Genomic DNA, 224397 nt, shown 5'->3' with positions numbered 1-224397 from the left:
AGGGAGTGACGGTACCGAACCAGCGGGACAGTTCGGTGGTCAGCTCTGACTGGGTGTCGCCGGTCCAGGCCACGTGGCCGTCCGGGCGGAGGAGGAGGGCGGGGGCGGGCAGGCCGGCGGTGCGGGCCGCGACGTGGTCCACGCGGTCCGTCCAGCCCTCGGCCGAGAGGCGGCCGGTGCCGTCGAGGAGCAGGGCGCGGCCGGAGCGCATGCGCGGGTAGAGGCGGCCGTCGCCCAGGTCGATGTCGCGCAGGCGGCGTCCCACCAGGCCGGAGCCGGGGCCGAAGTCGTAGCGGACGCCGATGGCGGTGAGCTGCTCGGCGAGGTACGTGCTCACCTCGTCGAACCGCAGGAGCCGCCCCAGCAGCCGTCCCACCGCCCTGGGGCCTGGCTCGGCGGACATCAGGTGCATGCGGACACGCGTTTCGTCCAGCACGCCGGCGGCCACCGGGCGGCGTTCGGCCTCGTAGGTGTCCAGCAGCCCGTCCGGCGCCCAGCCCGCGACCTCGGCGGCCAGCTTCCAGCCGAGGTTGAAGGCGTCCTGGATGCCGAGGTTCAGCCCCTGCCCACCGGCCGGCGGATGGACGTGGGCCGCGTCCCCGGCCAGCAGCACCCGGCCCGCGCGGTAGCGGTCGGCCAGGCGGGTGGCGTCGCCGAAGCGGGACAGCCAGCGTGGGGCCCGTACGCCGAAGTCCGTGCCCGCGACCGCCTTGAGCGCCTGCCGGAAGTCCTCAAGCGCCGGCGGCACGGCGCGGTCCTCGGCCACGTCCAGCGCGGGCACGACCACCCGGTACGCCCCGCCGCCCAGCGGCGCCAGGCCGAAGCGCGGCTGTGTCTGACGGATCCGCGCGACGGCGGCGGCGATCGCCGACGGGTCCTCGTCCGCCTCCATCTCGCCGAGCAGCGTGTCCATCCTGCTCGGCTCGCCGGGGAAGCCGATGCCGAGCAGCTTGCGCACGGTGCTGCGGCCGCCGTCGCAGCCCGCGAGGTAGCGGGCGCGCAGGCGCGTGCCGTCGCTCAGCTCGGCGGTCACGCCGTCGTCGTCCTGGTCGAGGTCGGTCAGCTGGGCGCCGCGCCGGATCTCGGCGCCCAGCCCCGCGGCGTGCTCGGCCAGCAGGCGTTCGGTGACGATCTGCGGGATGGCGAGCAGGTAGCCGTGCGCGGTGTCCAGATCGGCGGGCGCGGGCCGGTCCGCCCCGCCGAGTGAGACGCGCAGCGGGTGCCGGCGGCCGTGGTCGAGGAAGCGTTCCAGCAGGCCGCGCTGGTCCATGATCTCGATGCTGCGTACGTGCAGGCCCTGCGCCTTGGCGTACGGGGCCGGCTCGGTCTCCTTCTCCAGCACCAGCACCCGTACGCCGTGCAGCCGCAGCTCGGCCGCCAGCATCAGACCGGTCGGCCCGCCACCTGCGATGATCACGTCGAACATGCGCTCCAGTCTGGGCCGTGCCCGGGGTCTTGCCGCAAGCCCCGGGTCGCGCTATAGCTTGGAAGCGGCAGGGGGGACGCGATAGACCGACACGTGCGAGCGTGACTCGGCGGTGAACTCGGCTCCCGCCCAGTCCGCGTGCCGGGTCTCCAGCTCCATTCCGGCCAGCTGAGCCATGAGGTCGAGTTCGGCCGGCCAGATGTAGCGGTGCGGGCTGCGGAACAATTCGGCCTGCCTGCCCTCGGAGAACCTGAAGTGGTGTGAGACGACGTGCTGGCGCAGCACGTCGTAGGTGTACAAGCCGATGTAGCCGGGCTCGGAGTGCCGGACCGTGGCCTGCCGCCCCGGGGGCAGCTCGCGCAGCTCGGGTACCCACAGCTCGATCACGAACCGGCCGCCGGGGCTGAGATGCCGGGCGGCGTTGCGGAAGCACGCGACCTGTTCGGCCTGCGTGAGCAGGTTCGAGATGGTGTTGTAGATGAGGTAGACGAGCGTGTACTTCCCCGGGGCCGTGGCCGTCGCCATGTCACCGACGACCACCGGGATCGTCGCCTCGTCCGCCTTGGCACGCAGTTGGGCGATCATGGCGGGTGACAGCTCGATGCCGGTGACCGGCACCCCGCGCTCGGCGAGCGGCACGGCCACCCGGCCGGTTCCGATGGCGAACTCGAGCGCCCGCCCGTCCCCGGCGAGGCCGGCGAGGCGGTCCACCGCTGGCCCCAGGACCTCGGGGGCGAACATGCCGGTGCCCGGCGTGTCGTAGCGCTGCGCGGTCTCGGCGTCCCAGATGTCTTCCTGTCGCATGCCGGCCACGGTGCCAACGAGGCGCCGGTGATGTCCACCGAAATGACGGCCGACGCCGGTGACGGCGTCGGCCGTGCTCGGAGATCCGGCAGGTCAGTGGTCGTGTCTCCGCAGGATCGGGCGCAGCACCTTCTCGTACGCCTTCGCGTACGTCGCCATGCCGAGGTCGCTCGGGTGCGAGCCGTCCACCAGCTCCTCAGGCCCGGGGAGCTTGTCGGCCGAGAGGTAGGACAGACCTCTGACGCCGGAGGCGCGCAGGTTCTCGTAGGCCGTGCGCAGGGCGGCCGCGTTCTGGGCGTTGCGGGTGCGGCGGAACTCGACGAACTGGCCGTCGCCGTACCGGCGGTCCTCGACCATCACGATGGGCGTGTCGGGGCGGGCGGCGCGCAGGATGCGGATGAAGGGTTCTGCGCGCTCGGAGATCTGCTGCGGGTTCATGTTGGGGGAGCTGTCGACCACGTAGACGGACGCGTCGAGCTCGGTGAGGAGCTGGGCGATCTCGGGCTCCATGCGCGCGTTGCCGGAGAAGCCGAGGTTGATGGTGGGGACGTCGAAGCGGCGGCCCAGGAGCGCGGTGATGGACATGCCGGGCCTGGACGCGACGCCGCCCTGCATGATCGAGCTGCCGTAGAAGACGGCGGGCGGGGTGGTGCGCGGCGCGACCCCGAGGAACTTGGCGCCGGCCTGGACGCCGATCTCCAGCCGCTGCGGGCTGTTGTAGAGCGGCAGGTACGCGGTGTAGAGGCGCTCGCCCGGATCGACCGCGATGCCCATCTGCTGGTCGACGTTCTGCGCCGCCGGGTGCGTGTTGGCGAGCCAGGCGTCCTGGCCTTCCGGGGTGCGCGCGTACAGGTCGACGCCGCTGTGGCCGATGGCGGGCATGTGGTACATCGCGACGGTGGCCAGGCTGAGCCGGTAGCGGGCCCGGAAGATGGTCGAGTCGGTGACGAACCGGGTCAGGAGCCCCGAGGAGTTGCGGCTGCGCACCCAGACCTCGGGGGTCACGACGCCTTCCGCCTTGGCCGGCAGCCGGTCGTAGTAGGCCGCCGTGTCGGACCAGCCCTTGCCCTCGACGCCCCAGTGCGAGACGTCGTACCAGGCGATGTCGCCCTCGACGCTGGGCGTCACCTCGACGAACTCGGTGGGCCACGCGGCGGGCGGGTGCGGGACGGCGGCGTTCGCCGGCGTCGGTAACAGGCCGGGGATCGCGAGGGCGGCGCCGCCGGCGCCCGCGAGCCCGAAGAGATGACGTCGATTGACCATGTGGTTGCCCATCGGTGCTCCCTTGTCGGAACGATGCTGCTCAGGGCTGAGGCCGGTCGGGGGGAGGCGCGGGTCGGGGCAGGGTGGTCATGCGTCGGCCCTGATGCGACGATGATCGGACCCGGCCTGACGGTCGCGGCCAGCCATGGGACGGAGGAGTGGCGGTGGCGTCAGCACGCCCCGCCCTGGTTCACCGGAAGGTCATGATTCTTCGGTGACTGTAAGAGTTGGTATACAAGTCGTCAATACCAATCCGTGGCCGTGACGTAAAATGCGGGGGAAGTGCGGGTGTCGCCATAAAGAGGCCATAGAGGGCAGGAGGGGGTGGACGTGAGCGACGCGGACGCTCGTCGCGGGCGCAAGCACAACATGGTCCGCGAGCGGATCATGAGCCTGCTCGAAGACCTCAACGTGGGAGATCCGATTCCGCCCGAGCGGGTGCTCGAAGAGGACTGCGGCGTCTCCAGGCTCACGGTGCGGCGCGCCGTCGACGACCTGGTCAGGGACGGCCACCTCATCCGCAAGCAGGGCAGCGGCACCTACGTCGCGCGGCCCACGATCACGCAGTCGCCGACGGCGTCGTCGTTCTCCATGGGGCTGCGCAGGCGGGGCATCACGCCCTCCACCCGCGTCGTCGGCGTGGAGCGCTCCGACGCGGGCGTGCGCATGAGCTGGCGGCTGCAGATCGCGCCGTCCGACACGATCGTGACGATCCGCCGGCTGCGGCTGGCCGACGGCGACCCGATCGCGCTCGCCACCACGACGCTGCCCGACGCTCTGGTGCCCGGCCTGCCCGCCGACGAGCTGGAGGAGAAGTCCCTCTACCAGTTGCTGTCGGAGAAGTACGGCCTGAAGGTGGCGGCCGGCACGCAGACCATCGAGCCGACGGTGCTCAGCCAGGAGGAGTCGGCCGTGCTGGACGCGCCGCCGTACTCTCCGGCGTTCCTCTTCAGGACCGCGACCCGCACGTCGGACGGCGTTCCCATCGAGTTCACCCAGACGTTGTTCCGCGGCGACCGCTACATGATCACATCGGAGCTGGACCTGACGGCGACCCCTGAGGAGGACCTCGGACACCCCCGCGGAGTGACCCACACGGCGACGTCTCTGGGATGACGAGCAGCCAATTGGTCTACAAGAGGTATTGACACCTCGCGTCACAGATAACACCATTTCGTGCATCGTGACCTTGCGTCCCCTTCCTGTGGGCGCATCGATCCGAAGGCGGTCACTCATGCACAAGTCCCTGTTACGAGTCGCCGCAGGCGCGCTCTCTCTCGCACTCCTCATGTTCGGGTCGGCCTGCGGGTCCGGCGGCGGCGACGACGCCGCGTCCGCGTCCGGCGGCGGCACGGTGACCTGGTACACGCCGATGCCGGAAGAGCCCGCCCGGCGGCTGGCCGAGGCGTTCACGGCCGAGACCGGCACCGAGGTCGAGGTGCTGCGGCAGAGCGCCGGCGAGCTCCTGGCGCGGCTGAAGGCCGAGGCGGGCCGTCCGGCGGCCGACGTGATCGGCCTGGCCAGCGGGGACGCCGGACCGCTCGCCAAGGAGAAGCTGATCCGGTCGTTCAAGCCCGCCGCCGAGGGCATCGACAAGCGGTTCGTCGACCCCGAGGGCTACTGGCACGCCAACGAGCTCATCCTGATGACCGTCGGCGTCAACGCCGACCGGTGGAAGGAGGAGACCGGCGGCGCCCCGCTCCCGACGACGTGGGACGAGCTGCTGCGCCCCGACCTGAAGGGCCAGCTCGTCATGCCGAACCCGACGCTGTCCGGCACCGGGTACACGTTCGTGGCGACGCAGATCTTCCGCCACGGCGACGAGGCGGGCGCGTGGAAGTTCCTCGACGAGTTCCACAAGCTGATCGGCCAGTACACCGACAGCGGGGGAGCGCCGTCGCAGCTGGTCGCCACCGGCGAGTACGCCGCCGGCGTCTCCTTCGCCCACGACCTGCTCAACGTGCGCGGGGCCGGGTTCCCCATCGAGCTCGTCTACCCCAAGCCCACCGGCGTCGTCATCTCCGGCAACGCGCTCGTCCAGGGCTCGCCGAACCCCCAGGGCGGCGAGAAGTTCGTCCAGTGGCTGCAGGGCAGGAAGGCGTCCCAGATGATCGTCGACCTCGTCCACTCCTACCCCGTGCGCAGCGACGTGGACCTGCCCGACGGCGCGCAGGGTCTCGCCGAGCTCGACCTGGTGGACTACGACCCGGTACGCGCGGGTGAGATGCGCGACGCGGTGTCCAAGGAGTTCGCCAAGCGGTACGGGGTCTGATGCCCGTGCCTTCGACGACCCAGCGGACCGTCGTACCGGAAGAAAGGACCGAGCGGGCCCCCGGGACCCGGCCTGACTGGCAGCGGCGCAGTCGCCGCCGCCTGCTGGCCGACCGGATCACGGTGGGCACGCTCGTCGCCTACGTCGCCGGCCTGCTCCTCCTCCTCGTCCTCGTGCCGACGGTCGCCATGCTGTTCGAGCCCGACGGCGAGGCGTGGAGCAGGCTGGCCGAGCCGCGCGTGGCGACGGCCGCGAAGAACACCGTCGTCATCGGTGTGGCCTCGACGCTGAGCGCCACCGTGGTCGGCTTCCTGTTCGCCTACGCCCTCAGCCGGCCCGACATCAGGGGCCGGGCCGTGCTGCGGGTGATGGCCCTGCTCCCGCTGATCTCGCCGCCGTTCGTCGTCGGCCTGGCGGTGCTGCTGCTGTTCGGGCGGCGCGGCCTGATCACGCACGAGCTGTTCGGTCTCGACATCAGCCTCCTGGGGCTCGGCGGGCTCTGGCTCGTGCAGACGCTCGCCTTCTTCCCCATGGCCACGCTGACCCTGCTGCCGACGCTGAAGAACATCGGCTCCACCCTGGAGTGGGCCAGCCGGGACCTCGGCTGGACCTGGTTCCAGACCTTCCGCCGGGTCACGCTGCCGCTGGCGTTCCCCACGATCCTGAACGCGCTGCTGCTCGTCGGCATGTTCGTCATCACCGACTTCGGCAACCCCGTCCTCATCGGGGCCGGGTACCAGGTGCTGTCGGTCGAGGCGTACGTGCAGGCCGTGGGCCGGCAGGACTTCGGGATGGCGGCGGTGCTGTGCGTGCTGCTGTTCGTACCGACGCTGATCCTCTTCCTGATCCAGCGGCGCGTGCTCGCGCGGCGCTCCGCCGTCACCGTGTCGGGGAAGACGGGCAGCCTGCCGCCCGCGCCGCTGCCCGCGGCCGTGCGGCGCGGCCTGCTCACCGTCCTCGGCCTGGTGAGCGTCCTGATGATCCTCATCTACGGGAGCATCCTGGTCGGCTCGTTCACCCGGGCGTGGGGCGCGGACTGGAGCCTGACGCTGGACCACTGGCAGACGGCCCTCCTGCGCGGCGACGACATCCGCAACTCCGCGCTGTTCTCCGCCACGGCGGCGATCATCACGACGATCAGCACGCTGGTCGCCGCGTACGTCGTGCACCGCACGCGGGTCTTCGGCCGGGGCGTGATGGACGGGCTCGCGGTGCTGCCGTCGGCGATCCCCGGGACGATGATCGGCATCTCGTGGCTGCTCACGTTCAACGAGCCGCCGATCGCGCTGACCGGCACCGCGCTGATCCTGGTGCTGGTCATGGTCGTGCGGGCCATCCCGGTCGGCTACCGGACCGCGGTGACCACCATCAACCAGATCAGCCCGTCGATCGACGAGGCCGCCACCGACCTCGGCGCCTCGCGCGCCCGGGTCATCGTCCAGATCATGTTCCCCCTGCTGGGCGGCGCGTTCACCACGTCGCTCGTGTTCGGGTTCCTCCACGCGATCAACACGCTGAGTGCCGTGATCTTCCTGACCTCGCCGGGCATCGGCCTGGGCGCGCCCACCATCGTCAACCTCGCCGAGTTCGGCCAGTGGGGCGCCGCGACCGGCGTCGCGGCCGGCCTGATGGTGGTCAGCTTCGCCGGGCTCGCCGTCGCGAAGCTCGCCCTCGGCTCCCGGCTGCGGCTCTACGACCTGTGACACCTGCTGATGGAGATTCCATGATCGAACTGAAGGCGTTGTGCAAGTCGTTCGGCGGGGTGCCGGCCGTACGCGACCTCGACCTCGTCGTCGGCCGCGGCGAGTTCCTCTGCCTCCTCGGCTCCAGCGGGTGCGGCAAGAGCACCACGTTGCGGATGATCGCCGGGTTCATCCAGCCGGACAGCGGGAGCGTGCTCATCGACGGCGTGGACGTGTCGGGGTACGGCCCCGACGCGCGGCCGACGTCCATGGTGTTCCAGGACTACGCGATCTTCCCGCACCTCACCGTCGCGGAGAACATCGAGTTCGGGCTGAAGGCGCAGAAACTGGCCAAGGACGAGCGGGCCCGGCGCACCGAGGAGGCGCTGGAGCTGGTCGGCCTCACGGGTCTCGGCGGCCGGCGGCCGAACGAGCTGTCGGGCGGCCAGCAGCAGCGCGTCGCGGTCGCCCGGTCGCTGGCGATCCGGCCGTCGGTGCTGCTCATGGACGAGCCGCTGTCCAACCTCGACGCGAAGACCCGCATCCAGTTGCGCACCCAGCTGCGCGAGATCCAGCGCGACACCGGGACGACGATCGTCTACGTCACCCACGACCAGGAGGAGGCGCTGGCCCTGGGCGACCGGATCGCCGTCATGAAGGACGGCTCGCTCGAACAGCTCGGCAGCGGGCACGAGATCTACCTGGCCCCGTCCAACGGGTTCGTCGCCGACTTCGTCGGCATCACGAACTGGCTGGCGGGGGAGTACGCGGGCGGCTCGGACGAGTCGTGGGAGGTGAACGTCGCGGGAGCGGTGCTCCCCGCGACGCCCGCGAGCACGTCGTCCTCCGTCTCGCCCGGCTCACCCGTGGACGTGTCGGTACGCCCCGAGGACGTGTCGCTCAGCGAGGAGGACGGCCCCGGCGCGGGGGCGCTGCGCGGCGTCGTCCGCGACGTGCAGTTCCTCGGCCCGGTCGTCCGCACCTACGTCGAGGTCGGCGGCTCGGTCGTGATCGTGCACTCGGCCCAGAGCGGCTGGTCGCCGGGGGCGAAGGTGCGGCTGAGCATCGGCGAGGGAGCGGCGCGGGCGTTCCCCAGGGTCGAGGGCGCGTGGCGCCCGCCGGAAGCCGCCGCCCGTCCCGTCGTCGCGGCGGCGGCGAGCTGACGGCATGGGCATCGCACACGAAGAGGCGGACCTGCGCGAGCTGCTCGTCGAGCGGAGACTGTCCGGCGGCATCAGGACCGTCCGCCGGCAGTCACTGGCGTACGCGCACAAGATGCTCAAGGGAGACCTGGACAACACCTTCGGCCTGGAGGACTGGCGTACCGCGGCCATCGACGAGGTCGTGGCCGCCGTCGAGGCCGGCATCGGCGACCGCATCACCGACGGCGACCCCGAGCTCGGGTACATCGCGCCCGAGCACACGCTGGCCGGCATCAGGGCGCACGCCGACGCCCTCGCCCCCTTCCTGCGGGACGGCGGCGGCACGGTGCTGCTGGCGACCGGGCACCCGACCGGGCTGCTCGACCACTACGCCGACCTGGCGCGCGCGCTGCGGAACGCGGGCAACGGGATCGTCCGCGTCCTCGACGACCACCGGCTGGACCGCGCCGTCGGGGCCCACGCCGCCGGCGAGACCGGGATCCGGTTCTTCGGCGGGGTCGCGTGCGCCTTCCACGACGAGGCGATCCTGCACACCCACCGGCCCGACTACATGGAGGCCATGATCGCCGCGGTGGCCGGCGGCGGCGCGCGGATCGATCTCGTCATCGCCGACCACGGCATGGCGGGCGCGGCGATCGCGGCCGGCCTGCACACGCTGTCGATCGCCGACGCCAACGACATCGCCCTGTTCCTGGCGCACGCCAGGGGACGGCACGAGCCCGTCCTGCCGATCGAGGACAACTTCACGCCCGCCGAGTTCGCGCCGGTGACGGCGTACATGCTCCGGCGCGCGGCCGGTATCGCTGTTTGAGGAGGATGGTCATGTCCCGTCGTGGTTTGCGGCGCTGGAGCCTGTTATCTGCGGCTCTCGCTCTCGTCCTGACCGGCCCGGCGTACGCGGCGACGCCGCCGCCCGCCGCCGCGGCGGTCGTCGTCGAGGGCCGCACCGAGACCTACCGTGAGACCCAGCCGGTCGCTCCCGGCGTCGAGCTGAGCACGGTCGAGCTGTACGGGCCCGACGGCGCCACCGGGGAGCCCGGCTGGCTGCAGACGTACCAGATGTCCGTCGACCTCAAGGCCGGCGTGCAGATCGGGCGGCTGTTCCCCGGCCAGGTCGCCGCGCGGCGGCCGCTGCTCGACATGGCGCGCGAAGCGGGCGCCATCGCGGCGACGAACGCCGACTACTTCGACATCGCCGCCTCGGGCGCGCCGTGGGGCGTGGCCGTCCAGGACGGCGAGCTGCTGCAGTCGCCGCTGCCCAACACGAAGGCGACGCAGACGAACCAGACCGCGGTGATGTTCTCCGAGGACCAGATCGGCGCCATCGGCGAGATCGTCTTCGAGGGCACCGTCAAGCTGCCCGGCGGGACCGTCCCCCTGGACGCGCTCAACAAGGCCGAGCTGCTCAAGGACCAGATCGGGATGTTCACCCCGGTCTGGGGCACCTACTGCCGCTGCCATCCGGTCAGGGGCGTCGCGCGGACCATCGAGGTGGTCGTGCGCGACGGCGTCGTGACCGAGGTCGTGGACGTCCCCCGCGAGGGCGCGATCACCGAAGGCGCGTTCGTGCTGGTGGGACGGGAGGCCGGCGCCGACGCGCTGTCCTCGCTGCGGGTCGGCGATCCCGTCTCCGTCGACTACGCCGTACGCGCTCCCGGCGACATGAAGGTCAAGGCGGCCGTGAGCGGACGCCAGCTCATCGTCGCCGACGGCAAGCCGCTCCAGCTCCCGCCCGAGAACAACACGCCGGAGCCCCGCACCGCCGTCGGGTTCTCCGCCGACGGGACCAAGATGTGGCTGGTCGCGGTGGACGGCCGGCAACCCGAGTTCTCCCGCGGCGTCGGGCTGGACGAGCTGGCCGAGATGATGGTGAAGCTGGGGGCGCACACCGCGCTCAACCTCGACGGCGGCGGCTCGACCACGCTCGTCGTCCGCGAACCGGGCCAGCAGCAGGTGGACCTCGTCAACCGGCCGTCGGACGCGGCGGGCACCCGTCCCGTGCCGACCGGGCTGGCCATGTTCCTGCCCAAGGGCAGCGGCAAGGCCAAGGGCTTCTGGGTGAGCACGGCGACCGAGCGCGACCGGTTCCCCGGGCCCGAGGCCGCCGCGTCGTGGCGTACCGAGCGGGTCTTCCCCGGGCTCACCCGCCGGCTGACGGCGGCCGCGTACGACGAGACGTACGGGCCCGCCGACAAGCCCCGCAACGTCAGGCCGCAGTGGCGGGCCGGCAACGGCCGGGTCGGCCGGGTGGACCGCGACGGCGTCTTCCGGGCGCTGGCGTCCGGTGAGACGACCGTGACGGCCAAGCACGGCAAGGCCGCCGGCGACATCGGCCTCACCGTGCTCGGCCCGCTGGCCCGCCTGGAGACCGGCACCCGCCGCATCAACCTCCTGACCAAGGACGCCCAGGGGACCTTCGAGGTCAACGGCGCGGACGCCGCCGGATACGCCGCCCCCATCGACCCCGCCGACGTCCGCCTCACCTACGACAAGGCGGCGCTGGACGTGACCCCGACCGGCGACGGCGCGTTCACCGTCACCGCCAAGGCCGCCGAGGGCGAGCACGTCGTCACGGTGACCGCCGGCGGCGTGCGGACCGAGCTGGTCGTCGGCATCGGAACCTCCCAGGACGTCGTGGACACCTTCGACGACACGTCGAACTGGGACTTCTGGAGCCTGCGCGCCACCGGCACCGCCTCCTCCACCCCCGACGGTCACGCCGGGAACGGGCTGAAGCTGGACTACGACTTCACCCAGAGCACCGAGACGCGCGGCGTCGGCATCTGGCCGTCCGCCAACCTCCTCCCGGTGGCCGGCCAGCCGACGGCGTTCAAGCTGTGGGTGCGGTCGGAGGGCCACGACCAGCGGACCCGCCTGGAGGTCGTCGACCGCAACGGCACCCTGCACACGATCGAACCCGCCTTCATCACCGAACCCGGGTGGCAGCAGATCACGTACGACGTGCCGGACGGCATGGCGTACCCGGTGAGCCTGCGCCGCATCTTCTTCAACGAGATCAACCCCGACGCCCGCTACACCGGCACGCTGGTCCTGGACGAACTGACCGCCGTGGCCGCCGGCTGACCCCACCTGGACGCGGCGACCGATCGGTCGCCGCGCCCAGGCATGCACTCGACCCGCACGGTGCGATCGAGGCGTGCTCAACGTCCAGGAGCCCGTCACGCTGGCGGTCATCATGGGTCTCCAGGCCGTCACCGCCACCGCGCTCCGCCTCACCCACCGTGCCGGCCGGTGAGGCGGAGCAGGGCGGACTCGCGGAGCGGGGTGAGCAGGGGATTGTCGTCGCCGGCTCGCGTCGCGAGTGCCACCTGGCTCGGCGGCACGCCGTCCAGGGGGACGCTGGTGACGCCCGGGTGGTCCGCGCGCAGGCCGGCGGAGACGATGGCCACGGCCTGGCCGGCGGCGACGATCTCGAACTTCTCCTCGGGCGACTCCACGAGCGGGCCGTCCGCGCGGTGGACCAGGCGCCAGTACGCGTTCCACAGCGGGTCGGGCAGGCGGGGGATGGGTTCGCCGTCGAGGTCGTCGAGGGTCACGTGGTCCTTGCCGGCCAGGCGGTGGTCGCGGGCGACGAGGACGACGCGCGGCTCGTCGTACAGGAGCGTCACCTGGAGGCCGGCGTCGCGGAGCGGGAGGCGGCACACCGCCGCGTCCACCCGGCGCTCCAGCAGCGCGGCGCGCGGTTCGTTCCAGGCCAGCTGCACCACGCGGACGTCGGCGTCGGGATGGCGGTGGCGCAACTCGCGTACGGCGGGCAGGACGGGCACGTGCAGGGTGTGCCCGATCGCGATCCTGCGGGGACGGGCCGCGGCGCGGGTGGCGGACACCGCCTGCGCCGATGACCGCAACAACGCCTTGGCGCGCGGCAGGAACACCTCGCCGGCCTCGGTGAGCCGGGTGCCGTGCGGGGTGCGGTCGAGCAGGGGAGTGCCGAGCCGGCGTTCGAGCGCGCGGATCTGGCGGCTCAGCGAGGGCTGGGTGATGTGCAGGGCCTGCGCGGCCCGGCCGAAGTGCCGGTGCTCGGCGACGACGGTGAAGTAGCGCACTGATCGTAAGTCGAGATCCGGCTCTGACTCGGCCATGCCTGCAGCATAGCTCCGGGCCTGACGTCGGGTGATGCCTCGGGCGTATGAGGATGCCGCACAGGCTTTGGACCGCGCGGGCGGGCTCTCCCGACCATGGGAGCCATGAGAAGAAGCGAGAACCACGTGTCCGCGACGACGCGCCGCGCCGTGCTCAGAACGGCGGCCGGGCTGTCGGCCGTCCCCCTCCTCGCCGGCACGACGGCGGCGGCCGCGCCCGGCGAGGACGAGATCCTGCGGCAGATGGCCGACGCGTTCGGCCAGCAGCTCCGCTCGCCGATCATGCACACGCCGGCGGAGCAGGGCCTCGACTACGAGGACGTCACCTTTCAGGCGATCGACGGCGTGCCCATCGAGGGCTGGTTCATCCCCGCCCGTGGCTCCGACCGGCTGATCATCGCCAACCATCCGATGGGGTTCAACCGGTCGGGGCTGCCCGGCCATCTGGAGCCGTGGACGTCGATCTGGAGCTCCAGTGGCAACGACATCGAGGTGGATCTCGTGCCCGACTACAAGATCCTGCACGACGCCGGCTACAACGTGCTCGCCTACGATCTGCGCAACTCCGGCCTCAGCGGCGCCGCCAACGGCGGCATCGCCTCCAGCGGGATCTTCGAGTCGCGTGACGTGCTCGGCTCGCTCCGGTACGCGCGCGAGCGCCGCGACACCAAGGGCATGCGGATCGGGCTGTTCAGCCGCTGCCTGGGCTGCAGTTCGACGTTCCACGCGATGAGCAGGGAGCCGCGGGCGTTCGAGGGCGTGCGCTGCCTGGTGGGGCCGCAGCCGGTCACCATGGAGGTCATCATGGCGCGGCGGCTGGTCATGGCAGGGGTGCCGGCCGATCGCATCGACGAGCTGGAGCGGCTGGTGGTGCTGCGGACCGGCATCCCGTTCGCGGCACGGCAGCCGCGGGAGTGGGCGAAGGGGGTGCGGGTTCCGACGTTCCTGTACCAGGTGCACGACGACACGCTCACGCATCCGAGCGACGTGCAGGCGATGTTCGACAACATCCCGGTCGCCGACAAGAGGCTCCAATGGGTACGCGGCACGAACCGCCGCTTCGACGGCTACCTGGAGTTCCAGCGGCGGCCGCAGCCGATGCTGGAGTGGTTCGCGTCCCACATGAGCTGAATCGCTGCTAACACGCTGCCGTTAGCACCTCTTGACGTAAGCACCGATAACGAAATAGCGTTTTCAGTGCTTACATGTCTGGGGAGGGAGCGCGATGAACGACCACGGCAGCAGATCCACCTTCGACCCGCACGAACCACCGGAGAAACGTACGGAAGCCCTGCTCGACCCGTCCCTGCACACCCGCCGCACGGTGATCAAGGGCGCCGCCGTGACCGCGGCCGCCGCGGCGGTGGCGGGGAGCGGCATCGCGTTCCCCGCCCCGGCACACGCCGCCGCCGCGCCCGGCACGACGATGGAGATCGAGATGACCGTCAACGGCCGGGCGCGCACGGTCGTCCTGGAGCCGCGGGTGACCTTGCTGGACGCGTTACGCGAGCGGCTCGGCCTGACCGGCACCAAGAAGGGCTGCGACCGCGGCGAGTGCGGGGCCTGCACGGTGCTGGTGGACGGCGAGCGGGTCAAGTCGTGCCTGACGCTGGCGGTGATGCGGCAGGGGGCCGAGATCACCACGGTGGAGGGGCTGGCGCGGGGCGACGAGCTGCACCCGGTGCAGGAGGCGTTCATCAAGCACGACGCCTTCCAGTGCGGCGCCTGCACGCCCGGCCAGATCATGTCGGCGGTGGCCTGCATCGACGAGGGGCACGCGGGTTCCGAGACGGAGATCCGCGAGTGGATGAGCGGGAACCTGTGCCGGTGCGCGGCCTACCAGAACATCGTGGCCGCCGTCGCCGACGCCGCGAAGGAGGTGCGGCGATGAGGGCCTTCGGCTACACCGTAGCCCGCGACCCGGCCGGCGCGGTGCGGGCCGCGACGAGCACCCCCAACGCGACGTACGTGGCGGGCGGCACGGACCTGCTCAACCTCATGCGTGACGGCGCCGAGGCCCACGACCACCTCATCGACGTCAACCGGCTGAACCTCGCCTCCATCACCGCCCGCTCCGGCGCGCTGCGCATCGGAGCGGCGGCCAGGATGCGGCAGGTCGCCGAGCACGCCGGGGTGCGCGAAGAGTTCCCCGTGCTGTCGGAGGCGCTGCTGGCCTCGGCGTCCCCGCAGGTGCGCAACATGGCCTCGATCGGCGGGAACCTGTTGCAGCGCACCAGGTGCGGATACTTCCGCGACGCCGGCTCGGCCTGCAACAAGCGGGTGCCCGGCAGCGGCTGCCCCGCCATCACCGGTCAGAACAGGCCGCACGCCGTCCTCGGGGGCAGCGACCACTGCATCGCCACCCACCCCTCCGACCTGGCGGTGGCGCTGACCGCGCTGGAGGCGACCGTGCACCTGCTCGGCCCCGGTGGCGAGCGCGCGGTCCCCATCGCCGACTTCTACCTCCTGCCCGGGTCCACTCCTGACCAGGAGACGGCCATGCGTCCCGGCGAGCTGATCACCCGGGTCGACGTGCCCCGCACGGACCTCGCCGGGCGGTCGCGTTACCTGAAGCTGCGCGACCGGGCCACGTTCGAGTTCGCGGTGGTGTCGGTGGCCGCCGCGCTGCGGACGAGGGGCGGCGTGGTGCGGGACGTACGGCTGGCGTTCGGCGGCGTGGGCACCCGCCCGTGGCGGGACACCCGGGTCGAGGCGGCGCTGCGGGGCCGTCCGCTCACCCCGCAGGCGATCCAGGAGGCGGGCCGGCTCCTGGTCGCGGACGCGAAGCCGTACGAGGGGAACGCGTTCAAGGTCGAGCTCGTCCAGCGGGCGCTGGTGAGCATCCTCGGTGAGCTGGGAGGGCTGCGATGAGCGGGCTGGTGGGCAAGGGCGTGGCGCGGGTGGACGGCCGGGCGAAGGTCACCGGCGCCGCCCGTTACGCCGCTGACCAGGAGGTGTCCGGTGTGCTGCACGGCGCGCTGGTGATGAGCACGATCGCGCGTGGCGAGGTGCTGGAGATCGACGGCCGGGCGGCGCTGGCGCATCCGGGCGTGGTCGCGGTCTACACGCACGCGGACCTGCGGCGGCTCAATTTGCCGAATTTTCCGTACAACCGGCGGTTCATCCCTATGCAGGACACGCGGGTGCACCAGCAGGGGCAGCCGGTCGCGTACGTCGTGGCCGAGACCCTGGAGCAGGCCCAGGAGGGGGCCGCGCTGGTGAAGGTGCGCTACCGGGCCGAGGAGCCGGTCGTCCGGATGGCGGACGTGCTCGGCGAGGCGTTCCTGCCCGAGCGGTTCCGCGACCGGCCCAACGAGATCGCCAGGGGTGACGCCGCCGCCGCGTTCGAACAGGCACCGGTACGCGTCGACCGGACGTACAGCAGCCCGATGCACCACCACAACCCGATCGAGCCGCACACCACCACCGCCGTCTGGGAGAACGGCACCCTGACCCTCTACGAGAGCACCCAGGGCGTGGTGTTCGCGCGGGACGCCGTCGCGACCGCGTTCGGGTTCGACCAGCCGGCGGAGAAGGTCAGGGTCGTCTCGCCCTACCTGGGCGGCGGGTTCGGCGCCAAGGGCCCCACGTACCCGCACACCCTGCTCACCGCGGCGGTGGCGGAGCTCTGCGGCCGGCCCGTGCGGCTGGTGCTGTCGCGCGCGCAGATGTACACCTCCAACGGCCACCGCGCCGAGCACCGCCACCACCTGCGGCTGGGCGCCGACCGGCAGGGCCGGCTGACCGCCATCGAGAGCACCTCGACGGCCCAGGTGACCCGCGTGGACGAGGCGATCTACAACGGCAGCGAGTCGGCGGTGCGCCTGTACGCCTGCCCGAACGTGCACGTACGCCAGCTCGGCGTCCGCCTCGACCTGCCCACGTCGAGCTACATGCGCTCGCCCGAGACGACCGCGCACTTCGGCCTCGAGACCGCCATGGACGAGCTGAGCTACGAGCTCGGCATCGACCCCGTCGAGCTGCGCGTACGTAACCACACCGACGTCGACCAGCAGGCCGACCCGCCCGCGCCCTACCCGGGCAAGCGGCTGCTGGAGTGCTACCGGGTGGCGGCCGAGGCGTTCGGCTGGTCACGGCGCCGGCCCAAGCCGGGCACCACCAGGGACGGCGACGAGTACGTCGGCTGGGGCATGGCCACCGAGACCCACACCCACGCCGCCATCCCGTCCCAGGCCAGGCTCACCGTCGGCACCGACGGGCGGGCGACGCTGCGGACCGCGACCCAGGAGATCGGCACCGGCACCTACACCGTGCTCACCCAGATCGCCGCGGAAGGGCTCGGCCTGCCGCTCGGGCACGTCACGACGCTGCTCGGCGACACCGCGTACCCCGCCGCCTCTCTGTCCGCCGGGTCGGCCACGATGCCCAGCGTGGCGGGCCCGGCGGCCGAGGCGGCGGGGCAGGCGCGGCAGGCCGTGATCGCGCTGGCCGTCGCCGACCCGCGCTCACCGCTGCACGGCGTGCCCGCCGGCGAGGTCGTGGCCGAGAACGGCCGCCTGTCCGCTCGCGGGCGCACGGACACCTACCGCGACGTCATGCGCCGCCACGGCCGGCCCGTCGAGGCCACGGGGAGCAGGAGGAACACCGGCGGGCACGCGTTCGGCGCGGTGTTCCTCGAGGTGCGCATCCACCCACGGCTGGGGCGGCTGCGGGTGTCGCGGGTGGTGGCCGCGTACGACCTGGGCCGGGTGCTCAACCGCAGGACCGCGCGCGGGCAGGTCATCGGCGGGGTGACGTGGGGGATCGGGTTCGCGCTGATGGAGCACACGATGGTGGACCCGAACACCGCGCGGGTCGTCAACCCGAACCTGTCGACGTACCTCGTGCCCGTCTGCGCGGACGTGCCGTCGGTGGAGGCGCTCTTCGTGGACCCTGAGGAGCCGAACGCCGAGCTGACCGGGATCCGCGGCTTCGGCGAGACGCCGGGGACCGGGGTGCCCGCTGCCATCGGCAACGCCATCTACCACGCCATCGGCCGGCGGCTCAGGGACGTGCCCTTCACTCAGGACAAGCTGCTCTGAGCGGCCCTGTCGAGCAGCTCGTCCAGCAGGGCCCGCTCGCCCGGCGTGTAAAGACCCGGCACGTCGTCGAGGACGGCCGTCAACCCCACGGCCCGCTGAGCCACGCTCGGCGGGCCGGTCGGCGTCTCCGTGGTGATCGCCGCCAGCACCGCCTCGCGCAGACGGCCGGGCAGGGCCGGGTCGCGCTGCTCCTGCGGGGTGCGGATGAGGTTGAGCGTGCAGCCGACGCTCGCCGCGTGGATCATGTCCATCGCGGTGCGTACGCCGACGGTGAGCCGGCCGGCGGCGGCGATGCGCTCGATCAGCAGGCGCAGCTTCTCCATCGACCGCTCGGTGCTGCGCCGGTGGGCGTCGGGGGTCTGGCGGCCGAACATGAGCATGTACTGCTCGGGGTTCTCCAGGCCGAAGCCGACGTGGTTGTCCCAGCCGCGGCGCAGGTCGTCCACGGGGTCGCCGGAGGGCTCCTGCCTGTCCTTGCTCGCGAGATAGCGGGCGAACCCGTCGGCGGCGACCGCTTCGAGCAGCCCGTTCATGTCGGTGAACAGGCGGTAGAGCGTGGGCGCCTGCACACCGGCCGCCGCGCTTACCGTACGCGTGGTCACCCCTTCGCGGCCCTTGTCGCGCAGCAACTGGGTGGTGGCGTCGATGATGCGCTGGCGAACCTCTTCCCGATCAGCCATGTATCAACGATAACAGAAATCCGCTATCAACCGTTTCGGACGATCACCTCGGCCAGCCGGCCGGGCATGGACAGGAACGGCGAATGGGAGGCGTCGAGCGAGACGACGGACATCGGGTCGCCGGGGAACGCCGCGTCCGCCTCGGCGACGAACCTCCTCTGCACGGCCGGCTGGATCGCCTGGTCCTCGGCGCAGAGGACGTACGTCCGCGGCACCGACCCCCAGCCCGCCCGGGTCAGCGTGGTGGTGCCCAGCATGATCCCGAGCGGCCCGTCCGGGGTCAGCAGCCCGGTGGCGGCGTCGGCGAGCACCGGATCCACGTCACCGTAGAACGCCTCCCGCAGCCCCCGCCGGTAGGCCGGGTCATCGGTGGCGAGGTCCAGCCGCAGCGCGCCGATCTCGGCCGGATCCCCCCGCAGCAGGGGCGCGACCTGATCGCCCGCGGCCTCCGGAATCCGCGTGTAGGCCACCGCCGGCGTGTCCGACGCCGGCATGTACGCCGTGACATACAGGGCATGCGCCACCAGCTCGGGCGCCTGCTCGGCCACCCGCGTCAGCACCGGCCCCGCCGCGCTGTGGGCGACCACCGTGACCGGCTCACCCCGGCCGATCCGCTTGACCTGCTCCGTCAGCAACGCGGCCGCGCCGTCCAGGCTCACGTCCGCGACGGGCGACACCTCGGCGGCGACCGCCGCGCGATCGCAGGGCCGCTCGGTGAGCCACCGGGGACGGCGCGCATAGAGCCCGTGCCCCGCCAGGTCCACGGCGACGGCCGTCCGCCCCGCGGCGACCAGGTGGGGGATGACCTCGCTCCAGCACCAGGAGCCGTGCCAGAAACCATGAACCAATACCAGCGTGGACATGAACGCTCCCTGGGGGTGACGTCTGCAGGCTTATGGGGCACAGGAGTTCGACGGCCTGAAGAACCGCAACGGCGACTTCCCCGGCGCCACGCGGAACGGCCTCGCGATCCATACTGCCCGCCCCACGCGCGCCTCGCGGAGACTAGCGCAGGGCAGAAGTGGTCGTGTGGCGTCGGGCGAGGTGCCCCTCGCGTAGCAGCGGCGGGTGCAGAAGCTGGGCGGGGCCGCGGCGGTAGAGGGGGGCGGGACGACCTGGCTCAGTGAACCGCCGTTCCCCTGTGGCCTCCAAGAACTGGTCGGCGCGGGTGACCTTGCGACGGAAATTGCTTGGGTCGAGTTTGAGCCCCCATACGGTCTCATAGACCTTTCGCAGGTCGGAGATGGTGAACGGTTCGGGGCAGAATGCGGTGGCCACCGTCGTGTACTCCAGTTGCGACCGGGCTCGCTCCAACGCGTCGCGAAGGATGGTCAGGTGGTCGAAGGCCAGCAGATCGGGCTCGGGCAGGACCGACGACACCGGCGCCCACGCGGCCTTCGCGGCATCCGTGCCGGCCTGGGGAATCGGCAGGTCGGGGCCGAGTGCCAGGAAGGCCATGGTGATCACGCGTCCCCGAGGGTCGCGATTCGGTTCGCTGTAGGCGCGAAGTTGTTCCAGATGCAGTAGGGCCGCGTCCAGGCCCGTCTCCTCCTCGAGTTCGCGCCGGGCGGCGTGCTCAAGGGTCTCACCGGGCCGTAGGAAACCGCCGGGGAGAGCCTGGCAGCCTCTGTACGGTTCATTTCCGCGTTCGATGAGGAGAACATGTAGTTCGTCGTCCCGAATGGTGAGGATGACGAGGTCGACAGTGACCTTCATCCCCACTTGGTGCTCGCGTGACAAGACTCTCTCCCTTTAGGTCATCTTGACCTTATATGGTTGCGGACTTAAGGTCATAGCTACCTAAACTCAGCAGGAGATAGGGGCCACATGGCCAACGGTGCGGATTCACCTGGGCGGCGACCTGCTCATCCACGGGGTAAAGCCACCCGGCAACTGTGTGCCGGCGTCTACTTCGACCGGGACTTTCGCGACTCGGTGATCTGGCGGGTGCTGCTCGACCCCGCTCATCGCGTGGCGCCTTCGTACGGCTTCGATCTGGTGCCTGTTGTTGCGCACGCCAAGCGTGCGCTGATGCTGGAGGTCTGCGAGCGGCTCGGATTTCTCTCGGTGTTCGTCGGGGCATGGCTGGTCCTGCCCGCGCTTGCCCTCACGGTGGTGTGCATCCTGCTGCTCTGGCTGGCTGTGCGGCGCCTGGCTCGTACGCTGCCCGCGGTCGGGCGACGGCAGGCGCTGGAGGCAGTCGACCACTTCCTGCACCGCAGGCGATACCGCCGGCACAAGCGCGGGCTGGAGGAACTGCGACGCGAAGTGAGACTGCTGTTCATAGCGTGTGCAGCGCTCATCGTCACCCCCCTTCTGATGACGGGGCTGCAATATCAGTCCATCGAGAGCGTGCTCCGCATGGCGGTGGCGCTCATCGCCGCGCTGGCCCTCTTCGCGTTCACCGCGGCCGCAGGCCGACGGCTGGGTGCCAACCGCATGTGGGTCTCCGACTCGTTGGGTTTCGGACGGATGAGCCAGCGCATGAAACGCATCAGGGAACAGCAGGAGTCCGAGTACGCGATTTACCGGCGGCCTGTAACGAAAAGCGAGGAAGACGACGAGGACGAGGACGGTATCCGCCTGCGTTTGACGGCCGACTACTTCGAAGATCCGCAGGACATCTTCGTCGGCGCGGGCGAGCTCGTGCACAAGTGGCTTCCACCGCTCATCGTGCCCCTGCTCCCGGAGGCGGAAGCGCCCGAAGCCGAGGAAAGCGTCCGTGACTTCGAGCCGGACATGCTGGTGGACGTGCTGCACAAGGCTGTAGAGGAGGTCGGTGGGGAAAACGAGCCGACCTCGCTGCCGGGTCTCAGCATCGGGGATCGCATCTACGTAGAGGAGATGGTCCTGTCCAAGGATCGGGACCGCCTGCGACGCTCGCTCGATCCGGACGAGCGCAGGAAGATAATCAATAACCCCTACGGTCCCTTTCACCACTTCCTGGAGATCTCCACGTCGCCGACCGGTGAGGTGGTCGTGACGGTGTTCGTCCGCGTCACGATCAAGGCCAGAACGCTCTGTCTCGACTTCGCGGCCTGTGCCCTGACCCGGCTACCCAGAGAGTACGAAATCCTCGATCACTACGGCGAAAGAGGATGGGTGTCGGTGGTGCGGGAGGGACTCAAAGCGGTCCTGCGCCTGCCGGACGAGATTCTGGCCATGCGGCGCATCGCCGGTGTGCCTCGGCTGCTCCTGGCCTGGTTGCTGGCCCGCGTCGACTGGACGGTCCTGCCGCGCAGAGGGTCGGCCGTCGGGACGGCTCATCGAGTGCGCGAGGATCGCGCCACCCCCTGGCAAGATGCCGAGCACGACCGCGCCGAGATTCTCGGCCTGATGAAGATCATCGAGCAGCGGCTGTTATGGGCGACGGAGAAATTCCTGGAGGACCACGGTGTGGACACCTCCGAGTTCAAGAAGCGGGCGCAGCTGATCATCAGTGCAACGGTTCTCAACATGGGCCGAATGGAGATCCGTGACTCGGCCATCGGCAAGAACGCCTCCCGGACCAATCAGTACGGGTCCGATCAGCAACAGGAGCCCAACGACCAAAAGGACGGTGAATCATCGTGAGCCGGCTGCACGTCGACGGCATCCTGAACTACGGCGGCACCATGACTGTGCGCGACTCGGCGGTGGGCAGCAACGCCAAGGTGGTACGGACCGCCGGAGCGTCTCGCGACGAAGCCGCGGAGCGCGCCCAGGTGGGCGTGATCACCATCCTGCCGCTGGAGACCCGGGCCGTGCAGGCCGCACTCGGCCTGCGCAGGGATCGCGTCGGAGATCTCACGTTCTACCGGGCGGTCGTGGACGGAGTGACGGTGGCCGCCACCATGACTCTCGAACAGGGACAACGCTCGGCCATGGCCGCATACGCCAACCTTGTCGAAGCCTTCGACCCTGAGGTCACGGTGCTGGTGGGGATCGGTGGAGGTATCCACAAGTCCGTGGCCATCGGTGACGTGATCCTGGCCACGGAAATGGTCTACTACGACTTGCGCAAGGTCACGCCCTCCGGCACTCATCGCCGCGGTCAGACGCGGCCGGTGCCCGCTGGCGTCGGCCATGCGATCAACACCTTCCTGGCCGATCTCGATGCGTCTCACCAGCTGACGATCGTAGATCCTGAGGGAACGTCGCGATCGCCGGCTGTGCATGCGGGCCCCATCGGGTCAGGGGAAGCGGTCATCGCGGACGAGGACGCCGTCGAGATCGCGTTCCTGGCATCGTTCAACGACAAGATCCTTGCCGTTGACATGGAAGCGGGTGGTCTCGGACAAGCTTGCCACGAACGCTCAGCCGCCTCGGGACGCCACCATCGGTGGATGGTCATACGTGGCATCTCCGACCACGCCGATCAGCACAAGTCCGACACACCTCAGCAAGTCGCGGCTTGGCACGCCGCTCAAGTCCTGCGTCGTCTGCTGCCTTACCTCAAGACCAAGCGATGAACGACTTCACCCTGGGAGTGGTCAGCTCGATGGCGGCGACAGCACTCTCCGTCGCGGTGGGATGGGTTCTCTCTGCCCGTGCCCGCGACTGGGCCGTCGCTGTACTCTCGCACTATTCCGGGTTGGGGGTGCGCAAGCTGTACCGCCAGCAGCGGCGGGCGGCGGACGAATTGGCTACCGACCTGGCCCGTGCTCGGTGGATTTGCGTGCTCACCGGCCGCGGCAACGAGCTCACGCGGGACGCCTTCGCCCCGATCTGGTCAGGCGCGGTACGCCCCCTCGATGCGGTGAAGGTGCTGCTGCCCGACCCCCGGCCGGGCTCCTGGCTGGTCAGGCGAGAGGAGTCGCTCCGTCGCTTCGACCGGGGGCTACGGCCCGGTATGTTGCTCGAGCAGGTGCGCAACAACGCGGAGTACGTGCGGGAAGCAGCGCAGCACATGGACGTCGTCGAGTTGCGCTTCTACGACATGCCGAACCTGTATCGCATCATTCTGACCGACGAAGTCGCGTACATAACGCTCTACGACGAGACCGAACACGGTCGTAACTCACCCTGTCTGGTTGCGCGACCACCGGGACTGCTCTACGGGCTTGCCCTGCGCATCTTCACCAGCGCCTGGGAGAGCAGCGGTTCCGCTCGCACCAGCCCTGCGAATTCGGACCTGGGAGGGTGACGGCTTGGCGCACCATCTGGCGGCCTGCGCCGGGACTCCTACGCCAACATGCGTTGATACGCGAGGGCGGACATATGCCCTCTGCACCTCCACCGAAGGCCCCGCAGGGGACGACAGGCTGGGATCGGTTCTCCATCTCGTTCCAGTGTGCACGCGAGGAGCATCTTCGGCACGTCCCGGCGCAACGGGACGTCGTCGACGACGGGCGAGGGCGCTGGTCATGACCAAGCGACACAGCTTGACGACCACCAGCGCCGCTTCTCGCATTGCTACGACACGCTAGTCGGCGGTGCGCAGCAGCATCGCCTCCACCTCGGCGCCGGCGTCGGCCGTGCACACGTACGTGGGCCTTCCCGTCGCCGGTTCGACGAAGTACAGGGTCGCCCGCTTGCCGCACCGCGAGCACCGGGCATCGGGCCCGCCACCGAGTTCGGCCAGCCCGACCTTGATCTCTGGGATCACGAAAGCCATGCGGGAAGCGTAGATCGGCAAGATCAGATCGTCCGTGGCGACAACCCGCCTTGCGAAATCATGCCCGTACGTTGTTCGACCCGGGAGGCGCCGGGCGCTTACGCGTGGTGGTGGCGGAGTGTCACGTTCGCCTGCCTGGAGACGTCCTCGTTCGGGTCCCGCAGCAGGAGTTCCAGGATCTCTCGTGGGGTGGTGGGCCAGGTGGCGAGCCACCAGCGCACGTTCAGTGAGCGGTCCTTGGCGAGCAGCCGGAGGTCCTCCTCGTCCAGTTCCACGAATTTCAGCAGGGTCGCGCGGACGCGGGCCGAGCGGTCGCGGGTGAGGGTGTGGCGCTGCTCGGGAGTGGTGCGGGGGTTCTGGGCGACGCCGGCGCGGACGAGGGCGCTCCGCGAGGTCAGCAGGCGGGCGAGGGCGTCGGGGAACGGGGTGCGGGCCGCCAGCGACTCGCGGACCTCTTCCGATGGGTCGAGCAGCAGCTGTTCGGTGGTGTCGCGGTCGAGGGTCTCTTCCTCGGCGAGGAGGCGGCGGAGGTCCTCGTCGGGGGAGTCGATGATCTTGCGCCGGACGCGCCGGTCGGTCTGCGGGTGGGAGGGCAACTCCCAGCGCACCGACTCGTGCGGGTCGTCGACCAGAATCAGCAGGAGGTCGGCGGGGCAGGAGGGGTTGGCGGCCAGGGTCTGGCGGGTTCTGAGGTCGGGGTCGTTCGCCAGGGGGCGGAGCAGGTCCCAGGCGTCCACGTCGGTGCGGGCCGCCAGCACGCGCCGGACGGATCGGGACGGATCGTTCACCAGCACGGCCAGGACGTCCCTCGGTAAGGGGACGGCTTGTGCGGCGAGGACGCGGTGCCGCACCAGCTTGGCGTGCGCGAGACCGCGGAGATCGTCCTGAGGCGGCATGGTCCCTACTTCGGCGGGGCGCAGGAGGAGCGGGGGACGAGGCGGGTGGGGAGGCGGACGTGGCGCTGGGCGGGGTCGCGGCCGGCCAGCAGGTCGAGGAGCATCTCGACGGCTATCAGGCCCATCTGCTGGATCGGCTGCTCGACCGTCGTCAGGGGCGGGTCGCTCATCATGCTCTCGGGGACGTTGTCGAAGCCTATGACCGAGAGGTCGTCCGGGACGCGCAGGCCCATCGACGTGGCCACCTCGATCGTGGAGATGGCGGAGACGTCGTTCGCGGCGAAGATCGCGGTGGGCGGGTCGGGGAGGGTGAGCAGCTCACGGACGGTGTTGCGGGCGTCGGTTTCGTCGTAGCCGGCGACGCGGATGAGGGCGGGGTCCGGCGGGAGGCCGGCCTCGGCCAGGGCGGAGCGGTAGCCCTCCTCGCGTAGCGGCCCCGACTCCAGGTCGCGGGGCGGCCGGCCGAGGAAGCCGATGCGCCGGTGGCCGAGGGCGATGAGGTGTTCGGTGGCCAGGCGGCCGCCCTGGAGGTTGTCGGCGTCGACCGTCGGGACGGTCTCGCGCCCGCTGTGCGGATCGACGGCCACGACGGGGGTGCCGCCGTCGACGTCGAGCACCGTGGGCGTGACCAGCACCGCGCCGTCGATGAGCGTGCCGGACAGGCGCGACAGGTAGCGCCGCTCCCAGCCGAGCCGGCCCGAGCCCTTGCCGCCGCCCGCGTAGACCACCAGCTCGTAGTCGGTGCCCCTGATCGCGCGGGCGGCGCCCTTGAGCAGCTCGGCGCTGAACGGCTCGATGTCCCAGACGAGGACACCGATCACGTTGGTGCGCTGGTTGCGCAGGCTGCGGGCCACGAGGCTGGACTCGTAGCCGAGCTCGGCGATCACCTCGCGCACCCGGTCGACGGTGGCCGCCGCCACGCCGTAGCGGTCGTTGAGCACCTTCGACACCGTCGCCACCGACACCCCGGCATGCTCGGCGACGTCGCGGATCGTCACGCGGCCACTGTTCACGGCGCCGATCCTAGCGCATGTAAAACGTTATCGATAACGATTGACATCGACGTGAGCGGACTTGCACCATGTCGGACTAACCGCAGCAAGACCGGCTGTGTGCGGTGTCATGCCGGAGCTTCGTCTCCGGCGGGTGCGCAGGAAGGTGAAGGACATGAAGACAGCGGTCGGATCCCCCAGACCACTGCTCGCGATCGGGCTCGCCGTGCTGACGGTGGGCGTCGCCGCCTGCGGGACCTCCGGTCCCCGGCAGGCCGGGAGCACTTCGGCGGACGCGGGAGGCCCTTCCGCGTGGATCATCAGCGGCGTCACCGCCAAGGCCTTCCAGAACTCCTTCGATTCCTGGAACGCGGCCCACGAAGGGCAGAAGTTCGCCATCCAGGAGTTCGCCAACGACCCCTACAAGCAGAAGATCCGCACCGCCGTCGGCGCGAAGCAGGCCCCCACGCTGATCTACGGCTGGGGCGGCGGCGTGCTCAAGTCGTACGTGGCCGCCGGCGCCGTCGAGGACCTGAGCGACCTCGCGGCGGACCCCGCGGTCAAGGACCGGTTCCTGCCCTCGATCGCCGCGGTAGGCAAGGTGGACGGCAAGACGTACGCGGTGCCGAACAACGGCGTCAAACCGGTGGTCGTCTACTACAACAAGGACCTGTTCGCCAAGATCGGCGCCCAGCCGCCCAAGACGTGGAACGAGCTGATGGCGCTGGTGCCGAAATTCACGGGGGCGGGCATCGCGCCGTTCACCGTGAGCGGCCAGGCCAAGTGGCCGCTGCTGCCGTGGCTGGCGTACCTGATCGACCGCATCGGCGGCCCCCGCGTCATGGACGACATCACCGCGGGTAAGCCGAACGCCTGGTCGGACCCGGCGGTGACGGAGGCCAACAAGAAGATCCAGGAGCTGGTCAAGGCGGGCGGCTTCGTCAAGGGCTTCTCCTCGATCTCCACCGACAGCGGCGCCGACGTGGCCCTGCTCTACACCGGCAAGGCCGCGATGACGCTCGGCCTGCCCGCGACGTACCAGACGATCAAGACGGCGAACCCGCAGTTCGTCAAGGACGGCAAGCTCGGTTACGTGCCGTTCCCCGTGGTGGAGGGCGGCAAGGGCGACCCCGCGAACGTGGTGGGCAACCCGACCAACTTCTGGTCGATCTCGGCGGCGGCGACGCCGGAGCAGAAGCAGGCGGCCCGTGAGTACGTCAAGAGCGACCTGCTGAACGAGAAGTACGCCGCCGACCTGCTGGCCGTCGGCAACGTTCCGCCGGTGGAAGGAGCGGAGGACGCCATCGCCGCGTCCGACGACCCCGCGTACTACTCGATGATCTACGAGACGGCGAAGAAGGCTCCGAACTTCCAGCTCAGCCTGGACCAGGCGCTCGCCCCCGAGGCGGGCGACAAGCTGCTGACCACGCTGCAGCAGGTCTTCCTCGAAGAGATCACCCCAGAGCAGTTCGCCACCACCATGAACGCCACGATCACCGGCTGAGGCGATGCACGTGTCCGCAACCCGAGCCCGCACCCGCAGCGGGCTGTTCACCCTGCCGGCGCTGGTGATGTTCGTGGTGTTCGCCGTGGTCCCGCTCGCGGGCGCGGTGGTCCTCAGCCTCACCCGGTGGGACGGCCTCGGCGAGATCTCGTGGGAGGGCCTCGGCAACTGGGCCGAGGTGCTGCACGACCCGGTGACCGGCAACGCGCTCCTGCTCACCCTCAAGATCATGGTGTTCTCGTGGGTGGTGCAGACGCCGATCAGCCTGCTGCTCGGCGTGTTCACCGCGGGGACCCAGCGCTACCGGGCGGTGCTCGCCGTGCTGTACTTCCTGCCGCTGCTGCTCTCGTCGGCCGCCGTGGCCATCGCGTTCAAGGCCGTGCTCGACCCGAACTTCGGCCTCGGCGGGGTGCCGGGCCTCGGTTTCCTCAGCCTCGACTGGCTCGGCGACCCCGACCTCGTGCTGTACGTCGTGATCTTCGTGATCGCGTGGCAGTTCGTGCCCTTCCACACCCTGCTTTATCAGGCCGCCGTCCGGCAGATCCCGGCCTCCCTGTACGAGGCCGCCGACATCGACGGCGCCGGCCGCGTCAAGCAGTTCCGCTACGTCACCCTGCCGCAGCTCCGCAACACCGTCGTCACGTCGTCCACGCTCATGGTGACCGGCTCGCTGACGTACTTCGACGTGGTGTTCGTGCTCACCGGCGGCGGTCCTGGCAACGCGACGCGGCTGCTCCCGCTCGACATGTACCTCACCGGCTTCTCGGCCAACGACATGGGCAAGGCCAGCGTGCTCGCCGTGATCCTGGTCGTGACCGGGCTGGCGCTGGCCTTCTCGTTGACCAAGTACACCGGCTTCGCCCGCATGCGCAGCGAACAGGAAGGGCTCTGATGGCCACCACCCTGACCAGGACCAAGGTACGGCGGCTGCCCAACGTCGGCGCCGGCATCGGCGGCCTCGTCTGGCTGGCCGTCATCATCGTGCCCATCTACTACGTGGTGATCTCCAGCCTGCGCAGCCAGACCGGCTTCTTCGCCAGCAACCCGCTGGCCCTGCCGGACAGCGTCTCGCTCGACAACTACGCGCTGGTGCTGGAGAGCGGGTTCGGCCGCTACTTCCTCAACAGCGTCATCATCACGGTGGTCTCGGTCGTGGTGACGGTCGCGTTCTCGCTGATGGCGGCGTACGGGGTGGTGCGCGGGGAGGGCAGGCTCGCGCGTACGGGCTTCTCGGTCTTCCTGCTGGGCCTGGCGATCCCGGTGCACGCCACGATCATCCCGCTCTACTACATGATCACCCGCCTGCACCTGTACGACAGCCTGCTCGCGCTGATCCTGCCGTCCATCGGCTTCGCGATCCCGATCACGGTGCTGATCCTGGCGAACTTCATCCGCGACATCCCCAGGGAGCTGTTCGAGTCGATGCGGATGGACGGGGCGGGCGACTGGGTCATGCTGTGGCGGCTGGTGCTGCCGCTGGCCCGTCCGGCCCTGGTCACGGTCGGCATCTACGACGCGCTGCACGTCTGGAACGGCTTCCTGTTCCCCCTCATCCTCACCCAGAGCCCCGACCTGCGCGTGCTGCCGATGGCGCTGTGGGCGTTCCAGGGCGAGTTCACCGTGGACGTGCCCGCGGTGCTGGCCGCCGTGGTGCTGTCCACCCTGCCCATGCTCGTCGCGTACGTGCTGGGCCGCCGCCACCTCGTACGCGGCCTCACGGCCGGCTTCGGCAAATGACCCTCAACCCAAGGAGAGATCCCCTCACCATGCACGACGAGTCCGCAAGGCTGCACATCGACGGCGACCGACTGGTGACCGCGTCCGGCGAGACGGTTCGCCTGCGCGGCGTCGGGCTCGGCGGCTGGATGAACATGGAGAACTTCATCACCGGCTACCCCTCGACCGAGGAGCTGCAGCGCGCCGCGCTGCGCCGGGTGCTCGGGCAGGACGTCTACGACGCCTTCTTCGAGCGTTTCCTGGAGGTGTTCTTCACCGACGACGACGCGCGCTTCCTCGCCGATCTCGGCATGAACAGCGTCAGGGTGCCGTTCAACTACCGGCACTTCGAGGACGACGACCGGCCGATGCGGCTCAAGGAGGAAGGTTTCCTGCTGCTCGACCGGGTGATCGAGACGTGCGCGCGGCACGGCCTCTACACCGTGCTCGACCTGCACGCCGCGCCCGGCTACCACAACCAGCGCTGGCACAGCGACAACCCCACGCACCGGTCGCTGTTCTGGACGCACCGGCACTTCCAGGACCGGGTCGTGCACCTGTGGGAGGCGCTGGCCGACCGGTACAAGGACAACCCGTGGGTCGCGGGCTACAACCCGCTCAACGAGCCGGCCGACCCGTCGGGCGAGCGCATCGGGCCGTTCTACGAGCGGCTGCACGCCGCGATCAGGGCCGTCGATCCGTCGCACGTCCTCTTCCTGGACGGCAACCGGCACGCCACCGACTTCGAGCTGTTCGCCGACCCGCTGCCCGGCACGGTCTACACCGTGCACGACTACGCGTTGGCCGGCTTCGCCGACAGCGGCGACTACCCGGGCCTCTCGCGGGGGCGGCACGTCGATCGCGACTACCTGGAGGCCAGGTTCCTGGAGCGGGCGGAGTACATGCGGCGTACCGGGACGCCGATCTGGGTGGGGGAGTTCGGGCCGGTCTACAGCACGCCGTACGGGGGCGACCCGGCGCTCGACGGCGCCCGCTACCGCGTGCTGGCCGACCAGCTCGGCATCTACGACGCGTACGGGGCCGGCTGGAGCCTGTGGACGTACAAGGACATCGGGTTGCAGGGCGTCGTTCACGCCGCCGCGGACTCGCCGTACCTGCGCAGGATCGCGCCCGTCCTGGAGAAGAAGGCCCGGCTGGGCGTGGACGTGTGGGGCGGCGTGGACACCGGCGTCCGGCACCTGCTGGAGCCGATCGAGCGGACCGTGGCCGAGGAGTTCCCGGGTTTCGACCCGCCGCCGTTCGGCCAGCGGCAGTGGATCCACGTGCTGGTGCGGCACATCCTGCTGGCCGAGCCCATGGTGGACGAGTTCGCCGCGCTCTTCGCCGGCATCGACGCGGAACAGGCCAGGGAGCTGGCGGACTCGTTCCGGTTCGACCGCTGCGCCGTACGGGCCCCCCTCGCCGAGACGCTGAGGAAGCACCTGTGAAGATCACCGAGATCGAGACCCTGACCCGGGGCAAGCTCGCCGTCGTCCTGGTCCGTACCGACGACGGCCTGGAGGGCATCGGGCAGACCGCGCCGTACGAGGCGGCCACCACGGTCAGCGTGCTGCACTCGATGGTCGCGCCGATGTTCGTCGGCCGCGACCCGTGGGACGCCGAGGCGCTGGTCGACGCCTGCCTGCGGACGCACTACAAGTTCCCGAGCAGCTTCCTGCACCGCGCGCTCGCCGGGGTGGAGACGGCGCTCTGGGACATCATGGGCAAGGCGGCGGGCCGGCCGGTGTGCCAGCTGATCGGCGGGCACGCGCGCACGTCCGTCCCCATGTACGCCTCCAGCATGTCCCGCGCCATCACCCCCGAGGACGAGGCGGAGCGGCTCGGCCGGCTCATCGCCGAGCAGGGGTTCCGCGCGGTCAAGATCCGGGTGGGGGAGGCGATGGGGCGCGACGGCGACGCGGCGCCGGGGCGTACCGAGCGGATCATCACGCACCTGCGCGATGCGCTCGGCCCCGACGTCGACCTGTCGGCGGACGCCAACGGCGGGTACTCGGTGCCCAGGGCGATCAGGGTCGGCCGGATGCTGGAGGAGCACGGCTACTTCCACTTCGAGGAGCCCTGCCCGTTCACCGACCTCGAAGCGACCGCCCAGGTCACGGCGGCCCTCGACATCGCGGTCTCCGGCGGCGAGCAGGACTTCTCGCTGCCGCAGTTCGGCCGCATGATCGCGATGCGCGCGGTGGACATCGTGCAGCCCGACATCGGCTACATCGGCGGCATCTCGCGCGCCCGCAAGGTCGCCGTGCTCGCCGAGGCGGCCGGGATCCCGTGCACGCCGCACTGCGCGAACGACTCCCTGCTGCGCGTCTTCACCCTGCATCTCGCCGCGGCGATGCCGGCCTGCGCGCATCCGCAGGAGTGGAGCATCGAGACCACCCCGTGGACGCGGGACGTCTACGGGCCGATGCCCGAGGTGCGCGACGGCGAAGTCCCGGTGCCGACGGAGCCCGGCTGGGGCGTCGAGCTGCTGCCGTCCTTCGCCCGCACCGCCGACCGGGCCCTGACCCGCGCCTGATCACCCGTCAGCGTGCGAAGCCTCACCCGGTGGCGTACAGGCCGGCGATGAGCGCTCCGAGGTCGGCGCCGTAGTTCTCGTGGTAGACCTGCGCCGAGCAGTAGACCGGGCCGCCCTGGCGGGTGAGGTTCGGCGTCCAGACGGCGGCGTTCTCCACGCCCGGATCGCTCATCGTCATGCCGGTGAGGGTGATGTCGTCCACACCGGCGTCCACGACGTAGTTGGTCACGGCCTTGCGCTCGTACAGACGCCATTGCAGCGTCGCGCTCGTCGCGCCGGCCAGCCGGGACGTGACGTCGACCGTCGCCCGCACCCACGTGCCCGCCGTGTCGGCCGTGACGTCACGCTCCCAGACCACCGTGCCGTTGAGCAGGAGCTGCTTGACGTGGTGGCCCGCCGGATCCTGCGGCCCGCGGGTGTCGCTGTGGTGGAAGGTGATCCGCTTGACCGTCCCCGAGGTCACGGTGGCCGTCCGCGTCGCGCCGCACCACATGCCGGCCTTGGTCGCGGTGTTCTGCTGGACCACGAAGCTCAGCCGCCCGGAGCCCGTGCGGGCCAGGTTGTCGGCCGCGGGGCGCGTCCACGCCAGGTCGCGGGAGTGGTACGGGAGCTTGTACTGCAGGACGCCGGCCAGCTCACCGCTGCGGACGTGCTCGACACCCTTCCTGGTGACCGCCTCGACGTAGGACACCGTGGGCTTCTGGGCGGCGTGGCTCAGGGGGTAGGCGTAGGGCATCAGGTAGATCTCGGTGCCGGGCAGCCGCTGGGCGAGCTGCCGCACCTGGTGCGACAGGCTCCACGGCCAGGAGGTGTCGCGGTACGGCTCGTCGCGGAAGGGGAAGATCACCCCGTCCATCAGCGGGATCTGCTCGGCGACGAACGCGTCGGTGAACTGGGGGTAGTAGACGGTCGGGACGAATCTGAGGTCGGGGCTGATCGCCTCGGCCGCCGCCCGCATCTGCCGGAGGTAGGCGGGAGTGAACGTGCGGAGGTCGTAGGCGTAGTCGTCCACCGTCCAGCCGGTCAGGTTCGGGTGGCTCGCGGCGAGCTTGGCGATCTCGCGCGACCAGGCGACGTAGTCGTGCCTGAACGGCTTCGACACGCAGCAGCCCGCCTGGCTCGGCGAGTACACCAGCACCCAGACGTCGATCCCCGCCGCGGCGGCCGCGGGCAGGAACTCGTCGCGCAGGTCGGTCCACTGCACGTCGTCACCAGCCATCGGATACACGTAGGTGTTCGCGTTGATCGCCTTCAGCCCGGCGATGATCGCCTTGGTGTCGGTGTGCCTGATCCCGTCGGCGCGTGGTTGCTCCTCGCGTATGAGGTTGCCCACCGTGCCCAGGACGCCGGGGGCGGCGGCGTGGGACGCGCCGGGAAGCATTGACAGCAGCACGACGAGCACGGTCGCGAGTGCGAGACGGGTCACGGGGGTCCTTCGCCAGGTGATCAGGGGTGAGACCGGTGAGCGTAATGGCGGGCGGTATGCGGACGGTATAGCTGGATCGTCACAAGCCGACGGAGCCCGGCTGGGGCGTCGAGCTGTTCTTCGCCCGCACCGCCGATCGGGCACTGACCCGCGTCTGACCACCCGTCAGCGTGGCCTCCGCGTGCCGCCGGAAGGCCGCGACCAGCCGGCTCCCGTCGCCGGCGCGGGTGGCGAGCACGACCTGGCTCGGCTCGACGCCGCGCAGGGGGACGGTGGTCAGGGCGGGATGCAGGCCGGTGGCGTGGTCGAGGGGCGGGCCGACGGCCACCGCCCGCCCCTCGGCGATGAGCTCGTGCTTGTCCTCGAGGTCCTCGACCAGCGGGCCGTCGGGGGCGGGCCGCCCGTCGGGACGGGGATCCATCCGCCAGTAGGCGTTGAGCAGCGCGTCCGTACGCCGGACGTGGGGGATCGGCTCGCCGGCGATGTCGTCGAGGGTGACCGAGTCGCGGCCGGCCAGCCGGTGGTCGCGTGCGACGACCAGGACGCGGGGCTCGTCGTGGAGGACCGTGACGTGGAGCTGATCGGTGGCGAACGGCAGCCGGGTCACGACCGCGTCGACGCGGTGGTCGAGCAGGGCCGACCGCGAGTCGTTCCAGGCCAGCAGGCGGGTCTTCACCTCGGCGTCCGGCTCGGCCTGCCGCAGGGCGCGTACGGCGGGGGTGATGACCAGGCCGCGGGTGTAGCCGATGGTGATCTCATGGGTCTGCGCGGCGGCGCGGGCGCGGGCCATGGCCTGGCCCGCCGACCGCAGCAGCTCGCCGGCCAGGGGCAGGAAGACCTCCCCTGCCTCGGACAGGCGGGTGCCGCGCGTCGAACGGTCGAGCAACCGGGCGCCGAGCTGCTGCTCCAGGCGCCGGATCTGGCGGCTCAGCGAGGGCTGGGTGGTGTGCAGGGCCTCCGCCGCGCGCCCGAAGTGGCGGTGCCCGGCGAGGACGACGAAGCACTGCACGAGCCTCAGGTCGAGATCGATGGGGTCGGGGAACGCGTCGGCCATCCGCCCAGGCTAGCCCTGCCCTGCGGTGATACGCGAGAGGTATGACCGCTGGCCCGGCTCAAGGCCTCTTGCGCGAGGTCAGTCGTAAGGGGCGGATCGTCACAAACAGCCAGTGGGTGGATCGGCGCGGTGACTAGAATTCGTGATCTTGGCTGACGACGGGAGCGTTCGCTTGAGCCTGGAGATCAAGTTCCTGGGTCCGCTGGAGGTCGAGGCGGGCGGCACGGTGGTGACGATCAGCGGGGCGCGGCGGATCGGCGTGCTGGTCCGGCTCGCCCTCGACGCCGGGCAGGTCGTGCTGACCGAGACGCTGCTGTCCGACGTGTGGGCGAGCAGCTCCGCCGTCACCGCCACCAAGCAACTGCACATCGTGATCTCGAAGCTGCGCGACACGCTCGGCCCCGACGCCATCGAGACCGTTCCTGGCGGCTACCGGCTCGCCGTCGAACGTGACCACGTGGACGTGCACGCCTTCGCCCACCTGTCCAGGCAGGCCCGCGCCGCCTGCGCGGACGGCGCCACGGCCACCGCGGACGCGCTGTTCCGCGGCGCGCTGGAGCTGTGGCGGGGGCCGGTGCTGACCGAGGTGGACACGCCCTGGGCGGGCATCGAGGCCGAGCGGCTGGAGGCGGAGCGGCTCAGCGTCCTTGAGGACCACGCCGAGCTGCGGCTGGCCGCCGGCGACCAGCGGGCCCTGGCCGGCGAGCTCGCCGGGCTCGCCCGGGCGCACCCGCTGCGCGAACGTCTCGCCGCCCAGCTCATGCTCGCGCTCTATCGGGACGGCCGGGCGCCTGAGGCGCTGGAGGCGTACCAGCGCCTGCGCCGGGCCATGGTGGACGAGCTGGGGATCGAGCCGGACGCGGAGCTCCGCCGGCTGCACCAGGCCGTCCTCGCCAAGGATCCCGCGCTCGACCTGCCCAGGACGCGGCGGCTCCAGCACGTCCCTCCGGCGGAGCTGCCCGCCGACGTCCAGGCGTTCACGGCGCGGACGGCCGAGGCGGAGCGGCTGCGGGCCGACCTGGTGCGGGCCGACCTGCTGAGCGACGCCACGGTGACCGTAATCGACGGGCCCGGCGGCGTCGGCAAGTCGGCGCTCGCCGTCCACGTCGCGCACGGTGTCGCCGACCGCTTCACCGACGGCGTCATCTACGTCAACCTGCACGGCTCCACCGCCAGGCTCGCCCCGCTCGCCCCCATCGAGGCGCTGCGCCACCTGCTGCGCTCGCTGGGCCTCGACGGCGCCGCCATCCCCTCCGAGACCGAGGAGGCCGCCGCCCGCTATCGCTCGCTCACCGCCGCGAGCGACCTGCTGGTCATCCTCGACAACGCCCGCAACGTCCGCCAGGTCCGCCCGCTCATCCCGGCCGGGCCCCGCTGCCGCGTGCTGATCACCAGCCGCGATCCGCTCGCCACCCTGAACAACGCCCGGCACCTGCACCTCGGCGGGCTCGACGACGCCAACGCGGCCACCCTGCTCACCCGGATCGTCGGAGTCGGCCGCATGGAGGCCGAGCCGCAGGCCGTCGAGGAGATCGTCCGGCTCTGCGGCGGTTTCCCGCTCGCGCTGCGCATCGTGGCCGCGCGCCTGGCCGCGCGTCCCGACCGGCCGCTCTCCCACCTCGCGGTCCGTCTCGCCGACGCCACCAGGCGGCTCGACCTGCTGGAGTACGCGGACCTCGCGGTACGCGCCGGCCTCGCGGTCAGCCACCAGCAGCTACGCGAGGAGCCCGCCGGCCAGGACGCCGCGCACCTGCTCTGCCTGCTCGGGCTGGCGGACCTGCCGGCGTACACGCCCGCCGCCACGGCCGCGCTGGCCGGCTGGCCGGAGCACCGCGCCGAGACCGCCCTGGAGCACCTGCTGGACGCCCGCCTGCTCGAACGCGCGGGCCCCGACCGCTACCAGCTCCACGACCTGGTCGGCCTGTACGCACGCGAGCAGGACCTCCCCGGCGACGAACGCGCGAGCGCGACCCGCCGCGTGCTGCACCACTACCTGGCCACCGCGCAACGGGCCGCCGACCTGCTGAACGACCACACGGAGGCCGGCCTGTACGCCACCGACCAGGCGGGTGAGGAGCTGCCCACGCTGGAGGCCGCCAACGCCTGGCTGGACGGGGAGCGGGACAACCTCCTGGCCGCGGTGCGCCAGGCGGCACGGCTGGCCGACGGCTCGGCGGTCGGGCTCGCCCACCACCTGCTGTGGCTGTTCGACCGCCGGGGATGGTTCGCCGAGGCACTCGAAGCGGGTGCGGAGGTGCTGCGGCAGGCCAGGGAGCGGGCGGACTGGCAGGCCCAGGTCAGCCTGCTGCAGGGGCTCGCCGGCATCCACCAGCAGGTCGGCGGTCTCCAGGAATCCGTGCGCTGCCTGGAGGACGCGCTGGCGTGCGTCGAACGGACGGAATCGCCCCGCAGGAAGGCCGGCCTCTACAACGACCTCGGCATCACCTACACCCAGATGGAGCGCTACGACGACGCGCTCACCGCGCTGCGCGGCGCCCTCGTCATCACCCAGGAGGAGGGGCGGACCCTGCACGAGGGGATGGTCCGCTCCAACCGGGCCCAGGTCTATCACCGGCAGGGAAGGCACGCCGAAGCCGAGGACGAGGCGCGGCTCGCCCTGGCGTTGACGGTGAAGGAGCAGGGCAACGCCGGCGCGGTGGGCGTCGCGCACGACACGCTGGCCGACTGCCTGCGGGCGCGGGGCTCGCTCGAGGAGGCGGTCGGCGAGTTCCGGATGGGCATCGAGTACCAGCGGGAGGCGGCCTACACCATGGGCCTCGCCGTGTCCCACTGGTGGCTCGGCCACACCCTGCACGACCTGGGCCGGCACGACGAGGCCAGGGAGTCGTGGCGGGCGTCGCTGGCGCTCCTGCGCGACGCCCGGCTGATCACGCCCGGCGAGGAGGCCCGCTACCTTGCGCAGCCGGTCCCCGACCTGCCAGAGGCGATCAAGAACCAGCTGTGAGCGCCGGGATATACCCGTGCCATACTGCGCCTGCGTAGGGTCTGGCCCTGATGAGACTCGAGATCGGGCTGCTCGGGCCCTGGCAGATCACGATGGACGGGCGGCCCCTGCCGCTGTCCGGCCACCGCCGCGTCGCTGTGCTGACGCGCCTGGCGCTGGACGCCGGCCGGCCCGTCACCACGCGGCAACTCGTCGCCGACGTGTGGGGGCGGTCCTCCACCACCACCGCCGCCAAGCAGATCAACATCGTGGTGTCGAAGCTGCGCGACACGCTCGGCGCCGGCGCCATCGCGACCGTCCCCGGCGGCTACCTGCTCGACCTGCCCCGCGACCAGATCGACGCGCACCACTTCACGCTGCTGGCCGGGCAGGCGCGGGCGGCCCGCGACCGGGGCGAGCCCAGCACGGCGGACAGGTGGTTCCGCCAGGCGCTGGACCTGTGGCGGGGGCGGGCCCTCGCCTGGCTGGACGAGCCGTGGGCGCAGGTCGAGGCCAAGCGCCTGGAGGCCGAACGCCTCGCCGTCTACGAGGACCACACCGAGCTCCGGCTGGCCGCGGGCGACCATGTCGCGGTGATGGCGGACCTCGTTCCGCACGTACAGGCGCACCCACTGCGGGAGGGGCCGCGCGCGCAGCTCATGCTGGCGCTCTACCGCGCGGAGCGGCCGGCCGAGGCGCTCGCCGTCTACCAGGAGGGGCACGCGGCCATGGTCGGCGAGCTCGGCCTCGAACCGGGCGCGCGGCTGCGCCGGCTGCGGGACGCCATCCTCGCCAGAGACCCCGCGCTCGACCTGCCCGCGCCCACGCGGCAGGGCACGATCGTCCCGGCCGAGCTGCCCGCCGACACCCGGTCGTTCACCGCCCGGCAGGAGGAGGTGACGTGGCTGAGCGAGGCGCTGCTGCACGCGAACGTGGCCGTCATCGACGGGCCGGGCGGGGTGGGCAAGTCGGCGCTCGCCGTCCACGTGGCGCACACGGTGGCCGGGCGGTTCCGCGACGGCGTCATCTACCTCAACATGAACGGCTCCACGCCCGGCCTGCCGCCCCTGCCGGTGCCCGACGGCCTGGGCCACGTGCTGCGGTCGCTGGGTCTCGACGGGTCCGCCGTGCCGTCCGACGTGGAGGGAGCGGTGGCCCGCTACCGGGCGCTCACCGAGGGGAGCGAGGTGCTCCTCATCCTGGACAACGCGCTCGACGCCCGGCAGGTGCGGCCGCTCATCCCGGCCGGGCCGCGCTGCCGCACCGTCATCACCAGCCGCACCGCACTCGGCAGGCTGGACGCGGAGCTCGGGGACGTCCGCCGGCTGCACCTGGCCGGGCTCGGCCATCGGGACGCCGTCACGCTGCTGTCCAGGATCGCCGGTCCCGACCGCGTCGAGCGCGAGCCCGAGGCCGCCGCGGCGGTCGCCCGGCTCTGCGGCGGACTGCCGCTGGCCGTGCGCATCGCCGGCGCCCGCCTGGTGGCGCGGCCCGACCGGCGGGTGGCCGACCTCGCCGACCGCCTGGCCGACGCCACCCGCCGCCTCGACACCCTGCAGTACGACGACCTCGCGGTACGCGCCGGCATCGCGGTCAGCCACCGGCAGCTCCACGAGGAGCAGGACGGCCACGACGCCGCGCACGTGCTGCCGCTCCTGGGCCTGCTCGACACGCCGACCCACACCCCGGCCGCCACGGCCGCCCTGGCCGGCTGGCCTGAGCCACGGGCGGAGGCGGCCCTCGATCACCTGCGCGGCGCCCGGCTCGTGGAACCAGCGGGCCGCGACCGGTACCGCTTCCACGACCTCATCCGCCTGTACGCCAGGGAGCAGGCCGCCGAGCTGCCCGAGAACGAGCGCGCGGCCGCGCTCGACCGCGGCTACCACCACTATCTGGCCACGCTCAACACCGCCACCCTGCTCGTGCACCCCCAGCCCATGGAGCCGTACTACGAGGCCGAGCAGCCCGGCGTCCCGCTCGCCGACGCGCAGGAGGCCGGCAGGTGGACCGAGGCGGAGCGGGACAACCTCCTCGCCGTGACCCACCAGGCGATGGAGTCCGCGGTGCCGCACGTCGCCCTCGGGATGGCGCTGGGGCTGCACATGCCGTTCAACTACCGGGGCTGGGTCACCCACCTGGCCGACATCCACGCCGGCGCGGTCGAGCTGGCCGCGCGGTGCGGCGACCGGGCGGGTGAGGCGCAGGCGGCGGCGTACCTCGGCTGGGTCCACCGCGACCAGGGGCGCGACGAGCAGGCCATCGCGGACCTGGAACGGGCGGCGAAGTGCTGGGACGAGGCCGGGCTGCCGCACCGGCGCACCGGGCCCATCAACAATCTGGGGATCATCCACACCAAGCTGGACCGGCTCGACCGCGCCCACGCCTACCTGTCCGAGGCGCTGTCGATCGCCTTGGCGAGAGGCGAGGAGTACCAGCGCGGGGCCATACTCAACAACCGCGCGCACGTGCTCTACCGGCAGGGCCGCTACGACGAGGCCGTCGCCGAGGCGAAGGAGGCGACCGCGGCGTGGGCCGGCAGCCTGTACGGCGAGGGCCTGTCCCGCGAGACCCTGGCCCGCGCGTACATGCACGCCGGCCGCCTGGAGGAGGCCGCAGAAACCTTCCAGGTGGCGCTGACGCTCCTGCACGAGGGCGGCTACCGCATCGGCTACGCCGTCGCCGCCTGGTGGTCCGCCCAGACCCTGCACGCCCTGGGCAGGACGGACCTGGCGCGCAGGGACTGGCGCCGCTGCTTCACCGCGCTCCTGGAGGCCCGCCTGCTGACCCGTTCGGAGGTGGACGAGCTGCTGGCACAGCCCGTCCCCGCGATGCCTCAGCCGGTCAGGCACATGCTCTAGGCGGAAGCCCCGCCGGTCGGCGGCGGGGCTCGCGCACGTCACTCGACCGTGATGCGGTGAATGGCCTTGGCCGGGCCGGCCGTGATGTCACCTCCCCATGTCGCGAGGTAGGTGTAGTGGCCGGCGGTGGTGAGGGTGTCGGTGAGTGTGAACGTGCCGTCGGCGTTCAGGCGCACCGGCGGGAGCGTCACGCTGTCGCTGGCGTCGTCGACCTTGATGCTGCGCAGCACGGTGAACGTGGTCCACGAACCGAGCGACCGGCCGTTCGCCGTCAAGGTGCCGGTCAGCTGCACGGTCGTGCCGGCGGTGCCCGTCTCGGGGCCGTCCAGGGTGAGGGTGGACCTGTCCCTGGCGTTCAGGGCGGCGAAGGCGCCGGCGCGGCGGTAGCGATCGTCGCCCTCCCAGTACACCAGGTAGATCCACTCGCCCCGCTCCGGCATGGTGTCCTCGAAGCTGAACGTGCCGTCCTTACCGGTCCGCACGCCGGTGATCAGCTCCTTCCCCTCGTAGGTCGAGCGCCGGACCACGGTGAGCGGCTTGAGCGCGAGCGGCTTGCCGTCGGCACGGGTGAGCCGGCCCTCGATGGTGGCCGGCGAGCCGACGTACGCGTACGTCGGGGCCGTCACCGTCAGCGTGGAGGCCGGCAGCTCGGCGCCGGTCACCCGCCACAGCAGCAGCCGGTCCGTCGTGCTGCGCAGCAGCATGAAGACGTCGGAGCCGGAGAACGCGACGCCGTCCAGGAGTGCCTCGGCGTCCCACTGCTCGGCCCCGAACAGCGCCGTGCCGCTCGCGGCGTCGTAGACGGTGAGGTCGTTGTTGCCGTATTCGGCGGCCAAGGCGACGTAGGCGCCGTCGCCGCTGAGTGCCACGGCCGACGCGTAGCCGATCCAGCCGTCGCCGTATTCGCCGCTCACGGTCAGCGTGCGGGTGTCGAACCGGATGACGTCGTTGGGGCTGCTGGCCATGGCGAACAGCGCGGTGCCGTCGGAGCTCAGCGCGAGGTCGCGCAGGTAGTCCAGGTAGACCTGGTCGCCTTCGATGGTGCCGCGCAGCTCGGGGGTGTCGCCGCCGACGTCGTAGACCAGCAGGTCACCCTCGTGCACGCTGCGCTGGCCGACCACCAGCGTGTCGCCGGCGGCCGCGAGCACCGGAGCGCGCAGCTGCTCGCCGCCGACCGCCACCGGAACGGGGGCGGTCGCGCTCAGGTCGAGGCCGACGACGCCGCCCTTGCCGGTGTCGCAGCCGTGCCCCACCCACAGCCGCTCGCCCAGCAGCGCCAGGCTGACGGGGCACGGGTGTGACGACAGGTCGAGCCTGCGGGTGACGGCGAGGGTCGCGGTGTCGATCTCGGCGACCTCGTTGGAGCCGCTGAGCGCCGCGTACAGGCGGGCGCCGTCCTGGGCCATGGCCAGCTGGCGGACGCCGGACAGCCCGGTGATGACGTCGCCGGTGGGGGTGCCGGTGGCGTCGGCCACGATGACCCGGTCGTCGGCGCCGACGAACACCCGGCCGCCGCCGACGGCCAGGTCGGCGCTGTAGGCCTGGGTGGTCACCCCGAGGTCGGCGGGGGCGGTGGCCGCCGCGGCGGCGGGGGTGGCGATGGTGAGCAGGCCCGCGATCAGGCCGGCGGCGCCCAGGTGAGCGGCTAATCGGCGGACGAGGGAATGACGCACGAGAACCTCCGAAGACGATGGGAACGTACGTTCTAATAACGTCGTACGGAGGCTCTCGCGTCAAGATCGGCCACTCGCGTGACACCGAACCGTGATCATGCGAATTCCAGGATGGCGGGTTCGGGCGGACGGTGCGAATGTAGAGGCATGGCGACCCGCTGGAGGAGAACGTGGGAACCCCCGAGCTGACCACCAAGATCGTGCTTGCCGCCGTCCGCGACCACGGAGACGCGGCCTACGACTTCCTCATCGACGACTACCCGTCCGACCGGGTGATCGCCGAGTTCACCAAGGCGGCCAGGTCGGGCTTCACCACGTTCGGGGTGGCGGTGCACATGGCGTCGCTGACCGACAAGGGCCGTAAGGAGCTCGGCTGAAGGCAAGGGCCGTAAGGAGCTCGGCTGAAGGCGCCGGTCACCGGGCGAACGCCTGGAGCGCCTTCTTGAGCTGCCGTGAGTACGGCAGCGGGTCGCCGTAGTGCTCGGCGGTCCTGCTCGGGTCCTCCTTGAGCACGTGGCTGACCCCGGTCAGGCGGACGAACGTCGTGCCGGCCTTCCTCAGCCCGGTGGCCAGGTGCTCGACGTCCGCGCAGCTCACCTGGATGTCGGCGTCGCTGCAGCTCAGCAGCGCCGGGGTGCGGGGCTTGAGCCGGGCGGCGACCTTGGGCGGGTCGAGGCGGTCGATCTCCGACAGGAACTTCGCGTTCACGGGGGAGAGCAGGCTCGACAGGCCGCCGGGCAGGTTCGGCGGCACCGTGCCGTCGGCGCGCAGCGACGCGACGGCACGCGCCATGGCCTCCTCGATCTCCTTCGCCTGCGCCTCGGTGATGAGGCCCGCCTGCGCCTGGGCCCTGAGCTGGGCGGCGACCTGGGCGCTGATGACGTCGAGGTAGCGGCGGCTCAGCGGCTGGAGCAGGGCGACGCCGCGCACCGGGGTCTTCGACCTGGTGGCGAGCAGGAGGGCGAACAGCGCGCCCTCGCTGTGCCCGATGGCGGTGAGCCGGCGCCTGTCGACGCCGGGCCGCCTGGCCAGGAACGCCAGCGCCGCCTGGGCCTGCCGCTCGAAGACGCCGACGCCGACCTCGGCGACCTTGTCCGCGTACGGGCCGAGCCCGGTCTTGCCGGTGCCCAGCTTGTCGTAGCGCAGGCTCGCCACGCCCGCCTTGGACAGCAGCTCGGCCGTCGACTTCAGCGTGTTCACCCCGCTGAGCAGGGCGCTGTTGCCGTCGCGGTCGGTGGGGCCGCTGCCCGCGATCAGCAGTACCGCCGGGATGGGCCTGCCCGCGCGTGCCGGGTGGCGCCAGGTGCCGTACACGGTCATGCCGTCCACCCGGAAGCTCACCTCCTCCTCGACCCAGCGGGCCTGCACGGAGGCGGCGGCCGGGGGAGCGGCGGCGGCTCCGTCCACGTACGCGGCGGTCAGGAGGGTGAACGCGCACAGGCAGGCGGTCAGGCGTGAGCGGACGGGCATGGGTCACTCCATTTCTCGGGGAACGTCACAGAGCGTCGGGGCGCAGGAGGTAGAACCCGGCGATCCTGCCGTCGTGGTCGTAGGTGACGCGCAGGGTCAGCTCGCCCGCCTCGAAGAACAGCGGGGCGTTCACGACGGTGTGGTCGGCCGCCTGGTGAGCAGTCGGCTCGCCCATGCGTTCGTAACCGCCGATCGCGCCGACCACCTGCGCCCAGACCGTGGCGAGCTGGTCGGGGGAGAGCCCGGCGGCCATCGTCTCGTCGAAGTCGCGGCACACCTCCTCCCACCGGCCGCCGACCAGGCCGGCGACCAGCGCCGCCGTACGGTCGGCCGCGCCGGGCAGGATCGTGTCGGTCATGGGAGCTCCTGTTCGCGGGTCGAGGGGCCGGCCGAAGCGCTGGAACGCCGCCTGCCTGCTGGAGCCCAGCACGTCGCCGATCTCCTGCCAGGTGTGCCCGGCCGTACGCGCGCCGGCGACCGCCGCCCGCATGGCCTGATCGGCCACCCGCGCGAGGTCCCGAGCCGCCGCCACCGCCTCAAGCGGGGCGGCGGCGGCACTCAGCCGCTCCAGCAACCGCCCCGCGGCCTCCGCCAGGTCCGGTTCCGTTGCGTCGTCAATATTTCCTTTACGAGCGACCTCTGTCAAGTTCTCTTTTACGTGCTCCGCCTGCTCACGAGCCCTCCGCGCCGCACTCCGACAGGTCGCATCGCAGTACTCACGCTTCCTCCCCCGCCCTGACCTGGAGGGAAGTGACTTCCCGCACTGGCGGCAGGCCGGGCCGTCGTACGACTCCACGCCGCTGCTCCTTATTTCGTGCCATGGTCGTTAGCACGTTATCGTAGCCCAGGGCAGCACGAAATGCGGTGGCAGGGCGAGGGCGGTGGCCGCTCACGCGTCGCCGGTCGTGGATCCGAGGCCGGCCACTGCTGACACCCGGCGGCAAGTCGAAACGCGGTAAGCGCTTGTTCCGGAAAAATAATTCGCATTCAGCTTCATATGTGATGGGGCCGCCGAAAAATTGCACGTGGCCGCGATGGGCCACTTCTCATGACAGCACGTTGAGCAATGTCTAGAATGCGGTGGCCGCTATCATCGAGGTGCCCCGAGGGGGTGGCCTGAGTGAGTGAAAAGACTCGGCTGAGTGTGACGGTCGTCGATGACTCCGCCGACCCCCAAGGTTTGCACGAGGCCACTTCGTGGCTCCGCGACGAACTCCTTCATCTCGACGTGGTGGTCAGCGCGGACGGTACGGATCCGGCCCCCGCAGGTGCCAGGGCCGACCTGGCATTGACGCTCGGCGGGCTGGTGATCGCGCTGACCGGTACGGAGGTGCTGGGCTCCATCGTCGGCGCGATCACCGCCTGGCTGGGGCGCAACCAGCACCGCTCCGTCAAGCTCGAACTCGATGGGGACGTGCTGGAGGTGACCGGCGTCAGGTCCGACCAGCAGCGAGAACTGATCGACGCTTGGCTGCGCCGTAGGCAGACCGATGCCTCTCCCGCCTCCGGGCGACGGCTTGCGTTGATCGTGGCCGGCGATGAGTACCGGGATCCGGGACTACGCCGGCTACGCGCACCCGCGCAGGACGCCGAAGCCCTGGCGCGGGTTCTGGGCGACGAATCCATCGGTGGCTTCGATGTCCGTACGCTGTTGAATGAATCGACATCCGTGGTCAACGAAGCCGTGGAGGAATTTTTCGCCGACCGGCATCCTGACGATCTGCTCCTGTTGCATTTCTCCGGGCATGGCGTCAAAAACGACAGCGGCGATCTGTACTTCGCCACCACCACGACGAAATTGCATCGGCTCGGCGCGACTGCGGTCGCGGCCGAGTTCGTCAACCGGCAGATGTCCCGCAGCCGATGCCGGCGCGTGGTGCTTCTGCTCGACTGTTGTTACGCGGGCGCCTTCGCTCGCGGGGCACTTCCGCGGGCAGGCGCGACTCTCCATGTCGAAGACCAATTCGGCGGTCGGGGTCGTGTCGTGATCACCGCGTCGAACGCGCTGGAGTACGCGTTCGACGGGCTGGAACTGGCCGATGAGGCGGCGGCTTCGCCCTCCGTGTTCACCCGTGCGCTGGTCGATGGGCTGGAGACCGGTCTGGCCGACCGTGACCAGGACGGCTACGTGGGAGTGCACGAGCTGTACGACTACGTGTACGACCGGGTCCGGGCCGCCACCCCCAAACAGACTCCTGGCAAGTGGACGTTCGACGTTCAGGGTGACCTCATCATCGCCCGCCGGGGCCGGCCGGTCGCCGAGCCCACGCCGCTGCCGGACGATCTGCTGGGGACTCTCGAGCACCCCTTGGCGAAGGTCAGGTCGGGAGCGGTCGAAGAACTCGAACGCCTGCTGCGCGGACGGCACGCGGGACTGGCGCTTGCGGCACGGCTGGCACTGGAGCAACTGGTCGACGACGACAGCCGGATGGTCTCACAAGCGGCGAACAAGGCTCTGAGCGCCGCCGGGGAAGCGTCGGCGGACGTACCCTCCCCGATCCCCTCCGCCGTGCCGAAGCACGTTGGCGCACGACAGCCGGCCCCAGAAGCGCCGCTGTCAACACGACTCGTCGAGCCACCGGAGCCGGAAGACAGGACAGACGCGTCGGTCGAGCCGACGAGCAGCACGTCGGCGACAGGCTCCTCGACGATGGCAACGGTGCCGGAGGCGGCGTCGTATGGGTCGCCCGTCCTTCGCGGTCCTGCTCTCGTGGCCGCATTCTTCCTGCTCGTCGGCAGCGTCCTCCTACCCAGCCTCTCCTCTTGGCCCCGTCTCACGTTGGCGTTACGCGGGACCCACGATTACCTGGTCGGTCTCCCCCTCCCTCACGGCATCGTCATATGGGCCCTGGCACTCGCTGTCGCGGCGACGGCTGTAGGCCTTCTGCGGGAGGGGCGCCTCAGGAATGCGGCTCTGGGCGCGGCCGCAGGTCTGGGCGCCGTGGAACTGGGCCTGCTCGCCGGACTCGGTGGACTGGCGACCGTGGGCGACGACCTCGAGATCATGGTGATCATGGTGGGGGTGGCGCTCATCCTGCCGGTCGTGTTCCTGGAGGCCGTTCGATCACAGCCGGATGCGGCAGCGAGAGTGGGCAACTCCGTCGCCGCGATCATTTCCATCGTGATGGTCATCCTTCTCGTCTCGCATCCGTTCGGCGTGCTCCGTGCCGGCAACGGGGGAGCGGTGGTGTCGCTGTTGCTCGTCGCAGCCGCCGCGTTGCTGCTCAGGGCAGCCAAACGGCCGAGGGCGGGTCGGTCTCGGCTGCCGATCCTGTTCAGTGTGGTGACCGCGCTCCTCCTGTTCGTCGCTCTCGCCAAGTTCCCGACCACGAGTGAAGAGGTCGACGGAGTCGTGACCGCGTACTCCTGCGTCCTGTTCGTGCTCCTGGCGCTCGCCGTGGAGGTCGTCGGTGAACAGCCGGAGACGGTGGCGGTGGCTCAGGTCGTCGCGGTCTTCGGTCTGTTGACGAACCTCATCATCGCGTCACCGTTCATGGGCTTCATTGTGGTGCTGCTGGTGTCAGCGGGGGTGTGTGCGGCCATCTCCGCTGTTGCCGGCATGCCTTCCGTGATCGCGAGATGGCACGCGAGTACGGCAACCGGGGTGCGCGACGCTCGTTGAGGTGGTTGCGCTGCGGATGGCCCCTCAGCCGCGCGTCAGACCCGGATGCCTTTGACGATGGCGGGGAGGTCGCGGATCAGGGGCTGGTCGGCCATCACGGTGACGACGACGCCGCTGCGTGGCACCCAGCCGACGTACCGGCCGTGGCCCAGTGCCCCGTCGCCGGTCTTGCCGAGGACCTTTCTGCCGCCCAGCCGCGCGGGCTTGCCGGCGCTCGTGAACGTGCCGAGGGCCACGGGGAGCTTCCGCAGGTCCTTCAGGTCGCGCGCCTTCGGCCAGCAGACCACCCGCACCCACAGGGACCGGTGAGCGCGGTCGGTGTCGTCGCGGTCGTCCGACCAGCGGTAGGCGTACTCGGTGACGCCGTCGTGCTTCGACGCCTCCAGCTCCCCGTAGGTGAAGCCCTTCGGGAGGTGGGCGACGCGGACCCCCTTGAGCGCTCGGGTGCCCTTGGCCGGCCTGTCGGTGCGTCCCTTCAGCTCCGTCTTCGACGGGGCGGGGCAGGTGGGAGCGGCGTGGGCGGGCAGCGCGATCAAGGTCGCGGCGGCGATGGGGGCCGCGGTGAGGGCGGCGAGGACTCTGATCGTTTTCATGCCGGGTTGGATGCCGGTCCGCGCCCATAAGTTGCGGCGAACGCCGATGGGCCGGCGCCCGCTGCCCGCGCCGCAAGGGAGATTCGAGTCGGCTGCCGTACCCAAGAGGGGTGTTGCTGGGTCAAGCCGAAAGAAGGGCCTGCATGTACGGACTGACAGTTCTGGTGCGCGCCGGCGAGCGGGCGGGCGGCCTCCCCCGGGGCGGCGGGCCGCGATGAGCACCGCCGACAGAGCCATCACCCTGCGCGCGATGCCTCGCTGGTACTTCACCCTGTTCACCAGCGACGCGCTCGAACGCTTCGGCTTCTACGGCCTGCAGGCCATCCTGGTGCTGTACGCCTCGGCCCCCGCCGCGAGCGGCGGGCTCGGCCTGCCGGTCACCGACGCGGCGACGTTGTTCGGCGCCTGGATCGGCTTCATGTTCATGCTGTCCATCGCCGGCGGCTGGCTCGGCGACCGGGTGCTGGGCAACCGGCGCGCGCTGGTCGCGGGCTGCCTGACGGGCATGGCCGGATACGTGTGCCTGGCGGTGCCCGCGGGCTGGGCGGCGGCGGTGGGCCTGCCGCTGGTGGCGATCGGCGGCGCGGTCTACAAGCCGAACCACCAGGCCATGATCAACATGATGTTCGCCGGGAGCCGGGGCCGCGAGGCCGGCATCTCGCTGATGTACGTCGCCACCCAGGTCTCGGCTTTGGCGGCGCCGCTGCTGGTCGGCTATCTGGGCGAGCGGGTCAGCTGGAGCCTGGCGTTCCTGGTCGCGGCGCTGGTCATGCTGATCACCGGGGTGCAGCTCCGGGTGAGCGCCGCCCAGTTCGGCGACGTCGGGCAGCGGCCGGTGCGGCCTTTGACGGCCGGCGAGCGGGCGGCCGCCGCGCGGCGTACCGGGCTGGCCGGCGGGGTGGTCCTCGCCCTGGTGCTCGGCCTGGGGCTGGCCGGGATGCTGAGCGTGTCGCTGGCGATCGGGCTGGTCGGCGTGTTCAGCGTGATCGTGCCGATCGTCGGCTACACCGTGGTCTACCGCAACCGCGGGCTCGGCGCGGACGACCGGCGCAGGCTGCGCGCGTTCCTCGCCGTGTTCCTGGGCTCCACGCTGTTCTGGATGATCGTCGCGCACGCCGCGTCGCTGCTGAACCTCTTCGCCCGCGACCACGTGGACCGCGTGGTGTTCGGCATGGAGATCCCGGCGAGCTGGCTGCAGGCGGCGACGCCGCTGTTCATCCTCATGCTCGCGCCGCTGATCGCGGTGACGCTGCCGGCGCTGTCGGGCCGCACCCACGTGCCGGTCAAGCTGGCCATCGGGCTCGTCCTCGTCGGCGGCGGCTTCCTCATCATGTCGCTGACCACGGTGTTCGCCGCGTCCGGCGAGAAGGTGTCACCGCTGTGGCTGGTCGTCGTCTACCTCACCCACGCGTGCGGCGAGGTCATCGTCGCCGCGGTGATCATCTCGGCCGCCGCCGACGTGCTGCCGGCCGGCTACATGGGACGCACACTCGGCCTGATGTGGCTGTTCGCCGGGCTCGGCGGCGGGCTGGGCAGCGGCGTGGTCAGGCTCGCGGAAGTCGTCCCCGAGCCGATCTACTACCTCGGCCTCGGAGGCGTGGCGAGCGTCGTCGGGCTCGCGTTCGCGCTCGGCCGGCGGGCCCTCGCCAACGGGCTCGCGGCGGGCCTGGAGACACCGGCGGAGCGCCCGGAGAGCGACGCCGTCACGGAGGGCAGCCGATGAGCGAACGCAACGACCGGCCGGTGGTGACGGGCATCGGCGTCATCGCCCCCACCGGCATGGACACCGAGACGCACTGGCAGGCCACGCTGGCCGGCAAGTCGGGCATCGGCAGGATCACCCGCTTCGACGCCGGCGGCTATCCGGTGCGGCTGGCCGGGCAGGTGCCCGGGTTCGTCGCCGCGGAACGCCTGCCCAACCGGCTCATCCCGCAGACCGACCACTGGACGCACATGGGCCTGGCGGCGGCCGAGTCGGCGCTGGCCGACGCCCGCGTGGTGCCCGCCGAGCTGCCCGAGTACGAGATGGCGGTGGTGACCGCGAGCTCGTCGGGCGGCACCGAGTTCGGCCAGCACGAGATGGAGCGGCTCTACCAGAACGGGCCGTCCTGGGTGGGCGCGTACCAGTCGATCGCCTGGTTCTACGCCGCCACCACCGGCCAGGTGTCGATCAGGCACGGCATGCGCGGCCCCTGCGGGGTGATCTGCTGCGAGCAGGCCGGCGGCCTGGACGCGGTCGGGCAGGCGCGCAGGCTGATCCGGCGGGGCTCGCGCATCGTGGTGACCGGCGGCACCGACGCCTCGCTGTGCCCGTACGGGCTGGTCGCGCAGCTGTCCAACGGCAGGATGTCCACCGTCGACGACCCCGAGCGGGCGTACCTGCCGTTCGACGAGGACGCCTCCGGCTACCTGCCGGGGGAGGGCGGCGCGATGCTCATCGTGGAGAGCGCCGAGAGCGCGGCGCGGCGCGGCGCGACCGTCTACGGCGCGGTCGCGGGCTACGCGGCGGGCTTCGACCCCGCCCCGGGCTCGGACCGGCCGCCGGCCCTGCGCCGCACGATCGAACGCGCGCTCGCCGACGCCGGCACGTCGCCGTCCGCCATCGACGTCGTGTTCGCCGACGCCTGCGGCACGCCGGACGACGACCTGGCCGAGGCGCGGGCCATCACCGAGGTGTTCGGCCCGCGCGGCGTCCCGGTCACCGCGCCCAAGACCCTGACCGGCCGGCTCTACGGCGGCGGCGCCGCACTCGACGTGGCGACGGCGCTGCTCGCGCTGCGCGACGGCGTCGTCCCCGCCACCGCCGGCACCTCCCGGCTCGCGCCGGGCTGCGACATCGACCTGGTCCTCGGCCGGCCGCGCGACGGCGCGCTGCGGACCGCGCTCGTCCTGGCCCGCGGGCACGGCGGATTCACCGCCGCGCTCGTGCTCACGAAGTGAAAGGGAAGGGAACACCATGGATCTCGGCCTGAGCGGTAAGCGGGCACTCGTCACCGGCGGCACCCGCGGCGTGGGCCGCGGCATCGTGCTCGCGCTCGCCAAGGCGGGCGTGGACGTCGTCACCAACTACCGGCAGGAGGGTGAGAACGTCGTCTCGCTGGAGCACGAGCTCAAGCAGATCGGCGGCCGTCACGGCGTGCTGCGCGCCGACCTCACCGACCCCGGGCAGATCGCCGGCCTGCTGGAGCAGTGCGGCGAGCGGTTCGACGGCCGGCTCGACCTGGTGGTCAACAACGCCGCCGCGATCAGCCACGTCCCCTACGCCAAGCTCGACCTCGCCGAGTGGCAGCGCATCGTGGACACCAACCTCACCGCCGTGCACCTGACGATCCAGAACGCGCTGCCGCTGCTGGGCGCGGGCTCGTCGGTCATCGGCGTCAGCTCGAAGTCGATCGAGGTCGGCATCCCGCTGCGCGCCCACTACACCGCGACCAAGGCCGCGCTGCACGGCTTGTTCCGCACCCTGGCCAGGGAGTTCGGCCCGCAGGGCATCCGGTTCAACGTGGTGGCGCTCGGCATGATCTACACCGAGGCGTTCGACGCGATGCCTGAGGAGCAGCGCAACCAGATGATCGAGCGCTACTCCGGCAAGACCTGCCTGGGCCGGCTCGGCACCCCCGACGAGGTGGCGGGCGCGGTGATGTGGCTGGCAGGAGACCTGTCGCGGTTCGTCACCGGCTCCGTCGTGTCCGTGGACGGGGGGATCTCATGAGCCAGGCCCGGTTCCGCGTCATGCTGCGCCTGCAGATCAAGCCCGGGATGGAGCGCGAGTTCGAGCGGGTGTGGATGGAGGTCGGCGACTCGGTCACCACGCACCCGGCCAACCTCGGCCAGTGGCTCGCCCGCGACGGCGAGGAGAAGGGCGTCTACCACATCATGAGCGACTGGGTGGACGAGCCGCGCTTCCGCGAGTTCGAGCTGAGCGAGCGGCACCTGGAGCACCGCAAGAAGCTGCACCCGTACCGCTCGGGCGGGTCCATGAGCACGGCGCACATCGTCGCGCACCTGCCCGGCTCCACCTCGGAGGAGACGGCCACGCACGACGCGTGGGAGGAGGCGGCGCGATGACGGCTCAGGCGCCCGACGGGCACGGCGTCCGGGTGCTGCTCTACCACGCCACGGACGACCCGGCCGGCATCGAGGCGGCCTACCACGAGGCGAGCAACCGGCTGGCCGGGGTGCCCGGCCTGCTCGGCAACGAGCTGCTGCGCTCGGTCACCGACGAGGGCGACTTCGTGGTGGTGAGCACGTGGCGCAGCATGGAGGACTTCGAGAAATGGGAGCAGGGGCCGGAGCACAAGCGGCAGACGGCGCCGCTACGCCCCTTCCGTGACGGCAGGATGCGCCGGCCGTTCGCCGTCTACCGAGTAACAGCGTCCTACTAGCCAGGAGACCGGCTCGTGAAACTCGTTCCGAATGGGACTTCGCATACCACGATGGATCTGACCGACTGGCTGTCCTGCGCGGGCTGCGGGATGCTCGTCTACCGCAAGCGGTTCGACCGCATGGGCGGGGTGTGCCCCGACTGCGGCAGGCACGCGCCGCTGACCGCTGAGCAGCGGCTCGGGCGGCTGCTCGACCCCCGCTCCGGCACGACGGTGGAGCCCGCGCCGTCGGTGCACGACCCGCTCCGGTTCGAGGACCTGCTGCCGTACGCCGACCGGCTGGACACCGCCCGCTCGCGCACCGGCATGGACTGCGCGGTGCGGGTGGTGCGCGGCACCGTGCGCGGGCGCGGCGTCGTGGTGGCGGTCATGGACTTCCGCTTCCTCGGCGGCAGCATGGGCACCGCCGAGGGCGAGGCGGTCGTGGCCGCCGCCGAGGAGGCGCTGAAGCACCGGCTGCCGCTGCTGATCGTCACCGCGTCGGGCGGCGCGCGCATGCAGGAGGGCGCGTTCTCCCTGCTGCAGATGGCACGGACGAGCAACGCGATGGCGGCACTTGACGAGGCGGGCCTGCTGACGATCACGCTGGTGACCGACCCCACCTACGGCGGGGTGGCGGCGTCGTACGCGACGCTCTCCGACGTGATCATCGCCGAGCCCGGCGCCAGGATGGGCTTCGCCGGGCCCCGGGTGATCGAGCAGACCATCAGGCAACGGCTGCCCGAGGGCTTCCAGACGGCCGAGTTCCTGCTGGAGCACGGCCTGCTCGACGGCGTCGTGCCGCGCGCCGAGCTGCCGCAGGTGCTGCTGCCGCTGCTCGCCCTGGGCACGCCGGCCGAGCCCGGCTGGGGCGCGGCCGCCGAGGACCCGGTGATCCGCTACCCGGACCTGCTGCCCGAGCGCCCCGCCGCGCAGGTGGTCAAGCTGGCCCGCGACCTGGGCCGGCCGACCACGCTCGACCACGTCGCCGCCTGGGGCGGCGAGTTCGTGGAGCTGCGCGGCGACCGGGCGGGCGCCGACTGCCCCGCCGTGGTGGGCGGCCTGACCGACCTGGACGGCCTGCCGGTGATGGTGATCGGCCACCAGAAGGGCCACACCACTCAGGAGCTGGTACGCCGCGACTTCGGCATGCCGTCGCCGGCCGGCTACCGCAAGGCGGTGCGCCTCATGCGGCTGGCCGCGAAGCTGCGGGTGCCGGTGGTCACGCTCATCGACACGCCTGGAGCGCACCCCGGCCTGGAGGCCGAGCGGCACGGCCAGGCGCACGCGATCGCCGACTGCCTGCGGGTGATGGGCTCGCTCGACGTGCCCGTGGTCAGCGTGGTCACCGGGGAGGGCGGCAGCGGCGGCGCCCTGGCGCTCGCGGTGGCCGACCGGCTGCTGGTGTGCGAGAACGCCACGTTCTCGGTGATCAGCCCGGAGGGCTGCGCGGCGATCCTGTGGCGCAGCGGCGATGCCGCCGCCACGGCGGCGGACGCGCTCGGCGTGGACGCGCCGACGCTGCTCGCCAATGGCATCGTGGACGGCGTCGTGCCGGAGCCCGCGGGCGGCGCGCACGTGGCGCCCGGGCAGGCGAGCGAGCTGGTGCGTGACGCGGTCGTGTGCGCGCTGCGCGAACTGCGCGAGCAGGACGGCGCCGCGCTGCGCGAGGCCAGGCGGCGGCGCCTGCGCTGGTTCGGCACCTACAGGGAGAAGGTGACTCTATGACGGACGGGCAGCAGCCGAGCGCCTGGGACGGCGCGCTGGCCGGCCTGGGCGCGCGGGACGCGGTGGCGATCCTGTGCCGGGGGCTGGCCGACGCCGTCCAGGCGGCGCCCAGGCCGCCGAGCAGGGCGTGCGTCCGGCTGGGCAACGCGAGCATCGAGGTCGAGTGGCCGGCGCTCGCCGAGCCCGCGCCCGGCGCGTACGCCCCGCCGGCCCAGGAGCCGGCCCAGGACACGGCGGACCCCGCCACCGACGCGGCGGGGCACACGGTGCGGGCCGAGCTGGTGGGCACCTTCTACCGCAGGCCCGAGCCGGGCGCGAAGCCGTTCGTCGAGGTCGGGGACCTCGTCGAGCCGGGCCAGCAGGTGGCCATCGTGGAGGCGATGAAGCTGATGAACCCCGTGACGGCGGACGTGGGCGGCCGGGTGTCGCACGTCCTCGTGGACGACGCCCAGGGCGTCGAGTACGACCAGCCGCTCATCGTGATCGACCAGGAAGCCGACGAATGACCGGGGACACGCGCCGCCCGTTCGACACCGTCCTGGTGGCCAACCGCGGCGAGATCGCGCTGCGCATCGTACGGACGTGCCGGGAGATGGGCATCAGGACCGTCGTCGTGCACTCGTCGGTCGACCGCGACTCGGCCGCCGTACGCGCCGCCGACGTCGCCACCCAGATCGGCCCGGGACCGGCGAAACGCAGCTACCTCTACCCGCCGGCGATCATCGAGGCCGCGCTGCGCACCGGCGCGCAGGCCGTGCACCCCGGGTACGGGTTCCTGTCCGAGGACCCCGACTTCGCGGAGATCTGCGCGGCCAACGGCCTCGTCTTCGTCGGCGCCCGCCCCGAGGTCATGGCGAGACTCGGGGACAAGGCGCTGGCCAGGAGCATGATGGCGGACGCCGGCCTGCCGGTGCTGCCCGGCACCCCCGAACCCGTCGGCACCGTCGCCGACGTGGTGGAGGCCGGGCGGCGCATCGGCTTCCCGCTGATCATCAAGGCGGTGGCCGGCGGCGGCGGGCGCGGCATGGCGGTGGTGCGCAGGATGGAGGACCTGGCGTCCGCCTACCGCGCCACCGGCGCCGCCGCGCGCGCGGTGTTCGGCGACGGCCGGGTCTACCTCGAACGGCTGATGGAGCGGGCCAAGCACGTCGAGGTCCAGGTGCTGGCCGACGAGCACGGCTCGGTCGTGGCGCTCGGCGACCGCGACTGCTCCGTGCAGCGGCGGCACCAGAAGCTCATCGAGGAGACCCCCGCGCCCGGGGTGTCGCCCGGGGTGTCCGCCCGGCTCGCCGAGGCGGCGGTCGCCGGGGCGAAGGCGGCGGGCTTCACCGGCGCGGGGACGTTCGAGTTCCTGGTGGCCGGCGAGGAGTTCGCGTTCATCGAGGTCAACTCGCGCATCCAGGTCGAGCACCCGGTCACCGAGGCGGTGACCGGGATCGACATCGTCCGCGAGCAGCTCTGGATCGCCGCCGGCCGGCCGCTCTCCTTCTCGCAGGAGGACGTCCGCCCGCGCGGCGTCGCCGTGGAGTGCCGCATCAACGCCGAGGACCCGGAGCGGGACTTCGCGCCGAGCGCGGGCACGCTGAGCGAGTTCGTGCCGCCGGGCGGCCCGTTCCTCCGCGTGGACACGCACGCCTACGCGGGGTACGCGGTGCCGCCCGACTACGACTCGCTGCTGGCCAAGGTGATCGCCTGGGGGCCCGACCGCGAGCAGGCGATCGCGAGGATGGAGCGGGCCCTCGCGGAGTTCCGCATCGAGGGCCGCGGCGTCCGTACGACGAAGGCGCTACTGCGGGCCGTGCTGGCCGAGCCGGCCTTCCGGGCGGGCAGCCACACCACGTCGCTGCTGACGGAGGGCGTCTCGATGAACGGGACGCCCGCCCGCTCGGCGGGTTCACCCCCGGGTGCGAGCCGGGGGTGAACCGCCGAGGCGGGGTCAGGAGACGTGCGCATGTCCGGCACCGACGGCTCGGTAAGCGGCCGAGCCGTCGACCGGGCCCGCGTCCGCGAGCAGCAACCGTCCCGCCGCCCGCACGCTGGGTAGGAAACGGTAGTGCAGGTCCCCGTCCGTTCCGAGTTCGGCGACCATCAGCTGGAACTCGACGAGCTCGTCCAGCAGCGACTCCGTCTGCGCCTCGGTCATGTCGAGCAGGCACGAGGCGAAGCGCGGTGTGAACGTCGAGATGTCCAGCCTGGTGAGCTTGCGGAAGGCCCGCTGGACGCTCAGCGGGGCCAGCCGGTAGCTCAGCTCCACGCTGGCGTACAGGAACAGCTCGTGGTGGTTGGGCGTGCCGGGTTCGGACGGCAGGCCGCTGCCCTTGACCACCTTGCTGAGCGGCCAGTGCCGTCTGAGCTGCAGCAGCGCGGCGGCCGCCTGCAGCGCCGTGGGCAGGCCGTCGCAGAGGCGCACCAGCTCGCGGGCGGCGGCCTCGTCCTCCATGACGCGGTGCTTGCCGAGCACGTTGGTCAGCAGCCGCAGGCCCTCCTCGACGTTGAGCGGGCCCACCTCCACGACCGCGGTCACCACCGGCGCCGACAGCTGCCTGCGCGCGGTGACCAGGACGCCGCAGTCGGGGCTCGCCGGCACCAGCGGAAGGAGCTGGTCGGCGCGGACCACGTCGTCGAGGGTCACCAGCACGTGCCGGTCGGCCGTCCAGGTGCGGAAGAGCCGGGAGCGCTCGCTCAGCGTGCCGGGGATGCGGTCCTCGGGCACGTCGAGCGCGCGCAGGAACTCGGCGAGCACGTCGCGGGGGTCGGCGGGGCGGCCCTGGGCGTCCACCAGCCGCGCGTAGAGCTGGCCGTCGGGGTAGGGGCCGTTGGCCCGGTGCCCGACCTGCGCGCACAGCGCGGACTTGCCGGATCCTGGTGGACCGGTGATGACGACCACCGGTGGCGCGTGATGCTGCCGCGCGGACAGTGCCCCCAGCACGGCGCCGACCTGCGGCTGCCGGCCGACCAGGGCGGTGCGCTCAGGCGGGAGCTGGCGCGGCGGCCTCGTACGGCTCAGCATGACGGGCGCCCTGGGCTGGGGGAGTGCGAGGCTTTCGTCGGCCGCCAGGACGGCTCGATGCAGCTGTTCGAGGTCGCTGGACGGGTCGAGGCCCAGCTCGCTGGCGAGCGTGTTGCGGGTGCGCTGATAGACCTGCAGCGCCTCGGAGCGCCGGCCCGCGCGGTGCAGCGCCAGCATCAGCTTGCCCTGGAACCCTTCGTGGGTGGGCTGCTCGGCGGCCAGCCTGGTGAGCTCTCCGAGCAGCTCGTGGTGCCTGCCGAGGTAGAGGTCCGCCTCGATGCGGCGTTCGAGGGTGTTCCTGTTGATCTCCTCGAGCCGCAGCACCTCGGCCCGCAGCACGGGGCCGTGGCCGACGTCGACGAGCGCGGGCCCGCGCCACAGGCGCAGCGCGTGGGAGAGCGTCTCGGCCGCGGCGTTCATGTCGCCCGCCTCGAGCTCTCTCCTGCCCTGGTCGGACAGGCGCTCGAACCGCGTGGTGTCGAGCATGTCGGGGTCGAGGAACAGCGCGTAACCGTAGGGAGAGGTACGCAGTGCGGCGTCGGCGGGTGTGTCACCCGCGCCGCGCCCGTCCGGCGGCGTGCCCAGTCGCAACAGCTTGCGCAGCTGGTAGATGTACGTCTGCAACGTGGTGGTCACACTCGCCGGCGGGTTGTCCTCCCAGAGCTCCTCAATGATCTTGTCGGTTCTGACGACGATGCTCGACTGGACGGCCAGCAAACTGAGCACCGTGCGCAGTTTGGGGGCCGACGGCGTCAGGACGACGCCATGTCTGAGCACTTCCATTGGTCCGAGCAGGTTGATTTCCACCACCACACGCACCGTCCCCTGCATCCATTGGCCGGCGTACGTGCGGGAGGACCCCGCACGCCGCGCGCCATGCGTCTGCTTACCCGAGAGCGTGCGCCGACAGCGTTGAGACGTCACCCCGTTGTCGTCGGCCACACTGGACGATCTGCTTCCTCAAGGGAATTTAGCAGATGCGTGTTACAAGATCTCGAAATTCACTCGAAGATCACTGGGTTTCGGTGGATAGTGGTACTTGACTGAGAATATTGCCACATCTGACTAATGGCATCAGGGAAATCCCTGAACCTGGCCCCTACTTTCCGGCGCCGCCTTCCTGTGCAGATGCCCGTCAACGAGCCGTACGCGATTAGCGGCGAGCCTGTGACCTGGGTATATCCCGGGTATGCCGAATCGCGGCCCTTACCGGCGAGTAGTGGTGATCCCTGGTTTCACTACTCTTCCCCTTTGTCACCTTGACATGGATAGATAATCGAGTCATGGCTATTGTGCTGTGCCGTTATACGGAACGGGCCAGGACCATCGCGCTTTGGAACCCGCCGAAACCACTGCCCACACTCAGCACCACGTCCATTTCGTGGTCGCGCGCTGTAATCGGCACATAGTCCAGGTCGCATTCGGGATCGCGGTTGTGCAGATTGGCCGTGGGCGGCACGACCTGCCGTTCCAGGGCCAGAGCGCACGCCGCGACCTCCAGCGAGCCGATCGCACCGAGTGAGTGCCCGACCATCGACTTGATCGAGCTCGCCGGGATCTCGTACGCGCGCTGCCCGAGGCTGCGCTTGAACGCCGCCGTCTCGTGCCGGTCGTTCTGGCGCGTCCCCGAGCCGTGCGCGTTGATGTAGTCGACGTCCGCCGGGTCGATCCGCGCCTGGTCCATCGCCACCCTGATCGCCTCGGCCATCTCGCGCCCGTCGGGCCGCAGGCCGGTCATGTGGAAGGCGTTGCTGCGGCTGGCGAATCCCGCCAGGTGCGCGTAGATCCGGGCGCCGCGCCGCCGCGCCGACTCGGCCTCCTCCAGCACCATCACGGCGGCGCCCTCACCGAGCACGAAACCGTTCCTGGTCGCGTCGAAGGGGCGCGAGGCGTGCTCGGGGTCGTCGTTGCTCGGCGAGGTCGCCCTGATCGCGTCGAAGCAGGCGGAGGTGATGGGCGACAGCGGCGCGTCCGTCGCCCCGGCGATCACGACGTCCGCCGCGCCCTCCTGGATGAGGACGGCGCCGTGGCCGACCGCGTCCAGCCCCGAGGTGCAGCCGGTCGAGATCAGCGCCGCCGGGCCCTCGGCGCCCGCCTCCCACGCCACCTCGACGGCCAGCGTGCTCGGCACCATGTAGCCGTACAGGTGCGGCACGCCGTAGGTGTGGTCGGCGAGCCAGTGGCGGCCCTCGTCGGTCAGGACCGTGTACTCCTCCTCCAGGCTCATCGTGCAGCCCACGGCGCTGCCGACGGCGACGCCGACCCGGTCCGGCTCGACGGTCCCGAAGTCGAGACCGCTGTCGGCGACCGCCTCCCTGGTGCAGACCGTGGCGAACTGGGCCGCCCGGTCCATCCGCCTGACCTGCTGCGCCGACAGCCCCGCGGCCCTCGGGTCGAAGTCCACCTCGGCCGCGATCTGCGAGCGGAACCCGCTCGGATCGAACAGCGTGATCCGCCGGGTCGCGGTACGCCCTTCGGTGAGCAGGTTCCAGAACGCCTCCCGGCCGATGCCGCCCGGCGCGACCACCCCGATGCCGGTGATCACCGCCTCTCTGCTCAACTCGGCCCCCCGACCTGCGGGCCGGGCTCCTGCGGCGCCGGCAGCTGCTCGGTGTCCACGTGACCGAGCTCGGGACGGGGCGCCAGCGGCGACAGGTGGAAGACCACCTGCGCGCGCTCCGTCCCGACGTTCACCAGCCGGTGCCGTACGTCGATCGGCACCAGCAGCGAGTCGCCGGCGTTCAGCGGGACCGGCGCGCCGTCCAGGCTCATCTCCAGCTCGCCCGCGACGACGTGCAGGAACTCCTCCGAGTACGGGTGGTAGTGCTCGGCGACGAACTCCCCGGCCTCCAGGTAGAGCACGCCGCCGAACCCGGAGGCGCAGCCGGCCGTCTTGGGGCTCAGCGTGACCCTGATGTCGCCGCCGCGGCGGCGGTTGGGCGCCACGTCCGCGGCCTTCACCACGGCGGGCCTGGCCGTCTTGGCGATCTTCGCGCCGGTCATGTCCGTAGTCACTGGATCCTCCCCTTGTCGCTGGTCCACACGTAGAACGGGCTCGCCATGGCGTCCTTCGGCTCCTTCCAGTCGGGGTCGTACGGCGCGACCAGCTTGGCCAGCCGCGCGTTGACGTCCTCATAGAGCGGGTGGCTGCGCGCCTTGTAGAGGTTGGGGGAGATGTCCTCGTCCGCCTCGACGAGATGGAAGTAGAGGTCGTGGAAGTGGAAGAGGGTCCGCCTGCTCACCCCCACCATGTGGGGCAGCTCCGACTCGTCCGACGCGCCGAACGCATCGGCGATCGGCCCGATGTTGCCGGCGCTCCTGAGCTTGGCGACGATCAAGGTCCTGTGCACGTTCCTCGCCTCCTGCGGTGAGTGGGAAAGGCTGCCTCGATGGTGGCCGTACGCAGTGGAAAGATGCTCGAAGTAAGCTCCATCGGGCTCACCACCCGATCTCCCTGCCGCCGCTCAGGAACACGCCGGAAGGCCCATCGTCGGGCAGGGTGGCGGCGTCGGCGATGCCGGCGGCGGCCTGCTCGGGGGTCCGCTCCGCCCTCGGCATCATCCTGGTCCTGGTCTGTCCCGGGTTGACCGCGTTGACCAGCACGCCGGTGCCCTTGGTGCAGGTGGCCAGCATCGTCGTCAGCCCGTTGATCGCGGCCTTCGACACCGAGTACGCCGGCGCCCCCGTCCACAGCCCCGCGCTGAACGACCCGGTGCCGCTGGAGACGAAGACCACCCGCCCCCAGCCCCTCTTCACCATGCCGGGCACGAACGCCTGGGCCACCCGCCAGCCGCCCAGCAGGTTGACCGCGAGCGTGCGCTCGACCACGTCCAGCGGCACCGCCAGCGGGTCGTCGCCGGCGTCGAGCAGCACGCCCGCGTTGCACACGAGCACGTCCACGGCGCCGAGCCGGGCCGCCGCCCGCCCGGCCGCGTCGGGATCGGTGACGTCGAGGGGATGGGCGCGGACGTCGGGGCCGATGCGCGCGGCGGCCTCGGCGGCGGCGTCGCCGTCCCGCGCGGTGACGATGACGCGCAGGCCCCGGCGACGCAGCTCGGCGGCGGTCGCGTGCCCCAGCCCTCGGTTGGCCCCGGTGATCAGGGCGGTGCGTGGTTCGCTCATGCCGCCACGATGGCCGCGCCCGCTCGATGCGCGACGGTGCCGCGCTCCAGCGAGTCTCCAGGGCGCGGTGCCATCGTCGGCGCAGGAGCACGCGCCCTCCGACCAGCTCTGACGGCGGGCGCGACCGCGATCAGCCGAGGAGGAGATGCCCCATGCGGGTGCTGTTCACGACCTGGGCCTGGCCCTCGCACCTGTACGCGCTGGTCCCGCTGGCCCGCGCCTGCCGCGCCGCGGGGCACGAGGTGATCGTCGCCAGCGAGCCAGGACTGACCCGCGACATCCTGCGCGCCGACCTGCCGGCGGCGGTCGTGGGAACGGACGTCGACACGGCCGGGATGGTCCACGAGTTCCTGCTGCCCCTGCCGGGCGATCCCGCGCCGGTGCGCGACGGCAAGGGACCCAGGGTGCTGCGCATGCTGATGGCGCACGCGGAGACCATGACGCCCGGCCTCGTCGAGCTGATCAGGGACTGGCGGGCCGACCTGGTGGTGTACGACCAGGTGACGCTGGCGGGCCCGGTCGCCGCGGCGGTCACCGGCGTCCCCGCCGTGCGCCAGCTCTACGGCGTGGACCTGCTGCAGCGGGCCCGCGCCGTGCTGCCGGACGCGCTGGCGCCGCTCGCCGACCGGCTCGGCGCGGGGCCGGTGGACCCGTACGGCACGGTGAGCGTGGACCCGGTGCCCACCGGCATGCAGCTGCCCGGCGAGCACCGGGTGCTGCCGATGCGGCACCTGCCCTACAACGGGCCGGAGGCCGCGCCCTGGCGCCCGCCGGCCACGCGCGGCCGGCCCCGGGTGTGCGTGAGCTGGGGGCACACCATCGCCAAGGTGGACCCGTCCAGGTTCGTCGCCGGCCGGATCGCCGCGGCGCTCGCGGAGGCGGGCTTCGACGTGGTGCTCGCGGTCTCCGCCGCGCAGCGCGACCTGCTCGCCGCCCGGCCCGACCTGCGGGCCGGCGAGTGGGCGGGCCAGCGGGCGGGGCAGTGGGACCCGCCGGCCGGGCGTCGGGACCAGCCGCCCGGCCGGCGGGAGGCGGAGGGCTCGCTGCCGGAGAACGTGCGCGTCGTGGTGGACACGCCGCTGCGCGACGCGCTGCGCGACTGCGACGTCTTCGTCGGGCACGGCGGCGCCGGCGGCATACTCGCCGCGCTCGCCCAAGGGCTGCCCATGCTGCTGGTGCCGCAGCTGCCCGACCACGCCGGGCACTCGGGGCGGGCCGTGGCGACCGGCGCGGCGTCCGTGCTCGGCGCGGCCGGGCTGACGCCCGAGGCCGTGCGGGAGGAGGTGACCAGGCTGCTGGACGCCCCCGAGCCCGGCCTGGCCGCCGCCGAGCTGTGCGAGGAGATGGCCGCCCGGCCGGCGCCCGCCGAGGTGGCGGGCGCGCTGACCGAGCTGACCCCCTCACTCGCCCGCAGCTGAACGCCGGATCCGCCGGATCGCTACGCCCCGGTGATCTGGCGGACGGCGCCCAGCTCCAGGTTGAGCAGCGCGTCGGGCCCGAACGTGGTGAACCGGTGCTCGGCGCGCCGCATACTGCGCTCGGCGGCCTGCCGCAGCGACGGGTCGGCGCGCAGCCGGCTGTCCACCGCCTCGTACGCCTCCGCCGCCCCCTCCTCCGTGCGCAGGTCGAACTTCCCGCTCAGGGCGAGGTCCAGGTAGAGCACGTGCAGGTACAGCTCGGGCAGCCCGTACGGGTTCAGCTCGGCGTGCACGGCCTCGGCCCGGCTCTCCGGGATGGCGGTGAACGGCTGCCGCATCCGCGGGTAGGGCCCGCCCGCGGCGTAACGGTCGAAGTTCTTGAACGCCACCCTGCGCCCGTTGAGATAGGCGACGCTGATCCTCCTGCGCAGGCAGAAGTTGATCGTCTCGCGGATGGTGTCGATGATCGGCTCGCCCTTGTCGTTCAGCGAGGTGTTGCAGAGCATCGGCACGCCGGTGCGCTCGTGGAAGGCGGTCAGCAGCGCGTGCAGCGCCGGGTTCTGCCCGGCGTTGAGCGACTGCACGCGGGCCGAGTAGTCGAGGTGCGCCACCGCCGGGATCTGGGCGCGCCGCTCCTCCCTGATCGTGAAGGTCTCCAGCATGTACGGCGACGGCCTGCTGTCCTCGAACCACTCCGCCAGCCGGTCCTCCAGCACCACCGGCGCGACGGGCCGCCACCACTCGCGCAGCTTGAACGCGTTGAGCGCGTCCTTGGCCGCCCGCGACGTCGGGTCGCCGATCAGGCTGCGGTTGCCCAACGCCCGCGGCCCGATCTCGGAGCGGCCGTGGAACCAGGCGATGGGCTCGGCCAGGATGTCCCGTACGGCCTGGTCCAGATCGAGGTCGGAGACCTCCGCGACGTGGTCGCCGAACTCCGCGAGCGCCCCGTCGAGGTCGTCGTCCGCCCGTCCCAGGTACGCGCCGGGGAAGCGGAAGGTGAACGGCTCGCCGCCGGTCTTCTTGTGGAAGGCGGCCAGGCCGATGCCGACCGCCTGCCCGCCGTCGTCCACGCAGGGCGGGGCGAGGAAGCCGCGGAAGCCGTACTTCTCCATGAGGTGGCTGTTGGTGGGGCAGTTCAGCGCGTAGCCGCCGGCCAGCGCGAGGTGCGTGGTCGCCGGGTCGAGGTCGTAGCGCTCCAGCGCGGTCTCGATGTTGCGCTCCATCACCATGACCGAGATCGCCTGGATCTCCTTCATGGCGGCGCTGACGAAGCTCTCCTCCTCGGTGAAGTCGGGGTCGGTGCTCGCCGTCTCCTTGACCTGGGCGACGATTTCCTCGAACGCGCGCGGCGCGCCCTCCAGCGCGGCCAGGCCGGTGAAGTCGTAGGAGTCGAGGATGTGCTGACGGTCGCACCGCCCGGTGGCCGTGGTCGCGGTGGCGAGCGCCATCAGGGTGCCCTCGCGCATCTTGAACCGGTCCTTGGCGGTGCTGTAGAGCAGGCCGGGCGAGGCGACGGGGAACGTCTCGACGACGCCGCGCCGGCTGACCGCGCCGGTGAACCAGTAGCGCTTGTAACGCCCGTCGAGCAGGCGGTCGGGGCCGCCGTCCACGGCCAGCGTCAGGATGTCGCCGCCGAAGAACGTCTCGCTGTCCAGCAGCATCGCGCTGTAGAGGTGCGCGATGCTGTGGAAGGACAACTCCGGATACTCCTCGACGAAGTGGTAGTCGTTCGTGGTCGCGAGCCCCGGGGTGCCCCAGATCTCGGTCATGTCGTCGAGCGACACCCCGAACGGGCCGATCAGGCCGTTCACGAACGCACGCAGCTCCTCCAAGCTGAGGAACGGCGTCCGATGGTGTTTCAAGCCGCTCATCCGCTCGAACTCCCAGTGGCCGAGGAGCCGGATCAGCGATCCCTCCTTGTGCCACAGCGACACGTTGTTGTCGTGCCGGTACGACACCATCGCCAGCCGGTGCAGCCCGGGGATGGTCACGTAGCTCGAAAGATAAAAGCCGTCTCGCATGTCTCCTCCGGTGGTCACCAGGTGACGGGAACCTCGACGAAGCCGAGTTCGAGTGGGTTGTCGTGATGCCTGAGCTCGGCCACGTCCACCGCGAGCCGCAGGCCGGGGAAGCGCCCGATCAGCTGGGCGAACGCGGTCCGCAGCTCGAGCCTGGCCAGCGCCGCGCCCAGGCAGTAGTGGGGTCCCGCGCTGAAGGCGATCTGGTCCCGCGCGTCCCTGGTGACGTCCAGGCGCAGCGGGTCGGGGAACACGGACGCGTCGAAGTTGGCGGACTCCAGCACCGGCACCACGCCGGAGCCGGTCGGCACGGGGCACCCGCCGATCTCGATGTCGTCGGTGACGTAGCGCAGCATCGACAGCGAGTGGCCGGCCACCTGGAAGCGCAGCAGCTCCTCCACCGCGTCGGGGATGCGCTCGGGCTCGTCGCGCAGCAGGGCGAGCTGGTCGGGGTGCTGCATGAGGAGCACCGCCCCGCTGCCGATCTGCGCCGCGGTCGTCTCGTGCCCGGCCATCAGCAGCACCGTGCACCAGACGTGCAGCTCGTGCGTGCTCAGCCGCCCGTCCTGGTCGTCGTGCACGGAGATCAGCTCGCTGATCAGGTCGTCACCCGGGTCCGCCCGCTTGACCTCGATCAGCTCGCCGATGTACTGCCACGCCTCGCCCAGCCCGGTACGGAAGCGCTCCTGGTCGGCCACGGGGACGCCGAGCAGGCGGCAGATGACCCGCAGCGTCAGCGGCAGCGCGAACTCGGAGACCAGGTCCACCGGTGGTCTCCGCCACCGGCCGAGCAGCTCCGCCACCACCTCCTCGACGTAGGGGCCCAGTTTCTCGATCCGCGCCGGGGTGAACGCCTTCGTCATCAGGCGGCGCATGCGGGTGTGCTCGGGCGGATCCCGGTCGATCTTCGGGTTCTGGAACATCTTGGTCCTCGCCGCCGCCGTCATGCGCGGCGCGCCGGGGCGCTCCCTGTTACGGCTCAGGCGCCGGTCCGACAGCACCGCCCGCACGTCCTCGTAGCGCGTGACCAGATAGACCGGGTCGCCGCTCGGCATGACCGCCCGTACCACCGGCTCGTCCCGGAGCGTGGCGAGTTCCTCCGGCGGTCGTGCCCCGGGCGGCCAGTCGAACGGGAACTTGAGCGTCATCGGGCTCTCCTGCTCTGCGTGAGGTCGTCACCCAGAACGATGGGCGCGGCGGCTCAAGGCGCCCGCAAGCGGCGCTGGACTCTCGTCCTGGTCTCGCTCGGTGTTCGAGCGGGCGAGCAGAGCATGAGGCGGCACATCGTCCACCAGGTGGTGAGAGGAAACGGATATGACCAGCACGACAGGACCGTCTCCCGCGGCCAGGGTCCGCCGCCTGTCCAACTCGGTGCAGGACGCCGCGATCGTGCGGGCGGCGGCTGAGCTCGGACTCGCCGACGCGGTCGGCGACGGGCCCACGCCGGTGACCGAGATCGCCGCGCGGGTGTCCGCCGATCCGCCGACGCTGGCCCGCCTCCTGCGGGCGCTCACCGCGTACGGGATCTTCGAGCAGGTGACCCCGGACGTGTACGCGCACACCGAGATGTCACGCGCGATGCGCAGGGACCATCCTGGTGGCCTCATCCACACCCTGCTCACCCCGTCCGACTGGGGCTGGGCGATGTGGGGCAGGCTCGCGGAGTCGGTCAGGGCCGGCCGGTGCCTGTTCCCCGACGTCTTCGGCGCCGACTTCTTCGACTACCTGGGCGAGCACCCCGAGGCGCAGGCGCGGATGTTCCGCGGCATGACATCGTGGTCGGACCAGATGAATCCGGCGCTGGTGGGCGCGCTGCCGCTGGAGGGCGCCGGCACCGTCGCCGACATGGGCGCGGGCTCCGGGACGCTGCTGCGCGCGATCCTGGAGCACGCCCCGCACGTGTCGGGCGTCTGGTTCGACACCGAGGCCACGCTGGCCGTGGTGGAGGACGAGCTGCTGTCGGGCCCGCTGTCGGAGCGCTGCGCGCTGGTCACCGGCGACTACTTCCACGAGGTGCCCTTCAGCGCCGACCTGTACGTCTTCAAGCTCACCCTGCACATGTACGACGACGAGCCCTCCGAGCGCATCCTGCGCAACGTGGCGGCGTCGGCCAAGCCGGGGGCGCGCATCGTCATCGCCGACCCGCTGCTGCAGGACCCGCCGGAGAGCAAGTTCGTCCCGTCGATGGACCTGCACATGCTGCTGGTCATGGGCGGCAAGGAGCGCACCGAGCAGGACTACGCCGACCTGTTCAAGCGGGCCGGCCTGGAGTTCACCGGCATCACGCCGACGGGGACCGACTTGCATCTGACCGTGGGGCGGGTTCCCGGCTGACCCGCCGGGACCGCGCGTTCAGGCAGGAGGCGAGCGCCGCGAGCAGCACGCTCGCGGCGCACACCAGCAGCGTGAACCTGACCGCCGCGCCGAACGCGGTCCCGTAGGAGGTGCTCGCGAGGCCGGCGTCCAGCCTGGCCTGCAGCACCGTGCCCAGCACGGAGATCCCGAACAGCGTCCCGGTCTGGCGGATCGTGTTGAACACCCCGGAGGCGGCCCCCGCCAGGTCGGGGCGCACGTCCCGCATGGCGAGCGAGGTGATCGGGCCGAACGCCGCCGACTGCGACAGCCCGGCGATCGCGAGCGGCGCCACCAGCGCGTACCCGGCCACGCCGGGCCGGCTGAGCAGCGCGACGGCGGCCAGGGCGGCGGCGTAGACGAGCAGGCCGCCCAGCAGCACCCGCTCACCGCCGTACCGCTCGGTCAGGCGGGCCGTGACGGGGAAGCCGAACGTCATGCCCAGCGCCCACGGCGCCAGCGTGAGCCCGGCCTGCGCGGCCGGCATGCCGAGCACCGTCTGCAGGAAGAGCGTCATGGTCAGCGACAGCGTGATCACGCACATCGACACGATCGCCATGGACGCCGTCATCAGCGTGAACGTGCGGTCGGCGAACAACCGGGTCGGCACCAGCGGCTCCCGCGCGCGGTGCTGGTGGACGACGAACCCGGCGAGGAGCAGGAGGCCGAGCCCGATCACCATCGGCACGGTGACCGGCACGTCCGCCACCGACGCGACCGTGCCCCAGCCGTAGTGCCTGCCCTCCAGCAGGCCGAACGTGATCGCGCCGAGCCCCACGCCGGCCAGGGTCGCGCCCGCCGCGTTCAGCCGCCTGGCGGCCTGGCCGGTCACGGCGGGCGGGACGACGAGCAGGGTGAGCACCACGATGAGCACGCCGACCGGCAGGTTCATGGCGAAGATCGAGCGCCAGCCGGCCGTGGAGACCAGCAGGCCGCCGAGCGTCGGCCCCGCCACGCCGGCGAGGCCCGCGGTCACCCCCCACACCGCGCTCGCCCGCCCGCGCCGTTCCGGCGGGAAGACCAGCGTCATCATCGTCAGCGTCTGCGGGATGATCAGCGCGGCGCCGACGCCCTGGAGCAGGCGGGCGCCGATGAGCTGCCACGGCGTCTGGGCGAACCCGCACAAGGTCGAGGCGACGGTGAAGACCGCCATGCCCGTGAGGAACACGGTACGCGGCCCCGCCACGTCGCCCAGCCGGCCGGCGGTGACGGTCAGCACGGCCAGGGCCAGCACGTAACCGCCGACCACCCACAGCACCTCGCTGAGGCTCGCGCCGAGCCCCGCCTGGATCTCGGGGACGGCGATGCTGACCGAGGTGGAGTTGAGGATCGTGATGAAGTAGCCGAGGCAGGTGGTCGTCATGACCGCCCAGGGGTTGCCGCGCAGCGCGGCGAGCCTGCGGGTGCCCATGGCGCTCACGCGGCGAGGCCGGCGCGGTCCAGCGCCGTCGCCGCGGTGCGCAGGATCTCGACGCGTTCGGCGGTCGTGCCGCCGAAGGGCGAGATGAGCAGGGTGGTGATGCCGTGCTCGGCGTACGCGCGCATCCGCTCGGCGACCCGCTCGGGCGGGCCGAGCAGCGAGATGTGCTCCACCAGGCCGGCCGGCACCGCGGCGGCGGCCCCGCGCGGGTCGCCCGCGGCCATGCGCTCGTGCACGACGGCGCTCTCGCGGCCGTACCCCAGCCGCTCGAAGAGCGCGAGGTAGACGTTGCGGCTGCGGCCGCCCATGCCGAGGAAGTGCGACAGGTAGCCCTTGATCGGCGTGGCGGCCGTCTCGACGTCGGCGCCCAGCGCCATGGGGACGCCGCAGAGCACCTCGAACCCGGCGAGCTGCTTGCCCGCGCGGGCCCGGCCGGCGCGCAGGGCGTCGATGGTCTTCGGCAGCTCGCCCGGCGGCGAGAACGCGCCCAGCCAGCCGTCGGCGATCTCCCCGGCCAGTTCGAGTCCGCCCGGCGCGACGGCGGCGAGGTAGATGGGCACCCGGGCCGGTTCGCCGTACAGCCGCAGCGGCGCGGCCGTGCAGCCCTCGGGCGGGAGCCGGTAGTGGGCGCCCGCGTGGGTGACCGGCTCGCCGGTGAGGGCGCGGCGCACGATGTCCACGTACTCGCGGGTCCTGGCGAGCGGCCGCCGGAACGGCACGCCGTGCCAGCCCTCCGAGATGTCCGGGTTCGACACCCCGAGTCCCAGCCGGAACCGGCCGCCGGACAGGGCGTCGAGCGTGGAGGCGGTCAACGCGGTCATCGCCGGCGTGCGGCCGGGCACCTGGAAGACGCCGGAGGCCAGGCCGATGCGGGTGGTCGCGGTGGCCACGGCCCCCAGAACGGTCGCGCCGTCCGCGCGGAAACCCTCCGGGACGACCGCGAGGTCGAACCCGAGCCGTTCGGCCTCCCGCGCGACCTCCACCGCGTCGAGATAGGAGAGATTGACACCGAGCTTCATGCCTAGGCCGTCCCTTCTGTGAGGCCGCTCTATGAGGCCGCTCTATGAGGCCGCTCTATGAGGCCGCTCTATGAGGCCGCTCTATGAGGCCGCTTCGTGAGGCCGCCGGTACGGCGGGCCGCGCCTGCGCGCTCAGCGTCACAGGCCCGCCTCGAAGACCGAGCAGGTAACGGCGGAAGTGCGGTGGGGCGATCTCGGCCGAGGGCGGTTGGACCGCCGTTCGAGCACCCTGCCGGATAAAGGAGTGCCACGTCCGAAAGGAGCTCACATGAGAACGGGCCTGAACCGCCGCAGCCTGCTCAGCCGAGGCGGGAGCCTCGCCCCGCTGGTCGGGCTCGGCCTGCTCGCCGGCGCCACGCCCGCCGCCGCCGAGACCGGCGCCCAGGAGAGCAGGCTCCTCCCGCTGCTCGGCACCTGGGCGGTGGAGGTCACCTTCCCCAGTGTGAACCGGCCGCCGGAGGCCGGCCTGTTCGCGTTCGTCGCCGACGGCGTCCTGGTGGCGACCACGACGGGGGCGGGCCACCTCAGCCTGGGCTCGTGGCGGCTGGCCTCAGGCGGCTTCTCGTTCTCCTTCCGCCACTTCATGTACGCCGACGACGACGGCACCTGGACCGGCGAGGTGCGCATCGAGCAGACCGGCACGTTCACCTCCTCCTCCTGGCGGGCGACCGGCACCGGCACCGCCTTCGACACCGAGGGCAACCAGGTCGCCGTGGTCCAGAGCGCGACCACCGCCACCCGCTACTGACCCACTTCAGCCTGATTCGAGCCGCTGTCGACGTACGACCGCGACGCTGCACATCGGAGAGGAGCCAACATGGAACTCGGACTCGCGGGCAAGGTCGTCCTGGTCACCGGTGGCAGTGGATCCATCGGCGCCGCCATGGCGGAGGCTTTCGCCGCGGAGGGCGCCCACGTCGCGCTGACCTTCCGCGACAACGCGCAACGCGCCGAAGAGCTGGCCCGCGTCATCGGCGAGCGGGGCGGCCGGGCGATGGTCGTCAAGTACGACCTCGCCGACCCGGCCGCCATCCGCTCGTGCGTGAGCGCCGTGCTCGACGAGTGGGGCCGGCTCGACGTGCTCGTGCTGAGCGCGTCCGCGCAGGACGGCACCCGCACCGCGCCGGTGAACTTCGAGGACGTGCCGCCCGAGGAGTGGTCGCCGCTGCTCCGGGCGGACGTCGAGGGCTCCTTCCACACGGTGCAGGCCGTGCTGCCGGCCATGCGGCGCCAGGCATGGGGCCGCATCATCCTCATCTCGGCCAACATCGTCGCCCGCGGCGCGCCCGGGGACGAGGCGTTCGTGTCGAGCAAGATGGCGCTGCACGGCCTGGGCCGCACGCTGGCCACCGAGCTGGCACCCGACGGGATCCTCGTCAACGTGGTCGCCCCGGGGGCCACGGTGAGCAGGGGCTTCCTGCGCCGCTTCCCCGAGGAGAAGCAGGCGAGGTTCGCCGAGCTGGACGACGTACAGATCAAGCGCATGCTCAACCAGGACCGTCCCGTCGGCAAGGTGTCGACACCCGCGGACGTCGCCAACACCGTGCTGTTCCTGGCGTCCGAGGCCAACGGGAACGTCAGCGGTCAGGTGATCCACGTGGCCGGGGGCCATTGAGCCGCCCGGCCGTTCAGGACACGGAGCAGGAGAGAAGATGACCACAGCACCGCCCGCCTTTCCCCAGGCGCGCGTCTGCCCCCACCTTCCACCCCCGGCGTACGCGGAGCTGCGCGGGGGACCGGCGCTGCGCCGGGTGACGACCCACGCCGGGCAGCTCGCGTGGCTGGTGACCCGCTACGACCAGGCCCGTACGCTGCTCAAGGACCCGAGGCTGTCGTCCGACCGCAGGCGTCCAGGCTTCCCCGTCATCTCGGTGCAGGTCCAGCTGCTGACCGAGCGCAAGCGCCAGGCGCTGATCGGGATGGACCCGCCGGAGCACGACGAGCAGCGGCGGATGTTCCTGCCGGACTTCACGCTGAAGAAGGTGCGCGAGCGGCGCGCCGACATCGAGCGCATCGTGCACGAGTCACTCGACGACATGCTGGAGCACGGCCCGCCGGCCGACCTCTACCAGGAGTTCGCCCTGCCCGTGCCCTTCCGGGTGATCTGCCGGCTGCTCGGCGCCCCCTGGGAGGACCGCGACTTCTTCCAGGACGCCATCCGCCGGCTGGTGCGCACGTTCGACACCGCCGAGGGCCGCCAGGCGGGCGCCGAGCTGCTCGCCTACTTCGAGCACCTGGTCACCGAGTACAAGAAGACCCCCGACGGCGCCGGGCTCATCGGGCGGCTGGCCGGCACCGGCAGGATCGGCGATGACGACCTCGCGCTCGCGGCCATGTCGCTGCTCATCGCCGGCCACGAGACCACTGCGGCGATGATCTCGCTGGGCGCGGTCACGCTGATGGAGAACCCCGACCAGCTCGCCGCCATCCGCGCGAACCCCGAGGCGATCACGCCGGCCGTGGAGGAGCTGCTGCGCTTCCAGTCGATCGCCGACAGCGCGAACCTGCGGGTCGCCACCGCCGACATCGAGATCGACGACGTGGTGATCAAGGCGGGGGAGGGCGTGCTGATCCCCGGCTCGCTCGCCAACAGGGACGCCGGCGTCTTCACCGACCCCGACGTCTTCGACCCGAGCCGCGACGCGGGCGGGCACATCGCCTTCGGCTACGGCAGGCACCAGTGCCTCGGCCAGAACCTCGCGAGGCTGGAGCTGCAGATCGCGCTGACCGCGCTGTGGCAGCGCATCCCCACCCTGCGCATGACGGTGCCCGCCGAGGAGCTGGCCCCCCGCCCGCCCGGCGCGATCCAGGGCATCGACGCGCTGCCGGTGACGTGGTGAGAGGGGGAGCGGCATGAGCGTCGTGGGTGACCAGCGGGTGTGCGTCGGCGCGGGCATGTGCGCGCTGACCGCGCCGGGCGTCTTCGACCAGGACGAGAACGGCCTGGTGGTGGTGCTCACGGAGACGCCCTCAGGACAGGCCATGGACCAGGCGTTGCGCGCGGAGCGGCTGTGCCCGTCGGGAGCGGTGCGGGTCGGCACGCTCTCTCGTCCAACGGAATGAGGATCGGATGCGCATTCTCCTGCTTGGCGGTACGGAGTTCGTCGGCCGCGCCGTGGCCGAGGCGGCGCTGGCCAGAGACTGGGACGTGACCGTGTTCCACCGGGGGCGGCACGCGCCGCCGCCCGGCGTGCGGGCCCTGGAGGGCGACCGCAACCTGCCCGACGGCATGCGGGCACTCGCGGACGGCGAGTGGGACGCGGCGGTCGACACGTGGTCGGGCCCTCCCCGGGTGGTCCGCGACACGTTGCGGCTGCTGGACGGCCGGATCGGCCACTACACCTACGTCTCCAGCCGCGGCATCTACGACTTCCCCGTGCCCGCGCCGCTCACCGAGGAGCGGCCGGTGGTGGCCGGCTCGCCGGACGGCGAGGAGATCGGCTACCGCGACGCGAAGGCGGGCGGGGAGGTGGCCGCGGAGCGGGCGCTCGGCGAGCGCGCCCTGCGGGTGCGGCCCGGCCTGATCTTCGGGCCCCGCGAGAACTCGGGGCGGGTGCCGTGGTGGCTGCGGCGCGCCGCCCGGGGCGGGGTCCAGCTCGCGCCGGGGCCGCGTACCTCGTCGCTGCAGTACATCGACGCCCGCGACCTGGCCGCCTTCGTCCTGGACGCGGCGGGCCGCGGCCTGCACGGCGCCTACAACCTCGTGTGCCCGCTGGACCACGCCACGATGGAGGCGTTCGTCACCGCCTGCGTCGAGGTCACCGGCGCCGGCGCCGAGCTGCGCTGGGTCGACCCCGAGCCGATCCTGGCGGCGGGGATCCGGCCCTGGGTCGATCTGCCGGGCTGGCTGCCGCCCGGCGACATGTACGAGCTGCTGCACAGGACCGACGTGTCCAAGGCGGTGGCGGCCGGGCTGCGCTGCCGTCCTGTCGAGGAGACCGTGGCCGACACCTGGGCCTGGTTGCGTGACGTGGGCGGCGACGTGCCGGAGAGCTCCCAGAGCGCTTATCGCGCGGACCACGTCCCGGCCGACCTGGACCCGGACCTGGAGGCGAAACTCCTGGCCGGCTGAGCCAGGGGCAGGAGCGTCCGGCTCGGCGCGGGCCGGAGACGAGGCGGCCGCCGGCGGTACATCCGCCGGCGGCCGCTTCATGCCGGGCCCCGATCAGTCGCCCGCACGTGCGTCGAGCAGCCGGATCGTGCCCGTCGGGCAGCGCCTGGCCGCCTCGCGGACGAGGTCGGCGAGCGCGGCCGGCGGCTCCGGGTCGCGTACCACGACCACGGTCTCGTCGTCGTGGCCGAACACCTGCGGCACGGCCGCCACGCACAGGCCGCTGCCGCAGCACGTGTCACGATCCACCGTCACGCGCATGCTCACCACTCCACCGGAATCCTCAGCAGCCCGCCGATCAGCGTCCCCTCACTGCGTCCCAGCTCGGCCGCGGGCACGGCGAGCCGCAGGCCGGGGAAGCGGCGCAGCAGCGTGTCCAGCACGATCTGCAGCTCCAGCCGGGCCAGCGAGGCGCCGATGCAGAAGTGCGGCCCCACGCTGAACGTCAGGTGGTAGTTGGACGGCCGCGCCACGTCGAACTCGTGCGGGCAGCAGAACACGCTCTCGTCCCAGTTCGCCGACTCGACCGCCGGGATGACGCTCGTGCCCTTCGGCACCGTCACCCCGCCCACCTCGATGTCGTCGGTGACGTAGCGGAGCATCGACAGCGAGCCGTTGAGCAGCTTGAAGCGCAGCACCTCCTCCACCGCCGACGGCACCAGCGACAGATCCGCGCGCAGCTTGGCGAGCTGGTCGGGGTGGGCCAGCACCTTCGCCACCATGTAGCCGATCTGGCTGGCCGTGGTCTCGTAGCCGACCAGCAGGAGCAGCCGGCACCACCAGTGCAGCTCGTACTCGCTCAGGCGGGTGTCGTCGTCCTCGTGGACCTGCGTCAGCGCGCTGATCAGGTCGTCACGGGGGTTCGCCCGCCGCTTCTCGATCAGCGCCCCCATGTACGCGCTGATCTCGCGCATCGCCGCGCCGATCTCGGGCCCCGAGTACTTGCCGGTGGACAGGAACCGGTCCGTCCAGCCGCGGAAGCGGTCCTGGTCCTCGGCGGGCACGCCCAGCAGGTCGCAGATGACCCGGATGGACAGCGGGAACGCGACGGCCTCCGACACGTCGGCCGGGCACGGCCCGTTCTCCATCTTGGTCACCAGCTCGTCCACGATCTCCTGCACCTTGGGGCGCAGGTTCTCCACCATCGTGGCGGTGAACGCCTTCATCACCAGCCGCCTGACCCTGGTGTGCTCAGGCGGGTCGGGGTCCATCCGCTCGTCCTGGAACATCTTGTTGTTCGAGGTCATGCGGGCCGCGTCGGGGCGGTTGAGATTGCGGCTGACCCGGTGGTCGGTCAGCACGGACCGCACGTCCTCGTACCGCGTGACCAGCACCGCCCGGTCGCCGCTCGGCAGCACCACGGGGAGCACGGGACGCTCGCGCAGGTCCGTCAGCTCGGCGGGCACGTCGAGAGGGGAAGGGCGCGGGAACGGGTACGGGACCGGCTGTTCGCTGCTCATCTGGTCACCTTTCTGATCAGGCGGCTCACACCGGCCGCGCCTCGACGATGCTGTGGGGCGGCTCCGTCGGGTGGATGTCGACGACCTCGAAGCCCGACTCCTCCACGAGCCGCGTCCAGTCGGCGACGGTCCGCTCCCGGCCGCCGTTGGTGACCGCCATCGAGATGTCCATCAGCTTGATGTAGTGGGGGTCGTTGCCCTCCGGGACGACGCCGTCCACGATCAGCACGCGGGCGTCGGCGTCGTCGCCGATCGCCTGCCTGATCCTGCCCAGCACCTTGCTGCACTCGGCGTCCGCCCAGTCGTGCATGACGGCCTTCAGCGTGTACGCGTTCGCGCCCGACGGCACCTCGTCGAAGAAGCTGCCGCTGACCAGCTCGACCCGGTCGGCGACGCCCTGCGCGGCGAGCACCGGCGGCGCCGTCGCGATGGCGGTCTCGATGTCGAACAGGATGCCCCGCGAGTCCGGGTAGCGGCGCAGGATGGCCGACAGGAACCGGCCCTGGCCGCCGCCGATGTCGGCGATGGTGGCGAAGCGCCCGAAGTCGAAGGAGTCGGCGATCTTGGGCGCGCGGCTCTCGTTCAGCTCCGACATGGCCTTGTGGAACGCGGCGGCGAACTCGGGAGCCTCCTGCTCCAGGTACTCGAAGAAGTTCTTGCCCTCCCGCAGCTTGCGGCCGTTGGGCTCGCCGGTGCGCACGGTGTCGTAGGCGTAGCCCCAGCAGTTCCACACGGTGGTCTCGCCGTAGAAGTAGGCGAGGTACCTGAGCGAGCCCGGCACGTCGCTGCGCAGGTACTGCGCCTTCGGCGTCAGCTCGAAACGCCCGTCGCCGCGCTCGGCGAACACGCCGACGGACGCGGCGGCGCGCAGGAACCGGTGCAGCGTGGGCGCGTGGCTGCCGGTCCGCGCGGCCAGGTCTTCGACGCCGCACGGGCCGTCGGCGAGCAGGTCGGCGACGCCGAGGCGGGCGAGCACGTTCAACGTGCCCGCCACCCATTTGCCGGCCAGCATCATGAGCAGTTCCTGCTGCTCCTCGCCGGGACCCTGCGCCGGTACGCGGTCGGTCGAGGTCGTGGTCATCCCGATTCCTCCTTCTGGGTGACAGGTCGTTTCCGCCGCCTTCGGGCCGGTCAGGGGCCTGCCATGCCCGGCAGGCTGCCACCGGCGGCTCAAGGGCGGATCAAACCGGCATGGAGCGCGTGCCGGGCGTTCCGGCCGAGCGGTTCGCGAGGGCGTTTCGAGCCTCGCCGCGCATCCTGGGGACCCACGTTCGCGATCTCCCCGAGGAGTTGCCATGCCGTACACGGCGATCACTTATGACATCAAGGGCGGACACGAGGACGAGGTCGCCGAGGTGTTCGCGAACTTCCGGCGGCCGTCGGGGAACGTCGTCCCCGGGGCCGACGGCGGCCAGGCCGGCCGCATCCTCGCCACCGCGGTGTTCATCAGGGACAGCATGCTGGTGCGGTTCATCGAGTACGAGGGCGACCTCGACGCGGTGATCAGGTTCATGGCCAGCCAGCCGGGCGTGGCCGAGGTCGAGCGCAAGCTCGCCCCCTACCTGAACAAGCCGCGCGACACCGGCACGGTCGAGGGCTTCACCAAGACCTTCAACGCCAGCCGGCTGCGCTGCATCACCCAGTTCGCGGTGCCCAGGAACCCGGAGCCCTCAGCCTCTGCGGCAGACCAGTAGCGTGTCGAAGTCGCCGAGCGGCCGGTGCTCCAGCGCGGTGAAACCGGCCGCCGCGGCGTGCTGCCTGACCTCCTCGACCGGATACTCCGAGCCGCCCTCGGTGACCAGCATCATGTCGAGGCTGATCACCAGGTTCTCGATCAGGGCGGGGCCCTCGTCGAGCATGCGGTCGTAGATCACCAGCGCGCCGCCCGGCTTGACCGCCGCGCCGGCCTTCTCCACCAGGAAGCGGCGGCTCTCCTCGTCGTAGTCGTGCAGCACGTGCCCCAGGACCACGACGTCGGCGCGGGGCAGCGGGTCCTTGAAGAAGTCGCCGCCGTGGAAGCTCATCCGCTCGGTCAGCCCGAGTCCTGCCATGTGCTCGTCGAAGAACGGCTCCATCTGCGGCAGGTCGAACACGGTGCCGGTCAGGTCGGGGTGCGCCTTGGTGATCTGGCCGGCCAGGTTGCCCCGGCAGCCGCCGACGTCGAGCAGCGTCGCGTGGCCGGAGAAGTCGAACGCCTCGATGAGCTGCGGCCCGAGCACCTGGGTCAGCGCGTCCATCATGTGGATGAACCGGCCCAGGATCTTCGGGTCGCGCAGGACGTCCTGGAAGTCGCCCTTCGCCTGCGGCTCGCCGGTGCGCAGGGCCTCGGACAGCTTGCCCCAGGCCGGGTAGAGGTTGTCGTTGGTCCTGCGCATGAACCCGCCGATGTACGTCGGCTGCTCGCGCACCAGATACTGGTCCGCGCCGGCGGCGTTGCGGAAGCCGTCGCCCTGGCGTTCCAGCAGGCCGAGCGCGGTCAGCAGGTGCAGGAAGTCGCGCAGGCCGCGGCCGTGCAGCCCGAGCCGCTCACGCAGCTCCTCCTCGGTGGCCGGGTTGTCGTGCAGGACGGTGAACAGGTCCAGCTCCACCGCGGTGAGCAGGGCCTTGGCCTCGCAGAAGGCGTTGCACAGCCGGATGAGCCCGGTAGGGGTGGTGACGTCCGGAGCGATGCCCGTCATACGTGACTTCCTTTCTCGCAGCCCTGGCCGACGGTCGTGCCGGGTCGCTCGCGACGCTTCCATCGCGAGGTGGAGACCGGCTCGAAGCCGGTTGGAGCGCGACGGCGGCGCCGCCCGGCCTCGACCGGGAATCGAGGGGCGGACCAGCCGGTGCCTGCACGATGGGCCGAGCCGTACGTCGCAGCGAGAGGAATGGTCTGGTGGATCAAGGGCTACGCGGCAAGCGCGTGCTGGTGACCGGTGGGACCAGGGGCATCGGTCGTGCCACGGTCCTCGCCTTCGCGCAGGCCGGCGCACACGTTCTGGCATGTCATCACACCGAGGGCGAGGACGCCGACACCCTCGCCAGGGAGCTGAAGGAGCTCGGCGACCGCAGCCGGGTGGTGCGGGCCGACGTGACCGACTCCGCGGACGCCCGCCGGCTGGCCGGCACCGTGGACTCCGAGTTCGGCGGGCTCGACGTCCTGGTCAACAACGTCGGCGTGGACGGCGCGGCCCCGTTCGCCAAGATCTCGGGCGAGGAGTGGCAGCGGCTGCTCGACCACAACGTGACCTCCGCCTACCTCGTCACGCAGTCGATGCTGCACCTGCTGGCCGACGGCGCCTCGGTGATCAACATCGGCGCGTCGGCGGCGCTGCGCGGGCGGATGAACGGCGTGCACTACTCCGCCTCGAAGGCGGCGCTCATCGGGTTCACCCGGGGGCTGTGCAAGGAGCTGGGCGCCCGCGGCATCAGGGTCAACCTGGTCGCGCCTGGCCTCACCGAGACCGAGCCGGGTGCGGGGCTGCCGCCGCAGGTCGTCGAGCGGATCGTGTCGATCACGGCGCTCGGGCGGCTCTGCCGGCCGCACGACGTGGCCGGCGCGGTGCTGTTCCTGGCGGGCGACACCTCCCGCTACATCAGCGGCGTGACCCTGAACGTGGACGGCGGGATCTGAGCGGCGGGCGGGAGACCCATGGACATCGGAGTCGGCGCGCCGAGCACCGTTCCCGGCACGGACGGCAGGGAGCTGGCCGAGTTCGCCCGCCGGGCCGACCGGCTCGGCTTCAGCACGCTGGCCGTGCTCGACCGGCTGGTCTACGACAGCTACGACACCGTGGTGACGCTGGCCGCCGCCGCGGCCGTGACCGAGCGCATCACGCTGGCGCCCACGATCCTGCTGGCCGCGTACCGGCCGAGTGCGACGCTGCTGGCCAAGCAGCTGGCGAGCGTGGACCGGCTGTCCGGCGGCCGGCTGGTCGTCGGCGTCGCGGCGGGCGGCAGGGAGGACGACTTCACCGCGACCGGCGTGCCGTACGGCGGGCGCGGGCGCCGCCTCGACGCGGTGCTGGAGGAGATGGAGCGGGTGTGGTCGGGGGAGGTCCCCGGCGTCGGCCCGCGCCCGCGGCGCGGGCGGATCCCGCTCTGGGTCGGCGGCAACTCGGCCGCGTCGATGGCGCGCGCCGCGAGGTACGGCATCGGCTGGATCTCCGGCAGCACCCCGCTGCACCGGTACGCCGAGGTCGCCGCCGCCGTACGCAAGAGCTGGGCCGACGCGGGCCGCACCGACCAGCCCCGGCTGGGCGCGCTGGCCTACGTCGCGCCCGGTGCGGACCGCAGGCAGGCCGGCGCCCGCTACCTGCTCGACTACTACGCCTACACCGGCCAGAAGGCCCGCTTCCTGGCCGAGAACGTGATCACCGACGACACCCGGCTGCGCGAGACGATCGACGGCTACGCCGCCGCCGGATGCGACGAGCTCATGCTGATCCCCTGTACGTCCGATGCCGGCCAGCTCGACCTGATCGCCAAAGTGGCCTTCGGCTGAGCCCGCGCCGACGATCCAGAAGGAGGACGCCATGCCGTACGCGGCCATCACCTACCGGGTCAAACCGGGTTACGAGGACGAGATCGCCGAGATCTTCGCCGGCTTCCAGCGGGTGGACACCCCGGTGTTCACCGGCGACGACGGCGCCGCGGCGGGCCGGTTGCTCGGCACCGCGGTCTTCATCAAGGACGACGTGATGGTGCGGATCATCCACTACGAGGGCGAGTTCGCCGCCATCGCCCGCCACATGGCCGGGCAGCGCGGGGTGCACCTGATCGAGGAGCAGCTCGCCCCCTATCTCCAGGAGCAGCGGGACACCGGCGACGAGGCCGGGTTCGGCCGGTACTTCCGCGACTCCGTCATGCGCTGCATCTCGCAGCTGTCCGTCGAGACCCACCCCGCGCAGCGATGAGCGAGCGGCCGACGTCGATCGCGGTGCTCGGGCTGGGCGGCATGGGCGCGGGCATGGCGCGGGCCCTCATCGCCGCGGGCGCGCGCGTCACCGCGTACAACCGGAGTCCTGACAAGGCCGTGCCGTTGCGCGAGGCGGGGGCCGCGATCGCGGCCACCCCGGCCGAGGCGGTGGCCGGCGCCGAGGTCGTGCTGCTCAGCCTCGCCGACGAGGCGGCCGTGGAGCAGGTGCTGTTCGGCGCGCTGGACGGGCGGCTGCCGCCCGGCGCGGTCGTCGTGGACACCTCGACGGTCACCCCGGCCTTCGCCGTGGAGGCCGAGGCGCGGCTGGCGAAGGCGGGGGTGCGGCGGGTCGAGGCGTGCGTGCTCGGCAACCCGGCGATGGCCGCGAAGGGCGAGCTGCGGGTCTTCGCCGCCGGTGCGGACGCGGCGGTGGCCGACGTGCGCCACGTGCTGGAGGCCATCGGGCAGGACGTCCGCGTGCTCGGGCCGACCGGGAACGCGAGCGCGCTGAAGCTGGCGTTCAACCTGATGCTGGGCGTGCAGATCATCGGGCTCGCGGAGGCGGTGACGTTCGTCGAGGCCATGGGCGTCGATCGGGGCGTGCTGCTGGACGTCTTCGAGCGCAGCGGCTGGCGCTCGCCGGTGCTGTCGTTCCGTGCGCAGTTCATGCGCGGGCGGACGTACCGGCCGGCGGCCTTCCGCGCCACGCTCATGCACAAGGACCTCCGGCTGGCGATCCAGGAGGCGCAGGCGCACGGGGCTGAGCTGCCGGTGACGGGGAGCGCCCTCGACCGCTACGCCGCCGTCCTGGAGGCCGGCCGCGGCGACGACGACGCCGCCACGGTCGCCGAACCGACACCCCGCGCCGAGCCGGCGACGGACGGCGGAGGTCAAGGGCCGTGATCACGGATCTGCTGGCCGTGGCGGCGCTGGTGGGCAGCGGGGTCGTGGCCGGGGTGCTGTTCGCGGTCGCGCTGAGCGTGCTGCCCGCGCTCCTCGCCATGCCGGCCGACCGCTACGTCTACACCCACCAGCTCGTGGGCCGCCGGTGGGACCCGACCATGCCGATCATCGTGCTGACGTCGATGGTCCTCGACATCGTGCTCGCGGTGCTGACCAGGGCCGAGCCGGCCGCGCTGTTCGCCACGGCGGCCGTCCTGCTGCTCGGGGTGTCGGTGGTCTCGCACTTCTGCAACGTCCCGATCAACCGGGTGGTCAAGGCCCTCGACCCGGACGAGGTGCCGCCCGACTGGCGCGACCCCCGCCCGCTGTGGCGGCGCTGGCACCTGCTGCGCACCGCGCTCGCCCTGCTGGGCGTGACGGTGAACGCCGTCGCCGTGGTGCTCGCCTGACCGCGTCGGGCACCGCGCCGCAAAGCCGGATGAGAAGTCAGAAAGCGCCGGAACATGGCGCTGCCGACCGAATGGAGAAACTGCAATGAGCGCCTTCGACATGGACGAACTGAAGGACATCCTGCGCAAGATGGGCGGCGTCGACGAAGCGGACCTCGACGGCGACATCGCCGACACGGAGTTCGCCTTCCTCGGCTACGACTCGCTGGCCCTGCTGGAGCTGTGCAGCCAGGTGGAGCGCCGCTACGGCGTCCAGATCAGCGACGAGGCCGTGCTGGACATGCCGACCCCGGCCAAGGCGGTCGACTACGTCAACTCGCTGCTGACGGCGAAGGCGGGTGCGTGACATGGCGGGGCACACCGACAACGAGATCATCATCAACGCTCCCATGCAGCTCGTCTGGGACATGACCAACGACATCGAGTCGTGGACCGAGCTGTTCAGCGAGTACTCAGAGGCCAAGATCCTCTCGGACCGTGACGGCACGATCCTGTTCCGGCTCGCGCTGCACCCCGACGAGAACGGCAAGGTGTGGAGCTGGGTGTCGGCCAGGCGCCCCGACGAGGCCACGAAGACCGTCCGCTCGCAGCGGGTGGAGACCGGGCCGTTCAAGTACATGTGGATCTACTGGGAGTACCTGCAGGAGGACGGCGGCGTGCGCATGCGCTGGGTGCAGGACTTCGAGATGAAGGCGGAGGCGCCGGTCGACGACGCGACGATGCAGGCGCGGCTCAACCGCAACACCCCCGTGCAGATGGCACTGATCAAGCAGAAGGTGGAGGCCGCCGCGGCCGCCCGCTGAGCGGTGCGGACGCGAGGGCCGGTGGCAGGCTGACCGTTTGGAGGAGCTCGTGCTGGAGATCGTCGTCCCGCTCGTCCTGCTGGCCAACGGGCTGGCCGCCGGGGTGCTGCTCGGCACCCAGATGGGCGGCTGGCCGCTGCTGGACAGCCTGCCACCCGACCGCTACGTGCACGCGCACGCCTTCTTCTCGACCAGGTTCGACCCGTTCATGCCCGCCTGCCTGCTGCTCACCACCGTCGGCGACCTCGCGCTCGCCCTGCTGGTGGACGGCCCGGTGGCGCGGGTGCTGTACCTGGTGGCGGCCGCGCTCTGCCTCGGCACGATCGCGATCTCGGTGACGAAGAACGTGCCGGTGAACCGGTGGGTACGCACCCTCGACCCCGACCACCTGCCCGACGACTTCGCGCAGCGCGACCCCCGGCGGCAGTGGGGCTCGTGGAACCGGGTGCGCACCGCCCTGTCCACCCTCGCCCTGATCGTCAACTGCGCCCTCGTCGGCCTGACCCTGTGACTCCCGCGACGTCACCCCCATGACGCCAAAGGCCGGCTCCCGTGCGAGAGGAGCCGGTCCTTGACGTGTCCTGTCGACGTCACATCCGCCGTTCACTCGGCTTTGGCGGCCTCCAGCACCGGCACGCTCGCCGCCCGGCGCGCGGGCAGCGCCGAGGTGAGCAGCGTCGCCACCGCCGCGCCCGCCACGAGCGCCAGGAACAGCCACCACGGCGGCGCCGGGCGCAGGAACGAGCTGCCGCTGGTGACGTACAGGAGCCCCAGGGTCCCGATGCCGATCACCAGGCCGAGCAGCGTGCCCAGTACGACCACGGTGGCCGCCTCCCAGCGGACGATCCCGCGTACCTGCCGCACGGTCGCGCCGACGGCACGCAGCAGCCCGAACTCGCGGGTGCGCTCGACCACGCTCATCGAGACCGTGGTCGCCATGCCGAACAGGGCCAGCAGCAGCGCCATGCCGACGAAGCTGTACGTCGAGCGCAGCGCCCTGGTCTGCGACTGCGATGCGGCGTCCACGTAGGCGTCCCTGTCGAGCACCCGCACCCCCGGCACCCCGGACAGGGCGCTCTCCAGCGCCTGCGCGGAGCCGCCGCGGACGAGCACCGCCAGCGTGGCCGCGTTGGTGTCGAGCCGGTCCATCGTCGCCGGGGCCACGAGTGCCTGGTCGGCGAACAGGTGGGACGGGTCGTGGTAGGAGCCGGCGATCTTGAGCGTGACCCGGCCCTGGAGGCCGCGTACCACGATGTCCTGGCCGCGCCGCAGCCCCCGCTCCTTCATCACGGTCGAGGCCAGCGCGATCTCCCCGTCGCGCAGGACGGGCGGCCTGCCGCCCAGCCGCAGGACCTCGCGCAGGCCGCTCTGCTCGGCACCGCTGACCAGGAAGCGGTACGGCTCGGCGCCGCCGGGCGACACCAGCGTGACCTCGCTCTGGGTCAGCAGCGCGCTCGCCGACACGCCGGGCGCGTTCGCGACCTTGGCCGCGACGTCGCGGGCCAGCGGCGCGGGCGCGCCCTCCGCGGTCCGCGCGGTCGAGGCGATCGCGTGTTCGGCGACCATCACCTGCCGCCCCGCCTCGATGAACCGGTCCTGCACCGACATCGTCACCAGCACCAGCGAGGCGACCAGCGCGACGCCGAGCATCAGCGACGAGGCCGCCGAGGAGACCCGGCGCGGGCTGCGCGTGATCGTGGCCCGCGCGAGCCGCCCGGTCTCCCCGCTGACCATGGTCCCGACCCGCCCCACCAGACCCCCGAGCGGCCCGACGAAGAACGGGGTGAGCACGGCCAGCCCTGTCACGCCCAGCATCGACGCGAAGAGCACCATCAGCGTGATCGCGAACGTGCGGTCCGAGCCAGGCGTGTCGCTGATCCGGACCGCCACGGCGACTCCGCAGAACAGGAGGGCGCCGGCGAAGAGCCCGCCCGCGAGCAGCAGCCGGGGCCAGCGGCGTTCGACCGGCTCGGCGACGGTGCTGCGCAGCGCCTCGATGGGCGAGACCGCCCCGGCGCGGCGGGCCGCCCGCCAGGCGGCGGCCTGGGTGACGAGGATCCCGGCGGCGGCGGGCACGAGCAGCGCGGCGACGCCGAACTGCGGGTCGGACGCGGAGACGTCGAAGCCGTCTTTGGCGAACAGCCAGATGATCAGCTCGGCCAGCGGGAAGCCGGCGGCCACGCCGCCCACCGCCGCGACCGTGCCCAGCACCAGCGCCTCCAGCCGGATGAGCCGGCCGATCTGGCGGGGCGTGGCGCCGATCGCGCCGAGCAGCGCGAGCCGCCTGGTGCGCTGCCTGACGAGGGTGCCGAAGGTGTTGGCCACCACGAACAGGCCGACGAAGATCGCCACGGAGGCGAGCATGCCGACGACGCCGGCGATCGAGGCGCCCTCGCCCGCCGCCGCCGCGGTCTGCGCGGCCCGTACGGACGCGGCGGTGCGTACGGTGGCCGTGTCGCCCAGCTCGCGGGAGACCTCGTCGCGCAGCCGGTCGGCGGACACGCCGGGAGCGGCCTTCAGCCAGACGCCCTGCCAGCTGCCCGGCGGCAGCATCGCGGCCTGCCGCACGGTCTCGGGCGGCGCCAGCACGAGGTCGCCCGCCGCCACCGCGCCGCGGTCCTGGACGCTGACGATGCCGGAGATCCGCACCTGGCGGGTCTCGCGCGGCAGCGTCAGCGTCAGCGGGTCGCCGACGCCCAGCTCGCCGGCGCGGGCCAGGTGCCGGATGACCACCACCTCGCCGTCGGCGGCCGGCGCGCGGCCCGCCTCCAGCCGGTACGGGCTCAGCCGCGCATCGGCCACCCAGGGACGCAGCAGCGTACGGCCCTCGGCCGCCGCCATGATCGCCTGCCCGTCGGCGCGGGTGGCCGTCACCGCGACCGTGGCGTCACCGGCCGCCGCGGCCACCCCGGGCCGGGAGGCGAGCCGGTCGAGCTGGATCCGGCCGTCCGGCGGCGCGAACGGGTCGGCGGGATCGACCGTGCCGCCCTGCACGAGCACGTCGGCGTTGGCGTACTCGCTGGCGTCGCTGCCGGCCACCGCCTCCTGCGCGCGCAGCGCGAACTGCGTCGAGCCCGCGATGAGCGCGATCGAGCCCAGTGCCGCCAGCAGCGTGGCGGTGAGCCGCACCCAGCCCTCGGCGAACGTGCGGCGCGCGATCAGCCACAACGGGTTGCCCATGACGCTCAGCCCTCGATCTTGCGCATGCGGGCGTGCACGGCGTCGATGGTGGGCCCGGCCAGTTCGTCCACGATCATCCCGTCGGCCAGGAACAGCACCCGGTCGGCGTACGCGGCGGCGGCCGGGTCGTGCGTGACCATGACCACCGTCTGCTGGTAGTCGTCCACGGCGGCGCGCAGAAAGCTCAGCACCTCGGCGCTGGAGTTCGAGTCCAGGTTCCCGGTGGGCTCGTCCGCGAACAGTACCTCCGGCCTGGTCAGCAGCGCCCGCGCGACGGCGACCCGCTGCTGCTGGCCGCCGGACATCTCGGAGGGCCGGTGGCTCAGCCGGCCGCGCAGGCCGAGCGCGTCCACGATCGTGTCGAACCAGCCGGGCTCCACGTCGCGGCCCGCCAGCCGGCCGGTGAGCCTGATGTTCTCCTCGGCGGTCAGCATCGGCAGCAGGTTGAACGACTGGAAGACGAAGCCCATGCGGTCGCGGCGCAGCTCGGTGAGCCGGGTGCGGGACAGCTGGGTGAGGTCGGTCTCGCCGACCCTGATCGTGCCGGACGTCACCACGTCCAGACCGGCCAGGCAGTGCATGAACGTCGACTTGCCCGACCCCGACGGGCCCATGATCGCGGTGAACTCGCCGCGGACGAACGCGGCCGAGACCCCGCGCAGCGCGTTGACCGCGCCGTCGCCTGATCCGTAGGTCTTGGCCACCTGCGAGGCGACCATCACCTGGCCCGCCCCGGTCATCGCGCTCCTCCCGCGTGGCGGGGGAGCGGGCGCGGCGCGTCCTGCCGGGCCGTGGCCTGGCGTGTGCGGCTGCGGGTCGGCTCGGGCATGACGATCTCTCCTGGTCGGCGAATATTTGAACTCCTGCGAGATAATCTCACTGTGAGACTATATCGGATGGGACTACAGTGGGCGCATGCTCCAAGATCTGCTCGAGCGCTTCCTGGCCGGAGAGGGCGGCCCCGCCGCCGACCATGTGGGGCTCGGGATGTTGCTGGCCGAGGTGCACAACCAGAGCCGGGAGCGGCTCAACCAGGCGCTGCGCCCGCTGGGCCTCAATGTCCGCACGTTCGCCGTGCTGCTCGCGCTCCCGATGTACGGCCCGGTCAGCCAGCGTGATCTCATCGACCGCCTGCGCATCGACAAGTCCGCGATGGTCCGGCTCATCGACGAGCTGGAGGCTCGCGGGCTGGTCGCCCGCGAGCGGGCGCCGCAGGACCGGCGGGCCTACTGCATCGTGCTGACGCCCCAGGGCGAGCAGACGCTCGCGGCGGCGCGGCAGGCCACCGACCGGATCGGCGGCCACCTCTTCGGGCCGCTGCCGAAGGCCGAACGCGGGCTGCTCGTCGAATTGCTGCGCGGCGTGGCGGAACGCGCCGCCACTTCTTCGCCGGACGCCAGTTCTTCGCCGAGTGCCGCTCCTTCGCCGGGCGCCGCTCCTTCGCCGGACGCCAGTTCTTCCCCGGGCGCCACTGCCCCCCGCTGAACGCCGCGGCCCCCGCTCAGCGCTGCGGCCCCCCGCTGACCTGCGCCCCGTGCGAGGAGTGGTCAGGGGTCACTTGCGGTCGCCCGTTATGGCGACATTTCGGTATTGACACCCTTCGGGCAAGATCCGTAACGTGTCGGGTAAAGGCCGAAATTTAGGGCGCTCTTGAACGCCTTGCGGAAAGGAAAAATGTGCGACGCAGACTGGCGAAAGTCGCTTCGATCCTCCTCGCGACAGGATTCCTGACGGCGGGAGGCACCTTCCTCGCAACCACCTCCGCACAAGCGGAAACCACCCGTGCATCGAATGTCGCGGCCCCGCCGGCCGTATGGGTGGACTACAAGAACTACCTCGACTACGAGGCCTGCCGGCAGCAGGGCAGGGAAATGCTCGGCGGCGGCGTCGTCATCGCCTACAAGTGCGATTGGGACAGCCCTTACTTCATTCTGCGCGTACGCATCGAATAGGTGCGGAAAAGGTCCCGGTCAGGGCGGCGAAAGGTGCTCCGCCGCCCTGACCGGGTTTCATTCTCTCAGCGGTAGACGCTCAGCAGCCAATAAGGGCTGTCCCATGAGCAGTCCCAGTCCTTGATGATTCCGGCGTTCAGGAGTTCGCCGCCCTCGCGGGCGCACGCGGCGTGGGTCGCGTAATTCTTGTACGGTGACCAGCCGGCCGCGGCCTGCGCCTGCCACGTCGTTCCAGCCGCCGCTGGAGCGGCTGAGAGGAAGGTTGTTCCGGCTGCCAGGAATGCCGCCGCCATAAGCGTCGAGGTTGCTCGCGCCAGTCTACGTCGCACGCTTTTCCTTTCCGCGGGAAACCGATTATTCGGCTTTTCAGGACACGCTACGGATCTTCACGGAGATCTGTCAACGCTGGATTTCGGACAGCACTTCGCCTGATCACCTTCCCGTATCGGCTGGCCGATCGCTCTTGCCGCCGGTCGCGCCCGCGTCCGAAGGTCGAGAAGGATCGGGGGAAGGAGAGGCGGGAATGCGGGCGCCGCTGGTCGTGAAGCGGGCCCTGGACGAGCCGTTGCTCCTGCTCGGCGCGTTCGGGGCGATCCTCCTGGCGACGACCACGCTGGTGGCGATGACCATGTACGCCGCCGCCGTCTCCGGCGCGGGCGTGCGCGAGGCGGTGCGGGACGCCCCCTACCGCCAGACGAGCGTCACCGTCACCGCCCAGGTCGACGCCACGACCTTCCCCCAGTACGACCGCCTGGTCCGCGACCGGCTGACCGAGACCTTCGGAGCGCCGCCCGACGTCACCACCAGCCTGCGCTCCGACTCGTACGTCATGCCGGGCGAGGACGACGAGGAGCTGCCCGGCCTGCTGCGCTTCGGCAGCCACGACGGGCTCGACCGGCACGCCACCCTGGTCGCCGGCAGGTGGCCCCAGGCCGGGGAGGACACGGTGGAGGCGGCGATCTCGGAGCCGGCGGCCACGGCCACCGGGTTCGAGGCCGGTGAGGAGTTCGTCACCAGGGCGCGCGGCGACGGCCACCCGGTCGAAGTCCGCGTCGTCGGCGTCTTCCGGCTCGACGACCCGCTGGGCGAGCGCTGGGCCGGCGAGGAGCTGCTGAGCCGGGGCGTGGAGCGCGGCGAGTACACCACGTACGGGCCCCTCACCGTGACCCCCGAGACCTTCGTCGCCGGCTTCGCCACCCGCGTCAGGGCCGTCTGGGCGGCCGAGCCCGGCTTCGGCACGCTGACCGCCGAGCGGCTGCGCCCGCTGGCGGCGGCCGTCGGCGGGCTGAGCCGCGGGCTGCCGGCGGCGGGCTGCGTCACCTGCCTGACCGCCACCGAGCTGCCCGCGCTGCTCACCCAGCTCGACAGCGCGTCCCTGGTGACCCGCTCGGTGCTGCTGATCTCGATGCTGCAGCTCATCCTGCTGGCCGGCTACGCGCTGGTGCTGACCGCGCGGCTGCTGACCGACCACCGCCGCATGGAGACGGCGCTGCTGCGCTCGCGCGGCGCGGGCACGGGCCGGCTGGTGGCGCTGGCGGGCGGCGAGGCCCTGCTGATCGCGCTGCCGTGCGCGGTGGTCGCGCCGCTGCTCGGGCCGCCGCTCATCGCGCTGATCGGCCTGCTGTCCGGGACTTCGGTGCGGCCTGAGCCGGACGCGGGGGCGTACCTCGTCTCGTTCGGGGTGGCGCTGGCCGCGGCCGTGCTGCTGGCGCTGCCGGCCGTGGCGGGCGGGCGGCGCACGTACGTGCAGGAGCAGTCGGCGCGCGGCCGTGGCCTGCGGCGCGCGCTGATCCACGGCGCGGGCGGCGACCTGGCGCTGCTGGCGGCGGCCGGGCTGGCGATCTGGCAGCTGCAGCGCTACGGCGGCCCGGTCACCGCGACGGCGGCGGGCGGGCTCGGCATCGACCCGCTGATCATCACGGGCCCCGCCCTGGCCCTGCTCGCGGGCGGCCTGCTGGGGCTGCGGCTCGTGCCGCGCGTGTCGCGGCTGGCCGAGCGGGTCACCGCGCGCCGCGCCGGCCTCGCGCCCGCGCTGGGCGCCTGGCAGGTGAGCAGGCGGCCGCTCAGGTACGCGGGCCCCGCGCTGCTGCTGACCCTGGCCATCGCGATCGGCGCCATCTCCCTGGCCACCACCGCCACCTGGCAGACCTCGCACCGCGACCAGGCTGACCATCAGGCGGGCGCCGACCTGCGGCTGCGCGGGCCCTCCGAGGGCCCTGAGCTGGGGGTGCTCGGGCGGGGGACGGCGTTCGCGGCGCTGCCCGGTGTCACCGCCGCCTCGCCGGCCTTCCGCGCGCAGACCGAGGTGGGCGGCGAGAGCGCGCTGCTGCTCGCGCTGGACGCGGGCCGGCTGCCCGAGCTGCTCCACCTGCGTCCCGACCTGTCGGCGAGGACCGTCCCGCAGCTCGCCGCCGCGCTCACGGGTGATCGGGGCGGCCGGCTGGAGCTGCCCGGCAAGCCGCGCGCCCTCACCGTGCGGGCCGACGCGCGCGCCGCCGGTCCCGGCAGGCTGGTGCTGTCCGACGCGCTCGGCGTCTGGCACGACCTGCCGCTCGGCGAGCTGCGAGAAGGCGCCAACACGGTCGAACTCGACCTGGCGTCGCTCGCGGGCCGCTCCGGCACGATCACCTATCCGCTGTCCGTGCGCGGCCTCGCGGGGGCGGGGGACCCGCGGCTGACCGGGCTGAGCGCGGACGGCGGTGACGTCCCGGTGAGCGGGGCGCTCGGCACCGCGCGCAGGCCGCTGCCCGTGGTGCTCACGTCCGGCCTCGCCGCCGCGCTCAAGCTGGCCACGGGGCGGTCCGGGGAGGTGCGCTTCTCCGGACTGGTCGTGCGGATCGAGGTCGTGGGCATCGTGACGAGCCTGCCCACCAGCGACGCCGGGCAGGAGGCCGTGCTGGCCGACTGGGAGTCGCTGCACGCGTACGAGCTGGCCGCCGCGCAGCCGTCCAGGCCCGCCACCGAATGGTGGCTCGCCACCCCCGACTCGGCGCCCGCCAGGCAGGTGCTGCGCCGCAACCCGCAATGGGACGTCACCGCGGTGGACCGGCACGAGCTGGCGGCGAAGCTGCGCGACGACCCGCTGGCCGGCGCGCTGCGCGGCGGGCTGACGCTGGGGTTCGCGGCGGCGCTCGGCTTCGCGGTGCTCGGCTTCCTGGTGAACGCGGTGGCCGCCGCGCGGGAGCGGCGGGCCGAGTTCGCCGTGCTGCGGGCGCTCGGCACCGGGCTCCGGCAGATGGCCGGGCTGCTCGCCACCGAGCAGGCGTTCGTCATCGGGTTGTCGCTCGCGTCCGGCACCGCGCTCGCCGTCGCCGTCGGCGGCCTGGTGGTGCCGCGGATCGTGCTGAGCGGGCAGGCGGCGGCGGTGGTGCCCGACGTGCTGTTCCGGTTTCCTTGGGCGTCCGTGGCGGTGCTGCTGGCGGTGGTGACGGCGGTGCTCGCGGTGATCGTCGCGGGGCTGGCCAGGCGCATGTGGCGGGGACAGAGCTTGGAGGAACGGTGAGGATCCCCCTGGGCGTCCGCACGCACGCGGGCACCGTCGCGCTGCTCGCCGTGCTGACGGCGGTCGCCTGCCTGCTGGTCTCCGGGCTGCCGCGGACCATGCAGGCGTCGTACGACGAGGCGCTGCGCAGGTCGCTGGCCGGGGCCGACGTGACGGCCGCCGATCTGACCGTCACCGGCGCCCCGGCGCAGCAACCCGGCGAGCTGCACTCGCGCGCCGAGTTCGCGTACGCGGCGCGGCGCTGGCGCGCACTCGTGCCGGCCGCGCTGCGCCCCCTGACCGGGCCGGGCGGCCACATCAGCGCCAAGACCTTCCGCACGCCCGCCGATGGGAAGGGCCCGATCCGCGAGTTCGTCAACCTCGGCTGGCTCTCCGACGCCGGCCGGCGCGTGGACTGGGTGCGCGGCCGTGCCCCGGGCGCGCCCACCACCATGCGGTACGCCGGAGGCACGATCCCCGTCATCGAGGTGGGCGTCGTCGAGGAGGCCGAGTCCCGGATGGGGCTGCGCGTCGGCGAGACCAGGCTGCTCGGCGAGAGCGTGCACACGGCCGTGCGCATCGTCGGCGTCTTCCGCGCCAAGGACCCGGCCGACCGCGCCTGGGGCCACGACGCCGACGTCCTGCACGTCACCCACGCCGTGCCCGCCGACGGGCCGGAAGAACTGCACACCACCACGCTCATGGCGGACGCCGGGCTGGCCGCGCTGGCCGACCCCACCCGCAACCTCACCTACCGCTGGGTGTTCCCGCTCGACCCGCGCGCCGCGAACGCCCTGTCCGCGCCCGGCGTCCCCGCCGCGGTCGCCGAGTTCCGCCGGCAGGTGGACGTCCAGGGCACCGGCCTCATCAGCTACCGCCTGGCCACCGGGCTGCCCCAGCTCGTCACCGCCTTCCTGACCGCGCTCGCCGCCGCCCAGACCGTCCTGTACCTCGTGCTCGGCGGGCTGTTCGCGGTCGCGCTCGGCGTCATCGCGCTCGCCGCGCGGCTGCTGACCGACCGCATGGAACGCACGCTCGCCCTGGCACGGGCGCGCGGCGCCGCGCTGGGGCAGGTGGTGGCGCCGGGGACCGCGCTGACCGCGCTCACGACGGGGCCCGCCGCGCTCGCCGGGTACGCACTGGCGTACCTGCTGCCGGGTCCCGCGCCGCCGATCGTGCACATCGGGCCCTTGGCCGTGGTCGTCGTCACCGTGGCCTTCGCCGGGACGCGCGTGGCGCTCGCCCACCGCACCCCGCTGCGCGAGCGGCGCGGCGACCTGGCCGCGGTCCGGCCGTCCGCGCGGCGCGTCACGGTGGAGGCGCTGGTCGTCGTGCTCGCGCTGGCGGGGGCGTACCTGCTGCGGGCCAGAGGGGTGTCGGGGACCGCGCAGCAGGATCCGTACCTGCTGGTGATCCCCGTCGCGCTGACGCTCGCCGCCGCGCTGATCACCCTGCGCTGCCACCCCTACCCGCTGCGGCTGCTCGTCCGGCTGGCCGCGCGCGGGCGGGCCGCCGTGCCGTTCCTGGGGCTGGCCAGGGCGGCCAGGCAGCGCGCCACGGGAGCGCTGCCGGTGCTGATCCTGCTGCCCGCGCTGAGCCTGTCGGTGTTCGCCGCGGTGATCCACGACGGGATCACCGCCACCCAGCAGGTCGCGTCCTGGCAGAAGGTGGGCGCGCCCATCAAGCTCACCGCGGCCGGCCTCACGCCCGAGACGATCCAGCGGGTACGCACCGCGCCCGGCGTCGAGCGGGTGGCCCCCGCCATGACCGGCCGCGCGCAGATCACGGGCACCGGCGAACAGCCGTACGTCGTCGCCGTGGACCTCGCCCAGTGGCGGCGGGTGAACGAGGGCGCCCCGATCAGCCTGCCCGCCCTGTCAGGCGGCACGTCAGGCGGCACGTCCGCGCTGGTCTCGCCCGCGCTCGGCCCGCGCGGCACCTTCGACCTCACCTGGCTGTCACCCGTACGCCTGAACGCCGAGGGCGTCATCGACGCCGTGCCCGGGTTCTACTCCAGCGGGCAGTTCCTCCTCGTGCCGTGGGAGGTGCTGCCCTGGCACGCGGCCGACACCCTGCTCATCAAGGGCGACATCAGCCCCGCCGAACTGGCCCGGCTCGTCCCGTCGGCCACCATCGAGACGCAGGAGGCGGCGCTGCGGGCCATCCAGGCCGATCCGCTGACCGGGACCGTCCGGACGACGATGGCCGTGGTGACGGTGGCGCTGGGGGCGTACGCGCTGGCCGCGATCGTGCTGTCGCTCGTCGCCGGGGCCGAGGGGCGGGCGCGGACGGTGTCGCTGCTGCGCACGCTCGGGCTGTCCGACCGGCAGGCCAGACGGCTGACCCTGCTGGAGCTGCTGCCCGTCGTCGTCATCACCGCGCCCGTGGGCGTGGCCCTGGGCATGGGGCTGCCCGCCGCGCTCGGCCCCGGTGTTGACGTGTCGGTGTTCGCCGGCGGCCTGCCCGTCGCCGACCACACCCCTGGCCTGCTCACACCCGTGGCGCTGGCGGCGGGGCTGGCGCTGTGCGCGGTGGCGGGGGCGTACGCCCACACCGCCATGACCCGCCGCCGCGAACTCGACGCCGCACTCCGCGTCGGCACCGACTGACCGGACTCGAGGGGGACGCGGCCACGGGCGCGGACCGACGTGGCTCGCCGGCGTGCGGTCGCGGTCTGACCGGGCATCAAGGGGTGCGGCGGTCGCGGTCGCGAACCTCCTGCGGAACGTCATGCGCTCCGCCGGCTCGAGCCCGCTGGGCGTGAGCTGCGCCGGTTGGGGCCTGCTGGGCGTGAGCTGCGCCGGCCTGAGCTGGGGCCTCCTGGGCGCGGTCGTAGGCCTGCTGGGACGCCGACACGTCGCCGAGGTGCGTGACCGCCCATTCCTGGAGCGCGCGCAGCGGCTCGCCCAGGGTGCGGCCCGCCTCGGTGAGCGCGTACTCGACGCGGACCGGCACCTCCGCGTACACGGTCCGCCGCACGAGCCCGTCCCGTTCGAGCCCGCGCAGCGTCTGGGTGAGCATCTTCTGCGAGATGCCCTCGATGCGCCGGCGGAGCTCCGAGAAGCGGGCGCTGCCGTCCTGGAGTGCGCCCACGATGAGCACCGTCCAGCGGTCTCCGATGCGGTCGAGGATGTGGCGCGTCGGGCAGTCGGCGCGGTACGGGCTGCCGTGCAGCACCGTCTCGGATGAGGTGGTTACCACAAAGTGCCTTCTTCCCGTTGGAGAGCTGCACTCGTACGGTAATCGCAGCGCCTCCTCCGGCGCCATCCCCCTGGAGAAAGGCATCTCATGTCCCGTATCACCGTCGTCGGCGGCACCGGCTACGCCGGGTCGGCCATCGTCGCCGAGGCCGCCGCGCGCGGCCACCAGGTCACCGCGCTCAGCCGCTCACTCCCCGCCGCACCGGTTCCTGACGTCCACTACGTTCAGGGCGACGCGACGGACGAGGCGACGCTGGCGGCGGCCGTCAAGGGCGCCGACGTCGTCGTGGCCGCCCTCGCCCCGCGCGGGCCGCTGGCCGGCGCCTTCCGCGACGTCAACCGCACCCTCGCCCGCCTGGCCGACACCGCCGGCGCCGCCCTGTACGTCGTCGGCGGGTTCTCGTCGCTGCGCCCCGCGCCGGGGGCGGACCGTTTCGTCACCGATCTCAGCCACATCCCCGCGGAGCTCCACGACGAGATCCGCGCCGGAGCCGCCCTCATCATCGAGGACCTGCCGGCCACGCCCCCGACCCTGGACTGGGTCTTCGTCAGCCCGGCACTCAGATTCGGCGCCCACATGCCCGCCGAACGACTCGGCCGCTACCGGCTCGGCGACGACGTCGCCGTCCAGCCGGAGGACGGCGGCGCGATCTCCGCCGCCGACTACGCCCTCGGCTTCGTCGACCTCATCGAACAGTCCGACCACCACAGAACCCAGGTCAACCTGGCCGCGTAACGCGGGTCTAATTGGCCGTTGTGTCTAACTGGCCGCACTGCGTGCGGCCGGCTCGGTCGCCCTTGATGCCGTCGCCTGCCCCCGCTCTGGTCGCTGCGCTCCCGCCGCTCCTCCAGGCGCCGGCGGCTCCCTCGCGGGTCTGATTGGTCGCCTCATCCAGGCAACGGCGGGTTCCCTGCCAGTGGGTGGTCAGTGGGGGGTCAGGGGGCGGTCAGTGGGGGGCGGGAGGGTCGGGGGCATGAACATCACTCAAGTCGCGGGCGGCAGGCAGGACTTCCAGCTCGTGCGTCACATGACCGTACGGGGCGGGCAGATCGGGATCGGCAGGCGGCTCACCGACGAGGCGTTGCGGCTCGGCTGGCGGCCCCGTCCGGTGGACCCCACGGTGAACCGGGCCAGGCGGACCTGGTTCGAGCGGCACTGGCCGCAGCACCACGCCAGGATGGACGGCGCGGCCGAGGCGCTCGGCCTGGACCCCGACCAGGACGAGCTGGCCCTGGACGGGCTCGGCTACGTCCCGACCGGCTCCGCCTGCTCGGCCCTGTGGGTGCCGCCGTCGGCGTCGGCGGACGGTCACGGCAGGATGGCCCGTAACTACGACTTCTTCACCCTGACCGCGAGCGAGTTCAACGGCGGTACACCGGGGCCGGACGAGCTGCCGATGGCCGCCCGCCCGTACGTGATCACCACGATCCCGGACGACGGCCTCGCCTCCACCGTGATCACCATGTCGGACCTCGACGGCTGCATGGACGGCATCAACGAGGCGGGGCTGGCGGTGACGCTGCTGATCGCCGACATCGAGAACACCGAGCCGCCGCAGGACACCACCCCGCAGGTCGGCCTGAGCAGCCTGCAGCTGCCCCGGTTCCTGATCGACACCTGCGCGACCGTGGAGCAGGCCAAGCAGGCGCTGCTCTGCGCCAAGCAGTACGACCACGGCGCGCCGCTGCACTACCTGGTCTCCGACGCGCACGGCGGCGCCTTCGTGTGGGAGCGCGGCGCGAACGGCACCGAGCACATCGTGGAGGTCGGCGACGGGCCGCTGTGCGTCACCAACCACCAGTTGCACCGCCACCCCGACCCGATGGCGCTGCCCGCCGACACCGAGGAGACGCTCGGCACGTACGGCCGGCTGCGCGCGCTGTACGAGCACAGCAAGGGCGTCACGATGTCGGAGCGCGACATGTGCGACGGCCTGGAGGCGGTGCGCGCGCCCGAGTTCGGGCCGTTCCGCACGCTGTGGCGTACGGTCTTCGACACCACCGAGCGGACCCTGTCGAGCTCCTTCTATCTGGGGGACGGGCGGTACACCGACGAGCTGGTCTTCAGCGCCCGCCGAGGGTGACCTGTGGCGTATGGGACCGTCCTTTACCTACGTTTGACACTGGTAGCAAAGGTGCATAAGTTGCACCGCACCACGTGTGTGGCGATCTTCGTGCCCGGTGCGGCGCGGCGAGCAGCCACCGCGCGACAGCTGGACGACGTTAGGAACGGCTCTTATGCGCAGACTCAACCGGGCCGGCGTGCTCGCGCTCACCAGTGCGGCCGCCCTCGCCGGATCCCTCCTCACGAGCGCCCCCGCGCAGGCGGCGTCGTCGCCCATCGCCGCGTGCGGCAGCAGCTATCACGTGATCGACAAGCACAGCCTGGGCGGCGCCACCGTCTACCTGCTCTACAACGGCAAGACCAACTGCGTCGTCACGTGGCGCAACAAGCCCAGCAGCAAGCGGGTCTACCTCAAGGCACTGATCCACCGCGAGCGCCAGCCGTGGAAGGTGGACGGCGGCAAATTCACCACCTACGCCGGGCCCGTCAAGATCGACGCCAGGGGCTACTGCGTCCAGTGGGGCGGCGACTACGGCAAGAAGCAGTGGACCTCGAAGTTCGGCCACTGCGGCAAGTGATCCACACCGCCTGAAGGTGCCCCGGCCTGAAGTGGCTCGGCCTGAAGTGACTCGGGTCGCCTAAGGGGCGGCGAGTGGCGGGGCGCCGGCCCACTCGGGCAGGGGCTCGCAGCGGGCCCGCCACTCCTCCGGCAGGCGCGTGGCCGCGTCGGCGGCCACGATGCCGCCGACGATGGCGCACGTGGTGTCCACGTCGCCGCCCGCCACCGCCGTCGTCCACAGGGCGCTCTCGTAGTCGTGGCGGTGCCGGGCCGCCACCCACAGCGTGAACGGCACCGTGTCGTGCGCCGCGACCTGCCGCCCGTTGCCGAGCATGCGGGCGGCCAGCCCGGGATCGCCGATGGTGAGCAGCCGCCTGGCCTCGGCGATGCCGTCGCGCACCATGCCGGGCGGCACGTGCTCCGCGACCCGGTCGAGGAAGAGCCCCGCGGGCAGAGCGGGCTCCGCCGCGGTCACAGCCACCGCCACCGCCACGGCGACGGCGCCCGCCACCGCCTCGGGATGGGTGTGCGTGACCAGCGCCGACAGGGCCGCCTGGCGGGCCGCCTCCGCCACGTCACCGGCGAACCAGGCGCCGAGCGGCGCCACCCGCATCGCGGCGCCGTTGCCCCATGAGCCCTGCCCGTCGAACAGCTCGGCCGCCAGCGCCCGCCAGTCGCCGCCTTCGCGCACCAGCCTGAGCATCCGGTTCGTCGCCGGGCCGTAGCCCCGGTCGAAGTCGTGGCGCGTGGCGAAACCCGACGCCAGCTCGTCCTGGTCGACGCCGCCGCGATCGGCCAGCACCCGGTAGACCGAGCACGCCATCTCGGTGTCGTCCGTCCACTGCCAGGGACCTGGCGGCAGGCGGCGTGCGGAGAGCGCGGGACGGTTGGCGGGGACGAAGAACTGGGAGCCGAAGGCGTCGCCGAGCGCCAGTCCGTGCAGGGAGGCGGCGGCTCGCGCGAGGAGCTGACCTGACATCGCCTCCCATTATGGGACAGCTACGATCACGCCGCCTCGGCGCTGAGCGTCGGGGCCACCGGGCGCCGGGCCGCCAGCCGGGCGGGCAGGGCGACCAGCGCCGCCGTCACCACCACGGCCGCCGCCGCCACGGCGAACAACCCCCACGCGGGCGGCGCCACGGCGTTCCTGGCGCTGAACAGCAGGTTCATGAACGCGCCCAGCGGCACGCCGGCGAGCGCGCCCGACACCGCGGGCAGGAGCTGGGCGACGGACAGCCCGGCGGCCACCTGCCCGGGGGTGGCGCCGACGGCCTGGGCGATGGCCAGGTTCAGGCGGGCGTCCATGGCGGTGGTCCAGGTGAGGATCAGCGTGTTCACCACCGCCAGGACGACGATCAGCACGGTGACGGCGAGCAGCACCTGACGGTCGTGCTCGCCGCGCAGGTTCGGCAGGGCGGAGGAGCCGTTCAGGCCGTAGCCGCGGTCGTGCTGCGCCTGCAGGGCCAGCAGGGCGATCAGCGTGATCACGGTGACGGCGGTGGCGCACGCCTGCAGCACGGCGCGGCCCGGCCTGCGGGCGGTCAGCCGCAGCCCGAGCAGGAGCGGCGTGGGCAGCAGCGTGGACAGCGCGGTCAGCCAGGGCCGGTGCCGCGGGCGGCGCACGCCGGCGCCCAGTGCCGTGACGGTGGCCGTACGCAGGGCGTGCAGCGTGGGACGCAGCGTCGACAGCACCGCCACCACGACGGCCAGCACCGCGGTCGCGACCACGGCCGAGCCGGTCAGCGTGACGTCGCCGATCCTGCTCGCGGTGGGGCTGGCGATGGCCGGCATGGCCAGCCGGGCGGCCACGAGCCCGAGCACGTTCCCCGCCACCGCCAGCACCAGGTACTCGGTGAGCAGGACGGTGGCGATCACGCCGGGCGTGGCGCCAACGGCCTTGAGCAGCCCCGCCCTGCGCGTCTGCTCGGCCGTCCGCCCGGCGGCCAGCGCGGCCACGCCGGTGACGGCCAGCAGGTCGAGCAGCCACCCGCCGAGCACCAGGATCGGCTGGCTGTTCCTGAGGATCACCATGTCCTGCTGCGCCTTGAACCGCCAGGAGTGAAAGTTCACCCTCACGGCGTCGAGCTCGTGGTGGGCGTCGCGGAAGGTGTCGGCGGTGGCGGGGTCGCGCAGCTTGAGATCCACGGCGGTGGTCACCTTGAGGTCGCGAGCCTCCGCCAGAGCCCGCGCGTCGGACGTGGTCAGCCAGGCCAGCCCGCTGTAGTCACTGGGACCGCCGCCGGGCCCGATCTGCGCCGCCCACGGGTAGATGGAGGTGGCCGCCGTGACGGCGACCCCGACCACGGGGTACGTCCGCCCGGCGATCGTCACCCGATCACCGGGCCCGGCTTCCAGCGCGGTCGCGAACCCCCGTTCCAGAACCAGGCCGCCGGGACGCACCCACTCGCCCGAGGTCACCACCGGCCGCTCGACGGCGGCGGGCCGCTCGTCGATGGCATGCACCACGACGGGGGACTTGACCCCGTCGCGCGCGCTGAGCTCGCCGTAGACGATCCGGTACGGCCCCCGATGCGCGACGACCCGCGGATCCTCCGTCAACGAGGCCAGAGCCGGTGCCACGGCAGGGCCGGACTCCCCGGAAAGCACCACCACGTCGGGCCCAGCGGTGGCGGCACGCGTCTGCGCGTAGAGGGAGTCGCTGACACCGGGCAGAGACACCCCCACGGCCAGCGTCGCCGTGGCCACCGCCACCGCCAGCAGGAGCAGCACCCCCTGAACGCGATGCCGCCGCAGATCCGCCCGCACCAGCCGCGCGACGAGCACGAGAGAGCTCACGGCGGTCAGCCCTCCAGCCCGATGAGGCCGCCCAGCCCGCCCAGCCACCGGCCGCCGGTGCCGGTCATGACGGTGTCGCCGACGAACATGCCGTCGCGCATGGTGATCAGCCGGTCGGCCGTGGCCGCCACGCGCTCGTCGTGGGTGACGATCACCAGCGTCTGGCCCGAGCCGCGCAGGTCCTCGAAGATGCGCAGGATGTCGTTGGTGGCGGCGCTGTCGAGGTTGCCCGTCGGCTCGTCGGCGAGGACGACGCGCGGGTCGTTGACCAGGGCGCGGGCGACGGCGACGCGCTGGCGCTGGCCGCCCGACAGCTCCGACGGCAGGTGACGGGCGCGTTCTGCGAGGCCGACCCGTTCGAGAAGGCCGGCCGCGCGGCGTCTGGCCTGCCGGGGCGAGCGGCCGGCGAGCAGCGCGGGCAGCTCGACGTTCTCGGCCGCCGACAGCTCCTCCACCAGGTGGAACGCCTGGAACACGAAGCCCACGGAGCGCCGCCGCAGCCGGGCCAGGGCCCGCTCGCTCAGCGTGTCGATGCGCCGCCCGTCCACCCACACCTCGCCCTCGGTCGGCCGTTCGAGACCGCCCAGCAGGTGCAGGAGTGTGGACTTCCCGCAGCCGCTCGGCCCCATCACGGCCAGCGACTGCCCCTCGGGCACCTCCAGGTCGACCTCGTCCACCGCGCGTACCCGGCTCTGCCCTTGGCCGTGCGTCTTCACCAGGCCGCGGGTCTGCACCGCGATCATGCGTCCTCCGTCCCGGCGCCGGGTGTCCAGGCGCGTTCGCAGACGTCGAGCCAGCGCAGGTCGGCCTGCAGCCGCAGCACGACCCCTTCGAGCAGCAGGCCGGCCCCCGACCCGGGCGGCTCGGCGAGCGCCGCCTGCTGCGCCTCGCGCAGGCGGCGCAGCAGCTCGCGGCGCTGCGCGGCGACCAGCTCCACCGGGTCGGCCAGCCGGGCCGCCGCGGCGGCGGTCAGCTTGAGATGGAACTCCGCGAGGTCGGGCTTCGGCCAGCCCACCTCGCTCAGCCAGGCGGTCACCCGCTGCTGCCCGGCCGGCGTCAGCGCGTAGACCTTGCGCTCGGGCCGGTCGGGCAGGCCGTCGGCACGCTCGCAGACGACGAGCCCCGCCTTCTCCAGGCGGGACAGCGTCACGTAGATCTGACCCCGGTTCATCGCCTCGCCGAGCGGGCCCAGGCTGCGGCGCAGCCTGGCGTGCAACTGGTAGCCGTGCGACGGCTCCTTGGCGAGCATCGCGAGCACCGCGTCCTGCATGGTCGCTCCCCTAACGGTTGGCTAATAGATAGCGGTTACCCAAGGGGAGTGTCAAAGCGGCGCACGCACCGCCGCCGCCGTCGTACGCGCGGTGAGATCACATCGGCTGGCCGGTGAGGCGGGTGGCGTCCTGGCTGGGGGGCAGGCCGTACTGGCGACGGTATTCGCGGCTGAACTGGGAGGCGCTGTCGTAGCCGACGCTGTGGGCGACGGCGGTGACGTCGCGGGGATGGGCGGCGAGCAGCAGGCGGGCCTGCTGGAGGCGGAGCTGCTTCTGGAACTGGATGGGGCTGAGCGCGGTCACGGTCTGGAAGTGCCGGTAGAACGCCGACGGGCTCATGCCGGCCGTACGAGCCAGGTCCTCGACGCGGAACGGCTCCGCGTAGTGCTCCTTGATCCACCGCACCGCCCTGGCGACGTGGCTGAGACTGCTGTCGGCCAGGCCGAGCTGGCGTACGGTGCCGCCCTGGTCGCCGGTGAGCACCCGCCACAGGATCTCGCGCTTGACCATGGGCGCCAGCACGGCCTGGTCGCCCGGCCGGTCGAGCAGGCGGACCAGGCGGGTCAGGGCGTCGAGGAGGTCGTCCGTCATGGACGCGACGGCGATGCCGGGCAGCGCGGGCTCCCGCCCCTGCGGCGGGTCGGCGTGGAGCAGCAGGTCGGCGATGGCGGACGGGTCGAGGACGAGCGCCAGCCCCACGGCGGGGTGGCCGGGGCCGATGTCCACGAAGTGGCCGGTGCAAGGGAGATCGATGGAGGCCACCAGGTAGCTGCCCGGCCGGTATTCGAGCACCCGGTCGCCCACCACGAGCCGCTTCGCCCCCTGGGCGAGCACCGCGAGCACCGTGCCCGACATGGAGGGCGAGGGCGGGCCGGGCTGCTCGATCCTGGCGATGTGCAGGCCGTCGACGGCGGTGGTCTCGTCGGGGCGGACGTGCCGGTCGAGCAGGGAGAGCAGCTCGTCGAGTCCCATCACTCCACCCTACGCCGAGCCGCCTCGCGCGCCCGTCCCGCCTGTATGTCCATATCTCCCGAAGGGTCCAGCCTTTTTTACAGAAGGGTTGACCTTGTGGAAAGTCGGCTGTTACAACGTTGGAACAGCGCGTTGACAATCGTCTTTTCGGGCGGTCCGTTACCCACCTGCGGGCGGTATCGGCCCCGGCGACCCCGACCCCCACGGCGCCGCCCCCAGACCGGGCGCCAGGCCGCCATCCGCGAGGAGAAGGACTCACGCATGACCTTGGCACTGATCCACGCCCACGGCGACCGCATCACCGTGGTGCACGAGGCGAGCGGCACGGAGCTGTTCGCCTACGTCTACCGCCCGGAGGCGGCATGGGAGGCGCCCAAGCCCTACCTGCATCCGATCAGGACGCTGTCCGGCGGCCTGGTCACCGACTACCGCCCCAACGACCACCGCTGGCACAAGGGCCTCCAGCTGACCGCCTCCCACCTGTCGGGCCAGAACCTGTGGGGCGGCAACACGTACGTGCACGGCGAGGGCTACCTGCCGCTGCCCGAGCGGGTCGGCTCGATGGCGCACGTCGCTTTCGACGACGTCCACGCCCGGGTTGACAGCGCTGTCATAGCGGAGCGCCTCACCTGGCATCCGCACGGCGGCGAGCTGTGGGCCGAGGAGGAGCGCCGCATCGAGGTGCGCGACGTGGATCCGGAGTCCGGAAGCTGGTCGCTGACCTGGACCTCGGCGGCGACCAACCGGCGTGACGAGCCGCTGCGCTTCGGCAGCCCCACCACGCACGGCCGGCCCGCCGCCGGCTACACCGGGCTGTTCTGGCGCGGGCCACGGGCGTTCCGCGGCGGCCGGGTCTTCACCGCCGAGGCGGACGGCGGCGACCTGATGGGCGTCCAGGCCCCGTGGCTGGCCTACGTCGCCGAGCACGACGGCCGCGACGGCCACGCCACGCTCGTCTTCGAGCACGCTCCCTCCAACGACCACTTGGGGGAGAAGGGCACGCACCCGGCCCACTGGTTCGTCCGCAGCGACCCGTTCGCCGCCGTCGCCCCCTCGTGGGCGTTCCACGACGAGCTGGTCCTCGACCCGGGCGAGACGCTCAGCCGCGCCTACCGCGTCGTCATCGCCGACGGCGCCTGGGACCGCGACAAGGTCGCCGCCCACCTCGCGGGGCACGCCTGGTGAGCGCGACGCCCGGCCGGCCGCTCGTCAGCCGCCGCACCTTCCTGGCCGCGGCCGCAGCGGGTCTCACCGGCTGCTCCTCGACGAGTACGACGGCGAAGCAGCAGGGCGTCACCCTCACCTTCACCTGGTGGGGCAACGACGACCGCGCCGCGCGTACCAGGGAGGCGGTCAAGCTCTTCGAGCAGGCGAACCCCGGCCTCACGGTCCGCACCTCCAACGCCGAGTTCGGCGCGTACGTCCAGAAGCTCGCCACACAGGCGGCCGGCGGCGGCATCCCGGACGTGGCCCAGCTCGACTACCGGCAGATCTCCCAGTACGCGGGCGGCGGCGCCCTCCTGCCGCTGGACCCGTTCATCAAGGACGGCACGATCAGGACGTCGGAGTTCGACCAAGGCTTCCTGCGCACCGGCACCTTCGCTGGCACCCAGTACGCCCTGCCGCAGGGCCGCGGCATCACCGGCTACGCCTACGACTCCGCCCTGTACGCCGAAGCAGGCGTCCCGGCACCCCGGCCGAGCTGGACGTGGGACGACTTCGAGGAGACCAACAAGGCGATCGCCGCACTCGGCCTGAAGGCGCCCGACGGCCGCCCGGTCAGGGGCGCCAACGACGGCGGCGGCAACGAGGACATCTTCGAGGTGTGGCTGCGCAGCAGAGGCGGGCAGCTCTACGCCGAGCAGAAGCGCATCGCCTTCACCGAGGACGACCTCACCGAGTTCTGGACCTACTTCGACCGGATGCGCAGGGAGGGCGCGATCGCCGCGGCCGAGGACACCGCGCAGGCCGGCAGCACCGAGACCAGCCCGATGATCAGGCGGCTGACGGCCGCCGACTTCACCTGGGACGCGCCGTTCCCCGGCTACGTGACGATGCTCGGCGGCTCCATCCGCTTCGCGCCGGTGCCGACGACCGGCGGGCACGCGGGCTCGTACTTCAAGCCCAGCATGCTTCTCGGCATCGGCGCGCACACCGAGCATCCCGAGGAGGCGGCCCGCCTGATCGACTTCCTGCTCAACGACCGGCGAGCGGGCGCCGCCCAGGGCTTCACCCGCTCCACCCCGCCCAACCGGCTGATCGCCGCGGATGTCGCCACCACGCTCGAGGGCCCCGAGCTGGAGACCTACCGGTACGCGCAGACCATGGAGAAGTACGGCATGGACGCGCCACCGACCGCCCCGCCGAGCGGCGACGTCGCCGTCCAGACCGCCTTCGGCCGCATCTACCAGCGCGTCATGTTCGAGATGTCCACGCCCAGGCAGGCGGCGCGCGAGTTCATCGACGAGGCGAACAGGGAGCTGCGGTCATGACCACCCTGACGACCCGCGCGCCCGCGCGCACCACGCCGTCGCAGAGCCCCCGCCGGGTGCGCGACAAGCAGTGGCCCGCCTACGTGTTCATGTCGCCGTGGATGATCGGCGCCGGCCTGCTGACGCTGCTGCCGATGGCGGTGTCGCTCTACCTGTCGTTCACCGACTACGACCTGTTCGACCCGCCGGAGTGGGTGGGCCTGCGCAACTACGCCGAGATGCTCTTCGAGGACCCGCGCTACTGGCGCTCGGTCGGCACGACCCTGCTGTACGTCGTCGTGGCCGTGCCGCTGAAGCTGGCACTCGCGCTCGGCGCGGCGCTGCTGCTGAAGAACCTCACCAGGGGCAGGGGCTTCTACCGCTCGGCCTTCTACGCGCCGTCGCTGCTCGGGGCGAGCATGTCGATCGCGCTGGTGTGGCGGGCGCTGTTCAACGACGGCGGCTCGGTGACCGACGTGCTCAAGTGGTTCGGCATCGACACCGGCGGCTGGGTCGGGAACCCGCATCTCGCGGTCTTCGCGGTGGTGCTGCTCGCGGTGTGGCAGTTCGGGGCGCCCATGGTGATCTTCCTCGCCGGGCTGCAGCAGATCTCACCCGAGCTGTACGAGGCCGCCGCCCTCGACGGCGCCGGCGCCTGGCGGCAGTTCGTCTCCGTCACCGTGCCGATGCTGTCGCCCGTCGTCTTCTTCAACCTGGTGCTGGAGATCATCCAGTCGTTCCAGGTCTTCACCCCGGCCTTCGCGATCAGCGGCGGCAAGGGCGGCCCGGCGGACTCCACCATGTTCTACACCCTCTACCTGTACGAACGCGGCTTCACCGCCTCCCACATGGGCTACGCGGCGGCGATGGCCTGGCTGCTGCTGATCGCCATCGGCGTGGTCACCCTGATCCTGTTCAGGACCTCGCGGTCCTGGGTCTTCTACGCCGACGAGGAGGGACGATGACCACCTCGCCCCTGAGCACCGGGCCCCTGAGCACCGGGCCCCTGAGCACCGGGCCCCTGACCACCGCGCCGGGCGCGGCCGTCCGGCGCGGGCTGCCGCACGTGATCGCCGCCGTCAGCCTGCTCATCCTGCTCTATCCGCTGGTCTGGCTGCTCGCCACCTCGGTGAAGCCGGCCGACGAGGTGGTGACCAGCCTCGACCTGCTGCCCAGCCACCTGGAGTGGTCGAACTACCTGACCGCCCTGGAGGGCGTGTCGGGCGTGCCGGTCAGCCGGTTGTTCGTCAACACGCTGCTGATCGCCGGCGGCTGCGTGATCGGGAACCTGCTGTCGTGCTCGCTGGCCGCCTACGCGTTCGCCCGGCTGCGGTTCAGGATGCGCAAGGTGATGTTCGGCTTCATGGTGGCGACGCTGATGCTGCCGCACCACGTCGTGCTGATCCCGCAGTACATCATCTTCAACCGGCTCGGGCTGGTGGACACGTACTGGCCGCTGATCCTGCCGAAGTTCCTCGCCACCGAGGCGTTCTTCGTCTTCCTCATCGTGCAGTTCATGCGCGGGCTGCCGCGCGAGCTGGAGGAGTCGGCGAGGATCGACGGGTGCGGGCCGTTCCGTACGTACTGGGCGATCACGCTGCCGCTGAGCCGGCCCGCGCTGATCACGACGGCCATCTTCACCTTCATCTGGTCGTGGAACGACTTCCTCACCCAGATGATCTACCTGTTCGCGCCGGAGAACTTCACGCTCACCATCGCGCTGCGCAGCTTCGTCGACCAGTCCAGCACCTCGGCGTACGGACCCATGTTCGCCATGTCGGTGATCTCGGTGCTGCCGATCGTGCTGTTCTTCTTCGTGTTCCAGCGCTACCTGGTGCAGGGCATGGCCACCTCCGGGCTGAAGGGCTGAGGGCGGGATGGCCCGCGTTCCGTCCGACAGGGCGCCCGGCGAGCCGTTCGGGCCGGGCTTCGCGCTCTTCGCCGACATGCTGCTGGCCGGGCTGCTGACCACCGTCGCGGCGCTGCCGGTGGTGACCGTGCCGGCCGCGTTCGCCGCCGCGTCCGCCGCGCTCAGGGAGTCCGCGACCGGCGGCGCGCACGTCACCGCCGCCGGGTACGCGCGGCGGCTGCGCGCCCGGCTCAGCTCCGGGACGCTCGCCGCCGGGCTGGCCCTGCCGCTGCTCGCCGGGGTGCTGCTGGTCGACCTGGCGCTCGTCCGTGCCGGGCTGCCGGGCGCCGGCGTCATGGCGACCGCGCTGGCCCTGCTCGCGCTGGGGGCGCTGACCGTCGGGCTGCGGGCGGTCGCCTCGCCGTACGGGCCGTCGGTCCGTACGGCGCTGCACCGCTCGGCCGGCGACCCGCGCGGCACGCTCCTGCTGGCCTGCGCGGTGCTGCTGGCGGTCCTGCTCGCCTGGGCGATCCCGCTGCTGGTGCCGCTGCTGCCGGGCCCGCTGGCGTTCGCCGCCGCCGTCGTGGACCTGCGTTCGGCGGGTGAGCGCGCCTGAGACCTGCGCCCCTGGTCAGGGGAGGGCGGCGAGTTTCTCGCGTACGGCGTCCGCCTGGGGCTGGCCCGACTCGGCGAGCAGGTCGAGTGCCCGGCGCCACGCGGCGCGGGCCTGTTCCCGTCCGCCGGCCGTGGCGTGCACGTCGCCCAGGTTGACGAGCGTCTGGGCGAGGAAGGAGCGGCTGTCCAGCTCCTCGAACACCGCGGCCGCCCGCCGGTAGTACGCCACCGCGTCGGAGTGCCGGCCCGCCCGGTGGTAGGCGTGGCCGATGGTGTCCCAGGTCAGCGCCTGGTTGTTGGGGTCGTCGAGCTGCTCGTACAGGGCGGCGGCCCGGCGGCAGTAACGCAGCGCCTGCTCGTACTCGCCGGTTTCCACGAGCACGTTGCCCGTCGTGTTGAGCGCCATCGCCTGCCCGATGAGGTCGTCGGCGGCCACGTACAGGCGCAGCGCCCGGGTGCCGTGGTGCAGCGCCTCGGCGTACTGGCCCTGCCGGTAGAGCAGCGCACACAGGTTGACGTGGGTGTGGGCCTGGCCGACGCGGTCGCCGAGCCGGTCGTACAGGTCGAGCGCGAGCCTGATGTGCGGCTGCGCCTCCACGTGCCGGCCCAGGTTCGAGCAGGCCATGGCGATGCCGCGGTGCGCGATGGCCTGCGCGCGTACGTCGCCGAGCCGCTCGGCGGCGGCCAGCCCGGCGCGCTGGGTGGCGCGCCACTCGTCCCAGTGGCCCTGCCGGTAGAGGAAGTCGGTGACGACCCAGACGAGCTGCCAGGCGTGCACGTCGAACGCCTCGGCGGCGGCCCGCGAGATCAGGCCGAGCAGCACGCGGTGCTCGCTCGCGTACCAGGCGAACGCCTGCTCGTAGCCGTCGAACGCGGTGACCGTCACGCCCGCCTGGCGGGGGGCGAGGGTGATGGGCTCGCGGTGCGGGTTGAGCAGGCGGGCGGCGGCGTGGCCGGTGTGCAGGTGGTGGTCGAGCAGGCGGTGCAGCGCGGCCCGCCGCTCGGCGGCGTGCGGGCGGACGAGCTCGGCGGCGTAGCTGCGCAGCAGGTCGTGCAGGCTGTAGCGGCCGGGCAGGTGCTCGGTGAGCAGGTGCGCGCTGCGCAGCTCCCCGACCAATGCGCGTAACCGTTCCCGGGTGACGCCCGCCAAGCTGGCCATCGCGGCGAGGGTGAGGTCGGGCCCGGGATGCACCGCCAGCAGCCGGAACAGGCGGGCCGTCTCGGCGCTCAGCGTCCGGTACGACCAGGAGAAGACGGCACGGGCGTCGGCCGCCGGGTCACCGGCGTCGAGCGTGTCGAGGCGGCGGCGCCGGTCGCCGAGCTGGGCGGCGACCGAGGCCAGGGTGAGCGCGTGGGTGGCGGCGTGCGCGGCCGTGATCGCCAGCGCCAGCGGCAGCCCGGCGCAGCGGGCGATGATCGCCCCGGCCGCCTCGGGCTCGGCGGCGACGCGGGCCGCGCCCAGCCGGCCGGCCAGCAGTTCCCTGGCCTCGTCGTCGCGCAGCAGGTCGAGGGTCAGCGCGGCGGCCGCCTCCGTCGCGACCAGGCCGGTCAGCGTGTTGCGGCTGGTCACCAGCACCGCGCAGGACGGGGCCGCGGGCAGCAGCGGCTTGACCTGCTCGGCCTCCAGTGCGTTGTCCAGCACGATGAGGACCCGCCTGTCCGACAGCGTCGTGCGGTAGAGGGCGGAACGCGCGGCGAGGTCGTCGGGGATCTGCCGCGGCGGTACGCCCAGCGCCTCAAGGAACATGCCTAGGGCGTCGCGCGGGTCCACGGCGTCGCCCGACGGGCAGAAGCCCTTGAGGTTCACGTAGAGCTGGCCGTCGGGGAACCGGCCGCGCGCCCGGTGCGCCCAGTGCAGCGCCAGGCACGTCTTGCCGACCCCTGCCATGCCGGAGACGACGCAGATCCGGGTGGCCGCGCCGTCCGCCTGCGGCCTCAGCAGCTGGTCCAGCTCCGCCAGCGCCTCCGTCCTGGCCGCGAACCTGGACACCCCGACGGGCAGTTGCCGTGGCACGCGCCGCCCGCCTTCGGGCTCCGCGCCGGAAGCCTCTTCGGCGGGCGGGGGAGGAGGGCCCGCCTGGGCGGCGGCGGCGAAGGCGGCCTGTTCGAGCGGGTCGAGCTGGAGCGCCTCGGCCAGCAGCCGGAGCGACCTGCTGCGGGGCCGCTCCACCGCGTCGCCCTCCAGCCGGCGGATCGTCCGTACGTTGACCCCGGTCTTGCTCGCCAGCTCCTCCTGGGTCAGCAGCGCCCTGTTGCGCCAGGCCCGGACGAGCGCTCCCAGGCTCTGACCCTCCTGAACGATCCCAGCAGACATGGTGACCCCTCGATCCATGCGCATTGCCCATAGCCCCGTGCCCCGCCGGGGTGGAGTCTACGAGACCATCCGTAACACCTAGGGGTGTCATGTCTGTTTATTTCGGAGGTGTGTCCGAAATGGCGGGATAAATGTTCTGAGCTGGGCATTGATCGTTTGATCGTGCGAAAAGCAGAGAATGTCGGCACGGTGGATCATCGCCCGGAGCCGCACGTGCGGCAGGCGGACCCCCCGTCGGCGAGAATGGCGTCACCGGCCCTTCATCTTCGCCGATGAAAGCGGCCGGCCACCAGGACGAAAACCGGTCATTCGCCGGACAGCGCATCGGGGTACGCCGCAAAGGCGGACCCCGGCGACCACGGCGTGCCCTATATGATCCGTCTTCTGCGGAGGCGGGAGTATGAACATGAATCGGGCACCGGGCATGGTGGACGTGGCACGCGAGGCAGGCGTGTCCCACGTCACCGTCTCCCGCGTGCTCAACGACCACCCCTCCGTACGCCCCGAGACCCGGGCCAGGGTCGAGGCCGCCATCGAGAAGCTCGGCTACCGGCGCAACAGCGTCGCCCGCGCGCTCAAGAGCCGCCGCTCCTCCACGATCGGCGTGGTGCTGGCCGGCGCCGAGCTGTACGAGCTGCCCAGGATGCTGCGCGGCGTGCAGAGCGCGGCCCAGCGCGCCGGCTACTGGGTGAACCTGGCGAGCTGGCAGGGCGGCAGCACCCGCGACTTCGCCGAGACGCTGCGGCGGCTCACCGACCAGGCGGTCGAGGCGGTCGCGGTGATCGGCGACCGGCCCATGGTGGTGGACGCGCTGGCCGAGATCGCCACCGACGTGCCGGTGACGGTCATCGTGTCCGGCACGGTGCCCAACCCCGACCTCGGTTTCGTCGAGCTGGACCAGGAGCTGGGGGCGCGGCTGGCCGTACGCCACCTGCTGAGGCTGGGACATCGCCGCATCGCCTACCTCACGGGCGCGCTGCGCACCTACGACGCGCGGGCCCGGGTGGACGGCTGGCGGGCCGCGCTGGCGGAGGTGCCGGAGGCCCAGGGCGAGCTGTTCGAGGGCGACTTCACCGGCAACAGCGGCTACCGGCTGGCCACCTACCTCGTGACCCGGCACGAGGCCGAGCCGCCGACCGCGATCTTCACCGGCAACGACCAGATGGCCATGGGGGTGCTGGCGGCCTTCGCCGAGCTGGGCGTGCGGGTGCCGCAGGACGTCTCGCTCGTCGGCTTCGACGACATACCGGGAGCCGCGTACCTGGTGCCCGCGCTGACCACCGTCCGTCAGGACTTCCTCGGGCTCGGCGAGCGCTGCGTCGAGCAGTTGCTGGGACGGATCAAGGGCGACGCGCCCGCGACCGAGCGCATCCCGCCCGAGCTGGTGGTCCGCCGCAGCACCGCCCCGCCCAGGGATCAGGCCGGCTCGTAGTCGAACCAGCCGAACCTCACCCGCCCGCCGCCGGAGGCATAAAGGCCCAGGTAGACGCCGACGAACCCGCCGGCGCGCTCGGTGCTGAGGAGGGCGCGCCCGACCGTGCCGAGCGCGGTGGAGCCGACGCGGAAGGTGTAGCCGGTCTCGTCGCCCTCCACCTCCAGCACGACCTCCCCGTGCACCGGCGCGGCGGCCACGCGGGTGGGGACGCCCGACTCGCGTACGGTCAGCACCGCCTCGCCGTCGATGAGCGCGAGCGTCGCGTGCTGGTCCTGGTTCTGGAAGACCGCCAGCCCCGCCTCGGCGCCCGTGAAGGTGAGGCTGGTGCGGGCGCGGAACCGTACGTGCTGCTGCCGCCGCCCGACGAACGCCGGCACGCCCAGGGTCGAGAGCGGCTCAGGACCGGCCTCGATCTCCAGCCCGTCGCCCGTCAGGTGATCCACCGGGCCGCGCAGGCTGTTCCACTCCGGCCCGAGCACCGGCCCGTCGAAGTGCTCCCGCCCGGCCGGGGGCTCGTCCTCGGGGAGGGCGGCGGCGATCGAGGGGAGGCGTTCGTCCAGGCGGACCCCGCCTGACTCAGGGGCGAAGACCGGCCCGGCGGGCGTCCAGGTGACGGGCACCAGGAAGGTCTCGCGGCCCAGCGTGTGGGTGCCGTCGATGGGGCGGACGCCCAGCGTCACCGCCCACGTCTCGCCGTCGGGCGTGTCCACCAGGTCGGCGTGCCCCACGTTGTGCACCGGCTCGCCGGGGCCCCGGTGCCGGTGGGTGAGCAGGGGGCTGCGCGGGTCGGTGACGTACGGGCCGGTGACGGTTTCCGCGCGGGCGGCGGTGACGCTGTGGTTGCGCTCGGTGCCGCCCTCGGCCGCGATCAGGTGGTACGTCCCGTCCCGCTTGTACAGGTGCGGCGCCTCCACCCACGCCCCTCGTACGGCGCCGTGCCACAGCACGTGGGCCGGCCCCACGAGCTTCAGCCGCTCGAGATCCAGCTCCCGCATCCACAACTCGCCCGGCCCGACGTCACCGGCGGCGTCCCGGCAGGCGGTGAACCAGCAGCGGCCGTCGTCGTCAAAGAACAGCGAGGGGTCGATGCCCTCGGCCTCCAGCGGCACCGGGTCCGACCACGGCCCGGCCGGGTCGTCGGCGGTGGCGACGAAGGTGATCCGGCCGCGCCGCCGCACGGCGAGCGTGGACACGACGTAGAAGCGGCCCTCGTGGTGGCGGATGGTCGGCGCCCACAGCCCGTCGGAGACGTCGAGCCCCTCCAGCGGCAGCAGGCCCGGCCGGTCCACCACGTGGCCGAGCTGCCGCCATCGCACCAGGTCACGGCTGTGGAAGACGGGCAATCCAGGGAAGTACGCGAACGACGAGGTGACCAGGTAGAAGTCGGCCCCGACCCGGCAGATCGACGGGTCCGGATGGCAGCCGGGCAGGACGGGGTTGCGAAAGGTGGGCACGGGGGCGGGCTCCGGTGGCGTGTTACAAAAAAGGGCTTGACAGAATGACAACGTTAACATCAGGTTAGAAACCCCACGCAAGACCCGGCCCCCCGCCGGAGAGCACCTGTCCGAGGAGACCGCCATGACCCCACACTCCCTGCCCTCGCGCCGCAGGCGCAGGACGCTTCTGGGCGCCGCCGCACTGGTCGCGGCCCTGACGGCGTCGCTGGCCGCATGCGGTTCGAACGAGCCGGAATCCTCGGGCACGGCGGCGAGCGCGGACGGCCCGATCACGCTGCAGTTCTGGACCTGGAGCCTCAAGGGCAGCGACCCCGGCGCGCAGGCGATCGTGGACAAGTACCACGAGCTCAACCCCAACGTCACGGTCAAGCTCTCGGAGGTGGGCGGCACGTCCGACACCGCCGCCAAGCTGCTGGCCGCCGACCAGGCGGGCGACACCCCCGACGTGGTGCAGATCGAGTACCGCGGAGTGCCCGCGCTGGTCGTGGCGGGCGCCGTCAAGGACATCACCGCCGACGTGGCGTCCGTCAAGGCGAACGTCGACCCGAACATCTGGGCCCAGACCACCTTCAACAACCAGGTGTACGGCGTCCCCCAGGACATCGGCCCGATGGTGCTCACCTACCGCAAGGACCTGTTCGACAAGTTCGGCGTGAAGGTCCCCACCACGTGGGCCGAGTACGCCGACGCCGCCGAGAAGATCCACAAGAAGGACCCCGAGGCCTACATCGCCAGCTTCGCGGCCAGCCAGCTCGAGTTCTTCGCCGCGCAGGCCGCCCAGGCCGGCGCGCAGTGGTGGAGCACCGACGGCAACAGCTGGAAGGTCGGCATCGCGAGCGAGCCGTCGCTGAAGACCGCCGACTTCTGGCAGGACCTCGTCGAGCGCGACCTGGTCAAGGTGGAGCCGCTGCTCACGCCGGAGTGGAACGCCCAGGTCAACAAGGGCAAGATCCTCAGCTGGGCGGCCGCGGCCTGGGCGCCGAGCGTGCTCTACACGGTCGCGCCCGACACCGCGGGCAAGTGGGAGTCGGCGCCGCTGCCGCAGTGGACGAAGGGCGACCCGGCCGTGCCGTTCCTCGGCGGGTCGGCGTTCCTGGTGCCGGAGAAGTCGAAGCACGCCGCCGAGGCGGCGAAGTTCGCGGCCTGGCTGGGCGCCTCGGACGAGGGCTCGAAGCTGCTGCTCGGCCTCGACCTCTTCCCCGGCGGCAACGCCGGCCGGCAGGCCACGCTCGGGCACGAGCCGCCTAAGCTGATGCCGCAGCAGAAGGACTTCTACCAGGTCACCGACCAGGTGATCAAGAACACCACGATCCCGGTCACCTGGGGGCCGAACGTCAACGTGGCTCAGAGCGCCTTCGGCGACGCGCTCAACAAGGCCGCGCTGGCCAAGTCCTCCTTCCGGGAGGTGTACCAGGCCACGCAGCAGGCGGTGGTCGCCGATCTGCAGAAGTCCGGTTACACCGTCACCCAGTAAGACGCGCGGGGCCCGCCCAGGGCCCCCGCTCGATCCCACTCTGGACGTCTCATGCCCGCCTCCTCCGCCGGCCGCCGCACCCGCCTGCGCGCCGTCGCCACCCCATGGCTGTTCGCCTCGCCGGCGATCGTGCTGTTCACGCTGTTCATGGTCATCCCGATCGGTTACGCGATCTACCTGAGCTTCCGCGGCTTCCGCGTCGAAGGCGGCGGGGCGTTCGGGCGGCGCGTGCAGACCTTCGTCGGGCTGGACAACTACACCGCCGCGCTCAGCGACCCCGAGTACGCCGCCGGGCTCGGCCGCGTGCTGCTGTACGGGGTGATCTCCATCCCGAGCGTGCTCGGCCTGGCCCTGCTGTTCGCGCTGCTGCTCGACACCCCGAGGGTGCGGGCGCGCGGCTTCGCGCGTACGGCGATCTTCCTGCCGTACGCGGTGCCCGGCGTGATCGCCAGCCTGCTGTGGGGCTTCCTCTACCTGCCCAGCACGAGCCCGGTCACCTACATCGCCCGCGAGCTGAACGCGGGGCCGCTGGACTTCTTCGGCTTCCCCGCCCTCTACTTCTCGCTGGCCAACATCGCGCTCTGGTCGGGCGTCGGCTTCAACATGATCATCATCTTCACGTCGCTGCGCGCCATCCCCACCTCGGTCTACGAGGCGGCCCGCATCGACGGGGCCAGCGAACTGCAGATCGCCTGGCGGATCAAGATCCCGCTGGTGGCGCCCGCGCTCGTGCTCACCGGCCTGTTCTCGGTGATCGGCACCCTCCAGCTCTACAGCGAGCCGGCCACGCTACGGCCGATGACGACCACGATCAGCTGGACGTGGGTGCCGCTGATGAAGATCTACCAAGAGGCGTTCGCGAACGACAACCTGGGCGGGGCCGCCGCCGCGTCCGTGGTGCTGGCCGTCGGCATCCTCGCCATCTCGCTGCTGTTGCTGCGCTTCTTCCAGCGCCGGACCTTCGGAGACAACGCATGACCGCCGTCACGAGCACCGGCGACCGCCAGTTCGGCCGGCGGCGCGGGGTGCAGCGGCGCAGGCCGCGGCTGGCGCTGGTCGTGCTGCTGCTCGGCGCGCTCTACTGCCTGACCCCCGTCGCCTGGGTGGTGCTGGCCTCGTCGAAGACCTCGCGTGAGCTGTTCACCACGTTCTCGTTCGCGCCGGGCACCGGGCTGATCGACAACCTGATCGACCTCAGCACGTACGGGGGCGGCCAGTTCTGGAAGTGGGGCCTCAACTCGCTCATCTACGCGGGGCTCGGCGCGGTGCTGTCGACCCTGGTGGCGGCGATGGCCGGTTACGCCCTGGCGAAGTTCCGCTTCCGCGGCCGGCAGGTGCTGTTCTCGGCGATCCTGGCCGGCGTGCTGGTGCCCGGCGTGGTGCTGGCGGTGCCGCAGTATCTGCTGCTGGCCGCCGTCGGCCTGGCGGGGACGCACTGGTCGGTGCTGCTGCCGGTGATCATCAACCCGTTCGGCATCTTCCTGTGCCGGGTGTTCGCGGTGGCATCGGTGCCGGAGAGCACGCTGGAGGCGGCCCGCCTGGACGGCGCCGGCGAGCTGCGGATCTTCGTCACGATCGTGCTGCCGATGATGATCCAGGGCCTGGTGACGGTGTTCCTGCTGCAGTTCGTCGGCATCTGGAACAACTTCCTGCTGCCCTTCATCATGCTCTCCGACCAGGACAAATACCCGATCACGCTGGGCCTGTACACGTTCCTCGGCAAGGGCGCGGGCGACGGCGACCTCTACTCGCTGGTCATCACCGGCTCCGCCGTCGCGGTCATCCCGCTGATCATCCTCCTGCTGGTCCTGCAGCGCTTCTGGCGCGCGGACCTGCTCGCCGGCGGCCTGAAAGGTTGATGGGCATGAAGTTCACCGACGGGCTCTGGCAGCTGCGTCCCGGCGTCACCGCGCTGTACGCGGCCGAGGCCTACGACATCGACACCGGCGCCGACGCGATCACCGTGACCGCGCCCACCACCGTCATCACCCGGCGCGGCGACACCCTCAACCGCCCGGTGCTGACCCTGCGGCTGTCGTCACCGCTGGAGAACGTGATCCGCGTCCGCATCGACCACCACAGGGGCGGCGGCGAGCAGCGCGGCTTCGACCTGCCGGGCGACGGCCCGGCCAAGGCCGACGGCACGACGCTCACCAGCGGCGCGCTCAGCGCCACCGTTACGCCCGGCGCCCCCTGGAACCTGGCCTTCCACGCCGACGACCGGCCGCTCACCACGAGCGGGCACAAGTCGATCGGCTACTTCCAGCTCGCCGCCGACGCCCAGACCGACCCGGGGCCGGTCGGCAAGCCCAGGACGGGGCCGTCCGCCCACCTCGCCCAGCAGCTCTCGCTCGGCGTCGGCGAGGTGGTCTACGGGCTCGGCGAGCGCTTCGGGCCGCTGGCGAAGAACGGGCAGACGGTCGACATCTGGAACGCCGACGGGGGCACATCCTCCGAGCAGGCGTACAAGAACGTGCCGTTCTACCTCACCAACCGCGGCTACGGCGTCTTCGTCAACCACCCGGGGCACGTGTCGTACGAGGTGGGGTCGGAGGTGGTGCAGCGGGTGCAGTTCTCCGTCGAGGACGAGAGCCTGGAGTACTTCGTCATCTACGGGCCCACCCCCAAGCAGATCATCGAACGCTACACCGCGCTCACCGGCCGCCCCGCCCGGCTGCCCGCCTGGTCGTACGGGCTGTGGCTGTCCACCTCGTTCACCACCGACTACGACGAGCGGACCGTCACCTCCTTCATCGACGGCATGGCCGAGCGTGACCTGCCGCTGTCGGTCTTCCACTTCGACTGCTTCTGGATGCGCGAGTTCAACTGGTGCGACTTCGCCTGGGACCCGCGCGTCTTCCCCGACCCCGAGGGCATGCTGGCCCGGCTGCACGCCAAGGGCCTGCGGGTCTGCGTGTGGATCAACCCGTACATCGGGCAGCGCTCGCCGCTGTTCGCCGAGGCCGCCGAGCGGGGCTACCTGCTGCGGCGGCCGGACGGCGGCGTCTGGCAGTGGGACATGTGGCAGGCCGGCATGGGGCTGGTCGACTTCAGCAACCCCGACGCGACGCGGTGGTTCCAGTCGAAGCTGCGCGGCCTGCTCGACCAGGGCGTGGACGCGTTCAAGACCGACTTCGGCGAGCGCATCCCGCTCGACGTCGTCTACCACGACGGCTCCGCGCCCGAGCGCATGCACAACCTCTACACCCAGCTCTACAACGAGGCCGTGTTCGAGGTGCTGGAGGAGCGGCGCGGGCGGGGCGAGGCGGTGCTGTTCGCCCGCTCGGCCACGGCCGGCGGGCAGCGGCTGCCCGTCCACTGGGGCGGCGACTCCGGTTCCTCGTACGAGTCCATGGCCGAGAGCCTGCGAGGCGGCCTGTCGCTGGCGTTCTCCGGCTTCTCGTTCTGGAGCCACGACATCGGCGGCTTCGAGGGCACGCCCGACCCCGGCGTGTTCAAGCGGTGGGTGGCCTTCGGGCTGATGTCATCCCACTCGCGGCTGCACGGCTCGTCGTCCTACCGGGTGCCGTGGGCGTTCGACGAGGAGGCGGTCGAGGTCACCCGGCTGTTCACCAAGCTCAAGCTGCGCCTGATGCCGTACCTGTACCAGGCGGGCGTCGAGGCGCACGAGAGCGGCACGCCGGTGATGCGGCCGATGGCGATGGAGTTCCCCGGCGACCGCACCGTCGCCCACCTCGACGCCCAGTACATGCTCGGCCCCGACCTGCTCGTCGCGCCCGTCTTCACCCCTGACGGGACGGTGGAGTTCTACCTGCCCGACGGCACGTGGACGAACTACCTGACGGGGGAGCGGGTCGAGGGCGGGCGCTGGCGTACCGAGCGGCACGGCTTCACCTCGATGCCGATCTACGTCCGCGAGGGCGCGGTGCTGCCCGTCGGCGCCAGGGACGACCGACCCGACTACGCCTACCTCGACGGGCTCACCCTGCGCGTCTACCCCGGGCCCGACGGCGAGACCACGCTCACCGTCACCGACCCCGCGACCGGCACGCCGGCCCGCTTCACGGTCACCCGGTCGGGCGGCGAGGTGTCGGTCACCTCCACGGCCCCCTCAGGCTGGCGTCACGAGCCCGCCTGAGCGATCGGGCAGTGCGTGCCCCGGTAGATCGTGGGCATGCAGCGGTTGCAGTGGATGCAGGTGGAGGTGACGCCCGGGTCCTGCCTGATGCGGTCGATGAGGCCGGGCTCCTTGAGCAGGGACCGGCCCATGGCCACGAAGTCGAAGCCCTCGGCCATGGCCCGGTTCATGGTCTCCAGGCCGGTGACGCCGCCCAGCAGGACCAGCGGCAGGTGCAGGGCGCGGCGGAAGGCGCGGGCCTGGTCCAGGAGATAGAGGTCCTCGTACGGATATGTCCGCAGGAATCGCCCGCCCATGGCGCGGACGCCCCACCGCTGCGGCGGCCGGAACGCCGCGGCGAACTCCTTGACCGGCGCGTCGCCGCGGAACAGGTACATGGGGTTGAGCAGCGAGCTGCCCGCCGTCAGCTCCAGCGCGTCCAGGCTGCCGTCCGCCTCCAGCCAGGCGGCGACCTGCAGGCTCTCCTCGGGGCGCAGCCCGCCGCGGACGCCGTCGTCCATGTTGAGCTTGGCCAGGATCGCCAGCCGGCCGCCCACCGCCTCGCGGACGGCGCGGCAGATCTCGCGGGCCAGGCGGGCTCGCTTTGACAGCTCGCCCCCGTACGCGTCGTCGCGGCGGTTGAGTCTCGGGCTGAGGAAGGCGCTGGCCAGGTAGTTGTGCCCGAGGTGGATCTCCACGGCGTCGAACCCCGACTCGGCGGCGACGCGAGCGGCATCGCCGTGGGCCCGCACGATGCGTTCGAGGTCCTCCCGGGTGGCGGCCCTGGTCATGCTCATGCCGAGCAGGTTCGGCCGCCTGCTGGGCGCCAGCGCGGGAAGCCTGGTGGAGGCCGGGTTGGCCACCGGGCCCGCGTGCCCGAGCTGGGCGGAGACGGCGGCGCCCGCGCCGTGCACGGCGTCGGCCAGCCGCCGCAGCCCGGGGATCGCCTCGGGCCGCATCCAGAGCTGCCGCCGCTCGGTCCTGCCCTCGGGGCTCACCGCGCAGTACGCCACCGTGGTCATCGCCACGCCGCCCTCGGCGAACGCGCGATGGAAGTCGATGAGCGCGTCCGACACGAGCGCCTGCGGCGTGCGGCCCTCGAACGTCGCCGCCTTGATGATCCTGTTGCGTAATCGCAGCGGCCCGAGCCTGGCGGGCGCGAACACCTCGTTCATGCCGCCCACTCTCGCCAAGCAAGCGCTTGGACGCAAGCGTACCGCCTCCCACCTGGGCGTTCGCTGCTCGACGCGCGGGGTAGCCGTAGCCGCATGACCACTCCTGATGAGAACGCGGCGAAAACCGACACTGAGCCGCTGCTGGACGCGGCCCAGGAAGACGAGCGGAACGCCCGCGAGCCCGCGGACGAGCCCAGGCACGCCGGCCAGGTGGCGATGGAGGAGGCCCTGCGCCAGTCCGGCCAGACGGCCGAGGACCTCACCTCCGGCACGGAGGACGGCGAGCCGGCGGAGTGAGGCGGCCCCGCGCTCCTGGCGGCCCGCGCTTCGCCTGGCGGGGCGCGGGCCGCGTTACTGCGGAGACCTTGGGGGCAGCGGGCGACATGAGGGAGTTGAGATGAGTCATCACGTACCAGAGCACGATCCTCGTTCGCGGTTCGAGGACGAAGGCATACCGGATCTCCAGGACGGCACGCCGCAGCAGCAGTGGGCGGTCGATCCGCAGGAGGCGCCCCTGCCCGCCGACGAGCCGGTGGCCGTGGAGGAGTTCGGCACCACCGACGACGAGCAGATCCAGGGCGAGTCGCTGTCCGGGCGGCTGGATCGGGAGGTGCCCGAGGACAAGCCCCAGTTCGGGGTGGAGGAGGGCGCGACCGCCGGGCACCGGGACGGTGACGACTTCGACGCGCCCGCCGTGGACCGGGTGACCGAGGAGGGCGGCCTCGGCGTCGGCTCCGACCTCGACACCCGCCGCGAGCGGGACAGCGGCATCGACCCCGTGCCGGGCGCGCAGCCGGAGGAGCCGTCCGGGCAGGTGTGGGACGAGCCGCGGCCCGCCGGTCGCCTCGTCGCCTCCGACGAGGGCGCACACGGGGACGACGAGCCCGACGAGATCGCCACCGAGGTCGGCCCCGACGGCGGCGGCTTCACCGCCGAGGAGGCCGCCATGCACATCGAGCCGGAGTGAGGGGAGGACCATGGCGAGCAAGGACGACGACGACAAGCGCCGGGAGCAGGACAAAGGCACGACGTTCGACCCCGACCTGCACAACATGGGCGGCGACGTGGGGCCCGCCGGCATCCCCGGCTCCGACGACTCCGGGTACGCCGAGCCCATGGGATACGTCACGGGCCGCGACGACGAATGGTCGGTGACGGCGGGGTCGGGCGAGAAGTCGGTCGCGGCCCGTACGGACGAGATCGAGGACCACGTCGCCACCTACGGCCCGAGCCCGCACCCGATGCCGGAGGACCGGCGCGAGCAGCGGGGCGAACCGGGCGACCCGGGTTTCCGCGTGCAGGGGCCGGTGGACGAGTCGGAACACGGCCTCATCGTGGACGACGAGGGCGAACCCCCGTCGGAGCCGGAGGGCGCGCTGCGCGGCGGCGAACACATCAGCGCCGACGTCGACTGGGTGGCCTCGGACGAGGAGGACGACCCGGACGGCGGCTCCGGCCGCACGGGCGCCGACGACGGCGGCTACCTCCCCGGTGAAGGCACCGGCCGCCCCTACTGACGCACCGCGACGGCGCGGGCCATGGCGCGGCCCCGGCCGGTGGTGTGCGCGTTCAGCGGTGGGGGTGCAGATGGGCGGAGAGCCAGTCCGTGACCCTGGTGACGTAGCTGACGCGGTTGGCGATGCGGCGGATCTCGTGGCCCTCGTCGTCGAAGACCAGCGACTCGCAGGGCAGGCCGAGTGCGGCGGCCGCGGCGATCACCTGCTCGGCCTCGTACAGCGGGACGTTGGTGTCCTGGGCCCCGTGCACCACCAGCAGGGGAGCGGTGAGGCGGTCGAGGGCGCGCAGGGGTGACAGGGCGCGCAGCAGGTGGCGGTCGGTGTCCGGGTGGCCGTACTCGCCGACCGCCGCCGCGGCGATCCACGGTTCGGTACGGGCGTAGAAGGTCTCGAAGTCGGCGATGCCGCTCACGGTCACGCCGGCCCGGAACAGGCCAGGATGGGTGACGAGCGTGGCCAGCGTCAGGTAGCCGCCGTACGACCAGCCCATGCAGGCCAGCCTCGACGGGTCACCGGCGCCGATGCGGGCCAGCTCGGCCGCGCAGTCGGCGACGTCGTCGATGGCGCGGAAGCGCAGCTCGCGGTCGTCGGCCTGGCGGAAGGCCCGCCCGTACCCGCCTGAACCGCGCACGTTCGGGGCGAACACCCCGATCCCGGCGGCCAGCAGGCTCTGGTAGAGCGGGTTGAAGGCGGGCCGCTCCTGGTCCTCGGGCCCGCCGTGCAGGAACAGTACGTACGGCGCGGGCCCCTGCGCGTGCGGCGGCCGATAGAGCCAGGCGGCGAGCTCCAGCCCGTCGCGCGCCGGGAAGCGCACCAGCTCGGCGCCGGCCGCCGTGGGCAGCCGCCCCGCGCCGGCGGCGTAGCGGTAACGGCCCTGGTCGAGGTCGCAGAGCACGACGTGCGACGGCTCCTGCGGGCACTCGGCGGCGAGCGCGGCCAGGGCGCCGTCCCAGCCGATGCGGGCGGAGGTGACCACGTCGGCCGGCGGGGGCGGGAGGTGCCGGAGCCGGCCGCGTTCGAGGTCCATGACGTCCAGCTCGGAACGGCCGTGCGCGTTCCACACGAGCAGCGCGCGGCGCCCGTCGGCGCTCAGTGCGAACCGGTCCAGCTCGGCGTCCCGCCGCTCGGCCAGCACCACGGCCTCGGCCCCCTGGTGCACGGCGAGCAGCGCGGCCCGGTCGCGGCCGGCGTCCGACACCAGGTACGCGGTCCTGCCGTCGGGGGAGAGCGCCCCGTCGTCGGTGGAGCCGGGCAGACCGGGCAGCAGGAGCCGCTCGCCGCTCGGTTCGTGCCCGCCGAGCGCCTCGGAGCGCAGGTCCACCACGTACATCCGGCGGCGGCCCCGCGGCCCGCGCCGCAGCAGCATCCTGGCGTGGTCGCGGCTGATCGCCACGGGCCGCAGCAGCGGACCCGCCGCGATGATCTGCCGCCCGCCGGTGACGGCGTCCACGAGCACGGCCCTCGACACGCCGTCCGCCGACGTCTCGGTGACGAGGACCGTCTCTCCGCGCGCGGTCCAGCGCACCAGCGACGCCGACCCGCCGTCGGGCGCGGCGAGCAGCCGCAGGTCGCCGCCGTGCGGCTGAACGGTCCACACCTGCGTGTGCTCGCCGCCGCCCGGCGCGACGAGCACGGCGAGATGTGCCCCGGTCGGCGCCCAGCTGACGTCCACCACCGGCTGCGGCCCCGTGTCCACGACCCACTCCTCGCCCGTCCCGAGCAGCGGCCTGATCCACACGCGCGGCGATCCGTCGTGGTCGCTGACGAAGGCGACCGCACTGTTGTCGGGCGCCAGAGCGGGCGCCAGGCAGCTCCACGCGGTCAGCCCGGACACCCCTGGCACGTACGACGGCCCGCCGAGCAGGAACCCGTCCGGATGCGGATGCTCCTGCCAAGCCAGGTGGTCCAGGCGGGGGAGCGCGAACGGGTACACCGGCCCGGCCCCGCCCACGGGCGGGCGGGGTTCGCCGGCGGGGCGGGTCATCACAGCCCGTGCGTCTGCAGCCACAGCTCCAGCAGGCCGAGCTGCCACAACGTGTTCACGCCCGTCGGCGTCCTGTCCCGTTCCGGGTCGGCGAGCAGCCGGTCCACGTAGTCGCGGCGGAACAGCTCACGCTCGCGCGCCGCCCGGCTGGTCAGCACGTCACGCACGAGGTCGAGCAGCGCCCCGTCCACGTGCCGGATCGCCGGTACGGGAAAGTACCCCTTCGGCCGGTCGATGACCTCGGCGGGCAGCAGCCGCCGGGCGGCGTCCTTGAGCACGCCCTTGCCGCCGTGGGCCAGCTTCAGCTCGGCGGGGCAGGCCGCGGCCAGCTCCACCAGCTCGTGGTCGAGGAACGGGGTGCGCGCCTCCAATCCGTGCGCCATCGTCATGTTGTCCACCCGTTTGACCGGGTCGTCCACCAGCATGGCGGTGGTCTCCAGGCGCAGCACGGCGTCCAGTGCGGTGTCCGCCCCGGGCCGGGCCAGATGCTCGCGCACGAAGTCGCCGCTGGCGTCGTGGCCGAGCAGGCGTTCCTTGGGCAGGATCGCGGCCAGCCCGTCGTGCGGCCGGTCGAAGAACGCGCGCGCGTAGACGTCCGCGGCCTGCTCGCGGGGCACGTCGGCCAGCGGCGGGAACCAGCGGTAACCGGCGAACACCTCGTCGGCCCCCTGCCCCGACTGCACCACTTTGACGTGCTCGGCGACCTCCTGCGCCAGCAGGTAGAAGGCGACGCAGTCGTGGCTGACCATCGGCTCGCTCATCGCCCGCACCGCGCCGTGCAGCCCGTCGAGCAGCCGCTCGTCCGGGATGCGGATGCGGTGGTGGTCGGTGCCGAAGCGGCGGGCGACCAGGTCGGAGTACGCGAACTCGTCGCCCCGCTCGCCGCCCGCCGCCTCGAAGCCGATGCTGAACGTGACCGGCGGCTCGTGCTCCTCCTCGGCCAGCAGCGCCACGATGAGGCTGGAGTCCAGGCCGCCGGAGAGCAGCACGCCGACGGGCACGTCCGCGACCGTCCTCCTGCGTACGGCGGCGCGCAGCGCGTCCATGACGGCGTCCCGCCACTCGCGGCCGTTCAGCCCGGCCGCCTCCGGGAGCGCGCCGCGGGTGTGGGGCGGGTCCCAGTAGCGGTGGTCGGTGCGGGCGCCGTCCGCCTCGATCACCCGTACGGTCGCCGCCGGCAGCTTGCGCACCCCCGCGAGGATCGTGCGCTCGCCGGGCACCAGCGCGTGGAAGGTCATGTAGTGGTGCAGCGCCACCGGGTCGATGGCGGTGTCCACGCCGCCCGCCGCCAGCAGGGCGGGCAGCGACGAGGCGAAGCGCAGCCGGCGGCCGTCCTCGGCGAGGTACATCGGCTTGATGCCGAGCCGGTCGCGGCCCAGGATCAGCCGGCCGGTGGCGCGTTCGTACACGGCGAAGGCGAACATGCCCTTGAACCGTTCGACGCAGCGCGGACCCCACCGGTGGAACGCCTTCATCAGCACCTCCGTGTCGGAGGTGGAGGAGAAGCGGTAACCGGCGCCGCGCAGCTCGTGCCGCAGCTCGGCGTAGTTGTACAGGCAGCCGTTGAACACCACCGCCAGCCCCAGCTCGACGTCCACCATCGGCTGGGCGCCCTTGTCCGACAGGTCGATGATCTTCAACCGCCGGTGGCCCAGCGCGACGGGGCCGCGCGACCACAGGCCGGAGCCGTCGGGGCCGCGCGCGTCCATCGTCTCCGTCATCCGCCCGACGGCTTTGATGTCGGCCTCTTCACCGTCGAAGCGCAGCTCTCCGCTCAATCCGCACATGGCACGCTCACGACGCCGACCGGTACGCGGGCGGATCGCCTGGACGATCCCACCCGTACGCCCTGGTCTCGGCCAGCAGCAGGTCCACCACGTCGGTCAGCCGCCCTCGCCTGGCGAACGCGCGCCGCTGCCGCTCCGCGGACGTCCCCCTGGCCAGCGCCTCCTTGAGCAGCACGGATACGAGCTCCGCGTCGCCCGCCTCCTCCAGTTGCGGCCGCAGGCCCTCGACCAGCCGCCTGATCACGACCGGCGCCGGGCGGGGCACGCCGCTCACCGGGTCGATCAGCTCGCCCTCCAGCCCCGAGCGGGCCGCCTGCCAGGAGGCCGCGCGTACGGCGGCGAGCTGCACGGTGCGCTCCACGCCCTGGCGGATCTCCTGCAGCTCCCTCGCGACCATCGCGCGGAACAGGCCGGCGATCAGCACGATGTCCTCGACGCGCGGGCAGGAGTCGCAGATGCGCAGCTCGACCGTGGGCACGTGCTGCGAGGGACGGATGTCGGAGTAGATCATCCCGGGGTCGGTGATGACGCCGGTGCGGATCAGCTCCTTGATCATCTCGTCGTACTCGGCGGCGGAGTCGTACTTGTCGATCGGGCCCGCCGTGGGCCAGCGCTGCCAGATCAGGCTGCGGTAGCTGGCGTACCCCGTGTCCTCGCCGTCCCAGTACGGCGAGCTGGCCGACAGCGCCAGCAGCGGCGGCACCCACGGCGTCAGCCGGTGCGCCACCGCGACGGCCAGATCGGGGTCGCGCACCTGGGCGTGCACATGCGTGCCGCAGATGAGCTGGTCCCTGGTGAGCTGCTGGTAGTCGCTCAGCATCTGCTCGTAGCGGGGCTCCTGCGACACCTTCTGCTCGCGTCTTTCGACCAGCGGCGCGCTGCCGGCCGCGACGATGCCCAGCTCCACCGCGTCGGCCTGCTCGACCAGCCCCCGGCGCAGCTCCCCGAGGTCGCGCGCCAGGTCGTCCAGCTTCATGAACGGCGCGCTGTTGGACTCCACCGTCGAACGTTGCAGCTCACGCGCGTAGCTCTCCGGAGGCAGCGAATCCAGCAGGAGGTCGGCTCGCGCGGCCAGGCGGCGGGTGGAGAGGTCGACGACGTGGAACTCCTCCTCCACCCCCACCCGAATCGCTTCCTCGTCTCCCTCCACGACCATCACCCCTTGTTCAGTGGAATCCTGTGGACCTCTCCACTCCCCACAGAAAGGGCAAATGCACCTAATTCCCCGAGGTCAAAGCTCACGGACTACCCGTCCGCGCCCGGGGCAGGGGAACCGGATGCGACCCCCGCCGTCACCCCGCGTGCGCCGTCCGGTGATGTACCACCGGTGGACGCGGATGACGTTCCTGCACTGGCGCTACCACCCGGACCAGGTGCAGGCACGGCTCCCCGCGGGGCTGGCGGCCGAGACGTTCGACGGGTCGGCGTGGGTGGGGCTGACGCCGTTCCTCATGCGCGACGTACGGCTCCCCGGCCTGCCCGCGCTGCCCTGGCTGTCCGCGTTCCCCGAGACGAACCTGCGGACGTACGTACGCGACGAGCGCGGCCGTACCGGCATCTGGTTCCTGTCCCTGGACGCCGGCCGCCTGGCCGCCGCGCTCGGTGGGCGTGGTGGCTACGGGTTGCCCTACGCCTGGTCGGACATGTCGGTCGAGACCCGCGACGGCCGCACCCGCTACCGGTGCCGCCGGCGGCTGCCCGGCCCGTACGGCGCCCGCTGCGACGTGGACGTGACGCTCGGCGTGCCGCTGCGGGAACGCGAGCGGGACGACCTGGCGCACTTCCTGACCGCCAGGTTCCGGCTGTTCAGCCTTGTGGCGGGCCGCCTGGTCACGGCCGAGGTGGAGCACCCGCCCTGGCCCCTGCACCATGCTCGGCTCGACGGCCTGGACCAGGACCTCGTACGCGCCGCCGGTCTGCCCGCTGCCGAGGGGCCGCCGCTGGTGCACGGCTCACCGGGCGTCCCGGTGCGGGTCGGCCTGTGGGGCCGGTGAGGGTCCGGTGGGCGCTGGTGGGTCGCCGGTCCTGCGGGCGACGACGCTGATCATGCCGTTGGGCTCCAGGTACGCGCATTCGACCTCGGAGATGTCCTGGAGGCCGTGCAGCCGCAGCTGGCTGAGCACCTCTTCCCTGGTCATGAACTCGCGGCGCATGACCCGGTGGTCCAGCCGCCCGTCGGCGATGAGCGGCCGGGGGCGGGCCTTCAGCAGCCGGGCCGCGAGCGGCCAGCGGTAGGCGATCGCGTCCACGGCGATGCTCCACAGCAGGATCGTCGCCACCAGCAGCAGCCCGTCGGCGATCGACTCCGAGCCGCCGCTCAGGCCGCCCGCCGCGGCCTGGGCGACGAGCACGACCAGCAGCACGTCCGTGAGCCCCAGCCCGCCCGACTCGCGCTGACCGGCGAGGCGCAGCATGACCAGCAGCGCGAGGAACGTCACGGTGCCGCGTACGAAGATCTCCAGCACCGGCGTGCTGAGCAGGAAGATCGCTCCCCAATCGGGCATGCGTGCCGCCTACCCGCTCGTTCGCGCGGGAAATCCCGCCGCCGGGTGAATTCTGCGGGTGCGTGGCCTACGCGGGCGCCGGACGAGCCCGAGCCCGGCGCCGCAACCGGCGTCAACGGTTGCGGTCAGCGGGGGGCGGAGCGGAGGACGCCGAGCTCCTCGTTCAACGTGTCGAGGAAGGCGGCGATCGTGCGCAGCTCGCCGGTGCTGAACCGGCTCAGCACCCGCTCGGTGCCGTGCCCGAGCGGCCGGAAGAACGCGCCGGCCAGCTCTTGGGCGGCCTCGCGATAATGCAGGTGGACCACCCGCCGGTCGTGCGCGTCGCGGACCCGGCGGATGTGCCCCGCCCGCTCCAGCCGGTCGAGACAGGCGGTGACCGCGCCCGAGGTGAGGTTGAGCTCCTCGCGCAACTTGCCCGGCGTGATCGGCTCGGCCGCGTCGAAGATCATGATGAGCGCCTGGACGTCGGTGGTGTGCAGCCCCTGCGCCTGGGCGAACTCGTGGGCGATGCGATTGAACTCGGCGGTCATCCGGCGCAGCCGGGCCGCGAAGGATCGCAGGTCGATCTGTGTCTCGCCGTCCCCGTCGCCGCCGTTCATGCGGACCATGCTACATTAGCTTGATAATTGAGAATCTCACTGATCGAGCTACTAGGCGTGGCGAAAGGGTGACCCCGCATGGCGCGGCGATCGATCCGCTGGCTCGTCCCGGCACTGCTGGTGCTGGCCTGGCTGGCCGTGGGCGGCGGTCTCGGACCGTTCGCCGGCAAGCTCTCCGAGGTCGCCACGAACGACCAGGCCGCCTTCCTGCCCGAGAGCGCCGAAGCCACACGGGTCCTGGAGGTGCAGGAGAAGTTCCGGCAGGGAGACACGCAACCCGTCATCGTCATCTGGACCTCCGGCGGCGCCGCCGTCACCCCCGAGCAGACCGCGGCGGCGACCAAGGCGCTCGCCGCCCTGCGCGGCACGTCCGGTGTCGTCGGCGCCCCTTCGCCCGCCTTCGCCTCCGACGACGAGAAGGCGCTGCAGGGCATCGTGCAGCTCAGCCCCGACATCAGCAGCGGCGGCCTCGGCGACGTGCTGGACCGCATCCGCGAGGCCGTCCCCGTCGAGGGTCTGACCACGCAGCTCGGCGGCCCCGCCGCCACCAGGGCCGACCTGGGCGACGCCTTCTCCGGCATCGACGGCCTGCTGCTCGGCGTCGCGCTGATCACCGTCCTGGTCATCCTGCTGGCCGTCTACCGCAGCGTGCTGCTGCCGCTGGCCATCATCTCCGGCGCCGTCTTCGCGCTCGGCCTGGCCTGCGCCGTGGTCTACTTCCTGGCCGACCGCGACATCGTCCGCGTGGACGGTCAGGTGCAGGGCATCCTGTCCATCCTCGTCATCGGCGCGGCCACCGACTACGCGCTGCTGCTCACCGCCCGCTTCCGCGAGGAGCTGGCCGCCGGGCGCGACAGGTTCGCGGCCGGGCGCATCGCGCTGCGCCGCTCGATCGAGCCCATCGTGGCCAGCGCCGCCACCGTGGCGCTCGGCCTGCTCGCCCTCCTGCTCAGCAGCCTGACCAACAACCGCGCGCTCGGCCCGGTCGGCGCCATCGGCATCGCCTGCGCCGCGCTCAGCGCGCTCACCTTCCTGCCCGCCACCCTGGTCCTGCTCGGCCGCGCCGCCCTGTGGCCGGCCAAGCCGCGCCCGGCCGACGCCGGCGCGGGCGGCATCTGGGGCCGCGTGGCCACGCTCATCGACCGCAGGCCGCGCCTGGTGTGGGCCGCGTCCGTGCTGCCGCTCGCCGCGCTCGCCCTCTTCGCGCCCCAGCTCAACGCGCGCGGCGTGCCGCTGGAGGAGACGTTCGTCAACGACGCGCCCTCCGTGGCCGCGCAGGCGGCGCTCAGCGAGCACTTCCCCGGCGGCTCCGGCCAGCCCGCCGTCATCGTCGCGCCGGAGGACCGCGCCGCCGACGTGACGGAGCGGGCGAAGGCCGTCGACGGCGTCTTCGAGGCCGCGCCGGTCAGCGAGAGCGGCCGTCCCGGCGGCGCGGCCAAGGTGGTCGACGGCAAGGTGCTGATCGAGGCCACACTGCGCGACGAGCCCGACAGTGACGCCGCCAAGGACACCGTCAAGCGGCTGCGCGACTCACTGCACTCCGAGGGCGGCGTGCTGGTCGGCGGCTACAGCGCCCAGCAGCTCGACACCACCGACACCGCGAAGAAGGACACGCTGCTCATCGTCCCCGTCGTGCTGGTGATCATCCTGCTCATCCTCATCGTGCTGCTGCGCTCGCTGGCCATGCCCGTGCTGCTGGTCGCCACCGTGGCGCTGAACTTCCTGGCCACGCTCGGCGTCTCCACGCTCGTCTTCGAGCACCTGTTCGGCTTCACCGGCTCCGACGCGTCGGTGCCGCTGTACGGGTTCGTCTTCCTGGTGGCCCTGGGCGTCGACTACAACATCTTCCTGATGTCCAGGGTCCGCGAGGAGACGGAGCTGCACGGGGCCCGCGAGGGCGTGCTGCGCGGCCTGGTCAGCACCGGCGGAGTGATCACCTCGGCGGGCGTGGTGCTCGCGGCCACGTTCGCCGCGCTGGTCGTGATCCCGCTGACGTTCCTCGTGCAGACCGCGTTCATCGTCGCGTTCGGCGTGCTGCTCGACACGCTCGTCGTGCGGTCGCTGCTGGTGCCGGCGCTCGTCCGCGACCTCGGCGGCCGGGCCTGGTGGCCCAGCAGGCTGGGCCGAGCGCACGAGTCGCGGCCGGCCGCCGAGCCGTCACCCGCTCAGCGGCACTGACCAGCTGCGGCGGGCGTTGAGCGTGGCGGGCTCGAACCCGGCCAGCCTCTTGTAGTGCAGGGCGATCTCCTCGCGCTCCGCCCGCGGCATGACGTACTCGATGTCGGAGAAGCCCAGCGGCGCGCGCTCGTCCGCGATCTTCAGGCAGCACCCGCGCGTCGATGACCGCCTGCGTGCCGCCGTTGGAGCCCGTCGGGTACATCGGGTGCGCCGCGTCGCCGAGTAACGTCACGTTCCCCTTCGACCAGTACGGCAGCGGATCCCGGTCCACCAGCGGATATTCGAGCACCTGCGCGGCACCCGCGACGAGCCCGCACACGTCGAGCTCGTCGCAGTGCCAGCCCTGCACGTGGGGCAGCACCTTGGAGACGCCGATCGGCTGGTTCCAGTCGCCGGTGGGCACGCCCCGCACGTCCGTCCTGTGCTGGACGGCCCAGTTGATGAGCTGGGTGCCGTCCTCCGACGGCGGCGCTATGGGGTAGATGACGAGCTTCTGCCCGCGGTCGCCGATCATCAGCATGGACCGGCCGGTCATGAACGGCCTGCCGTAGGTGGTGCCGCGCCACAGCACGTCGCCGCCCGGCACCGGCCCGCCCTCGCCGGGGAACATCGCCCGCCGCACGTCCGACAGGATGCCGTCGGCGCCGATCAGCAGGTCGGCGTCGTGGTCGAGAGCGGTGATGCGGGAGCCGAGCACGACCGCGCCCGGGCCGAGCCGCTCGCGTACGGCGTCGAGCAGCAGGAGCAGCAGCCGGCCCCGGTGGATCGAGTATTGGGGCCAGCGGTAGCCGGCGGCGCGGCCGCGCGGCTCGGACCAGATGCGCTGCCCGCGCGGGTTGAGGAAGGTGAGGTCGGCCGTGGCCACGCCGGTCTCGGCCAGCCGGTCGCCCAGGCCGAGCTCCATGAGCTCGCGCACGGCGTGGGGCAGGAGGTTGATGCCGACGCCGAGCGGCTGGATCTCCTCCACCGCCTCGTGCACGGTCACGTCGGTGATGCCGGCGGCGTGCAGGCTGAGCGCGGCGGTGAGCCCGGCGATGCCGGCACCGGCGATGATCACGCGCATCGAGCTGGGTCCGGTCATGAACGCTCCCCGGGACACATGATCCTTGTCAGGAGCGTAGAGCGGAACCAGGAAGATCGCCATGCCCGCCGGCCGGGCGGGACGGCCGGGGAGCCGGATCACGGGAGGGCGGGGACGGCCGGTGGCGTGTCGGTCCAACCGGCCTCGATCATCGTGCTCTCTTCCCTGCTGGCCGGCTGCGCATCAGGGCCGTCGGTCGCGCTGCCGGACGACAGCAGCATCATCCGCTCGGTGTCCACGATGAACCGCTGGGTGGTCGTTTTCTTACCTCCCGAGCGGGTGTGCACGACGGCGCTGCCGGTGCGGCCGAGCGCGTCCGTGGCCTGGCCGTCGGCGCGGACGTCCGGCATCGTGAGCAGCAGCCGGTACGCGGCGGTGCGGACCTCCTTCGGAGCCGGCAGCTCGTGCAGGAGCATGGGCAGCGCCGACATCACCCACGAGTCCAGTCCGTTCTCCGGGACTCGGAAGACCCGGCCGGCCTGGCGCAGCCAGTCCTTCAGCCGCTCGGCGTCGGCGGGCAGGCGCTGCACCTCCTCGTACGTCAGCCGCTGCCCCGCCAGGAAGAACTGGGTCGTGGTCCGGTTCGGCCTGACGTGCCCGTTGGCCGGCTCGGTGGACATCCTCACCGTCTTGCCGTCGATGGACTCGCTCCACTTGCCGGGGGAGCCGTCACGCTGCCATGCCTGCTCGTCGGCCGCGCTGCTCGGCCGTGCCCCCAGCTCCCTGCCGCCGTTCCAGAACCGGCCGTCGCGCGTGGCCCACTGCTCCATGATCTGCCGCTCGGTCAGCCGGTAAGGGTCCGCCTTGGTGCCGAACCGCCACGGATGCTCCGACGCGTAGATGACCCGGGTGTGCCAGTAGGCGCCCCCGGGGGACACGGCGTCAGCGGTCGAGGCGGTCATGATGCCGGCGCCCAGGGCCAGTCCGCCGGCGACGGCGGCCGCCAGGAGGCCCACGAATCTCGTACGTCTCGTCACGCCCTCCTATACGCCCGAGCCCGGCCGGAGGTTGCCCCGCGAAATAATCGCCGGCCTCCGGGCAACGCGGCTCCCCGCCCGGGCGTATCAGAGGGCGTGACATTGGACAGACGATCGTGAACGGCGTGGAACACGACTTCGGAGCGTTCGTGGCCGCGCGCGGCACGAGCCTGCTGCGCGTGGCGTACCTCGCCTGCGGCGACGCGAGCGAGGCCGAGGACGTGCTGCAGACCGCGCTGGAGCGTACCTATCGGAACTGGGACAGAGTCCGCCACGACAGCCCCGAGCCCTACGTGCGCCGCACCATCATCAACCTCTCCATCAGCCGCGCCCGCCGCCGCGCGATCCTCAGCTTCATCCCCGTGCACACCCCGCCGGAGCGCGCCGCCCGCACGACGGACGCCGACCTGCGGCACGTCCTCATGGAGGCGCTGCGCAAGCTGCCGCCACGGCAGCGCGCGGTGGTCGTGCTGCGCTACTGGGAGGACCTCAGCGAGCAGCAGGCGGCCGAGGTGGGGCTGCTCGACGGGGACGGTGAAGAGCCAGGCGTCGAAGGCGATGGCGAAGCTGCGTGCGGCGTTCGGCGGCGCGGACGTGGAGGGAGTGATCAGCAATGCCCACGCTTGAGAACGAGCTGCGCCGGCTCATGGCCGAGGAGACCGCGGACCTGCACGCGGCGCCCGACCTGCTGGACCGGGTGGTCGCCGGCGCCAGGAGCAGGCGCAGGAGGCTCACGGCGACCGCTGCGGCCCTGTCGGTGGCGGTGATCGCGGCCATGCCGGTCGGGTACGTGGCCGCCGGCTCGCTGGCGACCTTCCCCGACCAGGTGACGGCCACGGTGGAGCCGCCGGCCATCGACGACACCCCGCCGATGCGTTCGGATCCGCCGGACCTCGGGGATCTGGGCGACGGCCGGGAGTTCGGCCACGTCAAGGTGGGCTACCTGCCCAAGCGCCTGCAGTGGAAGCACTGGTCGATCGACTTCGGCGACAAGTACAGCGTCACCTACGACTACAAGGGCGACAAGAACGGCTTCTACTGCGTCCAGGTCTACATGTACGAGAACGACGCCTCCTTGGAGCTGACCGACCGGATCCAGATGTACCGGAGCGAGGAGGACGGCGAGGACGTCACCGTCGGCGGCCGGGCCGGCTACCTGGTGATCCAGAACGTCGGCGAGGACGGCATGAAGGGCACGCCGACGCTGTTCGTGCAGCTCAAGGAGCGGCAGTGGGCGGAGATCTCGTTCAGCCCCACCTACGCCAAGGACCTCAGGAGCGCCACAAGGGTCGAGGCGGAGCTGCGCAGGATCGGGCAGGGGCTCAGCTCGACGCTCTGACCGCCGGCCTGGCCACCAGCCGGCGGCCGAACGCGTGGGCCGGCCGCTCGACGTACCGGTAGGACAGGGCGGCCGACCCCACCACCGTGCAGCACACCACCAGCGAGTAGCCGATGCGGGTGGGCAGCGGCACCGGGCCTGGGTCGGGGACCAGCCGCCGCAGCACCTGGATGAACAGGGGGTGCAGCAGGTAGACGGAGTAGCTGATCAGCCCGAGGCGGACGAGGGGCTGCGGCATCTCGTACGAGCGCACCAGGCGGCAGGCCAGGAACGTCAGCCAGGCGGCCGCCACCGCCGCCGACCAGCTCCACCGGAACGCCATCGCCTCGTCGTCCGGCATGCCCCAGCCGGGGCCGTACCAGAAGGCGGCGGCGATGGACGCGGCCGGCACCAGCCCGATCATCCAGCGCCCCACGCCGCGCCTGAGCTGCCCGTGGTCGAGCCGGTAGAGCGCGGTGCCGGCGAACATCGTGCCCAGGATCGCCACGCTCTGCCAGGCGCCGATCCTGCTGTTGACGCACAGCAGCACGATGGCCAGCGCCCCCACGGCGGCGCCGCCGGCCAGGCGGAGACGGTGACCGCCCATGAGGACGGCGGCCAGCCCCAGCACCCCCACACCGGTGGCGGCCACGACGGTCACCTCGACGCCGAGCGCGCTCGACAGCGCGCCCGCGGGCAGCACCCCGCCCACGAGCACGCCCGCCACCGCCACGCCGAGCACGCCGGTCGTGCGGGGGCGTCCCCGCCCGAGCAGGAAGAGCGCGGTCACCAGCAGGTAGAAGACCATCTCGTACGACAGCGTCCAGAACACGTTGACGACGCTGGGCACCTGGAGGAAGTCCTGCATCATGGTCACGTGGGCGACGGCGCCCGTGAGCGGGTGGTCGGCGACCTGGTCGGGCAGCTCCCAGTAGACCGGCACCAGCCCGAACAACGTCCCGGCCAGCGCCACGAGGATCCACAGCGGATAGAGCCTGAACAACCGGCCCGTCCAGAACCCGGTGACGCTGCCCCGCCGCTCCAGCGAGGCCGGCACCACGTAGCCGCTGATGAGGAAGAACACCATCACGCCGTACTGGCCGAAGTCGAACCACGGGCTGACGTTGGCGCGGACCTCGGGGAAGAGCGCGTCAAGCAGGTGCTCGAAGAGCACGGCCAGCACGGCCACACCGCGCAACGCGTCGAGCCAGGTCTGCCGCCCGGCCGCCGGCCGTTCGTGCCCCTGCAGGCCGCTGCCCTTCTCGGCGGCCACGTTGGTAACCATCCCATAACGCTAAAGGGTCAAGCTGGGTGAATGCTGAGAGTCAAGACCGGAACCCTCCGCCGGGCACGCTCGTGAGATCCTCGACCGCGTCCGCCGCTCACCGGATGACCTGGGGATTCACGGCGGCGTTCGAGACGAGCGCGCGGAATGTCGTGACGGCGGCCACGCGATCGAATCCCGCGAGCGTTTCGGCCGCCCGGAACCGCACCTGCCCGTCCTGGGCCTCGTGTCACGGACCATCGATCGAGCGGGCCCGTGACCAGGTGTCATGCCAGGGGCACGGGGCATGAGGGGAGGGCGGCGGCATCTCGGGGGGTGGAGGTGAGCGAGCAGGAGCGCGACGACGGCGCGTACGGTGCGGACCTGGGCCCGCTGGGTGCTGAGAGTCTCCAGCGGTTGCGGGCCGGCCTGCGTCAGATCCAGGAGCTGCACGGCCGGATGGAGCGGCTGCTCGACGCGATCCTGGCGATCAGCTCCGAGCTGCAGCTGAACCAGGCGCTGCGCACCGTCGTGGAGGTCTCGGCCGACCTGGTGGACGCCCGCTACGGCGCGCTCGGGGTGCTGGACGAGCGGGGGCAGTTCAGCGACCTGGTCACCTACGGGGTGCCCGACGAGGTGGTCGACGCGATCGGCCGCATGCCCACCGCCCACGGCCTGCTGGCCGAGCTGGTCTCGCGGCCCCGCCCGATGCGGATCGACGACGTGACCACGCACCCCTCCTTCCGCGGCTACCCCGCCTCACACCCGATCATGAAGTCTCTGCTGGGCGTGCCCGTCCTGGTACGCGGCACCGTCTACGGCAACATGTACTTCGCCGACAAGCGCGGCGGCGGCCCGTTCACCGGCGACGACGAGCGGCTCATCGCGGCCCTGGCCAGCGCGGCCGGCGTGGCCATCGAGAACGCCCGCCTGTACGAGCGCATCCGCCGCAGCGCCGAGACCTTCCAGCGCAGCCTGCTCCCCGAGCTGCCCGACATGAACGGCCTGCGGGCGTGCGCCCGCTACCGCCCCTCCACCGCGATCCCGCCGATCGGCGGCGACTGGTACGACGTCGTCATGCTGCCCGACGGCGTGGCCTGCCTGGTGGTGGGCGACGTGATGGGTCACGACGTGCGCTCGGCGGTCGTCATGAGCCAGATCAGCAACATGCTCCGGGTGATCGCGTACGAGCGGTGCCGGCCGCCGTCCCGCATCCTCGCCTGCCTGGACGAGGTGCTGCACGGCCTGCACGGCGGGCCGATGGCGACGGTGCTGGTGGCCCGCCTGGAGGAGCGCGGCGCCGCGGAGTGGCTGCTGGGCTGGTCGAGCGCGGGCCATCCGCCGCCGCTGCTGGTCACCGGCGACGGCGCGGCCTTCTACCTGCGGGCGGAGGCCGGCCATCCGCTGGGCGTCGCCCCCGATCTGCCGCGTCCCGACCACGAGCAGGTGGTCCCGGCCGGCTCGAACCTGATCTTCTACACCGACGGCCTGGTGGAGGAGCCGCCGGAAGGGATCGACGCGGGCATGGCCGACCTCGCGCGCGCCGCCGCCGAGCTGCGCGACCTGCCGCTGGAGGAGATGTGCGACCGGCTGCTCGCGCACCGGGGCGAGCGGTTCTGCGACGACGTCGCCCTGCTCGCCGTGCGGGTGGCCGCGCCCGCGGCGCTGCGGTCATGAGCCGGGACGGCGCTCGCGCAGGATGAGGAAGACCGCCATCGAGCCCAGCGCCCACAGCGCGAGCACGAGGAACGGCATCAGCCGCTGGTGGCCGCCGAAGTAGACGGCGGTGTGCTGGGCGTTGACCGAGGCGCCGGGCGGCAGCCAGCGGCCGATGGCGCCGAGCGGCGAGGGCAGCAGCGGCCACGACACCGCGCCGCCCGACGACGGGTTGCCGAGCAGCACCATCAGTCCCCAGGTCGGCAGCATGGCCCAGCGCCCGACGAGGGTGTCGAACATGGTGAACACCATCCCCGACGCGAACATGGTCAGCGCCAGGATGAACCACGACTCCATGATCGGCAGGATGAGCGCGCCGAGCACCCAGTCGACGATGGCGACGATGGCCAGCGCGCCGAGCATCGAGTACGTGACGACGGCCGCGATGCGCTGCCATGGCGTCAGCCCGCCCGCGTGCACGTTGAGCTGGACGGCGCCGATGAACCCCATGACCACCGCGGCCAGCGTGATGTAGAACAGCGCGAGGCCGCGCGGGTCGCCGCGCTGCAGCGGCTTGATGTCGCGCACGGTCAGCCGGACCCCGATGCGCGCCGCCGCCACGGGGGCGGCCTGGGTGAGCACCTGCGCGACCGACGCGCCCGCCGCGCCGGAGACGTCGAGCCTGACGTCCGAGCCGCGCACCACGAGGATTCCGAAGACCCGCTGCTCCTCGACCAGCTGCCGGGCGCGCGCCGGCGACGGCTGGTAGATCAGCGCGAGCGAGGCGTTGAGCTGCCGCTCCAGGCCGGCGGCGAACGCCCTGCCGCGCACGGTCTCGTGGCTCACCCCGACCACCGCGACCGGGATCCGATGCGGGGTGGGGTTGGCCATGGCGTAGGTGTAGGAGCCCGCGAACAGCCCGGCGCCGGCCGAGACGATGAGGATGAGCACGGTGGCCGGCCCGTACGGCGACTCCTTGAGAGCCGCCCAGCGGTGCCGCAACCGTTCGTGCATGCCCTCACGCTAGGCATGCGCGGCCTGCCGCCCCGGCGGTGACACGCGCCCCTTGTGCAGGTTTGATCCTCCGGCGGCGGATAGGCTCGCGCGGTGAACGAGCCAGAACCTTTGACCGACGACCTGCTGGAGATCGCCGACGCGCTGGTGCCGGGCGCGCCGCTGGACCGGGCGCGGCGCGGTCCCGGCGGGGTGCACGACGTGGTGCTGCTGCCGGGCGTGGCCGCGGTACGCGTCTCCCGCCGCCCGCTCGGCGCGGCGCAGATGCCGCGCGGGGTCGAGATCCTGCGCGCGGTCCGGGCGGCCGGGCCGCCCTTCGAGGTGCCTGAGCCGCTGACGCCGGTGACCGACTTCGGCGAGCGCAGGGCCGTGGCGGTCTCCTGGCTCGACGGTACGGGGCTGCCGGAGGGCCAGGGCGATCCCGGGCAGATCGCCGGGCTGCTGGCGGCGCTGCGCGAGCTGCCGGTGACGGAGGAGCTGCGCGGGCTGCTGCCCGCGCCCAGGGCGCACGACGGGCACTGGGCGCGCGTGCTGGAGCACGAGGTGCTGCCCCGGCTGCCGGAACGGCTGCGGCCCGAGGCGGAGCGCAGGCTGGCCGCGGCGCTGGAGCTGGAGACGGTGCCCGACGTGCTGGTGCACGGCGACCTGGCCGGCGACAACGTGCACTGGGCGCAGGACGGCACGCTGGTCGGGGTGCTCGACTGGGACCGGGCGCAGCTGTTCGACCCGGCGATCGACGCCGCGTTCATGGCCTGGCACGGCTGGGAGAACGTGCGGGCGGCCGTGGACGCCGACACCTGTCGCCGGGCCAGGGTCTGGGACCGGTTGTTCGGGGTGAACATCCTCTGCGCGGTGTTCACCATCGGCGGCGATCCGCTGCCTCTCCCGGACAGTTACGCCCGGCACATCGCGGCCTGGATGAAGGCGGAGGCGGGCGCGGTCCGGTAGCCGCTTTACGTAGTGATATTGCCGTCAAGACACCGTGAAATCGCGAAATATGCCCCGGTTTGTGGTGATTTCCGGCCTAGCCTGAACACGAAGGGAGCAAAGCTACGGGGGGAGGGACGACCATGGCTGGAGGTCCCGGATTCGAGCAAGGGGGCGGCTGCGGCCGACGCGGCTGGCGATGCCGCTGGCGGAGGCGCCGCTGGCGCTGGAGGAGAAGGCGCTGGTGGGGCTGGGGCGGCCCCTGGGGAGGCGGCGGCTGGGGCTGGTGACGGCTCCTGACCGTACGAACGATCATGATCGTCCCGGGCCCGGGGGTCCCGGCACGGTCACGACCGCTCGACCCCGGCGCACCACACCCGCAGCACGTTGCGCGTGGCGGTGATGTCGGCGAGCGGGTCGCCGTCGATGAGTAGCAGGTCGGCCCGCAGGCCCGGCGCGATGACGCCGCGGTCGGCCAGCCCGAAGTGGCGGGCGGGCAGCGAGGTGGCGGCCCTGAGCGCGGCCGCCGTACTAAGCCCGGCCTCGACGAGCAGCGCCAGCTCGTCGTGCAGGCTCGTCCCGTACGGGACGGCGAGCGCGTCGCCCAGCTCGTCGTTGGCGTCGGTGCCGGCCAGGATCGGCACCCCGGCCCGGTGCAGGGCCTCGACCGTGGCCCGCGCGGCGGCGAAGCCCTCGGGCCGGCCGGAGAAGCTCGCGATGGCCCGCATCATCGTCAGCGTGGGGACGGCGACTCGCGTCCGCTCCACGTCGGACGTGCCGGCCGGCATCCCCAGCGGGGCATGGGTCACCACGTCGGCGCCCGCGTCGATCGCCATCGTGTAGGCGCCGGGGGAGGCCGCGTGCGCGACGACCTGCTTGCCGTGCCGATGTGCCGCCTCGACCAGCGCCCGCGCGACCTCGACTCCCGGTCCGCCCTGGCCGGGCGCCTCCAGGATGACCTTGATGTAGTCGGATCCCTCCGCGACCCGCGCCGCGACCCACCCCTCGGCGGCAGCCGGTTCGGTCACGATGGCCTCCTCGGGCAGGCCGAGCAGCTTGGCGTGCCGCCCGCCGGGCCCGATGGCCGGCAGCCCGGCACTGCGCAGGTCCGTGGTGCCCGACGCGCGCCGCAGGGAATCCGGCAGCTCCGGTGGCCATGAGGCCATGTCGAGCGCCGTGGTCACACCGTGACGGGCCAGCACGTCCAGCGTTTCCCGCCGGCGTACGTGAACGTGCGCGTCGATCAGACCCGGCAGGAGGACGGCGCCACGCGCGTCGACGACCCTCCCACCACCCGGCCCGCCCTCGATCACCCCGTCGCGCACGGTCACAGTCACCGGCGCGGTCAGCTCCCGCCCGTCGAAGACCCGCACATCGACCACCGAGAACGCTTCAGCCATGTCCACTCCTTTAAGAGACAGTTTTGTCCTCTAACAGAGTGTACGGCGGCGTCCGCTATAACCGGAGGGGTGACCTTCCGTCCTGGCACCGAGCCGTCCACGCGGCGGCGGGGCAGTGAGCTGACCAGGGCCATCTACCAGGCGGCCTTCGAGGCGCTCGCCGAGCAGGGGTTCGGTGCGCTCGCGTTCGACAAGCTCGCGCCGCGTGCCGGCACCGGCAAGTCGGTGCTGTACCGGCGCTGGTCCTCGCCGGACGAGCTGCTGCTCGCCGCACTCCGTGACCCGGTCGTCGGGTTCGGCGGGCAGCACGTCCCTGACACCGGGTCGCTCCGCGGCGATCTGCTGGAGCTGCTGAACAGGTTCGCCGCCGTCCTGTCCGAGCCGCGGGGGCGGGCGCTGCACCAGCTGCTGAACGACCGCGGGCGGCCGCCCCGGCTGGCCGCGGCGATCAAGGAGCTGGTGATCGTCCCGCATCGGGACATCCTGCTCGGCTGCCTCAGGGCCGCCGCCGAGCGAGGCGAGGCCGACCCGGCGCGCGTGACCCCGCTGGTGGCCTCGGTGGGGCCGCGCATGCTCCTCGGCGAGTCCGCCGACAAGGGGTTCGTGACCGCCGAGGACGTCGTCACGCTCGTGGACGAGATCCTGCTCCCCCTGGCGGCCCCTCGCTGAGCGGCCGGCGGCGGGCCCCCGGCTCAAGGGCCCGCCGCCTCCCCCGGTCCGGCCGCGGCGGAAGGGCACAGGCGGCGCGGCCGGCCGGGGTGGTTCGCGGAGGGCGTCAGCTGGTGCGGCAGGAGACCGAGGGCCAGGTCCAGTTGCCGCCGTGCAGGACGGTGAAGCCGAAGGTGTTGCCGTTGCCGTTCGGCCGCATCGTCATCACGCGCCCGCTGGAGTCCCAGGACGGGCTGCCGTTCCACGTGGCGATGACCCGCTGCGGCTGGTTCAGCGTCACCGTGACGATCCACGAGCTCGACCCCGACGCCGTCACCGACAGGTTGAACCGGTCGCCCCACTGCTGGCCCGGCGTGATGGTGGCGGTGCAGGAGCCGCCGGGCGGCGGGGTGGTGGGGCCGCCGCCGCCGTCGGGGGCGACGGCGCGGCCGGTGCTGGGGGAGATCATGCCGGCGCACAGGTTGCGGCTGCTCAGGTTCGCGGCGATCTGGGGGATGGCGGCCAGAGTGGTGGCGTACTGGTCGTGCATGAGGATGACCTGGCCGTTCTGCAGGCGGCCCGCGGCCTGGACGATCTGGGCGGTGCCGGCGCCGTTCCAGTCCTGGGAGTCGACGTCCCACAGCACCTCGGTGAGGCCGAGCTGCTGCTCGATGGATCGGACCGTGCCGTTGGTCTCCCCGTACGGCGGCCGGAACAGCCGCGGCGCGCTGCCCGTGACCTGCTGGATGATCTGCTGGGTGCGCTGCAGCTCGGAGGTGATCTGCGAGCTGCCGAGCTGCGTCAGGTGGGGGTGCGACCAGCTGTGGTTGCCGATCCACATGCCCGCGTCGCGCTGCGCCCTGACCAGGCTCTGGTTGTTCTGGGCGTTCTGGCCGGTGTTGAACATGGTGGCGCGCAGGCCGTTCGAGGTCAGGGCATTGAGCAGGTTGAGCGTGTTGCCGGGGTTGGGCCCGTCGTCGAACGTCAGCCCGACGTACCCGGCGCTGCAGTCCGCTGCGGCGGCGTGGCGTTGGGCCGCGACGGCTGAGGTGGCGGTGACGGCGAGGCAGGTGGCGAGGATCGCGCCTAAGAGCGCGGTGACGAGCGCGCTGCGGCGTTTCCGGTCGATCATGCTGGTCCCTTTGATCGTCTGAGAGGGCTGCACCTGCGGTCATTGTGAGAACGGCACCGAAAGGTGTCAACGTTCGGCAGAAATGTTTCGGACACGCGTCGGTAATGTGGCGGGCAGCAGATGCTTTCACATGCCTCTATAGCTACCGAAAATTATCGGGTCCATGAAAGCTTCTTCCACGGCCACGGCAGGTCTCGGTCAACGGCGGGCCCCTAGTCGGTCACAGCCGGAGGCGGGCGGAAACCGGTGGGTATATTCGGCAGGAGAGGGCGTTTTATGCGTCTTTTTCAGCTTCTGTCGCAATGTCGCGTGCAGGGGGGTGATCAGGAAGGCCGTCGAGAACCGTACGCCCGTCACCTTCTGAAGAGGGGGAGTTCCCCATGCCCGGCAACAAGGGAGTCGTGTACGAAGGCCCAGGAAAGGTCGAGGTCCACGAGCTCGACTATCCCGATTTCGAGCTGAAGGACGGTCCCGGCGTCAACCCGGGCAACGTCGGGCGCAAGCTGCCCCACGCCGCCGTCGTCAAGACCGTCGCCACCAACATCTGCGGCAGCGACCAGCACATGGTCAGGGGCCGTACGACCGCGCCCCAGGGCCTCGTGCTCGGCCACGAGATCACCGGCGAGGTCGTCGAGACCGGCCCCGGTGTGGAGTTCATCAAGGTCGGCGACCTCGTGTCGGTGCCGTTCAACATCTCCTGCGGCCGGTGCCGCAACTGCAAGGAGGGCAAGACCGGCATCTGCGAGCACGTGAACCCGGACCGGCCCGGTTCGGCGTACGGGTACGTCGACATGGGCGGCTGGATCGGCGGGCAGGCGCAGTACGCGCTGGTGCCGTACGCGGACTGGAACCTGCTGAAGTTCCCCGACAAGGACCGGGCGATGGAGAAGATCCTCGACCTGGCCATGCTCTCGGACATCTTCCCGACCGGCTACCACGGCTGCGTGACCGCCGGCGTACAGCCCGGCTCGACCGTCTACATCGCCGGCGCCGGACCGGTCGGACTGGCCGCCGCCGCGTCCGCGCTGCTGCTCGGAGCCGCCGTCGTCATCGTCGGCGACCTCAACGAGCAGCGCCTTGAGCAGGCGCGCAGCTTCGGCTGCGAGACCGTGGACGTCTCGCAGGGCGAGCCCAAGGACCAGATCGAGCAGATCCTCGGCGAGCCCGAGGTGGACTGCGCCGTGGACGCGGTCGGCTTCGAGGCGCGCGGCCACGGCCGCGAGGCGCAGACGGAGCACCCGGCGACCGTGCTCAACACGCTGATGGACATCACCAGGGCGGGCGGCGCGCTCGGCATCCCCGGCCTGTACGTGACCGGCGACCCGGGCGCCGCCGACGAGGCCGCCAAGCAGGGGTCGCTGTCGATCAGGATCGGGCTCGGCTGGGCCAAGTCGCACAGCTTCACCACGGGACAGTGCCCGGTCATGCGCTACAACCGCCAGCTCATGCAGGCGATCCTGCACGACCGCGTCCAGATCGCCAAGGCCGTCAACGCGACGCCGATCCCGCTGGACGAGGCGCCGCGCGGCTACCAGGAGTTCGACCAGGGCGCGGCCCGCAAGTACGTCCTCGACCCGAACGGCTACCTCGGCGCCGCCGCGTAGTTCCGGAGGTACGGTGCCGGGCGTGCTGTGCGGCTCGCCCGACACCGTCCTCGTCCTCATCCGCGGCGACCCCGGCCATTTTGTGGCCTCCCGTCAGTCCCCCTAGCAGGCTGTTCAGCGCTCGACAGCGGCTTTGTCGGGATAAAACCCGTTGAACGAGCGAGTACTCACTCATTAGCCTCCTTCGCATGAGTAAGAGGCGACGGGTGCCGGCCATGGCCCCGGAAGACCGGAGGGCCGCGCTCATCGCCGCCACGCTCCCGCTGCTGCGCGAACACGGCACCGCGGTGAGCACCAGGAAGATCGCCGAAGCCGCGGGCGTGGCCGAGGGCACGATCTTCGGCGTCTTCCCCGACAAGGCGTCACTCGTACGGGCGACGCTCATGCACGCGTTCGACCCGCGACCGGCCGTCGAACGCATCCAGGCCGTCGGCACCGAGACCGACCTGCGCACCCGGCTGAGCCAGGTGGTCAAGCTGGTGCGCGACGGCATGAAGACCAACGAGCGGCTCCACGCCGGCGTCGGTGAAGTGGCGATGCGCGACAAGGAGTTCGCCCAGCACCTGCTCAGCAGCCGCCGCCACATCGCCGACGCGGTGGCCGCCCTCATGGCGCCCGACCGCGACCGGCTGCGCCGTTCCCCCAAGGCCGCGGCGCACCTGCTGCTCATGCTGATCGCGGTCAGCACCCAGGCCAAGTTCGGCCCCGCCGGCGACGAGTTCAGCGACATGGACGACGACGGGATCGTCTCCGTGCTGCTTGACGGGCTGCTCGTACGGCCTTCCCCCACTCCATTCACAGAAAGCACCAGTTGATGCTGTTCCGTCTCCTGCGCGTCCAGCTCAGGCCGTACGGGAAAGAGATCACGCTCGTCGTCCTCTTCCAGTTCGTCCAGACACTGGCCACGCTCTACCTCCCCACGCTCAACGCCGACATCATCGACGACGGGGTCGTCAAGGGCGACACCGGCACGATCATGCGCATCGGGCTGCTGATGCTGGGTGTGACGCTCATCCAGATCGTCTGCTCGATCGTGGCCGTCTACTACGGCGCCTACATCTCCATGGCCCTCGGCAGGGACCTGCGGGCCGCCGTCTTCCACCGCACCCAGGCCTTCTCCGTCCAGGAGGTCAACAGGTTCGGCCCGCCCTCGCTGATCACCCGCACCACCAACGACGTGCAGCAGGTCCAGCTGCTGGTGCTGATGACGTTCACGATGATGGTGGCCGCGCCCATCATGTGCGTCGGCGGCATCGTGCTGGCGCTGCGCCAGGACACCGCGCTGTCGTCGCTGCTGCTCGTGGTGCTGCCGCTGATGATCGTCATCGTGGGCACGATCGTCGTGCTGATGCGGCCGCTGTTCCGTACGATGCAGGAGCGCATCGACCGGATCAACCAGGTGCTGCGCGAGCAGATCACCGGCATCCGCGTGATCAGGGCCTTCGTCCGCGACACGCACGAGCGCGAGCGCTTCGGCGTGGCCAACGACCGGCTCACCGACGTCTCGCTCAAGGTCGGGCGGCTGATGGCGCTGATGTTCCCCTCGGTCATGCTGGTCGTGAACGTCTCCAGCGTCGCCGTCATCTGGTTCGGCGGCCACCGCATCGCCGACGGCACCATGCAGGTGGGCGCGCTGACCGCGGTCATCTCCTATCTCATGCAGATCCTCATGTCGGTGATGATGGCGATGTTCATGTTCATGATGATCCCGCGCGCCGAGGTGTGCGCCGAGCGCATCAAGGAGGTGCTCGACACCGAGCCGACCGTCCACCCGCCGGCGAACCCCGTCACCCCCGGCCGCAACGACGGCGAGCTGGAGCTTCGCTCGGTCGGCTTCCGCTACCCGGGCGCCGAGGAGCCGGTGCTGTCCGGCCTCACCTTCACCGCCAGGCCGGGACGTACGACCGCGATCATCGGCAGTACGGGCAGCGGCAAGACGACGTTGCTCAACCTGGTGCCGCGGCTGTTCGACGCCACCGAGGGCGAGGTGCTGGTCGACGGCGTCGACGTCCGCGACCTCGACCCCGCCGCGCTGTCCCGCGCGGTCGGCCTGGTCCCGCAGGCGCCCTACCTCTTCACCGGCACCGTGGCCTCCAACCTCAGGTACGGCCGCCCCGACGCCACCGACGAGGAGCTGTGGCGCGCGCTGGAGATCGCGCAGGCCCGCGAGTTCGTCGAGGCGATGCCAGGACAGCTCGAAGAGCCCATCGCCCAGGGCGGCACCAACGTCTCAGGAGGCCAGCGCCAGCGCCTGGCCATCGCCAGGGCCCTGGTGCACCGGCCGGAGATCTACCTCTTCGACGACTCGTTCTCGGCCCTCGACTACGCCACCGACGCCCGGCTGCGGGCCGCGCTGGCCGAGGAGATCACCGACGCGACCATCGTCATCGTGGCCCAGCGGGTCAACACGATCCGCGACGCCGACCTCATCCTCGTCCTCGACGACGGCCGCCTGGTCGGCAGCGGCACCCACGCCGACCTCATGACGAGCTGCCCGACGTACAGGGAGATCGTCCTGTCCCAGCTCACCGAACAGGAGGCCGCAGCATGACGGCCCAGGCGCCCGCGCGCCGACCCCAGCCCGGCTTCGGGCCCGGCCGCATGATGGGCGGGCCCGCGGAGAAGGCGCTCGACTTCCGCGGCACGCTGCGCAGCCTCATGCGGCTGCTGCGGCCCGAGCGTGCGCTGCTGATCGTCATCCTCGCGCTCGGCGCCACCAGCGTCGCGCTCACCGTGATCGGCCCCAAGATCCTCGGCTACGCCACCGACCTGATCTTCTCCGGCGTCATCGGAGCCCAGCTCCCGGCGGGCGCCACCAAGGAGCAGGCGGTCGCCGGGCTGCGCGCCCAGGGCCAGGACACCTTCGCCGACATGGTCTCCTCGATGCACGTCGTGCCGGGCCAGGGCATCGACTTCACCGGGCTCGCCCAGGTGCTCGCCTGGGTGCTGGCCGTCTACCTGCTGGCGGCGGCGCTCGGCATCGTGCAGTTCCGCATGACCACGACCGTCGTGCAGCGGGCCGCCGCCCGGCTGCGCGAGCGCATCGAAACCAAGCTGGGGCGGCTCCCGCTCAGCTACTTCGACTCCCAGCCGCGCGGCGAGATCCTCAGCCGCGCCACCAACGACACCGACAACATCGCCCAGAGCCTGCAGCAGACGATGAGCCAGCTCATCACCTCGCTGCTGACGGTCGTGGCGGTGCTGGTCATGATGTTCGTGATCTCGCCGGTCCTCGCGCTGATCGCGCTCGTCACGGTGCCGGTGACGGTCTGGGTCACCGCGCTCATCGGCAAGCGGTCGCAGCCGCAGTTCATCGCGCAGTGGTCCTCGACCGGCAAGCTCAACGGCCACATCGAGGAGATGTACGGCGGCCACACGCTGGTCAAGGTGTTCGGCCGGCAGAAGGAGGCCGAGGACACCTTCACCGAGCACAACCAGGCCCTGTTCGGCTCCAGCTTCCGCGCCCAGTTCATCTCCGGCGTGATCCAGCCGGCCATGATGTTCATCGGCAACCTCAACTACGTGCTGGTCGCCGTGGTGGGCGGGCTCAAGGTGGCGTCGGGCTCGATCTCGCTGGGCGACGTGCAGGCGTTCATCCAATACTCCCGGCAGTTCAGCCAGCCGCTCACCCAGGTGGCCGGCATGGCGAACCTCGTCCAGTCGGGCGTCGCCTCCGCCGAGCGGGTCTTCGAGCTGCTGGAGGCTCCCGAGCAGTCGGCCGAGCCCGCCAAGCCCGCGCGGCCCGACCAGGTCAGGGGCCGGGTGGCGTTCGAGAACGTGTCGTTCTCCTACAACCCCGACCGCCCGCTGATCGAGAACCTGTCGCTGACCGTCGAACCCGGCCAGACCGTGGCCATCGTCGGCCCCACAGGAGCGGGCAAGACGACTCTGGTCAACCTCATCATGCGCTTCTACGAGGTGACCGGCGGCCGCATCACGCTCGACGGGGTGGACATCTCCGAGATGTCCCGCGAGGAGCTGCGCTCCAACATCGGCATGGTGCTGCAGGACACCTGGCTGTTCGGCGGCACGATCGCCGAGAACATCGGCTACGGCGCCGAGAACGCCACCCGCGAACGCATCGAGGCCGCCGCCGAGGCCGCCCACGTCGACCGCATCGCCCACACCCTGCCCGACGGCTACGACACCGTCATCGACGACGAGGGCGCCGCGGTCAGCGCCGGCGAGAAGCAGCTCATCACCATCGCCAGGGCGTTCCTGGCCGAGCCGGCCATCCTCATCCTGGATGAGGCCACCAGCTCGGTCGACACACGCACCGAGGTGCTCATCCAGCGCGCGATGAGCTCGCTGCGCGAGGGGCGTACCAGCTTCGTCATCGCCCACCGCCTGTCCACGATCCGCGACGCCAGCCTGATCCTCGTCATGGAGAACGGCCAGATCGTGGAGCAGGGCACCCACGAGTCCTTGGTGGCGGCCGGCGGCGCCTACGCCCGCCTCCACGAGGCCCAGTTCGCCCAGGCCGTGGCGGAGGTCGAATAACGCGACAGGGGAGGGGCCGCGCGTCCCCTCCCCTTACGTCGTCCCGCGCAGCTCGAAGCCTCCGTGTCGATCCGTGTCGATCAGGGTCGATCAGGGTCGCTCAGGTGAGGGCCTGGTCGAGAGGGATGAAGGTGGCGCCGTGGGAGACGGCGCGGGCGCCCAAGATGTGGCCGGCGCACATTCTGGTCTCCGTGCCTGCGGGGTCGATGACCTTCCAGGTCACCGGGGCGCCGCACGGTTCGCCTGGTCTTGGGGTGGGTCTGCTTCGGCCGCAGACCCGGCAGGTCGAGACGCCTGCCATGGAGGTCAGGGTGTTGCCGTGGTCCGGGCAGACGGCCCAGGTCATCGCGCAGGGCTCCACCTGGGTGCGGGCCAGGTCCGTCGCCGCTTGACGCAGGTCGTCGCCGGCGCGGGTCAGCCAGTCGGCGGCCTGGCGGGCCCCCACCAACGGGTCTGGGGCGCCCGGCCGCACGTCGGCGGGGGTGTCGCAGGCGGCCCGGACCTCGGCGGCGAGCGTCTCGGCCCGGCTCGCGAGGGCCCGCAGCTGCGCGGGGGTGACGGTCATGCGCGCCTCCACGGAAAGACCGGTGTGGTGGTGATCCCGACCCTACGTCCTGGCGGTCAGGCGGGCGTGAGCTCGATGTCGCCCGAGTCGCTGGAGAGCTCGATCGTCCGCTGGGCGGCCGGGTCGTGGGCGGTCTTGACGTTCGCGTCGCCGGAGTCCGTCGTGGTCTTCACCTTGTACGGCCCCTCCGGCACCCGCACGGCCGTGTCGCCCGAGTCGGTGAAGGTCGTGAGCACCTGCGGCGGCCCGGCGAAGGCCAGCCGCAGGTCGCCCGAGTCGGTTCTTGTGACGACCCGCCCGGCCGTCAGCCCGTCGCCCTTGATCGAGCCGGAGTCGCTGGTCACCTCCACGTCGCCGGCCAGGCCCCTCAGCGTCGTGTCGCCCGAGTCGGAGGCCAGCTGGACGCGGGTCGCCTTGGGCACCTCGACCCGGTAGGCGACGTCACAGTTGACGCCGATCGAGCCGAAGCCCCAGGTGGTGGGGCAGGTGAACGACAGCTCCAGCGTGTCGCCGCGCACCTGGTGCTCGGTGGTCGGCTTGCTCTTGCGCCAGCTCAGCAGCTCGGTCACGCGGATGCCGGGGCGGTCGGACCCGATCACCTCGATCGTTCCCGCGTCGGTCGTGACGCGCAGCGCCGCCACCTGCTCGGTCACGTCGTACGCGGCCGAGTCCTCGTTCAGTGCCCCCGCCGCGCCGCAGGCCGTCGTCAACGCCGCCATCCCGGCGAGACCCGCGATCAGCGCCGCTCTCCTCGTCCTCATGAGGCACCATTCTCCGCGAACGCCCACGTACCCGGCCTCGGGGTGATCCCTGGATTCGCCCCTGAGACCCGGCCCGGGGGCATCAGGACAGCTGGCATTGGGCCGACGGCATCCACGGGTTGGCCGGGGGCTCGGCGGTCGCGTTCGCGTAGTCGGGGTACTTCCACCGGCACACCGACGCCGGGTCCACCGCCGACTCCGAGCCGTTGCACCGCGTGTAGCCCCAGCCCGCGTTGTACGACCCCCTGAAGCCCTTGGCCTTGCAGTACGCGTTGACGTCCGACCACGTGATCGTGGCCGTGCTGGGCTCGGGGGCGGGGGCGCTGGTCGTGCGCCTGGCGGCCGGCGACCTGGTCGGTTTGGGGGTGGGCTTGGGCGTACGGGTCGCGGGCCTGCGGGTGGCGGCCGTCGCGGATGGGGTGGGGGTGCGCTCGGCGGGGGTGGGCGGCGCGGTGGACGTGGGCAGGCGGCGCGACGCGGTGGGTGTCGCCGTCTTCGGGCGGGAAGTGGCGCTGGCCAGGTCCTTCGCCTTCCGCGGGGGCGGCTCCGTGGATGTCGGCGTGGGCTCCGGCGTCCTCTCGGTGAGCGTCGGGACGGGGGTGCGGGCCGCCGCCTCAGGCTGGGAGACGGCGGGCGACAGAGTGTGCCAGCCGATCCCGGCCGCCGCGATCAGCGCCACCGCTCCGACCGGCACCGCCACCTTGAGCACCCGCACCCGGCCTCCACCCCGAACGGGCCCCGTTCCGAGCGCCGTCTCCCCGCGCGGCGCGGTGTCGCCGGACCGCCCGCCGGGCAGGGTGCCCGGCACGGAGGCGGTGGCGGGGAAGCCGTGGGGTGGGGTCAGCGGGCCATTCGGAGGCGAGGTGGCCGGGAAGCCATGAGGCGGGGTCAGCGGGCCGCCGGGGGTCGTGGCCGGTGGAGCGGCGAGGGTCGGTGGCGTGGTGGGGGCCGGTGGAGCGGCGGGGGTCGGTGGCGTGGTGGGGGCCGGTGGCGTGGCGGGGGTGGGGGACGTGGTGGGGCTGGGGCGGTCCGTCACTCCCGTCGAAGCTCTCAAGCGTTCGACCACCTGCGCCGACGTAGGCCGGCGGGCCGGGTCCTTGGACAGGCAGTCGCGCAGCAGCCACCGCAGCCGCTCGTCCACCGGCGTCAGGTCGGGCTCGCTCGACAGCACCGCGTGCAGCGTCGCGGGGATCCCCTCACCGGGGAAGGCGCGCCGGCCGGTGGCCGCGTAGTACATGGTGGCGGCCCAGGCGAACAGGTCGGCGGGCGCCCCCACGTCCCCGTTGCTGATCTGCTCGGGCGCCATGTACGCCGGGCTCCCGAACGGCTGGCTGGAGATCACCGACTGGCTCTGGTCGAGCGCCTTGGCGATGCCGAAGTCGATGACGACGGGACCGTCGGGCCCGAGCAGCACGTTGGCCGGCTTGAAGTCGCGGTGCACGACCCCGGCGGCGTGGATGGCGGCCAGCGCCGTCGCGGTGTTGATCGCCAGCCGGTGCAGCGCCGCCGCGCCGCGCGGCCCGTCGTCGCGTACGGAACTCTGCAACGAGGGCCCGGGGACGTGCTCGCTGACGATGTACGGCCGCGTCCAGGCGAACCCGGAGTCGAGCAGCTGCGCCGTGCAGAACGGCGCCACCCGCTTGGCCGTCTCCACCTCGCGCAGGAACCGCTCGCGGGCGAGCCCGTCGGCGACCAGGTGCGGATGCAGCAGTTTGATCGCGACGAGCGGCCCGTCGTGGGCCCGACCGGCGTACACGACGCCCTGACCGCCGCTGCCGAGCCGCCTCTCGATCCGGTACGGCCCGACCGTCGCGGGGTCGTCGGGGAACAGGTTGCCGTCGGTGTTCAGGGCGTCTTCTCCGTGATCGGGATCGTCGCGGGACCCCCGGCGGGTGCCTGCGGCTGGTCGGGCGCCGGGATCGGCGCGCCGGGCGGGAGCCTGGCGACCAGCCCCTCGGCGGCGGAGGTGAGCAGCAGCATGAAGTAGTCCTCGCTGGTGTGGTGGGGGATGCCGGCCTTGGCCTGCCGCAGCAGCGCCGAGCCGGTGATCGCGGTGAGCGCGTGCTCGACCACCTCAGACCCGGCGACGGCGGCCTGCTCCTGCTCGGCCACGCTGACGCCGAGCGCGATGGTGGCGATGCCGGAGGCGATCACCGTGGCGGCGGCGGGGTCGTAGCCGCGCTCGCCGAGGGCGCGCAGCTCCTGCTCCATGAGCCTGATGCCGGACTGCCCGCGCGGGAACAGGCGCAGCATGTAGCCGGCGGTGCCGGGATGGTCGTGGGTGAAGCGGCGCAGCTGGAGGGCGAAGCCCACCAGGTGGGGGACGAGCGGCTGCGCGGGGTCGTCGGTCAGCCGCAGCTCGCCGAGTATGGCCTCGCCGACCAGTGTCTCCAGGGCCGACCTGCTGGGCACATGGCGGTAGATCGCGGCCGTGGTGACGCCGAGCGCGTCGGCGACGCGCTGCATGGTCAGCTCGTTGAGCCCGATCCGCTTGCCGGCCGCGATGACGTCGGCGACGGTGAAGCTGGCCGGGCGGCCACCCGTCCGCACCGGATCACCCCCCGAAGTTATGGACCATAAGTTAGAGGAATGATCATTCGGGCGCAAGCGGTTCAGGGCGCCGCCCCGAATGGTGGAACGCTCCCGAGTCCGGCGCCCGTCAATGGCGTCCTGCGGCGCTCGCACGTCTTGAGGAACCGTTGAGTCCGCGCCGCCGGTCACGGGCCGACGTGACGAGTTCGCCTATGTGCGAGGCCGAACCGTGTCCTTTGAATTGCTCTTCAACACCGCCGTTTCAGCGCCATTGAAGCCTGGATCGCGCACGCTGCCGGGCCTGGACCGGAATCGGGAGGTGGGCGGAGTGAAGGGGGATGACCAGGGCAAGCGCCGAGGTGGCGGGCGGCCGGAGCCACGCCACGCCCCTAAGATGCACTTCCTGCTGAAGAGCGTTACAGTACCTGCAACGTAAACGTATTTGGAGCACCCTAATGGCGAAGCGCATTGTTGAATCCTTTATCGATGACATCGACGGCAGTGACGCCGAGGGCACGACGAGGTTCGCGCTCGACGGCACGAGCTACGAGATCGACCTCTCCGGGTCCAACAGAGAGAAGCTGGAGAAGGCGCTGGCGCCGTTTATCACCAAAGCCCGCGCCGTCCGCGCCGACAGGGGCACCCGCGGCCGCCGCGGCGGTTCTTCGCGCGCGGTGAGCCGCGAGAAGGCCACCGAGATCCGCAAGTGGGCCAAGGCGCAGGGTCTGCCGGTGAGCGAGCGGGGCCGCATCGCCTCCTCCGTCGTCGAGCAGTACGAAGCCGCCCACTAGAGCACCACCTGACGGACCGGCGGGGAGCGGGTTTCCGGCCGGTCCGGCAGCGCAGGTGGGCTGATCCCTCGTGGCGGAGGCGTCCGCTTCGCCGCCTTCCGCAAGAAAGCCCTTCGACCTGGGCAAAAACCGGGGCAGGATCAGCTCAGGCAGGCTACGGCGCGTCCTGCCCCGGGTAGGTCACCGCGGGCCGGGCCCGCCACCGCCGAGCGAGCCCAGAGCGTGTTCGCTCGACGGGGGAGTGACCTGCGGTGAAAGTCGTCGTCGACCTGACGCGCTGCCAGGGATACGGGCAGTGCGCGTTCCTCGCGCCCGACGTCTTCACCATCCGCGACGAGGCGCTCCTGTACGACCTCGACCCGGCCGACGAGCGGCGCGAGCAGGTGCTGCGGGCCGCGGCGGCCTGCCCGGTGCAGGCCATCCACCTCGACGCGGCCGAGAGCCCGTACGTCCCCCGCCAGAGCGCCCCGCAGAAGGGCCACGGCAAGCGCATCGTCATCGTGGGTGCCTCGCTGGCCGGGGCGCGGGCGGCGGGCGTGCTGCGGCGCGAGGGCTTCGCGGGCGAGCTGACCGTGATCGGCGCGGAACGCGACGCCCCCTACGACCGGCCGCCGCTGTCGAAGCAGGTGCTGACCGGCCAGATCCCGCCCGACCACACCTTGCTGCCGAGCGTGCGCGAGGTGGAGGCCGAGTGGCTGTGGGGCACGGAGGCGACCGGCCTCGACATCGCGGCCAAGCGGGTACGCCTGGCCGACGGCCGCGAGCTGCCGTTCGACCGGGTCCTGCTGGCCACAGGCACCCGCGCCCGTCCCTGGCCCGATGAGACGGAGGCGGCGCTGCTGGGGGTCCACACCCTGCGCACCCAGCAGGACGCCGCCCGCCTGCGCGAGGCGCTGGCCGCCCGCCCGAACCGGGTGCTGATCCTCGGCGCCGGGTTCACCGGCAGCGAGATCGCCTCGGTCTGCCGCGAGCTGGACCTGCCGGTGACGGTCGTCGAACGCGGCCCCGCCCCGCTGGTCAACGCGCTGGGCCGGGTGATCGGCGACGTGGCGGCGCAGCTGCACCGCGACCACGGCGTGGACCTGCGCTGCGACACGACCGTCACGGCCCTGGAGGACGACGGGACCGGCCGGCTGCGCGGCGCCCGGCTCTCCGACGGCAGCACCGTGGAGGCCGAGGTGGCGGTCGTCGCGCTCGGCTCGATCCGCAACGTCGAGTGGCTGCGTGACTCCGGCCTGGCGGCCGGCGTGTGGGGCGTGACCTGCGACGCGGGCTGTCGCGCCGTGGACACCAACGGCCTGGTCATGGACGACGTCTTCGTGGCCGGCGACATCGCGCGCTTCCCGCACCCGCTCTACCAGTACCAGTTCATGACGCTGGAGCACTGGGGCAACGCGGTCGCCCAGGCCGAGATCGCCGCCCACAACATGGTCAGCGACCAGGCGCACCGCTGGCCGCACCTGGCGGTGCCGGTGTTCTGGTCGAGCCAGTTCGGCGTCAACATCAAGTCCGTCGGCGTGCCCACGTTCGCCGACCAGCTCGTCGTCACGCAGGGCTCGGCGGCCGAGCGGCGCTTCGCCGCCGTGTACGGCTACCAGGGCCGCGTCACCGCCGCCGTCACCTTCGACCAGGGGATCTGGCTGGAGTTCTACCAGCGGCTGATCGAGCGGGCCGCGCCGTTCCCGCCGGACTTCCGGCACGTGGACCGGCGGGAGGAGGCGGGGCCCGTGCCGGCGGGGGTGCCCGACCGGGTGGTGGCCACGGCGGGCGCGACCATCGTGGTGACCGGCCACGACCCGGCGGAGCGCCGCGCCACGCTGCTGCATCCACCCCAGGGAGCGTCATGAGCGTCTTCGACCGCATCCTCGACCCGGCGAACAGGGCCGACCCCTATCCGCTCTTCGACGAGCTGCGCAGGACTCCGGTGGCGCGCCAGGAGGACGGCACGTACGTGGTGAGCACGTACCGGGAGATCGTCGAGCTGCTGCACGACCCGCGGGTCAGCTCCGACCGCCGCAACCTGCGCGTGCCCGGCGAGTCGCCGGACCCCGCGCCGTCGTTCATCGGGCTGGACCCGCCCGAGCACGACCGGCTGCGGGCCCTGACCATGCGTCACTTCGGGCCGCCGCATTCGCCGCGGCTCATCGACGGGCTGCGGCCCGCCATGCTGGAGGTGACGACCCGGCTGATCGACGGCCTGGCGGACCGGCGGCAGGCGGACCTCGTGGACGAGGTGGCCTACCCGCTGCCGGTGGCGATGATCTGCCGGATCCTGGGCGTGCCGGAGGCGGACGAGCCGCGCTTCCACGCCTGGGCCGACCGGATCGTCGACACGCTGGGCCCAGGCGAGCACGACAGGGCCGAACGGGAGCGCGCGCGGCAGGCGGTCGCGGACCAGCTGCGGGGCTACCTCGGGGAGCTGGTCGAGCGGCGGCGCGCGCAACCGGAGGACGACCTGCTGTCCGGGCTGATCACCCAAGGCGGCATGGAGCAGCGCGAGGTGGTCGCCACCGCGGTGCTGCTGCTGATCGCCGGGCACGAGACGACGATCAACCTCATCGCCAACGGCATGCTGACGTTCCTGCGCGACCCGGCCCTGCTCGACCGCCTGCGCGCCGACCCGGGGCTGATCGTGCCCGCGGTGGAGGAACTGCTGCGGTACGAGCCGCCGGTGCAGCTCATCTCGTCGCGGGTGGCGCTGGAGGACGTCGAAGTGGCCGGCGTCACCATCCCGGCCGGGTCACCGATCGTGCTCGCGCTGGCGGCGGGCAGCCGCGACCCCGCCCACGTGTCCGATCCAGGAACCTTCGACCCCTGCCGGCCGGGCAACGAGCACCTGGGCTTCGGCGGCGGCGTGCACTACTGCTTCGGTGCGCCGCTGGCCAGGCTGGAGGCGCAGATCGTGCTGACCGAGCTGATCCGCAGGCTGCGCGCGCCCCGGCTGGCCGCCGACCCGCCGCCGTACCGGCCGAGCCCGATCCTGCGCGGCCCCCGCCACCTGTTCGTCGACTACGACGGGGTCGAGCCCGTGAGCAGCTGATCGGGCACCACCTTGGGCAGGCCGCCGAGCCCCGCGACCACGTCAGCGGCCCCGTCTCCGGCCACCGCGACCACCGTACGGCTCAAACGCCGCATGACCGGCAGTTCAGGCGGCACGTGAACCGCCGGTGCGGCGTGGCGCTGCCGGTGCGACGGAGGCGTTCGCCAGCATGGGGGGAGTCACAGGAAGTGAGGGGGACGGATGCGGGCGATCGCGGCGATGGTGGTGACGGTCGCGCTCACCGCCGCCCCTGCGTCGGCGGGCGAGGACGACGGCAACGACGACAGCGACGACAAGACGCCCAAGTGGCGCAAGCTCACGTCCTTCTTCGTCTCGCCCGAGTCACCTCACCAGAACGACGTCATCCGCGTCCTCCTGCATTGCCCGGACGCCGCGAACCACGCGATCGTCGGCTCCACCGCCTTCCCCCTGAAGGGCTCGTGGCGCACCTTCCGCGAGGTGGGCGTGGGCCTGACCGGGCGGAACTTCGGCCGGCGCGGCGTCATCATCTCCCGCTACGCGCCGCCCGGCCACCACGACGTGTCCATGAAGTGCGTCAAGGTGCGCATCGACAAGAAGACGAAGATCAGGAAGGTCAAGGTGATCAGCCGCGCGTCCGCGTCGCTGTTCGTCCGTCCCTTCCGTATCCGTCAGTATTTCTGAGCCTGCTCGGCCAGCCACTGCTCGAACGTGGTCGGCGCGATGCGCACGCGCTCGCCCGGCAGCATCACGTCGCCGGCCATCGACGCGTCGAAGACCCCGTGCCACGTCGGCACCAGCTTCACCTCGCGCCCCCGCGCCTGGTGCGTGCGCCTGGCCATGTCCACGAGGTCCTGCGGGTCGGGGCCCGCGACGTCGGCGTAGCGGCCCTGCGGCTCGCCGAGCGCGACCTCGGCCAGTACGGCCGCTATGTCGGACGGCGCGATCGGCTGGACGAGCAGCGGCGCGAGGGTGGCGACGCCGTCCTGCTCGGTCCAGCTCGCGACCATCTCGGCGAAGTCGTGGAACTGCGTGGCAGGCACGATCGTCCACGGCACGGGACCGGCCTCCACCAGCCGCTCCTGCTCCCGCTTGCCCGCGTAGTGCGCGTTGCCCGGCACGCGGTGCACGCCCACGATCGACAGCAGCACGTGGTGCCGCACGCCGGCGCGCTGCTCGGCGGCCAGCAGGTTGGCCGTGGTGGTGCCGAAGAGCTCGACGGTCTCCTCCCTGCTGACCGGCGGGGCGCTGATGGCGTCGACGACCGCGTCCACGCCGGTCAGCGCCTGGTCGAGGCCCTCGCCCGTCACCAGGTCCACGCCCAGCGACCGGCTGACGCGGACGACCTCGTGCCCGTCGCCCTCCAGGAAGGCGACCGTACGGGAGCCGATGTTGCCGGTGGCCCCGGCGACTGCGATGCGCATGATGACTTTCCTCTCCTCGTGCTACGGCGTCACCATATCTCGGACTAAATAGATCCTCAATCTCCCCGATATGATGGTCGGCGTGAAGCTGCCTGTGAGCACCGAATGGTTGTTGCACTGCGCGTCGACGCTGGCGCAACTCGATCCCGGAGCGACCGCGTCGGCCGCACAGCTCGCCGACTACTACGACCTTCCCGCTCCCTACCTGGCCAAGCAGCTTCAGGCGCTGGTCAGAGCCGGAGTGCTGGCCGCCACGACGGGGCCGAGGGGAGGGTTCAGGCTCGGGCGGCCGCCGGGGGAGATCACGCTGCTGCAGATCGTGGAGGCGGTCGATGGGGCGGCGTCGCCGTACGAGTGCCGCGAGATCCGCATGCGGGGGCGCGGCGCGCTCCCGGAGGAGGACTGCCAGGAGACGTGCGTGCTCGCGGCCACGATGTACGAGGCCCACGAGGCGTGGCGGCGCAGCCTGGCGGGGGTCACGCTGGCCGACATCCTCGCCGGTCTCCCCGAGGCCATCCCGGCGCGCACCCGGTCGATCATCGCGGGAACGCCGAGGGCGCCCCGCTGACGTCGGTCAGCGGGGCGCCCCGTCGTGCGGGAGCCCGCCCGGTCGCCACGACCGCCGGGCGGGCCCGGTATCAGCCCGCGTCAGTCCGCGAGCTCGATGGCGGCCCCCGGGCACACGGCGGCCGCCTCGCGCACCACGGCGTGCTGGTCGGGGCCGGGCGAGTCGTCCAGCAGGATCACGATGCCGTCGTCCTCACGCTGGTCGAACACCTCGGGCGCGAGCAGCACGCACTGCCCCGCGCCACAGCACTTGTCCTCGTCGACGATGACCTTCACGATGTCGTCTCCTTCTCGATTCAGGGGTTCACCAGCGGACGGGCAGCGTACGCAGGCCGCCGACCGCCAGCCCCTCCACCCGCTCCAGCTCCGTCACCGGCACCGCCAGCTCGAGCGAGGGCAGCCTGCGCAGCAGCACCTCCAGCACGACCTGCAACTCGGTGCGCGCCAGCGACTGCCCCAGGCACGAGTGCGCGCCGGAGCCGAAGGCGAGGTGCGGGTTGGGGCTGCGGGTCAGGTCCATCTCGCCGGCGTGCTCGAACGCGCTCTCGTCCCGGTTGGCCGCGGCCATGCTGCAGATCACCGTGGTGCCCTTGGGCAGCACCTCCCCGCCGACCTCGCTCTCGACGGGCAGGTAGCGGGGCAGGCCGAAGCCGGAGTTCGCGTCCATGCGCAGCGACTCCTCGACCGTCGTACGGATCAGCGCGGGCTCGTCCAGCAGCCGCTCCCACCTGCTCCGTTCGGCCAGCAGCATCGCGACCATCTTGCCGATCATGTTCGCGGTGGTCTCGTGCCCGGCCACCAGCAGCCCCATGCCGGTCACCAGGACCTGCAGGTCCGACAGCCCGCCCTGTTCGGGGCCGCCGGCCGCCAGCAGTTCACTGAGCAGGTCCTCGCCCGGCTGCGCGCGCCTGGCCTCGACGTGGTCGGACATGTACTGGAAGAACTCCGCCTGCGCGGCGTCGATCTCCTCCTTGGTGTAGCGGGTCAGGTTGAGGAACGTGTCCGACCAGTACGAGAACCGGTCGCGGTCCTCGGCGGGCACCCCGAGCATGTCGCAGATCACGTACACCGGCAGCGGGAAGCCGAGCGACGCCTTGAGGTCGGCGGGCGCGCCGCGCTTGACCATGTCGTCGATGAGGTCGTCGGCGATCTGCGCCATCGCGGGCCGCAGCGCCGCCATCCGCTTGGCGGTGAACCACCGGCCGACCAGCCGCCGCCAGTGCTGGTGGCCCTCGCCGCCGTCGGGGATGATCTGGGCGACGTCGCTGTTGAACACCCCGCCGCCGTCCGCCGACAGTCGCGCCGCGTCGGGGGCGGTGAGCCGGCGGGTGAAGCGCGGGTCGGCGAGCACCGCCTTGACGTCCTCGTAGCGGGTGATGAGCCGCGCGCCGTCGCCGCTCGGCAGCTTCACGTGCGCCACCGGGCACTCGCCGCGCAGCCGCGCCCACTCCGCGGGCGGGTCCAGCGCCGCGTCGTTGGGGATCGGGTAGTTCAGGACCTGCTCATTGACGCTCATGCGGCCTCTTCTCGTGAACGGATCGGCTTCTATACCGGGGTGAGGTGCTGCTGGCGGAGCACGCGGGCCTGCTTGGCCATGTTCCAGCCGAGCACGCCGGTGACCCGGCCCTCCTCGCGGTAGACGGCGGCGAAGCGGTGCTGCTCCGGGTCGCCGTCGGTGACGCTCGCCACGGCCTCCTGCGACGGCAGGCCGTGCGCCTGGATCTTGACGTCGTACTGGTCGGTCCAGAAGTAGGGGATGGGCGTGTACGGCCGGTCCGCGCCCAGCAGGTTGGCCGCCACGACCTGGGCCTGCTCGGTGGCGTTCGTCCGGTTCTCCAGGCGCAGCCTGCGGCCCATGACCTCGTGGTGGAAGGACGCCACGTCGCCGACCGCGTAGACGCCGTCGGCAGCCCGGCAGCGCGCGTCGCACTCCACCCCGTCGCCCAGCCGCAGCCCGCTGCCCGTCAGCCAGCCGGTCGCCGGGCGGGAGCCGATGGCCACCACGACGGCGTCGGCGTCCAGCGTCTCGCCGGTGGCCAGGCGCACGCCCCTGACCCTGCCCGCCGCGCCGGTCAGCGCCTCGACGGTGACGCCGAGCCGCAGCCGCACGCCGCGTTCCTCGTGCGTACGGGTGAGGTGCCCGGCGATGACGTCGCCGAGCTGGTCGGCCAGGATCGCCCGGCCCATGCCCACGAGCGTCACGTCGAGGCCCATGCTCCTGGCCGTCGCCGCGATCTCCGCGCCCAGCACGCCCTCGCCGGCGACCACCAGCCGCCTGGCCGCGGTCAGGCCGAGGCGCAGGGCGAGCGAGTCGTCCAGGCCGCGCAGCACGTGGACGCCCGCCAGGCCGTCCTGGCCCGGCAGCCGGCACGGGACCAGGCCCGTCGCGATGACGACGGCGTCGGCGCGCACCACGCGGCCGGACGCCGTGGTGACCGCCCGCTCCCGCGCGTCCAGTGCCGTGGCGGGCTCGCCGCGGACGAAGGCGGCGCCCAGCGCGTCGAGCTGCTCCTGCGTCCGCAGTTGCGCGCGGGCCGGCTCCCACGCCCCGGCCAGCACCTGCTTCGACAGCGGCGGCCGATCGTAGGGCAGGTGCGGCTCGGCGTCGAGCAGCGTCAGACGGCCGGTGTAGCCCTGGCGGCGCAGCGCCTCTGCGGTGCCCAGGCCCGCGGCGGAGGCGCCGACGATCAGGATGCTCTCTGGCGGTGTCACTCCGCCTTCCTCCCGTGCCCAGCTGCGTGTATGCGCATATGTCCTGGTCCTTTCCGGCATCTCGCCCTGAAGATTACCCTACACATGTAGGAAAACCTTCACCTGTAGTCAGAAGGTAGGGTGAAGCGCGTGGCGACCACAAGAGCAAGCAACACACCGTCGGGTGACCGGCGCGTCCGCCGCACCCAGACCGCCCTGGCCCGCGCCCTGCTGCGGCTCGTCGAAGAACGCGACCTGTCCCGCATCGCCGTCGCCGACGTCGCCGAGCTCGCCGGAGTCAGCCGCTCGACCTTCTACGACCACTACCGCGACGTGCACGAGCTGGCCGAGGCCGCCTGCACCGCGATGATCGACCGGCTCGTCGAATCCCTGCCCATGCCGGCCGTCGACGCGGAAGACCCGCTCGCCGAGGCCGCCGCGTCCCTGGAGGCGTTCTTCGCCAGCCTCGCCGAGCACGCGGGGCTCTACCGTGCGCTGCTCGGGCCCCAGGGCAGCGCCCGCGTCGCCGACCACATCCGCCGCCGCACCGCCGCCGCCATCCACGCCCGCCTCAGCGAGGAGCCCACCGCGCAGGACGACGACCCGCACGACGTGAGCGCCGCGTTCACCGCGGGAGCCCTCATCGGGGTCGCCTCCGACTGGCTGCACCGCGGCTGCCCCCGCACCCCGGCCGAGATGGCCGCCCTGACCTGGCCGCTGATCACCGCCGTTCACCCCCTCCCGCTCCGGCCCCGCTCTCGCAGCTGAGTGGTTGATCCACTTAGGATGCGGTTCATGCCGCTACACCTCCCTCCGCCCGACGACCGGCTGTCCGGACACACCGGCTACACCCGGGCCCACTGGGAGGCGATGGCCGACCACCTGCTGGCGTCGGTGGCGCCGTACGCGACGGAGGGCTTCTCGCAATACCGGCTGCCCGGCGAGCCCAGCATCTCCGGCACGGTCAGCGACGGGCTGGAGGGCTACGCCCGCACGTTCCTGCTGGCCGCCTTCAGGATCGCCGGCGCTCAAGGCGACGTGGCGCCGGAGCTGATCGAACGGTACGCGAGCGGCCTGATCGCCGGCACCGACCCCCGCCACCCCTTCGCCTGGCCGCCGCTGACCGACATGGCGCAGCCGCTGGTCGAGGCCGCCTCGATCGCGCTGGCGCTGCACGAGACCCGGCCGTGGATCTTCGACCGGCTCTCACCGGAGCAGCGGGAGCGGGTGGTGAGCTGGCTCGCCGGGTTCATCGGCAGGCGCACCCCGGACAACAACTGGGTGCTGTTCCAGGTGATCGTCGAGCAGTTCCTGGCCGAGGTTGGCGGCCCCTACGAGCCGGACGAGATCACCGGCGGCCTGGAGCGCATCGAGGAGTGGTACGCCGGCGACGGCTGGTACACCGACGGCAAGGGCAAGAACTTCGACTACTACTGCGGCTGGGCGCTGCACCTCTACCCGTCCCTGTGGGCGCGGATGGCCGGCGACACCGCCCGCGCCGAGCGCTACGCGGGCCGCCTGCGCCTTTTCCTTGAGCAGTACCAGCACTTCTTCGCCGCCGACGGCGCTCCCGTGCACCAGGGGCGGTCGCTGACGTACCGGTTCGCGACGGTCGCGCCGCTGTGGCTGGGCGCGCTGACCGGCGCCACGCCGCTGCCGCCGGGCCGCACCCGCCGCGTGGCGAGCGGCGTGCTGCGGCACTTCGCCGAGCGCGGCGTGCCCGACGAGCGCGGCCTGCTCACCCTCGGCTGGTACGACCCCTTCCGCCCGGTCGTGCAGCCCTACTCGGGCCCCGCGTCGCCCTACTGGGCCAGCAAGGCGTTCATCGGCCTGCTGCTGCCGCCCGAGCACCCGGTGTGGACCGACCCGGAGGAGCCGGCGCCGATCGACCTGGCCGACCAGAGCGTGGCCATGCCGGGGCCCGGCTGGCTGCTGCGCGCCACCCACAAGGACGGCGTCGTGCGCCTGCTCAACCACGGCAGCGACCGCGACCGCGTGCGGAGCGGGGACGGCGTCCCCGACCCCCACTACCTCCGCCTGGCCTACACCAGCCACACCGGGCCGGAGGCGAGCGGCGTGGACAACAACCTGGCCGTCATCGCGCCCGGCGGCGACACCTGCCTGCGGCGATCCATCGAACCCCTCGCCGTCTCGGACGGCTTCGCGGCCTCGGCCTACCAGGACGGCGACGTCCGCGTGGTGACGGCCGTCGTGGTCGCGGGGGCGTCTGAGATCAGGATCCACCAGGTGACCGCGCCCGCCGGGCACCACGTACGTGACGGCGGACACGCGCTGGCCGCCGAGACCCCGCCCGAGCTGCGGCAGGGCGACGGAGTGGCGTCGGCCAGGCGCGCGGACGGCCTGACCAGCGCCGTCCGCGCCCTGCACGGCTTCACCGGCACCGGCCTGGCCACGGCCGAGCACGCCAACGCCTTCGGCCGGCACTCCGCCACGCCGTACGCGGTCGCGACCGGCCACCCCGGCGGCACCGCCGTCTACGTCAGCCTCGTCCACCTGTCAGGCACCGGCGAGGAGCCGCCCACGCCGTCGGCCGAGGTGACGGACGGCGCGGTCGTCCTGGGCCTGAAGGACGAGACGGTCACCGTCCGCCTCGGCCCCGTCCCCGCCCGCACCCGGTGAGCCGTCACTTCTTCTTGAAGGTGTCCTTCACCTTCCTGCCCGCGTCCTTGATCTTCTCGCCGGCCTGCTTCAGGCCGCCCTCGGTCTGGTCGGCGCGCCCCTCGGCGCGCAGCTCCTCGTCGTCGGTGACGTCGCCGACGTTCTCCTTCGCCCGTCCCTTGAGCTCCTGAGCCTTGTTGCGGAACTTGTCGTCGGTGCCCATGTCCGTGCCTTCCTGCTCGATTTGCCGCAGGCCCTTGTCCTTACCGAGCGGGAAGGGCGGAAACGTGGTCCCAGGACGCGAGCCGGGCGTGGATCTCCTCCCGTACCGGAAGGGTGAGCGCCTCGGCGTGGGCGCGGGCGAGCAGCTCCTCGATCGAGACCCGCTCGCCCGTCTCGGCCGCCCGCACCGCCGCCTCCACCATGGCCAGGCTGCCGATGTTGCGGGCGATCGCCCCCGAGGGCACCGTGCCGTCCCGCACCGCCGCGACGAACTCCACCAGCGCCCCCGCGATCTGCTCATGCTCGCCGGGCGGCACGAGCAGATCAGCGCCGGCCCCGTCGAGGCTGGAGCCGACCCGCTGCTCGCCGTCCCAGGTGGCGCTGCCGCCGGGACCGACGGCCCGCCACTCGCCGTTCCACGAGGTCTCCAGCCCGTCGGCGCACCAGCTTCCGTTGTAGACGTAGCGGACGCCGCCCTCGAACTGGAAGGTCGCGGTGGCGGAGGCGTCGCCGCGGTACCAGCTCCATGGCGGGTTCCAGCTCTCGCACGTCACCGACACGGGATCGGCGCCGAGCAGGTAGCGGGCCGCGTCGAAGGCGTGGATGGCCATGTCGACCAGCAGCGGCTGGTCCATCTCGTCGCGGAACCCGCCGAAGCGCGGCCCGCGGAAGAACGACGTGGTGAGCAGGCCGGGCGGGCCGAGCCGGCCGATCAGCTGTCGGTACTCGGCCAGCGCCGCGTAGTAGCGCCGCGACTGGCTGATCATCAGCAGCCGCCCCGACGCCTCGGACGCGGCGGCCTGCACCAGGGCCTCGGCCAGCGTCGGCGCGGCCGGTTTCTCGCACAGCACCGGAACCCCGGCGAACAGCGCCTCGACGCTGACCGCGGTGTGCGCGGCGGGGACGGTGACGTTGACGACCGCGTCGGGCTCGACCGCCGCGAGCAGCTCGCCGAGCGAGCCCGCGACCGGGGCCGCGCAGCCCGTCTCGCGCAGGGCCGCCCGCGCCCGCTCGACGTCGAGGTCGGCCACCCCGGCCAGCTCGACGTCGCCGGAGGCCGCCAGCGTACGCAGCCAGGCCAGCCCCATGGCCCCCGCGCCGACCTGGACGACGCGCAGCGGCCGGGTCATCCGGCGTCCTTGTTGTGCATGGCCCCCCGGTAGCCCTGGCCGTTGAAGAAGTCGTCCCTGTCGTAGCGCAGCAGCGTCGGCAGCGCCCGCCGGTCGGGGTCGCCGGCCGCCCACTCGACGCCGTTCGCGATGACCTGCAGCACGTCGGGATGGTGGTAGACGGGGTAGTCCTGGTCGCCGGGGCTGAAGTAGAAGATCTTGCCGTTGCCGCGCAGGAAGGTGCAGCCGCTGCGGAACACCTCGCCGCCGCTGAACGAGCTGATGAAGATGAGCTCGTCCGGGGTGGGGATGTCGAACTGCTCGCCGTACATCTCCTGGGCCGGGATCTCGATCGGATGCGGCACGCCGCGCGCGATGGGGTGCGCCGGGTTCACCGTCCAGACCAGCTCGCGGTCGTTGTCGCTGCGCCAGCGCAGCGTGCAGGTGGTGCCCATCAGCTTGGTGAAGATCTTCGACCAGTGGCCGGAGTGCAGCACCACCAGGCCCATGCCGGACAGCACGTGCCGGTGCACCCGCTCGACCACCTCGTCGGCCACCTCGCCGTGCGCCGCGTGCCCCCACCAGGTGAGCACGTCGGTGCGGGCCAGCACCTCCTCGGTCAGTCCGTGCTCGGGGTCGTCGAGGGTGGCGGTGGCGACCTTCGCCCGCTCGCCCAGCCGGGCCTCGACGCCCCGCCTGATCGCGTTGTGCATGCCGTCGGGGTAGATCTCGGCCACGTGGGGTTCGGCCTGCTCGTGCCGGTTCTCGCCCCACACCAGGACATTGAGGGTTCGAGTGGTCAAGGGGACATCCTTTCCATAGGTCACTTGACGGCGCCGCTGACGGCGCCGGCCGCGATGTAGCGCTGAGCGAAGATCAGCAGCAGCCCCGCCGGGACGGACGCCAGCACGGCCGTGGCCATGACGGCGGCCCAGTCCTGCGAGTTCGCGCTGATGTAGTCGTAGATGCCGAGCGTGATGGGCCTGACCTCGGGCGTGCTGGTCAGGGTGAGGGCGAACAGGAAGTCGCTCCACGCCGACAGGAAGGTGAACAGGGCCGCCGTGACGATCGCGTTCCTGCTGATCGGTACGACGATCGCGAGGAACGCCCGCAGGTTGCCCGCCCCGTCCACCATCGCCGCCTCCACGAGCGCCGGCGGGATCGACCCCATGAACGCCCTGATGAGCAGCACCGCGAAGGGGATGCCCGCCGCCGAGTTGGCCAGGATGAGGCCGAAGACGCTGTTGATCAGGAACAGCGAGTTGAACAGCGGATAGAGCGCGTTGGCGATGACCATCGCCGGGATCATCTGGGTGATCAGCAGCACGAGCAGGAACACCGTGCCCGCCTTGGTGCGGAAGCGGTACACCCCGTACGCGGCGGGCGTCGCGATCGCCAGCGTCAGCACCACGGTCCCGAGCGCGATGACCAGGCTGGTGACGAAGTTGCGGCCCTGCTCGGTCACGGCGGTGGCGTAACCGGACAGATCTGGGTGGACGGGGAAGAAGTCGGCAGCGGCGGCGCCCGAGGCGGCCTGGAGGCTGGTGTTGACCATCCAGTAGACCGGGAAGATCATCACGGCCAGGAAGACGACGCCGAGCACCGTCATGGGCAGTTTCCGCGCGGTTGAGTTCCGTGCGGTCGAGTTCCGTGCGGTCGAGTTTCGTGCGGTCAAGGTGTGGTTCACGTGCGGCGCCTCACTCGTGCGGCTCGCGGCGCGAGATGAACAGGTAGACGAGGGCGAAGACCAGCGAGACCACGATGAGGACGTTGCTGATGGCGGCGCCCTGGCCGAAGTCGAACTCGACGAACGACTTGTTGTAGGCGTTCGTGGCCAGCGTCTGGGTGGAGTTGGCGGGGCCGCCGCCGGTCAGGCCGAGGATGATGTCCACGACCTTGAGCGTGTAGACCACGCCGAGCACGATGACGACGCTCACCACCGACCGGATGCTGGGCCAGGTGATGTGCCGGAACGCGGTCCAGCCGGTGGCGCCGTCGAGCGCGCCCGCCTCGTACAGGTCCTTCGGCACCGCCTGCAGGCCGCTGTAGAGGATGGCGACGTTGAACGGGATGCCCAGCCAGATGTTCACCCCGATCACGCCGGCCAGCGCGAGCGTCGGATCGACCAGCCACGGCACGGCCGGGATCCCGAACAGGCCGAGGAACTGGTTGAGCGCGCCGCTCTCCTGGTCGAGCAGCCACTTCCAGACCGCGCTCGAGGCGATGAGCGGCAGCAGCCACGGCAGCAGTAGCAACGCGCGCAGGAAGCCGCTCAGCGGGAAGTTGCGCTTGAAGAACAGCGCCAGCGCCAGCCCGATCACGAACTGGAAGGTGATCGAGCCGATCGTGAACAGCGCGGTGTTCACCAGCGTGGTCGTGAACAGGTAGCTGGACAGGATCGTCACGTAGTTGGTGAGCCCGACCCAGGGTGCGTGCCCGCTGTAGAAGGTCGAGGTCGTGTACTCCTGGAAGCTCATGACGACGTTCTGGACGATCGGATACCCGAAGAACATGGCCACGAAGGTCATCGCGGGCAGCGTGAACAACCACGGCGTGGCCCGCTTGAGCAGGCGCGCCCACAGCAGGTCGCGCCGGCCGCGCGCGGCGGTGGCGGAAAGGCTGAGATCGGCTGAGGTCACCACGCGGCTCCTTGTCACTCGCCCTGCGCCTGGCGCAGGGCCTCGGCGGGCGCGGCCTTGCCGGTCAGCGCGATCTGCACGGCGTTGTAGATCTTGGTGGCCGCCTTCGGCCAGTCGGGGCCGAGGGCCGCGGTACGCGAGCGCGCGGTCCGTACGGTGGTGACGAACGTCGCGATCGCCGGGTCCTCGGCCGCGGCGCGATCGGCGACCCCGGGGTTCGTCGGGACGGTCTGCGTGACCTTCGCGGTCTCACGCTGCAGCTCCGGCGAGACCAGACATTTCACGAACCGCCCCGCCTTGGCCATTCTCGCCTTGTCGCCGGTGCGCGGCACCGTGAACAGTTCGCCGCCGAGCGGGGCGACCGTGGGTTGCGTGGCCAGCCGGGTCGGGATGGTGAACGTGCCCCAGTCGACCTCGTGCTGCTTCCTGAGCGCGGGGATCTGCCAGGGCCCGTTGACCACCATCGCGGCCTTGCCGGCCATGAACTGGTCGATGACGTCGTCCTGGCTCCAGATGATCGAGCTCTTCGACATCGAGCCGTCGTTCTGCAGATCGACGAGGAACCGCAGCGCCTGAGCGGTCGGGGGAGTGGTGATGTCCTGCTCGGTGCCGCCGTTGCCCCACATGAACGGCAGGAACTGCCAGGAGCCCTCGTAGGTGTTGACGTTGCTCATCGCGAAGCCGTACCGGCCGGGGGCGGTCAGCCTTTTCGCGGCGGCGCGGAGTTCGTCCCAGGTTCTGGGGACTTTCGTGATGCCGGCCGCCCGGAACATCGCTTTGTTGTAGAAGACGCTGAGCGTGTTGACCGAGGGGGCCAGGCCGTAAACTTTCCCGGCGTACGTGCCGGCCTTCACCACGGCCGGCGTCATTCCCTCGCCGTGCAGGCCGTAGTCGGACAGCGGGGTGAGCGCGCCCGACTCGGCGATCTGCTGCACGTCGGGATTGTCGAGCATGAGCACGTCGGGCAGGGTGCGCGAGGAGCTCTGCTGGAGCACCTTCGGGATCAGTCCCGGGCCCGCGACGTGGTCGATCCTGATGTCGAGGCCGGTCTGACGCGCGCACGAGCGGTAGAGCGGGTCGTGCAGTTCGTCGTAGTAGTCCTGGATGACGAGGGGGCCGGTGGCGTGCGCGCCGGCGGTGGTCCCGCCGCACGCCGACAGGGTGAGAGGGATGAGAACCGCCGCGACAGTCACTTTGGGCGCCTTCCCGTGACGCTTTTGTGCTGTCTCCATGTGAGCTACTCCTAGGGGTCGCCACGGAGTCGATGAGGGGTCGTTTACAGGGAGAAAGGGGCTGCGGGAAGTGATGCCGCCACTCGCGGGGCGGCCAGGGCAGTGATCGAAATAAAGCGCTTAACCGCGCTGGCTTGACCGATATGTTGCGCCTGTCCGACGGCGATGTCAACAACAAGTTAAGCGTTTTACGAAACGCGGGCGGGCGATATAGTCGCAGATGCTTCGCGCGGCCCTGACGAGTCGGGAGGCGGCATCCATGGTCACGATGCGCGACGTCGCCGAGCGGGCGAACGTCTCCATCGCCACGGTCTCGTTCGTCATCAACGGCACCAAACGGGTCGCGCCCGAGACCCGCGCCCGCATCGAGGCGGCCATCCAGGAGCTCAACTACCGGCGCAACGTCGTCGCCCGCGCCCTGGCCAGCTCGCGCACCCGCATACTCGCGCTGCTCCACCCCGACCTCGAGTCCAAGCCCAACGCCACGGTGATCCAGTTCGTCATGGGCGCGGCCCACGGCGCCCGTGAGCGCGGCTACGACCTCGTGCTGTGGCCGGTCAACGACGACGAGCAGATGTCCCACCTGCTGGCCGGCGGGCTCGTGGACGGCGTGCTGCTGATGGAGGTGCAGATCCGCGACGCTCGGGTGGCGCGGCTGCTGGCCTCACGGGTGCCCTTCGCGCTGATCGGCCGCACCGAGGACGACGACCTCCCGTACGTCGACATCGACTTCGCCACCACCATCCACCAGGCCGTCGAGCACCTGCGCGGCCACGGCCACGAGCGCGTCGCGCTGGTCGCCCAGCAGGCCGACGCCACCACAGAGCCCGGCCGCATCATGCGGGTCGAGTCGGCCTACCTCGACGCGATCGCGCCGCTCGGCCACCCGCCCGCCGTCATCAGGGTCGAGAGCACCTCCGCCGGAGGCCGGGCCGCCGCGCGCCGGCTGCACGACGACTTCCCCGAGGTCACCGCCGTCGTGCTGGTCAACGAGGGCGCCGCGGCGGGCCTCGCCAAGGGCACGCGGGCGCTCGGCCGTCAGGTGCCGGGCGACCTGTCGATCATCTCGGCGGCGACCACGCGCGAGCTGGGCGAGATGATCGAGCCGTCGCTGACGGTCATGGCGGCGCCGGCCGCCGAGCTCGGCCGGATGGCCGCCGACGCGCTGGTCGACCGGCTCGAAGGGGCCGAGGAGGCGCCGCCGCAGGTGCTCATCCCGTGCGCTCTGGTGCCGGGGGAGTCGGTGGGGCCGCCGCCGCCCCGCTGACGTCGAGGCCGGCCCGCGGGCCGACGAGCCTGGCCAGCGCCTCCTGGGCGGTCGCGCGTACGGCGGCGGGGTCGTCGAGGTCGAAGCCCACGACGAGCCCGTCCCTGAGCATCAGCAGCAGGTCGGCCGTCTGCTCGGGGTCGGGGTGCCCGGCCTCGGCCAGCAGGTCGCGGTAGAGGTCGCGGTTCCAGCGGCGGTGCTCGACGATGGCCTGCCGCACCGGGTGGGCCGGGTCGGGATATTCGGCCGCGGTGTTGACGAACGGGCAGCCGCGATAGCCGGGCCCGCTGCCGAACTCGCAGAGGTGGACGAAGAACGTGCGCAGCCGCTCGTAAGGGGCGTCGTCGCGGCCGAGCTCGGCCGCCGCCGTGCGCTGCAGGCCGCTCTGGTCGGTGATGTAGGCCCTGACCAGGTCGTCCTTGCTGGGGAAGTGGTGGTAGAAGGTCGCCTTGGCCACGCCCGCCTCGGCGATGATCCGGTCGATGCCGACCGTGTGGATGCCCTCGGCGTAGAACAGCCGCTTCGCCGTCTCCAGCACGCGCTCGCGGGCGGGGCTCGGCCGGCGTCCCTGCAACGTTCCTGCACTCACACGTTGACGATACCAGACAGACCTGTCTACTATCGGCCAAGACCGAACAGACAGGTCTGTCTAGTTTGAAGGGGCACGACATGAGCATCTACACCGCCATCGCCACCGCGGCCGGCCGCGACGGGCGCGCCGTCAGCTCCGACGGGCGGCTCGACGTCAATCTGGCCCTGCAGAAGGAGCTGGGCGGAGACGGCGAGGGCACCAACCCCGAGCAGCTCTTCGCCGCCGGTTACGCCGCCTGCTTCGCCTCCGCCATGCGCTTGGTGGCCGCGCAGCAGGAGCTCGACGTCGCCGACGCGGCGGTCACGGCCGAGGTCGGCCTGTCGCCCAACGGCAAGGGCGGCTTCCAGCTCTCGGTGACCCTGCGCGCCGAGCTGCCCGACCACATCGGCCCTGAGGCGGGCCAGGCGCTCCTTGAGGCGACCCACCAGGTGTGCCCGTACTCCAACGCCACGCGGGGCAACATCCCGGTCGAGCTCGTCATCGAGTAGGGCGTTGCACCTTAAGCGCCTTTGTCAGGGAATCTCCCGAAGATCGCGGTCAAGGTCCCCCCTGTGATGGTGTGGCCTTCGGGGGAGACGCGTGGGCAGACTGTGGGGCCGGTCGTTGCGGACGCGGCTGGCGTTGTTCGCCAGTGTCACGATGTTGCTGCTGAGCATCATCGTGAACGCTTTCGTGCTGCTCGGCATCAGGAACGAGGTCGCCGAGATCCGCGCTCACGAGCTGTCCACCAGGGCCGTACGCGTGCTGATCCTGATCAAACGGGGGCGGCTGCCCCAGGTGCTCTACCAGGACGGCACCGACGGCATGCAGGTCCTCGACCAGAACGGCCGGCCGATCGCCTGGACGCCCAACCTGGCCGGCCAGCCGCGCCTCACCACCGTCGTGCCGCACCGCTCCCTGGCCAACGACGCCGGGACCGTGTGCGGCATCCCGGCCTTCGAGGGCGAGTGCAAGATCACGGTGACCGTGATCGCGTACCAGCCGGAGGGGGAGTGGCTGGTCTACGCCTTCGGCCCCGCCGTGCCCTGGTACGTCAGCCCGGCGACGCTGATCTTCCAGATCGGCGTGTCGGCCGCGCTGGTCGCGCTGACCTGGTTCGGCGTGTCCCGCATCGTGGCCAGGACGCTGGCGCCCGTCGGCAGCATCACCAGGAAGCTCGCCGAGATCAGCGCGGGCGGCGGCGGCCTGCGGGTGCCCGTTCCGGTGAACGACGACGAGATCAGGGCGCTGGCCGAGACCAGCAACCAGACCCTGGAGCGCCTGGAGTCCGCGCTCTCCGGGCTCCAGGACGCGATGGAGCGGCAGCGCAGGTTCGCCACCGACGCCTCCCACGACCTGCGCAGCCCGATCACCGCGATGCGGGCCCAGATGGAGGACGCCATGCTCCATCCCGAGGAGGCCGACTGGGAGGAGACCGGCACAAAGGTGCTGGCCAGCCTCGACCGGCTGCAGGCCATCGTGGGCGACCTGCTCACGCTCACCAAGCTCGACGCCGGAGCGCCCGACCAGCGCGAGCCGGTCGACCTCGCCGACCTGGTCGCCGCCGAGACCGCGCGGCCGCGCTCCAAGGAGTTCGTCACGACCCTGGAGACCGGCGTCGTCGTCATGGGCGACCGGCTGCAGCTGGCCCGCCTGCTGACCAACCTGCTCGACAACGCCGAGCGGCACGCCGAGCGGCGGGTCATCGTCACCGTGCGGCGGCAGGGCGACGACGCGGTGATGGAGGTCGTGGACGACGGGGCCGGCATCCCTCCCGAGCACCGCGAGTTCGTCTTCCAGCGCTTCGCCCGCCTCGACGCCGCCCGCAACCGCGACGCCGGCGGCACCGGACTCGGGCTGCCCATCGCCAGGGAGATCGCGACCGCCCACCTCGGCACGCTGTCCATCGAGGACTCCGACACCGGCGCCCGTTTCGTGCTGCGCCTGCCGATCCTGGAGGAGGACTGAGCCCGCCGTGACGGGTGCGCAACCAGCGACATGACTGACTTGAGGAGGATCGGGGCACATGCAATTCCGGACCAGGTTTGTGCCACCGGAGGGAGAGCCACATGGATCAGCCGGGTACCGGTAGCCGGAACGTCCACGAGGGCGCGGATGCGGCGACCGGCCGCGTACGCTGCACGCCTCCTCCAGCAGCCGAGCTGTTCGAGATCGTGGTCCTGGACACCACCGGCGGCGATCCGCACTGGCACACCATCGGCTGGGGCGTGAACCGGGGGGACGCCGACACCATCGCGCAGTCGTACGTCACCCGCCCGGTGTGCCCGTACGAGGAGGCTCGGATCCGGCAGAACGGGCACCTGGTGGGGGTGCACCGCCGGCAGCCCTGACCCCCGCGCGGTCAGAGCCTGACGTGACCGGCGGCCAGGACGGCCGCCAGCGCCTGCTCCACGTCGTCGTGGAAGGTCGCCGCGCGATCGGCGCCCGTGATCTCCAGCAGCCTGGCCGGCATCGGCTGCACCCCGGCCAGGTGCAGGCCGGCGCCGTGGACGCGGGCCAGCGCGCCGGCGGCGAGCAGCACCGCGAGGCCGGAGCTGTCGATGAAGGTCAGCTCGCGCATGTCCACGATCACGTGGTCGTCGAACCGGCGGCGCTGCCCGCCGATGAACTCCTCCAGCTCGGCGGAGGTGCTGATGTCGACCTGGCCGGCCACGGTGAACAGCGTGGCCCCTGGATAGTGGCGACAGGTGAGTTTCACGGGCTCTCCTGGCGTTGGTCGGCCGGTGGCTGGTCGTAAGGGGTATCGCGAGGACGCCAACCGATGCCGCAACCTTATGCCCGCCGATCAGACACCCGAAAGAGCATTCGTCAAAGAATCTTCAGGAAGGATCCTGGGCGGACCGGTCGTCCATCACGCCGTACGCCGTCGCGCGGAAGAGGAACGACGCCCACGACCGGTAGGGCCGCCAGGCGTCGGCCAGCCGCCGGTACGCGGACGGCGGCGCGTCCTCCGCCAGCCCGTACGCCTCCCGCAGGATCGCGAACAACCGCGGCTCGTCACCGGGGAACGCGTCCGGCGCCCCCGCGCCCCTGATGAGGATCAGCCCCGCCGAGAACGGCCCCACGCCGGGCAGCGACCGCAGCTCCGCCAGCGCCTCCTCCGGGGCCAGCGAGCGCAGGTGCTCGGTGGTCAGCAGGCCGTCGAGCGCCGCCCTGGCCAGGCCGCGCAGCCACTCCTCCTTCTGCGCCGGCAGGCCGAGCCCGCCCGCGTCCAGGAGCGAGACCGGCGGCGGGAACGCGGGGAACGGCTCGCCGTCCACCACCACCTCCGCGCCGTACCGCTGCGCGATGCGCTGCTTGATCGCCGACGCAACGACCATCGACGAGCGCTGCACGATCACCGCCCAGCAGGCCGCCTCCCACGGGCTCCAGAAGCACACGGGACGCAGGCCAGGACGCAGCCGCAGCAGGTCGCCGAGCACCGGGTCGGCGTCGCCGAGCTTGGCGAAGCCGGTGCCGTCGACGTCGAGCGAGAAGATCCGCGCCACCTCGCCGCGGATCGCCGGGCCCGCCGGGCGTGTGGTGCTGACCGACACGCCGCCGGGGACGCCCGTCACGCTCACGCCGATGGGCCGCCAGTCGGCCTCCGCGCAGTACGCGAAGCGCAGCGTCCGCCCGTCGGAGGGCAGCCTGCTGGTGGCCGGCCAGTCCTCCACGAAGCGCAGGGAGTCGGCGAACTCGAACGGGCCCTCGGCGGTCAGCGTGAATCCGTGCGTGGTCATGCCGCTGATGTTAGGCGGCGTCCGGCGCCTGGCGTACGGTGAAATCCTGACGCTGACGTCAGCAGCACCTGAGGGGGAGATCGGATGCGGATCGGCGAGCTCGCCGCCCAGGCCGGGGTGAGCGTGCGCGCGCTGCGCTACTACGAGGAGCAGGGCCTGCTCTTCTCCGAGCGCACGCCCAGCGGGCAGCGCGTCTATCCGGACAGCGCGGTGGAGCGGGTCAGGCTCATCCGGCAGCTCTACGCGGCCGGGCTGGCCAGTAAGGCCATCGAGCCGATCATGCCGTGCGTGATGTCGGGCGAGGTCGTGCCCGAGCTGATCGAGCGGCTGCGGGCCGAGCGGGAGCGCATGGACGGCAAGATCAACGAGCTGGTCGAAGCCAGGACCAAGCTCGACTCGATCCTCGCCGTCGCCGACGCCGTCGCCCACGAGGGCGGGAACTGCCCCCGATGACCCAGGAGGGCGCGGACGCTCCCGGCGGGGGCGTTCCCGGCGAGGGCTTTCCCGGCGGCCCCGGCCGCGCGCCCGAGACCGCGTTCGTGCTCGGGGGCGGGGGTGTGCTGGGCGCCCACGAGGTGGGGATGCTGCGGGCGCTCGACGAGGCGGGCATCCGTCCCGGACTGGTGGTGGGCACGTCCGTCGGCGCGCTCAACGGCGCGGTCATCGCCGCCGACCCGGCTCAGGCGGTCGCCAGGCTGACCGGTCTGTGGCATTCCGACATCGTCCGTACGGCCTTCGCCGGCTCCTGGGCGGCCCGGCTGTCCACGCTCGCGAAGACGCGCACCCACCTGCACCCCAACGAGCCGCTGCGCGGCGTGCTGCGCGAGACCGTGCCGGCCGCCCGCATCGAGGAGCTGTCCGTGCCGTTCCAGTGCGTGGCCGCCTCGGTCGAGCGCGCCGCGGCCCACTGGTTCAGCTCGGGGCCGCTGGTGGACGCGGTGCTGGCCTCGTGCGCCGTACCGGGGCTGCTGCCGCCGGTGGTGATCGGCGGCGAGCACTTCTACGACGGCGGGCTCGTGCACAGCATCCCCATCGGCAGGGCCGTGCAGCTCGGCGCCAAGCGCGTCTACGTCCTGCACGTCGGCAGGATCGAGCGCCCGCTCAGCCCGCCGCGCAGGTTCTGGGAGGTGGGCATGGTGGCGTTCGAGATCGCCCGCAGGCACCGCTTCGCCGAGGACCTCGCCACGCTGCCGCCCGGCGTGGAGGTGCACGTGATGCCCTCGGGGGTGACCACGCCCGCCTCGCCGCTGCGCTACCGCGACGGCTCCCAGGTGGCGGCCTGCATCGACCGCGCCTACCAGGCGTCTTCCCGCTACCTGCGCGAAAGAGGAGGATGAGAGTACGCCCTTGAGGAGGCCGCCGTGCTTCCACCTCGCATCCTGCGCAGGGTCGTCTTGGCGCCCCTGGTCATCGTGGTCACCGTGTTCATGCTGGTGACGCTGCCGTTCTGGCTGGTCGTCACGGCCGCCGCCTCGCTGCGCCTGCCGCCGCCGCAGCGCAGGGGCGCGCGGTTCGTCTGGTTCGCGGTGGCGTGGCTGACGCTGGAGTCCGCGGTGCTCATCGCCTGCCTGTGGCTGTGGGTGGCGGGCGGCGCGAAGCGGCAGGAGCGGCACTACGCGCTGATCGGCTGGTTCCTCACCCGCGTGTACGGCGCCGCCGAGCGCATCTTCCTGCTCACCACCGACATCGAGGAGCCAGAGCCGACCCCCGAGGAGCAGGAGGCCAGGCTCTCCCGGCCGGTCATCGTCCTGTCCAGGCACGCGGGCCCCGGCGACTCCTTCCTGCTGATCCACCACCTGCTGGCCCGCTACCACCGGCGGCCCCGCATCGTCATGAAGGCCGCGCTCCAGTACGACCCGTCGCTCGACGTCGTCGTCAACCGGCTGCCGAACGCGTTCGTGCCCCGCAGCACCGACCAGAGCGGCGTCACCGCGGAGATCCGCCGCCTCGCCGCCACGATGGGCGACAGGGACGCGCTGGTGATCTTCCCCGAGGGCGGGAACTTCACCCCCCGCCGCCGCCGCCTCGCCATCCGGCGGCTTGAGGAGAAGGGCCTGACCGGCGAGGCGGGCCGGGCCCGCGACATGGACCACCTGCTCCCGCCCCGCCCGAACGGCGCCATCGCCGCCATCGAGTCCTGCCCGCCCGCCGACGTCATCTTCGTCGCGCACACCGGGCTCGACCAGCTCGTCACCGTGGGGGACGTCTGGCGCAAGCTTCCCGTCAGCGCGCACATCACCGCGAAGTGGTGGCGTGTACCGGCCGCCGAGATCCCCAGGACCCGCGAGGAGCGCGTCCGCTGGCTGTACGACCACTGGGCGCTCATCGACGCCTGGATCACCGAGCAGCGCGGAAGCCGTCCAGAAGCCGGGACACAGTCCGATGGCGCAGGTCGTCCGGCCAGCCGCCCGCCAGCGCGCCGTGGGTGGCGGCGGTGAGCACGGCCATGACCTCGTCCAGCCGGACGTCGGGGCGTACGGTCCCGGCTTCGCGCGCCGCCTCCAGCAGCGTGCCGAACGCCTCGCCGAGCGCCAAGATCTGCTCGCCCGGCTCGATGGGCGCGCCTTCCTCGGCGAGCAGGCTCACCACGGCGCCGATCCTGGCCGAGCCGCCGACGAGGAACGCGAAGTAGTCGAAGAACGCCGACCCAGGATCCCCATCGGCGATGAGGGACTCCGCCCTGGCGATGAGCCGCCGCCGCAGGTCCTTCATGATGGCGGCGAGGAGGGCGTGCTTGGTGGGGAAGTGGCGGAAGATCGTCCCGATGGCGACGCCCGCTCGTGCGGCGACCTCCTCCGTGGACGCCGATGTGCCCCGCTCGGCGAACACCTCCTCGGCGGCGGCGAGGATGCGGGCGCGGTTGCGCCGGGCGTCGGCGCGCATGGGCTTGGTGGTCGTCATTCGTCCGCTCGTTGACAAAGATGAGTCCGCGACTCATATTGAATGAACCTGAGTCCTTCACTCACCTTAACCTTCCTGCGAAGGGAATCCCATGCCGGAGCGCACCCCGCGAGACCTCTTCGCCCGCTTCCAGCACAACGTCCTGTCCGGAGCCGCGGCCCTCGACGCGGAGATGCTGGCCGACGACGTGGTCGTGGAGCAGCCGTTCGCGCGCCACAGGACCGAGGGGCGGGAGCGGGTCGCGGCCATGGCGGAGGAGGGCCGCGCGTCCCTCCCCGTCGCCTTCGAGGAATTCCGCGACGTGACCGTCCACGAGACCGCCGACCCGGAGGTGATCGTCACCGAGTACCGGCTGGTGGGCACCCTGCGGGGGAGCGACGTGCGCGCCCAGGCCGCGTTCGTGGTGGTGCTGCGCGCGAGGGACGGGCGGATCGTGCATTGGCGCGAGTACCAGGACCGCGCCGCCATCGCCGAAGCCCTCGCTTGACCCACCACACCGCCGCCCTTGGGGCATCCCTCGCCTCCGGCTGCTCCTCCCCGCGCCGCGCCTTTTCGGCGGGCTGCGGTTCTGTCCGCGGGCCCGCCACCCACTTCCCGCGTCTCCCCCTCTAGGGGGCGCCGGGTGGGAGGGTGGGGAGGGTGGGGGAGGGGCCCTGCTCGATCAGGTGGAGCAGGGCGTCCGTGTCCATGTGGTGGTCGATGAGGTCGCCGAGGGCGTCCAGGCGGTCCTCGCGGAGGCGGGCGAAGTCGGTGTCAGGGGCGGGGGTGAAGGCGCGGCCGGCGCGGTCGGCGACGTCGGTCAGGAAGGCGCGGCGGAAGCCGTCGTTCTCCAGAGCGCCGTGCCAGGTGGTGCCGAAGACGTTCGCCGAGCGGCAGCCGTCCAGGAAGGGCTCGCCGCCCTCGACGGTCGCGACGCCGTGGTGGATCTCGTACGCGCGCACCGCCTCCCCGTACGCGGACCCGACGGGCCGGCCGAGCCGCTTGTCCGCCCCGAACGTGACCCGCACCGGCAGCAGCCCGAGCCCCTCGACCCGGCCCGCCCCCGACTCGACGTCGTCCACGATCTCCCGCCCGAGCATCTGGAACCCGCCGCAGATCCCCAGCACGGGCCCGGTGCGCGCGCGCAGCGCCGCCGCGAGCCCGCTCTCCCGCAGCCAGGCCAGGTCGGCGACGGTGGCACGGGAGCCGGGCAGCACGACGAGGTCGGCGTCGTCCAGCTCGCCGGCGGAGGTGGCGAAGCGCACCACCACGCCGGGCTCGGCGGCCAGCGCGTCCACGTCGGTGAAGTTGGAGATGCGCGGCAGCCGTACGACGGCGACCCGTAGCGTCCGCCGCCCGTACGGAGGCCGCACCGCCACCTGCCGCCCGTCGAGGGCGAGTGAGTCCTCGACGTCCAGCCAGAGGCCGTCCAGCCAGGGCAGCACCCCGTAGACTTCGCGGCCGGTGAGCCGCCTGATCATGTCGAGCCCGGGTTCGAGCAGCTCCTTCGCGCCGCGGAACTTGTTGACCACGAACCCGGCCACGTGCGCCTGATCGGCGGCGTCCAGCAGGCCGACGGTGCCGTAGAAGGCGGCGAACACCCCGCCCCTGTCGATGTCGCCGACCACGATGACGGGCAGGTTCGCGGCCCTGGCCAGGCCCATGTTGGCGATGTCGCCGCGGCGCAGGTTGATCTCGGCCGGGCTGCCCGCGCCCTCGCACACCACCACGTCGTACTGCTTCCTGAGCCGCTCAAGCGCCTCCAGCGCGGTCGTGCGCAGCAGGTCCTTCAGGGCGCCGTACTCCATGGCGTCCACGTCCGCGACCGGCCGGCCCATGAGCACGACCTGGCTGCGGCGGTCGCTGCCCGGTTTGAGGAGGATGGGGTTCATGTCGGCGGCCGGTTCGAGGCCGGCGGCCTGCGCCTGCACGGCCTGCGCGCGGCCGATCTCGGCGCCGTCGGCGGTGACGTACGAGTTGAGCGACATGTTCTGCGCCTTGAAGGGCGCGACGCGCACGCCACGGCGGGCCAGCCAGCGGCAGATCCCGGCCGTGACCACGCTCTTGCCCGCGTCCGATGTGGTGCCCGCCACCAGGAGTGCGCCGTTGACCATGGCCACACCGTATCGAAGCCGCAGATCACGAAATTTCCCGGAAACCGGCCATTTACGAATGCTGTGACTTCTGTCACTCTGGCTAGAACGTCGCACTAGAACTGGATTCTAGAGTCACCTACGCGAAAGGGTGGGCATGGTCGGGACGTTCGGCTCGCCACGGACGGGCACCATCGACGCGCGATCCCGCGCGCCATTCGGCTGGGCACCCCTGGTGGTGCTGTTCATCGTCGGACTAGTGGACAGGATGGAGGCCAACCTGCTGTCGGGCGTGCTCCCGGTCATCCAGCGGGAATGGCAGTTCAGCGACACCGCGGCCGGTTCCATCCCGACCGCCTCCGCCCTGGCCGCCGCCGTGGTGGCCCTGCCCGCCGGCTACCTCGCCGACCGGTTCAGCAGGACCCGGATCATCGCGATCGTCGTCTTCTGCTGGGCGCTCGCCACGCTCGGCTCCGGCATCGCGACCGGATTCGCCATGTTCTACCTGATGCGGGTGCTGCTGGCCGCCGCCGAGAACATCGACAACCCAGCCGCCGGCAGCCTCCTCGCCGACTACTACCCGCCCGCCAGCCGGGCCAAGGCGTACGGGCTGACCCGCGTCACCACGTACCTCGGCGGTGTCGGCACCCTGCTCGGCGCCCAGCTCGCCGCCGCGTTCTCGTGGCGTACGGCGTTCCTCATCATGGTCGTGCCAGGCGTGCTCACGGCGCTGCTGGTCTGGTTCCTGCGCGAGCCGCGCCGCGGCGAGCTGGACCGCATGGTCGCGAACGGCGGGATCGCCCCGCAACCGTCCATGGCCGGTGCCGGTGGTGGTGCCGGTGGTGGGGCCGCTGCGCCCGCGCCTTCCCCGTCCGCCGGGGCCGAGGTCAAGCCGCCGTTCCTGGCGCAGGTGCGCGGCGTCATGGCCATCCCGACGCTGCTGTTCGTCTGCGTCGGGCTCGCGCTGCTCAGCCTCGGGCTGGCCGGGATCTTCTTCTGGCTGCCCACGTTCATGGTGCGCGCCCTCGGCGCGGGCGTCGCCACCGCCGGCTCGCTCAGCGGCCTGCTCACCATCGCCGGGACGCTGACCGGCACGCTGGTCGGCTCCTGGCTGGGCAGGAAGTGGCATGGCACGATCAAGGGCGGGCGCCTGCTCGCGGGCGGCGGCGGCATCACGGCCGGCTCGGTGGTCCTGGCCGGCGCGCTGTCCATGGACTCGGTCGGCGCGCTGGCCGGGCTGATGCTGCTGGCCAGCGCGCTCATGTCGATCGCGATCCCCAACATGACCGCCTGCCTGGCCGACGTGGTGCCGGCCGCCGCGCGCGGGCTCGGCTTCGCCGTCCTGCAGCTCTTCCTGACCGTCGGCACGGCCTTCGGCTCGCTGGTCGTCGGCATCGTCTCCGACGGGACAGGCTCGCTGCTGACCGGCATGTACGTCCTGATCGCCCCCATGGTCGTGGGCGGCCTGCTCACGCTGGGCGCCAGGGCGTCGTTCGAACGGGACGCGGCGAAGGTCCTGGAGGACGCCCGCCACTGACCCGTCCGCCGTGCGGGCTCTCGCGGACGCCCGGCGGCGAGGGCCGTTGAGACGCCCGCCGCCGGCCTCGCGGGATGCGGCGGGAGTCTTCGGAAGACGCCCGCCGCCGGCCCGTGCGGTCAGCCCTGAGGCGGCATCCGCCGCTCCTGCTCCTCCTGGGTCGGGGGCGGCTGCTGCCCGGCCTGCCGGCCCGGCTGTCCTGGCTGCTGGCCCGTCGGCTGGTCTGTCGGCTGGCCGGTCTGGTCCTGCCCGCCGCCGTAACGGCGCTGGACGGTGTCCGCGCCTCTGCTGATGTGCTCGTCGTACTTGTGGCCGGTGCGTTCCTTGGCGTACTGCTCGGCGCGGTCGACGATCTGGTCGGCCTGCTTGGAGTGTCCCCTGGCCAGGTTCTCTGCCTTCTTCAGCCACTCTCCGATGCGGCTCATGACCTTTTCCCCGTTTCTTCCGGTTACGCCCGCCCCCTACCCCGCCAACCTGGGATGATGTCTTTGCCGGAATCCGGCAGCGAATTCGTCCGCAGACTGCCGGACCTCCCCCATGACGCGCAGCGCCCCGCGGCGCGACGATGCGGGCATGACAGCAGTGGTGCAGGCCGAGGGGCTGACCAAGTACTACCGCGCCCGACGCGGCCTGGAGGACCTCACGCTCGACATCCAGCCCGGGGAGATCTTCGGCTATCTGGGGCCCAACGGCGCGGGAAAGACCACGACCCTCCGGCTCCTGCTCGACGTGATCAGGCCAACCCGGGGCGCCGTGACCGTGCTCGGCGGCCACCCGCGCGAGCCCGCCGTCCGCGCCAGGATGGGCTACCTGCCCGGTGACCTGGTGCTGGAGGGCCGCGACCGGGCCGCCGACTACCTGCGCTTCCTCGCGAGAGTCCGGGGCGGCGTGCCCGCCTCCCGCATCGAGGCCCTGGCCGAGCGCTTCGACGCCGACCTGTCGGTGCCCATGCGCAAGCTCTCCAAGGGCAACAAGCAGAAGATCGGGCTCATCCAGGCGTTCATGCACGAACCGGAGCTCGTCCTCCTCGACGAGCCGACCGTGGGGCTCGACCCGCTCGTGCAGCAGGAGTTCCTGGCGCTGGTCCGCGAGGTGCGGGCTTCGGGGCGTACCGTGCTCATGTCCTCCCACGTGCTGGCCGAGGTCGAGAGCGTCTCCGACCGCGTCGGCATCGTGCGCGGCGGGCGACTGGTGGCCGTCGAGAACGTCGCCGTCCTGCGCGAGAAGGCCGTGCGCCGCGTCGAGCTGCATTTCGCCGCGCCCGTCCCGCGTGACGCCTTCGAGGGCCTGCCCGGCGTACGCGACCTGCGGGTGGAGGGTGCCGCCGTGCGGTGCACGATCGACGGACGTCCCGACGCGCTGGTCAAGGCCGCCGCCCGGTTCACCGTCGTGCACCTTGTCAGCGCGGAACCCGACCTCGAAGAGATCTTCCTGACCTACTACAGCGACGAGGAGGCGGTCCGATGATCGCCAGAAGCCTGCGCGAGCACCGCCGCCCGCTCCTGTGGTGGACGCTCGGCATCAGCGCCTTCATCGGCCTGTACGTCGCCGTCTACGGCGCCGTCCGCGCGAACCCCGACACGTACGGGCCGGCCATGCTGAACAAGTTCCCCGGCCCGCTGCGAGACCTCATGGGCGGCATGCCGGACATGACCTCTGGCGCCGGTTACCTCCAGACCGTCGTCTACCAGCTCTTCGTCCCCATGTTGTTCATCGCCTGCGCGACGCTGCTCGCCAACCGGGCACTGGCCGGGCCCGAGGAGGCCGGCACGCTCGAACTCGTCGTCACCCTGCCGGTGGACCGGCGGCGGCTGGTGCTCGACAGGTTCCTCGCGCTGGCCGTCGCACTCGTGGTGGTGGCCGTGGTGACGCTGCTGGTCGCGGTCGCGATGAGTGCGCTCGTACGGACCGGGGTGCCCTTCGACCGCATCCTGGCCGCGCAGGTCGGCGTCCTGCTGCTCGCCCTGTTCTTCGGCGCTTTGGCCCTGGCCGTCGGAGCCGTCGCCGGGCGCCGGGCCGCCGCCTCGTCCGCCGTCGGCGTGTGGGCCGTCCTCGGGTACGCGGTCGTCACCGTGGGCCGCTCATGGGACGCCGTCGCCTGGCTGCGGTGGCTCTCGCCGTTCCACTACTACGCCGACGGCCGGCCGCTCTATGAGGGGCTGCCCGTCACCGACTACCTTGTCCTCGCGGGGGCGACGGCCGTGCTCGCACTCACCGCGGTGCTCGCCTTCGACAGGCGCGACGTAGGAGTCTGATGCCGCCCACGGACCCACCCCCGGCCGCGCCCACCGGCCTGCCCACCGGCCTGCCCACCGGCCTGCCCACCGGCCTGCTCGACGGGCTGCTCGACGGGCACCGGCGGCGGTTGGCCGAGCATGCGGCCACCGGACGGGCCTTCGACCGGCGCGCCCTCGACGCCTACCGCGCCGCCGGCAGCCAGGCCGCCCGGGCCGGCGTACCGCTGCGGCTCCTCGTCGACCGCGCGCTCGCCGCGGGCGAAGGCGTGCCCGGCGTGCTGCCCGCGCTGCGCAGGGCCGTGTCCGCGCTCATGGAGGGGTACGAGCAGGCCCAGCTCACCGCCATCCGCGAGGAGGAGAGCGCGCGCAGGGAGTTCGTGGACGACCTGCTCCAGGGCCGGGCCGAGCGGCTCGCGGAACGGGCCGAGCACTTCGGGCTGCGGCTGGCCGAGTCGTACGTGGTCGCCGTGGCCCGCGGGCTGCGCGACGGCGACCAGGACCGCATCGAACGCGACCTCATCGCCCGCTTCGGCTCCCACAACGTGCTGGTGTCCGTACGCGACGGGCTGCTTGTCTGCGTCGCCCCCGCCACGCTGGCGGCCGCCGTCGGTGAGTTCGTGCACCACGTACGCAATCGCTTCCCGCCCGGCTGGCGCGTCGGCGTCGGCCGCCCCAAACGCGGCCCCGGCGGAGTCGTGACCTCCTACCGCGAGGCCGCCCAGGCCCTCGAACTGGCCGACGGGCTCGGCCTCACCGCCGACGTCGTCAAGGCCGCCGACCTGCTGGTCTTCCCCGTGCTGCTGCGCGACAGAGGCGCCATCGAGGACCTGGTGACCAGCGTGCTCGACCCGCTCCTCGACGCCAGGGGCGGACCGGAGCCGCTGCTGGAGACCCTGGAGGCCGTCTTCGCCTCCCACGGCAACCAGACGGCCGCCGCGCGGCGGTTACGGGTGAGCCCGCGGGCGGTGACGTACCGGCTGGAACGCATCCGCCGCCTGACCGGCTTCTCCCCGGACGACCCGACACAACGCTTCACCCTGGAGACGGCCGTTCTCGGCGCCCGCCTGCTGAACTGGCCGGCCGCCTTCTGACCACAACCGCCCGCGCATTGATCGTGGTCAGCCGCTTGAGCATGCTCAGTCATCGGCGATCAGCGCGTGGCACTTCGTAGACGTCGTCCGGATCGGTCCTGTGCGTCGTCATCCGGCCGGCTGACACATGCGCGCCCCGACGGCTCATTCGCTGACGGCCAGGCGTACCCCGAACCCCACGATCACCACTCCGGTCACCCGATCGAGGACCCGCCGCACCCGAGCCGACCGCAGGACCCCGCTCATCAACGACGCGAACCCGATCAACCCGGCACTCCACACGAGCCCCTCGACCACGTGCACCCCGGCCAGCACCAGCCCCATGACCGCGTGCGGCGCCCCGTCCGGGATGAACTGGGGCAGCATCGCCACGTAGAAGGCCCCCACCTTGGGATTGAGCAGGTTCGTCAGCAGCCCCCGCCGCAACCCCTTCCAGAACCGCACCTCCTGCCCATCCACCACCTCACGCCCGGCGTCCCGCTTGAGCAGCATGCGCATCCCCATCCACACCAGGTACGCCGCCCCCGCCCACCGCAGCACGTCATAGGCCACCTGCGAGGCCGCCAGCAACGCCGACAGCCCCGCGGCGGTGAGCACACCCCACACCAGCGTGCCGAGCTGGATGCCCAGCGTCACCCCCAAGGCCGGACGCCGCCCGGCCAGCAGGGACGTCCGCAGGATCAACGCTGTGTCGAGCCCGGGCGTCACCGTGAGCAATGCGACCACGGCGGCGAACGACCAGATGGAGGTGGCGATGTCCATGAAGGTCAGGGTACGAGGAGCAGCTTCCCTGTGGTCCGCCGCCCCGCCAGGTCCTCATGCGCCTGCCGGGCGCCGGCCAGCGGGTAGCGGTGGGAGACGTTGATCCGCACCTGGCCCGCGCCGATCCAGCCGAACAGGTCGGAGGCGCGCCGCAGCAGCTCGGCCCGCTCCGCCACGTAGTGCACGAGCGTGGGCCTGGTCAGGAAGAGCGAGCCCTGCTTGTTGAGCACCTGCGGGTCCAGCGGCGGCACCGGGCCGCTGGCGGCGCCGTACAGGGCCATGAGCCCGCGCGGACGCAGCGCCTCGAGCCCGCCGTCGAACGTGGCCTTGCCGACGCCGTCGTACACCACGTCGATCGTGCCCCGCAGAGCCTGCGCGAAGTCGTCGTAGCGCAGCACCTCGTCCGCGCCCGCCTCCCTCGCCAGCTTCTCCTTCTCGTCGGTGGAGACCGTCGTGTACACCTTGGCGGCCTTGAGCTTGGCCAGCTGGATGAGCAGCTGCCCCATGCCGCCGGCCCCCGCGTGCACGAGCACCCGGTCGCCCTCCTTGACCTCGTACGTGGAGTGCGTCAGATAGTGGGCCGTCATGCCCTGCAGCATCGCCGCCGCCGCCAGCTCGGCCGACACGCTGTCCGGCACCGGCACCAGCCGATCCGCCGGCACCACGGCCTTCTCGGCATAACTCCCCAGCACACTCGCCCACGCCACGGTGTCACCCACCGCGACACCCTCTGCTCCCGGGCCGACGGCGGACACCGTCCCGGCCCCCTCGGATCCGATGGAGGTGGGCAGATCGAGCGGATAAGCACCAGACCGGTGGTAGATGTCGATGAAGTTCACCCCACTGGCGGCCACATCCACGACCACCTCACCGTCCCCGGGCACCGGATCGGGACGCTCGACATACTCAAGAACCTCTGGCCCGCCTTGAGCGGACACCATGATCGCACGCATGCCCCTAGTCAACTCCGCCCCACCCATCACCTGTCACCCACCCCCAGCCCTCCAGCCGGTCTCACTAGGGGACCGCTGATCAGCGATCCCACCCATGGGACCGCCAACCAGGCGGGCGTAGAGCCGTGCACGCTGCTGGGCACCCGCCCGCCAGTCGGCCCGCGGCCCCGACACCCCGATGGGGCTGTTCGCGGTCGCGCGGGGGTCATGGCATGGGTGGGGCCCGTTCGTGTCCTCCGTCTGAGGGTCGTCACATGTGGCGGGCCAGGGCGCCGGCCTCCAACGCCACCCAGATCGCTCCGTCCGGGCCCACGGTCAGACCGTGTGGCTCCGCCTTTCGCTCGGGCTTCGGTGCGTCGTCCCCCGGTTCGGCGTTCGGTCCTTGGGAGTTGTCCTCCTCTTCCGTGCTCGGTCCCTGGGGGTTGTCCCCCTGCTCCGCGTTCGGTGCGTCGGGGCCGTGCGCGGCGGCCGGCTTTGGGACCGCTGGGAGAGGGTGTTCTTCGATCTCGCCGTCTACCGTGATGCGGCCCAGGTGGCCGGTGCCCCATTCCGTGAACCACAGGGCGTTGTCGGGGCCGGTGATGATGGCGTGGGGGCGGGCGGCGCGATCGGGCAGGGGGTATTCGGTGATCTTGCCCTGTACGTCGATCCGGCCTATCTGGCCTGCGCCGATCTCGACGAACCACAGGGCGTCGTCGGGGCCGCGGGTGATGCCAACCGGGGCCGCGTTCTCCGTGGGGAGTTCGTACACGGTCACCTCGCCCGACAGCGAGATGCGGCCGATGGCGTTGCCCTGGTTGATGGTGAACCAGAGCGCGTCGTCCGGCCCCGCCACGATGAACGACGGCATGCCGCCCTTCACCGGCACGTCGTAGGAGGTCATCGTGCCGTCGGTGGCGATGCGGCCGATCCTGTCGGTCGACATCTGGGTGAGCCACATCGCGCCGTCGGGGCCGGCGGCCAGCCCGTACGGCGAGTCGACCGTGTAGGTGGTGCGCCGCCCGTCGGCGGTGATGCGGCTGACCCGGCCGCCCTTCCACTCGCTGAACCACACGGCGTCGTCGTGGCCGCGCACGATCATGGTGGGCAGCCCGTCGGCCGGGTCGAGCTGGTGGATCTCGGGCTTCTCGCCCGGCACCAGCCGCCCGACGCGCCCCTCGTGGACGAGCGTGAACCACAGGGCGCCGTCGGCCGCGGTGGCCAGGCCGTAAGGCGAGCCGGAGTCGATGATGGTCAACATGGGAGTCCCCCCGATGGTCGTGGTCAAAAGTCGCGCTCCTGCGAGCTCCGTCTAGGTCGCGGTCAATGGATGCGACCCCGTGCTAGCTCGATCTCGGTTGCGGTCAAAGGATGCGTCCTCCCGCGAGCTCGATCTCCCTGCCGCGGAAGCGCCGGATGAGTGCCCGGTCGTGGGAGACCATGATGAGGGTGCCGTGGTAGCCGTCGAGTGCGCGTTCGAGCTCTTCCGCCAGCACCGGCGACAGGTGGTTGGTGGGTTCGTCGAGGAGCAGCAGGTCGTGTTCGCGGGCCAGCAGCCTGGCCAGCGCGAGCCGCCGCTGCTGGCCGACCGACAGGTCGCCCACCCGCTGGTCGAGTGTGTGCGGCCGGAACAGGCCGGTCGCCAGCAGCGCCGCCCTGCGGTCGTCGGGATGGCCCTCGCCGTACGCCTCCAGCACCGGCAGCGACGGGTCGAAGCTCACCTCCTGCGGCAGGTGACCGACCCGGCACCGGGCCCGCTCGGCCAGGACGCCCAGCAACGTGGACTTGCCCGCGCCGTTGCCGCCTCTGACCAGGACCCGGTCACCGGCCCTGATGGTGAGCGCGTCCACCCGCAGCCGATCGCCCACCCGAACGTCCCGCAACTCCACCAGCACAGCACCCGTGACAGGAGCACCCGCCTCCAGCGGCGCTGCGCCTGCGGCCGGCGCGGCTCCCTCTCCATCGGCCCGCTGTGGGCCCCTGGCTGAGGAGAAGGTGCCGCCGCCGGGCCGCTGCGTCGGTGCGGTTGGTTCTGGGCCCGCGAGGTCGGTGGTGGGTGGGGGGAGGGGGTCGGCGGTGAAGGTGGCGTGGAAGCGCAGGGGAGCGGGTGGGCGGGGGACCGGGTCGGCTTCCAGGCGGCGCAGCCGCTCGTGGGCGTTGCGGACCCTGCTGGCGACCGAGCTCTGCACACGCCCCGCGTTACGGTCGTAGGCCATCTTGTTGTTGTCGCGCATCACGCGCCCCGCCGCGACCCGGTGTGCGGTGGTGGCGGCGTGTTCGCGGACCTGGCGGACCTCGGCGCACCAGGCCGCGTACGCCTGCTCCCATCGCGCCCTGGCCGCCGCCTTGGCCGCCAGGAAACCGGTGTAGCCGCCGCCGAACCGGCTCACCGAGCCCTGCTCGACCTCGATGATCGCGGTGGCCACCCGGTCGAGGAAGACGCGGTCGTGGGAGACGACGGCCACCGCGCCCCTGTGCTCGCGAAGCCGGTCTTCGAGCCAGGTCAGGGCCGACTCGTCGAGGTGGTTGGTCGGCTCGTCGAGCAGCAGCACGCGGGGGGCGGCGGCCAGCACGCAGGCCAGGCCGAGCCGCGCCTGCTCGCCGCCGGACAGGCTGCCGAGCATGCGGTCGTGGCCCACGTGCGCCAGCCCGAGGCCGTGGAAGGCCCGCTCGACCCGCGCGTCGGCCTCGTAACCGCCGCGCAGCTCATAGGCGGTGCACAGCTCGCCGTATTCGTCCATGATCTGCTGCGTCGCCTCCTCCGACAGCGCCGACTCCAGCTCGCGCATCCTGCGCTCCATGGCACGCAGGTCGGCCAGCGCGGCGTCGACGGCCTCGCGGACCGTGCCGCCGGACGGCAGGCCGAGCGTCTCGGCGAGCGTCTGGCCGACGTAGCCGAGGTCGGCGCCCGCCCGCACCTCGCCCCGAACCTCGCCCCGCACCTCGCCCCGAACCTCGCCCTCGTCGGGCCGCTCGGCTCCGGCCAGCAGGCGCAGCAAGGTGGACTTGCCCGAGCCGTTCTCGCCGACGATGCCGACGCGCTCGCCGGTGCGTACGGACATGGACACGTCGCTGAGGACGGCGCGTCCGTCGTAGGACTTGAAAACCCCGCGAAGACTGATCAGGATGGAACTCCAATCGCAACTGGTGTTGCTTTAGGATGGCACAAGATCACAACTAACGCAACTGGAGTAGTTTTTGGAGCGCAAAGAGCCCGTCAAGCGTCCGGGTGGGCGCAGCGCCCGCGTACGCGACGCCGTACGCCAGGCGACCCTCGCCGAGCTGGCCGAACACGGCTACGCGGGCCTGACCGTGGAGCGGGTCGCAGAGCGGTCAGGCGTGCACAAGACGACCGTTTACCGGCGGTGGGGCGGTGTCGAGGGGCTGATCTCCGACGCGCTCGAACTCGCCGCCGACGAGCCGTGGCCCATCCCCGACACGGGGTCGATCGAGGGTGATCTGCGGGGGATCGTCCAGCTCGTACGGGTCGGCTTCCAGGATCCCGAGCTGGGCCCCGTGTCGTCCGCCTTCGTGGCCGCCGCCGTGCAGAACGAGGCCGCCGCCCGTTCGCTGCACGAGTTCTTCGTCTCGCGCCACGAGCAGTCGGCCGCTGTCGTACGCCGGGCGGTCCAGCGCGGCGAGCTGCCCGGCGTCGTCGATCCCCGGGAGGTGATCAGAGTGGCGGTCGCGCCCGTCTACTACCGGCTGTTCGTCGCCCACGAGCCGGTCACAGAACGCGACGCCGACCGCGCCGCCGACGCCGCCCTCGCCGCCGCCCGCGCCGGCGTCCTATGAGCCGGTCACTCCAAGCTGGTGCGTCCAAGCGGGCGCCCCAAGCCGGCGTCCGTCAAACCGGCGTCCGTCAAACCGGCGTTCTTCAAGCGAGGCGCCGTGCGGGCGACCTCTCACCAGGGGTCCGCGTCGGCGGACTTTGAGCAGAGCGCCGCGCGGGCGTCCTTTGTGCGAAGGTTACGGCTCCAGGCGGCCGCGTAGTTCGAAGTCGTCCCAGGTCGTGCGCACCACCGACCTGTCGTCCTTCGGTGTGCGCGCGAACAGCCCGAGCGAGCCGTTGCCGATCCCGTTCGGGTCCTCCGCCTCCTGGACGAGCTCGTCGTTCACCCACATCGACAGCCGCACGGTCTTGCCGCTCTGCTCGCACGCCACCGTGATCCGCGCCTTGCCGGGCAACGCGTCCACCTTCACGGGCTGGGCGATCATGCCGCCCGAGCCGTCGACGATACGGCGGATGCGGGCGTTGCCCTTGGTGTCGAGGGTGAACTCGTAGTAGTTGTCGCCGTCTTCGGAGTTGTGGCAGTAGAGGCCGTATTCGCCGGTGCCGACGGTCTTGGTGACGTCGGCGGTGACGGCCATGACCACCGACTGGGGCAGCATCGGCGTCGGGCTCGCCGTCGGGTCGGGCGTCGCGGTCGGCGTGTAGAACAGGTAGGGTACGGGCGCCCTGGCCCACCGCTCCTCGTAGTCGGGCTCGGCGTCCATCCCGTACGTGCCGTCGGTCCGGTAGCCGACGCTGCCCGCGGACTGCGGGTCGTACGAGCCGGTCCAGCCGCCCGTCGTCTGCGTGAAGTCCTCCTGGTAGAGCAGCCCCAGGTCTTTGGGCGGCCCGCTCGGGACGAACAGCGCCCAGGCGCCCACCCCGGCCGCCAGCACGACCGCCGCGGCCGCCGCCACCGCCGCGTACAGCCTGCCCCGCCGCGCCCGCACGCCGCCCGGCGCCGGGGCGACCGTGTAGGGGGCGGTGGACTGCTGCCAGGCCACCTGTACGGTGTGCGCCGCCTGCTCGGGCGCCGCCGACCGGCCCACGAGGGCGTCGAGGAGCTGCTGCGCGGTGGGCCGTTGGGACGGGTCCTTGTTCAGGGCCGCGGCGACCAGCTCGCGCAGGCCGGGGTCGATGGCTTCGAGATTGGGCTCGGTGTTGAGCACCTGGTAGACCATGGCAGGCAGCGTGTCGCCGCCGAACGGGGCGCGTCCGCTCGCCGCGAACGCCACCAGGCAGCCCCACGAGAACACGTCGCAGGCGGGGGAGATCGGGTCGCCGCGCAGCACCTCGGGCGCCATGTAGCGGGGCGTGCCGATGACCTCGCCGGTGCTGGTGACGCCGCCGATCGTGTCGAGTGCCCGCGCGATGCCGAAGTCGATCACGCGCGGCCCGACGGGGGACAGCAGCACGTTGGACGGCTTGAGGTCGCGGTGCACGACCCCGGCCGCGTGGATCGCGGTGAGCGCCGTGGCCACGCTGACGGCCAGCGCGTCGAGGCTGGAGCCGCGCAGCGGGCCGGACTGGCGTACGGCCTCGTCGAGGTTGGGGCCGGGGACGTATTCGGTGACGACGTAGAGCTGGTTGCCTTCGAGCGCGGCGTCGAGGACGGCGGCCGTGCAGAAGCGGCGCACCCGCTGCGCCGCGTCCGCCTCCCTGCGGAACCGCATGCGGAACTGCTCGTGCTGGCTGAGCTCCGGGTTGATCACCTTGACGGCGACCCGTTGCCCAGCGGGATCCTCGGCGAGGTGGACCGTGCCCATCCCACCCCGCCCCAGCACGCTTAGCAGCCTGTAGCGCCCGATGTGGGAGGTTTCACCGCTCACGCCGCGCAAGCTTACCGACACCTGCGGCATCGCCGCAGATCTCGGCCCCGACACGCGTACATGAGATGCCTTTTCACCGCATGACGGCCTTCACGGGGTGACGCAGGCGCACACCCTGCGCAGGGACGGGAGCCCGTGCTCAGGGCCCGCGACCAGGACGTGGCAGCCCGCGGCGCGGGCCGCCGCTATGCCGGTGGGGCTGTCCTCGATGGCCACGCAGCGCGAGGGCCTCGCGCCCAGGCGGCGGGCGGCCTCCAGGTACGGGTCGGGCCAGGGCTTGCCGCGTTCGGTGTCCTCGTCGGCGATGATCAGGTCGAACGTGTGGCCCAGCCGGGGCAGCACCAGGTCCACGACGCTGCGGGGCGAGGCGCTGACGAGGGCGGTGGGGATGTCGACGGCGGCCAGGCCGGACAGCAGCTCGGCCGCGCCGGGCAGGACCGTGGCGTCGCGCTCCACCCGATCGGCGAACGCCTCGGTGAGGCGGGCGGCGAGGGCGGGCTCGCCGAGGTGGTGGGCCACGTCCTCGATGGTGCGCCCATGGACGTGCGGGACGTCGTCCTGAGTGAGCGGACGGCCGGCGACGTCGGCGACCGCCTCCCACCACAGCCGCTCGGTGTCCACCAAGGTCCCGTCCATGTCCAGCAACACCGCGTCCGGGGCGGTGGGTGGTGAAGGGCCGGAGACGTCAGAGGGCATCGGCTGCGACGGCCGGGGCCGGGGTCGTGACGGTGCGGGGGGCCACGAGGACCGGGCGTTCCACCAGGCGGACCGACACCTGCGCCCCCGGGCCGAGACGGGCGGCCTCGTGGCCGGGGACGTCGGCCAGGACCTCGCCGCCGGCCACGGCGAGCCGCAGCCGTACGGAGGCGCCCCGGAAGGACGCGGCGAGGACCTCGGCGCGAGCACCTCCAGCCTCCTCGGGGGCGGTGACCTGGACGGCCTCCGGGCGGACCAGCACGTCCACGGAGGGATCATCGGGTACGGGCCCGTCGAGCGGCAACGACTGCCCCAGAACGGACACCCGGTCATCCGCCACCTGCCCGGCGAGGTGGTTCATGGTGCCGACGAACTCGGCGACGAACGGCGTGGCGGGCCGGTCGTACACCTCGGCGGGTGCGCCGACCTGTTCGAGGCGCCCGTCCCGCAGCACCGCGACCCGGTCCGCGACGGACAGGGCCTCCTCCTGGTCGTGGGTGACGAAGATGGTGGTGATGCCGAGGTCGAGCTGCAGCCGCCGGATCTCCTCGCGCAGCGTGACGCGGACCTTGGCGTCCAGGGCGGACAGCGGCTCGTCGAGCAGCAGCACGCGCGGTTCGAGCGCGAGCGCCCTGGCGAGCGCGACGCGCTGCTGCTGCCCGCCGGAGAGCTGGTGCGGGTAGCGGTCGGCGTGGGAGGGCAGCCCGACGAGTTCGAGCAGCTCGTCGGCCTTGGCCCGCCGGGCGGGGGCGGGCACCTTGCGCACCCGCAGCCCGAAGGCGACGTTGTCGCGGGCGTTGAGGTTGGGGAAGAGCGAGTACGACTGGAACACCATGCCGGCGTCGCGCTTGTTGGCCGGCACGTCGGTGACGTCGCGGCCGTCGACGAGCACGGCCCCCGAGTCGGGACGCTCGAAGCCGGCCACGCAGCGCAGCGCGGTCGTCTTGCCGCATCCCGACGGCCCCAGCAGGGCCACGAACTCGCCGGGCGCGATGACCAGATCGAGGCCGTCGAGCGCCACCGTCCTGCCGAAGACCCGCCGCAGCGCCCTGAACTCCACCGATGCCGTCATTTCCCCTCCTTCTTCTTCCCGAACACCGTGGACACGGCGAGCAGCAGCAACCAGATGAGCAGCAGGCTGAGTATCGACACTGCGACCGACAGCTGGCCCTTGGAGCCGGAGACGGTCACGATCCACACCGCGAACGGCTCGTACCCGAGCAGGCTGGCCACGGTGTACTCGCCCAGCACCAGCGCCAGCGTCAGGAACGACGCGCTGGCGAGGGCCGAGCGCAGGTTGGGCACGACGACGCGGGCCAGCACGTACGGCCACGACGCCCCGAGGTTGCGCGCCGCCTCGACGAGGGTCCGCACGTCCATGGTGCGCAGCCCGGCGTCCAGCGACCGGTGGACGAACGGCAGCACCAGCACCACGTACGCCAGCACGAGCACGACGGGGAAGCCGGGGTCCTGCACGGCGATGATCGTGGCCCAGAACGGCGTCGGTTCGAGCAGCTCGGTGCCGTTGCGCAGCGTGGTGCCGATCCCGGCGACGAACGTGATGGGCGGCACCACCAGCGGCAGCGTGCAGATCACCTCCATGACGGGCCGCAGCCGGGGCGCGAAGAGCCGTACGGCGAGCATGGCGGGCAGCGTCAGCAGCAGCACCAGCACGATGGTGGCCAGCGCGAGGCCGAGCGAGAGCGTCAGCGAGCGGACGAAGCCGTCGGCGGTGAGCAACTCGCCGTAGGGGGCGAACGACACGCCGGTGGCAGGCGTGTGGATCGTGTACCAGAGCGAGGTGCCGAGCGGGATCAGGAAGTACGCGGCGGCCAGCGCGAACACCAGGCCCCGCCAGGCCCGCGGGCGGGGGCGGCGGGCGACGTCGCCCGAGACGCGTTCGAGGCCGGTCAGTGCAGCCATCGCGAGGTCCTCCTCTGCAGCGGCAGGTAGACGGCCATGACGAGCCCGGCCACGACGACCATGTCGAGGCTGAGCGCGAGCGCGATGTTCTCGTAGCCGATCAGCACGTCGCCGGTCAGCGCGCTGGCGATCTTCAGGGTGACGAGCGGGACGACGGTGCCGACCATGGCGTTGGCGGTGGCGTACGCGGAGAAGGACGCCCCGAACAGCAGCACGACGCCGCCCAGCATGGCGGGGGCGAGCACTGGCAGCGCCACGAAGCGCCAGTAGTGCCAGGCGGTGGCCCCGCTGCCGGCGGCGGCCTCGCGCCACTGGGGGCGCAGCCCGTCGAGCGCGGGGGCCATGGCGAGCACCATGAGCGGGATCGAGAAGTACAGGTAGACCACGACCAGGCCCCAGAACGTGTAGAGGGAGCCGGACGGCAGCCCCACCAGGCCGCTGATGACGCCGGAGTTGCCGAGCGTGGCGATCCAGAAGAACGCCAGCGGCACCCCGCCGAAGTTGGCGAGCACGCCGGAGGCGGTCAGCACGGCCTCGCGCAGCAGGGTCGAGCGCGAGGTGACGACCGCGTACGCGAGGAACGTGCCGAGCACGGCCCCGAGCAGCGCCACCATGGCCGACAGCTTGATGCTGCCGATCATGGCGGTGAGGTAGCCGCCCTGCAGGCTCTGTGTGACGTTGGCCAGGCTCGGCCGTCCCTGCGCCGTGAAGGCCCCCGCCACCAGCGCGATGGCGGGGACGCCGAACACGAGCGCGAAGAACGCGAGCAGCGGCAGGGTGCCGAGCCAGCCCTTGGACCGGGAGCGGCTCATCCCGAGATCGCGGCGTCCCAGTCGGTGGCCAGCTTGGCCTTGGCCGCGTCGACCTGCTCGGAGGTGGGGAACGTGGGCGTGCCCTCGACCTTGGGGAGCAGCTCGGCGAGCGCCTTGTCGACGGTGCCGTCTGCGGTCATGGCGGGCAGCAGGACGGGCCTGGCGAAGCCCTTGAGGTAGAGGTTCTGGCCCTCGGCGCTGTAGAGGTACTCCTGCCACAGGCGGGCGGCGGCCGGGTGCGGCGCGTCCTTGTTGACGGCCTGGGCGTACATCTGGAAGTACTTGCCGTCCGTGGGGACGTTCACCTTCCAGTCGATGCCCTTGGCGGCCATCTGGGGGGCGTAGGCGGCGTTGTTGTAGTCCCAGTCGATGCTGATCTTGGTCTCGCCCTTCTCGATGGTCGCGGGCGTGGTCTCGACCGGGTTGTAGTTGCCGGCGTCCTTGAGCTTCTTGAAGAACTCGATGCCGGGGCCGATGTCGTCGAAGGAGCCGCCGCCGGCGATGGCGGCGGCGTACACGCCGGCGAAGGCCGAGCCGGCCTCGGTGGGGTTGCCGTTCATCGCGACCTGGCCCTTGTACTCGGGCTTGAGCAGGTCGGCGAAGCTCGTCGGGCAGGTCTTGATCTGCTTGGCGTCGCAGCCGATGGAGACGTAGCCGCCGTAGTCGTTGACCCAGAGCCCGGTCGGCTCCTTCTGCCCCTCGGGGATCTTGTCGAAGGTCTGCACCTTGTACGGCGCGAACAGGCCCTCCTTGGCCCCGCTGATGGCGAAGGACTGGCCGAGGTCGAGCACGTCGGGGGCGCGGTCCTGGCCCTTGCGGGTCTTCACCGCGTTGATCTCGTCGGCGCTGGCGGCGTCGGGGGTCTCGCTCTCGATCTTGATGCCGTATTTCGCCTGGAACTTCTCGATGATCTCGCCGTAGTTGGCCCAGTCGGGCGGCAGGGCGATGACGTGCAGGTTGCCCTCCTTCTTGGCCGCCTCGACGAGCTTGTCGAACCCGCCGAAGTCGGCGGCGGAGGTGGCGGTGGCCGCGTTCACGCCGCCTTGCGCCGTTGTGGACTGTCGGCTGCTCGGAGCGGCGCCACACGCCGCGGTGAGGAGGGTCAGGACTGCGGCAACGCCGGCCGCACGGGCGCGAGGTGTGAACACGACGCCTCCATTTTCCAGGGGGTGTAGCAAGAAGGTAGGGGAACTTGTACAAACAAGCGAGCACCAGTAAGTCGCATGAATGTTGCTCTTTCATGAATGGGGAGGGTCGGGAATGGTCGCGCGCTATGAACGGATCGCCGATGCCCTGCGCGAGGAGATCCTGTCCGGCGTGCACCCGGTCGGCTCCCAGCTGCCCAGCGAGGCCGAGCTGGCGGAGCGGCACGCTGCGGCGCGCGGCACCGTACGCCAGGCGGTGGCCGTGCTGGCCGCCGAGGGCCTGGTCGGCTCCCGGCAGGGGGCCAGGCGCATCGTGCTCGGCAGGGCGCGCAGCCAGAGCTTCGCTGAGCTGCACAGCTTCGCTCAGTGGGCCCGCGCGAACGGTTACCGCTTCGGCGGCCAGGTGATCGCCCAGCGCCGCCGCCGCGCGAGCGGCGCCGAGTCGGCCAGACTCGCCTGTGAGGAGGTGCTGGAGGTGCTGCGGGTGCGCTCGCTGGAGGGCGAGCCCGTGCTGCTGGAACGCACGGTGTACGCCGGGTGGGTGGCCGCCGCCGTCGAGGAGCTGCCCGCCGACTGCGAGTCCGTCACCGAGGCCCTGTACGCCTCCACCGGCCTGGTGTTCGCCTATGGCGAGCACCTCATCGACGCCGTGGCCGCGGGCGCTGAGGACGCCCGTCTGCTGGGCGTGCGCAGGGGCAGCCCGCTGCTGCGCCAGCGACGGGTGACGACCACCCACGAGGGCAGGCCGGTGGAGTCGTCGGACGACCGCTATCGCCCGGGCAGCGTGGCCTTCAGCATCCGCAACTCGATCGGCGCGAACCCGCTCGCCCGGCAGGCGGGCGACTTGCGTTTCGGGCCGGGAGAACATATGTTCGAGTCATAAGCGCCCGTCTTCCCCCGGGTGGCTCAGCACAGGCACCACCAGAGCCGCGGGGAGACGCGTCTTGAGCAGACTCTATGGCGATCCGATAGAGGTGTGGACCCGAGACGGGGAGCCCACCCAGTTCGTCTGGCGTGACCGGCTCTATCTCGTCCGCCGCGTGCTCGACCAGTGGGTGGTCGCGCGCGAGTGGTGGAAGACCGGCGAGGGCGACCCGGGTGAGCGTCAGTTCTGGCGGGTCGAGGCCAGCCCCGGCCGCGAGGTGGGCTCCTACGAGCTGCGTTACGACACCGCCGGCAACGGCTGGCTGCTGCTGAGGGCGTGGGACTGATGGCGCCCCCGTTCCCCCACCTCAACGTGAGCTCCGCCTACTCGATGCGCTACGGCACCGCGTTCCCGCGCGCGCTGGTGAGCAGGGCGGCCGACTACGGCATGGACATCCTGGCGCTGACCGACCGCGACGGCCTCTACGGCGCGATCAAGCACGTGCAGGCGTGCGCCGAGGCCGGCATCGCGCCCGTCGTCGGCGTCAACCTGGCCCTCGACGCGCCCGCCGGGGCGTTCACCCCGGTGCCCGGCATCCGCACGCCGCGCCCGCGCACCGGCCCCGCGGCGGAGGACCGCGTCACGGTGCTGGCCCGCGGCAAGGGCTGGTCGCGGCTGGCCCGCCTGGTCACCGCCGCCCACTACGCGGGCGAGCGGGGCGCGCCGAAGGTGACCCGCGAGCTGCTCGCCGAGTGGGCGGGCGGCCCCGGCACGCCCGGATTCGGCGCCGAGGACGGCCTCGTGGTGCTGCTCGGCCCCCGCTCCGACGTGGGCCGCGCGGTCGCGGAGCGGCGCGACGAGCACGCGAGGACGCTGCTCGGCCTGTGGCGCGCCGCCTTGCCCGGCGTGGTGGTCGAGCTGGTCGACCAGTACGGCTTCCGCGACGCCACCACGGCCGTGCGCATGCTCGGCCTGGCCGAGTCGATGGACGTGCCCGCAGTCCTGACCAACGGCGTGCGCTACCTCGACCCCGCCGACCACCAGGTGGGCGACGTGCTCGACGCGGCCCGCCAGCTCGTCCCGCTGCACCCGCGCCACCTCGACCGCACCACCTCCCACGCCTACCTCAAGGGCACCAAGGAGATGCTGCAGGTGGCGGCCAAGGTGTGCGCGGGCGACCAGGAGCGGATGGTCCACCTGCTGCGCACCACCAGGCGGCTGGCGGAGGCGTGCGCGATGGACCCGCTCGACCTGCTGGCGCTGCGCAACGACCCGCCCGCGCTGCACCTGCCCGAGATCGGCCGCGACCCGGTGCCGCTGCTGCGCAACCGGGTCGAGCACGGCCTGTTCAGGCGCGGGCTCGACCGCTCGGCCGAGGCCAGGCGGCGGCTGGACGACGAGCTGGCCATCATCGAGCGCAAGCGCCTGTCGGGCTACTTCATCGCGGTGGCCGGCATCACCGACATGATCCGCGGCATGGGCATCCGCTGCGCCATCCGCGGCTCGGGCACGGGCAGCCTGGTCAACTACCTCATCGGCATCGGCGAGGTGAACCCGCTCGACCACGGCCTGCTCATGGAGCGTTTCCTGTCGGAGGGCCGCATCGGGCTGCCCGACATCGACGTCGACGTCGAGTCGGCCCGCCGCCTCGACTGCTACCAGGCCATCTTCGAGCGTTATGGCGAGTCCAGGGTGGCCTGCGTGTCCATGATGGAGACCTACCGCGCCCGCAGCGCCATCCGCGACGTCGCCGGCGCCATGGGCCTGCCGCCCCACGAGATCGACGCCATCGCCAAGGCGTTCCCGCACATCAGGGCCAAGCAGATCACCGCGTCCCTGCACGACCTGCCCGAGCTGCGCGAGAGCCGGCTCGGTGACGCGGGGCTCGACCGGGTGTTCCGGCTGGCGGAGAAGCTCGACGGGCTGCCCAGGCACATCGCGCTGCACCCGTGCGGCGTGCTGATCGGCAACGCGGGGCTGCGCGACCGCACGCCGGTGGAGCGCAGCCTGCTGGAGTTCCCGATGTCGCAGTTCGACAAGGAGGACGTGGAGGAGGCGGGGCTGCTCAAGCTCGACGTGCTGGGCGTGCGGATGCAGTCGGCCCTGGCGTACGCGCTGAGCGAGATCAAGCGGGTGGACGGCGTCGAGGTCGAGCTGGACACCCAGCACGGCGACGAGCGGCCCGACGTCCAGTACGTCCCCCACGACGACCAGGAGACGTACGACATGATCTGCGCCTCCCGCACCCTGGGCTGCTTCCAGATCGAGTCGCCCGGCCAGCGCGAGCTGGTCGCCAAGCTGGAGCCGCGCAGGATGCACGACCTGATCGTGGACATCTCGCTGTTCCGTCCAGGACCGGTCAACTCCGACATGGTCACCCCCTACCTCGAGGCCAGGGGCGGCTGGCGGCAGCCGTACTACCCGCACGAGCGGCTGCGCGAGGCGCTGAAGGAGACCCACGGGGTGGTGGTCTTCCACGAGCAGGTGCTGAAGATCATCTCGGTGATGACCGGGCGCGACCTGTCCTACGCCGAGAAGCTGCGCCGCACGCTCGACACGCCGGAGGGCCGCGCGCGGGTGCGCCGCGCGTTCGTGCCGCTGGCCAGGGCCAACGGGTTCGACGACGCGGCCGTGGAGCGGGCCTGGCAGGTGCTCGACGCGTTCGGCTCGTTCGGGTTCTGCAAGGCGCACGCGGCGGCGTTCGCGCTGCCCACCTACCAGTCGGCCTGGCTCAAGCGGCATCACACGGCGGCGTTCTTCGCCGGCGTGCTCACCCACGAGCCCGGCATGTACCCGCCGCGCGTCATCATCGACGAGGCCAGGCAGTGCGGGGTGCGGATCCTGCCGCTCGACGTCAACAAGTCGGGCAAGGACTGGCAGGTCGAACGGCTCGGGCCGCGCGTGCAGGTGCGGGTGCGGCCGTCCGGGCTGGAGGGCGGCTCGCGGGTGCGCAGGGAGTTCAGGATCGGCGACATCGGCAAGGGGTACGCGCTGCGCGTGCCGTTCTCGGCCATCAAGGGCGTGAGCGAGGCGGAGGTCGAGCGGATGGTGGCGGGGCAGCCGTACACGTCGCTGGCCGACTTCTGGGACCGCGCCAGGCCGTCGCGGCCCACGATCGAGCGCATCGTCCAGGTCGGCGGCCTCGACGCGCTGCACGACCTGCACCCCGGCGGCCCGCGCTGGCGGCCCGGCGAGCTGACCCGCCGCGACCTGATCGCCCAGGTGGGCGTGCTCGACCGGGCCTCGGCCCACGGCGTGCAGGCGGGCCCGCGCAAGTCCCGCCGCTACAGCTCCCACATGGACGTGTCACCTCCCCGGAACGCGGCTCCTCCGGCGGTGCAGCTCCCGCTCGGGTTCGGCGAGAGGCTGCCGCCGGGGGAGCTGCCCGAGATGACCGAGACCGAGATGGTCGAGGCCGAGCTGGACATCCTCGGCATCGACGTCAGCCGGCACGTCATCAGCTTCCACCAGGAGCTGCTCGACGCGCTCGGAGTGGTACGTTCCAGCGACCTGCTCCGCCAGCGCAACGGGGCGGAGATCCTGGTGGCCGGGGTCAAGGTGGCCACCCAGACGCCGGCCATCCGCTCGGGCCAGCGGATCATCTTCACCACGCTCGACGACTCGACGGGGCCGATCGACCTGACGTTCTTCGAGTCGGTGCAGGGCCGGTGCGCCTCGATCGTGTTCGGCTCGTGGCTGATGCTGGCCAGGGGAGTGGTCAGGCGCACGGGGGCGCGGGCGGTGACCATGCGGGCGGTCGACTGCTGGAACCTGGCCGACCTCGACGCGCTCTGGCGCTCGCAGGGCATCGAGGCGGTGCGCGCCCTCATCGACCGGACTCCCGAGGAGGCGGCGGGCGTCGGCGGCCGGCCGATCGAGTACGCCAACGGCTTCCGCCTGTCGCCCTACTCCGACCTCGCCCCCGCCGTCACCACGAACCCGCCGCGGCAGCTCTGGCACGCCAGCCCCGGCAGCTCGGGCCCGACGGCGGCGTGACCGCTCAGCCGGTCTGCGGCTGCGTCTGAGGCGGCGCCTGAACAGGAGCCTGAACAGGCGGCTGCACAGGAGTCTGTACGGGCGCCTGCGGCTGCTGCGGGATCACCGGCTGAAGCTGTGTCTGAAGCTGTGTCTGGGGCTGGGGTGCGGGCTTGGGGTGCGCGGAGACCCGCAGGGTGCCCGACTCCAGGGTCCACGTCGTCCGCGCGGCCCGCTGCAGCCCGGCCAGCTCCCGCACCGTGGCGGCGCACAGCACCGCCGCCACCGCCGCGCAGGCCAGCTCGGGCACGCCCACGCCGGTCAGGTCGACGTCCGACGAGCCGAGCGGCAGCCGGATCGTCACCATCGCCAGCGTGGCCAGCCAGCTCAGCCACCACGCGGCCAGCAGGACCAGCCACCTGCCCCGGCGGCCGGCCGGCGGGCGGGCGCCCCGCCACACCTGGTCGACCAGCACCACGGGCGCGACCAGGTTGACCAGCGGGATCAGCCAGGCCGCCGCCACCGGGCCGGTCGCCGCCGAGCGGTCGTTGGCCCGCCTGGCACGTACCAACCAGGTCGCGTACGCGGCGGCGGCGGCGATCGTGGTGCCCGCCACCAGCATCATCAGCACCGCGAACAGGGTCACCGCCCCCACCACCGCCTCGGCGTCGGCCCCCTGGGGCCGCCCGCCGAACGCGGCGAGCTGCACGGCGAGGTCGCGGCCGCGGGTCAGCTCGAAGATCACGAGGGCGGCGAGGGAGAGGACCTGGGCGGTCAGCGTCACGTAGACGGCGGCGGCTCTGGCGGGTGATGCCTGGGTGTAGCGCACGTTGTTCTCCCCCCGGGCCATGCGCTGAGGTTCTGATTCACTTGTATCCCGGGAGCCCCGCTGTTAATCAGCTCACCACGCCGGATTCCCACGCCCATGCCGCGATTCCGACCCTGTTGCGCACGCCGAGCTTGGCCTGGATGCTCCCGAGGTGCGTCTTCACCGTCGACAGCGACACGAACAGCTCGGCGGCCACCTCCTTGTTGGTCCGTCCCCTGGCCACCAGGCGCACGACGTCCAGCTCGCGGTCGGTCAGCGGGTCGGCGGCCGGCAGCGGGGCCGGCGTGCGGGGCTGCGACAGGTGCTGCAGCAGCCGTACGGTCACCGAGGGCGACACCAGCGCGTCGCCCACCGAGGCGGCCCTGACGGCCTCGACGAGCAGCGTGGGGCCGCTGTCCTTGAGCAGGAAGCCGGTGGCGCCGGAGCGCAGGGCGCCGTAGACGTACTCGTCCAGGTCGAACGTGGTGACGATGACGACCCGCAGCGGGTTCTCCACGCCCGGCCCGGCCAGCGCCCTGGTCACCTCCAGCCCGTCCAGCTTGGGCATCCTGATGTCGAGCAGGCACACGTCCGGGCGCAGCCGCCTGGCCTCGGCCACCGCCTCCGCCCCGTCGGCGACGGCGGCCACGACCTCCATGTCCGGTTGCGCGTCCAGGATCATTTGGAAGCCGGTTCTTACCAGTTGCTGGTCGTCGGCGATGAGTACCCGAATAGTCACCCGACAACTCTATGGAGCGGCCGGGACGAGGATCGGCCGTTCGGCCGATGACGGACCGACCGCACGGCCGATCCGCCGGTCCCTTCCTTCCCGGAAGGCTGGTCGCCATGAACGACGTACTTGTTGGACGAGCCCTGACCAAGCGGTTCGGGCAGACGACGGCGCTGGGTGGCGTGGACATCACCGTTCCGGCCGGCGAAGCGGTGGCGATCATGGGACCGAGCGGGTCCGGCAAGTCGACCCTGCTGCACTGCCTGGCCGGCATCATGAAGCCGGACGACGGCGAGGTGCACCTGCTCGGGCAGCGCATCGACAAGCTCGGCGAGCGCAGGCGCAGCGCGCTGCGGCGCACCCGCTTCGGCTTCGTCTTCCAGTTCGGCCAGCTGCTGCCCGAGCTGCCCGCCGACGAGAACGTGGCGCTGCCGCTCATGCTGGGCGGGGTGCCGCGGACGCAGGCCGTACGCCAGGCCCGCGAGTGGTTCTGGCCGCTCGGGCTGAACGGCATGGAGACCAGGCGGCCGGGCGAGCTGTCCGGCGGCCAGGCGCAGCGGGTGGCCATCGCCAGGGCCCTGGTGACCAAGCCGGCGGTGGTCTTCGCCGACGAGCCCACGGGGGCGCTCGACCAGCAGACCGGCCAGGAGACCATGCGGCTGCTGGTGGAGGCGACCAAGCACAACGGCGCCTGCCTGATCGTCGTCACCCACGACCCCAACGTGGCCTCCTGGTGCGACCGCACGGTCGAGGTCCGCGACGGCCGCCTGCTGGCGAGCGGGGCGATGGCGTGAACCTCGACCTCACCTGGCGCCTCATCAAGGGCGGCGGGCGCAAGGGGATGCTCGGCACCTGGCTGACGTTCGGGGCGGTGGCCGTGGCGACGGCGCTGCTGCTGTTCGCGGTGGCCGCCAATTTCGCCTTCCAGGCCAGGGCCGAGCGCGGTGCCTGGCGCAACCCGGTGCCCGCCACCACGGGCGCGGTCGCCGTCGAGGCGCAGCGCTTCGACTTCGTCCGCGACCAGAAGATCACCGTCATCGACCTGGCCGCGCTCAAGGGCGCGGACCCGGAAGCGCCGCCCGGCCTGCCGCGCTTCCCCGCGCCCGGCGAGGTGTGGCTGTCGCCCGCGCTCGCCGAGCTGGCCGACGAGCTGCCCGCGGCCGAGCTGGCCGCGCGCTATCCGAAGCGCGCGGGCGTCATCGGCGACGAGGCCCTGGTGTACCCGGGCGAGCTGGTCGCGGTCTTCGGCCAGGCACCGGACGCGCCCGCGATGACGGCGCCCCGCCTCGACGACTGGGTCATGTCCAGGCCGCCGGTCAAGGTCGCGAGCCTGGCCGGGGAGCCGAGCGAGGACGCGGTCGCCTACCAGTGGCTGTCCGCCATCGCCGGGGTGCTCATGGTGGTGCCGCTGCTGGTGTTCGGCGGGGCGGCGGCGCGGCTCACGGTCGCGAGACGTGACCGGCGGCTGGCCGCGCTGCGGCTGGTCGGCGCCACACCCGGCCAGGTCGTCGCGATGACCGTGACCGAGGCGGTGCTCGTCGCGCTGGCCGGCGCGCTCACCGGAGCCGTCGTCTACGCGCTGTCCGTGCCGCTGCTGACGCGCATCGAGATGCAGGGCGGCCCGTGGTTCGCCGGCGACCTGCTGCCCGGCCCGCTGCTCCTCGCCGGGGCGCTGGTCGCGGTGCCGCTGCTGGTCGGCCTGTCGGCGGTGGCCGGGCTGCGGCGGGTCGTGGTGAGCCCGCTCGGCGTGGCCAAGCGGGAGACGCCGCCCGCCATGCGGATCTTCCGGGTGCTCGCCCTCTTCGCGGCCCTCGCCGTCTTCCCCCTGCTGAGCAGGGAGACCAGCGTCACCCTCATCGCGATCGCGCTCGCCCTGGCGTTCCTCTGCCTCAACCTGGCGGGACCCTGGGTGGTCGGCGTCATCGGCCGCATCGCGGCCAAGAGCGCGCGCGCTCCGGCCGGGCTGCTGGCCGCCCGGCGGCTCGTGGACGACCCGCGCTCGGCCTGGCGCACGGTGAGCGGCGTGGCGCTGACCGGGTTCGTGGCGGGCTTCCTCGGCCTGCTCAGCCCTGGGGCGTTCGAAGAGGTCACAGGGCCGCCCCAGCTCAGCGTGAGCGTCACCGAGGGCAAGCTCGCCGAGGTGGCCGGGCAGGCCCGCGACCGGCTCAAGGAGGCCGGCGTGACCGCCACCGTCGAGCCGCGGGACAAGGCCGTGGTCGCCGCGCTGGGCAGCTCGGCCGACGCCGCGACCCTGGACAGGGCGCGTACCGCGCTGGCCGGCCTCGTGCCCGGCCACACGCCCACCACCCAGGAGGAGGGCCGGCGCTTCGGCTCGGAGATCCTCGCCGACATCAGGGTCGGGACGATCGTGGTGCTGTCGGTGTCGTTCCTGGTGGCCATCACCAGCTCGGGGATCACCGCCATGTCGTCGGTGCTGGACCGGCGGCAGACGTACGGGCTGCTGCGCCTGGCCGGCACGCCGCTGGAGGTGCTCGACAAGGCGCGTAGGTCCGAGACGCTCATCCCGCTGACCGTGATGGGCGGCGGCGCGATCCTGACCGGGGTGTTCTGCGGGCTGCCGTTCATGCTCGGCGAGCCCAACGTGACCGGCGCGCTGACCCTCGCGGTCTGCGTCGTCGCCGGCTTCGCCGGGGTGGTCGGGGCGGGCGCGCTGAGCCGGCCGCTGCTGCGCTCGGTCACCACCGACCCCGCGCCGCGCCCCGACTAGCCGCTAGCCGAGCACGAGGTCGCGGACGAGCTTCAGCGAGGGCTCGTCCCGCACCCCCATCACCAGCAGGCTGGTGACCGGGCTGCGGTGCCACAGCTCGAGGCGTTCCTTGATCCGGCCGGGCGGGCCGACGAGCGAGATGCCGTCGGCCAGCTCGTCCGGGATCGCACGGAACGCCTCGTCCCTGCGTCCTGCCAGGTAGAGCGACTGGATGTGCTCGGCGGCCTCGGCGTAGCCCATGCGGCCGATGATGTCGGCGTGGAAGTTGCGCTGCTTGGCGCCCATGCCGCCGATGTAGAGGGTCAGCATGGTCTTGACGCCGTCGAGCGCGGCCCGTACGTCGTCGGAGATCACCACCAGCACCATGGCGGCCACGTCGAAGCCGGCGGGGGCGCCGGCGAGCGCGTCGCCGTACATCTGCTCGATCTTCTCGGGGAACGCGAACAGCGGCAGCCAGCCCTGTGCCACCTCGGCGGCCAGGGCCACGTTCTTGGGCCCTTCCGCGCCGAGATAGACGGGGATGTCCTGCCGGAGCGGGTGCGTGATGAGCTTGAGCGGCTTGCCGAGGCCGCCCGGCAGCGGCAGCGGGTAGTGCGGGCCTTCGCCGGTCACCGGCTCCTCGCGGCGCCACACCTTGCGCATGATCTCGACGTACTCGCGGGTCCTGGCCAGCGGCTTGGCGAACGGCTGGCCGTACCAGCCCTCCACGACCTGCGGGCCCGACGCGCCCACGCCCAGCAGCAGCCGGCCGCCGGTGAGGTGGTCGAGGGTCATCGCGGTCATCGCCGTCGTGACCGGCGGCCTGGCGGAGATCTGCGCGATCGAGGTGCCGAGCTTGATGCGGCTGGTACGCGCGCCGTACCAGGCGAGGGGGGTGAACACGTCGCTGCCGTACGCCTCGGCGGTCCACACCGAGTCGTAGCCGAGCCGTTCGGCCGCCAGCACCGATTCGGTCGCGTCGTCGGCGCGGCGCTGCCAGTAGCCGAGGTTCAGGCCGAGCTTCATTTCAAGGACCACCTCCGGAATTAAGTTCTATTACTGCCGTGGCGGCCCAACGTGTCAATGGCGGATCCTCCGGGGAAGTCACACTCTGTGCTGAAGGCCCTGTCGCGACTCGTCTGCCTGCTGCTCCTGCTGCCGGCGGCCGAGCCCACCGTGGCCCAGAGCCAGTCGCGGCCCAACATCGTCGTCATCATGGCCGACGACCTCGAGACCGGCACGCTCCACCACTTCCCGACCATCACCCAGCAGCTCGTGGCCCAGGGCGCCTCGTTCGACCGCCACTTCGTGACCAACTCCTGGTGCTGCCCGTCCCGTTCGTCGATCCTGCGCTCCCAGCACGTCCACAGCCACGGCGTGCTCACCAACACCGCTCCCGAGGGCGGCTTCCACCGCTTCCACGAGCTGGGCCTGGAACGATCCACTCTCGGCACCTGGATGCAGCAGGCCGGCTACCGCACCGCGCTGATGGGCAAGTTCCTCAACCACTATCCGGGGAACTCGGCGCCCGAGACGTACGTGCCGCCCGGCTGGAACGACTGGCGGGTCCCCGTACGCGCCCTCTACGAGGAGTACGGCTACCGGCTCAACGAGAACGGCGCGCTGCGCGACTACGGCTGGGCCGAGCAGGACTACCTGTCCGACGTGCTCGCCGGTCACGCCCGCTCCTTCATCACGGCCTCCGACCAGCCGTTCTTCCTCTATCTGAACCCGGTGGGCCCGCACAATCCGGCCAATCCCGCCTTCCGGCACGCCGAGGCCTTCCCGATGGAGGTCGCGCCGCGCACGCCGTCGTACGACCAGGACGACATCAGCGCCGAGCCGCTGTGGATGCAGATGCAGCCGCCGCTGTCGCCGCGCGCGGAGGCCGCCGTCGACGAGCGGCACCGCGCCAGGCTGCGCTCGATGCTCGGCGTGGACGACCTGGTCGGCTCGGTGCTGCGGGCTCTGGAGGAGTCGGGCAAGCTGGAGAACACCTACGTCTTCTTCACCTCCGACAACGGCTTCCACCTCGGCACGCACCGGATCAAGCACGGCAAGACCACGCCGTTCGACGAGGCGATCAGGGTGCCGCTCGTCGTCAGAGGGCCGGGCGTCGCGCCCGGCTCGACGGTCGCGCACATGAGCGCCACGATCGACCTCGCGCCGACCGTCGCCGAGCTGGGCGGCGCCACCGTTCCGGACTTCGCCGAGGGGCGCTCGCTGGCGCCGCTGCTGCGCGGGCAGCCGCCGCCGGAGTGGCGCAGACAGGTGCTCGTGGAGTTCGTCCGCCCGGCCAACCGCATGTCGGCGGCCCAGACGCCCGTGCCCGCCTACCAGGCGCTGCGCACCGAGCAGTACACGTACGTGCGGTACGAGACGGGGGAGCGGCAGCTCTACGACCTTGACGCCGACCCCTACCAGCTCGACAACCTCGCCATGTCCGCCGACCTGTCGCTGCTGGCCCGGCTGGACGAGCGGCTGTCGGCGATGGTCGCGTGCTCGGGGGCGACCTGCCGGCAGGCCGACCGGGTGGAGTGAGACCGGGTGGAGTGAGACCGGGTGGAGTGAGCGGGTCAGCGGAAGAGCGTGGGGTAGGCGTGCGCCAGATGCTCGGAGACCGCTCGCGCCGCCTCCTCGGGGTCGCCGCCGTCGATGGCCTCGAGGATGCGTACGTGGTCGGCGCGCAGCACCGAGGTGTCGCCCAGCCGGCGCACCGCCTCCACCGAGTACTTGCGCATCGAGTCGCGCAGCGACCGCATGATGGCGGCCACCAGCCGGTTGCCGGAGGCGTCCGCGATCGCGCAGTGGAAGGCCGTGTCGTGCTCAACGAACTCCTCAGGCGACCCGGCCGCGTCCATCCCGGCCAGCGCCGCCGCCAGCTCCGTGGTGGCGGCACCCCCTGCGGCACTCACTGTGGCACTCACTGTGGCGGCGCGGGTGGCGGCGTGGGCGGCCGCCCACTGCTCGATCATGTGCCGGGTGTCGATGACCTCGCGCATCTCCAGGCCGGTCAGGCCGAGGTGGAGGCGCAGCAGGTCGCTCAGCGCCGAGTCGGGGCGCGAGGTGAGCACCGCGCCCGCGTCGGGGCCCCGTCCCGCCTGCGACGAGACCACGCCGAGGGTCTCCAGCACGCGCATCGCCTCGCGTACGGAGGAGCGGCTCACGCCGAGCTGCTCGGCGAGGTGCCGCTCGGCGGGCAGCCGGTCGCCCACGGTGAGGCCGTCCTCGGCGATGCGCCGCTCGATCTGAGCGAGGACGTCCTCGAACGTCCGCGTCCGCTTGACGGGACGCCAGCCGGTTCCGTCCAACAGCCCTCCCTGGCCGGACATGATGGCTTCGAGTATGGTCTGACCATATTGTGGTCGGACCATACCTTTGGAAGGAGAGTCGTGCGAGTCGCCCTGTTCATTACATGCGTGAACGACACGCTCTTCCCCGGCACCGGCAAGGCGGTCGTGTCGCTCCTGCGCAGGCTCGGCTGCGAGGTGGACTTCCCCGCCGCCCAGACCTGCTGCGGGCAGATGCACGTCAACACCGGCTATCGGACAGAGGGCGTACGGCTGGCGCGGCACTTCACGGAGGTCTTCGCCGGGTACGACGCCGTGGTGGCGCCGTCGGGATCGTGCGCGGCCATGGTGCGCGAGCAGTATCCGAAGCTGGCCAAGCCGGGCAGCCGGGGCGCGGCGGCGATCGCGGAGGTCGCGCCCAAGGTGTACGAGCTGTCGGAGTTCCTGATCGACGTCCTGAAGGTTGACGACGTCGGGGCATATTTCCCGCACCGGGTGACATATCACCCGACGTGCCACTCGCTGCGCGGCCTCCACCTGGGCGACCGTCCCCTGCGGCTGCTGCGGAACGTGCGCGGCCTCGAACTCGTCCCGCTGCCCGGCGCCGAGGAGTGCTGCGGCTTCGGCGGCACGTTCGCCGTGAAGAACCCGGCGATCTCCGCCGCGATGGGCGCCGACAAGACCCGCAACATCCTGGACACCGGCGCCGAGGTGCTGTGCGCGGCCGACAACTCCTGCCTCATGCACATCGGCGGCACGCTGGGCCGGCAGCGGGCGGGCGTCAGGACCATGCATCTGGCCGAGATCCTCGCGTCCACGGAGGAGGCCCAATGAGCGCGACATTCCTCGGAATGCCAGGAAATTTCCCGGAAAACTCGGAGAAAGCTGTCCAGAACTCGCAGCTGCGCTTCAACCTCCGCAAGGCCACCCACACCATTCGCGGCAAGCGCGCCTCCGTCGTCGGCGAGCTGCCCGACTGGCAGGAGCTGCGCGCCGCCGGCAAGGCCATCAAGGACCACACGCTGCGCAACCTTGACCGCTACCTGCTCCAGCTGGAGGCCGCGGTCACCACGGCCGGCGGCACCGTCCACTGGGCCAGGGACGCCGCCGAGGCCAACCGCATCGTCACCGAGCTGGTCAAGGCCACCGGCGAGCACGAGGTGGTCAAGGTCAAGTCGATGGCCACCCAGGAGATCGGGCTCAACGAGGCGCTCGCCGAGCACGGCATCAGCGCGTACGAGACCGACCTCGCCGAGCTGATCGTGCAGCTCGGCGACGACTTCCCGAGCCACATCCTGGTTCCCGCCATCCACCGCAACCGCTCGGAGATCCGGGAGATCTTCCTCGACAAGATGCCCGGCGTCTCGGCCGACCTCACCGACGACCCGCCCGCGCTGACCGAGGCGGCCCGGCTCCACCTGCGCGAACGCTTCCTCAGGAGCAAGGTCGCGATCTCCGGCGCCAACTTCATGGTGGCCGAGAGCGGCACCCTCGTCGTGCTGGAGTCGGAGGGCAACGGCCGCATGTGCCTGTCGCTGCCCGAGACCCTCATCAGCGTCGTCGGGATCGAGAAGCTGCTGCCGTCCTGGCGGGATCTGGAGGTGTTCCTCCAGCTTCTGCCGCGCAGCTCCACCGGCGAGCGGATGAACCCGTACACGAGCATGTGGACCGGCGCCGTCGAGGGCCAGGACTTTCACCTGGTGCTGCTCGACAACGGCCGCACCGACGTGCTCGCCGACGAGGTGGGCCGCCAGGCGCTGCGCTGCATTCGCTGCTCGGCCTGCCTGAACGTGTGCCCCGTGTACGAGCGGGCCGGCGGCCACGCGTACGGCTCGGTCTATCCGGGGCCGATCGGCGCGATCCTCACCCCGCAGCTCAGAGGCATGACCTCGGAGCTGGACGCGTCGCTGCCGTACGCCTCCAGCCTGTGCGGCGCCTGCTACGAGGTGTGCCCGGTCGCCATCGACATCCCAGAGGTCCTGGTGGACCTGCGCGCCAAGGCGCCGCACGGCGCGGCCGAGAAGGCCGGCATGAAGGTGGCCGGCTGGGTGCTCGACGACCACGAACGCCTGGCCAAGGCGCAGCGCGCGGCCTCCCGCCTGCGCAAGGTGGTACCGAGACGGCTGCCGGGGCCGCTGTCGGCGTGGACCGACACCAGGGACGTGCCGGAGATCCCCGAGGAGCCGTTCAGGGACTGGTGGCAGCGGACCGGCGGCGGCGCGGGCGAGGAGGCGGAATGAGCGCGCGTGAGGAGATCCTGGCCAGGATCGGCAGGGCCGTGGCGGGGGCGCCCGATGTCGAGATCCCGCGCGGCTACCGCGTGCGGCGGGAGGTGGACACGGCCGAGCTGGTACGCCTGTTCGCCGAGCGGGTGGACGACTACCGCGCGATCGTGCACGTCGTGGCGGCTGCCGACGTGCCGGCCACCATCGACGCGTGTCTGGGCGAGCGCAGGATGGTCGTCCCCGACGGCTTCGACCGGGAGGGCGGCTGGCCCGACCTGCGGACCGCCGACGGCGTGATCACCGGCTGCGCGGTCGCGGTCGCCGAGACCGGCACCATCGTCCTCGACCATGGCCCCGGCCAGGGCACGCGGGCGCAGACGCTGGTGCCCGACTACCACCTGTGCGTGGTGCGGGCGGACCAGATCGTCCCCGGCGTGCCTGAAGCGATCGCCAGGCTCGACCCGTCGCGGCCCCTCACCTGGATCAGCGGGCCCTCGGCGACCAGCGACATCGAGCTGAACCGGGTCGAGGGCGTCCACGGCCCCCGGACCCTGGAAGTGGTCATCAGCACCTGAGGCACTCTGCTGAGTGCCACCGCCGGTCCTGGCCGGTGGCGGTGGCCCGTCGCGGCGTCCTGGTCTGGGCGATGGGCCGTCGCGGCGTCCTGGCCTGTGGTGAGGCGCCGTGGCGGCGTCCTGGCCTGTGGTGAGGCGCCGTGGCGGCGTTTCTGTCAGTAGCGCAGGACCGCGGCGACGTCCTTGACGTCGTCGGTGAACCACAACTCGGCGTCCGTCATCGCGGCCGCCCTGACCAGCGCGGAGTCGGCGCGCTCACGCACCGGCTCGGCCACCCCCCAGTGGCGCAGCTCGTTGGGATCGGTGCCCACCTGCGTGCCGCCATCGCCGACCCAGACCGGCGCGGGCAGCTCACCGGGCATCAGCACCGCGTGCACGCGGCCCTCGCGCAGCGCCTGCGCGACGCGCGCGGGCCCGGCGGGCGCGGCCGACTCCTGGTGACGTTCGAGCAACTCGGCGCAGCGGCGGGCGAGCCACTCGTCGAGCGCGCGCTCCACGTCCTTCTCGAACTGCCCGTGGTCGTCGCGGCTCCCGTGCTCGACGATCGTCACGCGGTCGGCCGACTGGGTGCCGAGATGGCGCAGCAGGTACGAGCGCGACTTCGGCTGCCCGGCCACCAGGACCAGCTCCGCGCCGATCCTGCGTACCTGCTCGTCGATCTCGTGCGCGACCGCGACCGCGTTCTTCTCCCAGGTGTCCTCCACGGCCTGCTCGTAGCGGCGCTGCGACCAGCCGCCCTGTGACGTCTTCTGCAAAGGCCACGACTCGGCCTCCACCGTCGTCCTGCGCGGCGCGCCGCCGCCGTACACGGTCACCTCGGCCCCCGCGTGGTCCACGATGACCCGGATGTGCGGCACGTTCTCCCCGCGCCGCATCAGCATCGGCGTGACGTGCGGCAGCGGCGAGCAGGTGGCCAGCTCATCGGGCGGCCGCGCCAGCGACTCCGCCAGCACCACCGTGCCGTCCGTCGCGAACAGCGCCCGCCCGGCGGCGGCCTGCAGCGCCTCCTCTTCGAGCGCCTCGATGGTGGCGTCGTCCACCTGGTGGTCGAGCCGGTCGCGGACGCTGCGCCAGTGGGCCTTGCGCTCCGGGACGGTGAGCGCTCCCATGTAGACCGACGCGTACGGTCCGCGCCGGTCGTACAGGGGGCGGATGAAGTCGAGCCGCACGGTTCAGAACCTCCGCTGCTCCACGCCGAGACCGAGGGTCTTGGCGATGTCGGACATGTTCGTGTAGTCGCGATCGGGCAGCGACTCCACCATGTCGGTCACGGGATCGGGAGCGCCTTCACGGCGGGCCCTGGCCAGCAGTTCCTCCTTCGAGGCCGGCCAATGGGTGTCGCTCAGCCACTTCGCCAGGTCGCTGCGGACGTCCACGTCACGCTGCGTCATGCCCTCCGAGACGCCGGGCGCGTGGCCGGGCGGGTACGACGACGACTCCTCTCCGGCGGACGGCATGGCCTCGGGCTCCTTCCACTCCTCGGCGTGCGTCGTGCCGCCGCCGCGCATCATGCCCTCGGTCTCGTGCTTCTGCTCCTCGTCCAGGCGGGGTCCGTGCTTGTCGCTCCCACGTTCCATGCTTCTCTCACTCCTCTCTGATGCGCCCCTACCCCCGCTTTCGTGGGCAAACATCGCGGCTGTGTACCCTGCCCAGCGTGTTCGACCCCGATGTGCGCATCGCCACGGCCCGGCTGACGCTGCGGCCGTTCGGCCCTGCGGACGAGCCCAGGATCCGCTCGATCGTCAAGTCCGGCGTACGGTTCCTGCCGCCGGGCGCGCCCGCCAAGGCCGGCGGCGTCGAGCAGTGGCTGCGGCAGGGCGTGCACGAGCTGCGCCGCAGCGGCCAGGGCATCCACCTCGCGATGACCGACGGCGAGGGCCTCATCGTGGGCGCGATCAGCCTGTTCAAGACCTCATGGAGCACGGGGACGACCGAGGTCGGCTACGGCGTGCACCCCCTCTACCGGGGGCGCGGCTTCGCCACCGAGGCGGTGCGCGGGCTGGCGAAGTGGGCGTTCGAGACCGTCGGGCTGCGCCGCATCGACCTGACCGCGAACCTGGACAACCACGCCTCGCTCAGCGTCGCCCGCAAAGCGGGCTTCACCTGGGAGGGCGTCGTCCGCGAAGCCGTGCTGGACGACGACGGCACGCACGACCTCGTCGTTCTCGGCCTGCTGCGCACCGACAGCCCGGCACCCGGCGCCACGCTGCCGAAGGCGGACCTGCTCACCCAGCGGCTCCGGCTGCGCCCCCAGGAGCCGCGCGACGCGCCGCACCTGGCGGCCACCGGCGCCGACCCACTCACCCAGGAGTACACGGGCGTGCCGCGCGGCTACACCGAGGAGCACGCGCGCGCCTACATCGCCCACACCGAGCGCCAGCGCATCCGCGGCATCGGCGTCGCCTGGACCGCCGAGGAGCTCGCGACCGGCAGGTACGCGGTCAACCTCGACCTGCGCGACCTCGACTGGCACAACAGGACCGCCGAGGTCGGCTACATGACCGCGCCCTGGGCCAGGGGCAACGGCTACGCGGCCGAAGCCGTGCTGGCCGTCGCCCGCTGGCTGTTCGAGCGGCACGGCTTCGCCCGGCTCCAGCTGCGCGCCGCCACCGCCAACACCGCCTCCCAGCGGGTCGCCGAGAAGGCCGGCTTCGTCCGCGAGGGCGTCGCGCGCTCGTCGCTGGCCGGCGAGGACCTGGTCGTCTACAGCCTCATCCCGTCGGATCTGGCCTGAGGGCACGGCGGACTGACCCCGTCCCCCTTTGTGAAACCCCTCCGCAGCCGTCACCCTTGAGGTGAGGACGGTGAGGCGCATGATCACGGTGGTCGGCTGGGACGGTTCCGAGCTGTCGGCCAGGGCGGTGACCAGGCTGCACGAGGCGGGGCTCGTCGTGGGCCCCGACGCGATCATCGGGCAGCTCAAGCTGAACGCGGCGACCGCGCGGGACACGTCGCTGCTGGAGACCATCGACGACCATCTCGAACACGGCGAGGGCCCCGCGGTCGTGCTCGTCCAGGGCGACCCCGGCTTCTTCGGCGTCGTCCGCGAGCTGCGGGCACACGGCCTCAAACCGGACGTCCTGCCCGCCACGTCCCTCGTCGGCAGGGCCTTCGCCCGCGCCGGGCTGCACTGGGACGATGCCCTGGTCGTGGCGCCGTCCGGGCCCGCCCAGCTCGCCAGGGTGGTCAACGCCTGCCGCGCCCACCCCAAGGTCGCCCTGCTCGTCGCGCCCGGCGTCGGCCCCGCCGAGATCGCCAGGGAGCTGGCGCCCACCACGCCGCGCGCGCTCATCGTCTGCGAGGACCTCGGCGGCCCCGACGAGCGCGTCACCCACAGCCGCATGGGCGAGGCCACCACCCGGCCGTGGAAGGACCCCGACGTGGTGCTCGTCGTCGATCCGCTGCACCGGCCGGGCGAGCGGGGCTGGGTGGCGGGCGCGCAGCCGGGGCCGCAGGAGTGGGCGCTGGCGTTCGGCGACGACGGGATCCCGCCCGAGGTGCGGGCGTACGTGCTGGCCAAGCTGGGGCCGCGGCTCGGCGACCTGGTCTGGGACGTCGGCGCCGGCGTCGGCCAGATCGCCGTCGAGTGCGCCAGGCTCGGCGCGGCCGTCGTGGCCGTCGAACGCGACGAGGCCCGCTGTGCCGCGCTGCGCGCCAACGTACTCGAACATGGGGTGAAAGTGGCGCTGACCAGGGGACAGGCGCCGCCCGCGCTGGAGCCGCTGCCCGACCCCGACGCCGTCTACGTGGGCGGCGGCGGGCTCGACGTGATCGACGCCTGCGCCGCGCGGCGGCCACGCGCGCTGGTCTGCGCGCTGCGCAAGGTCGAGCAGGTGCCCGCCGTGCTCGACCGGCTGCGCGAGCAGGGCTACCGGGGCGAGGGCACGCAGATCCTGGCCTCCAGGCTGAGCGTCGACCCCGACGGCGCACACCGCCTGACCGCCGCCGACCCCGTCTTCGTGGTGCACGCCAGGCCCGCGCACACAGGGTGACCTGTTCCCTACCGGCGCGCATCGGTTATCCTCGCGTGACTTTGTCTACCGCACCGGAGAATCCCTCAATGAAGCCGCCGCTCCTGCTGATCGGGCAGGGCTCACAGGACGACGCCTACGCCGCCGAGTTCGGCAGGTTCGTACACCGCCTGCGCTGCCGCCTCGACCAGACGGGCGCCGACGTCTCTGGCGGCTATCTCGAGCGGGCCACGCCCCGGCTGAGCGACTCGGTCGCCTCCCTCGTCGCGCGGGGGCACCACCGGCTGGTCGCGCTGCCGCTGAGCCTCAGCAGGGTGGGCGAGGAGTTCCCGGCCGCGATGGCGCTTGAGCAGCAGCGCCACCCCACGCTCATGTACGACTACGGCCGCCCCCTCGGCCCCGACCCGCGCGTGCTCGCGCTGCTGGCCGAGCGGCTCAACGAGGCCGCCACCGAGATCTCCCGTCCGCGCTCGCTGGAGCTCGCCGGTGCCAGGCCCCGGCTGCGCGCGGTCGACGCCTCGCCGTCCGAAGACCTCCACGCCCACGTCGAGCCGGGCGAGACCGCCGTCGTCCTGGTCGGCGAGGGCTCCACCGACGCCACCGCCAACGCGGAGATCCACCGCGTCTCCCGGCTGTTCTGGGAGACCCACGCCTACGACTTCATGACCGTCGAGACCGCGTTCGTCTCCGTCACGCCGCCCGGCGTGCCCGGCGGGCTCGAACGCTGCCGCCGGCTCGGCGCCAAGCGCGTCATCGTGGTGCCGTACCTGCTGTTCGCGGGCGGGCTGCTGGAGCGAGTGTGGGCGCAGGCGCTGGCGTACGGCGCCGGGCACCCCGATCTCGACATCCGCTGCGCCGAGGTGATCGGCGACTGCGAGACACTCGCTGACGTCGTCATCGACCGCTACGAAGAAGCGCTCCAACTCGTCCCGTAAGTGGAGGTTTTCGTGCTCGCCGAGACGCTCGCCGCGATCCGCCCCGCCGACCCTGGGGCGCTCGCCGACGCCCGCGCCCACCAGGACCGCCTCACCAAGCCCCGCGGCTCGCTCGGCGCGCTGGAGGAGGTCTCGATCCGTCTCGCGGGCGCGGCCGGCGTCAGCCCGCCGCCCATGCCCGAGCCGGCCGCCCTGGCCATCTTCGCCGCCGACCACGGCGTGCACGCGCGCGGCGTCAGCCCATGGCCGCAGGAGGTGACCGTGCAGATGGTCGCCAACTTCCTCGCCGGCGGCGCGGTCGCCAACGCCTTCGCGGCGCAGGCGGGCGCGTCCGTGACCGTGGTGGACGTCGGCGTCGCCGCCGACCTGCCCGACGCGCCGGGGCTCATCAAGCGCAAGATCGCGTACGGCACCGCCGACCTGTCCGCGGGCCCCGCCATGACCGTCGACCAGGCCGTCCGGGGGCTGGAGGCGGGCATCCAGGTGGCCAGGGACCTCGTGGACTCCGGCGCCCGCTGCCTCATCACCGGCGACATGGGCATCGCCAACACCACCGCCTCCGCCGCCCTCGTCTCCGCCTTCACCGGCAGGGACCCGGCCGAGGTGACCGGGCGGGGCACCGGCATCGACGACGAGACGTACGAGCTGAAGGTCGGCATCGTCCGCCAGGCCATGCGCTCCCACGCCCTCGCCGACGTCGCCTCCTCGCCCAGCGAGGCGCTGCGTGCGCTCGCGGCCGTCGGCGGGTTCGAGCACGCGGCCATCGCGGGGTTCATCCTCGCCGGGGCCGCCGCGCGCGTGCCGGTGATACTCGACGGCGTCATCTCCGGGGCCGCCGCGCTGGTCGCCGCGGCGCTCGACCTCGCCGTCACCGACCATTGCGTGGCCGGCCACCGCTCCGCCGAGCCGGGCCACGGCGCCGCGCTCGACCACCTCGGGCTGCGCCCGATCATGGATCTGGAGCTGCGGCTCGGCGAGGGCACCGGCGGCCTGCTGGCGCTCCCGACGGTGTGCGCGGCGGTGCGGGTGCTGCACGAGGTGGCCACGTTCGACTCGGCCGGGGTGACCGAGAAGCCCGTGTGACGTGCCGTACGGCGACCGGGGGCTCGCCGCTCTTCACCGCGCCTGCAGGCGTACGTCCAGGGCGATGGCCTGCGGGATCGGGTTATCCTTGGTGCCTGACAGCGATGGCCGGACGCCGTGGTGACGATGAGGGCGGGCCTCGCGCGGTCGCTTTCCACGCTCGTTAACGTGTGCGCAGCAAATGACACAAGCGAAGCCGGTAGGTTTACCTCCTAACACAACCTTCGCGAACGGGAGATTCCCCCCATGGGTCCCTACCTCCTCGGCCTGCGGCTTTCCGGCCGCCGGGTGCTCGTCGTGGGCGGCGGCCGCGTCGCCCAGCGCCGGGTGCCCGCGCTGCTAGAGGCCGGTGCGGAGGTCACGGTCGTCTCGCCGTCCGTCACACCGGCGCTCGACGACCTGATCGCCGCGGGAAGGGTCACGTGGCACGCCCGGCCCTACGAGGTCGGCGACTGCGACGGGGCCTGGCTCGTACAGGCGTGCTCCGACGACAGGTCGGTCAACACGGCGGTCGCCGCCGAGGCGGAGGCCAAGCGCGTGTGGTGCGTGCGCGCCGACGACAAAGACGCCTCCGCCGCCTGGACCCCTGCCACCGGGCGGGTCGATGAGATCGGCGTGGCCGTCACCGCCGGTGGCGACCCGCGCAGGGCCGCGGGCATCCGCGACGCCATCGTCGGCGCGCTGCGCGACGGCACCGTCGACGCCCGGCGAAACCGCACCAAACCCGTCGGTGTCGCCCTCGTCGGCGGCGGCCCCGGCGATCCCGGCCTCATCACCGTGCGTGGGCGCCAGCTGCTCGCCCAGGCCGACGTCGTGGTCGCCGACCGCCTCGCGCCGCGCGCCCTGCTCGACGAGCTGGCCCCCGACGTCGAGCTCATCGACGCCGCCAAGGTCCCCTACGGCCGTTCGCTGCCCCAGGAGACCATCAACGAGCTGCTCATCGACCGGGCCAGGCAGGGCAAGTTCGTGGTCAGGCTCAAGGGCGGCGACTCGTTCGTGTTCGGGCGGGGCGGCGAAGAGCTCATCGCCTGCGCCGAGGCCGGCATCCCGGTGCTCATCGTGCCCGGCCTCACCAGCGCCGTCGCCGTGCCCGCCGCGGCCGGCGTGCCCGTCACCCATCGCGGGGTGAGCCAGGAGTTCCACGTGATCTCCGTGCACGTGGCGCCCGACGACCCCGCCTCCACCGTCGACTGGCCCGCCCTGGCGCGCTCCCACGGCACTCTGGTGCTGCTGATGGCCGTCGAACGCCTGCCAAAAGTCGCAGAAGCGCTCATCCGTGACGGACGTTCTCCAGAGACTCCCGTAATGGTGGTGCAGGACGGTACCCTTCCGACCCAGCGGGCGGTCACCGCTTCGCTTTCCACCGTGGCCGACCGCGTGTCCGCGGCTGGGATCCGGCCGCCGGCGATCGTCATCGTCGGCGACGTCGTGAGGGTCGGCCAGGAGGTCGAGATGGTTCGAGCGGAGCGCTTGCCGTGAACACGGCCATGGATGACGGGCGGCCGGAGCCGCCCGGGGAGCAGACGATGAGCTTCCGCCCGATAACCGACGACGCCCTCCCAGAGGCCTCCGGAGAGGGCACGGGGGACCCCACATCCGCCGGCGATCACCCGCGCCGCCCCAAGAAGCCCAAGCCCCGCAACCCCCTGCAGGAGGCGCCCCCCCTGACCGAAGCCCCCCCGGTCACCCCCGAGGACCCCACAACCTCCACCCCGGAACGCCCCACACTTTCCACCCCGGAGCACTCCACGGCTTCCGCGTCCGAGGGCTCCGCGGCTTCCGGTGCCACGGACGCCGTAACGCCTGACGAGGCCGACGCGCCCGAACCCAGCGAGCCCGAAGCGGCCGCCGGCGGCGACGTCACGACAGCCGAAGCCGGAGAGACCGGCCCGACCGGAGCCGCTGAGTCCGATCCGCCCCAGACTGCGGAAGCGACCGCTCCCGGGGGCGCTGAAATTGCCGCCCAGGGCCAGGCCGAGGCGAGCACCGTCAGCGCAGCCTCCGGTGAGCAGGCGGATGCCGTTGCGTCGGATGCTGGTGAGCGGGCGGATGCCGTTGCTTCTGCGTCCGAGGAGCGGGGCGGGCGTCGGCCTTCGCTCTTCGAGAAGCCTTCGTCCCCCAGACCTTCGATGTTCGAGAAGCCGGCTGTGTTGCAGAACCCTCCTGCCACCGACAGCCCGTCCAGTGAGTTTCCGGTGCCCGGCCGGTCGTCCCGTGCCGAGGGCCCGTCGGCCGATGAGGGGACCTCGTGGGCGTTCCGCCCGGCGCGCAAGGTCGAGCAGCAGCCCGAGCCGCCTTCGGGGCGCACTTCGATGTTCGAGAAGCCGGCCGTCCTCCGGGAGCCCGCGCCCGGTGACAGGCCGTCCTTCGCGTCCACCGACGGGCCTTCGTACCCGTCCACGGACGCGCCGTCCTATCCGTCCAGCGATGGGCCGTCCCGTCGGACCACGGACGAACCGTCTGTCCCGTCGATCGACTGGCCGTCATTCCCGTCCATCGACGTGCCGGCCGCGTCCTCTGAGCCTTCCTCGGGGCGTCCCTCGCTCTTCGAGAAGCCGGCCGTGCTGCGGCAGCCACCGGTGGGCAAACAGCCGTCCCCGTCGGCCGGCGCTGGTGACGTACAGGATGCTCGGCAGCCCGATGAGCCGGTGAGCGCGGACGAAGCCGGAAAGCCGGAGACCTCCGAGCCCGCCGCGTCCGAGCCGCGCTCCCAGAGCGAGCACACCTCCGGCGAGAAGACCGGCTCCCAGGAGCAGCAGACCTCCGACGAGCAGCCGAAGGACGGCGAGTCCGCTGACGACGGTGAGCAGGCTGAGGGCGAGGACGTCCAGGCCCAGGACGCTCAGGAGGATGGGGGCGAGGCCGAGTGGCCCGAGGCGTCGCCGGCTGGGCCCGGTGAGCGGGTCGAGGAGTTGCCGCCCGAGACGGTCGAGGCGCTCACGACGGCCCTGAACGCCCTCCGCGAGAGCATCGCCGACGTACGCTTCTGCGACGACCTGCCAGGGTCGGCCGAGGCGCGGCAGGCGCAGGCGGCCCTGCTGGCCCAGATGGAGAACTACGTCGTCCCGAGGATCAGGACGAGCACGGCCCCGGCCCTGATCGTGGTGGCCGGTTCGACTGGCGCGGGCAAGTCCACGCTGGTCAACAGCCTGGCCGAGAAGAACGTCTCGCGCACCGGCGTACGCCGCCCGACCACCGGCACCCCGGTGCTGGTCTGCCACCCGGAGGACCACAAGTGGTTCGCGGAGGGCGAGCTGCTGGGCGGCCTCGAGCGGCTCGACAAGCCGACCCCCGAGGCGGGCCTGGACAGCGTGGTCATCGCCCCGACGGAGAAGCTGCCGCAGGGCGTGGCGCTGCTCGACACCCCCGACATCGACTCGGTGGTCGAGGAGCACCACGAGATCGCCCGCCGCATGCTCGACACCGCCGACCTGTGGATCTTCGTGACGACGGCCGCCCGTTACGCCGACGCGCCGGCCTGGAACGTGCTGCGCCTGGCCAAGGAGCGTGGCGCCCGGCTGGCGATCGTTCTGTCCCGGGTGCCCGACAAGTCCGCCGACGTGGTGCTCAAGCATTTCGTCCGCATGCTGACCGAGTACGGTCTGGGCGACATCGAGCGGTTCGTCATCCACGAGTCGAAGGTGTCCGACGGCAGGCTGCCCGACAGCGAGGTGACGGAGCTGCGGCTGTGGCTGGCGGAGCTGTCGGTCGACGAGGCAAGGCGGGCGGCGGCCGTACGCGAGACGCTGAACGGCGTGCTCAACAGCTTCCGCACCCGCGTGCCGGCGCTGGCCAAGCACCTGGAGGCGGGGGCCGCGATCAGGGCGGAGCTGCGCGGCGACGTCGAGGCGGCGTTCCTGAGCGCGTTGAGCGACATCGACAAGGCGTCCAAGAACGGCTCGCTGCTGCACGGCGAGGTGCTGGCCCGCTGGCAGGACTTCGCGGGTTCCGGCGACCTGATGCGCGCGCTGCACCTGCGCAGGCGCGGCAGGGCGGCCAGGCAGGCGCCGGAGCGGGTGCTGGCATTCAAGGCGGCGATCAGGTCGGGGCTCGAGTCGGTGATCGTCGCCGCGGCCAACCGCGCCTCGAAGGAGGTGGCGGCGCGCTGGCGGCACCGCTCGGAGTTGGGGGCCAAGCTCGGGGAGGACCTCGACAGGCCGTCGGACGACCTCGTACGCCACACCGGTCGTGCGATCGCGTCCTGGCAGGACCACCTCGGCGAGCTCGTACGCACGGAGGGTGTGGCCAAGCGCTCGGTGTCGAAGATCGTCTCGTTCGACCCCGAGTCGCTCGCCCTGATCTTCATGGTGGCCATGTTCAGCGGGGGCAACGGCGAGGGCGTGCCGCACCGCCTGGTCAACGCCCTGCTCGGCGCCGAGTCCCTGCGCGGCATCGGCACCAAGGCATTCAGTGATCTCCGGGCCAGGATCGGCATGCTCTTCGACGAGGAAGCCATGCGTTACGTGAAGGCGCTCGACTCCGCCGGCATCCCGGACGACTCCGTCGCAACCCGCCTCTACCAGGCTACGTACAACCTCGAGGTCGCTCGATGACCACCACGACCACCAGGCCGGGGCTGGCCCCGCGACTGTCCGCGCTCGCCAAAGTGGTGGAGCTGGGCCAGGGGCGGCTCGACCAGAAGCTGCTCGACGAGGCCAGTGCGCTGCTGCTGCGCGCCGGCGACCGGCTCAAGCTGTCGTCCGAGCACACCGTCGTCGCCCTCGCGGGCGGCACGGGCAGCGGCAAGTCGTCGCTGTTCAACGCCATCTCGGGGCTGGAGCTGTCGCCCACCGGCGTACGCCGGCCCACCACCGCCCGCACCCACGCCTGCGTGTGGGGGCTCGACGGGTCTGGGCCGCTGCTCGACTGGCTGCAGATCCAGTGGCGCCACCGCTTCTCCCGGGCGAGCGCGCTCGACAAGGGCGACAGCCAGCTGCACGGGCTGATCCTGCTCGACCTGCCCGACCACGACTCGATCAGGGCGCTCACCGACACCGAGGCCGACCGGCTGATCGGGCTGGCCGACCTGGTGGTGTGGGTGCTCGACCCGCAGAAGTACGCCGACGCGTCCACGCACCGGCGCTACGTCACCGAGCTGGCCGGGCACGACGCGGTCACCGTGTTCGCGCTCAACCAGGCCGACCGGCTGACCACCGAAGAGCTGGCCGAGCTGGTCATCGACCTCAACGACCTGCTGCGCAAGGAAGGCGTCGAGCACCCCAGCGTCGTACCGACCTCCGCCGTCACCGGCCGCGGCGTCGAGAGTCTCAAGAGCGTGATCGCCACCGCGGTGGCCCGGCGCAGGGCCGCCATCCAGAAGCTCGAAGCCGACCTGCAGCGGCTGGAGCAGAAGCTCAGCCAGGCCATGCCGATGGGGGAGGCCCTGTCGGCGCCGTCCGCGGTCGACGAGGCCCGCCGCATGGGGCTCACCGACGCGCTGTGCGACGCGGTGGGCGTGCCGGCCGTGGGCGAGGCCATGGAGAACATGTACGCCGAACGGTCGAACCGGTACGTCGGGTGGCCGTACCCGCGGTGGGCCGAGAAGTTCCGTGCCGATCCGCTGAAGAGCCTCAAGCTCGACGACGTGGCGCAGGAGATCCGCGGCATCAGCACCACGTCGGTCACCGCGCAGTCGGCCGAGGTGGCGAACGCGGTGCAGGCGCTGGCCGACGGGTTGTCCGGCGGCATGCATCCGGTGTGGCGGACGGCCGTCCACAAGGCGGCTCGTGGCCGGTCAAGGGGGCTGCCGCAGGCGCTCACCGAGGATCTCGCCGAGGTGGCGCCGCAGCTCGATCGCGTACCGGTGTGGTGGTGGGTGCTCAAGGTCTGGCAGTACCTGCTGGTGCTGGCGTTCGTGGCCGGGCTCGCCTGGCTCGTCGTCGGGCTGCTCATGCCCGGTCAGCTGCCGGATGCCCTGGAGCTCCTGGGTGACAGTGCGACGTTGCCGTGGGTGGGGCTGATGATGGCATCCGTCCTGGGGTTGGGGGCTTTGTCCGGCATCGCCTCCCGGAACTTCGTCGAGCTGGGCGCTTCGCGGGAGCGGGAGCGCCTCGAACGGGAGATGCGCCGGCGGGTCGCGGCCGTGTCGGCGACCATGGTCGTGGAGCCGGTGGAGGAAGAGCTGAAACGGCACCACGCCTTCTACACGGCCATGCGCGACTTGTCCGTCTGAGGGGTGTCGGGGGGCTGCCCGCGTTCGTACGACGGGCAGCCTTTTCATGCTCTTGCACCGCCATCACCGCTGCTCAGCGTGTGGAGGCACCACCATCGCCGCTCAGCGCTTAGAGACACCGCCACCATCGACCGGCGCCTGCGGTGTCGCCATCGCGAACGGGCCCCCTTGTCCACAGGCGGCGCCCGTTTAGGCAGCTCCTCCACAGAACCCCGTTCGGGCGTCCCTGACCCCACCCTCCCGCGGCACCGTATTGCCCAGGTCGCGGGCAGCGGGCCCGCCGCATGGGAGGCACGGGATGAACGACATCTACATCACGCTCACCGGTAACGTCGCAGCCGAGCCCAGGCAGTACAGCTTCGACGAAGGCACCAGGGTCACCTCACTGAAGGTCCTCACCTCACACCGCTACTTCGACAGGAAGACCGGCCAGTGGACGGACGGCGAGAAGGTCTGCTTCACGGTTCGCTGCTGGCGTGCGCTCGGGGAGAACGTCGCGGCGTCCATACGCGCGGGGCAGCCGGTGGTGGTGTCGGGCAAGCTCCGCATCCGTGAGTTCGGCACCGAGGGAGACCGCCGCTTCATGCCCGAGATCGAGGCCAGCGCCGTGGGCCACGACCTGCGGTGGGGCTCGGGCGTGTTCACCAAGCCCGAGCGCAGCGGCATCGGCTCGATGAGCAAGGAGATGCGCGACAAGCTCGACGAGGAGACCCGCGACTGGGCCATGGGCACCCGCCCCAGCCGCACCCCCATGCCCGACTTCACCGCCGCGGACTCGGAGCAGCCGCAGTCACCGGCTCAGGACACCAGGTCGGGCAACACCCTCGTCCGCACCCTGGGCCCGAACGACGACACAGTCCGCATCCTGACCGCCACCACCACAGCAACCGACCCCGAGGCGACGGCAGCGACTGAGGAGCAAGACCACCCGGCAGCAGAAGAACGCGCCGCCGCCTGACAGGCAACTTCGCCCCGTGCCGCATAGGCCAGCGCCGCACCGGCCTTGACCACCATGCGGCACGGGACACCGCGGAACACGCCGACATCCCCGTCCACCCCGCACGCCCAACGGACGACGGGCGCGCTGACCCGCACGTCCAACGGGTGGCGGGCGTGCTCACCCTGCACACACAACGGGCGGCGGCACGGTCACCTTGCATGCTCAACGGGTGGCGGGCGCGCTCACCCCGCACGTCCAACGAGTGGCGGGGGCGCTCAGCGCTCACCGCTCAGCGTCCCTGGTCCGCAGCCGGCATCGTCTGAGGTCGCCACCAGCCCCACTGCGCCGTGGTGGCGCGCACGCGCCGCGCGCAAGCAGGAAAGGGGAACGGGCGAGAGGCCGGGGGAGAGGTGCAGACGGGCGCATGGGGGATCGGGCGGGGGAGGAGTCGGGCGGGCGGGAGTTGGGCGGAGGGAGTTGTCCGGGAGGGGAGTCCGGCGGAGGGAGTTGTCCGGGAGGGAGTCCGGCGGAGGGAGCAAGGGAGGGGTGGGGAGGCGGGGTGCGTGCCGTTGGGCGGTGTGACTGGGCTGGTGGTGAGGCGGGAGGGGGAGGGGGGCACCGGCCGGAATTTCGCGAACGCCCCCGAGGGACGGCCGATGGTGTGTTGCCCGCCTCAGTGGGCTAGAGCACCTGTCATGTCCAGGTCACGCCCCGCACCATGGTTGCTCCTTTCCAGCGCGGCTGTCCGTCATGGCCCGCTCGCGAATTGAGCAGGTGTGGTCATTGCCAAACGTATCGGTTCCCATCGCACATCGCACACTCCGCAATTATTGTGTTACACATCGTTAGTCTGAGAGGAGACGAGATGGCGGTGACCAGTCACGCCTCGATCAAGCCTCGCGACGGAGTGTCAACACTGACCGACCGCTGGCCATTGCTCGGGCAACGTCGCCCGCTGGTCGGCTACTTGTGCGCGATCGTCGCTCTTGATCTCGTCGCGATCGTCATGCTCTCGGCGTTCACCGTCTTCCAGTGGCGGGACGCGCTGACGTTCGCCGCTCTCATGGCGTGCGGCGCCGTCTGCATCGAAGCGACCAGGCGGCTCGGCATGCCGGCCGGAGTGTCGCGCGACCTGCTGTCGGCGTGGTGGCTGCCGGTGGCGCTGCTCCTCCCGCCGGTGTACGCGCTCTTCGCCCCCATCGTGCTGCAGATCCTGCTCCAGGTGCGGGTACGCGCCACCGTCCTCTATCGCCGGGTGTTCAGCTCGGCCGCCATCGGGCTCGCCGGGTGCACGGCGTCCCTGGGCTTCCACTGGTTCGTTCCCGACCCGTCGGTGCTGGCCCAGGGGAGCGGGGCGCCGATCATGTTCGCGGTGGCCGCCGCCGCGCTCTTCGCGGTGCTCAACATCGCGCTCATCGCCATCGCCGCCCACACCGCCGACCCCGACATGACCTGGCGCGAGGTGCTGTGGGACCGGGAGAGCGTGCTGCTGGACATCGTCGAGCTGTGCCTGGGCGTCACGGTCTCGATCGCGTGCGGGCTCAACATGGCTCTGCTGCTGCTCGCGCTTCCGCCCGTGGTGCTGTTGCAGCGCAGCCTCCTGCACGCGCAGCTCCAGGCCGCCGCCCGTACTGACGCCAAGACCGGGTTGCTCAACGCGGCCGCCTGGCAGCGCGAGGCCGACACCGAGATCGTACGAGCGCGGCGCACCGGCGAGTCCCTGGCGCTCCTCATCATCGACATCGACCACTTCAAGCGCGTCAACGACGCTCACGGCCACCTCGTCGGCGATGAGGTGCTGGTGGGGGTGGCGTCCATGCTGCGCAGTCAGTTGCGCGACTACGACGTGGTGGGCCGGTTCGGCGGCGAGGAGTTCGTGGTGCTGCTGCCCGGCGCCGACATCAACGAGGCCCGCCGCGTCGCCGAACGCCTGCGCGTCCACATCAGCCACATGGCCGTCCCGGTCGAGGACACCCTGGTCAAGGTCACGGTCTCGACGGGTGTGGCGTTGATGAGCGTGCACGGTGACGACCTGATCGACCTGCTGACGGCCGCCGACCTGGCGCTCTACCGGGCCAAGGAGCTGGGCCGCGACCGCGTCTGCATCCCCGCCGTCCCGCCCCCGCCACCCCACCCGCTCTCTACGGACACCACCCCACCCCCCGACCCCGCCCCCGCGCCGCACCAGGACCCCGACCCCGACCCCACCCCCTGACCAGCCACCCGGCCTTCCCGGCTTCACATCCGCACGCCCGTTCCCTTCCGTCCGGCATCCGCATGCCCGTTCCTTTCGTCCGGCACGCGTGCCCGTTCCCTTTGCCTGGCATTCGCACGTCGTTGCCCTCGCCCGGCATCCGCAAGCCGTTCCCTTCCCCACCTCGTCGTTCCCCGCCGTCCCGCCGCTGTGTGCGGCGTGTGGTGTCAGCGCTGTCAGGACGGCGACCACCCGGCGGGTCTGAAAAGGCTTCGGGCGGTGCCGTCACGCCTGTCGGTTGGTGAGGCCCGGCCGCGGGGTTGAGAGGGGTTCGGAGGCTGGGGGTGTGGGTGCCGGGGTCATGGGGCCACCGGAGTGGGGGTGTGGGTGCCGGGGTCATGGAATCACCGGGCTGGGCGCGCGGGGGCCGGGGTCATGGAATCACCGGATTGGGGGCGTGGCGGCGGGGGTCACTGGGCTGGGGGCGTGGCGGCGGGGGTCATGGGGTCACCGGGCTGAGGGTGCGGGGGCATGCCTGCCCCGGCAACACGCCCTGATCGCCGCCGCACCTCAAGCCCGTCCGTCGGTCGCTCCGCCGTCGGTCGCTCCGCCGCACCTCAAGCCTGTGCGTCGGTCGCTC

General features: G+C 72.1%; 203 protein-coding genes and 1 pseudogene (1 of these 204 only partly in view). 115 read left to right on the top strand and 89 right to left on the bottom strand.

Annotation, left to right across the window (positions count from 1 at the left end):
* The 3 genes from rox to ACFFR3_RS01015 form a co-directional block, all read right to left on the bottom strand.
* A protein-coding gene (rox, locus tag ACFFR3_RS01025) for a rifampin monooxygenase (protein WP_345388554.1) crosses the window boundary here: on the bottom strand, positions 1–1426 show its 5' portion. It extends 2 nt beyond the left edge of the window; the window shows 1426 of its 1428 coding nt (coding positions 1–1426); it begins with the start codon at positions 1424–1426; the stop codon is cut by the window's left edge — 1 of its three bases falls inside, at position 1.
* A gap of 51 nt (positions 1427–1477) precedes the next feature.
* A complete protein-coding gene (locus ACFFR3_RS01020; RefSeq protein WP_345388552.1) occupies positions 1478–2230 on the bottom strand; it encodes a class I SAM-dependent methyltransferase in 753 nt (250 codons plus the stop codon).
* Positions 2231–2323: 93 nt separating this feature from the next.
* A complete protein-coding gene (locus ACFFR3_RS01015) occupies positions 2324–3505 on the bottom strand; it encodes an SGNH/GDSL hydrolase family protein (RefSeq protein WP_364370831.1) in 1182 nt (393 codons plus the stop codon).
* A gap of 318 nt (positions 3506–3823) precedes the next feature.
* On the opposite strand from ACFFR3_RS01015, the gene ACFFR3_RS01010 reads away from it, so the two are divergent.
* The 6 genes from ACFFR3_RS01010 (at position 3824) to ACFFR3_RS00985 (ending at position 11694) form a co-directional block, all read left to right on the top strand.
* Positions 3824–4609 carry a GntR family transcriptional regulator gene (locus tag ACFFR3_RS01010; RefSeq protein ID WP_364370834.1) on the top strand — a complete coding sequence of 262 codons (786 nt, stop codon included), beginning with the start codon at positions 3824–3826 and terminating at the stop codon, positions 4607–4609.
* Positions 4610–4727: 118 nt separating this feature from the next.
* Complete coding sequence (locus tag ACFFR3_RS01005; RefSeq protein WP_379482440.1) at positions 4728–5765, top strand: ABC transporter substrate-binding protein; 1038 nt, start codon at positions 4728–4730, stop codon at positions 5763–5765.
* 5 nt (positions 5766–5770) lie between these two features.
* The gene (locus tag ACFFR3_RS01000; protein WP_345388542.1) at positions 5771–7468 is read left to right on the top strand and encodes an ABC transporter permease; all 1698 of its coding nucleotides are present in this window, start codon (positions 5771–5773) and stop codon (positions 7466–7468) included.
* A 20-nt stretch (positions 7469–7488) separates the two neighbouring features.
* Complete coding sequence (locus ACFFR3_RS00995; RefSeq protein WP_379482439.1) at positions 7489–8610, top strand: ABC transporter ATP-binding protein; 1122 nt, start codon at positions 7489–7491, stop codon at positions 8608–8610.
* Positions 8611–8614: 4 nt separating this feature from the next.
* Positions 8615–9421, top strand: coding sequence for a phosphatase (locus tag ACFFR3_RS00990; RefSeq protein ID WP_345388539.1), 807 nt, complete (start codon positions 8615–8617; stop codon positions 9419–9421).
* An 11-nt stretch (positions 9422–9432) separates the two neighbouring features.
* Positions 9433–11694 (top strand): phosphodiester glycosidase family protein, encoded by a 2262-nt coding sequence (locus tag ACFFR3_RS00985; protein ID WP_379482438.1) that lies wholly within the window; start codon positions 9433–9435, stop codon positions 11692–11694.
* A gap of 149 nt (positions 11695–11843) precedes the next feature.
* Here the strand turns inward: ACFFR3_RS00985 and ACFFR3_RS00980 are convergent, their stop codons facing one another.
* The gene (locus ACFFR3_RS00980; protein ID WP_345388527.1) at positions 11844–12713 is read right to left on the bottom strand and encodes a LysR family transcriptional regulator; all 870 of its coding nucleotides are present in this window, start codon (positions 12711–12713) and stop codon (positions 11844–11846) included.
* Positions 12714–12818: 105 nt separating this feature from the next.
* On the opposite strand from ACFFR3_RS00980, the gene ACFFR3_RS00975 reads away from it, so the two are divergent.
* From ACFFR3_RS00975 to ACFFR3_RS00960, 4 genes are all read left to right on the top strand, one after another.
* Positions 12819–13844, top strand: a complete 1026-nt coding sequence (locus ACFFR3_RS00975; protein ID WP_364370852.1) for an alpha/beta hydrolase — start codon at positions 12819–12821, stop codon at positions 13842–13844.
* A gap of 295 nt (positions 13845–14139) precedes the next feature.
* Positions 14140–14604, top strand: coding sequence for a (2Fe-2S)-binding protein (locus ACFFR3_RS00970; RefSeq protein WP_364371198.1), 465 nt, complete (start codon positions 14140–14142; stop codon positions 14602–14604).
* The gene (locus ACFFR3_RS00965; protein WP_364370855.1) at positions 14601–15584 is read left to right on the top strand and encodes an FAD binding domain-containing protein; all 984 of its coding nucleotides are present in this window, start codon (positions 14601–14603) and stop codon (positions 15582–15584) included. Before ACFFR3_RS00970 ends, ACFFR3_RS00965 begins: the two co-directional genes overlap by 4 nt.
* Complete coding sequence (locus ACFFR3_RS00960) at positions 15581–17755, top strand: xanthine dehydrogenase family protein molybdopterin-binding subunit (RefSeq protein ID WP_364370858.1); 2175 nt, start codon at positions 15581–15583, stop codon at positions 17753–17755. Before ACFFR3_RS00965 ends, ACFFR3_RS00960 begins: the two co-directional genes overlap by 4 nt.
* Here the strand turns inward: ACFFR3_RS00960 and ACFFR3_RS00955 are convergent.
* From ACFFR3_RS00955 to ACFFR3_RS00945, 3 genes are all read right to left on the bottom strand, one after another.
* A complete protein-coding gene (locus ACFFR3_RS00955; RefSeq protein WP_364370860.1) occupies positions 17737–18435 on the bottom strand; it encodes a TetR/AcrR family transcriptional regulator in 699 nt (232 codons plus the stop codon). The genes ACFFR3_RS00960 and ACFFR3_RS00955 overlap by 19 nt on opposite strands.
* Positions 18436–18461: 26 nt before the next feature.
* Complete coding sequence (locus tag ACFFR3_RS00950) at positions 18462–19298, bottom strand: alpha/beta fold hydrolase (protein ID WP_379482437.1); 837 nt, start codon at positions 19296–19298, stop codon at positions 18462–18464.
* A 142-nt stretch (positions 19299–19440) separates the two neighbouring features.
* Positions 19441–20151, bottom strand: a complete 711-nt coding sequence (locus tag ACFFR3_RS00945; RefSeq protein ID WP_345388511.1) for an NUDIX hydrolase — start codon at positions 20149–20151, stop codon at positions 19441–19443.
* A gap of 111 nt (positions 20152–20262) precedes the next feature.
* On the opposite strand from ACFFR3_RS00945, the gene ACFFR3_RS00940 reads away from it, so the two are divergent.
* Genes ACFFR3_RS00940 through ACFFR3_RS00930 form a run of 3 tightly spaced genes read left to right on the top strand, consistent with a single transcriptional unit; the run spans position 20263 to position 23560 of the window.
* Complete coding sequence (locus ACFFR3_RS00940; protein WP_364370864.1) at positions 20263–22008, top strand: AbeC-like domain-containing protein; 1746 nt, start codon at positions 20263–20265, stop codon at positions 22006–22008.
* Positions 22005–22886 (top strand): 5'-methylthioadenosine/S-adenosylhomocysteine nucleosidase family protein, encoded by an 882-nt coding sequence (locus ACFFR3_RS00935; protein WP_345388505.1) that lies wholly within the window; start codon positions 22005–22007, stop codon positions 22884–22886. The genes ACFFR3_RS00940 and ACFFR3_RS00935 overlap by 4 nt, the downstream gene beginning before the upstream one ends.
* A complete protein-coding gene (locus ACFFR3_RS00930) occupies positions 22883–23560 on the top strand; it encodes a hypothetical protein (RefSeq protein WP_345388503.1) in 678 nt (225 codons plus the stop codon). Before ACFFR3_RS00935 ends, ACFFR3_RS00930 begins: the two co-directional genes overlap by 4 nt.
* A gap of 279 nt (positions 23561–23839) precedes the next feature.
* Here ACFFR3_RS00930 and ACFFR3_RS00925 read toward each other — a convergent pair whose 3' ends face one another.
* The 3 genes from ACFFR3_RS00925 to ACFFR3_RS00915 form a co-directional block, all read right to left on the bottom strand.
* Positions 23840–24031, bottom strand: coding sequence for a hypothetical protein (locus tag ACFFR3_RS00925; protein WP_364370870.1), 192 nt, complete (start codon positions 24029–24031; stop codon positions 23840–23842).
* A 98-nt stretch (positions 24032–24129) separates the two neighbouring features.
* Positions 24130–24927: a hypothetical protein gene (locus ACFFR3_RS00920; protein ID WP_379482436.1), complete on the bottom strand. Its 798-nt coding sequence runs from the start codon at positions 24925–24927 to the stop codon at positions 24130–24132.
* Between the two features lie 5 nt (positions 24928–24932).
* A complete protein-coding gene (locus tag ACFFR3_RS00915; RefSeq protein ID WP_379482435.1) occupies positions 24933–25940 on the bottom strand; it encodes a LacI family DNA-binding transcriptional regulator in 1008 nt (335 codons plus the stop codon).
* Between the two features lie 154 nt (positions 25941–26094).
* On the opposite strand from ACFFR3_RS00915, the gene ACFFR3_RS00910 reads away from it, so the two are divergent.
* From ACFFR3_RS00910 to ACFFR3_RS00890, 5 genes are read left to right on the top strand one after another with little or no spacing between them, the layout of a single operon-like run.
* Positions 26095–27423, top strand: coding sequence for an extracellular solute-binding protein (locus tag ACFFR3_RS00910; RefSeq protein WP_364370878.1), 1329 nt, complete (start codon positions 26095–26097; stop codon positions 27421–27423).
* Positions 27424–27427: 4 nt separating this feature from the next.
* A complete protein-coding gene (locus ACFFR3_RS00905) occupies positions 27428–28315 on the top strand; it encodes a carbohydrate ABC transporter permease (protein ID WP_345388493.1) in 888 nt (295 codons plus the stop codon).
* Positions 28315–29160, top strand: coding sequence for a carbohydrate ABC transporter permease (locus ACFFR3_RS00900; protein WP_364370880.1), 846 nt, complete (start codon positions 28315–28317; stop codon positions 29158–29160). The genes ACFFR3_RS00905 and ACFFR3_RS00900 overlap by 1 nt, the downstream gene beginning before the upstream one ends.
* Before the next feature lie 29 nt (positions 29161–29189).
* Positions 29190–30587 carry a glycoside hydrolase family 5 protein gene (locus ACFFR3_RS00895; protein ID WP_364370882.1) on the top strand — a complete coding sequence of 466 codons (1398 nt, stop codon included), beginning with the start codon at positions 29190–29192 and terminating at the stop codon, positions 30585–30587.
* Positions 30584–31675 carry a mandelate racemase/muconate lactonizing enzyme family protein gene (locus ACFFR3_RS00890; protein ID WP_364370884.1) on the top strand — a complete coding sequence of 364 codons (1092 nt, stop codon included), beginning with the start codon at positions 30584–30586 and terminating at the stop codon, positions 31673–31675. Before ACFFR3_RS00895 ends, ACFFR3_RS00890 begins: the two co-directional genes overlap by 4 nt.
* A 22-nt stretch (positions 31676–31697) precedes the next feature.
* Here ACFFR3_RS00890 and ACFFR3_RS00885 read toward each other — a convergent pair whose 3' ends face one another.
* Together ACFFR3_RS00885 and ACFFR3_RS00880 are read right to left on the bottom strand one after the other, a co-directional pair.
* A complete protein-coding gene (locus tag ACFFR3_RS00885) occupies positions 31698–33101 on the bottom strand; it encodes a hypothetical protein (protein ID WP_379482434.1) in 1404 nt (467 codons plus the stop codon).
* Between the two features lie 79 nt (positions 33102–33180).
* Positions 33181–34155 (bottom strand): LysR family transcriptional regulator, encoded by a 975-nt coding sequence (locus ACFFR3_RS00880; protein WP_379482433.1) that lies wholly within the window; start codon positions 34153–34155, stop codon positions 33181–33183.
* 172 nt (positions 34156–34327) lie between these two features.
* Here ACFFR3_RS00880 and ACFFR3_RS00875 point away from each other — a divergent pair, with 172 nt between their 5' ends.
* Both ACFFR3_RS00875 and ACFFR3_RS00870 read left to right on the top strand, forming a co-directional pair.
* Positions 34328–37120: an AfsR/SARP family transcriptional regulator gene (locus ACFFR3_RS00875; RefSeq protein ID WP_379482432.1), complete on the top strand. Its 2793-nt coding sequence runs from the start codon at positions 34328–34330 to the stop codon at positions 37118–37120.
* 50 nt (positions 37121–37170) lie between these two features.
* Positions 37171–39957: an AfsR/SARP family transcriptional regulator gene (locus tag ACFFR3_RS00870; RefSeq protein ID WP_379482431.1), complete on the top strand. Its 2787-nt coding sequence runs from the start codon at positions 37171–37173 to the stop codon at positions 39955–39957.
* Positions 39958–39995: 38 nt separating this feature from the next.
* Here ACFFR3_RS00870 and ACFFR3_RS00865 read toward each other — a convergent pair whose 3' ends face one another.
* A complete protein-coding gene (locus ACFFR3_RS00865) occupies positions 39996–41630 on the bottom strand; it encodes a hypothetical protein (protein WP_379482430.1) in 1635 nt (544 codons plus the stop codon).
* Between the two features lie 170 nt (positions 41631–41800).
* Between ACFFR3_RS00865 and ACFFR3_RS00860 the strand changes: the two genes are divergently transcribed.
* Positions 41801–42007, top strand: a complete 207-nt coding sequence (locus ACFFR3_RS00860; protein ID WP_345388468.1) for a hypothetical protein — start codon at positions 41801–41803, stop codon at positions 42005–42007.
* Between the two features lie 37 nt (positions 42008–42044).
* Here the strand turns inward: ACFFR3_RS00860 and ACFFR3_RS00855 are convergent, their stop codons facing one another.
* Positions 42045–43100 carry an alpha/beta hydrolase family protein gene (locus tag ACFFR3_RS00855; protein WP_345388466.1) on the bottom strand — a complete coding sequence of 352 codons (1056 nt, stop codon included), beginning with the start codon at positions 43098–43100 and terminating at the stop codon, positions 42045–42047.
* 25 nt (positions 43101–43125) lie between these two features.
* A complete protein-coding gene (locus ACFFR3_RS00850; RefSeq protein ID WP_379482429.1) occupies positions 43126–43746 on the bottom strand; it encodes a DUF3887 domain-containing protein in 621 nt (206 codons plus the stop codon).
* Positions 43747–44220: 474 nt separating this feature from the next.
* Here ACFFR3_RS00850 and ACFFR3_RS00845 point away from each other — a divergent pair, with 474 nt between their 5' ends.
* Positions 44221–46722 (top strand): caspase family protein, encoded by a 2502-nt coding sequence (locus tag ACFFR3_RS00845; RefSeq protein WP_379482428.1) that lies wholly within the window; start codon positions 44221–44223, stop codon positions 46720–46722.
* A 35-nt stretch (positions 46723–46757) separates the two neighbouring features.
* Here ACFFR3_RS00845 and ACFFR3_RS00840 read toward each other — a convergent pair whose 3' ends face one another.
* Positions 46758–47315: a hypothetical protein gene (locus ACFFR3_RS00840; protein ID WP_379482427.1), complete on the bottom strand. Its 558-nt coding sequence runs from the start codon at positions 47313–47315 to the stop codon at positions 46758–46760.
* A gap of 250 nt (positions 47316–47565) precedes the next feature.
* Here ACFFR3_RS00840 and ACFFR3_RS00835 point away from each other — a divergent pair, with 250 nt between their 5' ends.
* From ACFFR3_RS00835 to ACFFR3_RS00800, 8 genes are read left to right on the top strand one after another with little or no spacing between them, the layout of a single operon-like run.
* Complete coding sequence (locus ACFFR3_RS00835) at positions 47566–49038, top strand: peptide MFS transporter (protein ID WP_364370904.1); 1473 nt, start codon at positions 47566–47568, stop codon at positions 49036–49038.
* Positions 49035–50255: a ketosynthase chain-length factor gene (locus ACFFR3_RS00830; protein ID WP_364370906.1), complete on the top strand. Its 1221-nt coding sequence runs from the start codon at positions 49035–49037 to the stop codon at positions 50253–50255. The genes ACFFR3_RS00835 and ACFFR3_RS00830 overlap by 4 nt, the downstream gene beginning before the upstream one ends.
* A 16-nt stretch (positions 50256–50271) precedes the next feature.
* Complete coding sequence (locus ACFFR3_RS00825) at positions 50272–51027, top strand: SDR family NAD(P)-dependent oxidoreductase (RefSeq protein WP_364370908.1); 756 nt, start codon at positions 50272–50274, stop codon at positions 51025–51027.
* Entirely contained in the window at positions 51024–51383 is a 360-nt protein-coding gene (locus ACFFR3_RS00820; protein WP_345409349.1) for an antibiotic biosynthesis monooxygenase family protein, read from the top strand. The genes ACFFR3_RS00825 and ACFFR3_RS00820 overlap by 4 nt, the downstream gene beginning before the upstream one ends.
* Positions 51380–51700 (top strand): antibiotic biosynthesis monooxygenase family protein, encoded by a 321-nt coding sequence (locus ACFFR3_RS00815; RefSeq protein WP_345388454.1) that lies wholly within the window; start codon positions 51380–51382, stop codon positions 51698–51700. Before ACFFR3_RS00820 ends, ACFFR3_RS00815 begins: the two co-directional genes overlap by 4 nt.
* Positions 51701–51751: 51 nt before the next feature.
* Positions 51752–53407, top strand: coding sequence for a carboxyltransferase subunit alpha (accA, locus tag ACFFR3_RS00810; protein ID WP_345388452.1), 1656 nt, complete (start codon positions 51752–51754; stop codon positions 53405–53407).
* Positions 53404–53913 (top strand): acetyl-CoA carboxylase biotin carboxyl carrier protein, encoded by a 510-nt coding sequence (gene accB / locus ACFFR3_RS00805; protein WP_345388450.1) that lies wholly within the window; start codon positions 53404–53406, stop codon positions 53911–53913. The genes accA and accB overlap by 4 nt, the downstream gene beginning before the upstream one ends.
* Entirely contained in the window at positions 53910–55328 is a 1419-nt protein-coding gene (locus ACFFR3_RS00800) for an acetyl-CoA carboxylase biotin carboxylase subunit (protein WP_345388448.1), read from the top strand. The genes accB and ACFFR3_RS00800 overlap by 4 nt, the downstream gene beginning before the upstream one ends.
* A gap of 15 nt (positions 55329–55343) precedes the next feature.
* On the opposite strand, the gene ACFFR3_RS00795 is transcribed toward ACFFR3_RS00800, so the two are convergent.
* The 5 genes from ACFFR3_RS00795 to ACFFR3_RS00775 all read right to left on the bottom strand — a co-directional run bounded on the left by ACFFR3_RS00795 (position 55344) and on the right by ACFFR3_RS00775 (position 60539).
* Positions 55344–57200 (bottom strand): AfsR/SARP family transcriptional regulator, encoded by a 1857-nt coding sequence (locus ACFFR3_RS00795; protein WP_379482426.1) that lies wholly within the window; start codon positions 57198–57200, stop codon positions 55344–55346.
* 520 nt (positions 57201–57720) lie between these two features.
* Positions 57721–58977, bottom strand: a complete 1257-nt coding sequence (locus ACFFR3_RS00790) for a beta-ketoacyl-[acyl-carrier-protein] synthase family protein (protein WP_345409348.1) — start codon at positions 58975–58977, stop codon at positions 57721–57723.
* The gene (locus ACFFR3_RS00785; RefSeq protein WP_364370917.1) at positions 58974–59432 is read right to left on the bottom strand and encodes a cupin domain-containing protein; all 459 of its coding nucleotides are present in this window, start codon (positions 59430–59432) and stop codon (positions 58974–58976) included. The genes ACFFR3_RS00790 and ACFFR3_RS00785 overlap by 4 nt, the downstream gene beginning before the upstream one ends.
* Positions 59429–59767 carry a TcmI family type II polyketide cyclase gene (locus ACFFR3_RS00780; protein WP_364370919.1) on the bottom strand — a complete coding sequence of 113 codons (339 nt, stop codon included), beginning with the start codon at positions 59765–59767 and terminating at the stop codon, positions 59429–59431. The genes ACFFR3_RS00785 and ACFFR3_RS00780 overlap by 4 nt, the downstream gene beginning before the upstream one ends.
* Before the next feature lie 88 nt (positions 59768–59855).
* Positions 59856–60539, bottom strand: a complete 684-nt coding sequence (locus ACFFR3_RS00775) for an SDR family NAD(P)-dependent oxidoreductase (RefSeq protein WP_364370921.1) — start codon at positions 60537–60539, stop codon at positions 59856–59858.
* A 152-nt stretch (positions 60540–60691) separates the two neighbouring features.
* On the opposite strand from ACFFR3_RS00775, the gene ACFFR3_RS00770 reads away from it, so the two are divergent.
* Positions 60692–61957 carry a nucleotide disphospho-sugar-binding domain-containing protein gene (locus tag ACFFR3_RS00770; protein WP_379482425.1) on the top strand — a complete coding sequence of 422 codons (1266 nt, stop codon included), beginning with the start codon at positions 60692–60694 and terminating at the stop codon, positions 61955–61957.
* A gap of 20 nt (positions 61958–61977) precedes the next feature.
* Here the strand turns inward: ACFFR3_RS00770 and ACFFR3_RS00765 are convergent, their stop codons facing one another.
* Positions 61978–63978: a carbamoyltransferase C-terminal domain-containing protein gene (locus tag ACFFR3_RS00765; protein WP_364370925.1), complete on the bottom strand. Its 2001-nt coding sequence runs from the start codon at positions 63976–63978 to the stop codon at positions 61978–61980.
* A gap of 14 nt (positions 63979–63992) precedes the next feature.
* Entirely contained in the window at positions 63993–65123 is a 1131-nt protein-coding gene (locus ACFFR3_RS00760; RefSeq protein WP_345388430.1) for a cytochrome P450, read from the bottom strand.
* 166 nt (positions 65124–65289) lie between these two features.
* Between ACFFR3_RS00760 and ACFFR3_RS00755 the strand changes: the two genes are divergently transcribed.
* Positions 65290–66309 (top strand): methyltransferase, encoded by a 1020-nt coding sequence (locus ACFFR3_RS00755; protein WP_345388428.1) that lies wholly within the window; start codon positions 65290–65292, stop codon positions 66307–66309.
* Here the strand turns inward: ACFFR3_RS00755 and ACFFR3_RS00750 are convergent.
* Together ACFFR3_RS00750 and ACFFR3_RS00745 are read right to left on the bottom strand one after the other, a co-directional pair.
* Positions 66257–67738 (bottom strand): DHA2 family efflux MFS transporter permease subunit, encoded by a 1482-nt coding sequence (locus ACFFR3_RS00750; protein ID WP_364371201.1) that lies wholly within the window; start codon positions 67736–67738, stop codon positions 66257–66259. The genes ACFFR3_RS00755 and ACFFR3_RS00750 overlap by 53 nt on opposite strands.
* Positions 67739–67743: 5 nt before the next feature.
* On the bottom strand, positions 67744–68766 hold the full coding sequence (locus tag ACFFR3_RS00745; RefSeq protein WP_379482424.1) for an LLM class flavin-dependent oxidoreductase: 1023 nt from the start codon (positions 68764–68766) through the stop codon (positions 67744–67746).
* A 268-nt stretch (positions 68767–69034) separates the two neighbouring features.
* Here ACFFR3_RS00745 and ACFFR3_RS00740 point away from each other — a divergent pair, with 268 nt between their 5' ends.
* The 5 genes from ACFFR3_RS00740 (at position 69035) to ACFFR3_RS00720 (ending at position 72838) form a co-directional block, all read left to right on the top strand.
* On the top strand, positions 69035–69514 hold the full coding sequence (locus tag ACFFR3_RS00740) for a hypothetical protein (protein WP_345388425.1): 480 nt from the start codon (positions 69035–69037) through the stop codon (positions 69512–69514).
* 69 nt (positions 69515–69583) lie between these two features.
* Complete coding sequence (locus tag ACFFR3_RS00735; protein WP_364370938.1) at positions 69584–70381, top strand: SDR family NAD(P)-dependent oxidoreductase; 798 nt, start codon at positions 69584–69586, stop codon at positions 70379–70381.
* Between the two features lie 37 nt (positions 70382–70418).
* Positions 70419–71606: a cytochrome P450 gene (locus ACFFR3_RS00730; protein WP_364370941.1), complete on the top strand. Its 1188-nt coding sequence runs from the start codon at positions 70419–70421 to the stop codon at positions 71604–71606.
* A gap of 13 nt (positions 71607–71619) precedes the next feature.
* Positions 71620–71829: a ferredoxin gene (locus ACFFR3_RS00725; protein ID WP_345388421.1), complete on the top strand. Its 210-nt coding sequence runs from the start codon at positions 71620–71622 to the stop codon at positions 71827–71829.
* A 7-nt stretch (positions 71830–71836) separates the two neighbouring features.
* Entirely contained in the window at positions 71837–72838 is a 1002-nt protein-coding gene (locus tag ACFFR3_RS00720) for an NAD-dependent epimerase/dehydratase family protein (RefSeq protein WP_345388419.1), read from the top strand.
* 93 nt (positions 72839–72931) lie between these two features.
* Here the strand turns inward: ACFFR3_RS00720 and ACFFR3_RS00715 are convergent, their stop codons facing one another.
* Genes ACFFR3_RS00715 through ACFFR3_RS00705 form a run of 3 tightly spaced genes read right to left on the bottom strand, consistent with a single transcriptional unit; the run spans position 72932 to position 75418 of the window.
* Complete coding sequence (locus ACFFR3_RS00715; protein WP_345388417.1) at positions 72932–73138, bottom strand: ferredoxin; 207 nt, start codon at positions 73136–73138, stop codon at positions 72932–72934.
* Between the two features lie 2 nt (positions 73139–73140).
* On the bottom strand, positions 73141–74337 hold the full coding sequence (locus ACFFR3_RS00710) for a cytochrome P450 (protein ID WP_379482423.1): 1197 nt from the start codon (positions 74335–74337) through the stop codon (positions 73141–73143).
* A 25-nt stretch (positions 74338–74362) separates the two neighbouring features.
* Positions 74363–75418: a methyltransferase gene (locus tag ACFFR3_RS00705; protein ID WP_364370953.1), complete on the bottom strand. Its 1056-nt coding sequence runs from the start codon at positions 75416–75418 to the stop codon at positions 74363–74365.
* Between the two features lie 214 nt (positions 75419–75632).
* On the opposite strand from ACFFR3_RS00705, the gene ACFFR3_RS00700 reads away from it, so the two are divergent.
* Positions 75633–76031 carry a SchA/CurD-like domain-containing protein gene (locus tag ACFFR3_RS00700; protein ID WP_345388411.1) on the top strand — a complete coding sequence of 133 codons (399 nt, stop codon included), beginning with the start codon at positions 75633–75635 and terminating at the stop codon, positions 76029–76031.
* On the opposite strand, the gene ACFFR3_RS00695 is transcribed toward ACFFR3_RS00700, so the two are convergent.
* Positions 76008–77015, bottom strand: a complete 1008-nt coding sequence (locus ACFFR3_RS00695; protein WP_345388409.1) for a methyltransferase — start codon at positions 77013–77015, stop codon at positions 76008–76010. The two genes, ACFFR3_RS00700 and ACFFR3_RS00695, sit on opposite strands and share 24 nt — an antisense overlap.
* A 200-nt stretch (positions 77016–77215) precedes the next feature.
* Between ACFFR3_RS00695 and ACFFR3_RS00690 the strand changes: the two genes are divergently transcribed.
* From ACFFR3_RS00690 to ACFFR3_RS00655, 8 genes are all read left to right on the top strand, one after another.
* Positions 77216–77953 carry an SDR family NAD(P)-dependent oxidoreductase gene (locus tag ACFFR3_RS00690; RefSeq protein WP_364370958.1) on the top strand — a complete coding sequence of 246 codons (738 nt, stop codon included), beginning with the start codon at positions 77216–77218 and terminating at the stop codon, positions 77951–77953.
* Between the two features lie 18 nt (positions 77954–77971).
* Positions 77972–78823, top strand: a complete 852-nt coding sequence (locus tag ACFFR3_RS00685; protein ID WP_379482422.1) for an LLM class flavin-dependent oxidoreductase — start codon at positions 77972–77974, stop codon at positions 78821–78823.
* 31 nt (positions 78824–78854) lie between these two features.
* Positions 78855–79235, top strand: coding sequence for a SchA/CurD-like domain-containing protein (locus ACFFR3_RS00680; protein ID WP_345388407.1), 381 nt, complete (start codon positions 78855–78857; stop codon positions 79233–79235).
* On the top strand, positions 79232–80140 hold the full coding sequence (locus ACFFR3_RS00675; protein WP_345388405.1) for an NAD(P)-dependent oxidoreductase: 909 nt from the start codon (positions 79232–79234) through the stop codon (positions 80138–80140). Before ACFFR3_RS00680 ends, ACFFR3_RS00675 begins: the two co-directional genes overlap by 4 nt.
* Entirely contained in the window at positions 80137–80589 is a 453-nt protein-coding gene (locus ACFFR3_RS00670) for an anthrone oxygenase family protein (RefSeq protein WP_345388403.1), read from the top strand. The genes ACFFR3_RS00675 and ACFFR3_RS00670 overlap by 4 nt, the downstream gene beginning before the upstream one ends.
* An 85-nt stretch (positions 80590–80674) precedes the next feature.
* On the top strand, positions 80675–80935 hold the full coding sequence (locus tag ACFFR3_RS00665) for an acyl carrier protein (protein WP_345388401.1): 261 nt from the start codon (positions 80675–80677) through the stop codon (positions 80933–80935).
* 1 nt (position 80936) lies between these two features.
* Positions 80937–81392 (top strand): SRPBCC family protein, encoded by a 456-nt coding sequence (locus ACFFR3_RS00660; protein WP_364370968.1) that lies wholly within the window; start codon positions 80937–80939, stop codon positions 81390–81392.
* A 37-nt stretch (positions 81393–81429) separates the two neighbouring features.
* Complete coding sequence (locus ACFFR3_RS00655) at positions 81430–81903, top strand: anthrone oxygenase family protein (RefSeq protein WP_364370971.1); 474 nt, start codon at positions 81430–81432, stop codon at positions 81901–81903.
* A 92-nt stretch (positions 81904–81995) separates the two neighbouring features.
* On the opposite strand, the gene ACFFR3_RS00650 is transcribed toward ACFFR3_RS00655, so the two are convergent.
* On the bottom strand, positions 81996–84572 hold the full coding sequence (locus ACFFR3_RS00650) for an FtsX-like permease family protein (RefSeq protein ID WP_345388395.1): 2577 nt from the start codon (positions 84570–84572) through the stop codon (positions 81996–81998).
* Positions 84573–84577: 5 nt separating this feature from the next.
* Positions 84578–85312, bottom strand: coding sequence for an ABC transporter ATP-binding protein (locus tag ACFFR3_RS00645; RefSeq protein ID WP_345388393.1), 735 nt, complete (start codon positions 85310–85312; stop codon positions 84578–84580).
* Between the two features lie 175 nt (positions 85313–85487).
* Here ACFFR3_RS00645 and ACFFR3_RS00640 point away from each other — a divergent pair, with 175 nt between their 5' ends.
* Positions 85488–86057, top strand: a complete 570-nt coding sequence (locus ACFFR3_RS00640) for a MarR family winged helix-turn-helix transcriptional regulator (RefSeq protein WP_345388391.1) — start codon at positions 85488–85490, stop codon at positions 86055–86057.
* Positions 86058–86248: 191 nt separating this feature from the next.
* On the top strand, positions 86249–86524 hold the full coding sequence (locus tag ACFFR3_RS00635) for a hypothetical protein (protein ID WP_379482421.1): 276 nt from the start codon (positions 86249–86251) through the stop codon (positions 86522–86524).
* 65 nt (positions 86525–86589) lie between these two features.
* Here the strand turns inward: ACFFR3_RS00635 and ACFFR3_RS00630 are convergent, their stop codons facing one another.
* Complete coding sequence (locus tag ACFFR3_RS00630; RefSeq protein WP_379482420.1) at positions 86590–86853, bottom strand: hypothetical protein; 264 nt, start codon at positions 86851–86853, stop codon at positions 86590–86592.
* Positions 86854–87047: 194 nt separating this feature from the next.
* Between ACFFR3_RS00630 and ACFFR3_RS00625 the strand changes: the two genes are divergently transcribed.
* Entirely contained in the window at positions 87048–90026 is a 2979-nt protein-coding gene (locus ACFFR3_RS00625) for an FtsX-like permease family protein (RefSeq protein WP_379482419.1), read from the top strand.
* Positions 90023–92614: an FtsX-like permease family protein gene (locus ACFFR3_RS00620; protein WP_379482418.1), complete on the top strand. Its 2592-nt coding sequence runs from the start codon at positions 90023–90025 to the stop codon at positions 92612–92614. Before ACFFR3_RS00625 ends, ACFFR3_RS00620 begins: the two co-directional genes overlap by 4 nt.
* A gap of 76 nt (positions 92615–92690) precedes the next feature.
* Here ACFFR3_RS00620 and ACFFR3_RS00615 read toward each other — a convergent pair whose 3' ends face one another.
* A complete protein-coding gene (locus tag ACFFR3_RS00615; RefSeq protein ID WP_345388372.1) occupies positions 92691–93206 on the bottom strand; it encodes a winged helix-turn-helix transcriptional regulator in 516 nt (171 codons plus the stop codon).
* Positions 93207–93293: 87 nt separating this feature from the next.
* Here ACFFR3_RS00615 and ACFFR3_RS00610 point away from each other — a divergent pair, with 87 nt between their 5' ends.
* The 3 genes from ACFFR3_RS00610 (at position 93294) to ACFFR3_RS00600 (ending at position 95848) form a co-directional block, all read left to right on the top strand.
* Positions 93294–93941, top strand: coding sequence for an NAD(P)-dependent oxidoreductase (locus ACFFR3_RS00610; protein ID WP_345388370.1), 648 nt, complete (start codon positions 93294–93296; stop codon positions 93939–93941).
* A gap of 238 nt (positions 93942–94179) precedes the next feature.
* Positions 94180–95289 carry a C45 family autoproteolytic acyltransferase/hydrolase gene (locus ACFFR3_RS00605; RefSeq protein WP_345388368.1) on the top strand — a complete coding sequence of 370 codons (1110 nt, stop codon included), beginning with the start codon at positions 94180–94182 and terminating at the stop codon, positions 95287–95289.
* 154 nt (positions 95290–95443) lie between these two features.
* Positions 95444–95848 carry a spore-associated protein A gene (locus ACFFR3_RS00600; protein ID WP_364370994.1) on the top strand — a complete coding sequence of 135 codons (405 nt, stop codon included), beginning with the start codon at positions 95444–95446 and terminating at the stop codon, positions 95846–95848.
* Positions 95849–95908: 60 nt separating this feature from the next.
* Here ACFFR3_RS00600 and ACFFR3_RS00595 read toward each other — a convergent pair whose 3' ends face one another.
* From ACFFR3_RS00595 to ACFFR3_RS00575, 5 genes are all read right to left on the bottom strand, one after another.
* Positions 95909–96808, bottom strand: coding sequence for an ADP-ribosylglycohydrolase family protein (locus tag ACFFR3_RS00595; protein WP_345388364.1), 900 nt, complete (start codon positions 96806–96808; stop codon positions 95909–95911).
* 26 nt (positions 96809–96834) lie between these two features.
* Complete coding sequence (locus tag ACFFR3_RS00590; RefSeq protein WP_379482417.1) at positions 96835–98625, bottom strand: ABC transporter permease; 1791 nt, start codon at positions 98623–98625, stop codon at positions 96835–96837.
* A 5-nt stretch (positions 98626–98630) separates the two neighbouring features.
* The gene (locus ACFFR3_RS00585; RefSeq protein ID WP_345388360.1) at positions 98631–99368 is read right to left on the bottom strand and encodes an ABC transporter ATP-binding protein; all 738 of its coding nucleotides are present in this window, start codon (positions 99366–99368) and stop codon (positions 98631–98633) included.
* On the bottom strand, positions 99365–99895 hold the full coding sequence (locus ACFFR3_RS00580; protein ID WP_345388358.1) for a PadR family transcriptional regulator: 531 nt from the start codon (positions 99893–99895) through the stop codon (positions 99365–99367). The genes ACFFR3_RS00585 and ACFFR3_RS00580 overlap by 4 nt, the downstream gene beginning before the upstream one ends.
* A 97-nt stretch (positions 99896–99992) precedes the next feature.
* Complete coding sequence (locus ACFFR3_RS00575) at positions 99993–100868, bottom strand: AraC family transcriptional regulator (protein ID WP_364371004.1); 876 nt, start codon at positions 100866–100868, stop codon at positions 99993–99995.
* Between the two features lie 261 nt (positions 100869–101129).
* On the opposite strand from ACFFR3_RS00575, the gene ACFFR3_RS00570 reads away from it, so the two are divergent.
* From ACFFR3_RS00570 to ACFFR3_RS00550, 5 genes are read left to right on the top strand one after another with little or no spacing between them, the layout of a single operon-like run.
* A complete protein-coding gene (locus ACFFR3_RS00570) occupies positions 101130–102053 on the top strand; it encodes a DUF6807 domain-containing protein (protein WP_345388354.1) in 924 nt (307 codons plus the stop codon).
* Complete coding sequence (locus ACFFR3_RS00565; protein WP_345388352.1) at positions 102050–103360, top strand: ABC transporter substrate-binding protein; 1311 nt, start codon at positions 102050–102052, stop codon at positions 103358–103360. The genes ACFFR3_RS00570 and ACFFR3_RS00565 overlap by 4 nt, the downstream gene beginning before the upstream one ends.
* Positions 103357–104304 (top strand): carbohydrate ABC transporter permease, encoded by a 948-nt coding sequence (locus ACFFR3_RS00560; RefSeq protein ID WP_345388350.1) that lies wholly within the window; start codon positions 103357–103359, stop codon positions 104302–104304. The genes ACFFR3_RS00565 and ACFFR3_RS00560 overlap by 4 nt, the downstream gene beginning before the upstream one ends.
* The gene (locus tag ACFFR3_RS00555; protein WP_345388348.1) at positions 104301–105209 is read left to right on the top strand and encodes a carbohydrate ABC transporter permease; all 909 of its coding nucleotides are present in this window, start codon (positions 104301–104303) and stop codon (positions 105207–105209) included. Before ACFFR3_RS00560 ends, ACFFR3_RS00555 begins: the two co-directional genes overlap by 4 nt.
* A 7-nt stretch (positions 105210–105216) precedes the next feature.
* Positions 105217–105804 (top strand): hypothetical protein, encoded by a 588-nt coding sequence (locus ACFFR3_RS00550; protein ID WP_345388346.1) that lies wholly within the window; start codon positions 105217–105219, stop codon positions 105802–105804.
* 15 nt (positions 105805–105819) lie between these two features.
* Here ACFFR3_RS00550 and ACFFR3_RS00545 read toward each other — a convergent pair whose 3' ends face one another.
* Complete coding sequence (locus ACFFR3_RS00545) at positions 105820–108117, bottom strand: ATP-binding protein (protein ID WP_345388344.1); 2298 nt, start codon at positions 108115–108117, stop codon at positions 105820–105822.
* 406 nt (positions 108118–108523) lie between these two features.
* Between ACFFR3_RS00545 and ACFFR3_RS00540 the strand changes: the two genes are divergently transcribed.
* Positions 108524–109549: a LacI family DNA-binding transcriptional regulator gene (locus ACFFR3_RS00540; RefSeq protein WP_364371021.1), complete on the top strand. Its 1026-nt coding sequence runs from the start codon at positions 108524–108526 to the stop codon at positions 109547–109549.
* Here ACFFR3_RS00540 and ACFFR3_RS00535 read toward each other — a convergent pair.
* Complete coding sequence (locus ACFFR3_RS00535) at positions 109534–111006, bottom strand: glycoside hydrolase family 43 protein (protein ID WP_345388338.1); 1473 nt, start codon at positions 111004–111006, stop codon at positions 109534–109536. The genes ACFFR3_RS00540 and ACFFR3_RS00535 overlap by 16 nt on opposite strands.
* Before the next feature lie 124 nt (positions 111007–111130).
* Between ACFFR3_RS00535 and ACFFR3_RS00530 the strand changes: the two genes are divergently transcribed.
* Genes ACFFR3_RS00530 through yicI form a run of 4 tightly spaced genes read left to right on the top strand, consistent with a single transcriptional unit; the run spans position 111131 to position 116582 of the window.
* On the top strand, positions 111131–112483 hold the full coding sequence (locus ACFFR3_RS00530; protein WP_364371026.1) for an ABC transporter substrate-binding protein: 1353 nt from the start codon (positions 111131–111133) through the stop codon (positions 112481–112483).
* A gap of 51 nt (positions 112484–112534) precedes the next feature.
* Positions 112535–113461: a carbohydrate ABC transporter permease gene (locus ACFFR3_RS00525; RefSeq protein WP_345388328.1), complete on the top strand. Its 927-nt coding sequence runs from the start codon at positions 112535–112537 to the stop codon at positions 113459–113461.
* Complete coding sequence (locus ACFFR3_RS00520; protein ID WP_345388326.1) at positions 113458–114342, top strand: carbohydrate ABC transporter permease; 885 nt, start codon at positions 113458–113460, stop codon at positions 114340–114342. Before ACFFR3_RS00525 ends, ACFFR3_RS00520 begins: the two co-directional genes overlap by 4 nt.
* Before the next feature lie 5 nt (positions 114343–114347).
* Positions 114348–116582, top strand: a complete 2235-nt coding sequence (gene yicI / locus ACFFR3_RS00515; RefSeq protein ID WP_345388324.1) for an alpha-xylosidase — start codon at positions 114348–114350, stop codon at positions 116580–116582.
* Here yicI and ACFFR3_RS00510 read toward each other — a convergent pair.
* Positions 116567–117736 carry an NADH:flavin oxidoreductase gene (locus ACFFR3_RS00510; RefSeq protein WP_379482416.1) on the bottom strand — a complete coding sequence of 390 codons (1170 nt, stop codon included), beginning with the start codon at positions 117734–117736 and terminating at the stop codon, positions 116567–116569. The two genes, yicI and ACFFR3_RS00510, sit on opposite strands and share 16 nt — an antisense overlap.
* Positions 117737–117829: 93 nt before the next feature.
* Between ACFFR3_RS00510 and ACFFR3_RS00505 the strand changes: the two genes are divergently transcribed.
* The 3 genes from ACFFR3_RS00505 (at position 117830) to ACFFR3_RS00495 (ending at position 119253) form a co-directional block, all read left to right on the top strand.
* Positions 117830–118033 carry a hypothetical protein gene (locus ACFFR3_RS00505; RefSeq protein WP_364371037.1) on the top strand — a complete coding sequence of 68 codons (204 nt, stop codon included), beginning with the start codon at positions 117830–117832 and terminating at the stop codon, positions 118031–118033.
* A 100-nt stretch (positions 118034–118133) separates the two neighbouring features.
* On the top strand, positions 118134–118703 hold the full coding sequence (locus ACFFR3_RS00500; protein ID WP_345388320.1) for a DUF5709 domain-containing protein: 570 nt from the start codon (positions 118134–118136) through the stop codon (positions 118701–118703).
* A gap of 10 nt (positions 118704–118713) precedes the next feature.
* On the top strand, positions 118714–119253 hold the full coding sequence (locus ACFFR3_RS00495) for a hypothetical protein (RefSeq protein WP_345388318.1): 540 nt from the start codon (positions 118714–118716) through the stop codon (positions 119251–119253).
* A gap of 52 nt (positions 119254–119305) precedes the next feature.
* On the opposite strand, the gene ACFFR3_RS00490 is transcribed toward ACFFR3_RS00495, so the two are convergent.
* The 3 genes from ACFFR3_RS00490 to ACFFR3_RS00480 are packed head-to-tail and all read right to left on the bottom strand — an operon-like array spanning position 119306 to position 124174.
* On the bottom strand, positions 119306–121237 hold the full coding sequence (locus ACFFR3_RS00490; RefSeq protein ID WP_379482415.1) for a S9 family peptidase: 1932 nt from the start codon (positions 121235–121237) through the stop codon (positions 119306–119308).
* Complete coding sequence (locus tag ACFFR3_RS00485) at positions 121237–123024, bottom strand: N-acetylglutaminylglutamine amidotransferase (protein WP_345388315.1); 1788 nt, start codon at positions 123022–123024, stop codon at positions 121237–121239. Before ACFFR3_RS00485 ends, ACFFR3_RS00490 begins: the two co-directional genes overlap by 1 nt.
* Positions 123025–123031: 7 nt before the next feature.
* On the bottom strand, positions 123032–124174 hold the full coding sequence (locus ACFFR3_RS00480; RefSeq protein WP_379482414.1) for a carboxylate-amine ligase: 1143 nt from the start codon (positions 124172–124174) through the stop codon (positions 123032–123034).
* A 187-nt stretch (positions 124175–124361) separates the two neighbouring features.
* Between ACFFR3_RS00480 and ACFFR3_RS00475 the strand changes: the two genes are divergently transcribed.
* Positions 124362–125018 (top strand): YqjF family protein, encoded by a 657-nt coding sequence (locus tag ACFFR3_RS00475; protein ID WP_379482413.1) that lies wholly within the window; start codon positions 124362–124364, stop codon positions 125016–125018.
* Here the strand turns inward: ACFFR3_RS00475 and ACFFR3_RS00470 are convergent.
* On the bottom strand, positions 124977–125528 hold the full coding sequence (locus tag ACFFR3_RS00470; RefSeq protein ID WP_345388313.1) for a DUF421 domain-containing protein: 552 nt from the start codon (positions 125526–125528) through the stop codon (positions 124977–124979). The genes ACFFR3_RS00475 and ACFFR3_RS00470 overlap by 42 nt on opposite strands.
* A gap of 125 nt (positions 125529–125653) precedes the next feature.
* Positions 125654–126127: a MarR family winged helix-turn-helix transcriptional regulator gene (locus ACFFR3_RS00465; RefSeq protein WP_345388312.1), complete on the bottom strand. Its 474-nt coding sequence runs from the start codon at positions 126125–126127 to the stop codon at positions 125654–125656.
* Between the two features lie 78 nt (positions 126128–126205).
* On the opposite strand from ACFFR3_RS00465, the gene ACFFR3_RS00460 reads away from it, so the two are divergent.
* On the top strand, positions 126206–128305 hold the full coding sequence (locus tag ACFFR3_RS00460) for an MMPL family transporter (protein ID WP_345388311.1): 2100 nt from the start codon (positions 126206–126208) through the stop codon (positions 128303–128305).
* A 910-nt stretch (positions 128306–129215) separates the two neighbouring features.
* On the opposite strand, the pseudogene ACFFR3_RS00455 reads toward ACFFR3_RS00460, so the two are convergent.
* Positions 129216–129368, bottom strand: a pseudogene (locus tag ACFFR3_RS00455) (FAD-binding protein); the annotation flags it as partial.
* A 116-nt stretch (positions 129369–129484) separates the two neighbouring features.
* Entirely contained in the window at positions 129485–130363 is an 879-nt protein-coding gene (locus ACFFR3_RS00450) for a hypothetical protein (protein WP_364371062.1), read from the bottom strand.
* 125 nt (positions 130364–130488) lie between these two features.
* Here ACFFR3_RS00450 and ACFFR3_RS00445 point away from each other — a divergent pair, with 125 nt between their 5' ends.
* Both ACFFR3_RS00445 and ACFFR3_RS00440 read left to right on the top strand, forming a co-directional pair.
* Complete coding sequence (locus ACFFR3_RS00445) at positions 130489–131130, top strand: SigE family RNA polymerase sigma factor (RefSeq protein ID WP_345388307.1); 642 nt, start codon at positions 130489–130491, stop codon at positions 131128–131130.
* Complete coding sequence (locus tag ACFFR3_RS00440) at positions 131031–131702, top strand: hypothetical protein (RefSeq protein ID WP_345409341.1); 672 nt, start codon at positions 131031–131033, stop codon at positions 131700–131702. The genes ACFFR3_RS00445 and ACFFR3_RS00440 overlap by 100 nt, the downstream gene beginning before the upstream one ends.
* Here the strand turns inward: ACFFR3_RS00440 and ACFFR3_RS00435 are convergent.
* Positions 131686–132966 carry an acyltransferase family protein gene (locus ACFFR3_RS00435; RefSeq protein ID WP_379482412.1) on the bottom strand — a complete coding sequence of 427 codons (1281 nt, stop codon included), beginning with the start codon at positions 132964–132966 and terminating at the stop codon, positions 131686–131688. The genes ACFFR3_RS00440 and ACFFR3_RS00435 overlap by 17 nt on opposite strands.
* A 321-nt stretch (positions 132967–133287) precedes the next feature.
* On the opposite strand from ACFFR3_RS00435, the gene ACFFR3_RS00430 reads away from it, so the two are divergent.
* Positions 133288–134622, top strand: coding sequence for a PP2C family protein-serine/threonine phosphatase (locus tag ACFFR3_RS00430; protein ID WP_379482411.1), 1335 nt, complete (start codon positions 133288–133290; stop codon positions 134620–134622).
* Here the strand turns inward: ACFFR3_RS00430 and ACFFR3_RS00425 are convergent.
* Positions 134617–135615: an ABC transporter permease gene (locus ACFFR3_RS00425; protein ID WP_379482410.1), complete on the bottom strand. Its 999-nt coding sequence runs from the start codon at positions 135613–135615 to the stop codon at positions 134617–134619. The genes ACFFR3_RS00430 and ACFFR3_RS00425 overlap by 6 nt on opposite strands.
* A 93-nt stretch (positions 135616–135708) precedes the next feature.
* Here ACFFR3_RS00425 and ACFFR3_RS00420 point away from each other — a divergent pair, with 93 nt between their 5' ends.
* Positions 135709–136563, top strand: a complete 855-nt coding sequence (locus ACFFR3_RS00420) for an aminoglycoside phosphotransferase family protein (RefSeq protein WP_345388295.1) — start codon at positions 135709–135711, stop codon at positions 136561–136563.
* A 326-nt stretch (positions 136564–136889) separates the two neighbouring features.
* Here ACFFR3_RS00420 and ACFFR3_RS00415 read toward each other — a convergent pair whose 3' ends face one another.
* Positions 136890–137942 carry an amidohydrolase family protein gene (locus ACFFR3_RS00415; RefSeq protein ID WP_345388293.1) on the bottom strand — a complete coding sequence of 351 codons (1053 nt, stop codon included), beginning with the start codon at positions 137940–137942 and terminating at the stop codon, positions 136890–136892.
* A 69-nt stretch (positions 137943–138011) separates the two neighbouring features.
* Here ACFFR3_RS00415 and ACFFR3_RS00410 point away from each other — a divergent pair, with 69 nt between their 5' ends.
* Positions 138012–138611: a TetR/AcrR family transcriptional regulator gene (locus ACFFR3_RS00410; protein WP_364371086.1), complete on the top strand. Its 600-nt coding sequence runs from the start codon at positions 138012–138014 to the stop codon at positions 138609–138611.
* Between the two features lie 106 nt (positions 138612–138717).
* Here ACFFR3_RS00410 and ACFFR3_RS00405 read toward each other — a convergent pair whose 3' ends face one another.
* A complete protein-coding gene (locus tag ACFFR3_RS00405) occupies positions 138718–139722 on the bottom strand; it encodes a polysaccharide deacetylase family protein (RefSeq protein ID WP_364371089.1) in 1005 nt (334 codons plus the stop codon).
* A 380-nt stretch (positions 139723–140102) separates the two neighbouring features.
* Here ACFFR3_RS00405 and fdhA point away from each other — a divergent pair, with 380 nt between their 5' ends.
* The 4 genes from fdhA (at position 140103) to ACFFR3_RS00385 (ending at position 145826) form a co-directional block, all read left to right on the top strand.
* Positions 140103–141326, top strand: coding sequence for a formaldehyde dehydrogenase, glutathione-independent (gene fdhA / locus ACFFR3_RS00400; protein ID WP_345388286.1), 1224 nt, complete (start codon positions 140103–140105; stop codon positions 141324–141326).
* Between the two features lie 188 nt (positions 141327–141514).
* Positions 141515–142141 carry a TetR/AcrR family transcriptional regulator gene (locus ACFFR3_RS00395; RefSeq protein ID WP_345388283.1) on the top strand — a complete coding sequence of 209 codons (627 nt, stop codon included), beginning with the start codon at positions 141515–141517 and terminating at the stop codon, positions 142139–142141.
* Positions 142141–143877: an ABC transporter ATP-binding protein gene (locus ACFFR3_RS00390; RefSeq protein ID WP_345388281.1), complete on the top strand. Its 1737-nt coding sequence runs from the start codon at positions 142141–142143 to the stop codon at positions 143875–143877. The genes ACFFR3_RS00395 and ACFFR3_RS00390 overlap by 1 nt, the downstream gene beginning before the upstream one ends.
* The gene (locus ACFFR3_RS00385) at positions 143874–145826 is read left to right on the top strand and encodes an ABC transporter ATP-binding protein (RefSeq protein WP_345388278.1); all 1953 of its coding nucleotides are present in this window, start codon (positions 143874–143876) and stop codon (positions 145824–145826) included. Before ACFFR3_RS00390 ends, ACFFR3_RS00385 begins: the two co-directional genes overlap by 4 nt.
* Positions 145827–145926: 100 nt before the next feature.
* Here the strand turns inward: ACFFR3_RS00385 and ACFFR3_RS00380 are convergent, their stop codons facing one another.
* From ACFFR3_RS00380 to ACFFR3_RS00365, 4 genes are all read right to left on the bottom strand, one after another.
* Positions 145927–146391 (bottom strand): hypothetical protein, encoded by a 465-nt coding sequence (locus tag ACFFR3_RS00380; protein WP_379482409.1) that lies wholly within the window; start codon positions 146389–146391, stop codon positions 145927–145929.
* A gap of 56 nt (positions 146392–146447) precedes the next feature.
* A complete protein-coding gene (locus ACFFR3_RS00375) occupies positions 146448–147152 on the bottom strand; it encodes a DUF4097 family beta strand repeat-containing protein (protein ID WP_379482408.1) in 705 nt (234 codons plus the stop codon).
* 82 nt (positions 147153–147234) lie between these two features.
* Positions 147235–148944 carry a serine/threonine-protein kinase gene (locus ACFFR3_RS00370; RefSeq protein ID WP_379482459.1) on the bottom strand — a complete coding sequence of 570 codons (1710 nt, stop codon included), beginning with the start codon at positions 148942–148944 and terminating at the stop codon, positions 147235–147237.
* A 53-nt stretch (positions 148945–148997) separates the two neighbouring features.
* Positions 148998–149702, bottom strand: a complete 705-nt coding sequence (locus ACFFR3_RS00365) for a TetR/AcrR family transcriptional regulator (RefSeq protein ID WP_379482407.1) — start codon at positions 149700–149702, stop codon at positions 148998–149000.
* A 437-nt stretch (positions 149703–150139) separates the two neighbouring features.
* Between ACFFR3_RS00365 and ACFFR3_RS00360 the strand changes: the two genes are divergently transcribed.
* The 3 genes from ACFFR3_RS00360 to ACFFR3_RS00350 all read left to right on the top strand — a co-directional run bounded on the left by ACFFR3_RS00360 (position 150140) and on the right by ACFFR3_RS00350 (position 153515).
* On the top strand, positions 150140–150475 hold the full coding sequence (locus ACFFR3_RS00360) for a histone-like nucleoid-structuring protein Lsr2 (RefSeq protein WP_345388266.1): 336 nt from the start codon (positions 150140–150142) through the stop codon (positions 150473–150475).
* Between the two features lie 251 nt (positions 150476–150726).
* Positions 150727–152322, top strand: a complete 1596-nt coding sequence (locus tag ACFFR3_RS00355) for an FAD-dependent oxidoreductase (protein WP_345388264.1) — start codon at positions 150727–150729, stop codon at positions 152320–152322.
* A complete protein-coding gene (locus ACFFR3_RS00350) occupies positions 152319–153515 on the top strand; it encodes a cytochrome P450 (protein ID WP_379482406.1) in 1197 nt (398 codons plus the stop codon). The genes ACFFR3_RS00355 and ACFFR3_RS00350 overlap by 4 nt, the downstream gene beginning before the upstream one ends.
* Here the strand turns inward: ACFFR3_RS00350 and ACFFR3_RS00345 are convergent.
* Positions 153485–153610 carry a hypothetical protein gene (locus ACFFR3_RS00345; protein ID WP_345388260.1) on the bottom strand — a complete coding sequence of 42 codons (126 nt, stop codon included), beginning with the start codon at positions 153608–153610 and terminating at the stop codon, positions 153485–153487. The two genes, ACFFR3_RS00350 and ACFFR3_RS00345, sit on opposite strands and share 31 nt — an antisense overlap.
* Positions 153611–153716: 106 nt before the next feature.
* On the opposite strand from ACFFR3_RS00345, the gene ACFFR3_RS00340 reads away from it, so the two are divergent.
* The gene (locus ACFFR3_RS00340; protein ID WP_345388258.1) at positions 153717–154178 is read left to right on the top strand and encodes a hypothetical protein; all 462 of its coding nucleotides are present in this window, start codon (positions 153717–153719) and stop codon (positions 154176–154178) included.
* Here the strand turns inward: ACFFR3_RS00340 and ACFFR3_RS00335 are convergent.
* Positions 154166–154918 carry an SDR family oxidoreductase gene (locus ACFFR3_RS00335; RefSeq protein WP_364371115.1) on the bottom strand — a complete coding sequence of 251 codons (753 nt, stop codon included), beginning with the start codon at positions 154916–154918 and terminating at the stop codon, positions 154166–154168. The genes ACFFR3_RS00340 and ACFFR3_RS00335 overlap by 13 nt on opposite strands.
* A gap of 82 nt (positions 154919–155000) precedes the next feature.
* On the opposite strand from ACFFR3_RS00335, the gene ACFFR3_RS00330 reads away from it, so the two are divergent.
* Positions 155001–155486, top strand: coding sequence for an RrF2 family transcriptional regulator (locus ACFFR3_RS00330; RefSeq protein WP_364371118.1), 486 nt, complete (start codon positions 155001–155003; stop codon positions 155484–155486).
* Between the two features lie 80 nt (positions 155487–155566).
* Here the strand turns inward: ACFFR3_RS00330 and ACFFR3_RS00325 are convergent, their stop codons facing one another.
* From ACFFR3_RS00325 to ACFFR3_RS00315, 3 genes are read right to left on the bottom strand one after another with little or no spacing between them, the layout of a single operon-like run.
* Positions 155567–155761 (bottom strand): ferredoxin, encoded by a 195-nt coding sequence (locus ACFFR3_RS00325; protein ID WP_345388252.1) that lies wholly within the window; start codon positions 155759–155761, stop codon positions 155567–155569.
* Positions 155762–155789: 28 nt separating this feature from the next.
* The gene (locus tag ACFFR3_RS00320; RefSeq protein WP_379482405.1) at positions 155790–157001 is read right to left on the bottom strand and encodes a cytochrome P450; all 1212 of its coding nucleotides are present in this window, start codon (positions 156999–157001) and stop codon (positions 155790–155792) included.
* A 29-nt stretch (positions 157002–157030) separates the two neighbouring features.
* Positions 157031–158197, bottom strand: a complete 1167-nt coding sequence (locus ACFFR3_RS00315; RefSeq protein WP_345388250.1) for an NAD(P)/FAD-dependent oxidoreductase — start codon at positions 158195–158197, stop codon at positions 157031–157033.
* A 129-nt stretch (positions 158198–158326) separates the two neighbouring features.
* On the opposite strand from ACFFR3_RS00315, the gene ACFFR3_RS00310 reads away from it, so the two are divergent.
* Together ACFFR3_RS00310 and ACFFR3_RS00305 are read left to right on the top strand one after the other, a co-directional pair.
* The gene (locus ACFFR3_RS00310) at positions 158327–158944 is read left to right on the top strand and encodes a TetR/AcrR family transcriptional regulator (protein ID WP_364371128.1); all 618 of its coding nucleotides are present in this window, start codon (positions 158327–158329) and stop codon (positions 158942–158944) included.
* A gap of 27 nt (positions 158945–158971) precedes the next feature.
* On the top strand, positions 158972–160816 hold the full coding sequence (locus ACFFR3_RS00305; RefSeq protein ID WP_379482404.1) for a DUF2264 domain-containing protein: 1845 nt from the start codon (positions 158972–158974) through the stop codon (positions 160814–160816).
* 4 nt (positions 160817–160820) lie between these two features.
* Here ACFFR3_RS00305 and ACFFR3_RS00300 read toward each other — a convergent pair whose 3' ends face one another.
* The 6 genes from ACFFR3_RS00300 to ACFFR3_RS00275 form a co-directional block, all read right to left on the bottom strand.
* A complete protein-coding gene (locus ACFFR3_RS00300; RefSeq protein ID WP_364371134.1) occupies positions 160821–161018 on the bottom strand; it encodes a CsbD family protein in 198 nt (65 codons plus the stop codon).
* A 40-nt stretch (positions 161019–161058) separates the two neighbouring features.
* Complete coding sequence (locus ACFFR3_RS00295) at positions 161059–162147, bottom strand: Gfo/Idh/MocA family protein (RefSeq protein ID WP_379482403.1); 1089 nt, start codon at positions 162145–162147, stop codon at positions 161059–161061.
* Positions 162144–162929 (bottom strand): ThuA domain-containing protein, encoded by a 786-nt coding sequence (locus ACFFR3_RS00290; RefSeq protein ID WP_379482402.1) that lies wholly within the window; start codon positions 162927–162929, stop codon positions 162144–162146. The genes ACFFR3_RS00295 and ACFFR3_RS00290 overlap by 4 nt, the downstream gene beginning before the upstream one ends.
* A 20-nt stretch (positions 162930–162949) precedes the next feature.
* Positions 162950–163735, bottom strand: a complete 786-nt coding sequence (locus ACFFR3_RS00285) for a carbohydrate ABC transporter permease (RefSeq protein WP_345388236.1) — start codon at positions 163733–163735, stop codon at positions 162950–162952.
* An 88-nt stretch (positions 163736–163823) separates the two neighbouring features.
* Positions 163824–164765 (bottom strand): carbohydrate ABC transporter permease, encoded by a 942-nt coding sequence (locus ACFFR3_RS00280; RefSeq protein WP_345388234.1) that lies wholly within the window; start codon positions 164763–164765, stop codon positions 163824–163826.
* 14 nt (positions 164766–164779) lie between these two features.
* Positions 164780–165958 (bottom strand): sugar ABC transporter substrate-binding protein, encoded by a 1179-nt coding sequence (locus ACFFR3_RS00275; protein ID WP_379482401.1) that lies wholly within the window; start codon positions 165956–165958, stop codon positions 164780–164782.
* A 298-nt stretch (positions 165959–166256) separates the two neighbouring features.
* On the opposite strand from ACFFR3_RS00275, the gene ACFFR3_RS00270 reads away from it, so the two are divergent.
* On the top strand, positions 166257–167264 hold the full coding sequence (locus ACFFR3_RS00270) for a LacI family DNA-binding transcriptional regulator (RefSeq protein WP_345388232.1): 1008 nt from the start codon (positions 166257–166259) through the stop codon (positions 167262–167264).
* Here the strand turns inward: ACFFR3_RS00270 and ACFFR3_RS00265 are convergent.
* Positions 167209–167853 (bottom strand): TetR/AcrR family transcriptional regulator, encoded by a 645-nt coding sequence (locus ACFFR3_RS00265; protein WP_345388230.1) that lies wholly within the window; start codon positions 167851–167853, stop codon positions 167209–167211. The genes ACFFR3_RS00270 and ACFFR3_RS00265 overlap by 56 nt on opposite strands.
* A gap of 80 nt (positions 167854–167933) precedes the next feature.
* Here ACFFR3_RS00265 and ACFFR3_RS00260 point away from each other — a divergent pair, with 80 nt between their 5' ends.
* The 3 genes from ACFFR3_RS00260 (at position 167934) to ACFFR3_RS00250 (ending at position 170186) form a co-directional block, all read left to right on the top strand.
* Complete coding sequence (locus ACFFR3_RS00260) at positions 167934–168344, top strand: organic hydroperoxide resistance protein (RefSeq protein WP_345388228.1); 411 nt, start codon at positions 167934–167936, stop codon at positions 168342–168344.
* A 91-nt stretch (positions 168345–168435) separates the two neighbouring features.
* Positions 168436–169803 carry a sensor histidine kinase gene (locus ACFFR3_RS00255; RefSeq protein WP_345388227.1) on the top strand — a complete coding sequence of 456 codons (1368 nt, stop codon included), beginning with the start codon at positions 168436–168438 and terminating at the stop codon, positions 169801–169803.
* Between the two features lie 101 nt (positions 169804–169904).
* Positions 169905–170186 (top strand): hypothetical protein, encoded by a 282-nt coding sequence (locus ACFFR3_RS00250; protein ID WP_379482400.1) that lies wholly within the window; start codon positions 169905–169907, stop codon positions 170184–170186.
* 11 nt (positions 170187–170197) lie between these two features.
* On the opposite strand, the gene ACFFR3_RS00245 is transcribed toward ACFFR3_RS00250, so the two are convergent.
* Both ACFFR3_RS00245 and ACFFR3_RS00240 read right to left on the bottom strand, forming a co-directional pair.
* Complete coding sequence (locus ACFFR3_RS00245) at positions 170198–170554, bottom strand: STAS domain-containing protein (protein ID WP_345388225.1); 357 nt, start codon at positions 170552–170554, stop codon at positions 170198–170200.
* Between the two features lie 121 nt (positions 170555–170675).
* Positions 170676–171578, bottom strand: coding sequence for a DNA-3-methyladenine glycosylase family protein (locus tag ACFFR3_RS00240; protein ID WP_379482399.1), 903 nt, complete (start codon positions 171576–171578; stop codon positions 170676–170678).
* 84 nt (positions 171579–171662) lie between these two features.
* On the opposite strand from ACFFR3_RS00240, the gene ACFFR3_RS00235 reads away from it, so the two are divergent.
* The 3 genes from ACFFR3_RS00235 to ACFFR3_RS00225 are packed head-to-tail and all read left to right on the top strand — an operon-like array spanning position 171663 to position 174016.
* Positions 171663–172031, top strand: coding sequence for a MerR family transcriptional regulator (locus tag ACFFR3_RS00235; protein ID WP_345388220.1), 369 nt, complete (start codon positions 171663–171665; stop codon positions 172029–172031).
* Positions 172028–172915, top strand: a complete 888-nt coding sequence (locus tag ACFFR3_RS00230; RefSeq protein ID WP_379482398.1) for a patatin-like phospholipase family protein — start codon at positions 172028–172030, stop codon at positions 172913–172915. Before ACFFR3_RS00235 ends, ACFFR3_RS00230 begins: the two co-directional genes overlap by 4 nt.
* A gap of 24 nt (positions 172916–172939) precedes the next feature.
* Positions 172940–174016, top strand: a complete 1077-nt coding sequence (locus ACFFR3_RS00225) for a 1-acyl-sn-glycerol-3-phosphate acyltransferase (protein ID WP_379482397.1) — start codon at positions 172940–172942, stop codon at positions 174014–174016.
* Here the strand turns inward: ACFFR3_RS00225 and ACFFR3_RS00220 are convergent.
* Positions 173916–174479: a TetR/AcrR family transcriptional regulator gene (locus ACFFR3_RS00220; protein WP_345388216.1), complete on the bottom strand. Its 564-nt coding sequence runs from the start codon at positions 174477–174479 to the stop codon at positions 173916–173918. The genes ACFFR3_RS00225 and ACFFR3_RS00220 overlap by 101 nt on opposite strands.
* Positions 174480–174570: 91 nt before the next feature.
* On the opposite strand from ACFFR3_RS00220, the gene ACFFR3_RS00215 reads away from it, so the two are divergent.
* Complete coding sequence (locus ACFFR3_RS00215; RefSeq protein ID WP_345409337.1) at positions 174571–174966, top strand: nuclear transport factor 2 family protein; 396 nt, start codon at positions 174571–174573, stop codon at positions 174964–174966.
* A gap of 121 nt (positions 174967–175087) precedes the next feature.
* Here the strand turns inward: ACFFR3_RS00215 and ACFFR3_RS00210 are convergent, their stop codons facing one another.
* On the bottom strand, positions 175088–176572 hold the full coding sequence (locus tag ACFFR3_RS00210) for a cobyric acid synthase (RefSeq protein WP_379482396.1): 1485 nt from the start codon (positions 176570–176572) through the stop codon (positions 175088–175090).
* Between the two features lie 136 nt (positions 176573–176708).
* Here ACFFR3_RS00210 and ACFFR3_RS00205 point away from each other — a divergent pair, with 136 nt between their 5' ends.
* Positions 176709–178088 carry an MFS transporter gene (locus ACFFR3_RS00205; protein WP_364381205.1) on the top strand — a complete coding sequence of 460 codons (1380 nt, stop codon included), beginning with the start codon at positions 176709–176711 and terminating at the stop codon, positions 178086–178088.
* A gap of 119 nt (positions 178089–178207) precedes the next feature.
* Here ACFFR3_RS00205 and ACFFR3_RS00200 read toward each other — a convergent pair whose 3' ends face one another.
* Positions 178208–178513, bottom strand: coding sequence for an antitoxin (locus ACFFR3_RS00200; protein WP_379482395.1), 306 nt, complete (start codon positions 178511–178513; stop codon positions 178208–178210).
* 148 nt (positions 178514–178661) lie between these two features.
* On the opposite strand from ACFFR3_RS00200, the gene ACFFR3_RS00195 reads away from it, so the two are divergent.
* From ACFFR3_RS00195 to ACFFR3_RS00185, 3 genes are read left to right on the top strand one after another with little or no spacing between them, the layout of a single operon-like run.
* Positions 178662–179555 (top strand): ABC transporter ATP-binding protein, encoded by an 894-nt coding sequence (locus ACFFR3_RS00195; protein ID WP_345388212.1) that lies wholly within the window; start codon positions 178662–178664, stop codon positions 179553–179555.
* The gene (locus tag ACFFR3_RS00190; RefSeq protein ID WP_379482394.1) at positions 179552–180343 is read left to right on the top strand and encodes an ABC transporter permease subunit; all 792 of its coding nucleotides are present in this window, start codon (positions 179552–179554) and stop codon (positions 180341–180343) included. Before ACFFR3_RS00195 ends, ACFFR3_RS00190 begins: the two co-directional genes overlap by 4 nt.
* Positions 180343–181416, top strand: a complete 1074-nt coding sequence (locus ACFFR3_RS00185; RefSeq protein WP_379482393.1) for a PucR family transcriptional regulator — start codon at positions 180343–180345, stop codon at positions 181414–181416. The genes ACFFR3_RS00190 and ACFFR3_RS00185 overlap by 1 nt, the downstream gene beginning before the upstream one ends.
* A gap of 144 nt (positions 181417–181560) precedes the next feature.
* Here the strand turns inward: ACFFR3_RS00185 and ACFFR3_RS00180 are convergent, their stop codons facing one another.
* The 4 genes from ACFFR3_RS00180 to ACFFR3_RS00165 all read right to left on the bottom strand — a co-directional run bounded on the left by ACFFR3_RS00180 (position 181561) and on the right by ACFFR3_RS00165 (position 186178).
* Entirely contained in the window at positions 181561–182178 is a 618-nt protein-coding gene (locus ACFFR3_RS00180) for a LysE family translocator (protein WP_364381220.1), read from the bottom strand.
* Between the two features lie 5 nt (positions 182179–182183).
* Complete coding sequence (locus tag ACFFR3_RS00175; RefSeq protein WP_379482392.1) at positions 182184–183131, bottom strand: quinone oxidoreductase family protein; 948 nt, start codon at positions 183129–183131, stop codon at positions 182184–182186.
* 250 nt (positions 183132–183381) lie between these two features.
* The gene (locus tag ACFFR3_RS00170; protein ID WP_379482391.1) at positions 183382–184371 is read right to left on the bottom strand and encodes a Vgb family protein; all 990 of its coding nucleotides are present in this window, start codon (positions 184369–184371) and stop codon (positions 183382–183384) included.
* Between the two features lie 103 nt (positions 184372–184474).
* Complete coding sequence (locus ACFFR3_RS00165; protein WP_417629285.1) at positions 184475–186178, bottom strand: ABC-F family ATP-binding cassette domain-containing protein; 1704 nt, start codon at positions 186176–186178, stop codon at positions 184475–184477.
* Positions 186179–186308: 130 nt separating this feature from the next.
* Here ACFFR3_RS00165 and ACFFR3_RS00160 point away from each other — a divergent pair, with 130 nt between their 5' ends.
* A complete protein-coding gene (locus ACFFR3_RS00160) occupies positions 186309–186905 on the top strand; it encodes a TetR/AcrR family transcriptional regulator (RefSeq protein ID WP_364381229.1) in 597 nt (198 codons plus the stop codon).
* Between the two features lie 174 nt (positions 186906–187079).
* On the opposite strand, the gene ACFFR3_RS00155 is transcribed toward ACFFR3_RS00160, so the two are convergent.
* The 6 genes from ACFFR3_RS00155 to ACFFR3_RS00130 form a co-directional block, all read right to left on the bottom strand.
* Positions 187080–188711 carry a serine/threonine-protein kinase gene (locus tag ACFFR3_RS00155; RefSeq protein ID WP_364381232.1) on the bottom strand — a complete coding sequence of 544 codons (1632 nt, stop codon included), beginning with the start codon at positions 188709–188711 and terminating at the stop codon, positions 187080–187082.
* A gap of 90 nt (positions 188712–188801) precedes the next feature.
* On the bottom strand, positions 188802–189407 hold the full coding sequence (locus ACFFR3_RS00150; protein ID WP_364381235.1) for an HAD family hydrolase: 606 nt from the start codon (positions 189405–189407) through the stop codon (positions 188802–188804).
* Positions 189397–190479 carry an ABC transporter ATP-binding protein gene (locus ACFFR3_RS00145; RefSeq protein ID WP_364381238.1) on the bottom strand — a complete coding sequence of 361 codons (1083 nt, stop codon included), beginning with the start codon at positions 190477–190479 and terminating at the stop codon, positions 189397–189399. The genes ACFFR3_RS00150 and ACFFR3_RS00145 overlap by 11 nt, the downstream gene beginning before the upstream one ends.
* Complete coding sequence (locus ACFFR3_RS00140; RefSeq protein ID WP_345388194.1) at positions 190476–191330, bottom strand: ABC transporter permease; 855 nt, start codon at positions 191328–191330, stop codon at positions 190476–190478. Before ACFFR3_RS00140 ends, ACFFR3_RS00145 begins: the two co-directional genes overlap by 4 nt.
* Positions 191318–192142 carry an ABC transporter permease gene (locus ACFFR3_RS00135; RefSeq protein ID WP_379482390.1) on the bottom strand — a complete coding sequence of 275 codons (825 nt, stop codon included), beginning with the start codon at positions 192140–192142 and terminating at the stop codon, positions 191318–191320. The genes ACFFR3_RS00140 and ACFFR3_RS00135 overlap by 13 nt, the downstream gene beginning before the upstream one ends.
* On the bottom strand, positions 192139–193179 hold the full coding sequence (locus ACFFR3_RS00130) for an ABC transporter substrate-binding protein (protein ID WP_379482389.1): 1041 nt from the start codon (positions 193177–193179) through the stop codon (positions 192139–192141). Before ACFFR3_RS00130 ends, ACFFR3_RS00135 begins: the two co-directional genes overlap by 4 nt.
* A 223-nt stretch (positions 193180–193402) precedes the next feature.
* Here ACFFR3_RS00130 and ACFFR3_RS00125 point away from each other — a divergent pair, with 223 nt between their 5' ends.
* The 3 genes from ACFFR3_RS00125 to ACFFR3_RS00115 all read left to right on the top strand — a co-directional run bounded on the left by ACFFR3_RS00125 (position 193403) and on the right by ACFFR3_RS00115 (position 198148).
* Complete coding sequence (locus ACFFR3_RS00125; RefSeq protein WP_345388186.1) at positions 193403–194170, top strand: GntR family transcriptional regulator; 768 nt, start codon at positions 193403–193405, stop codon at positions 194168–194170.
* 61 nt (positions 194171–194231) lie between these two features.
* Positions 194232–194498 carry a DUF6504 family protein gene (locus ACFFR3_RS00120; RefSeq protein WP_253759025.1) on the top strand — a complete coding sequence of 89 codons (267 nt, stop codon included), beginning with the start codon at positions 194232–194234 and terminating at the stop codon, positions 194496–194498.
* Positions 194498–198148: a DNA polymerase III subunit alpha gene (locus tag ACFFR3_RS00115; RefSeq protein ID WP_379482388.1), complete on the top strand. Its 3651-nt coding sequence runs from the start codon at positions 194498–194500 to the stop codon at positions 198146–198148. Before ACFFR3_RS00120 ends, ACFFR3_RS00115 begins: the two co-directional genes overlap by 1 nt.
* Before the next feature lie 4 nt (positions 198149–198152).
* Here the strand turns inward: ACFFR3_RS00115 and ACFFR3_RS00110 are convergent, their stop codons facing one another.
* On the bottom strand, positions 198153–198977 hold the full coding sequence (locus tag ACFFR3_RS00110; protein WP_379482387.1) for a DUF4328 domain-containing protein: 825 nt from the start codon (positions 198975–198977) through the stop codon (positions 198153–198155).
* Between the two features lie 46 nt (positions 198978–199023).
* Positions 199024–199674 (bottom strand): response regulator, encoded by a 651-nt coding sequence (locus ACFFR3_RS00105; protein ID WP_345388176.1) that lies wholly within the window; start codon positions 199672–199674, stop codon positions 199024–199026.
* Between the two features lie 107 nt (positions 199675–199781).
* Here ACFFR3_RS00105 and ACFFR3_RS00100 point away from each other — a divergent pair, with 107 nt between their 5' ends.
* Both ACFFR3_RS00100 and ACFFR3_RS00095 read left to right on the top strand, forming a co-directional pair.
* Positions 199782–200459 (top strand): ABC transporter ATP-binding protein, encoded by a 678-nt coding sequence (locus tag ACFFR3_RS00100; protein WP_345388174.1) that lies wholly within the window; start codon positions 199782–199784, stop codon positions 200457–200459.
* A complete protein-coding gene (locus ACFFR3_RS00095; protein WP_379482386.1) occupies positions 200456–202393 on the top strand; it encodes an FtsX-like permease family protein in 1938 nt (645 codons plus the stop codon). The genes ACFFR3_RS00100 and ACFFR3_RS00095 overlap by 4 nt, the downstream gene beginning before the upstream one ends.
* A 3-nt stretch (positions 202394–202396) precedes the next feature.
* Here the strand turns inward: ACFFR3_RS00095 and ACFFR3_RS00090 are convergent, their stop codons facing one another.
* Positions 202397–203398 (bottom strand): LLM class F420-dependent oxidoreductase, encoded by a 1002-nt coding sequence (locus ACFFR3_RS00090; protein WP_379482385.1) that lies wholly within the window; start codon positions 203396–203398, stop codon positions 202397–202399.
* Between the two features lie 87 nt (positions 203399–203485).
* Between ACFFR3_RS00090 and ACFFR3_RS00085 the strand changes: the two genes are divergently transcribed.
* Positions 203486–204913 (top strand): sulfatase family protein, encoded by a 1428-nt coding sequence (locus tag ACFFR3_RS00085; RefSeq protein WP_345388168.1) that lies wholly within the window; start codon positions 203486–203488, stop codon positions 204911–204913.
* 35 nt (positions 204914–204948) lie between these two features.
* Here the strand turns inward: ACFFR3_RS00085 and ACFFR3_RS00080 are convergent, their stop codons facing one another.
* A complete protein-coding gene (locus ACFFR3_RS00080; protein WP_345388166.1) occupies positions 204949–205683 on the bottom strand; it encodes a FadR/GntR family transcriptional regulator in 735 nt (244 codons plus the stop codon).
* An 81-nt stretch (positions 205684–205764) separates the two neighbouring features.
* On the opposite strand from ACFFR3_RS00080, the gene ACFFR3_RS00075 reads away from it, so the two are divergent.
* From ACFFR3_RS00075 to ACFFR3_RS00065, 3 genes are read left to right on the top strand one after another with little or no spacing between them, the layout of a single operon-like run.
* Positions 205765–206496, top strand: a complete 732-nt coding sequence (locus ACFFR3_RS00075) for a (Fe-S)-binding protein (protein ID WP_345388164.1) — start codon at positions 205765–205767, stop codon at positions 206494–206496.
* Entirely contained in the window at positions 206493–207902 is a 1410-nt protein-coding gene (locus ACFFR3_RS00070; protein WP_379482384.1) for a lactate utilization protein B, read from the top strand. Before ACFFR3_RS00075 ends, ACFFR3_RS00070 begins: the two co-directional genes overlap by 4 nt.
* A complete protein-coding gene (locus ACFFR3_RS00065) occupies positions 207899–208462 on the top strand; it encodes a LutC/YkgG family protein (RefSeq protein ID WP_364381269.1) in 564 nt (187 codons plus the stop codon). Before ACFFR3_RS00070 ends, ACFFR3_RS00065 begins: the two co-directional genes overlap by 4 nt.
* Positions 208463–208617: 155 nt before the next feature.
* Here ACFFR3_RS00065 and ACFFR3_RS00060 read toward each other — a convergent pair whose 3' ends face one another.
* Entirely contained in the window at positions 208618–209631 is a 1014-nt protein-coding gene (locus ACFFR3_RS00060) for a baeRF2 domain-containing protein (RefSeq protein ID WP_379482383.1), read from the bottom strand.
* A gap of 3 nt (positions 209632–209634) precedes the next feature.
* Positions 209635–210039, bottom strand: coding sequence for a DUF2795 domain-containing protein (locus ACFFR3_RS00055; protein WP_345388156.1), 405 nt, complete (start codon positions 210037–210039; stop codon positions 209635–209637).
* Positions 210040–210116: 77 nt separating this feature from the next.
* On the opposite strand from ACFFR3_RS00055, the gene ACFFR3_RS00050 reads away from it, so the two are divergent.
* From ACFFR3_RS00050 to ACFFR3_RS00010, 9 genes are all read left to right on the top strand, one after another.
* Positions 210117–211196, top strand: a complete 1080-nt coding sequence (locus ACFFR3_RS00050) for a GNAT family N-acetyltransferase (RefSeq protein ID WP_379482382.1) — start codon at positions 210117–210119, stop codon at positions 211194–211196.
* Between the two features lie 79 nt (positions 211197–211275).
* Positions 211276–212454, top strand: coding sequence for a bifunctional cobalt-precorrin-7 (C(5))-methyltransferase/cobalt-precorrin-6B (C(15))-methyltransferase (locus ACFFR3_RS00045; protein ID WP_345409334.1), 1179 nt, complete (start codon positions 211276–211278; stop codon positions 212452–212454).
* Positions 212455–212522: 68 nt separating this feature from the next.
* Positions 212523–213368: a sirohydrochlorin chelatase gene (locus ACFFR3_RS00040; protein ID WP_364381279.1), complete on the top strand. Its 846-nt coding sequence runs from the start codon at positions 212523–212525 to the stop codon at positions 213366–213368.
* 12 nt (positions 213369–213380) lie between these two features.
* A complete protein-coding gene (gene cobT / locus ACFFR3_RS00035; RefSeq protein ID WP_364381282.1) occupies positions 213381–214451 on the top strand; it encodes a nicotinate-nucleotide--dimethylbenzimidazole phosphoribosyltransferase in 1071 nt (356 codons plus the stop codon).
* Positions 214452–214697: 246 nt separating this feature from the next.
* Positions 214698–215930: a uroporphyrinogen-III C-methyltransferase gene (gene cobA / locus ACFFR3_RS00030; protein WP_355420020.1), complete on the top strand. Its 1233-nt coding sequence runs from the start codon at positions 214698–214700 to the stop codon at positions 215928–215930.
* 1169 nt (positions 215931–217099) lie between these two features.
* A complete protein-coding gene (locus ACFFR3_RS00025) occupies positions 217100–219004 on the top strand; it encodes a GTPase (RefSeq protein ID WP_379482381.1) in 1905 nt (634 codons plus the stop codon).
* The gene (locus tag ACFFR3_RS00020) at positions 219001–220623 is read left to right on the top strand and encodes a GTP-binding protein (protein WP_364381288.1); all 1623 of its coding nucleotides are present in this window, start codon (positions 219001–219003) and stop codon (positions 220621–220623) included. The genes ACFFR3_RS00025 and ACFFR3_RS00020 overlap by 4 nt, the downstream gene beginning before the upstream one ends.
* Before the next feature lie 298 nt (positions 220624–220921).
* Entirely contained in the window at positions 220922–221581 is a 660-nt protein-coding gene (locus ACFFR3_RS00015) for a single-stranded DNA-binding protein (RefSeq protein WP_364381291.1), read from the top strand.
* 847 nt (positions 221582–222428) lie between these two features.
* Positions 222429–223778, top strand: a complete 1350-nt coding sequence (locus ACFFR3_RS00010) for a GGDEF domain-containing protein (protein WP_364381294.1) — start codon at positions 222429–222431, stop codon at positions 223776–223778.
* The last annotated feature ends 619 nt before the right edge of the window (positions 223779–224397 follow it).

Origin of the sequence: Nonomuraea salmonea (assembly GCF_042428605.1) — a bacterium.
GTDB classification, from domain to species: Bacteria; Actinomycetota; Actinomycetes; order Streptosporangiales; family Streptosporangiaceae; genus Nonomuraea; species Nonomuraea salmonea.
This window is presented reverse-complemented; position numbering and strand designations above follow the sequence as displayed.

What these genes read in the sequence shown, in the direction of transcription:
- ACFFR3_RS00340 (WP_345388258.1), top strand. Translation starts at nt 153,717, where the DNA reads ATGCGGGCGATCGCGGCGATGGTGGTGACGGTCGCGCTCACCGCCGCC.
- ACFFR3_RS00335 (WP_364371115.1), bottom strand. Translation starts at nt 154,918, where the DNA reads ATGCGCATCGCAGTCGCCGGGGCCACCGGCAACATCGGCTCCCGTACG.
- ACFFR3_RS00555 (WP_345388348.1), top strand. Translation starts at nt 104,301, where the DNA reads ATGACCACCTCGCCCCTGAGCACCGGGCCCCTGAGCACCGGGCCCCTG.
- ACFFR3_RS00475 (WP_379482413.1), top strand. Translation starts at nt 124,362, where the DNA reads ATGACGTTCCTGCACTGGCGCTACCACCCGGACCAGGTGCAGGCACGG.
- ACFFR3_RS00680 (WP_345388407.1), top strand. Translation starts at nt 78,855, where the DNA reads ATGCCGTACGCGGCCATCACCTACCGGGTCAAACCGGGTTACGAGGAC.
- ACFFR3_RS00270 (WP_345388232.1), top strand. Translation starts at nt 166,257, where the DNA reads ATGGTCACGATGCGCGACGTCGCCGAGCGGGCGAACGTCTCCATCGCC.
- ACFFR3_RS00775 (WP_364370921.1), bottom strand. Translation starts at nt 60,539, where the DNA reads ATGAGCGAACCACGCACCGCCCTGATCACCGGGGCCAACCGAGGGCTG.
- ACFFR3_RS00920 (WP_379482436.1), bottom strand. Translation starts at nt 24,927, where the DNA reads ATGCCGCCTCAGGACGATCTCCGCGGTCTCGCGCACGCCAAGCTGGTG.
- ACFFR3_RS00665 (WP_345388401.1), top strand. Translation starts at nt 80,675, where the DNA reads ATGAGCGCCTTCGACATGGACGAACTGAAGGACATCCTGCGCAAGATG.
- ACFFR3_RS01005 (WP_379482440.1), top strand. Translation starts at nt 4,728, where the DNA reads ATGCACAAGTCCCTGTTACGAGTCGCCGCAGGCGCGCTCTCTCTCGCA.
- ACFFR3_RS00505 (WP_364371037.1), top strand. Translation starts at nt 117,830, where the DNA reads ATGACCACTCCTGATGAGAACGCGGCGAAAACCGACACTGAGCCGCTG.
- ACFFR3_RS00685 (WP_379482422.1), top strand. Translation starts at nt 77,972, where the DNA reads ATGGACATCGGAGTCGGCGCGCCGAGCACCGTTCCCGGCACGGACGGC.
- ACFFR3_RS00015 (WP_364381291.1), top strand. Translation starts at nt 220,922, where the DNA reads ATGAACGACATCTACATCACGCTCACCGGTAACGTCGCAGCCGAGCCC.
- ACFFR3_RS00950 (WP_379482437.1), bottom strand. Translation starts at nt 19,298, where the DNA reads ATGTCCACGCTGGTATTGGTTCATGGTTTCTGGCACGGCTCCTGGTGC.
- ACFFR3_RS00020 (WP_364381288.1), top strand. Translation starts at nt 219,001, where the DNA reads ATGACCACCACGACCACCAGGCCGGGGCTGGCCCCGCGACTGTCCGCG.
- ACFFR3_RS00870 (WP_379482431.1), top strand. Translation starts at nt 37,171, where the DNA reads ATGAGACTCGAGATCGGGCTGCTCGGGCCCTGGCAGATCACGATGGAC.
- ACFFR3_RS00675 (WP_345388405.1), top strand. Translation starts at nt 79,232, where the DNA reads ATGAGCGAGCGGCCGACGTCGATCGCGGTGCTCGGGCTGGGCGGCATG.
- ACFFR3_RS00065 (WP_364381269.1), top strand. Translation starts at nt 207,899, where the DNA reads ATGAGCGCGCGTGAGGAGATCCTGGCCAGGATCGGCAGGGCCGTGGCG.
- ACFFR3_RS00285 (WP_345388236.1), bottom strand. Translation starts at nt 163,735, where the DNA reads ATGACGGTGCTCGGCGTCGTCTTCCTGGCCGTGATGATCTTCCCGGTC.
- ACFFR3_RS00745 (WP_379482424.1), bottom strand. Translation starts at nt 68,766, where the DNA reads ATGAAGCTCGGTGTCAATCTCTCCTATCTCGACGCGGTGGAGGTCGCG.
- ACFFR3_RS00815 (WP_345388454.1), top strand. Translation starts at nt 51,380, where the DNA reads ATGACGGCTCAGGCGCCCGACGGGCACGGCGTCCGGGTGCTGCTCTAC.
- ACFFR3_RS00380 (WP_379482409.1), bottom strand. Translation starts at nt 146,391, where the DNA reads ATGACCGTCACCCCCGCGCAGCTGCGGGCCCTCGCGAGCCGGGCCGAG.
- ACFFR3_RS00740 (WP_345388425.1), top strand. Translation starts at nt 69,035, where the DNA reads ATGAGAACGGGCCTGAACCGCCGCAGCCTGCTCAGCCGAGGCGGGAGC.
- ACFFR3_RS00485 (WP_345388315.1), bottom strand. Translation starts at nt 123,024, where the DNA reads ATGTGCGGATTGAGCGGAGAGCTGCGCTTCGACGGTGAAGAGGCCGAC.
- ACFFR3_RS00660 (WP_364370968.1), top strand. Translation starts at nt 80,937, where the DNA reads ATGGCGGGGCACACCGACAACGAGATCATCATCAACGCTCCCATGCAG.
- ACFFR3_RS00215 (WP_345409337.1), top strand. Translation starts at nt 174,571, where the DNA reads ATGCCGGAGCGCACCCCGCGAGACCTCTTCGCCCGCTTCCAGCACAAC.
- ACFFR3_RS00610 (WP_345388370.1), top strand. Translation starts at nt 93,294, where the DNA reads ATGTCCCGTATCACCGTCGTCGGCGGCACCGGCTACGCCGGGTCGGCC.
- ACFFR3_RS00800 (WP_345388448.1), top strand. Translation starts at nt 53,910, where the DNA reads ATGACCGGGGACACGCGCCGCCCGTTCGACACCGTCCTGGTGGCCAAC.
- ACFFR3_RS00230 (WP_379482398.1), top strand. Translation starts at nt 172,028, where the DNA reads ATGACCCAGGAGGGCGCGGACGCTCCCGGCGGGGGCGTTCCCGGCGAG.
- ACFFR3_RS00585 (WP_345388360.1), bottom strand. Translation starts at nt 99,368, where the DNA reads ATGATCGCGGTGCAGACCCGCGGCCTGGTGAAGACGCACGGCCAAGGG.
- ACFFR3_RS00520 (WP_345388326.1), top strand. Translation starts at nt 113,458, where the DNA reads ATGACCGCCGTCACGAGCACCGGCGACCGCCAGTTCGGCCGGCGGCGC.
- ACFFR3_RS00895 (WP_364370882.1), top strand. Translation starts at nt 29,190, where the DNA reads ATGCACGACGAGTCCGCAAGGCTGCACATCGACGGCGACCGACTGGTG.
- ACFFR3_RS00750 (WP_364371201.1), bottom strand. Translation starts at nt 67,738, where the DNA reads ATGGGCACCCGCAGGCTCGCCGCGCTGCGCGGCAACCCCTGGGCGGTC.
- ACFFR3_RS00045 (WP_345409334.1), top strand. Translation starts at nt 211,276, where the DNA reads ATGATCACGGTGGTCGGCTGGGACGGTTCCGAGCTGTCGGCCAGGGCG.
- ACFFR3_RS00580 (WP_345388358.1), bottom strand. Translation starts at nt 99,895, where the DNA reads ATGCAGGACGCGGTGCTCGCGATGCTCGCCAAGGAGCCGTCGCACGGC.
- ACFFR3_RS00570 (WP_345388354.1), top strand. Translation starts at nt 101,130, where the DNA reads ATGACCTTGGCACTGATCCACGCCCACGGCGACCGCATCACCGTGGTG.
- ACFFR3_RS00425 (WP_379482410.1), bottom strand. Translation starts at nt 135,615, where the DNA reads ATGCACGAACGGTTGCGGCACCGCTGGGCGGCTCTCAAGGAGTCGCCG.
- ACFFR3_RS00640 (WP_345388391.1), top strand. Translation starts at nt 85,488, where the DNA reads ATGCTCCAAGATCTGCTCGAGCGCTTCCTGGCCGGAGAGGGCGGCCCC.
- ACFFR3_RS00390 (WP_345388281.1), top strand. Translation starts at nt 142,141, where the DNA reads ATGCTGTTCCGTCTCCTGCGCGTCCAGCTCAGGCCGTACGGGAAAGAG.
- ACFFR3_RS00930 (WP_345388503.1), top strand. Translation starts at nt 22,883, where the DNA reads ATGAACGACTTCACCCTGGGAGTGGTCAGCTCGATGGCGGCGACAGCA.
- ACFFR3_RS00970 (WP_364371198.1), top strand. Translation starts at nt 14,140, where the DNA reads ATGGAGATCGAGATGACCGTCAACGGCCGGGCGCGCACGGTCGTCCTG.
- accA (WP_345388452.1), top strand. Translation starts at nt 51,752, where the DNA reads ATGGATCTGACCGACTGGCTGTCCTGCGCGGGCTGCGGGATGCTCGTC.
- ACFFR3_RS00170 (WP_379482391.1), bottom strand. Translation starts at nt 184,371, where the DNA reads ATGTTGACCATCATCGACTCCGGCTCGCCTTACGGCCTGGCCACCGCG.
- ACFFR3_RS00260 (WP_345388228.1), top strand. Translation starts at nt 167,934, where the DNA reads ATGAGCATCTACACCGCCATCGCCACCGCGGCCGGCCGCGACGGGCGC.
- ACFFR3_RS00545 (WP_345388344.1), bottom strand. Translation starts at nt 108,117, where the DNA reads ATGTCTGCTGGGATCGTTCAGGAGGGTCAGAGCCTGGGAGCGCTCGTC.
- ACFFR3_RS00070 (WP_379482384.1), top strand. Translation starts at nt 206,493, where the DNA reads ATGAGCGCGACATTCCTCGGAATGCCAGGAAATTTCCCGGAAAACTCG.
- ACFFR3_RS00905 (WP_345388493.1), top strand. Translation starts at nt 27,428, where the DNA reads ATGCACGTGTCCGCAACCCGAGCCCGCACCCGCAGCGGGCTGTTCACC.
- ACFFR3_RS00830 (WP_364370906.1), top strand. Translation starts at nt 49,035, where the DNA reads ATGAGCGAACGCAACGACCGGCCGGTGGTGACGGGCATCGGCGTCATC.
- ACFFR3_RS00435 (WP_379482412.1), bottom strand. Translation starts at nt 132,966, where the DNA reads ATGGTTACCAACGTGGCCGCCGAGAAGGGCAGCGGCCTGCAGGGGCAC.
- ACFFR3_RS00090 (WP_379482385.1), bottom strand. Translation starts at nt 203,398, where the DNA reads ATGAAGCTCGGCCTGAACCTCGGCTACTGGCAGCGCCGCGCCGACGAC.
- ACFFR3_RS00840 (WP_379482427.1), bottom strand. Translation starts at nt 47,315, where the DNA reads ATGAAAACGATCAGAGTCCTCGCCGCCCTCACCGCGGCCCCCATCGCC.
- accB (WP_345388450.1), top strand. Translation starts at nt 53,404, where the DNA reads ATGACGGACGGGCAGCAGCCGAGCGCCTGGGACGGCGCGCTGGCCGGC.
- ACFFR3_RS00490 (WP_379482415.1), bottom strand. Translation starts at nt 121,237, where the DNA reads ATGACCCGCCCCGCCGGCGAACCCCGCCCGCCCGTGGGCGGGGCCGGG.
- ACFFR3_RS00960 (WP_364370858.1), top strand. Translation starts at nt 15,581, where the DNA reads ATGAGCGGGCTGGTGGGCAAGGGCGTGGCGCGGGTGGACGGCCGGGCG.
- ACFFR3_RS00495 (WP_345388318.1), top strand. Translation starts at nt 118,714, where the DNA reads ATGGCGAGCAAGGACGACGACGACAAGCGCCGGGAGCAGGACAAAGGC.
- ACFFR3_RS00150 (WP_364381235.1), bottom strand. Translation starts at nt 189,407, where the DNA reads ATGCCCTCTGACGTCTCCGGCCCTTCACCACCCACCGCCCCGGACGCG.
- cobA (WP_355420020.1), top strand. Translation starts at nt 214,698, where the DNA reads ATGGGTCCCTACCTCCTCGGCCTGCGGCTTTCCGGCCGCCGGGTGCTC.
- ACFFR3_RS00725 (WP_345388421.1), top strand. Translation starts at nt 71,620, where the DNA reads ATGAGCGTCGTGGGTGACCAGCGGGTGTGCGTCGGCGCGGGCATGTGC.
- ACFFR3_RS00765 (WP_364370925.1), bottom strand. Translation starts at nt 63,978, where the DNA reads ATGCGAGACGGCTTTTATCTTTCGAGCTACGTGACCATCCCCGGGCTG.
- ACFFR3_RS00100 (WP_345388174.1), top strand. Translation starts at nt 199,782, where the DNA reads ATGAACGACGTACTTGTTGGACGAGCCCTGACCAAGCGGTTCGGGCAG.
- ACFFR3_RS00995 (WP_379482439.1), top strand. Translation starts at nt 7,489, where the DNA reads ATGATCGAACTGAAGGCGTTGTGCAAGTCGTTCGGCGGGGTGCCGGCC.
- ACFFR3_RS00965 (WP_364370855.1), top strand. Translation starts at nt 14,601, where the DNA reads ATGAGGGCCTTCGGCTACACCGTAGCCCGCGACCCGGCCGGCGCGGTG.
- ACFFR3_RS00305 (WP_379482404.1), top strand. Translation starts at nt 158,972, where the DNA reads ATGCCGCTACACCTCCCTCCGCCCGACGACCGGCTGTCCGGACACACC.
- ACFFR3_RS00760 (WP_345388430.1), bottom strand. Translation starts at nt 65,123, where the DNA reads ATGACGCTCAAGTTCCCGTTCGACTGGCCGCCCGGGGCACGACCGCCG.
- ACFFR3_RS00835 (WP_364370904.1), top strand. Translation starts at nt 47,566, where the DNA reads ATGCCTCGCTGGTACTTCACCCTGTTCACCAGCGACGCGCTCGAACGC.
- ACFFR3_RS00295 (WP_379482403.1), bottom strand. Translation starts at nt 162,147, where the DNA reads ATGACCCGGCCGCTGCGCGTCGTCCAGGTCGGCGCGGGGGCCATGGGG.
- ACFFR3_RS00880 (WP_379482433.1), bottom strand. Translation starts at nt 34,155, where the DNA reads ATGGCCGACGCGTTCCCCGACCCCATCGATCTCGACCTGAGGCTCGTG.
- ACFFR3_RS00720 (WP_345388419.1), top strand. Translation starts at nt 71,837, where the DNA reads ATGCGCATTCTCCTGCTTGGCGGTACGGAGTTCGTCGGCCGCGCCGTG.
- ACFFR3_RS00795 (WP_379482426.1), bottom strand. Translation starts at nt 57,200, where the DNA reads ATGGAAGTGCTCAGACATGGCGTCGTCCTGACGCCGTCGGCCCCCAAA.
- ACFFR3_RS00980 (WP_345388527.1), bottom strand. Translation starts at nt 12,713, where the DNA reads ATGGCCGAGTCAGAGCCGGATCTCGACTTACGATCAGTGCGCTACTTC.
- ACFFR3_RS00300 (WP_364371134.1), bottom strand. Translation starts at nt 161,018, where the DNA reads ATGGGCACCGACGACAAGTTCCGCAACAAGGCTCAGGAGCTCAAGGGA.
- ACFFR3_RS00700 (WP_345388411.1), top strand. Translation starts at nt 75,633, where the DNA reads ATGCCGTACACGGCGATCACTTATGACATCAAGGGCGGACACGAGGAC.
- ACFFR3_RS00395 (WP_345388283.1), top strand. Translation starts at nt 141,515, where the DNA reads ATGAGTAAGAGGCGACGGGTGCCGGCCATGGCCCCGGAAGACCGGAGG.
- ACFFR3_RS00185 (WP_379482393.1), top strand. Translation starts at nt 180,343, where the DNA reads ATGCCGCCCACGGACCCACCCCCGGCCGCGCCCACCGGCCTGCCCACC.
- ACFFR3_RS00600 (WP_364370994.1), top strand. Translation starts at nt 95,444, where the DNA reads ATGCGCAGACTCAACCGGGCCGGCGTGCTCGCGCTCACCAGTGCGGCC.
- ACFFR3_RS00415 (WP_345388293.1), bottom strand. Translation starts at nt 137,942, where the DNA reads ATGGCTGAAGCGTTCTCGGTGGTCGATGTGCGGGTCTTCGACGGGCGG.
- ACFFR3_RS00710 (WP_379482423.1), bottom strand. Translation starts at nt 74,337, where the DNA reads ATGAGCAGCGAACAGCCGGTCCCGTACCCGTTCCCGCGCCCTTCCCCT.
- ACFFR3_RS00010 (WP_364381294.1), top strand. Translation starts at nt 222,429, where the DNA reads ATGGCGGTGACCAGTCACGCCTCGATCAAGCCTCGCGACGGAGTGTCA.
- ACFFR3_RS00470 (WP_345388313.1), bottom strand. Translation starts at nt 125,528, where the DNA reads ATGCCCGATTGGGGAGCGATCTTCCTGCTCAGCACGCCGGTGCTGGAG.
- ACFFR3_RS00125 (WP_345388186.1), top strand. Translation starts at nt 193,403, where the DNA reads ATGGTCGCGCGCTATGAACGGATCGCCGATGCCCTGCGCGAGGAGATC.
- ACFFR3_RS00855 (WP_345388466.1), bottom strand. Translation starts at nt 43,100, where the DNA reads ATGCCCGTCCGCTCACGCCTGACCGCCTGCCTGTGCGCGTTCACCCTC.
- ACFFR3_RS00990 (WP_345388539.1), top strand. Translation starts at nt 8,615, where the DNA reads ATGGGCATCGCACACGAAGAGGCGGACCTGCGCGAGCTGCTCGTCGAG.
- ACFFR3_RS00925 (WP_364370870.1), bottom strand. Translation starts at nt 24,031, where the DNA reads ATGGCTTTCGTGATCCCAGAGATCAAGGTCGGGCTGGCCGAACTCGGT.
- ACFFR3_RS00200 (WP_379482395.1), bottom strand. Translation starts at nt 178,513, where the DNA reads ATGAGCCGCATCGGAGAGTGGCTGAAGAAGGCAGAGAACCTGGCCAGG.
- ACFFR3_RS00240 (WP_379482399.1), bottom strand. Translation starts at nt 171,578, where the DNA reads ATGACCACGCACGGATTCACGCTGACCGCCGAGGGCCCGTTCGAGTTC.
- ACFFR3_RS00250 (WP_379482400.1), top strand. Translation starts at nt 169,905, where the DNA reads ATGGATCAGCCGGGTACCGGTAGCCGGAACGTCCACGAGGGCGCGGAT.
- ACFFR3_RS00540 (WP_364371021.1), top strand. Translation starts at nt 108,524, where the DNA reads ATGAATCGGGCACCGGGCATGGTGGACGTGGCACGCGAGGCAGGCGTG.
- ACFFR3_RS00755 (WP_345388428.1), top strand. Translation starts at nt 65,290, where the DNA reads ATGACCAGCACGACAGGACCGTCTCCCGCGGCCAGGGTCCGCCGCCTG.
- ACFFR3_RS00375 (WP_379482408.1), bottom strand. Translation starts at nt 147,152, where the DNA reads ATGAGGACGAGGAGAGCGGCGCTGATCGCGGGTCTCGCCGGGATGGCG.
- ACFFR3_RS00605 (WP_345388368.1), top strand. Translation starts at nt 94,180, where the DNA reads ATGAACATCACTCAAGTCGCGGGCGGCAGGCAGGACTTCCAGCTCGTG.
- ACFFR3_RS00985 (WP_379482438.1), top strand. Translation starts at nt 9,433, where the DNA reads ATGTCCCGTCGTGGTTTGCGGCGCTGGAGCCTGTTATCTGCGGCTCTC.
- ACFFR3_RS00115 (WP_379482388.1), top strand. Translation starts at nt 194,498, where the DNA reads ATGGCGCCCCCGTTCCCCCACCTCAACGTGAGCTCCGCCTACTCGATG.
- ACFFR3_RS00955 (WP_364370860.1), bottom strand. Translation starts at nt 18,435, where the DNA reads ATGGCTGATCGGGAAGAGGTTCGCCAGCGCATCATCGACGCCACCACC.
- ACFFR3_RS00820 (WP_345409349.1), top strand. Translation starts at nt 51,024, where the DNA reads ATGAGCCAGGCCCGGTTCCGCGTCATGCTGCGCCTGCAGATCAAGCCC.
- ACFFR3_RS00625 (WP_379482419.1), top strand. Translation starts at nt 87,048, where the DNA reads ATGCGGGCGCCGCTGGTCGTGAAGCGGGCCCTGGACGAGCCGTTGCTC.
- ACFFR3_RS00145 (WP_364381238.1), bottom strand. Translation starts at nt 190,479, where the DNA reads ATGACGGCATCGGTGGAGTTCAGGGCGCTGCGGCGGGTCTTCGGCAGG.
- ACFFR3_RS00910 (WP_364370878.1), top strand. Translation starts at nt 26,095, where the DNA reads ATGAAGACAGCGGTCGGATCCCCCAGACCACTGCTCGCGATCGGGCTC.
- ACFFR3_RS00190 (WP_379482394.1), top strand. Translation starts at nt 179,552, where the DNA reads ATGATCGCCAGAAGCCTGCGCGAGCACCGCCGCCCGCTCCTGTGGTGG.
- ACFFR3_RS00500 (WP_345388320.1), top strand. Translation starts at nt 118,134, where the DNA reads ATGAGTCATCACGTACCAGAGCACGATCCTCGTTCGCGGTTCGAGGAC.
- ACFFR3_RS00465 (WP_345388312.1), bottom strand. Translation starts at nt 126,127, where the DNA reads ATGAACGGCGGCGACGGGGACGGCGAGACACAGATCGACCTGCGATCC.
- ACFFR3_RS00645 (WP_345388393.1), bottom strand. Translation starts at nt 85,312, where the DNA reads ATGACCGGGGCGGGCCAGGTGATGGTCGCCTCGCAGGTGGCCAAGACC.
- ACFFR3_RS00405 (WP_364371089.1), bottom strand. Translation starts at nt 139,722, where the DNA reads ATGATCGACCGGAAACGCCGCAGCGCGCTCGTCACCGCGCTCTTAGGC.
- ACFFR3_RS01015 (WP_364370831.1), bottom strand. Translation starts at nt 3,505, where the DNA reads ATGGGCAACCACATGGTCAATCGACGTCATCTCTTCGGGCTCGCGGGC.
- ACFFR3_RS00825 (WP_364370908.1), top strand. Translation starts at nt 50,272, where the DNA reads ATGGATCTCGGCCTGAGCGGTAAGCGGGCACTCGTCACCGGCGGCACC.
- ACFFR3_RS00350 (WP_379482406.1), top strand. Translation starts at nt 152,319, where the DNA reads ATGAGCGTCTTCGACCGCATCCTCGACCCGGCGAACAGGGCCGACCCC.
- ACFFR3_RS00235 (WP_345388220.1), top strand. Translation starts at nt 171,663, where the DNA reads ATGCGGATCGGCGAGCTCGCCGCCCAGGCCGGGGTGAGCGTGCGCGCG.
- ACFFR3_RS00385 (WP_345388278.1), top strand. Translation starts at nt 143,874, where the DNA reads ATGACGGCCCAGGCGCCCGCGCGCCGACCCCAGCCCGGCTTCGGGCCC.
- ACFFR3_RS00110 (WP_379482387.1), bottom strand. Translation starts at nt 198,977, where the DNA reads ATGGCCCGGGGGGAGAACAACGTGCGCTACACCCAGGCATCACCCGCC.
- ACFFR3_RS00715 (WP_345388417.1), bottom strand. Translation starts at nt 73,138, where the DNA reads ATGCGCGTGACGGTGGATCGTGACACGTGCTGCGGCAGCGGCCTGTGC.
- ACFFR3_RS00550 (WP_345388346.1), top strand. Translation starts at nt 105,217, where the DNA reads ATGGCCCGCGTTCCGTCCGACAGGGCGCCCGGCGAGCCGTTCGGGCCG.
- ACFFR3_RS00650 (WP_345388395.1), bottom strand. Translation starts at nt 84,572, where the DNA reads ATGGGCAACCCGTTGTGGCTGATCGCGCGCCGCACGTTCGCCGAGGGC.
- ACFFR3_RS00525 (WP_345388328.1), top strand. Translation starts at nt 112,535, where the DNA reads ATGCCCGCCTCCTCCGCCGGCCGCCGCACCCGCCTGCGCGCCGTCGCC.
- ACFFR3_RS00055 (WP_345388156.1), bottom strand. Translation starts at nt 210,039, where the DNA reads ATGGAACGTGGGAGCGACAAGCACGGACCCCGCCTGGACGAGGAGCAG.
- ACFFR3_RS00735 (WP_364370938.1), top strand. Translation starts at nt 69,584, where the DNA reads ATGGAACTCGGACTCGCGGGCAAGGTCGTCCTGGTCACCGGTGGCAGT.
- ACFFR3_RS00510 (WP_379482416.1), bottom strand. Translation starts at nt 117,736, where the DNA reads ATGAACGAGGTGTTCGCGCCCGCCAGGCTCGGGCCGCTGCGATTACGC.
- ACFFR3_RS00195 (WP_345388212.1), top strand. Translation starts at nt 178,662, where the DNA reads ATGACAGCAGTGGTGCAGGCCGAGGGGCTGACCAAGTACTACCGCGCC.
- ACFFR3_RS00210 (WP_379482396.1), bottom strand. Translation starts at nt 176,572, where the DNA reads ATGGTCAACGGCGCACTCCTGGTGGCGGGCACCACATCGGACGCGGGC.
- ACFFR3_RS00900 (WP_364370880.1), top strand. Translation starts at nt 28,315, where the DNA reads ATGGCCACCACCCTGACCAGGACCAAGGTACGGCGGCTGCCCAACGTC.
- ACFFR3_RS00730 (WP_364370941.1), top strand. Translation starts at nt 70,419, where the DNA reads ATGACCACAGCACCGCCCGCCTTTCCCCAGGCGCGCGTCTGCCCCCAC.
- ACFFR3_RS00940 (WP_364370864.1), top strand. Translation starts at nt 20,263, where the DNA reads ATGGCCAACGGTGCGGATTCACCTGGGCGGCGACCTGCTCATCCACGG.
- ACFFR3_RS00180 (WP_364381220.1), bottom strand. Translation starts at nt 182,178, where the DNA reads ATGGACATCGCCACCTCCATCTGGTCGTTCGCCGCCGTGGTCGCATTG.
- ACFFR3_RS00575 (WP_364371004.1), bottom strand. Translation starts at nt 100,868, where the DNA reads ATGGGACTCGACGAGCTGCTCTCCCTGCTCGACCGGCACGTCCGCCCC.
- ACFFR3_RS00705 (WP_364370953.1), bottom strand. Translation starts at nt 75,418, where the DNA reads ATGACCACGACCTCGACCGACCGCGTACCGGCGCAGGGTCCCGGCGAG.
- ACFFR3_RS00205 (WP_364381205.1), top strand. Translation starts at nt 176,709, where the DNA reads ATGGTCGGGACGTTCGGCTCGCCACGGACGGGCACCATCGACGCGCGA.
- fdhA (WP_345388286.1), top strand. Translation starts at nt 140,103, where the DNA reads ATGCCCGGCAACAAGGGAGTCGTGTACGAAGGCCCAGGAAAGGTCGAG.
- ACFFR3_RS00770 (WP_379482425.1), top strand. Translation starts at nt 60,692, where the DNA reads ATGCGGGTGCTGTTCACGACCTGGGCCTGGCCCTCGCACCTGTACGCG.
- ACFFR3_RS00945 (WP_345388511.1), bottom strand. Translation starts at nt 20,151, where the DNA reads ATGAAGGTCACTGTCGACCTCGTCATCCTCACCATTCGGGACGACGAA.
- ACFFR3_RS00175 (WP_379482392.1), bottom strand. Translation starts at nt 183,131, where the DNA reads ATGCGTGCGATCATGGTGTCCGCTCAAGGCGGGCCAGAGGTTCTTGAG.
- ACFFR3_RS00345 (WP_345388260.1), bottom strand. Translation starts at nt 153,610, where the DNA reads ATGCGGCGTTTGAGCCGTACGGTGGTCGCGGTGGCCGGAGACGGGGCC.
- ACFFR3_RS01020 (WP_345388552.1), bottom strand. Translation starts at nt 2,230, where the DNA reads ATGCGACAGGAAGACATCTGGGACGCCGAGACCGCGCAGCGCTACGAC.
- ACFFR3_RS00220 (WP_345388216.1), bottom strand. Translation starts at nt 174,479, where the DNA reads ATGACGACCACCAAGCCCATGCGCGCCGACGCCCGGCGCAACCGCGCC.
- ACFFR3_RS00040 (WP_364381279.1), top strand. Translation starts at nt 212,523, where the DNA reads ATGAAGCCGCCGCTCCTGCTGATCGGGCAGGGCTCACAGGACGACGCC.
- ACFFR3_RS00140 (WP_345388194.1), bottom strand. Translation starts at nt 191,330, where the DNA reads ATGGCTGCACTGACCGGCCTCGAACGCGTCTCGGGCGACGTCGCCCGC.
- ACFFR3_RS00360 (WP_345388266.1), top strand. Translation starts at nt 150,140, where the DNA reads ATGGCGAAGCGCATTGTTGAATCCTTTATCGATGACATCGACGGCAGT.
- ACFFR3_RS00460 (WP_345388311.1), top strand. Translation starts at nt 126,206, where the DNA reads ATGGCGCGGCGATCGATCCGCTGGCTCGTCCCGGCACTGCTGGTGCTG.
- ACFFR3_RS00135 (WP_379482390.1), bottom strand. Translation starts at nt 192,142, where the DNA reads ATGAGCCGCTCCCGGTCCAAGGGCTGGCTCGGCACCCTGCCGCTGCTC.
- ACFFR3_RS00695 (WP_345388409.1), bottom strand. Translation starts at nt 77,015, where the DNA reads ATGACGGGCATCGCTCCGGACGTCACCACCCCTACCGGGCTCATCCGG.
- yicI (WP_345388324.1), top strand. Translation starts at nt 114,348, where the DNA reads ATGAAGTTCACCGACGGGCTCTGGCAGCTGCGTCCCGGCGTCACCGCG.
- ACFFR3_RS00975 (WP_364370852.1), top strand. Translation starts at nt 12,819, where the DNA reads ATGAGAAGAAGCGAGAACCACGTGTCCGCGACGACGCGCCGCGCCGTG.
- ACFFR3_RS00530 (WP_364371026.1), top strand. Translation starts at nt 111,131, where the DNA reads ATGACCCCACACTCCCTGCCCTCGCGCCGCAGGCGCAGGACGCTTCTG.
- ACFFR3_RS00560 (WP_345388350.1), top strand. Translation starts at nt 103,357, where the DNA reads ATGACCACCCTGACGACCCGCGCGCCCGCGCGCACCACGCCGTCGCAG.
- ACFFR3_RS00320 (WP_379482405.1), bottom strand. Translation starts at nt 157,001, where the DNA reads ATGAGCGTCAATGAGCAGGTCCTGAACTACCCGATCCCCAACGACGCG.
- ACFFR3_RS00595 (WP_345388364.1), bottom strand. Translation starts at nt 96,808, where the DNA reads ATGTCAGGTCAGCTCCTCGCGCGAGCCGCCGCCTCCCTGCACGGACTG.